This is a genomic window from Paenibacillus sp. N3/727 (assembly GCF_022637315.1).
In the GTDB taxonomy this organism is placed as follows: Bacteria; Bacillota; Bacilli; order Paenibacillales; family Paenibacillaceae; genus Paenibacillus_AQ; species Paenibacillus_AQ uliginis.
Genome location: NZ_CP093336.1, coordinates 2894229 through 3124914 on the forward strand (window position 1 = coordinate 2894229; position 230686 = coordinate 3124914).

At 41.7% G+C, this 230686-nt stretch carries 225 protein-coding genes and 7 pseudogenes (2 of these 232 only partly in view); 84 read left to right on the plus strand and 148 right to left on the minus strand.

Annotated elements, in window-relative coordinates:
- Positions 1–426, minus strand: the 5' portion of a protein-coding gene (locus tag MNQ98_RS13195) for an HAD-IIB family hydrolase (protein ID WP_241933571.1). Its footprint begins 342 nt before the window's first position; the window shows 426 of its 768 coding nt (coding positions 1–426); its start codon is at positions 424–426; its stop codon lies beyond the left edge, outside the window.
- 88 nt (positions 427–514) lie between these two features.
- On the opposite strand from MNQ98_RS13195, the gene MNQ98_RS13200 reads away from it, so the two are divergent.
- The 3 genes from MNQ98_RS13200 to MNQ98_RS13210 all read left to right on the plus strand — a co-directional run bounded on the left by MNQ98_RS13200 (position 515) and on the right by MNQ98_RS13210 (position 3859).
- Positions 515–1207 (plus strand): Crp/Fnr family transcriptional regulator, encoded by a 693-nt coding sequence (locus MNQ98_RS13200; protein WP_241933572.1) that lies wholly within the window; start codon positions 515–517, stop codon positions 1205–1207.
- 35 nt (positions 1208–1242) lie between these two features.
- Positions 1243–2241, plus strand: a complete 999-nt coding sequence (locus tag MNQ98_RS13205; protein WP_241933573.1) for a helix-turn-helix domain-containing protein — start codon at positions 1243–1245, stop codon at positions 2239–2241.
- A gap of 163 nt (positions 2242–2404) precedes the next feature.
- Positions 2405–3859 (plus strand): MFS transporter, encoded by a 1455-nt coding sequence (locus tag MNQ98_RS13210; protein WP_241933574.1) that lies wholly within the window; start codon positions 2405–2407, stop codon positions 3857–3859.
- Positions 3860–4007: 148 nt separating this feature from the next.
- On the opposite strand, the gene MNQ98_RS13215 is transcribed toward MNQ98_RS13210, so the two are convergent.
- The gene (locus MNQ98_RS13215) at positions 4008–4469 is read right to left on the minus strand and encodes an Hsp20/alpha crystallin family protein (protein ID WP_241933575.1); all 462 of its coding nucleotides are present in this window, start codon (positions 4467–4469) and stop codon (positions 4008–4010) included.
- Between the two features lie 122 nt (positions 4470–4591).
- Between MNQ98_RS13215 and MNQ98_RS13220 the strand changes: the two genes are divergently transcribed.
- The 6 genes from MNQ98_RS13220 to MNQ98_RS13255 all read left to right on the plus strand — a co-directional run bounded on the left by MNQ98_RS13220 (position 4592) and on the right by MNQ98_RS13255 (position 7980).
- Complete coding sequence (locus tag MNQ98_RS13220; protein ID WP_241933576.1) at positions 4592–4816, plus strand: spore germination protein; 225 nt, start codon at positions 4592–4594, stop codon at positions 4814–4816.
- 13 nt (positions 4817–4829) lie between these two features.
- A complete protein-coding gene (locus MNQ98_RS13225) occupies positions 4830–5048 on the plus strand; it encodes a spore germination protein GerPB (protein ID WP_241933577.1) in 219 nt (72 codons plus the stop codon).
- A 60-nt stretch (positions 5049–5108) separates the two neighbouring features.
- Positions 5109–5711, plus strand: coding sequence for a spore germination protein GerPC (gene gerPC / locus MNQ98_RS13230; RefSeq protein WP_241933578.1), 603 nt, complete (start codon positions 5109–5111; stop codon positions 5709–5711).
- Positions 5712–5917: 206 nt separating this feature from the next.
- A complete protein-coding gene (locus tag MNQ98_RS13240; protein ID WP_241933580.1) occupies positions 5918–6298 on the plus strand; it encodes a spore germination protein GerPE in 381 nt (126 codons plus the stop codon).
- A gap of 189 nt (positions 6299–6487) precedes the next feature.
- Positions 6488–7405: a tyrosine-type recombinase/integrase gene (locus MNQ98_RS13245; protein WP_241933581.1), complete on the plus strand. Its 918-nt coding sequence runs from the start codon at positions 6488–6490 to the stop codon at positions 7403–7405.
- 275 nt (positions 7406–7680) lie between these two features.
- Positions 7681–7980 (plus strand): DUF3898 domain-containing protein, encoded by a 300-nt coding sequence (locus MNQ98_RS13255; protein WP_241933583.1) that lies wholly within the window; start codon positions 7681–7683, stop codon positions 7978–7980.
- Between the two features lie 76 nt (positions 7981–8056).
- Here MNQ98_RS13255 and MNQ98_RS13260 read toward each other — a convergent pair whose 3' ends face one another.
- A complete protein-coding gene (locus MNQ98_RS13260) occupies positions 8057–8986 on the minus strand; it encodes an L-lactate dehydrogenase (RefSeq protein ID WP_241933584.1) in 930 nt (309 codons plus the stop codon).
- 439 nt (positions 8987–9425) lie between these two features.
- Positions 9426–9653, minus strand: a complete 228-nt coding sequence (tlp, locus tag MNQ98_RS13265) for a small acid-soluble spore protein Tlp (protein ID WP_241933585.1) — start codon at positions 9651–9653, stop codon at positions 9426–9428.
- 248 nt (positions 9654–9901) lie between these two features.
- Here tlp and MNQ98_RS13270 point away from each other — a divergent pair, with 248 nt between their 5' ends.
- From MNQ98_RS13270 to MNQ98_RS13305, 8 genes are all read left to right on the plus strand, one after another.
- Entirely contained in the window at positions 9902–11191 is a 1290-nt protein-coding gene (locus MNQ98_RS13270) for a WD40/YVTN/BNR-like repeat-containing protein (RefSeq protein WP_241933586.1), read from the plus strand.
- Positions 11192–11420: 229 nt separating this feature from the next.
- Positions 11421–11609 (plus strand): hypothetical protein, encoded by a 189-nt coding sequence (locus MNQ98_RS13275; protein ID WP_208914172.1) that lies wholly within the window; start codon positions 11421–11423, stop codon positions 11607–11609.
- Positions 11610–11838: 229 nt separating this feature from the next.
- On the plus strand, positions 11839–12255 hold the full coding sequence (locus MNQ98_RS13280) for a DUF2500 domain-containing protein (protein WP_241933587.1): 417 nt from the start codon (positions 11839–11841) through the stop codon (positions 12253–12255).
- A gap of 93 nt (positions 12256–12348) precedes the next feature.
- Positions 12349–13098, plus strand: coding sequence for an SDR family NAD(P)-dependent oxidoreductase (locus MNQ98_RS13285; protein WP_241933588.1), 750 nt, complete (start codon positions 12349–12351; stop codon positions 13096–13098).
- Positions 13099–13220: 122 nt separating this feature from the next.
- On the plus strand, positions 13221–14171 hold the full coding sequence (locus MNQ98_RS13290; protein WP_241933589.1) for a helix-turn-helix transcriptional regulator: 951 nt from the start codon (positions 13221–13223) through the stop codon (positions 14169–14171).
- A 64-nt stretch (positions 14172–14235) separates the two neighbouring features.
- Positions 14236–14808, plus strand: a complete 573-nt coding sequence (locus MNQ98_RS13295) for a DinB family protein (protein WP_241933590.1) — start codon at positions 14236–14238, stop codon at positions 14806–14808.
- A 183-nt stretch (positions 14809–14991) separates the two neighbouring features.
- Complete coding sequence (locus tag MNQ98_RS13300) at positions 14992–15657, plus strand: copper resistance CopC family protein (protein ID WP_241933591.1); 666 nt, start codon at positions 14992–14994, stop codon at positions 15655–15657.
- Between the two features lie 3 nt (positions 15658–15660).
- Positions 15661–16737 carry a copper resistance D family protein gene (locus MNQ98_RS13305; RefSeq protein WP_241933592.1) on the plus strand — a complete coding sequence of 359 codons (1077 nt, stop codon included), beginning with the start codon at positions 15661–15663 and terminating at the stop codon, positions 16735–16737.
- 77 nt (positions 16738–16814) lie between these two features.
- Here the strand turns inward: MNQ98_RS13305 and MNQ98_RS13310 are convergent, their stop codons facing one another.
- From MNQ98_RS13310 to MNQ98_RS13320, 3 genes are all read right to left on the minus strand, one after another.
- Positions 16815–18182, minus strand: a complete 1368-nt coding sequence (locus MNQ98_RS13310) for an ABC transporter substrate-binding protein (RefSeq protein WP_241933593.1) — start codon at positions 18180–18182, stop codon at positions 16815–16817.
- 116 nt (positions 18183–18298) lie between these two features.
- Complete coding sequence (locus MNQ98_RS13315) at positions 18299–19123, minus strand: carbohydrate ABC transporter permease (RefSeq protein WP_241933594.1); 825 nt, start codon at positions 19121–19123, stop codon at positions 18299–18301.
- Complete coding sequence (locus MNQ98_RS13320) at positions 19120–20094, minus strand: carbohydrate ABC transporter permease (protein ID WP_241933595.1); 975 nt, start codon at positions 20092–20094, stop codon at positions 19120–19122. Before MNQ98_RS13320 ends, MNQ98_RS13315 begins: the two co-directional genes overlap by 4 nt.
- Before the next feature lie 188 nt (positions 20095–20282).
- Between MNQ98_RS13320 and MNQ98_RS13325 the strand changes: the two genes are divergently transcribed.
- A complete protein-coding gene (locus tag MNQ98_RS13325) occupies positions 20283–20705 on the plus strand; it encodes a cell wall hydrolase (RefSeq protein ID WP_241933596.1) in 423 nt (140 codons plus the stop codon).
- 33 nt (positions 20706–20738) lie between these two features.
- The gene (gene gerQ / locus MNQ98_RS13330) at positions 20739–21215 is read left to right on the plus strand and encodes a spore coat protein GerQ (protein ID WP_241933597.1); all 477 of its coding nucleotides are present in this window, start codon (positions 20739–20741) and stop codon (positions 21213–21215) included.
- Positions 21216–21368: 153 nt separating this feature from the next.
- Here the strand turns inward: gerQ and MNQ98_RS13335 are convergent, their stop codons facing one another.
- Positions 21369–23225 carry an alkaline phosphatase gene (locus MNQ98_RS13335; RefSeq protein ID WP_241933598.1) on the minus strand — a complete coding sequence of 619 codons (1857 nt, stop codon included), beginning with the start codon at positions 23223–23225 and terminating at the stop codon, positions 21369–21371.
- 336 nt (positions 23226–23561) lie between these two features.
- Here MNQ98_RS13335 and MNQ98_RS13340 point away from each other — a divergent pair, with 336 nt between their 5' ends.
- Complete coding sequence (locus MNQ98_RS13340; RefSeq protein WP_241933599.1) at positions 23562–24878, plus strand: hemolysin family protein; 1317 nt, start codon at positions 23562–23564, stop codon at positions 24876–24878.
- Between the two features lie 148 nt (positions 24879–25026).
- A complete protein-coding gene (locus MNQ98_RS13345; protein WP_241933600.1) occupies positions 25027–25515 on the plus strand; it encodes a hypothetical protein in 489 nt (162 codons plus the stop codon).
- 48 nt (positions 25516–25563) lie between these two features.
- Here MNQ98_RS13345 and MNQ98_RS13350 read toward each other — a convergent pair whose 3' ends face one another.
- Complete coding sequence (locus tag MNQ98_RS13350; protein WP_241933601.1) at positions 25564–26373, minus strand: DUF4367 domain-containing protein; 810 nt, start codon at positions 26371–26373, stop codon at positions 25564–25566.
- Positions 26354–26941 (minus strand): RNA polymerase sigma factor, encoded by a 588-nt coding sequence (locus tag MNQ98_RS13355; RefSeq protein ID WP_208914157.1) that lies wholly within the window; start codon positions 26939–26941, stop codon positions 26354–26356. The genes MNQ98_RS13350 and MNQ98_RS13355 overlap by 20 nt, the downstream gene beginning before the upstream one ends.
- Positions 26942–27056: 115 nt before the next feature.
- On the opposite strand from MNQ98_RS13355, the gene MNQ98_RS29865 reads away from it, so the two are divergent.
- Entirely contained in the window at positions 27057–27128 is a 72-nt protein-coding gene (locus tag MNQ98_RS29865) for a hypothetical protein (RefSeq protein ID WP_481856766.1), read from the plus strand.
- 366 nt (positions 27129–27494) lie between these two features.
- Here the strand turns inward: MNQ98_RS29865 and MNQ98_RS13360 are convergent, their stop codons facing one another.
- Both MNQ98_RS13360 and MNQ98_RS13365 read right to left on the minus strand, forming a co-directional pair.
- Positions 27495–28724, minus strand: a complete 1230-nt coding sequence (locus MNQ98_RS13360; protein WP_241933602.1) for an aminopeptidase — start codon at positions 28722–28724, stop codon at positions 27495–27497.
- Between the two features lie 137 nt (positions 28725–28861).
- A complete protein-coding gene (locus MNQ98_RS13365; protein ID WP_208914154.1) occupies positions 28862–30094 on the minus strand; it encodes an aminopeptidase in 1233 nt (410 codons plus the stop codon).
- A 151-nt stretch (positions 30095–30245) separates the two neighbouring features.
- On the opposite strand from MNQ98_RS13365, the gene MNQ98_RS13370 reads away from it, so the two are divergent.
- Positions 30246–30518, plus strand: a complete 273-nt coding sequence (locus MNQ98_RS13370; protein WP_241933603.1) for a hypothetical protein — start codon at positions 30246–30248, stop codon at positions 30516–30518.
- A 120-nt stretch (positions 30519–30638) separates the two neighbouring features.
- On the opposite strand, the gene MNQ98_RS13375 is transcribed toward MNQ98_RS13370, so the two are convergent.
- Complete coding sequence (locus tag MNQ98_RS13375; RefSeq protein WP_241933604.1) at positions 30639–31991, minus strand: TrkH family potassium uptake protein; 1353 nt, start codon at positions 31989–31991, stop codon at positions 30639–30641.
- A gap of 76 nt (positions 31992–32067) precedes the next feature.
- Here MNQ98_RS13375 and MNQ98_RS13380 point away from each other — a divergent pair, with 76 nt between their 5' ends.
- The gene (locus tag MNQ98_RS13380; protein WP_241933605.1) at positions 32068–32997 is read left to right on the plus strand and encodes a DMT family transporter; all 930 of its coding nucleotides are present in this window, start codon (positions 32068–32070) and stop codon (positions 32995–32997) included.
- 154 nt (positions 32998–33151) lie between these two features.
- Here MNQ98_RS13380 and MNQ98_RS13385 read toward each other — a convergent pair whose 3' ends face one another.
- Positions 33152–34078, minus strand: coding sequence for an NAD-dependent epimerase/dehydratase family protein (locus tag MNQ98_RS13385; protein ID WP_241933606.1), 927 nt, complete (start codon positions 34076–34078; stop codon positions 33152–33154).
- Between the two features lie 201 nt (positions 34079–34279).
- Here MNQ98_RS13385 and MNQ98_RS13390 point away from each other — a divergent pair, with 201 nt between their 5' ends.
- Positions 34280–36205: an LTA synthase family protein gene (locus MNQ98_RS13390; RefSeq protein ID WP_241933607.1), complete on the plus strand. Its 1926-nt coding sequence runs from the start codon at positions 34280–34282 to the stop codon at positions 36203–36205.
- Positions 36206–36456: 251 nt separating this feature from the next.
- A complete protein-coding gene (gene bioB / locus MNQ98_RS13395) occupies positions 36457–37452 on the plus strand; it encodes a biotin synthase BioB (RefSeq protein ID WP_241933608.1) in 996 nt (331 codons plus the stop codon).
- A gap of 151 nt (positions 37453–37603) precedes the next feature.
- Here bioB and MNQ98_RS13400 read toward each other — a convergent pair whose 3' ends face one another.
- Positions 37604–37780 (minus strand): hypothetical protein, encoded by a 177-nt coding sequence (locus MNQ98_RS13400; RefSeq protein WP_241933609.1) that lies wholly within the window; start codon positions 37778–37780, stop codon positions 37604–37606.
- On the minus strand, positions 37773–38996 hold the full coding sequence (locus tag MNQ98_RS13405) for an ABC transporter substrate-binding protein (RefSeq protein ID WP_241933610.1): 1224 nt from the start codon (positions 38994–38996) through the stop codon (positions 37773–37775). Before MNQ98_RS13405 ends, MNQ98_RS13400 begins: the two co-directional genes overlap by 8 nt.
- 374 nt (positions 38997–39370) lie before the next feature.
- Between MNQ98_RS13405 and MNQ98_RS13410 the strand changes: the two genes are divergently transcribed.
- From MNQ98_RS13410 to MNQ98_RS13445, 8 genes are all read left to right on the plus strand, one after another.
- Positions 39371–39742: a rhodanese-like domain-containing protein gene (locus MNQ98_RS13410; protein ID WP_241933611.1), complete on the plus strand. Its 372-nt coding sequence runs from the start codon at positions 39371–39373 to the stop codon at positions 39740–39742.
- A 131-nt stretch (positions 39743–39873) separates the two neighbouring features.
- Positions 39874–40215 (plus strand): antibiotic biosynthesis monooxygenase, encoded by a 342-nt coding sequence (locus tag MNQ98_RS13415; RefSeq protein WP_208914147.1) that lies wholly within the window; start codon positions 39874–39876, stop codon positions 40213–40215.
- Between the two features lie 405 nt (positions 40216–40620).
- Positions 40621–41874: a DHH family phosphoesterase gene (locus MNQ98_RS13420; RefSeq protein ID WP_241933612.1), complete on the plus strand. Its 1254-nt coding sequence runs from the start codon at positions 40621–40623 to the stop codon at positions 41872–41874.
- Positions 41875–41992: 118 nt separating this feature from the next.
- Positions 41993–43198 carry a cell wall-binding repeat-containing protein gene (locus MNQ98_RS13425; protein WP_241933613.1) on the plus strand — a complete coding sequence of 402 codons (1206 nt, stop codon included), beginning with the start codon at positions 41993–41995 and terminating at the stop codon, positions 43196–43198.
- Positions 43199–43276: 78 nt separating this feature from the next.
- Positions 43277–43582 (plus strand): hypothetical protein, encoded by a 306-nt coding sequence (locus MNQ98_RS13430; protein ID WP_241933614.1) that lies wholly within the window; start codon positions 43277–43279, stop codon positions 43580–43582.
- 212 nt (positions 43583–43794) lie between these two features.
- Positions 43795–44505 (plus strand): response regulator transcription factor, encoded by a 711-nt coding sequence (locus MNQ98_RS13435; RefSeq protein ID WP_241933615.1) that lies wholly within the window; start codon positions 43795–43797, stop codon positions 44503–44505.
- Entirely contained in the window at positions 44495–45922 is a 1428-nt protein-coding gene (locus tag MNQ98_RS13440; RefSeq protein ID WP_241933616.1) for a sensor histidine kinase, read from the plus strand. Before MNQ98_RS13435 ends, MNQ98_RS13440 begins: the two co-directional genes overlap by 11 nt.
- Positions 45909–46109 (plus strand): hypothetical protein, encoded by a 201-nt coding sequence (locus tag MNQ98_RS13445; RefSeq protein WP_241933617.1) that lies wholly within the window; start codon positions 45909–45911, stop codon positions 46107–46109. Before MNQ98_RS13440 ends, MNQ98_RS13445 begins: the two co-directional genes overlap by 14 nt.
- A 79-nt stretch (positions 46110–46188) precedes the next feature.
- On the opposite strand, the gene qoxD is transcribed toward MNQ98_RS13445, so the two are convergent.
- The 4 genes from qoxD to qoxA all read right to left on the minus strand — a co-directional run bounded on the left by qoxD (position 46189) and on the right by qoxA (position 50022).
- On the minus strand, positions 46189–46476 hold the full coding sequence (gene qoxD / locus MNQ98_RS13450) for a cytochrome aa3 quinol oxidase subunit IV (RefSeq protein ID WP_241933618.1): 288 nt from the start codon (positions 46474–46476) through the stop codon (positions 46189–46191).
- A 1-nt stretch (position 46477) separates the two neighbouring features.
- The gene (gene qoxC / locus MNQ98_RS13455) at positions 46478–47074 is read right to left on the minus strand and encodes a cytochrome aa3 quinol oxidase subunit III (RefSeq protein ID WP_241933619.1); all 597 of its coding nucleotides are present in this window, start codon (positions 47072–47074) and stop codon (positions 46478–46480) included.
- Positions 47071–49014 (minus strand): cytochrome aa3 quinol oxidase subunit I, encoded by a 1944-nt coding sequence (gene qoxB, locus MNQ98_RS13460; RefSeq protein ID WP_241933620.1) that lies wholly within the window; start codon positions 49012–49014, stop codon positions 47071–47073. The genes qoxC and qoxB overlap by 4 nt, the downstream gene beginning before the upstream one ends.
- Before the next feature lie 69 nt (positions 49015–49083).
- Complete coding sequence (gene qoxA, locus MNQ98_RS13465; RefSeq protein ID WP_241933621.1) at positions 49084–50022, minus strand: cytochrome aa3 quinol oxidase subunit II; 939 nt, start codon at positions 50020–50022, stop codon at positions 49084–49086.
- Between the two features lie 530 nt (positions 50023–50552).
- On the opposite strand from qoxA, the gene MNQ98_RS13470 reads away from it, so the two are divergent.
- The 21 genes from MNQ98_RS13470 (at position 50553) to MNQ98_RS13570 (ending at position 72168) form a co-directional block, all read left to right on the plus strand.
- Positions 50553–50945, plus strand: coding sequence for a DUF2500 domain-containing protein (locus tag MNQ98_RS13470; RefSeq protein ID WP_241933622.1), 393 nt, complete (start codon positions 50553–50555; stop codon positions 50943–50945).
- Positions 50946–50976: 31 nt separating this feature from the next.
- Positions 50977–51573, plus strand: coding sequence for an AAA family ATPase (locus tag MNQ98_RS13475; RefSeq protein ID WP_241933623.1), 597 nt, complete (start codon positions 50977–50979; stop codon positions 51571–51573).
- A 17-nt stretch (positions 51574–51590) separates the two neighbouring features.
- Positions 51591–52160, plus strand: a complete 570-nt coding sequence (locus MNQ98_RS13480; protein WP_241933624.1) for a GNAT family N-acetyltransferase — start codon at positions 51591–51593, stop codon at positions 52158–52160.
- Positions 52161–52632: 472 nt separating this feature from the next.
- Positions 52633–53559, plus strand: a complete 927-nt coding sequence (locus MNQ98_RS13485; RefSeq protein ID WP_241933920.1) for a metal ABC transporter solute-binding protein, Zn/Mn family — start codon at positions 52633–52635, stop codon at positions 53557–53559.
- A gap of 2 nt (positions 53560–53561) precedes the next feature.
- Complete coding sequence (locus MNQ98_RS13490) at positions 53562–54290, plus strand: metal ABC transporter ATP-binding protein (protein ID WP_241933625.1); 729 nt, start codon at positions 53562–53564, stop codon at positions 54288–54290.
- Positions 54291–54293: 3 nt separating this feature from the next.
- Positions 54294–55223 (plus strand): metal ABC transporter permease, encoded by a 930-nt coding sequence (locus tag MNQ98_RS13495; RefSeq protein WP_241933626.1) that lies wholly within the window; start codon positions 54294–54296, stop codon positions 55221–55223.
- Position 55224: 1 nt separating this feature from the next.
- Positions 55225–56103, plus strand: coding sequence for a metal ABC transporter permease (locus MNQ98_RS13500; RefSeq protein WP_208914130.1), 879 nt, complete (start codon positions 55225–55227; stop codon positions 56101–56103).
- A 379-nt stretch (positions 56104–56482) separates the two neighbouring features.
- A complete protein-coding gene (locus MNQ98_RS13505; RefSeq protein WP_241933627.1) occupies positions 56483–56983 on the plus strand; it encodes a GNAT family N-acetyltransferase in 501 nt (166 codons plus the stop codon).
- On the plus strand, positions 56973–57542 hold the full coding sequence (locus MNQ98_RS13510; RefSeq protein WP_241933628.1) for a GNAT family N-acetyltransferase: 570 nt from the start codon (positions 56973–56975) through the stop codon (positions 57540–57542). The genes MNQ98_RS13505 and MNQ98_RS13510 overlap by 11 nt, the downstream gene beginning before the upstream one ends.
- Before the next feature lie 7 nt (positions 57543–57549).
- Entirely contained in the window at positions 57550–58362 is an 813-nt protein-coding gene (locus tag MNQ98_RS13515) for an alpha/beta hydrolase family protein (RefSeq protein ID WP_241933629.1), read from the plus strand.
- Between the two features lie 69 nt (positions 58363–58431).
- Positions 58432–58938: an NUDIX hydrolase gene (locus MNQ98_RS13520; protein WP_241933630.1), complete on the plus strand. Its 507-nt coding sequence runs from the start codon at positions 58432–58434 to the stop codon at positions 58936–58938.
- Positions 58939–59212: 274 nt separating this feature from the next.
- Entirely contained in the window at positions 59213–60790 is a 1578-nt protein-coding gene (locus tag MNQ98_RS13525; protein WP_241933921.1) for an alkaline phosphatase family protein, read from the plus strand.
- A gap of 385 nt (positions 60791–61175) precedes the next feature.
- Complete coding sequence (locus MNQ98_RS13530; protein WP_241933631.1) at positions 61176–61580, plus strand: hypothetical protein; 405 nt, start codon at positions 61176–61178, stop codon at positions 61578–61580.
- Positions 61581–61952, plus strand: coding sequence for an ATP-binding cassette domain-containing protein (locus tag MNQ98_RS13535; protein ID WP_241933632.1), 372 nt, complete (start codon positions 61581–61583; stop codon positions 61950–61952).
- Between the two features lie 27 nt (positions 61953–61979).
- Entirely contained in the window at positions 61980–63764 is a 1785-nt protein-coding gene (locus tag MNQ98_RS13540) for a DUF3658 domain-containing protein (protein ID WP_241933633.1), read from the plus strand.
- A 9-nt stretch (positions 63765–63773) separates the two neighbouring features.
- Positions 63774–64697: a VanZ family protein gene (locus MNQ98_RS13545; RefSeq protein WP_241933634.1), complete on the plus strand. Its 924-nt coding sequence runs from the start codon at positions 63774–63776 to the stop codon at positions 64695–64697.
- 344 nt (positions 64698–65041) lie between these two features.
- A complete protein-coding gene (gene cls / locus MNQ98_RS13550) occupies positions 65042–66490 on the plus strand; it encodes a cardiolipin synthase (RefSeq protein ID WP_241933635.1) in 1449 nt (482 codons plus the stop codon).
- Positions 66491–66666: 176 nt separating this feature from the next.
- Positions 66667–67725, plus strand: a complete 1059-nt coding sequence (locus MNQ98_RS13555; protein ID WP_241933636.1) for an acyl-CoA dehydrogenase family protein — start codon at positions 66667–66669, stop codon at positions 67723–67725.
- A 326-nt stretch (positions 67726–68051) separates the two neighbouring features.
- Complete coding sequence (locus tag MNQ98_RS13560) at positions 68052–69776, plus strand: ABC transporter ATP-binding protein (RefSeq protein WP_241933922.1); 1725 nt, start codon at positions 68052–68054, stop codon at positions 69774–69776.
- Complete coding sequence (locus MNQ98_RS13565) at positions 69773–71596, plus strand: ABC transporter ATP-binding protein (protein ID WP_241933637.1); 1824 nt, start codon at positions 69773–69775, stop codon at positions 71594–71596. The genes MNQ98_RS13560 and MNQ98_RS13565 overlap by 4 nt, the downstream gene beginning before the upstream one ends.
- Before the next feature lie 89 nt (positions 71597–71685).
- Complete coding sequence (locus MNQ98_RS13570) at positions 71686–72168, plus strand: SRPBCC family protein (RefSeq protein ID WP_241933638.1); 483 nt, start codon at positions 71686–71688, stop codon at positions 72166–72168.
- Between the two features lie 59 nt (positions 72169–72227).
- Here the strand turns inward: MNQ98_RS13570 and MNQ98_RS13575 are convergent, their stop codons facing one another.
- The 3 genes from MNQ98_RS13575 to MNQ98_RS13585 are packed head-to-tail and all read right to left on the minus strand — an operon-like array spanning position 72228 to position 76005.
- Positions 72228–73388 (minus strand): Ger(x)C family spore germination protein, encoded by a 1161-nt coding sequence (locus tag MNQ98_RS13575; protein ID WP_241933639.1) that lies wholly within the window; start codon positions 73386–73388, stop codon positions 72228–72230.
- Between the two features lies 1 nt (position 73389).
- A complete protein-coding gene (locus MNQ98_RS13580; protein ID WP_241933640.1) occupies positions 73390–74916 on the minus strand; it encodes a spore germination protein in 1527 nt (508 codons plus the stop codon).
- 3 nt (positions 74917–74919) lie between these two features.
- Positions 74920–76005 (minus strand): GerAB/ArcD/ProY family transporter, encoded by a 1086-nt coding sequence (locus tag MNQ98_RS13585; protein WP_241933641.1) that lies wholly within the window; start codon positions 76003–76005, stop codon positions 74920–74922.
- A 308-nt stretch (positions 76006–76313) separates the two neighbouring features.
- Between MNQ98_RS13585 and MNQ98_RS13590 the strand changes: the two genes are divergently transcribed.
- The 5 genes from MNQ98_RS13590 to MNQ98_RS13610 all read left to right on the plus strand — a co-directional run bounded on the left by MNQ98_RS13590 (position 76314) and on the right by MNQ98_RS13610 (position 83917).
- Positions 76314–78056 (plus strand): ABC transporter ATP-binding protein, encoded by a 1743-nt coding sequence (locus MNQ98_RS13590; RefSeq protein ID WP_241933642.1) that lies wholly within the window; start codon positions 76314–76316, stop codon positions 78054–78056.
- Between the two features lie 178 nt (positions 78057–78234).
- Positions 78235–79767 carry a spore germination protein gene (locus MNQ98_RS13595; protein ID WP_241933643.1) on the plus strand — a complete coding sequence of 511 codons (1533 nt, stop codon included), beginning with the start codon at positions 78235–78237 and terminating at the stop codon, positions 79765–79767.
- The gene (locus MNQ98_RS13600) at positions 79760–80863 is read left to right on the plus strand and encodes a GerAB/ArcD/ProY family transporter (RefSeq protein WP_241933644.1); all 1104 of its coding nucleotides are present in this window, start codon (positions 79760–79762) and stop codon (positions 80861–80863) included. Before MNQ98_RS13595 ends, MNQ98_RS13600 begins: the two co-directional genes overlap by 8 nt.
- Positions 80860–81975 (plus strand): Ger(x)C family spore germination protein, encoded by a 1116-nt coding sequence (locus MNQ98_RS13605; RefSeq protein WP_241933645.1) that lies wholly within the window; start codon positions 80860–80862, stop codon positions 81973–81975. Before MNQ98_RS13600 ends, MNQ98_RS13605 begins: the two co-directional genes overlap by 4 nt.
- A 1360-nt stretch (positions 81976–83335) precedes the next feature.
- The gene (locus MNQ98_RS13610) at positions 83336–83917 is read left to right on the plus strand and encodes an alpha/beta fold hydrolase (protein ID WP_241933646.1); all 582 of its coding nucleotides are present in this window, start codon (positions 83336–83338) and stop codon (positions 83915–83917) included.
- A gap of 145 nt (positions 83918–84062) precedes the next feature.
- On the opposite strand, the gene MNQ98_RS13615 is transcribed toward MNQ98_RS13610, so the two are convergent.
- Both MNQ98_RS13615 and MNQ98_RS13620 read right to left on the minus strand, forming a co-directional pair.
- Positions 84063–84857 carry a Cof-type HAD-IIB family hydrolase gene (locus tag MNQ98_RS13615; RefSeq protein WP_241933647.1) on the minus strand — a complete coding sequence of 265 codons (795 nt, stop codon included), beginning with the start codon at positions 84855–84857 and terminating at the stop codon, positions 84063–84065.
- Between the two features lie 22 nt (positions 84858–84879).
- Positions 84880–86070 carry an MFS transporter gene (locus tag MNQ98_RS13620; RefSeq protein WP_241933648.1) on the minus strand — a complete coding sequence of 397 codons (1191 nt, stop codon included), beginning with the start codon at positions 86068–86070 and terminating at the stop codon, positions 84880–84882.
- 156 nt (positions 86071–86226) lie between these two features.
- Between MNQ98_RS13620 and MNQ98_RS13625 the strand changes: the two genes are divergently transcribed.
- From MNQ98_RS13625 to MNQ98_RS29715, 3 genes are all read left to right on the plus strand, one after another.
- Positions 86227–87198 (plus strand): LacI family DNA-binding transcriptional regulator, encoded by a 972-nt coding sequence (locus MNQ98_RS13625; protein ID WP_241933649.1) that lies wholly within the window; start codon positions 86227–86229, stop codon positions 87196–87198.
- A 730-nt stretch (positions 87199–87928) separates the two neighbouring features.
- Positions 87929–88162, plus strand: coding sequence for a hypothetical protein (locus MNQ98_RS13630; RefSeq protein WP_241933650.1), 234 nt, complete (start codon positions 87929–87931; stop codon positions 88160–88162).
- Between the two features lie 223 nt (positions 88163–88385).
- Entirely contained in the window at positions 88386–88901 is a 516-nt protein-coding gene (locus MNQ98_RS29715) for a CDI toxin immunity protein (RefSeq protein ID WP_347272254.1), read from the plus strand.
- A 180-nt stretch (positions 88902–89081) separates the two neighbouring features.
- On the opposite strand, the gene MNQ98_RS29620 is transcribed toward MNQ98_RS29715, so the two are convergent.
- On the minus strand, positions 89082–89639 hold the full coding sequence (locus MNQ98_RS29620; RefSeq protein ID WP_277883743.1) for a TetR/AcrR family transcriptional regulator: 558 nt from the start codon (positions 89637–89639) through the stop codon (positions 89082–89084).
- Between the two features lie 160 nt (positions 89640–89799).
- On the opposite strand from MNQ98_RS29620, the gene MNQ98_RS13650 reads away from it, so the two are divergent.
- The 4 genes from MNQ98_RS13650 to MNQ98_RS13665 all read left to right on the plus strand — a co-directional run bounded on the left by MNQ98_RS13650 (position 89800) and on the right by MNQ98_RS13665 (position 95047).
- Positions 89800–90861 (plus strand): FAD-dependent oxidoreductase, encoded by a 1062-nt coding sequence (locus tag MNQ98_RS13650; protein WP_241933651.1) that lies wholly within the window; start codon positions 89800–89802, stop codon positions 90859–90861.
- A gap of 524 nt (positions 90862–91385) precedes the next feature.
- Positions 91386–93359: an elongation factor G gene (locus tag MNQ98_RS13655; RefSeq protein ID WP_241933652.1), complete on the plus strand. Its 1974-nt coding sequence runs from the start codon at positions 91386–91388 to the stop codon at positions 93357–93359.
- A 208-nt stretch (positions 93360–93567) separates the two neighbouring features.
- On the plus strand, positions 93568–93822 hold the full coding sequence (locus MNQ98_RS13660; protein WP_241933653.1) for a DUF6602 domain-containing protein: 255 nt from the start codon (positions 93568–93570) through the stop codon (positions 93820–93822).
- 307 nt (positions 93823–94129) lie between these two features.
- Complete coding sequence (locus MNQ98_RS13665) at positions 94130–95047, plus strand: metallophosphoesterase (protein WP_241933924.1); 918 nt, start codon at positions 94130–94132, stop codon at positions 95045–95047.
- 869 nt (positions 95048–95916) lie between these two features.
- Here MNQ98_RS13665 and MNQ98_RS13670 read toward each other — a convergent pair.
- Positions 95917–98241, minus strand: coding sequence for a glycoside hydrolase (locus tag MNQ98_RS13670; protein ID WP_241933654.1), 2325 nt, complete (start codon positions 98239–98241; stop codon positions 95917–95919).
- A gap of 345 nt (positions 98242–98586) precedes the next feature.
- Here MNQ98_RS13670 and MNQ98_RS13675 point away from each other — a divergent pair, with 345 nt between their 5' ends.
- The 5 genes from MNQ98_RS13675 (at position 98587) to MNQ98_RS29870 (ending at position 103931) form a co-directional block, all read left to right on the plus strand.
- The gene (locus tag MNQ98_RS13675; protein WP_241933655.1) at positions 98587–99582 is read left to right on the plus strand and encodes a polysaccharide biosynthesis protein; all 996 of its coding nucleotides are present in this window, start codon (positions 98587–98589) and stop codon (positions 99580–99582) included.
- Positions 99561–100661, plus strand: a complete 1101-nt coding sequence (locus tag MNQ98_RS13680; RefSeq protein WP_241933656.1) for an undecaprenyldiphospho-muramoylpentapeptide beta-N-acetylglucosaminyltransferase — start codon at positions 99561–99563, stop codon at positions 100659–100661. Before MNQ98_RS13675 ends, MNQ98_RS13680 begins: the two co-directional genes overlap by 22 nt.
- Before the next feature lie 813 nt (positions 100662–101474).
- Positions 101475–102122, plus strand: coding sequence for a response regulator transcription factor (locus MNQ98_RS13685; protein WP_241933657.1), 648 nt, complete (start codon positions 101475–101477; stop codon positions 102120–102122).
- Positions 102115–103506, plus strand: a complete 1392-nt coding sequence (locus MNQ98_RS13690) for a HAMP domain-containing sensor histidine kinase (protein ID WP_241933658.1) — start codon at positions 102115–102117, stop codon at positions 103504–103506. The genes MNQ98_RS13685 and MNQ98_RS13690 overlap by 8 nt, the downstream gene beginning before the upstream one ends.
- 224 nt (positions 103507–103730) lie before the next feature.
- The gene (locus MNQ98_RS29870) at positions 103731–103931 is read left to right on the plus strand and encodes a site-specific integrase (RefSeq protein WP_481856750.1); all 201 of its coding nucleotides are present in this window, start codon (positions 103731–103733) and stop codon (positions 103929–103931) included.
- A gap of 705 nt (positions 103932–104636) precedes the next feature.
- Here MNQ98_RS29870 and MNQ98_RS13705 read toward each other — a convergent pair.
- Complete coding sequence (locus tag MNQ98_RS13705; protein ID WP_241933659.1) at positions 104637–105011, minus strand: YybH family protein; 375 nt, start codon at positions 105009–105011, stop codon at positions 104637–104639.
- Positions 105012–105751: 740 nt separating this feature from the next.
- Between MNQ98_RS13705 and MNQ98_RS13710 the strand changes: the two genes are divergently transcribed.
- Genes MNQ98_RS13710 through licT form a run of 3 tightly spaced genes read left to right on the plus strand, consistent with a single transcriptional unit; the run spans position 105752 to position 110082 of the window.
- Positions 105752–107710: a beta-glucoside-specific PTS transporter subunit IIABC gene (locus tag MNQ98_RS13710; RefSeq protein ID WP_241933660.1), complete on the plus strand. Its 1959-nt coding sequence runs from the start codon at positions 105752–105754 to the stop codon at positions 107708–107710.
- Positions 107711–107769: 59 nt separating this feature from the next.
- Positions 107770–109212, plus strand: a complete 1443-nt coding sequence (locus MNQ98_RS13715; RefSeq protein WP_241933661.1) for a glycoside hydrolase family 1 protein — start codon at positions 107770–107772, stop codon at positions 109210–109212.
- A gap of 18 nt (positions 109213–109230) precedes the next feature.
- Complete coding sequence (gene licT, locus MNQ98_RS13720) at positions 109231–110082, plus strand: BglG family transcription antiterminator LicT (RefSeq protein WP_241933662.1); 852 nt, start codon at positions 109231–109233, stop codon at positions 110080–110082.
- A gap of 323 nt (positions 110083–110405) precedes the next feature.
- On the opposite strand, the gene MNQ98_RS13725 is transcribed toward licT, so the two are convergent.
- The 8 genes from MNQ98_RS13725 to MNQ98_RS13755 all read right to left on the minus strand — a co-directional run bounded on the left by MNQ98_RS13725 (position 110406) and on the right by MNQ98_RS13755 (position 116546).
- Positions 110406–111440: a phosphotransferase enzyme family protein gene (locus tag MNQ98_RS13725; protein WP_241933663.1), complete on the minus strand. Its 1035-nt coding sequence runs from the start codon at positions 111438–111440 to the stop codon at positions 110406–110408.
- Between the two features lie 15 nt (positions 111441–111455).
- A complete protein-coding gene (locus MNQ98_RS13730) occupies positions 111456–111854 on the minus strand; it encodes an SDR family NAD(P)-dependent oxidoreductase (protein ID WP_241933664.1) in 399 nt (132 codons plus the stop codon).
- Entirely contained in the window at positions 111805–112005 is a 201-nt protein-coding gene (locus tag MNQ98_RS29875; RefSeq protein WP_481856767.1) for an SDR family NAD(P)-dependent oxidoreductase, read from the minus strand. The genes MNQ98_RS13730 and MNQ98_RS29875 overlap by 50 nt, the downstream gene beginning before the upstream one ends.
- Before the next feature lie 251 nt (positions 112006–112256).
- Positions 112257–112628 carry a hypothetical protein gene (locus MNQ98_RS13735; RefSeq protein WP_241933665.1) on the minus strand — a complete coding sequence of 124 codons (372 nt, stop codon included), beginning with the start codon at positions 112626–112628 and terminating at the stop codon, positions 112257–112259.
- A gap of 559 nt (positions 112629–113187) precedes the next feature.
- Entirely contained in the window at positions 113188–113895 is a 708-nt protein-coding gene (locus MNQ98_RS13740) for a DNA alkylation repair protein (RefSeq protein WP_241933666.1), read from the minus strand.
- 562 nt (positions 113896–114457) lie between these two features.
- The gene (gene pyrH, locus MNQ98_RS13745; RefSeq protein WP_241933667.1) at positions 114458–115192 is read right to left on the minus strand and encodes a UMP kinase; all 735 of its coding nucleotides are present in this window, start codon (positions 115190–115192) and stop codon (positions 114458–114460) included.
- Positions 115193–115617: 425 nt separating this feature from the next.
- Entirely contained in the window at positions 115618–115890 is a 273-nt protein-coding gene (locus tag MNQ98_RS13750) for a hypothetical protein (RefSeq protein ID WP_208914352.1), read from the minus strand.
- 356 nt (positions 115891–116246) lie between these two features.
- Positions 116247–116546 carry a hypothetical protein gene (locus MNQ98_RS13755; RefSeq protein ID WP_241933668.1) on the minus strand — a complete coding sequence of 100 codons (300 nt, stop codon included), beginning with the start codon at positions 116544–116546 and terminating at the stop codon, positions 116247–116249.
- A 167-nt stretch (positions 116547–116713) separates the two neighbouring features.
- Between MNQ98_RS13755 and MNQ98_RS13760 the strand changes: the two genes are divergently transcribed.
- Positions 116714–117805, plus strand: a complete 1092-nt coding sequence (locus MNQ98_RS13760; RefSeq protein WP_241933669.1) for a DUF1648 domain-containing protein — start codon at positions 116714–116716, stop codon at positions 117803–117805.
- 1103 nt (positions 117806–118908) lie between these two features.
- Here the strand turns inward: MNQ98_RS13760 and MNQ98_RS13765 are convergent.
- The 15 genes from MNQ98_RS13765 to MNQ98_RS13835 form a co-directional block, all read right to left on the minus strand.
- The gene (locus tag MNQ98_RS13765) at positions 118909–119547 is read right to left on the minus strand and encodes an NADPH-dependent FMN reductase family protein (RefSeq protein ID WP_241933670.1); all 639 of its coding nucleotides are present in this window, start codon (positions 119545–119547) and stop codon (positions 118909–118911) included.
- Entirely contained in the window at positions 119547–120050 is a 504-nt protein-coding gene (locus tag MNQ98_RS13770; RefSeq protein ID WP_241933671.1) for a flavodoxin family protein, read from the minus strand. The genes MNQ98_RS13765 and MNQ98_RS13770 overlap by 1 nt, the downstream gene beginning before the upstream one ends.
- Positions 120047–120625, minus strand: a complete 579-nt coding sequence (locus tag MNQ98_RS13775) for a TetR/AcrR family transcriptional regulator (RefSeq protein WP_241933672.1) — start codon at positions 120623–120625, stop codon at positions 120047–120049. The genes MNQ98_RS13770 and MNQ98_RS13775 overlap by 4 nt, the downstream gene beginning before the upstream one ends.
- A gap of 265 nt (positions 120626–120890) precedes the next feature.
- Positions 120891–121346 carry a DinB family protein gene (locus tag MNQ98_RS13780; RefSeq protein WP_241933673.1) on the minus strand — a complete coding sequence of 152 codons (456 nt, stop codon included), beginning with the start codon at positions 121344–121346 and terminating at the stop codon, positions 120891–120893.
- A gap of 130 nt (positions 121347–121476) precedes the next feature.
- Positions 121477–122055: a hypothetical protein gene (locus MNQ98_RS13785; protein ID WP_241933674.1), complete on the minus strand. Its 579-nt coding sequence runs from the start codon at positions 122053–122055 to the stop codon at positions 121477–121479.
- 352 nt (positions 122056–122407) lie between these two features.
- The gene (locus MNQ98_RS13795) at positions 122408–122968 is read right to left on the minus strand and encodes a sugar O-acetyltransferase (RefSeq protein ID WP_277883744.1); all 561 of its coding nucleotides are present in this window, start codon (positions 122966–122968) and stop codon (positions 122408–122410) included.
- A gap of 412 nt (positions 122969–123380) precedes the next feature.
- Entirely contained in the window at positions 123381–123542 is a 162-nt protein-coding gene (locus MNQ98_RS13800) for a hypothetical protein (RefSeq protein ID WP_241933675.1), read from the minus strand.
- Between the two features lie 388 nt (positions 123543–123930).
- Entirely contained in the window at positions 123931–124557 is a 627-nt protein-coding gene (locus MNQ98_RS13805; RefSeq protein ID WP_241933676.1) for a hypothetical protein, read from the minus strand.
- Between the two features lie 598 nt (positions 124558–125155).
- Positions 125156–126895 (minus strand): ABC-F family ATP-binding cassette domain-containing protein, encoded by a 1740-nt coding sequence (locus MNQ98_RS13810; RefSeq protein WP_241933677.1) that lies wholly within the window; start codon positions 126893–126895, stop codon positions 125156–125158.
- Between the two features lie 744 nt (positions 126896–127639).
- Entirely contained in the window at positions 127640–128515 is an 876-nt protein-coding gene (locus tag MNQ98_RS13815; protein WP_241933678.1) for an aldose 1-epimerase family protein, read from the minus strand.
- 158 nt (positions 128516–128673) lie between these two features.
- A complete protein-coding gene (locus MNQ98_RS13820; RefSeq protein WP_241933679.1) occupies positions 128674–129210 on the minus strand; it encodes a GNAT family N-acetyltransferase in 537 nt (178 codons plus the stop codon).
- Between the two features lie 242 nt (positions 129211–129452).
- On the minus strand, positions 129453–129713 hold the full coding sequence (locus tag MNQ98_RS29720) for a GNAT family N-acetyltransferase (protein ID WP_347272255.1): 261 nt from the start codon (positions 129711–129713) through the stop codon (positions 129453–129455).
- Entirely contained in the window at positions 129710–130036 is a 327-nt protein-coding gene (locus MNQ98_RS29725) for a hypothetical protein (RefSeq protein ID WP_347272256.1), read from the minus strand. The genes MNQ98_RS29720 and MNQ98_RS29725 overlap by 4 nt, the downstream gene beginning before the upstream one ends.
- Before the next feature lie 172 nt (positions 130037–130208).
- Entirely contained in the window at positions 130209–130478 is a 270-nt protein-coding gene (locus MNQ98_RS13830; protein ID WP_241933680.1) for a CD3324 family protein, read from the minus strand.
- A gap of 462 nt (positions 130479–130940) precedes the next feature.
- Positions 130941–131471 (minus strand): GNAT family N-acetyltransferase, encoded by a 531-nt coding sequence (locus tag MNQ98_RS13835; protein ID WP_241933681.1) that lies wholly within the window; start codon positions 131469–131471, stop codon positions 130941–130943.
- Positions 131472–132587: 1116 nt separating this feature from the next.
- Between MNQ98_RS13835 and MNQ98_RS13840 the strand changes: the two genes are divergently transcribed.
- Both MNQ98_RS13840 and MNQ98_RS13845 read left to right on the plus strand, forming a co-directional pair.
- On the plus strand, positions 132588–133166 hold the full coding sequence (locus tag MNQ98_RS13840) for a TetR/AcrR family transcriptional regulator (protein ID WP_241933682.1): 579 nt from the start codon (positions 132588–132590) through the stop codon (positions 133164–133166).
- Positions 133090–133785, plus strand: a complete 696-nt coding sequence (locus MNQ98_RS13845) for a GNAT family N-acetyltransferase (protein ID WP_241933683.1) — start codon at positions 133090–133092, stop codon at positions 133783–133785. The genes MNQ98_RS13840 and MNQ98_RS13845 overlap by 77 nt, the downstream gene beginning before the upstream one ends.
- Positions 133786–133813: 28 nt before the next feature.
- Here the strand turns inward: MNQ98_RS13845 and MNQ98_RS13850 are convergent, their stop codons facing one another.
- From MNQ98_RS13850 to MNQ98_RS13890, 9 genes are all read right to left on the minus strand, one after another.
- Positions 133814–135766: a restriction endonuclease gene (locus MNQ98_RS13850; protein ID WP_241933684.1), complete on the minus strand. Its 1953-nt coding sequence runs from the start codon at positions 135764–135766 to the stop codon at positions 133814–133816.
- A 1126-nt stretch (positions 135767–136892) separates the two neighbouring features.
- Entirely contained in the window at positions 136893–137249 is a 357-nt protein-coding gene (locus MNQ98_RS13855; RefSeq protein ID WP_241933685.1) for a hypothetical protein, read from the minus strand.
- Between the two features lie 17 nt (positions 137250–137266).
- The gene (locus tag MNQ98_RS13860; RefSeq protein ID WP_241933686.1) at positions 137267–137551 is read right to left on the minus strand and encodes a hypothetical protein; all 285 of its coding nucleotides are present in this window, start codon (positions 137549–137551) and stop codon (positions 137267–137269) included.
- Between the two features lie 984 nt (positions 137552–138535).
- Complete coding sequence (locus tag MNQ98_RS13865) at positions 138536–138748, minus strand: DUF6366 family protein (protein WP_241933687.1); 213 nt, start codon at positions 138746–138748, stop codon at positions 138536–138538.
- 474 nt (positions 138749–139222) lie between these two features.
- Positions 139223–139705, minus strand: a complete 483-nt coding sequence (locus MNQ98_RS13870) for an MMPL family transporter (protein ID WP_241933688.1) — start codon at positions 139703–139705, stop codon at positions 139223–139225.
- Between the two features lie 143 nt (positions 139706–139848).
- Positions 139849–140520: a response regulator transcription factor gene (locus MNQ98_RS13875; protein ID WP_241933689.1), complete on the minus strand. Its 672-nt coding sequence runs from the start codon at positions 140518–140520 to the stop codon at positions 139849–139851.
- 216 nt (positions 140521–140736) lie between these two features.
- Positions 140737–141231 carry a hypothetical protein gene (locus MNQ98_RS13880; RefSeq protein WP_241933690.1) on the minus strand — a complete coding sequence of 165 codons (495 nt, stop codon included), beginning with the start codon at positions 141229–141231 and terminating at the stop codon, positions 140737–140739.
- An 896-nt stretch (positions 141232–142127) separates the two neighbouring features.
- Positions 142128–143345, minus strand: coding sequence for an MFS transporter (locus MNQ98_RS13885; protein WP_241933691.1), 1218 nt, complete (start codon positions 143343–143345; stop codon positions 142128–142130).
- A 42-nt stretch (positions 143346–143387) separates the two neighbouring features.
- Positions 143388–144848, minus strand: coding sequence for an Msr family ABC-F type ribosomal protection protein (locus MNQ98_RS13890; RefSeq protein ID WP_241933692.1), 1461 nt, complete (start codon positions 144846–144848; stop codon positions 143388–143390).
- A 1040-nt stretch (positions 144849–145888) separates the two neighbouring features.
- Between MNQ98_RS13890 and MNQ98_RS13895 the strand changes: the two genes are divergently transcribed.
- A complete protein-coding gene (locus MNQ98_RS13895) occupies positions 145889–146587 on the plus strand; it encodes a helix-turn-helix transcriptional regulator (protein ID WP_241933693.1) in 699 nt (232 codons plus the stop codon).
- A gap of 162 nt (positions 146588–146749) precedes the next feature.
- Here the strand turns inward: MNQ98_RS13895 and MNQ98_RS13900 are convergent, their stop codons facing one another.
- The 3 genes from MNQ98_RS13900 to MNQ98_RS13910 form a co-directional block, all read right to left on the minus strand.
- Entirely contained in the window at positions 146750–147961 is a 1212-nt protein-coding gene (locus MNQ98_RS13900; RefSeq protein WP_241933694.1) for a macrolide family glycosyltransferase, read from the minus strand.
- A gap of 69 nt (positions 147962–148030) precedes the next feature.
- Positions 148031–149395: an MFS transporter gene (locus MNQ98_RS13905; RefSeq protein ID WP_241933925.1), complete on the minus strand. Its 1365-nt coding sequence runs from the start codon at positions 149393–149395 to the stop codon at positions 148031–148033.
- Positions 149396–149689: 294 nt separating this feature from the next.
- Positions 149690–149818, minus strand: a complete 129-nt coding sequence (locus tag MNQ98_RS13910; protein ID WP_241933695.1) for a hypothetical protein — start codon at positions 149816–149818, stop codon at positions 149690–149692.
- A 245-nt stretch (positions 149819–150063) separates the two neighbouring features.
- Here MNQ98_RS13910 and MNQ98_RS13920 point away from each other — a divergent pair, with 245 nt between their 5' ends.
- Entirely contained in the window at positions 150064–151395 is a 1332-nt protein-coding gene (locus tag MNQ98_RS13920) for a hypothetical protein (RefSeq protein WP_241933696.1), read from the plus strand.
- Positions 151396–151733: 338 nt separating this feature from the next.
- On the opposite strand, the gene MNQ98_RS13925 is transcribed toward MNQ98_RS13920, so the two are convergent.
- The 8 genes and pseudogenes from MNQ98_RS13925 to MNQ98_RS13955 all read right to left on the minus strand — a co-directional run bounded on the left by MNQ98_RS13925 (position 151734) and on the right by MNQ98_RS13955 (position 158252).
- On the minus strand, positions 151734–152321 hold the full coding sequence (locus MNQ98_RS13925; RefSeq protein ID WP_241933697.1) for an ankyrin repeat domain-containing protein: 588 nt from the start codon (positions 152319–152321) through the stop codon (positions 151734–151736).
- A 33-nt stretch (positions 152322–152354) separates the two neighbouring features.
- A pseudogene (locus tag MNQ98_RS29880) lies at positions 152355–152501 on the minus strand (hypothetical protein); the annotation flags it as partial.
- 153 nt (positions 152502–152654) lie between these two features.
- Positions 152655–153581, minus strand: a complete 927-nt coding sequence (locus tag MNQ98_RS13930; protein ID WP_241933698.1) for a serine hydrolase domain-containing protein — start codon at positions 153579–153581, stop codon at positions 152655–152657.
- A gap of 220 nt (positions 153582–153801) precedes the next feature.
- Positions 153802–154229, minus strand: a pseudogene (locus MNQ98_RS13935) (recombinase family protein); the annotation flags it as partial.
- A gap of 499 nt (positions 154230–154728) precedes the next feature.
- Positions 154729–155658 (minus strand): hypothetical protein, encoded by a 930-nt coding sequence (locus MNQ98_RS13940; RefSeq protein WP_241933699.1) that lies wholly within the window; start codon positions 155656–155658, stop codon positions 154729–154731.
- A 78-nt stretch (positions 155659–155736) separates the two neighbouring features.
- Positions 155737–156501 (minus strand): GIY-YIG nuclease family protein, encoded by a 765-nt coding sequence (locus tag MNQ98_RS13945; RefSeq protein WP_241933700.1) that lies wholly within the window; start codon positions 156499–156501, stop codon positions 155737–155739.
- 214 nt (positions 156502–156715) lie between these two features.
- Positions 156716–157696: a BtrH N-terminal domain-containing protein gene (locus tag MNQ98_RS13950; RefSeq protein ID WP_241933701.1), complete on the minus strand. Its 981-nt coding sequence runs from the start codon at positions 157694–157696 to the stop codon at positions 156716–156718.
- Positions 157680–158252, minus strand: coding sequence for a PadR family transcriptional regulator (locus MNQ98_RS13955; protein WP_241933702.1), 573 nt, complete (start codon positions 158250–158252; stop codon positions 157680–157682). Before MNQ98_RS13955 ends, MNQ98_RS13950 begins: the two co-directional genes overlap by 17 nt.
- 188 nt (positions 158253–158440) lie before the next feature.
- On the opposite strand from MNQ98_RS13955, the gene MNQ98_RS13960 reads away from it, so the two are divergent.
- Positions 158441–158557, plus strand: coding sequence for a dienelactone hydrolase family protein (locus tag MNQ98_RS13960; RefSeq protein ID WP_241933703.1), 117 nt, complete (start codon positions 158441–158443; stop codon positions 158555–158557).
- Between the two features lie 178 nt (positions 158558–158735).
- On the opposite strand, the gene MNQ98_RS13965 is transcribed toward MNQ98_RS13960, so the two are convergent.
- The 6 genes from MNQ98_RS13965 to MNQ98_RS13990 all read right to left on the minus strand — a co-directional run bounded on the left by MNQ98_RS13965 (position 158736) and on the right by MNQ98_RS13990 (position 162530).
- Positions 158736–159122 carry a site-specific integrase gene (locus MNQ98_RS13965; RefSeq protein WP_241933704.1) on the minus strand — a complete coding sequence of 129 codons (387 nt, stop codon included), beginning with the start codon at positions 159120–159122 and terminating at the stop codon, positions 158736–158738.
- Between the two features lie 272 nt (positions 159123–159394).
- Positions 159395–159913 carry a GNAT family N-acetyltransferase gene (locus tag MNQ98_RS13970; protein WP_241933705.1) on the minus strand — a complete coding sequence of 173 codons (519 nt, stop codon included), beginning with the start codon at positions 159911–159913 and terminating at the stop codon, positions 159395–159397.
- Between the two features lie 179 nt (positions 159914–160092).
- Complete coding sequence (locus MNQ98_RS13975; RefSeq protein ID WP_241933706.1) at positions 160093–160359, minus strand: CD3324 family protein; 267 nt, start codon at positions 160357–160359, stop codon at positions 160093–160095.
- A gap of 481 nt (positions 160360–160840) precedes the next feature.
- Entirely contained in the window at positions 160841–161050 is a 210-nt protein-coding gene (locus MNQ98_RS13980) for a hypothetical protein (protein ID WP_241933707.1), read from the minus strand.
- Positions 161051–161243: 193 nt separating this feature from the next.
- On the minus strand, positions 161244–161402 hold the full coding sequence (locus MNQ98_RS13985; RefSeq protein WP_241933708.1) for a hypothetical protein: 159 nt from the start codon (positions 161400–161402) through the stop codon (positions 161244–161246).
- A gap of 471 nt (positions 161403–161873) precedes the next feature.
- Complete coding sequence (locus MNQ98_RS13990) at positions 161874–162530, minus strand: Type 1 glutamine amidotransferase-like domain-containing protein (RefSeq protein WP_241933709.1); 657 nt, start codon at positions 162528–162530, stop codon at positions 161874–161876.
- Between the two features lie 211 nt (positions 162531–162741).
- Between MNQ98_RS13990 and MNQ98_RS13995 the strand changes: the two genes are divergently transcribed.
- Complete coding sequence (locus MNQ98_RS13995; RefSeq protein WP_241933710.1) at positions 162742–163137, plus strand: hypothetical protein; 396 nt, start codon at positions 162742–162744, stop codon at positions 163135–163137.
- Between the two features lie 291 nt (positions 163138–163428).
- On the opposite strand, the gene MNQ98_RS14000 is transcribed toward MNQ98_RS13995, so the two are convergent.
- From MNQ98_RS14000 to MNQ98_RS14025, 6 genes and pseudogenes are all read right to left on the minus strand, one after another.
- Positions 163429–163668: a hypothetical protein gene (locus MNQ98_RS14000; protein ID WP_241933711.1), complete on the minus strand. Its 240-nt coding sequence runs from the start codon at positions 163666–163668 to the stop codon at positions 163429–163431.
- Positions 163669–164089: 421 nt separating this feature from the next.
- Positions 164090–164383, minus strand: coding sequence for a MazG-like family protein (locus MNQ98_RS14005; protein ID WP_208914052.1), 294 nt, complete (start codon positions 164381–164383; stop codon positions 164090–164092).
- Between the two features lie 80 nt (positions 164384–164463).
- Entirely contained in the window at positions 164464–164718 is a 255-nt protein-coding gene (locus MNQ98_RS14010; protein ID WP_241933712.1) for an SDR family oxidoreductase, read from the minus strand.
- 121 nt (positions 164719–164839) lie between these two features.
- On the minus strand, positions 164840–165769 hold the full coding sequence (locus tag MNQ98_RS14015) for a DMT family transporter (protein WP_241933713.1): 930 nt from the start codon (positions 165767–165769) through the stop codon (positions 164840–164842).
- 233 nt (positions 165770–166002) lie between these two features.
- Positions 166003–166306 (minus strand): annotated as a pseudogene (locus MNQ98_RS29885) (MFS transporter); the annotation flags it as partial.
- 327 nt (positions 166307–166633) lie between these two features.
- A complete protein-coding gene (locus MNQ98_RS14025; protein ID WP_241933714.1) occupies positions 166634–167293 on the minus strand; it encodes an FMN-dependent NADH-azoreductase in 660 nt (219 codons plus the stop codon).
- Positions 167294–167514: 221 nt separating this feature from the next.
- Here MNQ98_RS14025 and MNQ98_RS14030 point away from each other — a divergent pair, with 221 nt between their 5' ends.
- Entirely contained in the window at positions 167515–168021 is a 507-nt protein-coding gene (locus tag MNQ98_RS14030; RefSeq protein ID WP_208914048.1) for an RrF2 family transcriptional regulator, read from the plus strand.
- A gap of 1082 nt (positions 168022–169103) precedes the next feature.
- Here the strand turns inward: MNQ98_RS14030 and MNQ98_RS14035 are convergent.
- The 12 genes and pseudogenes from MNQ98_RS14035 to MNQ98_RS14090 form a co-directional block, all read right to left on the minus strand.
- Positions 169104–169328: a hypothetical protein gene (locus MNQ98_RS14035; protein WP_044876916.1), complete on the minus strand. Its 225-nt coding sequence runs from the start codon at positions 169326–169328 to the stop codon at positions 169104–169106.
- A 61-nt stretch (positions 169329–169389) separates the two neighbouring features.
- The gene (locus tag MNQ98_RS14040; RefSeq protein WP_241933715.1) at positions 169390–169737 is read right to left on the minus strand and encodes a thioesterase II family protein; all 348 of its coding nucleotides are present in this window, start codon (positions 169735–169737) and stop codon (positions 169390–169392) included.
- 58 nt (positions 169738–169795) lie between these two features.
- Entirely contained in the window at positions 169796–170905 is a 1110-nt protein-coding gene (locus tag MNQ98_RS14045; protein WP_241933716.1) for a serine hydrolase domain-containing protein, read from the minus strand.
- Positions 170881–171126 (minus strand): hypothetical protein, encoded by a 246-nt coding sequence (locus MNQ98_RS14050; RefSeq protein ID WP_241933717.1) that lies wholly within the window; start codon positions 171124–171126, stop codon positions 170881–170883. Before MNQ98_RS14050 ends, MNQ98_RS14045 begins: the two co-directional genes overlap by 25 nt.
- A gap of 283 nt (positions 171127–171409) precedes the next feature.
- Positions 171410–172006: a chloramphenicol phosphotransferase CPT family protein gene (locus MNQ98_RS14055; protein ID WP_241933718.1), complete on the minus strand. Its 597-nt coding sequence runs from the start codon at positions 172004–172006 to the stop codon at positions 171410–171412.
- Positions 172007–172240: 234 nt separating this feature from the next.
- Positions 172241–172612, minus strand: a pseudogene (locus MNQ98_RS14060) (DUF2441 domain-containing protein); the annotation flags it as partial.
- 366 nt (positions 172613–172978) lie between these two features.
- Positions 172979–173698: an MBL fold metallo-hydrolase gene (locus tag MNQ98_RS14065; protein WP_241933719.1), complete on the minus strand. Its 720-nt coding sequence runs from the start codon at positions 173696–173698 to the stop codon at positions 172979–172981.
- A gap of 132 nt (positions 173699–173830) precedes the next feature.
- Positions 173831–173980 carry a hypothetical protein gene (locus MNQ98_RS14070; protein WP_241933720.1) on the minus strand — a complete coding sequence of 50 codons (150 nt, stop codon included), beginning with the start codon at positions 173978–173980 and terminating at the stop codon, positions 173831–173833.
- A 379-nt stretch (positions 173981–174359) separates the two neighbouring features.
- Positions 174360–174716 (minus strand): hypothetical protein, encoded by a 357-nt coding sequence (locus tag MNQ98_RS14075; protein ID WP_241933685.1) that lies wholly within the window; start codon positions 174714–174716, stop codon positions 174360–174362.
- A gap of 9 nt (positions 174717–174725) precedes the next feature.
- The gene (locus MNQ98_RS14080) at positions 174726–174887 is read right to left on the minus strand and encodes a hypothetical protein (RefSeq protein WP_241933721.1); all 162 of its coding nucleotides are present in this window, start codon (positions 174885–174887) and stop codon (positions 174726–174728) included.
- Positions 174888–175121: 234 nt separating this feature from the next.
- Positions 175122–175277 carry a GNAT family N-acetyltransferase gene (locus MNQ98_RS14085; protein ID WP_241933722.1) on the minus strand — a complete coding sequence of 52 codons (156 nt, stop codon included), beginning with the start codon at positions 175275–175277 and terminating at the stop codon, positions 175122–175124.
- Positions 175278–175490: 213 nt separating this feature from the next.
- Positions 175491–176384: an AraC family transcriptional regulator gene (locus MNQ98_RS14090; protein WP_241933723.1), complete on the minus strand. Its 894-nt coding sequence runs from the start codon at positions 176382–176384 to the stop codon at positions 175491–175493.
- Between the two features lie 215 nt (positions 176385–176599).
- On the opposite strand from MNQ98_RS14090, the gene MNQ98_RS14095 reads away from it, so the two are divergent.
- Positions 176600–177451: an aldo/keto reductase gene (locus tag MNQ98_RS14095; protein WP_241933724.1), complete on the plus strand. Its 852-nt coding sequence runs from the start codon at positions 176600–176602 to the stop codon at positions 177449–177451.
- Positions 177452–178116: 665 nt separating this feature from the next.
- Here MNQ98_RS14095 and MNQ98_RS14100 read toward each other — a convergent pair.
- The 53 genes and pseudogenes from MNQ98_RS14100 to MNQ98_RS14355 form a co-directional block, all read right to left on the minus strand.
- On the minus strand, positions 178117–178713 hold the full coding sequence (locus MNQ98_RS14100) for a VanZ family protein (protein ID WP_241933725.1): 597 nt from the start codon (positions 178711–178713) through the stop codon (positions 178117–178119).
- Positions 178689–180035, minus strand: a complete 1347-nt coding sequence (locus MNQ98_RS14105) for a HAMP domain-containing sensor histidine kinase (RefSeq protein WP_241933726.1) — start codon at positions 180033–180035, stop codon at positions 178689–178691. Before MNQ98_RS14105 ends, MNQ98_RS14100 begins: the two co-directional genes overlap by 25 nt.
- Positions 180035–180697, minus strand: a complete 663-nt coding sequence (locus tag MNQ98_RS14110; protein ID WP_241933727.1) for a response regulator transcription factor — start codon at positions 180695–180697, stop codon at positions 180035–180037. The genes MNQ98_RS14105 and MNQ98_RS14110 overlap by 1 nt, the downstream gene beginning before the upstream one ends.
- A gap of 634 nt (positions 180698–181331) precedes the next feature.
- Positions 181332–181745: pseudogene (locus MNQ98_RS14115) on the minus strand (tyrosine-type recombinase/integrase); the annotation flags it as partial.
- Positions 181733–182137, minus strand: coding sequence for a hypothetical protein (locus MNQ98_RS14120; RefSeq protein ID WP_241933728.1), 405 nt, complete (start codon positions 182135–182137; stop codon positions 181733–181735). The pseudogene MNQ98_RS14115 and the gene MNQ98_RS14120, both read right to left, overlap by 13 nt.
- Before the next feature lie 209 nt (positions 182138–182346).
- Complete coding sequence (locus MNQ98_RS14125; RefSeq protein ID WP_241933729.1) at positions 182347–184701, minus strand: M13-type metalloendopeptidase; 2355 nt, start codon at positions 184699–184701, stop codon at positions 182347–182349.
- A gap of 30 nt (positions 184702–184731) precedes the next feature.
- A complete protein-coding gene (locus MNQ98_RS14130; RefSeq protein ID WP_241933730.1) occupies positions 184732–185481 on the minus strand; it encodes an ABC transporter permease in 750 nt (249 codons plus the stop codon).
- Positions 185478–186263, minus strand: coding sequence for an ABC transporter permease (locus tag MNQ98_RS14135; RefSeq protein WP_241933731.1), 786 nt, complete (start codon positions 186261–186263; stop codon positions 185478–185480). The genes MNQ98_RS14130 and MNQ98_RS14135 overlap by 4 nt, the downstream gene beginning before the upstream one ends.
- Positions 186260–186973 (minus strand): ABC transporter ATP-binding protein, encoded by a 714-nt coding sequence (locus MNQ98_RS14140; RefSeq protein ID WP_241933732.1) that lies wholly within the window; start codon positions 186971–186973, stop codon positions 186260–186262. The genes MNQ98_RS14135 and MNQ98_RS14140 overlap by 4 nt, the downstream gene beginning before the upstream one ends.
- Positions 186974–187065: 92 nt before the next feature.
- Positions 187066–188076 (minus strand): sensor histidine kinase, encoded by a 1011-nt coding sequence (locus tag MNQ98_RS14145; RefSeq protein ID WP_241933733.1) that lies wholly within the window; start codon positions 188074–188076, stop codon positions 187066–187068.
- Positions 188073–188750 (minus strand): response regulator transcription factor, encoded by a 678-nt coding sequence (locus tag MNQ98_RS14150; protein ID WP_241933734.1) that lies wholly within the window; start codon positions 188748–188750, stop codon positions 188073–188075. Before MNQ98_RS14150 ends, MNQ98_RS14145 begins: the two co-directional genes overlap by 4 nt.
- A gap of 1063 nt (positions 188751–189813) precedes the next feature.
- Positions 189814–190125 (minus strand): DUF4362 domain-containing protein, encoded by a 312-nt coding sequence (locus MNQ98_RS14155; RefSeq protein ID WP_241933735.1) that lies wholly within the window; start codon positions 190123–190125, stop codon positions 189814–189816.
- Entirely contained in the window at positions 190118–190711 is a 594-nt protein-coding gene (locus tag MNQ98_RS14160; RefSeq protein ID WP_241933736.1) for a hypothetical protein, read from the minus strand. The genes MNQ98_RS14155 and MNQ98_RS14160 overlap by 8 nt, the downstream gene beginning before the upstream one ends.
- Positions 190712–190785: 74 nt before the next feature.
- Positions 190786–191046 carry a S41 family peptidase gene (locus tag MNQ98_RS14165; RefSeq protein ID WP_241933737.1) on the minus strand — a complete coding sequence of 87 codons (261 nt, stop codon included), beginning with the start codon at positions 191044–191046 and terminating at the stop codon, positions 190786–190788.
- The gene (locus MNQ98_RS14170) at positions 191036–192535 is read right to left on the minus strand and encodes a S41 family peptidase (RefSeq protein WP_241933738.1); all 1500 of its coding nucleotides are present in this window, start codon (positions 192533–192535) and stop codon (positions 191036–191038) included. The genes MNQ98_RS14165 and MNQ98_RS14170 overlap by 11 nt, the downstream gene beginning before the upstream one ends.
- A 537-nt stretch (positions 192536–193072) precedes the next feature.
- Positions 193073–193624: an AAA family ATPase gene (locus tag MNQ98_RS14175; protein WP_241933739.1), complete on the minus strand. Its 552-nt coding sequence runs from the start codon at positions 193622–193624 to the stop codon at positions 193073–193075.
- Positions 193625–194213: 589 nt separating this feature from the next.
- Entirely contained in the window at positions 194214–195164 is a 951-nt protein-coding gene (locus MNQ98_RS14180) for a hypothetical protein (RefSeq protein WP_241933740.1), read from the minus strand.
- On the minus strand, positions 195124–195717 hold the full coding sequence (locus tag MNQ98_RS14185) for an RNA polymerase sigma factor (RefSeq protein WP_241933741.1): 594 nt from the start codon (positions 195715–195717) through the stop codon (positions 195124–195126). The genes MNQ98_RS14180 and MNQ98_RS14185 overlap by 41 nt, the downstream gene beginning before the upstream one ends.
- A 352-nt stretch (positions 195718–196069) precedes the next feature.
- The gene (locus MNQ98_RS14190; protein ID WP_241933742.1) at positions 196070–196381 is read right to left on the minus strand and encodes a hypothetical protein; all 312 of its coding nucleotides are present in this window, start codon (positions 196379–196381) and stop codon (positions 196070–196072) included.
- Between the two features lie 356 nt (positions 196382–196737).
- On the minus strand, positions 196738–198975 hold the full coding sequence (locus MNQ98_RS14195) for an NPCBM/NEW2 domain-containing protein (protein WP_241933743.1): 2238 nt from the start codon (positions 198973–198975) through the stop codon (positions 196738–196740).
- Between the two features lie 540 nt (positions 198976–199515).
- The gene (locus MNQ98_RS14200; RefSeq protein WP_481856768.1) at positions 199516–200973 is read right to left on the minus strand and encodes an IS110 family transposase; all 1458 of its coding nucleotides are present in this window, start codon (positions 200971–200973) and stop codon (positions 199516–199518) included.
- A gap of 466 nt (positions 200974–201439) precedes the next feature.
- Positions 201440–203233: an alanine--tRNA ligase gene (locus MNQ98_RS14205; protein ID WP_241933745.1), complete on the minus strand. Its 1794-nt coding sequence runs from the start codon at positions 203231–203233 to the stop codon at positions 201440–201442.
- 933 nt (positions 203234–204166) lie between these two features.
- Positions 204167–204733, minus strand: coding sequence for a hypothetical protein (locus MNQ98_RS14210; RefSeq protein WP_241933746.1), 567 nt, complete (start codon positions 204731–204733; stop codon positions 204167–204169).
- A gap of 79 nt (positions 204734–204812) precedes the next feature.
- Positions 204813–205004: a hypothetical protein gene (locus MNQ98_RS14215; protein WP_241933747.1), complete on the minus strand. Its 192-nt coding sequence runs from the start codon at positions 205002–205004 to the stop codon at positions 204813–204815.
- A 639-nt stretch (positions 205005–205643) separates the two neighbouring features.
- Positions 205644–207089: an erythromycin esterase family protein gene (locus tag MNQ98_RS14220; RefSeq protein ID WP_241933748.1), complete on the minus strand. Its 1446-nt coding sequence runs from the start codon at positions 207087–207089 to the stop codon at positions 205644–205646.
- A gap of 42 nt (positions 207090–207131) precedes the next feature.
- Positions 207132–207731 (minus strand): NUDIX hydrolase, encoded by a 600-nt coding sequence (locus MNQ98_RS14225; RefSeq protein WP_241933749.1) that lies wholly within the window; start codon positions 207729–207731, stop codon positions 207132–207134.
- Positions 207732–207960: 229 nt separating this feature from the next.
- Positions 207961–208485, minus strand: a complete 525-nt coding sequence (locus MNQ98_RS14230) for a CueP family metal-binding protein (RefSeq protein ID WP_241933750.1) — start codon at positions 208483–208485, stop codon at positions 207961–207963.
- Between the two features lie 272 nt (positions 208486–208757).
- Positions 208758–209168, minus strand: coding sequence for a NusG domain II-containing protein (locus MNQ98_RS14235; RefSeq protein WP_241933751.1), 411 nt, complete (start codon positions 209166–209168; stop codon positions 208758–208760).
- Positions 209168–209956, minus strand: a complete 789-nt coding sequence (gene lgt / locus MNQ98_RS14240) for a prolipoprotein diacylglyceryl transferase (protein WP_241933752.1) — start codon at positions 209954–209956, stop codon at positions 209168–209170. Before lgt ends, MNQ98_RS14235 begins: the two co-directional genes overlap by 1 nt.
- A gap of 983 nt (positions 209957–210939) precedes the next feature.
- On the minus strand, positions 210940–211137 hold the full coding sequence (locus MNQ98_RS14245; RefSeq protein WP_241933753.1) for a DUF2933 domain-containing protein: 198 nt from the start codon (positions 211135–211137) through the stop codon (positions 210940–210942).
- A 401-nt stretch (positions 211138–211538) separates the two neighbouring features.
- Positions 211539–212273, minus strand: coding sequence for a DMT family transporter (locus MNQ98_RS14250; RefSeq protein ID WP_347272257.1), 735 nt, complete (start codon positions 212271–212273; stop codon positions 211539–211541).
- A gap of 588 nt (positions 212274–212861) precedes the next feature.
- Positions 212862–213599 carry a hypothetical protein gene (locus MNQ98_RS14255; RefSeq protein ID WP_241933754.1) on the minus strand — a complete coding sequence of 246 codons (738 nt, stop codon included), beginning with the start codon at positions 213597–213599 and terminating at the stop codon, positions 212862–212864.
- 114 nt (positions 213600–213713) lie between these two features.
- The gene (locus MNQ98_RS14260) at positions 213714–213863 is read right to left on the minus strand and encodes a hypothetical protein (RefSeq protein ID WP_241933755.1); all 150 of its coding nucleotides are present in this window, start codon (positions 213861–213863) and stop codon (positions 213714–213716) included.
- Between the two features lie 37 nt (positions 213864–213900).
- Complete coding sequence (locus MNQ98_RS14265) at positions 213901–214287, minus strand: Imm1 family immunity protein (RefSeq protein WP_241933756.1); 387 nt, start codon at positions 214285–214287, stop codon at positions 213901–213903.
- Positions 214288–214352: 65 nt separating this feature from the next.
- Positions 214353–215558, minus strand: coding sequence for a hypothetical protein (locus MNQ98_RS14270; RefSeq protein WP_241933926.1), 1206 nt, complete (start codon positions 215556–215558; stop codon positions 214353–214355).
- A gap of 28 nt (positions 215559–215586) precedes the next feature.
- The gene (locus tag MNQ98_RS14275; RefSeq protein WP_241933757.1) at positions 215587–216609 is read right to left on the minus strand and encodes a hypothetical protein; all 1023 of its coding nucleotides are present in this window, start codon (positions 216607–216609) and stop codon (positions 215587–215589) included.
- A 39-nt stretch (positions 216610–216648) separates the two neighbouring features.
- Complete coding sequence (locus tag MNQ98_RS14280; RefSeq protein ID WP_241933758.1) at positions 216649–217263, minus strand: hypothetical protein; 615 nt, start codon at positions 217261–217263, stop codon at positions 216649–216651.
- A gap of 51 nt (positions 217264–217314) precedes the next feature.
- A complete protein-coding gene (locus MNQ98_RS14285; RefSeq protein ID WP_241933759.1) occupies positions 217315–217875 on the minus strand; it encodes a DUF4303 domain-containing protein in 561 nt (186 codons plus the stop codon).
- A gap of 163 nt (positions 217876–218038) precedes the next feature.
- Positions 218039–218446, minus strand: a complete 408-nt coding sequence (locus tag MNQ98_RS14290; protein WP_241933760.1) for an SMI1/KNR4 family protein — start codon at positions 218444–218446, stop codon at positions 218039–218041.
- A 21-nt stretch (positions 218447–218467) separates the two neighbouring features.
- A complete protein-coding gene (locus tag MNQ98_RS14295) occupies positions 218468–219031 on the minus strand; it encodes a hypothetical protein (protein ID WP_241933761.1) in 564 nt (187 codons plus the stop codon).
- Positions 219032–219511: 480 nt separating this feature from the next.
- A complete protein-coding gene (locus MNQ98_RS14300) occupies positions 219512–220000 on the minus strand; it encodes a YfbM family protein (protein ID WP_241933762.1) in 489 nt (162 codons plus the stop codon).
- 255 nt (positions 220001–220255) lie between these two features.
- On the minus strand, positions 220256–221170 hold the full coding sequence (locus tag MNQ98_RS14305) for a poly(ethylene terephthalate) hydrolase family protein (RefSeq protein WP_241933763.1): 915 nt from the start codon (positions 221168–221170) through the stop codon (positions 220256–220258).
- A gap of 209 nt (positions 221171–221379) precedes the next feature.
- A complete protein-coding gene (locus tag MNQ98_RS14310) occupies positions 221380–221862 on the minus strand; it encodes an NUDIX hydrolase (RefSeq protein WP_241933764.1) in 483 nt (160 codons plus the stop codon).
- Between the two features lie 363 nt (positions 221863–222225).
- Positions 222226–222507: a site-specific integrase gene (locus MNQ98_RS14315; protein WP_241933765.1), complete on the minus strand. Its 282-nt coding sequence runs from the start codon at positions 222505–222507 to the stop codon at positions 222226–222228.
- Between the two features lie 352 nt (positions 222508–222859).
- Positions 222860–223495: a DUF3885 domain-containing protein gene (locus MNQ98_RS14320; RefSeq protein ID WP_241933766.1), complete on the minus strand. Its 636-nt coding sequence runs from the start codon at positions 223493–223495 to the stop codon at positions 222860–222862.
- A gap of 108 nt (positions 223496–223603) precedes the next feature.
- Positions 223604–224053 (minus strand): NUDIX domain-containing protein, encoded by a 450-nt coding sequence (locus tag MNQ98_RS14325; protein ID WP_241933767.1) that lies wholly within the window; start codon positions 224051–224053, stop codon positions 223604–223606.
- 162 nt (positions 224054–224215) lie between these two features.
- Positions 224216–225538, minus strand: a complete 1323-nt coding sequence (gene murD / locus MNQ98_RS14330; protein ID WP_241933768.1) for a UDP-N-acetylmuramoyl-L-alanine--D-glutamate ligase — start codon at positions 225536–225538, stop codon at positions 224216–224218.
- A 905-nt stretch (positions 225539–226443) separates the two neighbouring features.
- A pseudogene (locus MNQ98_RS29890) lies at positions 226444–226554 on the minus strand (RHS repeat-associated core domain-containing protein); the annotation flags it as partial.
- Between the two features lie 29 nt (positions 226555–226583).
- Positions 226584–226994 carry a cupin domain-containing protein gene (locus tag MNQ98_RS14335; RefSeq protein WP_420540594.1) on the minus strand — a complete coding sequence of 137 codons (411 nt, stop codon included), beginning with the start codon at positions 226992–226994 and terminating at the stop codon, positions 226584–226586.
- Between the two features lie 136 nt (positions 226995–227130).
- Positions 227131–227294: pseudogene (locus MNQ98_RS14340) on the minus strand (ethanolamine ammonia-lyase reactivating factor EutA); the annotation flags it as partial.
- 262 nt (positions 227295–227556) lie between these two features.
- Positions 227557–227766 (minus strand): ATP-binding protein, encoded by a 210-nt coding sequence (locus MNQ98_RS14345; RefSeq protein WP_241933770.1) that lies wholly within the window; start codon positions 227764–227766, stop codon positions 227557–227559.
- Between the two features lie 382 nt (positions 227767–228148).
- Positions 228149–229117 (minus strand): TraB/GumN family protein, encoded by a 969-nt coding sequence (locus tag MNQ98_RS14350; RefSeq protein ID WP_241933771.1) that lies wholly within the window; start codon positions 229115–229117, stop codon positions 228149–228151.
- Between the two features lie 347 nt (positions 229118–229464).
- Positions 229465–230686 carry the 3' portion of a M20/M25/M40 family metallo-hydrolase gene (locus tag MNQ98_RS14355; protein ID WP_241933772.1) on the minus strand. Its footprint extends 278 nt past the window's final position, so 1222 of the gene's 1500 nt are visible here — the last part of the coding sequence; its start codon lies off the right edge, out of view; the stop codon is at positions 229465–229467.

The following is a 230686-nucleotide window of genomic DNA, read 5'->3' on the forward strand; positions in this document are numbered from 1 at the left end:
CACAATCTTTATCATTTTTCGAATGGATTCTAAGGATACATGGTTAGCCCGCTTCTGGGGGTCAACGTTCCGCCTAATGGGGTGATCTTCACTCCCAGTGTAGGAGTAGTCCCAATCGCTATCGATCAAATATTTCAGATTATAGTCATTGATCATTGAAACGATACGGTCCCTAACATCTTCTTCAAAATGGACTGTAGAAATGATATTCTTTTCTTTAGCAACGATTGCACCGTTTCCACCGACCATCGGGTAAGCATGCATATGCTCGGGTAAGATAGGCAGCAGGTCGCGAATAGGGCGTGCTGAAGAAAAAATGATTTCATGCCCATGATGTGTCAGTTTATCAAGTGCATCGATAATAACTGGACTTAATGGCTTTCCCTGAAAACAAATGGTACCGTCTAAATCGAATACAAATATCAATTTGGCACATCCTTGCTGTTTTTGATTCCATCTTAATCGCCTTCCTAAACAAAGAAAAGGACATATGTCCCGAAAGGAAATCTTATTCATGAAAATGATTCATGACCCTATACTCTTACAATCTAAAATCAAACAATTTGAAATCGATCAAATATTTCGTTTATCGGATGATACTTCTTTTGAGCTTCGCCGTTATGACCCGGGTGAGCTTGTATTAAAAGAGGGAGAGGAGATGGACGCTCTTTTGTATCTTGTTGAAGGCAGAGTTAAAATTTCATCCAGTGTGCAGACAGGAAAAATATTACTGCTACGCTTTTGTGAGCCCTTTGCTGTTATTGGTGATATTGAGCTTATTCAAAAAACCGTTGTACAATCCCAAGTTGAAGCTGTTCAGAACACACTTTGCATTGCAGTTCCATTTAAATACATATACGAACATGCCATCCATGAGCCGAAGTTTTTGATGTCTTTGCTCACACACGTAACATATAAACTTCAAACATGTACTACCGCCTCACGAGTCAATTTATTAGCCACTGTTGAAAATCGGTTCGCAAGCTACTTACTGACAACGCTCCATGATGAGAATGAATTCGGAAAAGAAATTCGAACCACAAACACGCAAGAAATTGCAGATTTGATCGGTACAACGTCCAGGCACTTAAATCGTGTCATTTTAAAGCTATCAGAGCAAGGTGTGATAGGAAGAGAACGGGACACAATATATATACTCGATAAGAAGGTGTTGCAGGAGCTCTCAAATGGTATTCGTTACGAATAAAATAAACCATATTATGTAGATGAGAAGGTGCCATTTTGACTATACATATATTGAATGCTGAGGTTCACAGTCTTTTTGATCAATTCACGGAGCGCGTTAATGGCCATATTCATCATAATGAATGGGAACAGCATATATCCATTCCACCTGAGGTTGGCAATGGGAGCATTAAGCGGACACGTATTCGTTCAGGCATGGAAATTGTGGTTACGGATCTCACATTCGAACAAGATATGAAGCTTCACATTCAGGAAGCCTGTCAGTTGTTTGAGCTAAGCTATTGCATGAAAGGCGAAATCTATTGTGAGTGGAATGGAAAAGAAAGCCTTACAGAAAAAATGACGGGGAACGTTCTCTTTTTTGAGGATGAATTGGTTTATGAAGAGAAAAAAGCGGGTGTCAGGAATCATTTGCTGGAAATTCGGTTATCCCCGAAAGAGCTTTTTCATTATGCGGCAGATATTCCTGAGAAACATAAAATGGAATCATGGTTGAAGCGTTACAAGGGACGAATCGACCAATATCCGAATACAGCGGCAATCCATAAATGCGTATATGATTTGATCAATTGCTCCTATAACGGAGCGATGAAACGATTATATATGGAAAGTAAGGCCATGGAGCTCATTGCTTTGTTTGGAGAGGTAGATGGACATGGAACAGAGGGGAGAAAACTCTTTTTAAGCCGTGATGATCTATCAAAATTGGATACGGCCAGGGAATTAATCGCTCGCCATTTCGAACAACCGATGTCCATTCAAGAGTTAGCTAGAAAAATCGGATTGAATGAATTCAAGCTGAAGAAAGGGTTTCGTGAACGATTCGGAATGACCATTTTTGAGTTAGTGCGTAAGCAAAGAATGGAAAAAGCAATTTGGTATATGGAAGTGGAACGGATGAACGTTGGAGAAACGGCTGTCTCTGTAGGCTATAGCAATGTAAGCAATTTCGCGACAACCTTCCGAAAGTATTACGGCTGTAATCCGAGTGAATATTTGAAAAATATATCTTATCAGAACACAATAAATGAATAAACTCAAAGCAATAAAGTACTCCAAGCATGCTGGTCATGTTTGGAGTTTTTTTGGTCCCGGCTCCTTCTACGGGGAAAGAAAATACCTTAGCAGGTAGAACAAACCATCAATATAAATGATAATGATTATCAGTTGAAATATTGATCTAAAGGAGGGAAATAAAATGAATGATATTTCTACAACATTCATTACGAAACAAGAGACAAACCAGCAGGCCGATCCACGTCGTTGGTTTTCGCTTATTCTTATTCTGCTTCCAACCCTCCTGATTTCCTTGAACAACTACATGATGCAGGTTGCACTTCCGATCATGCAAAACAGCCTACATGCCAGTTTTTCCGAAGCACAGCTCATTTTCTCAGGATATTCTTTAGGGCTTGCGGTTGCCTTGATTTTGGGTGGAAAGCTTGGAGACATATATGGCAGAAAACGCATACTGTTCTATGGTGTGTTGGGATTTACGTTAATGGGTGTATTAGGTGGAGTGGTATCCCATCCTACATTATTAATTGTTATCCGTACCGTCCAGGGCTTGTCCGCAGCGATGATTCAGCCGCAAGTCCTATCCATTATACAGAGCAGCTTTCTGCCCAGAGAAAAAGGCTTGGTCTTCGCTATTTATGGAGCGGTCATTGGGATTGGCTTTACACTGGGTTTAATCCTAGGGGGATTTCTGGTGGATTGGAATCCGTTTGGGCTCGGCTGGCGTATTGTTTTTCTATTTAATGTACCATTTGGTCTTCTCGTATTGTTAGGGCTGCCGATTGTTCCAGAGTCCCATGGAGATGCTATGCATAGCATTGACTGGGCTGGTACTTTACTGTTGATGCTGGGATTATTTCTACTCATTTATCCACTCACAGTAGGTCAAATGCAGGGGTGGCCATCTTGGACCTGGGGATGTGTTCTGTTATCAATTATGATTTTGTTTGCTTTTATTGCTGTACAAATAAAGAAGAGAAAGACGCATCGAACTCCGTTGATCGATCTGTCAATATTCAGATCAGGTTCGTTCAATGTTGGCATACTAACTGAGATCACCATTTATCTCAGCATGTTCACATTTTTCTTCGTATTAAACTACTATTTGCAATCAGGCCTCCATTACAACATCGAGTCGGCCAGTCTGGTCTTTATGCCACTGGGCTCCGGTTTTTTCCTCACATCATTATTGTCGTCCCGTATGGTCAAGAGATGGGGGAGTGTGGTGCTGAAAACAGGCGCTTTAATCATGGGCTTGTGCAATTTCCTGCTTATTGGGTCATTGCATGTAGATGCTGTACATTTGTTTCATATCCAGAATATCTTGATCTTATTGGTTTATGGCCTGGGTCTTGGCATGGCTACGACGCCGCTCGCCAATACTGTGCTTAGTGTTGTACCGGTTAAATCGGCAGGGATGGGCTCTGGATTATTTACGACTTTTATGTATTTAGCTAATTCGCTGGGAGTAGCTTTGATCAGCATTTTGTTTTCTTTTTCACTTAGACATTCGCTTTCAGAAGCAGGTTCAACGGATTATATAAGAGCATTCTCTATTACCACTTCAGTGAGCGGAGTACTTGCTTTAGTTGCTTTTGTTTGCCTATGTTTTTTAAAAGAGCATCAAGAAAAATAATGAGAAATAGCGGATTACAGCACATTAAAAACTGAAAAAAAATATGCGTATAACATAAATTATACGCATATTTTGATTTGGAGCATTTTTTTGAACGTTGATGTGGAGATAATTGCGATCAATTGAGGTGCCTATTCATCTTTTGAGTTTATAAATAGCGGATGTGGACATCTTTGAAACGACCCGTGGATATTTTTGGCATTTTTACTTGAAGGGAACCTTGCTTAAAGGTCGCTTTGCTTTGATCCGGATTGATCGGAGTTGGCAGTGTGATAATTTGACTCTGGTCATCATTCAGTCCATTGATTTTGAGTTGAGTGCGGTTGAGCTGTATCCATATGTTCTCCGGATGAACGCGCTTAGGAATGCGCACTTTTGTAATTAAATGGTTATGTGTATCCATATGTTCAAATTGAAGCTTGGTTCCGGTTCCGTTATTGTTCATAAACTGCGGAGAGTTAGAGGTTGCGTGACGAATTGCATTTTCAACATATTGATCCACATCGTCCGAATCCAGCTTCAGGTGCTCTTCAAGTGTTTTAAAAGGAAAGTGCTTCTTGAAGAAAGGATCCTCCTTAAGCCACTCTAAGTTAGTCAGATTTGAGCTCATGTCTTTCCTCCTTGCTTTTTAATGTATTGTATGGGTGAATGACTTATTTAGTGACACCTGGGCACCTATCTACATAGAATGACTTATGATTCTGGACTTAAGATTCTGAAGGAGGTGGATTGGTGGTTTCCATAGTAGGCAATTTAAAAATTAACAGCGTTGGCCCCAGTTCCACAGTCTTGGTAGGAAACACAGTTGCAGTTATTCTCCATAGCAACTCAAAAAATCATGCGGGGGCGAACTCCTTTTCACCTGGAGATTCCTTCGGAATTAGCATTACTAACAGCCCGGCAAGTGGTACAATTACATTAGATCCTGATGGTATTGATCAAGTATCTGCTTTATAAGGGTGTGGAAAGCATGAATCTGTCTGTTTACCAGTCCATAACGGTCCAACAGCTGCGTATCGGGACAGTGACAAACTCATCCGTGCTGCAGATTGGCACCTCAGGCACCATTAAGGCATTATCTCACGTTTATAACACAGGGAGCTTGGAGAATTCCGCTGCTCAAAATGGTTTGGAACCGGAAAAGAGACCACCCATGGTTCCATTACCTGAACCAACCTTAAAGCTGTGATCCATAGAATAATGAATCTGACTAAAGGCCCCCACATACAATAAAATAGGAGGGGGTTCTATGCATCCTTTTTACTTTCAACAGCTATTACATGAACTGAAGACTCAATCGGAAAAACTAGGACAGATGGAACTACTATTGCAGCAGCTACGTAAAGATGTGGATGGTTTAATGAACAGGAGCCATACCCATATTGAACGGATTGAAAATCACTTTGATTTACTTAAAATCGAAAAACTGGAAGGCACCTTAAATATAGGTGTGACATCAAGTGATGGTAAAAATCTAGAAGATATTATGGTCAATGGACAGTCTATGGAACAAATCCAAAAAAGTCCCGAACAGTCAGCATTGATTCGAAGTATAGAGCAGCCTGTTATTAGCTATCTCCAGGATGAAATTCCGGAGCTGATTCGAGATATGGCTGGAGAACGAAAAATACACATGGATTCACCATACACACAAATGATGATTGAAGATGTGCGCCGGCAGATTGATGATCGGATTCTTATTTACTTGGAAAAGATTCAAACAGATGAAGAGGGAAATATGAATAAGGACTATATCCGGACTACAATCATTGAGTATATGAAGAGGGATATTGAAACAGCTGTAAGGCAGTGTATGGAGCGGAGCGAAGCTTCTCCGGAAAGTGGGATGTAAATGAAACTGAACGTCGTGAATAAGGAACTATATGTAGGTGCGGTAAAAATCATAGAAATAAGCGGTTCATCGGTATTTTTGGTCGGTGATACTCAGGTGGTTAATTGTTCGTCGATATACGATATGCCCCCGGATTCCTTGATGATAAGTCCAGTCCCTCAGAAAGATCAAGAACAACCATTAGCCCCAAACCAACAGGTTATCCGATGAGGACATCGAAACTCTTAAATCTATATATTAATAGTGTTTTTGACAGTTCTGCGATTATTTGTGGTGAATCCGGAAATATAAAGTCCAAATCATGTAGAATTAATGTTCAGAGAGATCCATCCATATCTAAGGAGGAAGAAGTGAAATTCTCGGAGTATCCGATGTTTCAACGGCAAACTCCCAAATGGATGGAAGATGATGAAGAGGAAATAATTATATCAACGAATAATACAGACTCTATTATTCGGGGAGGCAGTATCAAGATTCTGTCCATCTCAGAGGGAACAACATTTCAAGTTGGATGTAACCAAACGATTGATTTAGAAAACCGGCTTAAAATGATCAAACAGGTGAGCTCAACACAGAATAAACGATGAGAAAGATGGGATTCTAAATGATATGATGCAAATAGTCGAATGAAATAAGCTTGTCTAATATAGTCTGCATTCTACGATTGTGTAGAGCAGACTTTTTTGTATGCATTCAATATTTTGATTAGATGAAGTTGCCGCTATCAGATAAAAATTGTGTTAAAATTAAGGTTCAGCACAAGGAGGAGAAGCGCTATGTCCGATGTGAAAGACTTCTATGAAGAGCCATTAGACGCTTTTCTGATCTGGATGAAGGATGCCGGTTATACGGTTTATACACAGAAATCATATATGAGTGATGCTTATGAATTTCTGGAATCGTTAAATGGAAAAACGCTGGATCATGTCAAAAAGCTTCATGTCATGTCGTACTTGTCTTCTGTCCGCGAACGCGGAGTTAGCGACTCAACCCGGAACCGCAAACATGCGGCGGTTAACTGTTTTTTTAAAGCCTTGATGGATCTGGAATTGGTAGCGCAGAACCCTGCATCCGGGGTGAAAAAATCAAAAACAGAGACGAACAAAGTCCCCTCATATTTAAATGAACAGGAACTCATTCGCTTTTTTGAAGCAGTACAAGGCAAATATCGCACGCGAAACATTGCTGTTTTTCTCCTTATGGCCTATATGGGGCTACGTATCGGTGAGGTTCATGCACTTAATATATCCGATTATAATGCCCAACACCGTACGCTGAGCGTATTCGGAAAGGGACGTAAATGGCGCTCACTTCCTGTTCCAGAATCAGTTAGTCAAATCTTGGAGCAAGCCATATCCCAGAGGCTGGAGCCGTGGCGAGCAAAAGAGGATGCTATGTTCACTTCTCAAAAAGGCCGGCGTTTGTCCATCCGGTGCATCCAGCAAATTGCATCTGAAACCTTTGATCGCTTTCAGGAAGATGTACCGGTGCAGCAAAGATTATCGTATTCCAGTCACAAGCTGAGACACTCGTTTGCAACCATGTTGCTTCGGAAGGGGGCGGATCTGAGAACCGTCCAGGAGCTGCTCGGACATTCATCAATACAGACGACAACCATTTATACCCATGTGAGTAGCCGTGAAAAAGAGGAAGCTATCGCTCGATTGGATATTCAGCTTCCGACTGGATTTTAGTTACATATCAAATATTATGTAAACAATTAAATCTAATTTATCGTCCTATAGGCACTGAAATAGTAGGTTGAAATTAATTTATTATATAAATAATTAATGTTATTAATTAAAAATTTATCCCAGAAATTGTTAACGATCAAATGAAGGGTTATGTGCAAACATATGTGGAAACCAAATGGCCCGATGAGACGGATGAAGAACGCCTTCAGGAAGTCAAAGATCTTGAATTGTGGGCTGCAAGTGAGAAACGAAATATTCAGGAGAAATAGGATCCGGTGGAGGTAACGGAGGCTGCTAGTCGTATCGTGGAAATTAAGCCAGAAATCGAATTGAAGTTTAAAATTGGTGACGTTAATGTAAAAGGACTTCTAGCTGATTTTGGTGAAACTATTCACATTACAAAGCTGAACGGTCGATATGCTGTCGTAATTGAAGGGGATCATTTTGTGTTTGATAAAGGTGTTTCTCCTATTGAATTGCTGCAACCGGAATCTTTCCAGAGTGTGGCCGATCGGCTTCTTAACAAGGAAGAGTTTATCTCGGATATCCCCTATCTTTCCGACGAACAGGAATAAGGGATCGAATAAATAAACGGATAAAAACGTCCGGTCAACTCCTTAAGGGAGTAGATCCGGACGTTTTGTTATCCTATTAAGAATAAAGACTTGCGATCTCAGACTTCAGCTTGTTAGCCGATTTATGGAACAGGATTGTCTCCTCTTCATTAAGAGGAAGGTCGAGTATTTCCCGTACACCGGTACGGTCTACGACACAAGGTACACCTAGGTATACATCGGATACACCGTTATAGTCCTGGAGCAGAGTGGAGACATTAAGCACTGCGCTCTCGTTCTGCATTATGGCAGTTACTATTCGGTCTAGCGCAAGGGCGATGGCGTAGAACGTAGCCCCCTTAGCGTTGATGATCTCGTAAGCAGCGTTTTTGGTGCTGTCATAAATCTTTTGTTTATCCTCTTCATCGATCTCAAGACCGATGCCTGCCACGTTAGCGAGACTCCATACAGGCACTTCAGAATCTCCATGTTCCCCAACAATATGCGCATGAATACTGCGCGGATCAATATGTTTATGCTTGCCGAGAAGATAGCGGTAGCGCGCACTGTCGAGCAGTGTGCCAGAACCGATGACTCGATTAGCCGGGAAACCGCTCACCTTGAGTGTTACGTAAGACAATATATCCACCGGATTGGTGGCAATCAGCAATATGCCGTCTTGATTATACTTTGTAATATTTTTTACGATCTCGTCAAAAATAACAGCGTTTTTCTTTAAGAGATCGATACGGGTTTCTCCTGGTTTTTGCGAAGCACCAGCCGTTACGATAATAATATCGGCCCCTTCACAGTCCGAGTAGTCTCCGGCCCAAACTTTGACACCACCCACGAATGGAAGTCCGTGATTCATATCGAGTGCTTCACCTACGGCTTTGTCGTGATTGATATCAATCAGAACGATCTCCGCTACACGTTTGCGAAGCAGCAGGGTGTAGGCAGTTGTCGTTCCTACCGCGCCTGTCCCGATGATGACAGCACGGCTTGGCCGAAAGATTGTGGAATTCATTCAATCATCTCCTTATCCTAATTTGTCTGGTTTTTATGGGAAAATGTTGTACGTTATACAATTACCCATTATAGGGGTAAATCAATGAAATGGGTATTCTTGACACGAATCAGGTTCCCGTGTTATTTTAGAAGGCAACCTATTTAGTCACAGTTTCATCATGAGAGGACGTCTATATGTTTACAATTTTATCCTGACATTATTTATGGGAGCGGCTGTACTGATAGTCATCGGCTAATACTTGGAAATTTCATGCATATAATAGCATTAGTTCTATAATTATCTATATATAAGATGTCAGCCGTAGCTGAGCTTTCACGATATTTAAAATTTGCGGAGTTGACGAATATTGCTGGGGTATCATTTAAATCCTAATATAAACAGGAAGCTCATTGAGCTTCCTGTTTTCTGTTTCAATTGATTAAGTAGTGGACATTCATTATTCTTCGCGTTGATGTTTCGCTTCATCCTTGATTTCTTCACGAAATCCGGAAATACTTTTCTTGCGTCGTTCATTTTTTTCCAAAATCTGCTCTTTCTCGGATTCGGAAATTTCATCACCAAACTCATTAAGATAATCCTTGGCTTCGCGAAAATTCTCGATTGTATCCTGTACAGCATCCTGCAAACGATGGACATTATCTTCGCGGTTATCCGGTTTAGGCATGATTTCACCTCCTCTTTTTAAAGCTTTGCGCTAATGCTGAATCAGCATATTGTGAAGTTTTCCATGGAAGAGCGTTCCTTATGCATCTATACACAGCTTGTAAATATTAGACAAATAGGATACAAAATTGTTAACAGTCTGAAAAGGTTCCGTTCTGTAAACATATTGGGTTTATGATATAATGACCGAAAACGCGACACGAAAACGCGACATCAAAACGCAAGGGGCGATACGAAGGAGGAAACTGCTTGATATTACGCAATCATTCGTACTGTCGAAGCATATTATTGCTATTCATATTAATTTTTTTACTGACTGCTTGTTCATCAACGTCATCTAAACCGACAGCGGTGGAACCATCCGTTATTCAGCAAGTAACGGAATCTGTTGAGGATGGACAGACCTTAACCGTGGTAACACCCGAAACGGCCAATAAAGCACCTGAGGAGAAAAGTAAATATCAAATACAGACAAGACTAACCGATTTCCATATGCTAAGTGATTCCGAAGGAATCGCATGGGGACTGACGAAAACCTCTATACGTTTGTACTTTACTGAAGATTTTGGAGAGACGTGGGTTGATATTTCCCCTTCACCCAACATTAATTTTGTAGATAGGCTTGTGTACGGACAGGATATTGTGTTTACAGATAAAGACCATGGCTGGATCGTCCGAAACGGAGTAGGGAGTCAGGAGACCATGCTTCTGAACACGAATAATGGGGGGAGTGAATGGAAGCTCTCATCTTTACCTGGTACGGATAAAGTGACGGCTCTTTCGTTTTCTTCATCCGAGAACGGCTGGGTGATGGCCTCTGGGGGGGCTTCTCCGGGCTCGGAGGAAAAGGCTTTATTCCGGACGAATGATAATGGCGGCAAATGGTCCAACATTATGCAGAATTCAGATTATCCCGCCTCTCGTATTCCAGGCACGGTTATTCCGCGAACAGGTTTAATAGTAGGTATGTCATTTGCCAACGCTTTAACTGGATTTGCTACCGTGAAGGAAACACAGGGCTCGAAACTGTATGTTACGAGAGACGGAGGCACACAATGGAACTCCTCTAAGCTGGTTTTTCAGGATGACCAAATGAAGATGTGTAAGTCCTACATACCCGGAGTACCCAAGTTCCTTGGTAGTACGAATGATGTATGGGTTCCCGTAACCTGCTTAAACGCAAATAGTGCCGAATACTTGGGATATTTCTCTTCAAACAGCGGAGAGTCATGGAACCTTGTATCTTTCCCTCTGAAACCTAAAAGCACGAGCGGTACACTAAGTCCTGTATTTAGACGTCTCAATGAAGGCTGGAGCATGATCGATGGTATCGTTTATCGCTCCGAGAATATGGGGAAGACTTGGACACCATACCCAGCTGATCCTGAACTGGGTAAACATCTCGCAGATTATCCAATCGTTTCAAAAATGGAGTTTGCCTCCTCCGAAGTAGGATGGATGCTCGTTGAAACCACTGATGCGAAGCGATCCCGGCTTCTTCTAAGCATGGACGGTGGAGAAACCTGGAGAATTAGATAAATCTATCATGTGTAGACTTTGTCACTACAAGCCTGAACAGCAGTGGCAAAGTCTTTTTTTGTTCCATACGACCTGTGTCACGATGATCGCCACTCATGAGGATTCAAGTTTGGATTATCACATTTTGAATAATGTTCACACATTTGTGAAAAAAATCACAATATAGAGACGTAAATCATGTTACTATAAAAGTGTAAAGAAGAGGTAATAACAAATAGGAGTGATTGAGATGAGAATGGAAACAGATATGATGACAGTTAACTTGCTTCGCCTTTGTTACAACTGTGATGATGCCCACTTGTGTGAGACTGAAGAACAGTGCAAAGCCTGCTGGACTGAACTTGGACTTCTTCCGATCGAAAACGAAAATGAAGGACAACGCGAAACCAAGGCATTTCTGCAAATGATTCATGAGTAATTCTCCGATTAACCGAATATGGAAGAAAAAGAGTCAACTTTTGACCTAAAGCTGGTGATTTGTAGCGATACAAACATCAGCTTTTTGTTATGTTTACCCCCTTGTCCAACAGCAAACGAGTTTTTTTTCCGAATCCTGAGTTAAAGTTGTCTTAATCGGCGCATATAATCTAACGAAGACAAGGAAGTCAGGTGGAATTAGGATGCTCAAAGACGGAAGGGGGAGCCGTATGGGATCGGAATCATATTGGTTGTTCGATTTTTTCGGCAGTGTTATGCCTGTGGTTTTTGTTGTTGTGCTTGGTATTATACTGCTGTCAGCAGGTAAAGGCATTATGCAATGGAATCGAAATAACAGTCAGCCGCTGCTAACCGTGGATTCTCGAATCGTCAGCAAAAGAAGCGAGGTTACACACAGCCGTCATCCGGATGACAGCATGGCTAGCCGTTCCCGGACCTCCTATTACCTGACTTTTGAAGTAGAGAGCGGAGACCGGATGGAATTCACAGTCACTGGAGAAGAGTTTGGAATTTGTGCAAAAGGAGATGAGGGAAGATTATCTTTCCAGGGGACTCGATATTACAGATTCGAGCGTTTTCCCCGATTACACCGTGAACCTGTCCGAGGATTTGAAAATCATAAATAAAAGACTTTTGGACTGTTTCTCTCCTTGTTATATAATAATGAACACAGAACACAAGTCCCAGGTCAGTGCGCAAACACAAGGAGGAAACAACCCATGAAATTTAAAAACATGACCGTTGTCATAACGGGTGCAGTCAAAGGCATTGGTCTTGGACTAGCGCATGCCTATGCCGCCGAGGGGGCCAAAGTTGTTCTCAGCGACAGGGAAGAGGATGAAGGCCGTCAAGTTGAGCAGGCATTGCTCCAAGACGGCTTTTCAGCATTCTTTACCACTTGTGATGTTCGCAAGGAAGAGGATGTGGTCCATTTGAGGAAATTTGCTTATGAAAAGACTGGGAGTATTGATATGGTCATTAATAACGCGGGCGTATCACGCTGGAAATCGCCCTATGAATTGACTCTGGACGAGTGGGACGATGTGTTAAACAGTAATGCCCGCAGCTGTTTTCTTGTCTCCCGCGAAGCGGCCAAGTATATGAAAAACGCTGAGAACGGCGGCTCCATTGTAAATTTATCGTCTACCCGTTCGGTCATGTCGGAGCCGAATTCCGAAGCTTATGCCGCTTCAAAAGGAGCGATCGTGTCCTTGACTCATGCGCTTGCCGTCAGTCTGGGGCCAGACGGAATCAGAGTCAACTGTATCAGCCCAGGATGGATTGAGACAGGGCAGTACGACATATTAACAGAGAGGGATCATGCACAGCATCCAGCTGGAAGAGTTGGAAGACCCGATGATATTGCACGAGCCTGCTTCTACCTAACAGATCCTGAAAATACCTTTGTTACCGGCTCGCATTTGGTTGTGGATGGCGGAATGACTCGAAAAATGATATACGAGGAATAACGATTAATGTTGTTAAATATTTATAGAATGAATTAATGAGAATCGCTCATTTCCGGGATTCTGGAAATTGATGATAGAATACATATTTCTAATGGTTAAAAGCATGAAAGGATGCAGCTGTTGTGAACAAAACAGACCGTCTGCTAGCAATCGTTCTTGAGCTGCAGCGCAACCGGATGCTGCGCGCAGAAGACCTGGCGGCTACATTTGAGACGAGCAAAAGAACGATATATCGAGATATTCAAGCGCTGTGTGAGGCTGGAGTGCCTATTGTAGGTTCTACCGGTCTAGGATATTCCTTAATGGAAGGATACTTTCTTCCGCCAATGAGTTTCACGGTGGAAGAAGCTGTTGCGCTGCTGATTGGTACCGGCTTAATTGAGCACAAGTTGGATACCGGCTATGGGAAACATGCTCAGAGCTCCCGAAGTAAGATTGAGGCTGTCTTACCGGACAGCGTCCGGAAAGAAGCAACAAGAGTACGTACAACCATGAGACTGCTTGCATCCGATAAATCATCAGAGAATAGTGTACGTGAGAAAGAATATGTTGAAGCTTTGAGCCGAGTTATATTAGAAAAACGCAAGGTATCCTTTAAGTACACCAAAGTCCACTCCACAGCGGGGGGGAGTCGTCACAGCATTCGCACCGTTGCTCCATATGGTCTTGTACTTGTTAACGGTTCGTGGGTCTTGGTTGGGCATTGTGATTTACGACAAGAACTTCGCCATTTCCGTTTGACGCGGATGGAGGAGCTTTCCGTTCTTGAGGATCAATTCACTTTTCCTTCTAGTTTCAATTTACAAGAATATGCACCTATGGATGATCGTCACATTACAGTTCGGATTCAAGCAGATCGGGGTATTGCACATAAAATTAAGGAATGTAACAACTTTTACTTAGAAGAATTCTCGGACATCACAGATGGCTTGCATGCCACCTTCCGAGTTCGCCACATTGAGGAGCTGCTGCCATGGCTGCTTCAATGGGGAGCAGACATTGTCGTATTGGAGCCTGATTCATTACGAAATCGGGTTCGAGAAGAAGCTGAAAAATTGTTGAGACGCTACTGACATAACGCTGTCAGTAGCGTTTTTATATGATAAAGCTAAATGATGAGAAGGAGATGTTATACCTATGAATACTAATGAATCTTTACACAGACTAGAAGAACTCACGAATGTATACCTTAATGAATTATCGGGCTTTAGTGAGGAACAGCTAATAAGAAAATCCAATGATGAAGAATGGTCGCTTGGACAAATGTACGTTCATTTGATTCAGTCAGCATTGTTCATGCAGATTCGAAATATAGAGTTATGCATGAGCTCAAGCAGGGAGGAGAATTCTTCAACAGGTGAAAAAACGGAGGCAGGCAAGGCTATATTTGCACGGGGAAGCTTTCCTCCGGTACGAATTCACGTACCAGCTTCACCACAATATACTCCAGCCCAGCCAAAAGATAAGGAGCAACTCGTAGAGGGGCTTGATAGGGTCCTGGAGCGAATGAAGGAGATCGAGCCTGCTCTATCTAAGTTTTCGTCGCCCCATACAGAATTTCATCCTGGCTTTGGTGCCTTAAACGGAAAGGAATGGTTCTTGTTGGTTGAGATGCATTACCGTCATCATTTACTACAGAAAGACCGATTAAAGAAGGATCTAGAAGATGTCGTAAGAAAACAGGATAAACCAATGAAGATCCCAGCTTAATTAAAAGCTGGGTCTTTTTGTTAATGTAGATTACATAAAAAATATTATGTAATCCTTAATTCTTACATATCCGATCTGTTTTTAATAATTCACAAATTGCTCATTAGCTTTACTAGCATGTCTTTGATATTATGAGGAAGATTAAAATTTTAGATAGTTCTTGTCAAAGAAGGAGGAACATTGTTGAAATCATTCAAATCCGTAATTATACTGTTTTCTATGCTACTTGTTTTTGCTTTTCCAGTAGGCACTTGGGCGCATTCGAAACTACAATCAAGCATTCCCGAAGCTGATGCTAAAGTGACCGAAGCTGTGCAAGAGCTCAGCTTGTCGTTTAATGAAAAGATTGACTCAACATTAAGCACATTAAGTATCAAAAATGATAAGGGTGAAAAATTGGATACAACGGAGGTAAAGGTTGAAGAGAATCTTTTAAAAGCTTCTTTGGAAAAACCTTTGGACTCCGGGTCCTACACAGTGGAGTGGAAAATCGTTGGTCGTGACGGTCACCCCGTGAAAGGTACTTATGCTTTCCAAGTAGAAGCCCCAAAAGAAACTCCAAAAGAAACTCCGGATGCAGTAAAAGATAACGCTGATGAAGGTACTACTGATAAGCAAGAAAATGCAGCCGGGGATACAAATTCAGATCAAGAGAAACCGGACGAAACTCCAACCCCAACGAATACGGATGAAGCTGCTGCGGCCGATAACACACCTGCCGAACAGCCTCAATCTTCATCGGGTGCTGATGAATCGGGATCTGGAAATACCTTATGGATTGCGATCATTGTGGTCATAGCTGTTATTGGAGTCTACTTTGCTCTTAAACAATCTCGGAAAAAACGGTGATCCATGTACTGGATTAGTGAGCCGCTACTATATTTAGGATATTCACTACTGGCGGGAATTACCGTTCTTTCCTTCATACCAGAATCCAAGAAACCAGAAATCAAATTTCCGATCTGGCTTGGACCTGTCGCTGCTCTCAGTGTAGCTTTATGCGCCTTTATACCGATTCTGCAGATCATCATGTTTTTTAAGGACGATGTTGGATTTTCCCAATCGTTTGAGGCGGTTATGTTCTCCTTCAAGGAAGGGGAGAGATACGCCTGGATTGCCGGACTTTCTATTCTAATGGCTGTACTAACGGTTCTTGTCCATCGCAGACCAAAGGCTGCCGTGCGTTGGCTGTTGCCTATTTGTTTATTGGGGATCTCCGCCGCGATGTCTTCGTTCAACCACGCGGCTTCCTTGTTCGGATTTAAAGGTGAAATGGCCTTTTTTGGGCATTTTACCGCCATGGCTGTATGGACAGGGACACTTCTTATTGTTGGCTGGTTTAATAGAGGAACGGAAGGATGGGGCGCTTTTCTAAAATGGTTCCATCCCTTAGCGATTATCTGTGTTCTTCTTGTCGTGGGCTCCGGACTGTTTCTCATGAGTGGAGTGACACCTGACCTCGTTAACAGTTGGGTGCTGCCATATGGTCAAGCACTCTTGATCAAACATATTCTTATTATCCCGCTTCTTGTATTTGCCTTTATTAACGGGAACCTGATGAAAAGAAAGCTGATTCGTGACCAGGGGTTTAGACCCGCCATCTGGGTAAGAAGCGAAGGAGTCATACTTTGGCTGATCTACATTGTGACGGGGTATATGAACCAACAGCCTGCACCACATGATCAGACTGTATCATTAACCACCTCTGATGCTGCCACCATATTTAATTGGTTCCACCCTGGTTTCGAAGGAAAGCCGCTAAGTTTTGGTTGGAGCTTACCAGGCCTATTACTGCTTCTGATCGGGCTTGCGCTCTTAACATTTATGGTAACTCTGTTTAAGCGAAATAAGCGTGCTGGTATCGCTCTCCTGACCGGGTTGGGTGCAGCGGTTGCAATATATTGTGGAATCATGTTTTCTTTTAGATAATATAATGAAAAACAACGACAAAAGGAGTGTCCTAAAGGTCTATTGACCTGGACACTCCTTTTGTCGTTGATGAGAAGTTACTTCACGGTTTTATTATAAATTTCGATTTTGGATGTTATTTCTGCAGCTGCTTTATCCAATGCTTCCTGTGGTGATTTTTGTCCATTTAATACTTCTTCTATGGCCGTTTCCGTGATTTGTCTAGCCTCAGGGAATACGCCCATGACAGCACCTTGAGTGGCTAAATTCGGTTCTGTCTGATGGAGTTGGTCGACGGCAGTTTGGAACTGAGGGTATTTCTCCAGGTTTTCCTTCACAATGGGTTCGTCATAGGCTTTGGTGGTTACCGGGAAATAGCCTGTATTTACATGCCAGTAAGCTTGTGTTTTCGGTTCAGCAAGGTACTTCATGAATTCCCACGCACCTTTTTGCTCAGTCTCAGACTTGTTGCCAAGCAGCCACAGGCTTGCTCCGCCGATGATTACGCCGCCTTTGCCGCCGTTTGACGGCTTAGGCAAGAAGGCTGTTCCAACTTCGAACTTGCCTTCAGAAGCGCTGACGATGCCGCGTAGGGAGGCGGTAGAGTCCAACGTCATGGCAACTTGTCCAGCAGCAAATGCTTTTTTAGTGTCATCGGTTTTACGTCCAAGGTTTAGAAGGGATTTATCATTAAGCATTCCTTTCCACCATTCGAGCGTCTCCACACCAGCCTTACTGTTTACCTGAGAAGCTGTTGAAAGCGAACTGCGACCGTTTCCGTTGTTCAGTAGCTCAGCGCCTTGGTTGGCAAGAAATTGTTCCATAAACCATCCGTAAATTGCAAAGGAGGCGCCTGTTCTTCCGTCTTTAGTCAACTTCTTAGCAGCTGCAGCTACTTCCTCGTAGGTTTTTGGAGGATTTTCCGGATCCAACCCAGCAGCTTTAAAGGCATCTTTATTGTAATAAAGAATCGGGTTGGACGAATTGAAAGGCATGGAGTACAGCTTGTCATCGAAAGTGTAGTAATTTTTAATATTTGGCTCAAGACTGGAGATATCATATTGTTCAGCATCTATAAAATCTTGAACAGGCTTAATCGCTTTGGTATCCATCATGAAGCGGCTGCCGATTTCATACACCTGGATCATCGCCGGACCGCTGTCCGAGCCAAGAGAAGCCTTCAGCTTGTTCAAGCTTTCATCGTACGTCCCCTGGAACACACCCTCTACCTGAATATCCGGATGCGCCGCATTGAAGTCCGAGATTAGCTTGTCCGCTACTTTTCCGAGATCCCCGCTCATGGAATGCCACCACACAACTTTTACAGGCTCCTTGGCGGTCCCAGAGTCAGCGGCAACAGCTGTTTCAGCAACTTTCGGTGAACCGTTGCTTCCACAGGCTGAACTCACAATCATCATACAAGCGAGCAGAAGCAGGGTGAAGGATCTTTTTCCAATACGTTTCATGATCGTTAATCTCTCCCTTTGAAAATATAGTTTGTATCTATATCAACATTACGTAGCCAAATGCAGCTGGCCCCGCAAGACCGATTTCTCATATCCTTATCGCTTGAACACCAATATTACCCTTTTAACGCTCCTGCAGTAATGCCACGAACAAGCGGTTTAAGGCCTAACGCAAGCAGTAGCAAGGAAGGGAGCAACAATGTAAGAACCCCTGCAAGTATCAGGTTCCACGAATTCATCTCTTCGAATTGAAGCATGCCGATACCGATCTGAACGGTACGCATCTCCTCCCGGTTGGTTGTTAACAGCGGCCATAAGTACATGTTCCAATTGTTTAGAAAAGAGTAGACACCGAGCGTGGCGATACCTGGTAGGGATAACGGTATGACCAGCTTTAGGAACATCCGCACATGTCCGCAGCCATCCACACGGGCTGCTTCGAACAGCTCTTTTGGCAGCTGCAAAAAGTACTGTCTCAGTAGAAATGTCCCGAATGCGGAAGCGACAAAAGGAACAATGAGCCCTTGATAAGTATCAAGCCAGTTGAGGCTTTTTACCGTAAGGTAATTAGGAATCATAATGACTTCCCAAGGAACCATCATGGTAGCCAGAAACAAGCTGAATAACAGCGTTTTTCCAGGGAATTTGAGAAATGCGAAGGCGTATGCAGCAAGGCTCGCCGTTATGATCTGCCCTATCATGATTGCGCAGGATACGATCATACTGTTTCCAATGAATCTTAGAACCGGAATGGTATCGACGACCTTGATGAAGTTGGACATATTTAAAGCATCCGGCAGTAGTGGCGGTGGATACACGGCAGATTCTGCTTCACTCATCATGGAAGTAGACAGGGTGTATAGGAGAGGGAAAGCGACGAGAAGTGAGCAGACCAGCAGAGCCAGGTAGATAAAGCTTTTTGGCAGGAGACGCATGCTCATTGGTAATGCACCTTCTTTTCAACGAATTTGAACTGAGCGACGGTGAGCAGAAGGATGATTGCAAACAGGATCAGCGCTTGAGCACTTCCTATACCGAAACGAAAGTTAATGAATGCATCCTGATAGATGTTGTAAACCATCACATTCGTGCTGTTCATCGGACCACCCTTTGTCAAGATGTTAATCTGTCCGAACGCTTGAAAGGAACCTATGATGGATACGACCAGCGTAAAGAAGAGAGTAGGGGAGATGAGCGGCAGCGTAATCCGGAAAAATGTTCGTATCGGACCCGAGCCGTCGATTTTTGTGCTGTCATAAATATCGTCTGAGACGCCCTGCATTCCGCTCAGCATCAAAATATAGTTGAAACCAAGATTCATCCAAACTGTCATCAAGGCAATGGACAGCATCGCCCATTTCGGATCGGTCAACCATTGTACCGGCTCAATTCCGATGAGGTGCAGGAAATAGTTAAGTATCCCTAGGGTTGGGTGGTACAGGATCATCCAGATCATCGAGCCGGTACCGACAGAAACAGCCATCGGTAATGAAAATATGAACCGGAACACTTTCATCCCCTTCAGTCTGTTGTGAGTTAAAGCTGCTAGGAGAAGAGCGGCAGCGATGCCGGCAGGTACCGTCAGCACGATAAACAGCATAGTATTCGTAAAACTTTTGAAAAACATATCGGATACCAGAATCTGCTTGAAATTGTCTAGACCGACGAATTCAGCCACTCGGCCTTGGGGATCGGTTAGAAACAAGCTGAGGTACACTGATTTAATGAGAGGATAGAATAAAAATAAACCGAACAGCAAAATCGAAGGGGTCAGTAATGCATACGCCAACACAATTTCTTTACGGCGGATTTTTTTGATCGATGTGCCGCTTGCCTTGGTAATCAGTTCTTGCTCATGGGTTGAAGACGTCAGAGAGTGCCTCGGAGGAGAGAGCATGTATTCTTTTTCCATGGATTTGCATTACCTCACTTTCATGCTTGGCCTTACTTATATAAGAGTATAGAATCCAGATGTTAAATCTGATGGGGATTTGTGTATGGCGAAAGTAATTTTATATAAAACCTTTTTGCCTGTTGTCACCTCTATGGGCGAATGCACATAAGATACAGGGTGAAAACATGGAAATGAGGAGGAGAACTGTGGCCGTTATCAAAGCGAATTCATCAGATGTGGATTTATTGGCAAGATTGATTCGTGCCGAGGCGGAGGGAGAAGGGGAACAGGGCATGCTCATGGTCGGAAATGTTGGAGTAAACCGGATCTTGGCGAATTGTCTGGACTTCCTTAATATCCGCAACATGAATGACATGGTGTTTCAGAGTCCAGGCGGATTTGAAGCGACCCAGAAGGGTTACTTTTATCAGAGAGCCCGAGATAGGGATAGAAGGTTGGCTCGGCGTACCATCAATGGGGAGCGCACCTGGCCTGCGAATAACGCTTTGTGGTTTTTCAGACCTGAAGGGGATTGCCCACCAACTTGGTATAACCAGGAAAATACCGGTCGGTTCAAGGCTCACTGCTTTTTCAGACCTACTTTCGAAGATTGTCCGAATGTATATTAATAGCGTTTTGTACAATGAAGGAGGAAAATACTTATGTTAAACCATGGAAATGCACCTGTGAACTATACGATTGGTAATGGATATCCAGGTATCCAGCAAGGTTTTCAGCAAGGCTTTCAACAAGGTGCCCTGCCACAGCAAAATCGTGGTATGACCCCTAATAACGCTAAGATGCCTCCACAAGTGATGAGTGGTTCTCCTATGTCACCTACAGGTCAAGTTATTCAGGTTCCACCGCAGTTCGAGCAGTCCTACATTGAAAATATTCTCCGTCTGAATCTTGGTAAGCAAGCTACATTCTACATGACTTATGAGAATAACTCCCAATGGAACGCAAAAATATTTACAGGGGTTATAGAAGCAGCTGGCCGCGATCACATCATTATCAGTGAGCCACAAACGGGCCGTCGAATCGTCCTTCTTATGGTGAACCTTGACTATATCGTGTTTAATGAGCCTCTGACATATCAATATCCTGGAGTGGCTGGCACCCCGCCAATGGGAAGATAGTAAATAAGGATTAAAAATGAAAGTGTATTTTTCAGGCCAGATAACCAAACAGGCCACTCAAGGATAAAATCAAAATCCTCGAGTGGCCTAACTTCTTTTTTTAGAGGGATATCCCTAAATTCTACTTCGGGACATTTCTATTGTGTAGCATCATTACTTTTTAACTTTCTCTTTAACTGGATCTAACTGCAATGCTGTCATCATTTTTCGGAATACTTCAGTATTATCCATGTATCCGCTAAAGAAAGAGGCTCCGGGACCTGATGCATTGATCGGCACATCGTCAAACGTGTGAACCTCCTGACCTTCATCATGAGGAAGGTTGCCATTGTAATGCACTCCATTTGGGTCCTTATCCGGATTAGCAATGTACCATGACTTGTCAGTCACTTTCGGGTCTTGGATCGTTGGACTTACCGGTTTCGGATTTGTCATGTAATCTTCATTATGATCCGGGTGGTTACCCCAACCAATGGCTAGTTTCCAATCGGAATCTGGTTTGTCGGGGAAACCGTCTCCATCGGCATCCTTGTAGGTCGGGAATTTCGAATCCGCATAGGTGCCGATTAGCTCGCGGAGCTCATCACCTTTTTTGCCGGCAGCATCTTTTACGGAGAATGTACCGTTTAAAGTCATGGAGTGGCCATGGTCGGCTGTTACAATAACAAGTGTTTCTGGGTGCTTGCGAACGTACTCCTTGACGAGTCCCACAGTCTGGTCAAATTCAATCGTATCCCAAATCACTCGTTCCATATCCATGGTATGTGCCTGTTTGTCAATCGAAGCACCTTCGACCATCAAGAAAAAGCCGTTTTTGTTATTATCAAGTACGTCTAGTGCTTTTGAGGTCATTTCCATCAAAGTAGGCTGGTCATTATACGTTCCAACGATGTCGGGATTATTAGGTTGTGTATATTCACGGTCGAAATATACGTTCATGTTGCTTGGACGGAACAGACCAAGAAGCTTTCCGTTGGCTGAAGTTTTATTCAGCTCCTTAGCGTTGGTAACATATGAATACCCTTGCTTTTTGTACGCATCAATAAGATTGGTCTGATCTTTACGTTTACCACCATCAGAAGCAGGAAGGAACCATTCTCTACCGCCTCCAAGCAGCACATCCGGACGATGGAGAGGATCCAGAAAGGACTTGGCAATAAACTCTGATTCATACCGTGAACGGGTATGTACAGTCATAGCAGCTGGTGTTGCATCAGTGATGTCAGCTGTCGTTACAAGACCTGTAGACATCCCTCGTGTACGTTTTAGCAGCTCAATAATGTTCTCAACTTTAGGATCATCTAACGGATCGGCTGTATTGTCAGGGTAAACACCCTCTGCGTTAACTGCTGTTTTATGACCCGTAGCATAGGCTGAGGCGCTATTGGCAGAGTCTGTAACGATAGAATCCATACCTGACGTGGTAACCATACCCATGGAGTCCATGTTCTCCATTTCCAGCCAACCTTTAAACTTGCCTTCATTTATTCCTTTTGAAACAACGCGTGCAGCGGTTCTTATGTTAGAGCTCATTCCGTCGCCTACCATAAGAACGACATTTTTCGCTTTTTTACCGTTGCCAATGGCTTGATACACTTCATAATTGACCGTTTTAGTCAACGTTTTTTTCTTGTGATTGACGGAGGCTTTAACGGAAATACGTTCCGGTTTTTTAAATGATATATCGCGGATCGTATACTCCGTGCTATTCGCTGTGGTGTGCGTAATGACAGGCTTTTTGCCAAAATATTGGCCAGCATCCTTGCCGTTAATAAGCACCTGCAGTGGTTCTTTGCTTTCAATACCTGTAATTTCTACTCTAAAGTCCAATTTTTGACCTGCCAATATAGCAGCTCGATCAATAGGCAAAATCGTAATGACTGGTGCAGTGGAAGCCTGTTGATTAGCGTTTATTCCTTCTGCATGAGCGGGGAGTGGAGCCGTTCCCCCGAATGCAGCTGCCACTGTAAGTAAGATAGCAGCCATACGTGTTGATCGATTGTTTTTCACACTAGTTCCTCCTTAAAAGGTGTCTTCGAATCTAGTATGAAGGTCAATTATTAAGAGAGCATCAAATTGGTGTAAACGAGTGTTAAATGACGATAATCAAAAAACAGCTTGTAACAACGCGGTTTTATGTCATAACAGAGCGTTTGACTGTGTATCGTATAACTATATAATTACTTATATAGGTTGTTTACGTTAAAAAAACAAGGAGATGAGAACATTGGGAAGTTGACGCGTTGTCCGATTACGTTGTTATGCGTTATGGCTCCACACATTTTTAATAACCGAAGGAGGTGTTCCTATCTGTCTTAGTAGTTCATACGGCGGATAGGAGAACGATTGAGTGACCCTTTACCGAGTTGGTTGGGAATATCCTTGATATTGTTTTTAGTATTACTAAATGGTTTTTTTGTATCGGCTGAGCTGGCTTTCGTAAAGGTCAGAGGCAGCCGGATTGATGCACTTGTTGAAGAAGGAAAGAAGAACGCAAGAATAGCCCAGCGGATTTTGCGCAACTTGGACGCATACTTGTCCGCTTGCCAGCTCGGCATTACGATTTCATCGCTTCTACTTGGATGGATCGGAGAACGTGCTATTGCGTCCATGATAGCTCCATGGTTTCAAGCATTAGGGCTTGGAGACACAGTGCTACATGTGGTGTCTATTGTGATTGCATTTGCGTTTATCGCAGTGATGCATATCGTATTAGGCGAACTCGCACCCAAAACAGTTGCTGTCCGCAAGGCGGAGACGATAATCATGTTGTCAGCAAGACCGATGGACATCTTCTATAAAATATCGTATCCGGTTATCTGGTTAGTTAACAATTTATCGAGCGGTCTTCTGCGCTTATTCCGGATGACACCTGTTGTTGAACGGGGAACGGCTCACACAGAGGAAGAACTGCGTGATCTGATGAAGGAAAGCAGCGAGATTGGTCTGATAAATGATACGGAACTGACCCTGGTAGATAACATTTTTGAATTTGCGGATACAACAGCAAGAGAGATCATGATTCCTCGTACGGATATGATCTGTTTATACAGCAATCTGTCCATGCAGGAAAATCTCGAGATCGCCCATGAGGGAATGAGGACCCGTTACCCGATCTGCGATGAGGATAAGGACCATATTATTGGATTTATTCATATTAAGGATTTAATGCGGGGATATGTCCGGGACCAGATTTCACTTATTCGCCCGATCATCGCGGTTCCTGAATCGATGAAGATTAGTGAACTGCTGAAGCGTATGCAACGGAGCAAAACGCAAATTGCGATTCTGATCGATGAATACGGTGGTACGTCCGGCCTTGTTACTCTGGAGGACATCATGGAAGAAATTGTTGGTGAAATTCAGGATGAGTTTGATGAGGAGCGGCAGGGAATTGAAATCGTGTCTGAGGATGAGTATTCTATTGATGGGTTGATGTTGATCAACGAAATTAATGGCCATTTTGGTCTGGATGTGGATACAGAGGATTATGATACGATTGGTGGTTGGTTGTCTTCCCGTCTGGAAGTCATCCTTCCGCATAAAGGTCAGACATATTCTTACGGCGAATATTTATTCGTTGTGGAAGAGACGGAAAATAAACGAATATCCCGCATTACTTTGCTGAAACAGCAGGTGATACAGGAGGAGGCCGGCGCATAATATATGCGATGGCACTAAGAAGACAGCGGCTTATAGCCGTTGTCTTTTTTTAAATTGATTCTAAAAATGAAGAAAAAGACATTTCTTTGTCGTATGGGTATGTTAATATATGGATGTTCGATAAAATCATGAGAGAAAAGGTGATGTTATGTCAAACGTAAAGAAGCTTTCACGCGTAATACCGGCTTTTACAGCAACTTTGTTGGTCAGCTTGGCGATTGCAGGTGGCGCATCCGCTGATACGACAGAAGACAAAATAGCCGGGGCATTAACGACTCCACCTCCAGTTGAGATGAACATCATGAACGTAAATCCAATGAATTCATATTTAATCGATGCGGTATCTTCTATCCGAAAAACTAGTTCTGGAATGGATATATCAGGAAATACATACGCAAATCAGAAAGCAAGCTCTATTGGTGTAGATTTTTTTCTTCAACGCTGGACGGGCTCCGTTTGGGTAGAAGTCGCAAGTAGTTCCGGTAGCACTGCAAATTCTAACAGTTATTACGGGACAAAGTCTTTTAGTGCAATCGAAGGTTATTATTACCGTGGAAAAACGATACATTTTGCTACGGTGAATGGCAAAACTGAAACGCAGGTCATGTATACAGAATCATTGTTAATGGGGAACTGATTCAATTATAATAAAGGGCGTACCCGATAATGGGTACGCCCTTCATCATTATGGTAAGCTGTTAGCCATTCTTAGCAGCTCTTCCTTGCTCATTTCACTAACGATTCGAATCATTACACCATTGTGTGTAAATTGTATAGAACTGGCGATGCCTTTTGTGTATAAGGCTTCTGTTCCTGAATTAAGCTGAAAACTCTCAGAAGATGGTGAGCTGAGGGTGCTGACTGAGACGGGACCGTTAATTATATTGATATATGAAATGTTCAGAATTTTGCCGCTCTCCGATACATATTGAATAGCCATATCATGAATCCGTGATTCCTCGTCTATCGGAGCCACGAGTACATCATGGAACTTGTATCCTTGGGGAATGTACTCGAAATCCGAGTACGTAAACGTTAACCTTGACTTAACTTCTTCTAATGTCAAATTATTGTCTTCCGCAGAACTGCTCCACAAAACCTCTTCGCCTAAATTTTCGTATATTTCTCCTGACCTTCCAGGTGGTGGACTCGTCTTCGGCACGGTATCTGTTACCGAATCATCCTTACCAGATATAATCGTTACGATACCGTCACCCCATTCCTTGATTTGCTGATAAATTGGTGATACGGCCTGAGTAATCGTTGGCGGAGAAAATAAAATTGCTCCAATAGCCATAGAAGCGGCAATAATCCCTGCCATTTGAAATCTGCGTCGGCGTTGTTTACGTCTAGATTTACTCTCAAGCTGCTGCTTGACCTGTAGCCAAGATTCCCGTTTGGTGTCATGATCAGGAGTAGAGGAATGAGAAGCAGCACGCTCAAAAGCCTCATCAAAAACTTCGTTAAACCAATCATCATATTTTTCGTTGTTCATCCATAACACCCCACTCCCTATATAGCATTTTCTTAACAGATTCCCTGGCTCGGAATAGACGCTGCTTCACAATGTCTTCCCGGGTATTCAGCAGCTCGGCGATTTCCTTATAGGTTAATCCGTGCTTCCAGCGGTACTCGATGAGCAGCCGATATTCGGGCTTCAACTGCTCTAGATATTTCTTAATGGATTCTTCCATCATTTTGGACTCTACCTGATGTTCAACATTAGTGGAAGAAGCAACCAATTCCTCTTCACTTATAAAAACACGGTCAACATCGACTTGGTTACGGTATTTTTTATTTTTTCTTAAATAATTCATTGTTGTATTTTTAGAAACCACTCGTAACCAAGCTTTTAATTTGTTTATATTATCAAAAACCGGCTTGCTTGTTATTACTTTAATGAATGATTCTTGAATAATGTCCTCAACAGCAGCGTGGTCCCGGAGCACATACATAATCTGTCCGTAGACCAAATCATAAAATTCATAATAAACCTCTTCCTGCATAGGTTCACTTATTTCATTGAAATCTGCTGCGAGGAGTAATTGCAATCGGTTAGACACGCGTTATTCTCCTCTCTGGTGAATCCTCTTGCTAATCCTCTCATTATTTTACATCATTTTCGTATTAAGCGCCCAATATTTTCTAGTTAGAAATATTTCAGTTGGAATGTTAGCGATGAAGATTGATTACCCTGTAACCTATGATCTTGCACTGCTTATTATTTCTCTGATGTTGCAATTCAGATGAAGGCTCTGTTTCCTTAAAGATGAAGCGGATCAGCAGTGAGAACGCACTGGAGACGCCGAAGTACCATATGACGATTCAGGTATTGGAACGTAGATGCTGCTCGCAGAACAGAATGAGGTTAACTGCAGGATGACGAGGAAAATGCCGGATAAATTGAACTGTTACATTTGTAACGGTTACAAGTGCGGAGTGGTTTGGAAGGAGATGGAGCCGTGAGGCTCCTACGATATGGATCAGTTTATGAAATTGTACAATCAGTTGGCTACTTCGCCATCTTTTTTTGAGTTAATTAATATCAATCCGCTCAAACCAAAGAGACCGCCGTTAAATCGGCGGTCTCTTTGGTTGTGAAGCAGACAGAATAGATTAAGCCCAGTTTCCGTTAATAAAGATCGGTTCTTCCTGACCATCATGGGTAATGCCTGTAATGTTCAATTCTTTGGAACCCATCATGAAGTCAACGTGAGTTATGCTTGCATTCAGTCCGCTTGAGGCGAGCTGATCGGCAGTCATCGTTTTTCCGCCTTCAAGGTTGAAAGCATATGCGCTACCGATGGCCAAGTGGCAGGAGGCGTTCTCGTCAAACAAGGTTGTGTAGTACAAAATCCCGCTCTCCGAAATAGGTGACGCATAAGGAACCAGAGCAACCTCGCCCAAATAATGTGATCCTTCATCCATTTCAATGAGACGGGCAAGTGTATCTTGGCCTTCTTCAGCTGAATATTCTACAATCCGTCCATCTTTAAACGTAATTGAGAAGTTGTCGATAATGTTTCCGCCATAACTTAGTGGCTTCGTGCTGCGAACGGTCCCGTTAACTCCGGTTTTTAGAGGAGCTGTGAATACTTCTTCTGTCGGAATGTTCGCTACAAAACGATCGCCTTTTTCATTGTGACTTCCCGCTTGGGCCCAAATATGTCCTTCGGGTAGCTCAACTGTCAAGTCTGTGCCTTCGGATACGAAATGAAGCTTGTGGTACTTCTTGCTGTTGAGCTCATCCGATTTATGCTGCAATGTATCGATATGTTTCTCCCATGCAGCAATCGGGTCTTCCTGGTCCGCACGAACCGCTTGGAAAATAGCATCCCACAGCATGTCGACTTGTTGATCCTGCGGAGCATCGGGGAAGACCTTTGCTGCCCAATCTGGTGATACAAAAGCAAGTCCGGTCCAGCTCATCTTGTCCGCCTGTTGATATTGCCGGTATTTGGCCATCGCAGCACCAAAGGTTCGTTGGTAATTGGAGATGCGTTCTGGATTTACACCTTTCATGAGATCCGGATTTGCCGAAAGAATGGTCATGAAGGCAGCACCGTTCTCCGCTAGCTCTGTCATTTCCTCAGCCTGGTACTTCGGCGGCTCCAAGAAAGATTCGCCCGGAGCCAGATCGTAACGGATCCGGTTTACCACTTCGTCACTGTAATTGACTTTGACCAGCTTGGCACCAGCTTCGTACGCTTTTTTTACGACGAGACGAACGAGCTCAGCGGCTTCAATCATCGCGTTAACGACAAGAATTTGATCTGGTTGAACATTCGCTCCAACCTTAACGGCCAGTTCAGCGTAACGCTCCAGTTTTTGTTCAAAAGTAAGCATGTAAGAACCTCCAAATTGATGATTAGTAAACACTTAAATCAACCTCAGGTCAATAATAGGGCAGTAGAGGTGTTAGTCATTACAACACAGCAGCCGTCACTCCAAAGAGATGAGGCTGCTGTGAACGTGATAATGAATTAAAATGCCCAGTTTCCGTTACGGAATACAGGTTCTTCTTTTCCATCCTCGGTAATTCCGTTAATGTCCATGTCGCCTGAGCCGATCATGAAATCAACGTGAGTTACACTTGTATTCAGTCCATGCTTAACCAGGTCGTCCTGAGACATTTCTTTTCCGCCCTCCAGGCAGAAAGCATAAGCACTTCCGATTGCCAGGTGGTTGGAAGCATTCTCATCAAATAGTGTATTGTAATACAAGATGTTCGACTCTGAAATCGGAGACTGGTGTGGAACAAGAGCGACTTCGCCGAGATAACGAGCACCTTCATCCATATTGAGCAGACGCTCAAGTGTTTCATAACCTTGCTCAGCCGTAAAGCTGACAACTCGTCCGTTCTCGAAGGTAAGTGAGAAATTATCTACGATATTACCTGCATAGCTTAGCGGTTTGGTGCTGCTTACCGTTCCGTTAACGCCTGTCTTCAGAGGAGCTGTAAATACTTCCTCTGTTGGCATATTCGCAACAAAGGCGTGACCCTGCTCGTTAATGCTGTCTCCTTGTGCCCAAATATGACCTTTTGGCAGTTCAATGGTCAAATCCGTGCCTGGAGCTATGTAATGCAGAGCCTTATATTTCTTGGCGTTCAGGACTGCCGATTTCTCTTCAAGTACGTTCAAATGGCGGTTCCAGGCTTCCACCGGATTCTCTTGATCTACACGGACCGTGTGGAAAATGGCATTCCAGAGCTTGTCCATCTGCTCAGCTTCAGGTACGTCTGGGAATACTTTCGCAGCCCAAGCAGGGGAAGGTACTGCAATTAGGCACCAACTGAATTTATCAGCTTGCTGATAGGCACGATACTGCTTCATAGCTTCTCCACGTGTCTTGTAGAAGTTCGCAATTCTTTCTGGATCGATACCGTTCAGGAGATCCGGGTTCTCGGCAAGTACATGAAGAACTGCTGCACCGTTCTCAACAAGCTCAACGATTTCACCGACAAACCATTTTGGTTTTTCTGTAAACACGTCATCAGATGCTTTCTCATATTGAAGCCGGGTTAAGGCTTCATCATTCCAGAGCACTTTGACCAGGCGGGCACCCGCTTCATAAGCCTTTGCGGCGATTAAGCGGATAAATTCAGCGGATTCTACAGGTGCATGGACAACTAAAGTCTGCCCTTTCTGTACATTGACTCCTACTTTGACAGTCAGTTCCGCATACTTGTCCAGGGATAATTTAAAGTCGGACATGAGGTACCCTCCAATTACATATTTTTTAAAAGCAATAACCACATTATACTAAATTGCCGCTCAGATGAAAAACACTAATCGATCCACATAAAAAGTGATATACTGAATTTTATGAGCAACATTGTTAAGCATTTTGAAGGAGAGTGGACCTATGTCACAGGTTACCATCGATCGTGCAGGTATGCAGCGTGATGAGGAGAATAATTTTATAGGATACACCGTATTTACCTTGGAAGGACAAACTTCTGCTTATGAGATCACATTTATGAGCAAGAATGGACGAGACTGGGATTACAGTCTGAATTTCGCCGGTGAGCCGGGTCCGGAGGAGCAATTTTTGAAAATTGACGCTCAAATTGAAGAGAATGACGAATTGTTTGACGATCTGCTGGATGCTGCTATTGATGCCGGCGGATTCGCATAAAGCTCTAGTCTCTGTCCCATTGTAAATCATCAGGGCTGATCACAAATAAACCGTCCGTCTCCCGTGAGGGAAGCGGACGGTTTGTTCTGTGATTCAGAGGGCGTCATGTCTGTAAAATGATTAGCCGATAATGATTTTCCCTTCCGGATGACGGTACAAGTCCTTATAGCGTCTGCGGTTCAGTGCATATGCCAGCGTCAGTGGTCCTAAACGTCCTAGGAACATGAGCAGTGCAATCGTTACTTTTCCGATCTCGGACAGCTCGGTTGTCAGTCCCATCGATAGTCCAACTGTACCGAAAGCGGACACGGATTCAAACAGAATAGCCAGAAAATCACTGGATTCAGTCGCAGACAAGAACATGGAAAACCCAACCAGAAGCAGCAGGGAAATAATAGTTAAGGTGACCGCACGATAAACGACTGCTTGAGAGATACGGTTCCGGAACAGCACTACATCACGTTTACCCTGTATCATCGTGATAACGGCACCAATCAGTACGGCAAAGGTCGTTACTTTAATACCTCCGCCCGTTGATCCGGGAGCGGCACCAATAAACATCAACATAATCATGAAAAATTGGGATGATTGCTGCAGTCCACCAATATCAATCGTACTGACTCCCCCTGATCGTGACGTAACCGATTGGAAAAAGGAGGCCATGATCTTTTGCGGGTAGGAGAGTGGACCGAGTGTTGCCGGATTATTAAATTCCAAAATAAACAGCATCAGCGCACCGATAACAATTAGCAGTGACGTTACGGTAAGGACTACCTTGGAATGCAGAGAAAGCTTTCGACACTTAGGATATTCAATGACATCAAACATGACGATAAATCCAATCCCACCTAGAAAAATAAGGGCCATATTAATGATATTGAGTATCGGATCAGTGCCATAGGTTGCAAATCCGGTGAATGGACCATGAATGCCACCCAGCAGATCGAATCCTGCGTTATTGAAAATGGAAACACTCTGGAATATGCCAAGGTAAGCAGCATCGGCCAGCGGCATCTCCGCCCAAAAACGCAAAGTGAGCAGTAATGCGCCTATCCCTTCAATTGTAAATGCATAGACGAGAACGCGACGGATCAGGTCGACAATTCCTTGGATCTGGTATTGCCCCATCGCTTCCTGAAGAATCATTCGTTCCCGTAGAGATATTCTGCGGTTCAACATCAGCGCGATCCATGTCGCGGAGGTCATAAATCCAAGGCCTCCAAGCTGAACAAGCATCAGCATGACAATTTCTCCAAACATTGACCAATGCGTACCGGTGTCTACTACGGTGAGACCTGTCACGCTGATGGCGGATACAGCCGTAAAAAACGCATCGATCAGTGGTGTCGGTATACCATTTTCTGTAGAAATCGGCAGCTTGAGCAAGAATGTGCCGAAGAGCGTAATGGAAAGAAAACCGATAGCTAAAAATTTGGGAGGGCTCATTTTAGTTCGTTGGTTTGTTGTCTTCATAGCGCTACAATTAATCTCCTTACAATATAATAAATCATTCTCTAATAATACACGAAAGGTGAGACATTTAACCATCATGAATCTAGAAAAACCGCCAATTCCAGTAGCTATTCTGCTTTTTATCGGAATAACTGCTATTTCATTCTCATCTATTTTTGTGAAGTGGTCCGATGCGCCTGTGTCGATTCAAGCCATGTACAGGCTCATTCTCACCATGCTCTTCATGCTGCCTTTTGGAATCAAATATATTTCGCAAGCTCGCAAACTTAAAGGAACAGACATATTGAAACTTATGGCTTCCGGTATAATGCTGGCGGTTCATTTTCTGCTATGGATGGGTTCACTGCAATGGACTAGTGTGGCAAGCTCAACGATCATTCTGGCGCTTCAGCCGGTTTTTGTGATGATCGGAGCTTATGTTTTCTTTAAAGAGAGAACATCTGTCTCTGCGCTATCCGGAATGGGAATCGCTTTTCTTGGCGTGTTTCTGCTGATCGGTAAAAGTGGGATGAGCGGTACAGGTAGCCATCTGACAGGTGATTTAATGTCACTGTTCGGAACGGCAGCGATCGCGGCACATATGCTTCTGGGGCAAATGCTGCTTAAACGGATACCTTCATTTCTTTACAGCTGGTTTGTATTTGTTTTTGCGGCATTGTTCCTGGCTGGTTACAATATGTTCTCAGGGATCCCGTTGACAGGATATGCAGCTAAAGAGTGGGGAATATTCGCCCTGCTTGCTGTCGTGCCAACGGTATTCGGCCATCTTCTATTTAATTGGCTTATGCGTTATTCATCCGCTTCGACGGTATCGATGAGCGTTCTTGGGGAACCGGTGGGAGCAAGCTTGCTCGCGTTTCTCCTTCTTAACGAGTCTATGAATGGTCTGCAGGCTGCCGGGGGTGCACTCGTGCTGCTTGGACTCATCCTGTTCCTAAATGTCCGACCATCCAAGAAAGCTACAGCCGTAGCTCCAACCGATCTGCAGACAGAGAGTTTGGGCTGAATTTTCGAACACCTTAAAAAAACGCCAACGATCAGCTTTTGATCGGGGGCGCTTTTTCTGAATATTGGAATTTATAAGTTTCACGCATAAATAATCTAATATTCCTCGCAGAAACGTAACCGTCTTTTTAAGACGGTTAAGCTGGCTCTACTTGTCATACGTTGTTGGAGGAGACACTCCAATATCGGGTAGTTTCCATTAAACCTTGTTCAATAGTATATTCAGGCTTCCAATTCAGCATGGACATGATCTTACTGTTATCAAGGCAGCTGTGTGCAATGTCTCCCGGCTTGGCAGGAAGGTAGTTCACGTCAATGACACCGGTAAATTGTCCGCGCACGATATCGACTATCTGGTTAACGCTTGTGCACTGTCCCGTACTCACATGCAATGTATCACTATGTCCAAGGTCGATGACGGCCAGATTGGCTTCGACTACATCTTTTATATAAATAAAGTCCCGTGTCTGTGTACCGTCTCCGAATATGCTCAGAGGGAGTCCGCTACTCATCTGTTCACTAAAGACGCTAATAACACCACCTTCACCATTTGTCGTTTGTCTGGGGCCATATACATGACTATAACGGAGTATGGTATATTCCAGTCCATAAAAGTGTTTATACAGACGGATGTACTGTTCAGCTGCGAGCTTAGATAAGGAATAAAAAGAAATCGGAGATACCGGGTCATCCTCAGTCAGAACATCCTTCGCTACATTTCCGTACACTTCGGATGACGATGCAAATATGATTTTTCGAACTTTGGCTGCCCGGCATGCTTCCAATACATTAATTGTTCCCTTAATATTAGCGTACGCATCAGCAGTTGGTGACTTGATGGACTGCTGCACATCCGCTTGCGCCGCTAAATGAAAGACAATATCCGGTTTAAGCAGCCGGATATATGTCGCCGCCTGATCACTACCCACATCCGTGACATGCAGAACCGCCTCGGAATGCAACCGACCTGGATCACCGGTTGTCAGGTTATCGATCACATGTACTTCATAGCTTTGTGAAACCAGTCGGTTGACGAGGTGAGAGCCAATAAAACCCGCTCCGCCGGTTACTACCGTTTTCATGCTTAAACCCTCCAGCCTTTGATTGGAATGCTCTATCGTACGTGAGACGAGAGAGGTGTGCATGAGGCAATTGACCATGATTTACAAGCTTTGGGCGTTCTTTCTCCTGTGGCTGAATAGATTGAGGTTTACATACCTGTTATAATAGGGAACGATTCTTAAAATTACATTTTAAAATAGAAGTAGGGAGATAGATAGAACATGGAAAGAACGTGGAAACAAAGAGCAGGATTGTTCAGCGGTGTTTTTTTGCTTCTGCTGCTGAAATTGATGTTATTAAGGTTGTTTTTATTTAAAGAAGTCATGTGGGGGAAAGTCCCTACAGATGCCTTTTCTCTGCTTGTATTGATGAGCTTTCTAGAGCTGCTCATTCCAATGAAGAGACGACATATCGTTTATTGGGTGTTTAATTTTGTTGTGTCACTCATTTTGTTTGCTTCAGCGATCTATAATGTGTACTTTGGATCCATACCGACATATACTGCATTATCTGGTCTTGGACAGGTGCATCAGGTGCGCTCCAGCATAACGACGTTACTCGAACCAGAACATTTTATTTTATTTGCGGATGTACTGGTTATGGCTGTTGTTTGGATCACAAACCGGTTTCGCAGGCGGAATTCCAGATCCGGAGGCTTCACCACTTTTACGCAGACTTCTTATAGAGGCTCAAAAAGGATTTCCGGATGGAAATTAAGTATGGCCGGTCTATTGATCCTAGGTATAGTCATATCAGGGTTATCGATCCGCAAAGCATGGGGAATTGAGAATGAACTTGTTCGTGCGGAGCATATGGGCTTTATGAATTATCAGGTGGCTGCTGTTGTAAAAAGCGGGCAGGAGAAAAAGGCAGTGGCGGAAGGAAATCTACAGGATACAATTAAAGAAATTAAAAAGTTACAGGCAAGCTATCCTTACCGGGAAGTGAAGAAGGATGGGAAAAATCCGGAATATTTTGGAGTGGGTAAAGGTAAAAATCTGATTGTCGTTCAGATGGAGTCACTGCAGAATTTCCCGATTCATCAATCTTTGGACAATCAGGTGATCACGCCTGTAATGAATCAGCTTGCGGATGAGGGGTTGTACTTTCCTTATGTGTTCCAGCAGATTGGCCAAGGCAATACATCGGACGCTGAGTTCTTATCGAACACCTCGATATATCCTTTAGGTTCGGTTGCGATGTCAACTGGCTTTGGCAGCCGGGAACTTCCGAGTCTGCCGCGTCTGCTTGGCGAGCAAGGGTATATAACCAATACGTTTCATGTAAATGATGTCACCTTCTGGGACCGAAACAAGATGTATCCGGCGCTCGGCTTTAATCATTTTTATGATAAACCATACTTTACTAACGACAATTTTAATAGTTTTGGACCATCGGATGAAGAATTGTATCGTGTTGGAATAGAAACAGTGAGAGATGTGCATAAAGACAACAAACCATTTTATGCTCAATTTGTTACCGTCTCGAGCCACTCTCCGTTCACGGTACCGGAGAGTTTTTCGAAAATTAATATTCCCTCTGACCTGAAAGGAACACAGCTGGGTAATTATCTGGATTCCGTCAACTACTCGGATTTCGCACTGGGTAAACTGATCGAATCACTGAAACAAAATGGGTTATGGGAAGACACGGTTCTGGTAGTATATGGTGATCATTTTGGAATTAACAGTAACGATACAGATCCTAGTCTGATTACGTCTTCTCTGGGTGTTCCTTACCATGAGAGAATCAGTCGGTTTAACATTCCTTTTATAGTCCACATACCAGGGCTGAAGGAAGGGAAGACGATTGAACAGGTCGGAGGTCAAGTTGATATGATGCCAACGATCGCGAACATCATGGGGATTTCATTGAAAAAAGAACAGTTTACTGCTATGGGGCAGGATCTGCTAAACATTGATAAGAACGTATTCGGTATGAGATATTACTTGCCGACAGGCTCGTTCTTCAACAATGAGGTTATGTTTGTCCCTGGAGATGGATTTGAGGATGGAACTGCGGTTACATTAAAAACATTGCAGCCCGTTCAAGATATTTCACCTTACCGGGATGACTATGATTACGTGCTGAAGCTTATGAAGTTGTCTGACGAATATGTAAAACTTCTGCCACAGAGAGCTCCATAATATAAAGCAGAAGTTGTTCTATAAGTAGAATTAAATGAGTAATAGGGATATCTCTTAAAAAAAACCAACAGGCCATCCGAGGATTCATCTTGGGTATCTGTTGGTTTTTGTGTATTTCAAAGTCGTTATGCACAAATCTAAACGTATCATTTGGATTGAAAAACAAGGCTATTTCGTTTATTGTATTCTTATTGTTAACTTTATTTTGATTGTTTTGGGTTTACATTAGAATAGCTAAAGGGGATTTACCTATGATTACACAGACAATTCATGAATGGACACTGCTGGCGAATAGGGTGATTGATGGACACCAAGTTACGGCTGATGAAGCAGTAGCAATTGTACGTAGCAGTGATGATCAGCTGTTAGCTTTACTGCAAGCAACATTTATGATCCGAAGCCACTATTTTGGCAGGAAGGTTAAGCTTAACATGATCATCAATGCCAAATCAGGACTGTGTCCTGAGGATTGCGGCTACTGTTCTCAATCCATCGTTTCAGAGGCACCGATCGAGAAGTACGCCTGGCTTACAAAGGAGAAAATTATCGAAGGAGCCCATGAATCGATCCGCAGAAAAGCGGGGACTTACTGTATTGTCGCTTCCGGACGCCGTCCTACAGACCGGGAAATTGAGCATGTAGCGGATGCCGTCCGGGAAATCAGAGAGACAACAGATTTGAAAATATGCTGCTGCCTTGGCTTCTTGAAAGAACATCAGGCACAGAAGCTGGCTGAAGCAGGCGTCCATCGCTATAACCATAATTTGAATACTTCGAAAGATAACTATGGACACATTACGACAACCCATACCTACGAAGATCGGATTGAAACACTTGAGCAGGTTAAATATTCAGGGATTTCACCGTGTTCCGGAGTTATTTTCGGCATGGGAGAAAGCGATGAGGAGGCAGTGGACATAGCAATAGCGCTAAAACAGCTGGATGCGGATTCGATACCATGTAACTTCTTGAATGCGATTGACGGAACGCCACTTGAAGGCCGGAGTGAGCTTACACCTGCCAAATGTCTGAAACTTTTGGCTATGATGCGTTTTGTCAATCCAACGAAGGAGATTCGAGTTGCCGGTGGCAGAGAGGTCAACCTACGTTCCCTTCAAGTGATGGCTCTATATGCGGCAAACTCCATTTTTGTAGGCGATTATCTAACAACAGCTGGTCAGGAGCAGCATTGGGACTGGCAGATGATTGAAGATCTTGGGTTTGAGATTGAGGAGTGCGCGCTTTAACTTATCCAGTAAGATCTGGATGGAACCACACGGATCGAAAATCGACCCAACCGGAGGACCGTAGTGTTATTCCCTTCACGGAAGAGTGAAACTGTGTACTGCGCTTTTTATGGGTCAGAAACAGCACTGAGCGGGAATCCCGTACAATTTTCTAAAGATTTTTTAAAGTGCCCTCACGAATGTGGGTGTCTGGCTCACGGAGTATAGAGGAAATAATCTTCTTGGAGGTTTCTGTCATCTCCTCGCTCAGGCAAGTGCGGAAAATGCTCTTCTGTAAATACATTTCGATCTCACTCATTTCATCCTGACGCAGAACTATTTCATACATAAGAACATCCTGGGTACTTACATATGAGGGCCATGGCCTCCCGGAAAGCGATATGGTTCTGGGGGCCATTTTTTTGCTGATTAAAGAGTAATATGCTGCATCCGCTCATATGGACTTCAAGTTCATTCCATTCCGAAGGAGGACTTATCCCGGGTCCCTGACTTACTTGAACAACACTGCTGTTCGTGGTCATCAGCGGAGTCCAATCAAGTTTCCGTAAGGAGAAGTTCTCATGTTCCGGAAGTAGTAAAATTTCCACACGGTCGAGATTGGGTCTGCCTTTGAAATGAGTAGGAAAAGCTTCCAGAACACATATTTGTTCATCCAGCTGTACTAAACGAAAAGGACCGGTACCGATAGGTTTTCTTATAAAGGCTTCTTCATCTTGTTCAACGACATCCTGTGGCACAATCGAAGCTTCAGTGCTGCTCATAAAGTGGAGGAATAAGTAGTTCGATTCCTTCAAGTTGATTCTTACCGTTTTACGGTCAATAGCAATTACTGATTGTATACCTACTGACATCCAGCTTTGTTCATAACGTTCTGGATCATGACGCAGGCGATTTAATGTAAAAATAACGTCCTCCGCAGACAGCTCGCGACCATGATGAAACATTATGCCCTTCCTTAAATGAAACGTCCAGGTCTGGAATGTGGAGTCGCTCTCCCAAGCATGAGCGATGGAAGGGAGAATTTTATTATCTTCAGGATGATGTTCCACCAGCGTATCGAATAGGTGCTGGGCAATATGTTCGTCGAACACATAGAGCAGCCTAGCCGGATCAAGATGGTGGATGGGCAAGCAAACCGGAAATCGAAGTCTGTCCATGACCTGGTCGGAGATAATCTCGCGGGAGACACCCATGCCTGAGGACAACCACTCCATATATAACTCTTTAGTACTGGGCACATGGCTATATTTGTCTATCAGCTCAAACGCATGCTTAATTTGACCTTTAGAGGTTTGGGTTTTCGCTTCTTCCAGGAGTAGTTCATCCGATGATGTTGCAATGGTTAACAGGGAGAGATTACCTCGACCACGTCCAGCCTGCCACTCGATCCAGCCGAGTTGGGTAAGTTTCCGTATAATAACCTTGACGTTGCGCGGAGTGCAATACCATATATTTGCCAAATCTTGCGATGTAATGGGGAAAGGCACCCCGATTTTATGGTCTTTAAAAGCAAACGTCAGCTCAAGAAAGTGATGAATAGACACGGGTAACAACACCTCTGTTCTTAAGGTGAAATAGATAAAGGAAATTATACCCTTTTCACCCACTTTTGGATAGATACACTTGATCTACAAACGTTACTTCAGAGTGAAAAAAGAACGATAAGCAGCATAATCACCCTATGATATACGGCCAGTATTATGAGTTTAGGAACTCTGCTCAACGACTTGACATACGAATCATTACATCTTATATTATACCCGTGGGGGTAAGATGTTTGAATCATATGTAACCTATGCGCAGCACCTTCATGTTACAATAATTCATGTTATTGACACTTACCTGCATGCAGATCTTATTTTTTTAGCGTTTTTGCCTAATCAAGAGGTTATTAGGTGACCTTGGGGAGGAATCGGTTTTGTTTTTCGCATATATGATTGCAGCTATGCTGCTGGTTTACGCATATCGCCGGTGGGTTCCAATTCACGGACTGAAACAAATGAAGTGCAGCGAGCTCGCTCAGGCAAAAAAAGATCACCCGAATTTAAAGGTGCTCGATGTTCGGGACGTCTCTGAATATACTGCCTGTCATTTGAAGGAATCAGTTAACATCTCCCTTGGTAGGCTGCCCTTTGTATGGGATAAAGAATTGAGTCCGGAAGACGAGGTCATTATCGTAACCCCGAATCGGTCTGAGGGACTGCTCGCCGCACGTAAGCTCAAAAAAGTCGGGTTCAAATCGTTGTTTTACTTAACAGATGATTGCCATTCCTGTACATCAAGCCGGTAAATTTATAAGAGCCTGATCATCCTTAACAGGTTGTCAGGCTTTTTTAGGTATCAGCTTTTATTGGTTGACAATGATAATCTTTATCATTTAGAATGAAACTTAGTAGAATTATCCTAGGGGAGTGGGTATGCATGTTAATCGAAACTAAAACAATCATCGTCAAATCCGGCACGTCTCATCTTGTCGTGGAAAGATTTAGCGGACCAGGACCGATCGAGGAGATCGAAGGATTCATTGATCTGAGTGTCATGGTCAAAAATGCTCGCAGAGGCGACGAGACTGAAGAAGTTATCGTGATGATCCGTTGGGACTCTAAGGAAGCATGGAAGCGCTGGGAGACGAGTGAAGCGCATATTCAAGGCCACCGGAACAGTCGCGGCAAACCGACGCCTGATCATATTGTAAGCTCTTCACACGGGATGTATGAAGTTAAATCGTCTAAGGGTCCTAGACCTGTACAGGCTGCAAACTAACTTTAAATAAGTAAATTAGGATACCTATTAGAAAAAGGCTACGCAGGGATGAGTTTTCATAAACCCGTAGCTTTCTAAGGAGACCCCAGGCAGGCCACCCATGCATTTATCAATTGGTGGCCTGCTTGGTGTTTAGTGGTCTGGCATATTGAGTATTTGAAGAAACTCTCCTTGGTAATTTGGTGGCTCGACGCATGCTTTATCAAATGGGGGTTTCTTTTTGTCTTTGTTACAAATGTGGTCATACGCGTAGCGCCTCATACAAAACATCCCAGGTCAATGGACCTTTTGGGAACTTACCTTTTTTGGTTCGGACAAGCTTCTTGCTTACAGGTGACTAAAGTGGAAAAATAAAGGGGAACTTAAAGTTAGAAATAAACATTTTTATAAGGAGCTGTTCACTCAATGTATTATTTATACAGCCATAACGATCTTGATGGAGTGGGCTGTGGCATTATTGCAAAGTGCGCATTCGGAGACGAGGTTGATATCCGTTACAATTCCATCAGCGGACTGAACTTCCAGGTGGAAAGGTATTTGAACCGGGTACCCGTTCAGGGAAACCCAGACGATCTGCTGTTTATTACGGACCTTACAGTCAACAGCGAGCTGGAGCAGCGTTTAGATCGCTATGTAAAGGACGGTGGCCATGTCCGGTTGATTGATCATCATAAAACAGCAAATCATTTTAACGACTACCCTTGGGCTCAGGTCGATGTATATCACGCTGACGGACGGCTTTCCTCAGCTACATCATTGCTCTATGAATATTTGATCAAAAACGGAATGCTTTCGCGTACCGAATCGATGGATCAGTTCGTGGAATTGGTCCGGCTTTATGATACATGGGAATGGGAGTCCGAAAACAAGTTGCAAGCCAAGCGGTTGAACGACCTGTTCTTCATGGTATCCCTTGATGAGTTTGAGACTAAAATGGTGGATCGGCTTCGGAGTCAACAAAGCTTCACCTTCGATGAATTCGAGGAGAAAATCCTTGATATGGAGGAGAATAAAATCGAACGCTACATCCGCCGCAAAAGAAGGGAAATGATTCAGACCTTTATTGGCAGCGAGTGTGCCGGCATTGTGTATGCGGAATCATACCATTCCGAACTAGCCAGTGAGCTGGGGACAAGCCATCCACATTTGGATTACATAGCCATATTAAACATGGGCGGTCGAAAAATGAGTCTTCGAACAATTCACGAACATATTGATGTATCTGCTATTGCTATGCGCTATGGAGGAGGCGGCCATGCCAAGGCTTCCGGCTGCAATATTGGTGATGTGGTATTTCAATTATTTGTAGAAGAGCCGTTTGAACTCGAACCCATGAGAGCGGATGCTGCCCGTAATCAATTTAATATAAAAGGTTCAGAAACCGGTGTGCTGTATGAAAGTTGGGGTGATGATAAAATTTTCGTTTATCTATCACGGTCAGGGCAATGGGCGGTGGAGTGGAATGATGAACCGCTTGCCTTTCATTTTAAGACGTTTGAGGATGCCGAGCGGCATATCAAGCGTAACTATGGAGCCTGGCTTGCTAGAGATGAGATTTACGTCAGCATGCTGACTGATCATATGAGAAGAATCCGAACTGGTGCAATGCCTCTTGTCCTACCTGATTTTGATGGTGAAGCTACACTAGAAGATATTTAATATTTGAACCCTTCAGAAAATTCACACTTCCTACACAGATTCCACATATTTGTTGGGTAAGTTGATAACAGTCCAAAGATAGGACGAGACAAAGCAGAAGATCTGGAGGGATTTATCTATGAAAAAAGTGTTAGCTGCCGGTGCAACAGCTTTGTTTGCAGTAGGCATATTGGCAGGATGTCAGGATAATGACAACGCTCAGCCACCTTCTAATCCTTCTACTGGAAGCACAGCTGTCTCTCAGACGGAAGTGAGCACGCCATGGGTCGGTACCAAGAATACGACGCGGATTAACACATCCGATCCCGTAGAAGCAGCTGTATTGGCTTCCAAGACGCTCTGGACATCAACGAATGATAACAACAAGGCTGGGAGCGTTGTGCTTGTGGATTCAGAGAACTGGCAGATTGCGGCAGCCAGCGCCGATCTGATCCATCATCCGAGCAACGGACCGATTTTGTTTGTGAATAGGGATGGAATTCCGGAAGCTTCGCTTAATGAACTGAAACGATTAAATCCAAAAGGCTCTGCGAGCAACGATGGAGTTCAGGTAATTATTGTTGGCAAGGTTGCTGAGAAAGTGGAAGAGCAGCTCAAAGAGCTGAATTACAAAGTAGATAAAGTGGAAGGGGAAGAGCCTGCTGCTGTAGCTAAGGCTATAGACGCTTATTACGCCAAAGTAGCGGGGAGTACGCCGGAATCCGTCATTGTCGGATCGATGGACAGCCCTGAATATACACTGCCGGCTGTGAACTGGATTGCTCATATGCCTGAACCTCTGCTATACGTTAATAAGGACGAGGTGCCTAAAGAGACGATTGAGGCTCTGAATACTCGCGGCGGTAAAGCGAATATTTATTTGATTGGACCTGAATCTTCGATATCCAAAAAAGTTGAGGAAGAATTGAAGGCTTATGGAAAGGTTACGCGGATATCCGGAGAAGATCCATATGAGAATGCTGTGAATTTTTCCAAATTCAAGGATATTGAAACGGAATTCGGCTGGGGTATTGACAGTCCTGGACATAACTTCTCGTTCCTGCCTGCTGACTCTACCATGCTGAGTATTGCGGTCGCCCCATTCTCCCACTTGGGCAAGCATGCACCGCTTCTGTATACAGACAAGGACGGAATGCCGGAGTCTGTGATGAAATATGTAATGTCGATTCAGCCTAAATTCGAGAAGAGTCCTACAGAGGGGCCGTACAATCATGCATGGATCACAGGAGATGTAAATTCGATTTCTGACAAAGGTCAAAGCGAAATCGATGATATGCTTGAAATTGTTCCGTCTTCCGGTGGGGATGCTCATAGCGGACACTAATTCACATCAGTGTCACAGCATCCACACAAAAACCACATCATTTCTCTTTATGATGGGTTTATAAGGAGGCGATACATCATGAAGAACAAATTTCTCGCTGGAATAGGGGTTGCAGTTCTTACATTTGGACTCGGCACGATGGTATATGCCGATGTAAATGATCTGTCTTTTCAGGACATGCTGCCGTTTATGAAACAAATGCACCCGGGAGCTTCGGAGCAGCAGCTGAATGAAATGTATGAGAGCTGTCACGGGAACAACGGTGGCATGATGCGTAGCGGAGGACAAACCTCTCGTGATGCCGTAAATAGCGGCCACATGATGCGCGGTAACGGTGGCCCAATGATGTGGGACAGCGAAGCAGGCTCATTGCAAGATTCCTAAAGAACAGATGTCAAAATCCAGTCTGACACGTTGTGTGTTTTAGACTGGTTTTTTCTTTTAATTGAACCATAACCAGACGCTGCCAATCGAACTAACCGTCAACGTCAATTCCGGTAATCCGAATTTCGGACTTGAAAGAGTGTCTTCATGTTTTCAACATATTTTTGACTTATAATTAAGGGAATTATGATTATAGAGCAGGTGAAGCGCTAATGAAAATAAAAGTACTTGTAGTAGATGATGAGTGGAATATGCGCAATTTATTGCGGATTTATCTGATGAAGGAAGGTTTCGAGGTTAAGGAGGCGGCAACGGGCCATGAGGCACTGGTTTTGGCGATGCAGCATTCTTTTGATGTTATTCTTCTCGATGTGATGATGCCGGATACGGATGGATGGCAAGTATGCAAAAAAATTCGCGAACGCAGCCAAGTTCCAATTCTGATGTTGACCGCACGTTCGGAAACGAAGGACAAAGTTCATGGTCTGGGCATCGGTGCAGATGATTATCTAACTAAGCCGTTCGAATCCGAGGAGCTCATTGCAAGGTTGTATTCCCTAATCCGCCGGTATACGATATCGAAAATGAGTGTACCGCCTGAAGTGAAACTGCACTACCCCGAGCTGTCGATCCACCCTGAGGGGCGTGAAGTATTAATTCGTAATCAGCCCATAGATTTTACTCAAAAAGAATTCGATCTGCTACTTACGCTTGCACAAAACAATCATCGTGCCTATTCCCGAGAAGAGCTTGTTGAACGTCTGTGGGAGTATGATTATCATGGGGAATCGCGTGTCATTGATACGCATGTGAAAAATATCCGGGAAAAAGCGCACAAGGCTGGTCTGAGTTATAATCCGGTTCAAACGGTATGGGGGATTGGATATAAATTCCACCTGGCTGGTGAGCAGCATGATTCATAACCGAATCGGAACAAAGCTTGGTTTATGGATGATATCCTTGTTTTTGATTGTAATCCTTTTTCTAGGTGTGGCTATAGACCGTATGTTTACTAATTTTCACTACGCGGAAATGAGAAACAACTATAGTGAAATGACAGCGCACTTTGTTATGATGGCTGCATCGAAGGATCAATCATCCGAGCATTCTCTTGAAGCATTTGCGGATTTCTCTGACGTGAGTATATTCTTTATCAGCAATAAAGGAGATGTAACAGCACATTCAGGCTCGCATGATCCTTCGGATCATTCTTTCATTCGCGACAAAGATGTTCAAAAAATTTTCTCCGGGGAGACCGTGAACTTCAAACACACAGATCCAGACGGCAATCACTATCTTGTAACCGGTATGGCTATTCCACAGGATGACACCTATCGTATAAGCGACTCAGCTTTATATGTGCTGGCTTCAACGCAACATGTCGATAAGTCCATCGCAAATATACGCAATTTGCTTATTCTGTCAGGATTTGGAGCATTTCTACTTGCGCTGGGTTTCATTTGGATATCGGCTCAGGTATTATCCCGTCCATTACTGCAAATGCAGCAAGCAACCCGCAAAATTGCTGTGGGAGATTTGGAAACACGACTCACGATTAAGAGCAGGGACGAAATTGGCTTGCTTGCCGAGGCCATTAATGATCTAGCAAGGGATTTGCAGCGCTACCAGGATACAAGGCAAGAGTTCTTTGCAAATATATCTCATGAGCTGCGCACACCGATTACGTATTTGGAAGGCTACGCAAAAGTTGTAAAGGAGAAGTTATATACCTCAGAGGAAGAGAAGGACAAGTATCTTGATATCATTCAGGAGGAAGCTGTTCGTCTGCAGCGGCTGGTAAATGATTTGTTCGAGCTGGCTAAGATGGAAGAAGGAAAGATCAGCTTGACACTGGAGTGGATAGACCTTTCAGAGATCGCCCGAAGTGCGGTTCGTAAAATGGAATGGAGAGTTAAAGAGAAGGGTTTGAATTTACAAGCTAATTATGGCTCTCATATTCCATTGATCCGAGGTGACGGTCTACGTATGGAGCAGATTTTTATAAATATGTTGGATAATGCTGTGCGATATACGGAGTCTGGAGATGTTACAGTGTCACTGCACAATGATGATGCCAATCAAGTAACGATGACGATTGAAGATACAGGTATAGGAATACCTGAGGATGAGCTTCCGTTCTTATTCGACCGGTTCTACCGGGTGGAGAAGTCTCGCTCCCGCCAGTATGGCGGCACTGGATTGGGATTATCTATCGCTAAAAAACTGATTGATCTGCAAGGCGGCGAAATTCACGTAAGCAGCACAACAGGAGTTGGCACGAGATTCGACATATGTTTTCCTCTTTCGGGAAGTCAGGAGGAAGATTATGAGGAAGGTTGAGTGGATGCTCGCTGTGGCGCTAATGGCGGTTGGCCTGATGTGTCTCATGGTCTCTGCAACGTCAGACCCTGAAGGGTCACTCATGAATCTTGGTCCGATGCTGGTTCGTATTTGTTTGCTTATCGGTCTAGTCTTGATTGTTGTTGGTAGTATATATGTACTGATAAAATGGATACGAGAACGCTGAACATAAAATGCCCTCCTTGAGAAATCAAGGAGGGCATTTTTAGTGTTTTCAAGCTTCATGCAGGTTCGGTTTACGAGTATTAAGCGTACCAGCCCCACACAAAGATGAAGAGCGATCCAAAAATCGTAACCAATGCAACGAACAATGCATAGGCGATATTGATATACAGTGATTTTTTTTCGTCCGATTCCCCGATGTGCATGAACAAGACGAGCTGGAGGGATGCTTGCAGTATAGCTGTTACTGCAAGTATTCCCATTTTCACCGCATCCGGAAAATCCATAAGCACAACCAGTGCAAGGGCTGTAAGGACGAGAGAGGAAACATAACCTACTACATGCTTAATCGGAAACAGCTGTTTCATCATGTCACATCAGTCCTTTCAGGTAAACAAAGCTGAAGATAAAGATCCACACAACATCCAGGAAGTGCCAGTACAGCGAGAAGATAAATGATTTGTTAGCTGTACGATGATCCAAGCCATGCTTTTTCAACTGGATTAGAATAGCCGATCCCCACAAGAGGCCGAAGGCAACGTGCGCACCGTGAGTACCCAGAAGTACGAACAAGCTGGACAAGAAAGCACTTGTCGATAATGTAGCACCCTCATGAACGTAAGTGAAGAACTCGTATATTTCGATTCCAAGGAATCCAGCGCCGAGCAGCAGGGTGATGATCAAGAAGATCATCATCTGCTTTTTCAGACCAAGGCGCATACTGTGAACCGCAAGTCCAATTGTGAAGCTTGATGTTAGCAAGAGGAAGGTCTCGACCAAAACTGGACCAATCTCAAATATTTCAGCACCGCTCGGGCCAGACGCAAAGCGATTGACCAAAATCAAGTAGGTGGTAAACAGGGTTGCGAACAGTGCGATTTCAGCTCCGAGAAACAACCAGAATCCAAAAATCTTGTTGCTATTTTCCTCTGTTCCGTATTCAAGCGGCTGAGTGGCATCTATTTTCATACCGTATCACCCCGCAATTTGTTTTCTGTTTGAACAATCTCTTCTACCGGAATATAGTAACCGTTATCACGGTCGAAGGACATCGTAGCCAAAACTATGATGAGAGCTATACCGGAAATAATAGCTGGTGTCCACCAACTGAATACCAAGAAGAATCCGAAGAAGAAGAAGACTACACCGAGAATGAATGGTTTTCCTGAATTGCTCGGCATATGAATTTTCGTAATCTTTTCATCTGACAGTGGAACTTTATCCTGCTTGGCGAACCAGTAGGCATCACGTTTATTAACCTTTGGTGTAATAGCAAAGTTATATACTGGCACAGGACTATGCGTAGACCATTCCAACGAACGAGCATCCCATGGATCTCCGGTTTTGTCCCGAGGTTGATAACGTGTGCTCCAGTAAATGTTGTAGACGAGAAGAATGAAACCTATCGTCAAACCGATTGCACCGACCATCGAGATCATGCTCAGTGGTCCGAATCCTGTCTCAGCTGAATAGGTGTACATCCGGCGCGTCATACCTTTCAATCCCAGGAAGAACATCGGGAAGAAAGTTACGTTAAACGAAATGGCGATGAACCAAAAGGCGGCTTTACCAAGTCGCTCGTTCAGGCGGAAGCCGAACACTTTAGGGAACCAGTAATGGAAACCTGCGAGTACAGCAAACACGGCACCTGGTATGAGAGTGTAGTGGAAATGCGCCACCAAGAACATCGTGTTGTGATACTGATAGTCCGCGCTGGCCATCGCCAGCATGACACCTGTCACACCACCGATCGTAAAGACTGGAATAAAGGCCAGTGAATAAAGCATCGGTGTCGTAAAGGTTATTCGGCCCTTTCGCATCGTGAACAGCCAGTTGAAAATCTTGACTCCGGTCGGAACGGCAATAGCCATCGTTGTAATGGAGAAGAAACCGTTGACCATAGCGCCTTGACCCATGGTGTAGAAATGGTGAGCCCAGACAAGGAAAGACAAAGCGGAAATCACGGCCATACTGATAACCATCGATGTATAACCATAAAGATTTTTTTTCGAGAAGGCCGAAATAATCTCACTGTAAATACCGAAGGCAGGCAGAATAACAATATATACTTCAGGGTGACCCCATACCCAGAACAGGTTGGCCCACAGCATATCCATACCGCCGTTCGCCATCGTAAAGAACTGGGAACCGAAAAGTCGGTCAAACATCATCAGAAGCAGTGCAATCGTCAATACTGGGAATGCAAAGATAATGATGACACAAGTAATGAGAATGGACCAGGTAAACATCGGCATCTTCATCAGAGTCATGCCTGGTGCGCGCATTTTAAGAATGGTAACAATAAAGTTTACACCGGTAAGCAGTGTCCCGATCCCTGATATTTGAAGGGCGAGGGAGTAATAGTTCATACCTACACCCGGGCTGAATTCATTGCTGGCCAGAGGGAAATATGCGGTCCATCCTGCGTCAGGTGATCCTCCGATAACGAAGGCGAGATTAAGAAGCATAGCTCCTGCGAAGAACAACCAGAAGCTGATTGCATTTAGACGCGGAAAAGCAACGTCACGTGCGCCAATCTGCAGCGGGATGATTACGTTCATCAGACCAAAGATAAATGGCATAGCCATAAAGAGAATCATGATAAGGCCGTGTGTTGTAAATATTTCGTTATAGTGCTGTGCGTCCAAAATTTTCATATCAGGCATGGATGTTTGAGCACGCATCAAAAGTGCTTCAGCACCGCCACGGAACAGCATAAGTAATGCAGATATGATATACATTACACCTATTTTCTTATGATCTACTGTAGTTAGCCATTCCCGCCACAAATATCCCCATTTTTTGAAGTAGGTTAGACCTACGAGAATTGCGAGCGAGACGAGTACGATACTCACCATGGCGCCGTAGATTAATGGTTCACCGGTAACGAAAAATTCGTCCCATTTCATAAGGGCTTAACTCCTTTCTGGATGTCCGAAGTGCATTTCGTCTTATGGAGGAGCAGGTCCTCCATAACATTAATGTCCTTCATGGTTTGTTGAGCTATGTTCATCCGGGTTATCATTATGTTCACTGTCCGGATCGGAATGCTCTGTTCCGTCCTCCTGATGAGCTGCATTTCCGTGATGACCATGCTCAGCAGGTGGAGGGCTGAAAGTCAGGTGGTTATTCGAGAAAGACATTCTACCGACATGATCCGTTTCAAGCAGCTTGTTGAAATCGGCTTCGGTTAATTCAGGTGCAGTCTCCTTAACGTCTTTCACCCACTCATCAAACTCAGCAGGAGTCATTGCCAGTGTTTCGAATTCCATGTGTGCGAAACCTTCGCCGCTAAAGTTCGAGTTCTTACCAATGTAAGATCCAGGGACATCAGCAACCAGATTGAGTTTAGTTAACATGTCGCTCATGGCATACTTTTGTCCCGCCAGCTGAGGAATCCATAAGCTGGTGATCGGCCCGAAGGAATAATTCCGGAACTCAATCGGACGATTTGTCGGGATGTTCACATAGTTAACGGTCTCAATGCCTTCCTCCGGATAACTAAAGTGCCATTTCCAGTCCGAGGAAGAGGCGTAGATAACAAGAGGTTTCTGGTCCTCATAGCCCTCTGGAACGTTTTCAACGGCAACCGTGGTTTTCACAGTTACTACTGATAGAAAGGCTACAATAATAATAGGAATAGTAATCCAAGTTATCTCTAACCACTTGCTGCCCTCTTCATGTGGAGGCACATAACCTTCATTAGATTTCTTAGCCCGGTATTTCACTAGCATAAAGACAAATAAGACGTAAACTACAGCTAAAACTCCGAGCATCATGATTATGGATAATATGATGGTCTCGGATAGGGTCCTTGCAGCTGGTCCCTTAGGATCTAATACCGTAAGCGAGCTGCATCCCGATAAGAGCAAGGTTAAGCTCAGGAACAATGCAAATAACGGCCCTCTCTTTTTCATGTTGTACCCCTTTCCTTCCTACTCGTTCTTCAAGCGTTATTCATTCCTATTGCTATAGTAAGAAGTCCGTCAGCGCTTTGCAAAATGAATTTACTTGCTATATTTACATTTAATGGTTTAATAATGACGAAGTATGTAACATTGTGTGTTCAAATTGTTACAAACCGAACTGAATGTGAGACAGATCACTGTAATACTGCGGTTTACGGTGAGTTCATACTTTGTTCATACATTCGCGATAGTTACCAGATTTGTCACAATTTCAGAGCGGGAAAATCTCTTTAGTCCTTGCAGGACAAGACATTTAGCCAGTTATGTAATTGGAGGAACCGCAGGCAAAGTCTGGTGAAGCGTAATAAGATGCAAATTCATTTTTCTATAAGTATCTAGTTATTCTATTAATTCGTAATAGATCATAATCGTTGAGTCGTAATTAGAGGTATTTTTTTACTGCTGTTTGTAACTATTCCGGGACTAAGGACGTTATTAAAAGTAGCACTGATGGAAAATTAAATGAAGGGAAGATCGAGATGGAGGCATTACGCAGCCCAGGATTCGGCGGAGCTCCGGCATTTATTCCCATGTTTGCTGGCATTGTTGTGGTGGTCGTTGTTATCATCGTTCTTGCCAAAGGAGTTCAAGGCTTGATCACTTGGTCATCTAATAATGCAGCTGAAATGTTGAACAAGCCAAGTGAGATCGTCACTAAACGGACGGAAGTTTGGGGCGGATCTGGCGATTCAAGAGCATCAACAAGTTATTACATTACCTTTGAATTTGAAGATCATTCACGGCAGGAGTTTGAAGTGAAGGCCAAAAAATTCGGGATGCTTGTTGAGGGAGATATTGGTATACTTACATACCAAGGTACCAGATTTATAGATTACGCCCGCTATGATGAACCTGCTAAGGCAGTCGATTAAACTATTAAAAAATACATACCGGAGTGAAATTATGATTATATGGATCAACGGGGCTTTTGGATCGGGAAAAAGCCAGGCTTCTTACGAACTGAATCGAAGAATCCCCGACTCATTTTTGTACGATCCCGAGAATGCAGGTTATTTTATACGTAAAAATGTACCGGATGAATCTAAAGTAAGTGATTTTCAGCATTACCCCATGTGGAGAGAATTTAATTACTCAATGCTACGCTATTTAGATGAGACGTCGTCCCGAATCATAATCGTCCCTATGACGATTACGGATACTCAATACTTTGATGAGATTGTCGGCCGGTTAAGGCGCGAAGGTGTGACTATACATCATTACACGCTCTGTGCTTCAAGGGAAGTCTTACTCAAGCGGCTTAGAAGTCGGGGGGATGGGTCAGATAGCTGGCCAGCTCAGCAAATTGACCGGTGTATTCATGGTTTGTCTCATGAAGTGTTTGGACATAATTTAGACACTGATTCGATGAGCATTGATGCTGTTGTGGAGCAGATTGCCTCTATGTCTGCTATCGATCTTCTTCCAGATCACCGAACGGATACTAGAAAAAGATTGGACCGAATCCTGACGCAGATTAAACAGATTCGTTTATTCAATTGATGAGGGGGCTTAGAATAATGAGCTTGATACTGCTTGAGTTTCCTGAAAGTTTTGAAACGGACCGACTGCTTATTCGTGCCCCGTTATGGGGTGATGGTGTGGCTGTTAACGAAGCTGTCAGGGAGAGTGCGGAAGATCTGCGAAGGTGGCTTCCTTTTGCGAATAACATTCCCTCAGTGGAAGAATCGGAAGCTTTTGTTCGAAAAGCCAGATTGAATTTCCAGGAAAGAACGGATTTGGTACTGCATCTTTTTGATAAACAGACGGGCTCATTCGTGGGCAGCAGCGGTTTACACCGGATCGATTGGGAAGCACGTAAGTTTGAGATCGGGTACTGGATACGCAGCTCATGCTCTGGAAAGGGATTGATGACTGAAGCCGTGAACGGTATTACGGATTACGCTATCCGTGAACTAGAAGCTAATCGGGTTGAGATTCGGGTCGATTACAAAAATACTCGTAGTCAACATATAGCGGAAAGGACTGGTTTTTCGCTTGAAGGTATACATCGGAATTGGAAGAGGGATGGCAGCGGGGAACTTATGGATCTCATGATCTATGCTAAAGTTCGCGGACATGAGTACTAGAACTTCCATAAATCAATTAATAATAGAAAAGCTCCTGTTCAATAATTATCAGGCCTGAAATATTCGGTCGAACAATTATCGAATGGGAGTTTTTTTGTGTTCAATTTGCGATGAGAGTCATATTAAAAAAATATTTTTAATGCAGCTAAAAATGTTTACCTAATGAAAAAAACATGCTCCTGTATATGTGACTTTTTCTGCTGTTTAGGCTGATATTACGCATGTTATAAGGAGTTTCTTCTTTACTATCAGATCCTTGTGTAGGACGAATTAAGCAGGTTTTTAAAAGATATAACCTCTTGACAAATAACTATTTTGAAATTACTTTGGAATTAGAATATATTTTGCCTTAGGGAAAAATATTTGTTGTTGTCCATGTTTGTTTTATGAGGGCACACTATACAAAACTTCCCATACACATTAGGAGGAGAAGAGGGTGAAGAACAAGATGTATCAAAAAACAGCAAAGTTCATGAGTATTATGGTATTAGGGTTTTCACTTGTGCTCGCAGGATGTTCTGCTCGTCAGGAGAAGGCTAATGGGGAATCAGTGGACGGGAAGATCCAGATTGTAACGACCATTGCACAAATTGCGGAGCCGATTTCGGTTATCGGCGGTGACAAGGTGAGTGTGCAGAGTCTGATGGGTCCTGGTGTGGATCCGCATTTGTATAACGCAACACAAGGGGATATTCAGAAGCTTGAAGGCGGTGACGTCGTATTTTACTCCGGTCTGAATCTTGAAGGGAATATGACGGAAATCTTCGAGCAGATCGGTAAGAGCAGACCTGTTCTTGCTATCGGAGAAGTGATACCGAAAGATCAGTTGCTGACGGATGATGCCAAAGCGGTAGATCCGCACATCTGGTTCGATCTGGATTTGTGGAAACAGGCTCTGGATTCTGCCGTTGAAGAGCTTAAGATGTTTTCTCCGGATAACGCAGAATACTTTGAAAGTAACAAGATCAAATATTTCGAAGAGCTCGACGCACTGAGTAAAGAATCTAAGGATAAGCTGGCGCAGATCGAGAAAGACAAACGTGTTATTGTCACGGCACACGATGCTTTTGGTTATTTTGGAAGAATGCATGATATGAAAGTTGTTGGACTACAGGGACTGAGTACTGAGGATGAAATCGGGATCTCTGATATTGACGAGACCATTCAAATACTGCTCGAATACAGCATCCCAGCCGTATTTGTGGAAAGCAGCATAAATCCAAATTCGATAAAAGCGGTCATTGAAGGAGCGGCAAGTAAAGGGCTGAACGTTAAACTCGGCGGTGAACTGTTCTCGGATGCAATGGGGAAAGAGGGAACACCTGAAGGCACTTATATTGGAATGTATCGCCATAATGTGGACACGATTTATAAATCATTAACAGGAAAAGGTGAGTGATTATGTCTGTACTTAACGTTCAAGGATTAACGGCATCTTATCGTAAAAACAAAGTGCTGAACGATGTCACATTTGATGTTCAGCCGGGCTCACTGACCAGTATCGTAGGGCCGAATGGTGCGGGGAAATCTACGCTTCTAAAGGTCATGCTGGAGCTTCACCCGAAACTTTCAGGCACCGTCAGCTTCTTCGGTTCTACACTCAGTAAAACAAAGACACGTGTTGGATATGTTCCGCAGCGCGGGTCAGTAGATTGGGATTTCCCGACCAATGCACTGGATGTTGTCATGATGGGACTGTATGGTCAGGTCGGATGGCTGAAATGGCCTAAGCGCAGTCACAAAGAAAAAGCCATGGCATCACTTGAGCAGATGGGGATGGCAGACTATGCGGAGCGGCAGATCAGTCAGCTATCCGGGGGACAGCAGCAGCGGGTGTTTCTGGCTCGTGCTTTGGTACAGGAAGCGGATTTGTATTTCATGGATGAACCGCTGGCTGGCGTAGATGCGGCCACAGAACGTGCCATCATGACGACATTGAAGGAGCTAAAGATGTCAGGTAAAACGGTGATGGTTGTCCATCACGACCTCCAAACCGTAGAGGACTATTTCGATCATGTGCTGCTTCTAAACCGAGGTGTCGTGGCCCACGGCAAGACGGAGGACGTCTTTACAAAAGAAAATGTGTACAAAGCTTATGGCGGGGCACTGCGCTGGATGAAGGAGGCGTAAAGAATGGATACGCTTTTTTCACCGAATACACAATGGGTTCTCTTAAGTACATTGATTCTTGGGATGGCAGCGGGAGTTATTGGATGCCTCGCTTATTGGAAACGACAAAGCTTGATGAGTGATGCGTTATCACATGCGGCATTGCCTGGTGTTGTAATTGCCTTTGCACTCTCCGGAACGAAAAGTCTACCTGTTATGATCGCAGGGGCAGCCGTAAGTTCCTTGATCGGTGCTTTCATGATCCAATGGATCCGCTCCTCGTCCCGGATCAAGGAAGATACAGCCATGGGCATGATTCTGTCAGTGTTTTTCGGCTTTGGAATTATGCTGCTGACTATCGTTAACCGATCGGCCGGAGGTAACCAGAGTGGTCTGGACAGTTTTATTTTTGGCCAGGCGGCTTCCATGGTGCGTCAGGATGTCTACACCATGCTAATGCTAGCAGTGCTCGTCATGCTCGTTGTGTTCATCGCCTTCAAGGAATGGAAGCTGTTCTTGTTCGATCCTGATTTTGCCAAAGGATTGGGCTTGTCCGGCCGTCTTATGAACTCTGTCTACTTGGCCGTTCTTGTACTTGTAATCGTCATCGGCATTCAGGCGGTAGGCGTCATATTGATGTCGGCACTGCTAATCATTCCAGCTGTCAGCGCCCGCTACTGGACACACTCCTTTAAATGGATGGTTATCCTGTCGGCGATATTCGGCGGGGGAGCGGGAATGACGGGAACGATGATCAGCACGCTTGGCAAAGGATGGCCTACCGGGCCGTTCATCGTCGTCTCATCGTCTGTATTATTTGTTATATCGCTTGTGTTCGGCGCAGAGAAAGGGCTGTTGATTCAAGCCTTGCAGCTTCGCTCGCAGAAAAAGCAGCATGCTGGGCAAGCTCAAGTCTGGTCCAGACAGACCGTTTCGATTAAGGAGGCGGATTAAGATGAGTTATACAGCGTGGATATTACTTACCGCTTCTCTTGTCGGCTTATCCTGCGGTATTATCGGCGTATTTCTTATTTTGCGCCGAATGGCAATGATGGCGGATGCCATCAGCCATACGGTTTTGCTCGGCATCGTCACCGCTTTTCTGATCACCCGGGAGCTTAGGGGAACTCATATGCTGGTAGGAGCCATCATTGCAGGCTTGTTGACCGCCGTGCTTGTGCAGTGGTTTCACTCACGAGGTGTTCAGCAGGATGCCTCCATCGGAGTGGTGTTTACAACGATGTTTGCGGTTGGAGTCATTCTTATTGCCACCCAAGTTGGGAATGCCCACTTGGATGTGAAGCACGCGTTGATGGGTGAGATTACCTTTGTGCCGTGGAACAAAATCCAGATTCCTTGGCTTGGAGAAGTCCCTGAGGCGACATTTATTCTGTCCGTCGTATTGCTGGTAGTTATCTTGGTTATTCTCGCATTCTATAAGGAATGGAAGATCACTTCATTTGACCCTGCTCTAGCGGCAAGCATTGGTATACCCGTTGTTCTTATGCATTACGTGTTTATGTCACTTGTATCTGTGACAACCGTTGCTGCATTTGATGCGGTAGGCGCGATTATGGTCGTTGCTATGTTAATTACACCGGCTGCCGCTGCCTACTTATGGACTGATCGCATGTCGATCATGTTAGTGCTGAGTGCTACATTCGGTGTTGTATCGGCGGTCGCTGGGTACTACATTGCGGTATGGCTAGACACCTCCATCTCCGGATCAATGGCATTTGCTACCGGAATCGTGTTCCTGCTCAGTTTCCTTCTGTCGCCTAAACATGGAATACTGTCCCGTTATCTAAGACCGTATACAGTGTCAGATGCGTAGCTAGACAGGTCCTTGAACCTTGTGCTTGATACGAATGGATCGGTTCAATTGTGATTTTTCATTCACTGCACCTTGTTCTATTAATTTTTGGAGTCGAACCGATTCAACCTTATTTTTAAACTGTCCGGGTTGCAGTGATTGTATGATTTCACGTGTTCTGCGTCCTACTGCTATCCGGTATGACAATAATGCTTCAATGTCCATACATAAAACCGTAGAGCCTTAAGCTCTTCGGTTTTTGTGTGTGCTAAGCATTTGTGATTACAAATTATAACATTTTAGAGTCATTTTGATGATACAATAGAGAACAAATCCTGGGAATACAAAACGTTACACATGTGATAGCTCAGGTTACACTATTATAAGGTATGTGATCAGAATGGATTATAAATTATATCTTGCTGCCAAAGATGAAAAAGATATTTTTGCAAATTTAATGCAGTATTACTTTTACGACTTTTCGGAATTTATCGATATTGATGTGGAAGGCGACGGACAGTTCGATTACTACCCTCACCTGGATAGCTATTGGTCCGAAACAGCCATCCGTTTTCCTTATCTACTGAAGATAAACGGTAAATATGCTGGTTTTGCTCTTGTCAGACAAATTCAAACGGAGGAGAAGACGTATTTCTCCATGGCCGAGTTTTTTATCATGAAAAAATACCGCCGGTCTGGTGTTGGTAAACAGGTCGCCAAAGAGTTGTTTGATCTACATCCAGGAGCATGGGAAGTGTTCCAATTAGCAACGAATATACCTGCTCAGCGTTTCTGGACCAAGGTTATTTCGGAGTACACAAAAAGTGAATATCAAGAACACGATGATAACGGAAAGAAAACCCAAAAATTTATATCGGGAGAGGTTGGGTATGTATATTGAGACAGAGCGGCTTGTAATCCGCGATTTTATCAAGGAAGATTGGCAAGAAGTTCATGCTTATGCCTCCAACTTGAAGGTCGCGGAGTATATGATCTGGGGACCGAACACTGAGGAAGAGACACTGGAATATATCGATCGGGTGATAGCTATGCAGGAAGCTGTACCGCGTGTAGGATATGAGCTTGGCGTCTCTCTTAAGGAGAATGGAAAAATCATCGGCGGCTGCGGGTTACATATGGAAGGAAAGAATGCGGAGATTGGCTATTGTTTTCATCCGGATTACTGGGGCAAAGGATACGCATCGGAAACGGCTAAAGCCATGTTAACCTTAGGATTTCAAGAGTTGGGTGCTCATCGAATCTATGCAACCTGCCGGCCGGCAAACATCGGATCAGCCGGTGTAATGATCCGTAACGGCATGATTAAGGAAGGGCATTTACGGGAGCATATGTATCACAAGGGTAAATACCATGACTCATATCTATACTCGATATTAAAGGATGAGTTTGATAGGAGTCTTCTGGCAAGTGCTACTAATATCAAAGTAATTGAAAGGTAAGAACTAAATGAAACGAATAATAACTGAACAATACAATATTCAAAATATCCCTCTGTTTACGGTATATCCTGAAGGGCTGGAGGCTATGCCTGTAGTCATCTATCTTCACGGTTATTTTGGAACCCGAAAACAAGGTCTTGAGTTGGGTCACCGACTGGCAGAGCAAGGCATATACTTTATTTCTTTTGATGCAATGGATCATGGAGAACGACTGTCTATCAAGAAAATGGATGGTGCGAGACAGATCTATCCGGCGGATACCGGTCTGGATACGTGGCTGCATATGATTGAAGTGGTTCAACAGAGCTGCAAAGATATAAACCTTATTATTGAGAATCTTCACAATGATCCAAGAGCAGATACCAAGCGACTAGGTGTGACCGGCATGTCCATGGGTGGATACGCGACATACTCAATTTTAGCTCAGGATGATCGTGTGAAAGCAGCCGTCCCCATGATCGGATTACCTGCTTTTCTCAAACGCTTCGAAGATGTATGGCTTGAGACCTCAACCTATTCGAAATGGTCTGACGAACTGTGTAAATCACATGAAGAGACCTTGAAAATTATGAGAAATATAGCGGATATTGATCCGGAAAAACGAATTAAGAACTTTTATCCCAAGCCGCTCCTTATACTTGCAGGAGATCAGGACTTGGATCAGCCGAAAAAATACACCATTGATCTATATAGGGAGTTAAAAAGCGTATATGCACAGAAGTCTGATCAATTAAAGTTATCCGTTCATGATGGTGTAGGGCACTATGTATCTCAGAGTATGATGGAAGAAGCATGCCAATGGTTTATTAAGTATTTGTAATCTCAAGCTAACTGCTGATGAGATTTCTACATGTGAAATGAGATATGTTAGGAATTGGAGAACAAAACAATGGAAGATAAGCAGATCTTACTAAGTAAGAATGGCGTTACGATTTACGAAGATAGCTATGGCAAGGTGTATTTCTCCAAACAAAATCCGGAATCCGTTGTTATTCTGGCCAGAGATGGCAACCAGTTCATCTTGATCCGTCAATTCCGAAAAGCGGTAGACTGCCATATCGTACAGCTGCCGGGCGGAGGCGTAGAATCAGGAGAAGATTTGGAAGCGGCTGCACGACGTGAATTTTTAGAAGAAACAGGAATGCAGTGCGGCACTATGATCTATCTTGGAAAGCTGTTTCCCGCTTCTTGGAGATGCAATGAGATTGCCCATGTTTATTATACCGAAGAAGTGATTAGTGCCAAGGATCAGCAGCTTGAAGATTATGAGAATATCGCAGTTATACGCTTGGACGTTCAGGATTGTATCCGCCAGATTAAAGAGAATGAGATTCAAGACTCAGAGCTGATCTACGCGATATTGCAGTTGAAGTTACGAGGTTATTTGGAGGTTTAATTCGGAGTCTGCGAAGCTTACCGGTTATAAAAATGCTGGAAAAGTGGCCGTCTTTATCTACCGGATTTTGAATTTATAGATAGTTTGAGTTTCCTGCGGTAGAAGGCTGCCCTAGCTACAGTTTGACTGTAGTATGGGGCAGCCTTTTTAGATATATCAGAATTTCGAACTGTCGAATTGGTGAGTATAAAAGTTAGCATATGACGTACTCTATACATTGTAAACTTTTGACTCTTCGTGATTAGGTAGGTGAACGGTATTCTTGCGTAAAAAAATGGTTCGGATGGTGCTGCTGCTCTTTGTTTTAATCGCGGTCTTTGGATGCCAAAAGCAGGAAACGAAAACGAAAGAACAAGATCTAACCCAAGTGAAGTCGATTAACGGAGAACATGAAAAGAAAGTCATATTTCTGTTGGTTGATTCTTTAATGGCTCAAGCGATCGATAGAGGAATCGAACAAAATGAGCTTCCCACATTACGATATTTAATTGAACATGGTCAGTATTACAAGGACGTGGTTACCTCTTTTCCAACGATGTCCGTAACAATCGATAGCTCTCTGCTGACAGGAACTTATCCGGATGGTCATCATGTGCCGGGACTTGTATGGTATTCCTCGGACGATAAGAAAGTGATCAATTACGGAACTGGGCCGATTGAAGTGCTCAAACATGGAATCGATCCGGTTATGGTTGACGCATTAATTAACTTGAACGGCAAACACCTGAATCAGCAACAACCTACCATTTTCGAAGACTTGGCTCGACATGGACTGAAATCCGGTTCGATCAACGGTTTGATATACCGGGGAACTAAGGATCATACGCTGTCGATTCCACCGTGGATTCAAGGCCCTACTATCTTGCCAAAAGAAATCAAAGTGAAAGGACCAGATTATTTGGCCCTTGGTTCATTGACGAATCCACTAGAAGGCATTCAAAATCTGCCTGATGGTCTAACGCGTCGTATAGGCATAAACAATTCATATTCAGTGGAAACGTTAAAATATTTGATAAAAGCAAATAAATTGCCAGATTTTTTATATGTTTATCTACCTGATTTAGATCAGAAACTTCATAAAAAAGGTCCGTCTGATTTAAATGGAGTCAAAAAAGTGGACCAACAGCTTCACTCATTGTTGCAAACATTCGGTTCGCCGGAAGAAGCCTTAAGCAAAGCGATTTTTATTATCGCAGGGGATAGTGGAATGACCCAAATTCTACCTGCCCGAGATAACCCAGTTATCGATTTGCCTACCCTTTTCAAGGATTATCATGTTTTGCGACCAGGTGACACGGTAACGGACGAAACAGAGATCATCCTTGCCGTAAATGAAACGATGGCTTATGTATATAAGCTTAATACGGATAAATCGTTAAGAAGCATAGCTAACTTATTGAGTGCTGACCCACGCGTAGATATTGTTTCATGGAAAGAAAACAATTGGATTCACGCAGTTCAAGGAGAAACATCCAGAGAGGTCATGTTTAAAGGCAGTGGACAGCTACTTGATCCTTACCAACAAAAATGGACGATCGAACATGATCCGGATGTGCTGGATATAAAAATCGATACTGCGAATCATACGATAAACTATGGTCAGTACCCTGATGTATTGCAGAGATTATCTGGGGCTTTGAGTTCTCACTCGGGTGAATTTTTAGTTGTTACTGCAAAGCCAGGCTATGAATTGGCAGACAGAAGCTCTCCGACGCACATTGGCGGTGGAGGCCATGGGTCTATTCGTCAAGAAGAATCGTTGATTCCTCTTATCGTGTGCGGAACTGATCAAAAACCTCAATATTTGCGAATCGTTGATTTAAAATCATTTCTGCTTAAATTATTTTTCTGAAAAAGACTCGCGCTCGCTTTTATAGCGACGCAGAGTCTTTTTGTTTTAAAAGCTATACTGCGATTGTCTGAACCAAGCGAAAAATCAAGGGAACTGCCGTCTGATTGATGCAGTTAAGGCTATAGCAGAAAAGGAATCTGTACAAAAAGATCGAAATTCTGCATCGTCAACCACCAGTTTTTCGAAGATAGATGGTCCATTTCAGACCGGTTACTGGTCGGAAACTCTAGATTCTGACCCGTCAACCGCCAATTATTTAATGGCCGATGGTCCATTTCAAGCTGATTACCTAACGCAGACTCAAGAATCCACCCCGTCAACCGCCAATTTTTCGAAGATGGATAGTCCATTTAAATATAATGATCTGTTTCTATGGATTATAGGGTTGACTCTAATCATACTGGGCGCCGTTGTCTATGCCTTTCGTCCACGTGATGAGCGTACGATGATCCTGCAACAGTTGGGAAAATATAGTATGATAGAGCAGACACTAGCACGTCTTGTGCTGGTCACTTGTTTTCAAATTTTGGTCGATTTTCCGTTGTCACTGTTACTTATGGATCAAGGTGCTCATGTCTCCATGCTTCATTTTTACATCTGGAAAGCTGTAGTTATGCTCTTTTCCATCGGAATTATTGTAGAGGTTGGGAACGCATGTTCTTATACCGTAGAAATGTTGACTTCTCCGCAGTCCAATGACTTCTATATCATCCGGTGGTTTATGTTGTTTACTGCTGCTGTTGTATTATTCGTCTTCCTCTTGAGTCAGCGAAAGCGGGGGAATGAGTAGATGAAGCTGATCTCAATTGAATGTGATCATGTGACCGCGAACCGGGATGGGAACAGGGTTGTTGACGGTATAACGTTATCTATTTATCGAGGCATTACCTATCTAATCGGACCTAACGGCTCTGGCAAAAGTTTATTCATTCAGCTTCTGACAACTGTTGTTACTCCTGACCATGGTTCAGTGGTGTACTTTGAATGGCATACCAAACAAATGTTCTATAATCGTAAAATGACCAGTGACCAGTTATTTGCCTCACCGAAAGAAGGACAAAGCTCGGCAAACTATCCGGAGGCCAGAGACAAAGAGTCGGCTTACTCCAAGCGCTTATCGGTATCAGACCGTTCACCCATCATACAGCAGATTATTGAGTAAAAATACATAGGAGGTGCTTATATCGTTATGAGTAATCAACACGATGAAGTACTGAAACAAGCAAGACTTTTTGTAAGAAAAGAACTGGAGCATGACAGTAGCGGCCACGATTGGTGGCATATCGTCCGTGTAACCCGGACCGCCAAAATGCTCGCTATGACAGAAGGCGCAGATGAATACATATGCGAATTGTCTGCACTGCTGCACGATATTGCAGATGAGAAACTGAACGAATCGAAAGAAGCTGGAATGAATAAAGTGTTGAACTGGCTCATGCAGGCCGGCGTTGCATCAGATGTGCAGGAACATGTTCTGGATATTATCGCTACGATGTCGTTCGGTAACCGTGCAGGGGAGCCTCCGACGACACTGGAAGGCAGGATTGTTCAGGATGCGGACAGGCTGGATGCCTTGGGTGCTATCGGTATATCCCGCACATTTGCCTACTCCGGCTGGAAAGGTCAGGCCATTTATGATCCTGAGCTTAAACCCAGAGATAGCTTTACTCGGGAAGAATACCGCAGTGGTCGAAGTACGGCTATTAATCACTTCTATGAAAAGCTGTTAAAGCTAAAATCAATGATGAACACCGATGCCGCTAGGGTGCTGGCTGAGGATCGGCATGAACGAATGAAACAGTTTTTATGGTCGTTTGATTTGGAGTGGGGACTCGCTAATGAATCATACATAGAAGAGACCCTGAAATTTCGTGGCGAGCTTCAGCGGGTTCATATCGTCTTCGATGCATCTTCGTCAGGCTCCCTTCGAATGGCTCTTCGCGATCATCCAGGTGAGGTGCCTGTCATGCTGGAAGATAATCTGATGGTAGGACCTCTACCAGATGTTAGTGATCCTCAAGGAGCTGCAGATCGAATGAGCTGGTTCCGCGAGAGGTCCTCCGAGACAGAAGAGCGCGACGAGTTGATGGATACGCTTATGAAAGCAGCGTTCGCGTGGAAGTCTATGCCGGATCAGCTTGCCAAGTTTCCACTTGTCATTTGGGCAGGAGGTTCCGCTTCAGAGCAAACGGGTCTAAGAAGACTAATAGCTACTCTACCTCGGGAAGCTCATGTTTCTGTCATTCATACAACCGACGCCTTAAGTTCTGAGACGGTTCAATATTCTCATACAGGTGAAATTGTACATAGTAAACTAGCGTTGCTTTTGGGCAGTGAACAGGTTCTTACCTTGCGGGCCAAAGATGATCTGGCTCAAGATTGGTTTCGTTTGACGGCAGAACAAGGTACACTTCGGGTTCTTAAAGATAAGAAGCTGCAGACCGTACCCGAAAGTTATTTTGATCACAATATTTTGGAAGCCTCATTGGAGTTAGGTGCATTGGATGGTACCTTCAAAAAATCAGCCCGTATTATCGGACAAGTGATTGGGTATTCGGAGCAGCGGGTTTCGGATTCTTTCATCGAGTATCGAGTGCGCGAGCTCATTCATGATGGATTGCTGGATTATGAGGGGGAACTCACTGCCATGCGATATTACAGCATCTCTCTGAACGAGAAGGGAGTAAAAGCTGCAGGTGGTTCATCTAACCCTCGGTCCGCACAATATGCTATCCTCAAGTCTGCTCTGGAAGGTCTGGGCGAAACCCATTTTGAAGAAAAAACCATGGTAGATGAACTTCGGAAGCTTGTATATAATGAATCCGATCAAAATGTTGAGCAAGATGATCTTCGGGCTCAGCTTGCGGAAATCATTGATAGCTACCAGAATCATTTTGAGAAGCGGGTAGAGTTATTGGATGTTCTCGCAAATATGACTCAGCGATACAGCAACAACAAGAATGTACGAGATTGAGGAGATATTATGGAAGCGAAATTCCGGAAACTCATATTTGCAGGAACCATTTCATACACAATTTTAATTTTATTTTTTATGTTCTTTGCTTTTAATAGAATAGATCATGCTCATGAATACAGTGAATATGGATACACATTTATGCTTGTTCCAGAAGCAGTTCCGCTTCAATTTCCAAAACTAACTTTTTCATGGTTATACGACTTTGGAAATATTGCTGCTTTTATCCCTTTTGGAGTACTAATTCCCCTGTTGTATCGTATACGCTTTGGGAAGTTCATAACCTTCTTTATCTTAGCGATTCTCGTTCTGGAAACACTGCAAACTTTAACATATCTTGGTACCTTTGATGTAGATGATGTTATATCCAATACTTTAGGTGCAGTGATTGGCTATGTTACATATAGAGTTGGATTTTCTTCAAAAATTTCTTGTAAAAAGCTCTTTGTTTCGGCTCTATCTATTGTTATATTTCTAGTTGGAATAATGGTGATCTCTGAAACCATCAACTATGTTATAGAAAAAAGAGAAGGCCCTATTCATGCATTAACTGATGTGATAGAAATTACAGGAACTACGCCTATGACTGAGAACCTTCCAAGTTTCACCGTAGCAGGTAAGAGAATAGAGCCTAAAATGAACGTGTACAGCAGTGAAGGGGAATCAAACAAAAAATACGACTATATTCTAGGGAACAAAAAAGATGTCTGGCTTCATTTCAATTTCGGCATTCCCGACGCTGGAGACTTTAAGGGTGAAGTCAAAATAATCGTAGATGGGCAAGAAAGACTTCACTCAAACGAACAATATAGTCAAGAGGCAGAGGCTGTAGAGTGGCATTTTGACAAGGTAAGCCAAATTACAATTATAGTTTCCGGAAACGCTAAGGTGTGGGACGTTGAAATCAGTGAAATGAAACATTGGTGGGAGTGAAGAACAAACACGCAACGAATAGAAACCGCGATAATCGCGGCCAGGCTGTCAAGAAAGTCTCGACAGCCTTCTTTTATGTCTTTATCATTTAATGTGACACCGCGTTAATGTATAAAGTAGAGGTAACTATGTTTAGAAGATGGTGTCCCGCTCGTGACACGTCCCACTAAGTGTACTAATTTACGTCAAATTTGCGAAGTGATAAAAACAATGTCAATTAAGTAAGATTGTGGCTATAATCTGGACAGTAGTGCCACCATATTGGTATGCTTATGCTTGCTGCCCTATATCCATTGGATATGGAGCGAGTTTAATACATAAAATATATTTGAAGGAAGATTGATATGAACATCACAACCTGGCTGCTTGGGCTAATTATTTTTTTGAACATTGTATTTGCGTTCGTCGTTATTTTTCAGGAGAGAAGAGACGTCGGAGCAACCTGGGCATGGCTGCTGGTGCTGCTGTTAATCCCTATTGCCGGTTTTATGCTGTATTTATTCTTTGCCCAGAACTTCAGACGCAAGAAGTTGTTTTATTGGGACGACATTAAAAAAAGAGGTTTGGATCGGGGCTTGAAATCCCAAGTGTCACAGTTTCGATCGCAACAGTTTCAGTTCCGGAATTACTCTTCAGCTCTTTATAAAGATTTAATCACCATGAACCTGCTTAATAATCAAGCTGTGCTCAGTGAAGATAATCAGGTGAAGATTTATACGGATGGTAAGGAGAAGTTTGCAGCTTTGTTTAGAGATATCGAGGAGGCTACAGATTTTATCCATGTTCAGTACTATATTATTCAGAAGGACAATCTGGGCAGACAATTGATGGAGTTGTTGACCCAGAAGGCCAAAGAAGGCGTGAAAGTCCGTGTACTGTATGATGAGCTTGGTTCCAGACGGATCAATAAAAAGTTTCTTAAAGATCTTCGTGATGCCGGCGGACAAGCTGAAGCATTCTTCCCGTCCAAATTTCGTCTTATCAATATTCGTCTGAATTACCGGAATCACCGCAAGCTGGTCATTATCGATGGTAAAATCGGTTACGTGGGCGGGTTTAACGTAGGTGATGAATATCTCGGACTTGATCCTAAATTCGGCTATTGGCGGGATACACATCTTAGAATTGAAGGAACTGCCGTGTATTCAATACAGACCAGGTTCATACTGGATTGGAATCAGGCTTCCCATATTCACGATATTACTTACTTCCCAAGTCTGTTTCCTCATATTCCGGCCAAAGGCGATGTGGGCATTCAGATTGTAACCAGCGGACCCGAATCGGAGTACGAACATATCAAGAACGGCTATTTGAAAATGATCACCTCGGCTCGTAAGTCCATCTACATTCAAACACCATATTTTATTCCAGATGCAAGTGTCCTTGACGCCTTGAAAGTCGCTTCCTTGTCCGGGGTAGAAGTGAATATAATGATTCCGGATAAACCGGATCATATGTTTGTGTACTGGGCTACACTTTCTTATATTGGAGAACTGCTAAAGGCTGGCGCGAACGTCTATCTATACAGCAATGGATTTATCCACGCCAAAACATTAGTGGTCGACGAAGAAATCGCATCTGTGGGAACAGCCAATGTTGATTTCCGAAGCTTCAAACTCAATTTTGAGGTGAATGCTTTTGTATATGATGAAGGAATAGCCCAGCAGTTAAGTCATGAATTCAGGCAGGATATTTCCGTATCCACATTGTTAACGATGGAGAAATATTTGGAACGCTCGCGATGGATTCGGATAAAAGAGTCTATATCGCGTCTGTTGTCACCAATTTTGTAAGGAAGCAGCGCCGTATGATAATAACCAATTATCCCTTTTTTATTTGAATTGGAAAATACGAGATTAATGAATATGCTAAACCAATAGCGCCCCTGCGAGGGGCGTTTTTTGGTTAGAGACCACGAGGATACTCATGATAGAATAAGAGTGACGAAATTGACGAAAGCGGTGGAGAGATGCTTCTAACACAGCAACAAATGAACAATATAAGAGAACAATCGTTACGAATGGAGCAGGAAGGGATCGCATCCGAGGAAGTGCTTCAGCTCATTTACGATCATCGGTTGTTCCATCTGTTTGTGCCCAATGAACTGGAAGGACGAATGACTTCATTACCGGAAGCCGTACAGATCTTTCAGAATTGTTCACGCATTGACGGCAGTTTTGGATGGCTGGTCACGATCGGTGCCGGTGGAGGGTTTTTTGCATCATTTATGATCCCTGAAGTAAGTCAGAAGGTATATGCCCATCGAACAGCGGTCATTGCTGGCAGCGGTACTCCGTCCGGAACAGCACGCCGTGTAGAAGGTGGGTTCCTGGTTAAGGGGAGCTGGAAATATTGCAGTGGTTCCACCCATGCGACGGTGTTTACAGCGAATGCGGTGGTGGAATCGAATGGATCAAGTTGGGATACCAGATCAGGAGAGGATCAGGAGATTCGCTCTTTCATTCTTTTGCCGGAGCAAGTACAAATTGATCCTGACTGGAACGCATTTGGACTCAAAGCGACCTCTAGCCATCGTATTTCGGTTAGGGATATCTTCGTGCCTGATGACATGACGTTTGTTATAACTGAAACGAAGGCTTACGAGAATGAAATGATTTATAAGTATCCATTCCTGCCTTTTGCACAAGCATCTTTTGCAGCCGTTACGCTAGGGATTGCACAGCATTTCCTGGAATCAGCTCAAGAGTTATTGAAGCAAAAGACAGATCATCCATACGTTCTAAGTAGATTGAATGAACAGCAAGAGGCTTTACGGCAGAGTGAAATTGTCTTTCACGAAAGTATCGTTAAGTCCTGGAATGACCTGCTGCAGGATGGACAACTCTCTCCGAAAACGGAAGAATGGGTGTCTGGACAATGCGTTTCTACGGCGAAAGTGTCGTTAAGATGCGGACAAGAGTTGTTTCCGCTGCTCGGCTTGTCGGCTGCTATGGAGAACAGTACAATCAATCGAACCTGGAGAGATCTGCAGACCGCTTGTCAGCATGCACTGCTCAGAAGTTATTAAGCGTAAGGATACAGATTTTAGAGTCGAAGTATGACCAGACGTAAAATTTCCGGTTATATCATGCTAAAAAATGATAAAGAAGCTATGGCCTTAAGTATAAGGCATGGCTTCTTTTTATTTAAGCCCTCTGTAATTGTAAGTGTTGGGGTATAAAGGAACATAGTAAATATTTGTATTCTATTCCATTTAGCCAAGGTATAATGAAATACGCCTTTATTTTGTGACTTGTAAACGATTTTTTCGCCATGGAAGGAAGTGTTTATTTGAGAGAAGAACCCAAGCATGATCTCAACAAGAAAGATAAAAGTCTTGGTATGTACCGGGATATGCTTGTTCGCTATGTATTACCGCAGCGGAAGCTGTTAACTGGCTTAACCGTGCTCCTATTCTTATCAATAGGATTGCAGCTCGTCAACCCTCAGATTATCCGCTACTTCATTGATACGGCACAAGGGGAAGGAAGTCTGATTCCCCTTTATTATGCAGCAGGCTTGTTCATCGCATTCTCCGTTCTTCAGCAAGGAATCTCTGTAGCAGCTGCTTACTTTAGCGAGAACTTGGGTTGGAAAACAACCAACAAACTCCGCTCAGAACTCGTGGAGCACTGCCTCTCTCTGGATATGAGTTTCCATAAAACACAAACCTCCGGCTCTCTGATTGAAAGAGTGGATGGAGACGTTAATGCACTGGCCAACTTCTTCTCTAGCTTCATCATTCATCTGTTCGGAAATATGATGCTCATGATCGGTATACTTGTATTGCTGTTTCGGGAAAATGTGTGGATCGGGCTTGTCATGACCGTATTTGTCATTGGCAGCGTGTATGTTATTCAATACATTCGTCGTTTTGCCATTCCGGTCTGGAAGCAGTGGAGACAACTGAACGCTGACTTTTACGGCTTTATTGGTGAGCATTTGGAAGGGACGGAGGACATTCGGGCTAACGGTGCAGCCGGATATGTCATGAATCGCTTTTATGAAATGTCACGCCGTATGTTGCCGGTACGGGTAAGGGCTTTTCTCGGTTTTTTCATGATGTGGAGTACAACGATTCTTGTGTTCGCTTTAGGTAATGCAGCGGCCTTTATCGTATGCGCCATCCTGTGGAAAAATGGACAGAGCGGCCTGACGATCGGATCCGTTTATCTTGTCTTTTATTACACGGAGCTGCTCGCCAAGCCAATTGAGAAGATCCGTACCCAGCTCGAGGATCTGCAGAAAGCCGATGCCAGTCTGCTGCGCGTTCGGGACCTGCTGGCCATCCAGCCGATGATTAAAGATGGACCGGGGGCGCCACTTCCTGATGGGCCGCTGTCTGTGAAGTTCCGCGGTCTTACGTTCTCGTACGAGGAAGATGGACTGACAACGCTTGATGATTTGGACTTTTCTCTAGAACCGGGACAGACATTGGGACTATTGGGTCGTACTGGCAGCGGAAAAACGACGATTGCTCGCCTTTTACTGCGCTTTTATGATCCACAATGGGGAAGTATTGAGCTCGCGGGTACGGATATCCGCAGCTGTAAGCTTCACGAGCTAAGACGAAAAGTAGCGATGGTAACACAGAACATCGAAATTTTAGAAGGTTCTGTACGGGACAATCTGACATTGTTTGATAATGGGATACCGGACAAACAGATTGTAGAAGTGCTGAATCAGTTAGGACTTGGAGATTGGTACAATGCTCTCCCTGAAGGACTGGATACAGGATTGGCATCAGGAGGCGGTAGCCTTTCGGCAGGCGAAGCACAGCTTCTAGCTTTTGCACGGGTATTCCTGACCGAACCGGGACTTGTTATTCTTGATGAAGCTTCTTCGCGTTTGGACCCATTGACGGAATCCCGGATTGAGGAAGCAATAACACGTTTGCTGCGAGAGAAGACGTGTATTATAATCGCGCACCGTCTGGCTACGGTGCAGCGAGCGGATCGTATTCTTATTCTTGAGAATGGGCGGACCATAGAGAGCGGTGATCGCGAGAAACTGGCTGCCGATCCGGAATCCAGGTTCAGCCGGATGATTTCTGTTGGAATGGAGGAGGTGCTGGCGTGAAAACAAGACATTTTTTCTGGCGGCTTATTATGTACCGGCCCGGCTTGTATTTGTTGAATCTTCTGGCCTGGTCGCTGATTCATATGGCGCCTCTCATTCCTGGACTGCTTACGAAAGCTTTTTTTGATCATTTGGAAGGTACTTATACTTTGTCTTATGGCGTGTGGGGCATCGCAGCTTTGTTGGTCGGTGCGGCATTGGGACGTATTGCTTTGATATATGGGGGCTTCATAACGGATGTACATTTCCGTTTTCGCGTTAGTACCCTGGTTAGGCGGAATATGCTCGCTCATGTGCTTAAGGAACCAGGTGCACGGGCCATACCATGCTCTCCAGGTGAGGCTATCAGCAACTTTCGGGATGATGTGGAACAGGCGGAGGAGGCCACAAGTTGGTCCGTTGATACGCTTGGGCTCATTGGGTTTGTCGTAGTAGCAAGCTGGATCTTGATTTCCATAGATCTACAGCTGACGGTGCTGGTATTCGTACCGTTGATTCTCGTTGTGACAGCGGCTCAGATTGCGACCACTCGAATTCAGAAATACCGGGCTGCAAGCCGGGAATCCACCGCCAAGGTAACAGGAGCCATCAGCGAAATGTTCGCCAACGTGCAAGCCATTCAAGTCGCAGGGGCGGAGAAACGCGTTGTCGACCGATTTGTTAAGCTTAGCGAGAATCGCCGCCAGTCGATGGTCAAAGATAAACTTCTCACGGAGACGCTTTCGTCTATTTTTACGAATTCCGTTAATCTGGGTACCGGTCTGATTCTGGTATTAGCCGGTTATAAAATGCGCAGCGGCGGCTTTACTGTAGGTGACTTGTCTCTGTTCGTGTATTATTTAACTTTCGTCACGCAGCTTATTTCAAATGTAGGTAACTTTATGACCCATTACAAACAATTAGGGATAAGCTTTGAGCGTATTAAATCGATGTTAAGCGGTACACCGGCATCACTGCTTACGGTAGCCAACTACATCGGTATCGGGCGTCCAAAGCATCCAGCAAATAATAGTTCTTCCGACATATTAGAAGAAACTCCGGCGATTTTGGTCGCGGAGGACGGCCTTCTTACTCCGTCCATCCAAGCTCCTATGCTTAAGGTGCTGGAGGCACGCAGCTTGTCCTATCGTTATCCGGAAACAGGCCGTGGAATCCAGAACATTGATCTAACACTGAAACGAGGTTCTTTCACGGTAATTACCGGCATGATTGGCAGTGGTAAAACAACGCTCGTGCGCACACTGCTCGGACTTCTTCCGGCTGAAACGGGTGAGATCCGCTGGAATGGGAAAAGAATTGAGTCCCCGGCAGATTTTTTCATACCGCCGCAAAGCGCCTATACTGCACAAATCCCGCGGCTATACAGTGATAAGCTTCGTAACAACATTCTTCTGGGAGTAACGGAGCAGCCAGGCAGTTTAGAGCGGGCGCTGCATTCAGCCGTCATGGAAGAGGATATCATTCATCTTCAGAACGGTTTGGATACGATCGTTGGGCCTCGAGGTGTAAAGCTATCTGGAGGTCAGGCCCAGCGAACAGCTGCCGCCCGTATGCTAGTGCGCGATGCACAGCTGTATGTATTCGATGATCTGTCGAGCGCATTGGATGTTGATACAGAACGCAAACTATGGGAGCGGCTGTTCCGCGAACGGGGCGGAGTAACCTGCCTAGTTGTATCTCACCGTAAAGCGGCACTTTCCCACGCTGACCATATCATTGTTCTTGCAGGCGGAGAGATCGAAGCAGAGGGTACGGCTGAGGAGCTCCTTGTATCAAGCGAAAGCTTCTGCCAGCTATGGTACGGAGAAGAAGCGGGCTGACGATTAGATAATAGAAACATTTGAATGTATAACCCAAAGCAATAAACATGAGATATAGTAACCAATCATACGGTTTGAGGAGGATTAACATGTTAGCTGTCATACAAAAAGCTAAAGAAGGATATGTTGCTACATTCGAGCGTAATCTGAACCATTCGGATGAAAAGGTCTGGGCTATGTTAACAGAAAATGAAAAGCTGAGGCAATGGTTTCCCGAACTTCGGGTTGAAGATCTCCGTAAAGGAGGAGCTATTAAGTTTGACATGCAGGATGGTACGTTTGAGGAAATGGAAATCCTGGAGTTTAAGCATCTTTCTGTATTGGAATATACTTGGGGACATGATCGCGTACGTTTTGAACTTTATCCAACGATGACAGGATGTAATTTCAGCTTAATTGAAGAGATCAGTCAAATCACGGATCATACCCGAAAGGATCTTGCTGGTTGGCATGTATGCTTGGATGTTATCAGCGCTTTACTGGATGGTACAACTCTAGAATCACGCGAAAACGAATGGAAACGATGGTATGAGGAATATACGCAACTTATAGAGAGATTTAGTCAAGATTAGCAGACAATGATCTACGCTGGAGTATAATTAAAGCCATAGCTGATCCCAAGGGATATCAGCTATGGCTTTTTAGGTAACTTCATCATTCCTACAAACTCAATATTGACTTTTACGGTGACGAAATCCAACGAATTTTCATCGAGCAGGTCATCACTTGATTGTTGCAGCTGCTTCCAGATTCCAGTCTTTTGTTTAAACAAAAGATGCTCCAAGCTGTATACGTCCGATTTTATTTTTAATCCATTGTTATAAGTATCTAATATTTCTTGTTTTATCACTTCAGCTGCCAATTTTTCGATTTCGGTCTCCGTTATTTCTGTCAGGGCCTCAGTTACATTTGCTCTTGATTCGATGTGAACTTGGTATCTAGGAACGCCGTGCACCATTTTTAATGATCTACGAATCTTCGGGTCTTCTAGGTACACAAAAGCGGCATGTACTCCGTCTTTTTTTACGTTAATTGAAGAACGACGCGTTTCCTCTTGCAACCAACGTAGCCCCGATAGTTCGTTATTTTTAAGCAATCCGTTGTACTTGCCTTCGGAGGACAAGGCATAGGCGCCATCAATAATTAGTTTTGGATCATTTTTTTTATTTAATTTCCATGTTGATGAATCAATGGTCAAATTGGGAAGCAATGCTGTGGTAGCCGGTTCAGTTAGTTGTGCGACAAAATCAAAATATCGAACGGGAACGATGTAAGACTTTTGTTTATATTCCTGCAATGGCTCGTGTAACAATGTTTTCAAGGGGGAAAGGTTAAAAAATGCCGTCGTCGTTAATAGTCGTTCGATCGATTCTTTTGTTCCAAATACCCATGGAGTCCAGCGAACTTCCTGATAGCGGTTGAGCGTGTCGGTGTTTTTAACAATATCTGTTTTTAAGTAATTTTCACTCATGATAATACATGAGATGTGGCTCCAAACGGTTCGTTCCTGTGCTGAGTTAAATACTTGGCTTATAGCCATATTTAACGTTTTTCCGGTAGTCTTTCCAGTCCATACTTGAGCAGGCTTATCCGATTTTCCGGTTTCAGCCTTTGCAACATATGAGAAATCAAGCATTTGAGTATATATGATGAAGTTCCCATCCTCATAATCTATACCCAAAGCGGTTATGTAATTCACGTCTTGGATTTCTTTGATATCCCAGCATCCAGAAAGCAAGTTCAGGAGAAGCAACGCAACGGTTATTTTTATTAATCTAAGGTAAACTCTCATTTTATCCCGTTTCCTCTTCTTGTGATGTGTTGTCTATGGTGTTAAGAATCTCTGGTCTTTTTCTCTTGAAAACCCATGGCTTGGCAAGAAAGGCCGACATCAGATCTCTCCAAGTCAGCGGGGAATAAGGAGCCAGATAAGGGAGACCGAAGGACTCTAAAACGGATAGATAAGCTAAGATGCTCATCATACCAATAAAGAAGCCTAACATACCGAAAATGGAGGAACAAAGGAGTATATATATTCGGATGATGCTGACAGTCCCGCTCAACGTTTGGTTTACTAATGTAAAAGTGGCGACGGCCGTTGTGGCTGAAACAACGAGCATCGTGGGGGAAGTAAGACCAGCACGAATCGCAGCATCACCAATGATCAACCCGCCCAGTACGGCGATTGTTTGACCGACTGCCTTAGGAAGACGAACGCCTGCTTCCCTGAATAGCTCGAACATGCCAAGCATTAATATAAGTTCTACTGGCGTAGAAAACGGAAGTCCATATCTTGAATTAGCAACTGTTGCAAGAAGTGGGAATGGAAGCTGGTCCATATTATATGCAGTTAAGGCGATCCAAAAGCCTGGCAAAAAAATAGCTATGGACAAACCAAGAAGCCGAAGCAATCGTTCGAAAATATTAATATGGTAAGGGAAATAAGTGTCTTCCGGCGACTTTAATATCGAAAGCAAATTACAAGGAGCGATCAATGCCATCGGAGACCCGTCCACCATAATAACAAAGCGCCCTAACAACAAAACCTCGCTGCAAAAATCTGGTCTCCCAATATAGTCAAACAGAGGAAATATAGATAGTGTAGAATCAGCTATTCCTTCTTCCAGCTGTCCCGAGCTTATCAATGCATCGACTTTAAGATTATTCAATCGTTTCTTAGCTTCTTCAATGACTTCCGGACGAGCAATATCCGAAATATAAAGTAAAGATACTCTGGTTTGACTTCGTTCGCCGATAATAAATTGTTCATTATGCAAGGACGCCGTTCGCAGCCTTTTACGAATTAATGCTACATTCGTGTTTAAATCTTCTGTAAATCCATCCCTGGCACCTTTGATAGCAACTTCTGTATTCGATTCTTGGGGCATCCTTTTAGGGACTTGAGCAATATCAATGGAATAAAAGCATTTTTGTTCAGGGAAAAATGCAATCAGGTGTCCAGTAAACAGAAGCTTCACGGCATCTGAATGCTGCTTCATCGGTTTCCATGTCATTGATTTATCGAGTTCGTAAGCGAGCTCTTCCCAATTCGAGAAAGTTTCCAGCATCCATTCCAAATTAGGTAGTACATGCTGGAACATTACAGTGGAATTGATCATTCCCTCACTGTGCAGAATTAATGTTGAAATTCCCCGATCTTGCTTGGTCGGGAAATCTGTGATGATGACATCGGAAGAATCTGCGAATAAAGCGCGCAAAGATTCTTCATTCAGTGTTTCAGTAACAGAATCATTGTTGACAGCGGTCCCGTTTTGTTTGGATTTTTTACGAAACATCTGATTTCGGGGTTTGTTATTCATCGTCTAATCACCTTTTGTCTTGACTTTAATTGTAGTGGATAACGCGATGACTAAAGTGAATGTCGTTAAAAATATAAGGGAAACGGAAGAGTATTTTCCCAATACGTACATTTCAAGCTCATGATCGACACTTGGGATTGATGATACGCCGCTTAAGAGAGCACCTAATAACAATAAGAAGAGAAGTCGCCGTTTTGGTTTTTTAAATGGAATGCTGCCGGAGATAATGAATAAGAAGAGGGAGATCCGTATTAATGCACCGGACATCCACTGGTACAAAGCTAAGAAGTCGACATGGGTAAAATATTTTGTTATCGTGACCAGCAGCCACTGTTCATACGCCGGATATCGGGATTGCGACGCAATGGTCGGACCAAAATTAGCTATAGCCCCCATAAGTGGTCCGATGGTAAGACCGCCCAGCAGAACAGACAAAATAACAATGGATAAGTAACTAAGTTTGCGAGACATATGTTGTTGAATAAAGATTAAGATAATGATCTCCATAAAACCACCGAAGCCAATTGCCATGCTTTTTAACATAGGCCTGTAGCCGTCAACAAAGAGGGGGGTTAATAAGGAGTAATCTTTGTATTGGAGATTTACTACAGCTACAAAATGGCCTAGAATCCATACGAACGGGATCAGGATACCAGAAATGATCGCAATAGATCGTATTCCTTTATAGGCAACATAGACACACAGGAGAATGATAACAATCGATACAATCGATTTAGGTGTTCGCGGCAAGTAAGATACTTTAAGCCATGTCGTTGTTTCCCTCAACATGACAAGTGCCATGAGAAAGAAATAAACGGTAGTAACAATGATGAAAATCCACGTCAGCACAGAGCCAAAGCGCTCCTTAAACCAGGAAAATATGGGCTGTTGATTTGTCCGCTTCATTATAAAGTAAATGATATATACCCAAGCTATATGTAAAACCATCGACATTAAAACACCGAACCACGCATCACGACCAGCGGTTTGAAGCAAAATAGGAATCATAATGACGTGGTTGGTAATTCCTAGGACTAGAAGCATTATGAAGAAAATACCTAATACGGATATTTGTTTGGTGTTGGTCATTGTGGTTATCTCCAGGTGCTAATTTGATACTGAGAGTATTCTCCACTTGCTATTTTTTATGTATGAGGATGCTATATGTGGGATTAGATAAAACAGATCGGCAGACCTAATCATAATAAGTAAGCGTATACTATTTACACCTATAAGAAGTCCTTTATAATGGAGTTATTAACGAACAAGGAGGCAATATACATGAAAAACATGACGGATCAAACCATACAAACATATAAGGGTGGAACACTTTTTTAGTTTGTAAACGGTGAGCCCCCTTATATGTGTTTTTAAATAAACACATAAAGGGGTATGACATGCATTTTCCAGTAAAAAAATTCTTCTCATATTACAAACCGTATTTATCGTTGTTTCTTACGATATTGGCCTGCGCTTTTATCGTATCTATTGCAACTTTGGTATTTCCGCTACTCGTTCGGTATATTACGAAAGATGTTCTGGAAGGAGACTTGTCCACTGCCCTAAATGAAGTGTATTGGATTGGTGGGCTGATGCTTGTATTAGTTACGATTCAGAATATCGGGAATTACTTTGTGGACTACAAAGGTCATGAAGTTGGTGCGCGTATGGAAAGGGATATGCGTAGCGAACTATTCGAGCACATGCAAAAGCTTTCCTTTGGCTTTTACGATAAGGAAAAGACAGGGCAACTTATGTCTCGAATTACAAATGACTTGCTCTTACTTTCCGAGCTTTATCATCACGGTCCAGAAGACTATGTCAAATATCTCGTCCGCTTTATTGGAGCATTTATCGTTCTGTTCTCAATTAACGCACCGTTAACGATAGCTGTATTCTGCTTTTTACCATTATTAGGTCTATTTTCGTTGTACTTCAATAAGATGCTGAATAAGGCGTTAAGAAGAAGCAAAGAGCGAATAGGGGACGTCAACGCTCAGGTTGAGGATAGTTTATCGGGAATCCGCGTAGTTAAATCGTTTGCTAACGAGCACGTAGAGATTGAGAAGTTTAACTTAGCCAATAATCGTTTCCTTGATAGTCGAAAGAATACGTACAAGGCTGAAGCGCTCTTTTACAATAGTTTTGAAACCATTATCCAACTGATTACGATCACGGTGATCATCTTTGGTAGTGCCAATATCGTCAACAGTACTTTAGATTTAGCGGATTTGATTACTTTTTTACTGTATATCAACTTTATGATAGAGCCAATTCAACGATTGACTCATATGAGCACGCAGCTTCAAGAAGGAATCACTGGCTTTCAGCGGTTTATGGAAATCATGAATCTGAAGCCGGCTATCGAAAATAAACCGAATGCCAAAACCTTGTCAAAAGTGCATGGTGAAATTGAATTCAAACAAGTTTCCTTCCGTTATGAAGAGCATCTGGACAATGTCTTATATAATCTATCGCTTCATGTACAACCAGGAGAGTACATTGCCTTAGTAGGTCCGTCTGGTGCGGGAAAAACTACATTATGCTCGCTCATACCTCGCTTTTATGATGTGACAGATGGGGACGTGTTACTAGATGGGATCAGTGTCCGTGATATCAACCTGCAGTCATTACGAAAAACAATAGGTATTGTACAGCAAGATGTTTATCTTTTTGCGGGAACGGTGATAGAAAATATCCGCTACGGAAATCCATCAGCCAGTGATGAAGTTGTTATTGCGGCAGCCAAGCATGCCAATGCCCATGACTTTATTATGAGCTTGCCAAACGGCTACCACTCCGAGATCGGACAACGAGGCGTCAAACTTTCTGGTGGTCAAAAGCAGCGACTAAGTATCGCTCGCGTATTTTTAAAGAATCCACCCGTTCTCATATTAGATGAAGCAACGAGCGCATTAGATAACGAGAGTGAAAGTATCATCAAGGAATCACTAGAATCTTTAGCAAAAGGGCGTACAACTATCGTCATTGCCCATCGCCTTTCTACGATCCGTAATGCAGAGCGAATTATCGTATTAACGGAGGACGGTATTGTAGAACAAGGTCCGCATGATGCGTTACTTGCACGGGATGGAGCGTATGCACACTTGTACTCCAAGCAGTTTGAATTTCAAGTATAGTCTTTTAAAACAAAAATCGGCTTATCTCCTTAACGTAGGAGGGAAGCCGATTTGTTTTTTCTGCTATCTTCGGCAAGAAGCTATCCGAATAGATGTAAATCCCAAACTAAAGAATATTTACCTGTTTTTGGGGGGAACATATAATTTAGCTATCATATGATGACAAGGAGGCAGGGTTATGGGCTTTTTTAAAACAATGTTTAATAACAATCGAAGAAAAAGCAAACCTATGTCGAAAAAGTCCGCGTTATCACCCCAACCGGTATTTCCAACAGTGCAGGAGAATATTCAATATTTGAAAGATGCGCTGTTTCATACAGATGATTTAGCACGCGAAACGGTATCAATTCCAGGACATACGAGCGAGTTCCTCTTTATGTACACCATGTGTGACCAGAGTAAAATTCGTGAGGAAATAATAAAACCGATTTTGCAAAGAAGAGATGGAGATTTAGAAGAAATATTAATTGCGATGCGTGCCGACAAGCATGGTGATCTTGAGAAAGTGATTGATTTATTAGTTAATGGATATGCAGTGCTATTTATTGAGGGTATGGAAGAATGCTTTGTTATTGAGGTGAGATCGAGTCATGTTCGAAGTATCACCGAACCGAACAACGAGAAAGTTGTGGAGGGCTCACACGAAGGTTTTGTAGAGAATGTCCTTATAAATCTACAACTTGTTCGTAAACATATCGAGAATCGAAATTTGGTTGTGAAACGCTATAAACTTGGAAATGAAACAAAGAGTGAAGTGGTGATTGTCTATTTACAGAACCTGGCCAATCCCAAGCTCATCGAGGAAGTTGATCAAAGGATACGCAATATTGACGCGGATAATATCACATCTTCTGAATTTATCGAAGAATATATTGAAGACAAATCTTTCTCACCCTTTCCGCAGCTGCTGCATACGGAGAGACCCGACCGAGTCGTAGCGAATTTACTGGAAGGTCGAGTCGCGCTGCTAGCTGAAGGCAGTCCTACGGCCTTAATTATGCCTGTGACCTTCTTTGCCTTTTATCAATCACCGGACGATTATAGTTTCCGTTCTCTGCAAGCGTCGTTTATCCGATTCATACGGGTATTCAGTTTTATCATCGCTATCGGTCTTCCGGCTTATTATATTGCGGTGGTGTCTTTTCATTACGAAGTAATTCCACAGGATTTGCTGATGCCGGTCAAAAGCAGCGTTGAGCACATTCCGTACCCACCGATCCTTGAGGCGCTGTTCATGGAGCTGACGATTGAATTGCTTCGCGAAGCTGGCATTCGCCTCCCTGGGCCGGTAGGACAAACGATTGGGATCGTCGGCGGTCTCGTCATCGGAGATTCGGTTGTTAAAGTAGGTATGGTATCGAACGCCATGATCATTGTTGTCGCCTTAACGGCAATTGCTTCTTTCGTGGTACCTTCTCATGAGATGAGTGCTTCGGTTCGAATGCTGCGCTTCCCTGTCATGGTTGCCGCATCGCTATTCGGGTTTTTCGGGATTGTCTACAGCTTGATGATTATTGTAATCCATTTATGTAAATTAGAATCGTTTGGGACGCCCTATTTTTCCCCTGCAGCGCCGTTTCGATGGAAGGATTGGAAGGATACGATCATCCGGTTACCTCAATGGATGTTGAAGCAGCGTTCGAATGATCCAGCTCCACAAAGACTAGATCAACAGCGATCTTCGGGGGAGGAGCAGCAGAAAGATGGCTAATAACAAGGATCAAGTTACGTCAGGGCAGCTTGTATTTTTGATTATCCAGACTCAAATTGGTGTCGGGCTGCTAGGGCTGACAAGCAGGGTGCATGAAGTAGCAAAAGGGGATGGATGGATATCCGTGCTGTTGGCGGGTTTGCTGGCTCAATTGTTTATTGTCGTTATGTGGTGTTTAAGCAGAAGGTTTCCTTCGTTTACACTGTATGATTATTTGCCTACTCTATTGGGAAAATATACAGGTAAATTTATTCAATTCGTATATGTAGCTTATTTTATGTTGGTGTCCAGCTTTATCATTATTACATTTTGCAGAACGCTAAAAGACTGGGTATTAATCGATACGCCCAGATGGATCATCATAGGCATGATGACGGGCGTTTGTTTTTATCTGGTTCGAGAGAGCCTTCAAACGATTGCCCGTTTTTTTGTTCTCGTCTTCTTCTGCAACATTGCGGTGATCATCATTGCAGCGTATGCGTATCTCAATGTTAACTTTCTATATGTATTGCCAGTGGGACAAGCAGGTATATGGAATATAACGAAAGGCGCACACGAAAGCATGTCCTCTTTTTCGGGGTATGAGATTCTTTTGATTTGTTATCCCTTCGTGGAAGGAGGTAGCGCTGGGAAATTCAAAGCAGCAACCTTAGCGAATATCTTCGCCACTGTGTTGTATACCTTTGCGGTCTTTACCAGTCTTATCGTATTCAGTCCACCGGAGATGGAACTGCTTCCTCAACCTTTGATTTACATGGTTAAAGCGTTATCCTTCAGTGTGTTTGAACGGGCAGACCTATATTTTCTCTCCCTATGGGCGGTTGTGGCGGCCACTTCATTAATGGGTTATATGTTCATGGCTTCCAGGGGGATCGCTAATCTCTTTAAGGCGAAGAGTAGTCATCGGAAAGCAGTTCCTCACACGGTGGCCCTTGTATTTGTTATTGCCCTGATCTTACAAGATCCAGTCTTGATTGATATATTAGGAAAATTTTTATCTATCGCTAATTATGTGATTGTATTTGGGATCCCATTCGTTCTATTCATGATTTCCGTTCTGTTCAAGGTAAAGGAAGCTAGGGGGAGTACGGGGTGAGATTGGGTATAACCATATTTGCAGTCTGCTTCATGGCATCGCTGCTATCGGGTTGTTGGGACCAGAAACTCCTGAAGGACGAAAGACTAGCATTTATTGTGGGCCTTGATTTGAGTTCGGATGGGAAGATTCAGACGACAACTGCGATACTTGATGTGAGCGGTTCGGAAAGCGGAACGAAGAAGTATAGCGAAATTCATACGGTGAGTGGAAATACAAGCAGACATAACCGGGATATTATTGACCGTGAAGTACCCGGTAGATTTTCTGCTTCCAAGATGCGTGTCATTCTAATCGGAGAGGCTTTGGCGAGACAAGGTATTTATCCGATTCTCGATGTATTCTACCGTGACCCTAGTAGCGCTCTGAATGCGAAGATTGCTGTCGTTGAGGGTACATCTAAAGATGCCATCAACATGAAATTATCAGGCACAAAACTAATCAGTGAGCATTTCAGCAAGCTGATCCAAAGTGCGGAGAATAGAACGATAGTTCCAGCGGTTGACCTTCAACTTATCTGTCCGAGCATGCTGGATCCAGGTGATGATTTTGCTGTTCCGTATATTTCTAAAAGTGAGACAAAACCTTCGGTTTACGGGATAGCACTTTTTAGTGGGGATATCATGAAAGATACGTTAAAGTCAGAAGATTCATTTTTGTACTTGCTGATGAATGATAAATTAGCTAAGGCTGGAAGCTTGACGCTTAAAATAAATGAGGAAGGAAATAGAGAACAGGAAAAATATATCGCGATGAACATTCAAAGATTAAAACGGAAGATGAAAGTAAACGTTAATGGCTACCGAAATATTCATGTGACGCTGGATTTGAATTTAAAAGTGACTGCCATTGAATATCCGAAGGATCATTTAAACGATCGGCGAGTTTTAGGAGAGTTAAACAAGAAACTTTCGGAAGAACTGACGAGAAGAGCTCAAGCTATTACGAAAAAAATGCAGCAGGCAAATTTTGACGGGTTTGGGATTGGTCGAAGAGTAATGGCTTACTATCCGGATACATGGGAAAATCTGAATTGGATAGAGGATTACCCAAAGGTGGAGTTTGATTCTAAAGTAACGGTAGAGATTGTGAGCCACGGAATTATGAACTAAAAATAACCAGAGAGGAAGGGAGGAAACTTTTCAGCGAATGGTCGAGGTAGAATAAAACGGTAAACCACCCACAAATGCAAACGAACCGGTTAAGGAATAATCCCTTTATCGGTACGTTTATATTTTTCAAGGTTATTTGTCTATGTTATGTTTCGTTAGGGATAGATCTCTTAATAACCCAAAAAGCTAAACTTGTCATTACCAACCAACAACAGAATGCTAAAATAGACATTAATGACAGTTCTGTCAAACCAGCAATCTGTAACTTATTTTTTCCTGAAACGGTTAGGAAAAGTTCAGACCATTCAATGTTATAACAGATTCCTACTGTCACAATGATTATAAACAAAAAGAATTGTAAGCACAGATTTCCAGTCGATCTCCAGGCCGTGTTAAGAAGTAATGAAAATTCTCTGTGTGAAAGATTATGGGTATATACGTTCATATTATTTTGAGAAGAAATCAAGTTTAGTGTATAGCTGCCAATTATTACACTAAGAATAATGAAGATTGGTGAATAAAAGCCGAAAAACATTAAAAATGTTCCTAATAGAAAAACAAATAATCTATTACTTTCCTTAATTAGTTTATCACTTAACATGGTTATTAAAACCCCAATAAAATATGAACCAACTACAACAATGACGCTGGTAAACATATTATAAAATGCATAACTAAAAAACAACCCGATTAAGAATAAATAACCATTTCCAAAGCCAATAAAAAATGATTGGGCTTTTAGTTTTGTTGTCACTGAAGAAGAAAGTCTTTGGGGAAAATCACTCCTTAACAATGTGACAAACATGGAGCCAATAAGTATTATAGCCAGGATAAGAAAATAAAATTATGATGTGATCATCGGTTATATTACGGCTCGAACGTATTAGAATGACAAGTATAGAAAGAAATAAAAACCTTACAACTGACCACGTGATAGAAATAGAAGGCATATCTTCGATTTTTAAAATACGTGGAATTTTTCTTATGGCGAAAAGTATGCTTATCAAGCATCCACTATAGACTAAAATTAACAACTGTAGGTTTACTATGCTCATTGCCAAAAGAAATGCGATTAATAAGAAAAAAACGATAAATATAATTACGACTAGTTGTTTTTTGGTGAAGATTCGTCCACCTCTTTCGACATGACGAGATAAAAAAGTGCTTGTCATTGAAGAAATAGAACTAACTGAAATACCACTAATTAGTGCGCTTATTTCTAGCCATTGGTAAGAATTATGTATAAAAGCAACACTTATTAACGATGTTATAGTAATGAACATAGACGCGTATAAAGATCGATGAACACCAACCCTACTAACTATAGGGATCCAAATGAATACTCAATTCCCAGGGTGGCATGTATTCCCGACTGTTCGCGCAGCAGTATAGGGATGAAGTCGCCGGATTGGTGCTGCTGGATGCGCGACCGGATCAATTCTCGCAGGCAACGGATGCTATTTTTGAGCAGGAAGGACTGGATCTGGATAAGACGGGAATGCCGCCTACGGCCTTGATGAAGTTATTAAAAGCGTCGGGCGCTATGCGGCTGTTCCAGAATTCCTTATTAGCTCAATTTCCGGCTGAGGAGAGGGCGCTCTATGTCAATGTAGACGCAGCGTCAGCTTACTTGGAGACGGCGGAAGAAGAAGACAGGCACATGACCGAGGTGGAAGAGGCTATCCGCGATCAACAGCTCGGATCTCTTCCCGTCAGAATCGTCACTCACGCCATTCCGAACGACGCCACCGCATTTGGTATGTCGGCAGAGAGCAGCCGCCAGCTGGAAGATATTTGGCAGGAGCAGCAAAAGGGCTTGTTGGACATATCCACCGACAGCGAACTAATTATAGCTCAGAACAGCGGCCATATGATTATGCATGACGAGCCCGATTTGGTAGTTGAGATCGTGCGGGGATTATTGGCACAACACCGGAATTGAAGTCCGTTGTTGTGTCATTTTGCATCAAAAAGGAAATTAAAGAAGCTGACGCCGGTTGAGTACCGACACCAGCTTGCAGCTTAGGGTCTTTTTTTCAGTGTCCAATAAATGGGGTCTTAACCATAATCGGAATGGCTTCTTTTATTTATTCTAATAGTAGGTCTATCGCATCCAGCACAGCTTCGGCATTATTCGAACCGATCTGATATTTCGCCGTCCTCTTTACGAGTTCACTCGCATGTTCCATCGCATAGCTATAATGTACATGCCTTAGCATTTCGACATCATTGCCACTATCACCAAAAGCCGCCGTCTTATCGTCCGTAATCTGCCATCTTTGCTGAAGAAGCTGAATTCCATGCGCCTTGTGAATGCCCGTTACAATAATATCCACATCCCCATGACCGCACGATACGGCCGTAACTTCCTCCCCTAACTCAAGCTTCAAGTTCACAAGTGCTTGATCCAGATCTTCAAGTGGAAAACGAAGGGCAAATTTAAATAATTGGTCCTCAATAGTCGTTAGATTCTCTACTCTCTTTAATCGATGGTAGTATTGTTTCGAATAGTTATAATAGTCATCTGATTCATCATGCCGCATGTAAGCACTTTGTTTGCCGCATAATGCAATGTTCGAGGAAGGATAGTGATTCAGAAGCTCCAGCGTCTTCGCAATTGTCTCATCAGACATTCGACCTGTGAACACTTCCTCTTTCCCGTCTATAATATAAGCGCCATTCTCCGCAACAAAAGCAATCTCATGCTCAATTTCAGGAAAAAACGACCGCAGCTGGTAATATTGATTCCCGCTAGCCACAACAAACCTAATGCCTTTTCTTTTCATCTGCGCATACTGATCCAGAAAGCGATCTCGATTATAGTCCTTGCGGTCATTCAGAAACGTGCCATCCATGTCTACGGCAATGATTTGTACATCCATGTTCAAGTTCTCCCCTTATTCATTAATTTAAGGTAACGTCCGCTTGATTACGGTAGAATCTTCCGATACCTAGCAGCAGTATGATCAAATAGATCGCCGCAAAACTAGCGATATACCACAGCGCAGACACCGTGCCTGAATGGTCCATCGAATATCCAATCAGTGCAGGGAAGACCGCGGCTCCGAACCCGGCAAAAGCTGTAACCAGACTGGTCACGAGACGCGTCATGCCGGGGAACGTATGATTCGCATACACCATCGTGATCGAATACACACCAGACATCGTTAACCCCATCATGATGATCAGGATAAAGCCGACGACAGCATCCCTCCATAACGCAAACATGACGATCACCACGAGCGTGCCGAACATACTCCAGCGCAAATAACTCGCATAATTTACTTTTCGAATAATCCAACCTGTAGCAGCCCTGCCAATCACCATCGCTGTCCAGAACAAACTAATACTCAACGAGGCGTAGTAAGGGGTAACCTCTAAATGATTCAGGAAGATAGAGGACATGAAATGATTCAGACTCCCCTCAATCCCGCTGTAAATGAAAATCAAGAAGACGAATGCGAAGAGAATATAACGCTTCATCTGCTTGGTCTTGAACATCGGCGGCGGTGTAATGCTGGCATCCAAAGATTTCGCGCCTTCCGTTTCCTCCTTGGCAAAAGATATGAAGCACCATATGACCGCCATAATGATTCCAAGACATGCCGTCACGAGGAAGGAATACCGCCAAACCTGATTCGCAATCAATACACTAGCGATGAGCGGCATACAGAGCGCACCGATCCCGAACGAAACCTCGAGATTACTCATCACCACAGCTCGACGGCCCACGAATATTTCCATCATCAATGTCGCAACAACGCACTCGATTGCTGCTGCACCGACACTATTCAAGAAATTTAATGCAACAACCCAGCCGAACGGCGGAAGTGACCATACACTGAACTGCGCAATCGCAATGACGATCGCAGAGAGAGCGAGTACGTATTTTTCCTTCTTCAATACTTTCATGAGCCATGCCGAAATTGGCACGCCCGCAATAAAGCCGACTGCACTCACGAATACCATCTGCCCGCCAACCGTATAAGACTGCTCATAGTGAGCGAGCAATTGCGGCATCACAGAACCGATCGTTGTAATGACAAGTCCTGCTAGAAAATACAATGAATACGAAGCGATCGCAAAGGTTCTCATGCCTTAACCTCCTTCTAGAAATAGGGATCATCCTGCTAATATTTTCATTGTAAAGAATGAAATGCGTTTCAAGTCAAGCATTCAAAACCATATTTCTAAAAAAGAAATCGGCATGTTACAATGATTCCGATTATGCAGAAAAAAAGGGGGATCCTTATGGCGAATATCAAAGATGTCGCTAGAATGGCAGGTGTCTCGATTGCAACCGTATCCCGCGTTCTCAATGAGTATCCTCATGTCGCCAAGGACAAGCAAGAAAAGGTTATGGCGGTTATGAAGGAATTGAATTATTCGGTGAATGGCAACGCGGTGAAGTTAAGCAAAGGAAAGACAAATACCATTGGTGTCATTGTGCCGTATAACAATAACTCTTGTTATGATGAACTCATTAACGGCATTCTGAAGAAAGCGCATGAGTTGCATTATCAAGTTCTCTTGCTGCCTTCGTATTATGAGAACGTCATAGAGAGTAGCTATCTTACGTTATTGAAAAAGAAAATGATTGATGGAATCCTACTCACTTCGCATACACTTCATCCTGAGCAGATCTTAGCCTTGTCCGAGTGGGGGAAAATCGTATGCTGTGACGCTTGCCCCGTCGAGCTTGTCCCGTCTGTGTTCCCAGATCGATTTGCAGCGTATATCGAAGTCTTCACTTATTTGAAGAACAAAGGCTATAAGCGTATACATTTCACATCGGGAAGAGATTTTCAATCGAGTCCTAGCACGCGATTACGTATTCAGGCGTATCAAGAAACCATCACCGAAGCGTATGAAAGTCAGTTCTTCGACCAGTGCTTCGACTATCAAGATGGGAAAAGAGTTGGCGACCTCATGTTTCAAAATTCGATCGTTCCGGATGCGATTTTTACGAATGGCGATGAAGTCGCTGCAGGAATTATAGCTTCCGCCCAGACGCACGGCTACAGTTACCCGCAAGATTTCGAGATTATTGGCGAGGAAAATACGCCATTAAGTGAAATATTAGGTTTCCCAAGTGTGGATTATCATCAGACTGCAATTGGAGAGCAAGCCGTCTCGCTATTACTAAGCGATGAAAATGCCCGAATTCAGATTCGACATCAACTCAACTTCAAAGCTCGAACAGAAGCGAGTGCGTTGTCCTGAATGAGCGCGAAGTTCACTCCTACCTACACAACAAAGAAGCCATACCCTTGTGGGGATGGCTTCTTTGTTGTTGTTCGAACTCCATGAATATCACAAAGGAGGAGGGGGGGCTCGTGGAGAAATTTACGTTCGGCATTTGGTAGCCCATTGCATCCATTAAATCTAATTTGAGAGTTCTTATAAATCAACATAATCACCAACATCCTGATCTTTATCGAGAGTCTGCTTCAAGTAATTGTCTTTAATGATGAAATATGTTTAAGTGGGGCACCAGCACGCAGCGCTTGTTGTGCAAAAAAATGCCGAAGAAAGTGGGAAACGATTGTATGACCGGCTATTGGGGTAGAAGGGAGAGGTGTCTGAAAAAACGGTTAGGTACTTCAACGAGTTCCTTATATATGCAGGTGAAAGAAAATGATATAGAATTTGATGTTAAAATGATAGGGGACCGAAAAGCTTATATATTCGCTGAGGAGGTTCTGAAAACCTATAAAGATGCTCATCCGGAGTTAGGAAACCAGAATGTCATGATCATTTCGATATTATTGAGAAAATGAAGCAATTCATAGTTGCCGGTGAGTTGTAGGTAAAATATTAGAAATATGTCTAATGACACAAAAGTGACTACATTGTAGGGAATATGATGCTAAAGGGAAAGAGTTGTGCCCAAGTGACAACTTACCGGGATTAATTGATAAAAAAATTAAAGTCAGATTAAGGAGTTCATGATATGCGTTATGAAATAAATGGCGTTACGGTTGATTCTGCTGAGGTTTTGGAATATTTACAAAAGAACTATTTGCTCCATGTCTGTAAATATGTGCAAGAGAAAACCGGATGTACTCTAGCCGAAGCAAGGCAGCTATACGAAAAAATGATTCAGGACGAAGGCATTGAAGAAAAACCGAGCACCTTAGAGACTCGAGCGTACTTAATGGCTGAATACGAAGATCCGATCCTTTAAAAACATATGCACAAAAAAATAGTCATTAATGTATTTAACGGCGGGCATGAACTTGGGTACTTTGCCGATAATGACAAGAACTTGTACACTTAGCCGATAGACGAGTATCTAATGTTAATCAATATCGTAAACCTGTTAAGCTAACGGGTAGTTTCCGCTAATAATGACACCTTAAAGAAATGGATTTAATATAATAAGACGTCGGTTTAGGATTGGTGAAAACGTGAATCGAGATAGAAGGTTAAGATCAGAACAATTACTACACAAACAGAAGTCTAAACAAAGAAGAGCGTACGGTGCATTGTTTGAGGAATGTATTTATGCTTTAGGTCCCGGAACTATTATCTTGTCAGAAGAAAAGAGCCAAGAAGCTTACAATTTACTGGATGAATCCTATCCGGTTACTTCGTGGTCGAGGATAGATTGGGAGAAAGTAAGCTCAAAGAAGGTAGTAGGAAATGTAGTTGATATGAAGAGCATTCTCTTTAAACAATATGGGCAAGTCAATGAAGATAATATATTTATTCTCTGGAATTATGGGGATTTTCCTGTGTTGGAGACACAACTATTTAAGGCCATAAATTCTATGGATGACGTAGTTTTATTATGCATTAACTTGAACCATTCGGAGAGGATGAGATTACTTATGACTGGCACCTCCCACGAGCTTAGTAAAGTAGCTTTCCAAATCGTCCCCCATCGTAGTAAATTGCTCAATAACCAAACCATTCCCTGTTAAGGCCGTGGATACTTTCCGTACATCATCCAAATATCGATAAAGTTTAATCGTTCCATTTGGCATGGCCTCAGCTGCATAAGGAAAAGCAGACTCAATCATTATATTTAATACTTGTATTGAAGATAAAAGTGTTTTTCGTATTAATGAGATTAGTAAATCGGATTACTTATTTGAATAAGTTCATTTTAAAGTTTTTTCTATATAATCCCAATTAAATATTTTTTTCATTTCCTCATTTGCTTCTTGCTCACTAATATTACTTCCTTCATTCACCCACCAATTGAGTACGCCTAATGATGCACCGGAAAAGGCAGCTAAAGCGATCTCTGAAGAGAATGATAGGATTTGATTACTATTTTCATCTTGAATAACTTTTTTAACCCCGTTATTCATCTCTTTCATAATGATGTACCTTAAAGAATCTTTTTCTTCTGTTAACAATTGTGAAAATAGTGCTTTATACTTCAATGACATATTGAATAATTTAATCTGGTTTTCACGAATATTACCCTCAATAAATTGAAATTCCTTGGCTATATTTTGTAATCCATAAGCCAATAAATCATATTTATCATCAAAATGCGTATAAAACGTTGTGCGATGAACCATAGCTTCTTCACAAATTTCCTTTACAGAAATAGTATGAAATGAATGACGTTCTAGTAAAGTAAATAATGATTGAACTAAGAGTTTTCTAGTTCTCATGACGCGTAAGTCTTCTTTCTTTTTGTTATCCATTCAGCAAAATCTCCTTCGTGTCTAGTTAATCGACATTTTCGAAATACTGTTCGTTGCCTATATAAGTTATACACTATATCATATAAACTACAGCAGCACAAAAAAATATACACGTGTATAAAACAGGCTGTTAAGTATATTTTAAGGGAGTGTAGCTAATATGAAGGATGATTTAAAGGTAGTTATTATTGGCGGTGGGCTTGGCGGAGCAGCAACAGCAACAGCGTTACACAAACGTGGTATTCAAGCGCATATATATGAGCAAGCACCAGAGTTAACTGAAGTAGGTGCTGGAATTGTTATACATCCACCAACGCAACATTTATTATATAAATGGGGTTTAGGTGAGTTATGTGAAGAAAAAGGGAAAACTGTTGAAAAACTTGATATGTTAACAGCAAAAGGTGAATTAATAGCAGATGGCCCGAAAAGTGGATTAGATTTATTGACTTTAGATAGTTTAGAAGGGTACAAGCCACGTGTTATCCATCGTGCACATTTATTAGATACCCTATTAACACCGTTATCAAGTGAATATATTCACTTAGATCATAAATGTGAGTCTATGATTGAGCATGAAGATCATGTAGAGATTCGGTTTACAAATGGGAAAGTTGTACAGGCAGATGTAGTGATTGCAGCGGACGGTATTCACTCAAATACACGTAAAATCTTTAGTAATGATGAACCGATCTTTTGTGGGGCCCATTCAATTCGTACTATTTTCAGTTATGAGGAAACCAAACATCTGGTGGAAGAAAAACGTGTTGTAATGTACCAAGAGGGTGATATAATTGCGTTCCTTATTCCAGTCGCCAATGGTGTTGCATTAGATATGGTCTATCCGACGCAAGATGCATCATGGTCAAAACCTGTAGATAAAGAGCTAATTCTATCACACGTAGGACATTTTGAAGAAGGATTTGTGCGATTATTTGATTCATTAGAATATCCAGTAATGTCTCGCGCGTTATATTTTAGACAACCACTTGAGAAATGGAGTACAAGCCGTATTACATTACTTGGTGATTCAGCACATGCAATGTTGCCAACGCTAGGTCAAGGTGCAAACTCTGCTATTCAAGATGCTGAAGCAATCGCTGATGCATTAGCTTCCTGTGAGACGATTACTGAGGCATTTGAACAATATGAACAAGAACGCCGACCAGTTACAACTGCTATTCAAACACAATCTCAAAATCCTGAATTGCTAAAGGCATAGTAATACTGACGTGTCACTAAGATGGGTGACACGTTTTTCTGTTTTATTATTCTTGTGCTTATAAGTCATATAACTATCTGCATCTAACCGAATTTACGCATCGGAAGATTGAAATATATGCACTTAATTTTTTACTGAAGCTTTCGGATAGTTTGATTAAGAAATTAAAAATGGCAATAAGATAACTAAAAAACCAGCTACTAATAAGAAGTTCCAGAAATGCGAGATAACAATTCCCCTTGAAATTCCATTACACAAAACAATATTCACTAAGTTGAGGACTTTTTTTAGGGTACCAAAAAACCTAAAACATAATAATTTCATATTTTTTTAATATGAATTTCCAATTATCCTCTATAATCACAGAGAGAATATAGGAACTTCCTTTTCCATAATTATTATTTATCAACCCTAAGCTTTTAGTATAATAAGAGTATTACAAATAAGGAGCGTGAATAGTATGCGGAAAAATACTATGACCATAAAAAAGGAGAATAATATGACAATGAAAAGGATGATAACGATTGAAAAAAATAAATATAGGGATTCTTGCGCATGTAGACGCAGGAAAGACGAGTTTAACTGAAAGAATACTTTTTGAAACTGGCATCATATCTGAAATCGGAAGTGTCGATAAAGGAAATACGCAAACAGATTCTATGGAAATCGAACGACAACGAGGAATTACCATTCAAACTGCTGTCGTTTCCTTTACGGTTGATAATGTGAAAGTGAATTTGATTGATACACCAGGTCACCCCGAATTCATCTCTGAGGTTGAACGGGCTTTACAAGTACTAGATGGAGTTATCCTTGTCATTTCATCTGTCGAAGGTGTTCAACCTCAGACACGAGTTTTGATGAAGACACTTGCTAAAATGGAAATCCCCACAATCTTTTTTGTCAATAAAATTGATCGGGTGGGTGCTAGGTACGAATCGTTACTAACTGAGATCCATGATAAATTGACACCTCATGCTCTAGCAATGGGCTTTGTTGCTAATATCGGCACATCAGCAGCCCGATCGGAATTGTTCACGGAAATCAATCAGAAATTTATGGAGGCGCTGGCAAATCGTTTAGCTGATAATAATGAACACTTTCTTGAAAAATATCTTTACAATGCTAAAGACTTAGCCCCCGCTGACTTTGAATCGGAGTTTCTAGAACAGTTTAAGCGAGCACAGCTTTATCCGGTGCTATTTGGTTCAGCAATTACCGGTGAGGGCATCACCCATTTGATTACAGCCATACAGAACTGCCTTCCTTCCGTTCATTATGAAGATACTTCTCCTATAAAAGGGAAAATTTTTAAAATTGAGCGTGGAAAGAACGACGAAAAGATCGCTTACGTACGAGTTTTCACTGGTGAAATCAAAATGCGGGAGAGTCTTTCCTATTATCGGACTAATCAAGCAGGGGAACTAATGAAATTTACCAACAAGGTGACGGGGTTGCAGCACTTCTTCTCTGGAAAAACAACAAATGGAACAAGTGCTGTAAGTGGAGATATCGTAAAGATTATGGGGTTAATAGAGTGCCAGGTTGGCGATGACATCGGTATTCCTTCCAATGAAACGACTAAAACTCTATTCTCGCCGCCTAGTTTAGTAACAACGATCAAAGCGTGTAACGAAAATGAAACGATTCATTTATACAGAGCATTGAAAAGATTAGCTGAACAGGATCCATTTATTCAGATCAAACAGCATCCTCTTCAAAGAGAGCTATCCATTCATCTTTATGGTGAAATTCAACAAGAAGTGATTCGGGATCAACTGAAAGAAGACGCTCAAATCGATATTGAATTTCATGGGACGCAGCCTATTTATATTGAAAAGCCTATCTTTACAGGGACAGCAGTTGAAAGAATGGGAGAGAAGGGAAACCCATTTTACGCTACCGTAGGCTTTCGAATTGATCCGAACCCTCGCCCAACCGGCATCGAATATCATCTAGAAGTAGAGCTAGGCTCCCTGCCTTTATCGTTTCATAAGGCGATTGAAGAAACCGTCTATGAGACGCTTAAGCAAGGACTATATGGCTGGGAAGTTCGCGATCTAATCGTGACACTTACTGATACCGCCTATACAAGTGCAGTTAGTACGGCTGGCGATTTTCGGAAGTTAACGCCTCTTGTGTTAATGAGAGCACTAGCTGAAGCAACCACCCAAATTTATGAACCCATTCATCGGTTCGAATTAGAGATCCCTGTTGATTCTCTAAGCAGGGTTTTATTTAAACTAACTCAAGCGTCTTCAACCTATCAGGATCCGATCCAGAATGACCAGGTATTCATGATACATGGCATGATCCCGATTAAGAACATTCAGCCATTCGAGAACCAGCTTCCGGGTTGGACCCAAGGTGAAGGTGTATTTCTATCAGAATTTCATGGTTATCAGCCTTTCAATGGTGAAGTGCCATTATGTACACGATACGACCATAATCCATTAAATCGGAAGGAATATCTCTTACATGCCTTGAATTCGATGTAAGTTGATAAAACCAGCAGCGTACAGGTTTTGTACGCTGCTTTTTATTTCATATAGGAGGATTAAAAATACTTTCGTAAACCAAAACAACTCAAATTAGAATGAGTTGTTTTTTTGTTATAATGAAATTAGTAAGAGTAGGCACCGAAGGGTTTGTAAAAGAAATAAATAACCTAAATGATAAAGAGTGGTACCAGTCTGGAGGAGCTTTATGGATATGAAATTCATTTTTAAAGAAATTGCAAATAAGTTGATGTCAGAATTTAAAATTTCCTCTCAGATGAAACATCAAGGAATAATTGGAGACTATAGAGAGGACGCTTTGAAAGACTTTCTTATGAAAGGAAGAATACCCAGAAAATTTAGTATCGGTTCAAGTGAAATAATAGGTCCAAACAGTAATATACATGTTGACCAAATTGCGATCAGGCGAAAAAAGGGGTATTATCACCACCGAGGAATATAAAATTCTTGAAAATGCATTTTCGCTGGTAACCGATCGTATGACGTATGAAAGGGTAGAGCAAAAATGAGATCAATCGACTAGAGTCAATAGGACAGTCATACGGCTGTTTTATTGGCTTTTTTGTTGCTGTCACATTGGTGTAACACAGTGGATTTAAGATGTAGGCATCGCCACTAGGAAGGATGAAACTGATGATCCATAAACTTCCAAGCTTACTGCTTCTCCTATTTTTCATGGTCGTTGTGCTGCTGATGTATGTTGGATACCGATTACTGGGATAAGAGGAGAGGAAGATGCTGAATTGACTATGCTAGATCTCGACGGAGTACAGGCAGAAGCTGCTACAGCGAGAATGGGCAAGCCACTCAGCCGTCTCCGTGTTCTATTTTTGATCATGATCGGGATGCTGCTGCTGGCTGCTGGAACTTATTATTATGCGACGCAAATAGAGCCTACCCGATTGACGGTGACCTACCATGCGGTGGAATCGCCTGCTCTACCGGAATCCTTCCAGGAGATCAAAATCGCTCAGTTCAGCGATACCCATCTTGGCGAGGGATATTCGAACTTCCAGCTGCGCCAACTCGTTCAGCGATTAAATGGGGAGGAGCCAGACATGGTCGTTTTTACAGGGGACCTATTTGATTCGGTATGGCGTAGTTCGGCGAGCATAGAGGAAGTCCCGGATATTTTGTCCGAAATCGAGGCGCCGCTAGGCAAATATGCCGTTTATGGCAATCACGACCGCGGAGGCGGGGGCAGTCGCGTGTATCAGGAATATATGAAAAAGGCAGGGTTTCACGTACTTGTTAACGATACGGCAGACATAATGCTCTGCAGCGGAGAGACGATTACCATTGCTGGTCTGGATGATTATCTTCTGGGCCGGCCAGATGCCGGAGGTACATTATCCAGCTTGAATGAGAATCATTTTAATATGCTGCTTGTTCATGAGCCTGATGTGGCGGACCGCTTGCTGGACTATCCGCTTGATTTGATCCTGTCCGGCCACAGTCATGGAGGTCAAGTGAATTTGCCCGTTCTCGGTACTTTGATTAGAACTTCGCTGGCAGACAACTATATAAGCGGGATGTACGGCCTATCCGGCTCAGAAAGGGGAACCCGGTTATATGTCAACCGGGGCATAGGCACCACACGCTATAAAATCAGGCTGGGAAATCCCCCGGAAATTTCAATATTTACCCTCATTCCAGTACCGCGGTGACACAGTTGTGGTAAACATAAAAGAAAAATAACCAAAACGGAAAATTGCTGGGACGGTCAAGACCCCATTTAGTGGACAATGAAAAAAACACCTAGGCAGCAAACTGGCGTCGGTACTGAACCGACGTCAGTTTTTGTAATTTTCGCTGAGGACGATTTTGGTTGAAAAATTGGATATTTTGTTCAATTCTTCTTTGTCCTCGTCTAAATTTCGGATATGTTAAGCCCATCCGTTTTGAGATGTGAGAAGAAGCTCTCCCTTGACGAAGGCATGTAGTTACAGCAATGCATTCGACGGATCTGTGAACGAATGCCTAGGGCCTGCATAAGTCGTAACACCTTCTTATGATTTATCCATACCATGATCTTGCAGTAAAAATAGCTGAAACTGGCGGTACCCATAGACCCCGTAATAGCGCTCGTATACCTTCTTAATTAGGAATTTTGCTTCTTTATCACGATCTATCTGTTCTCATTTCTAAACACTTTTTTAGCATCTCATTTTCCCGTTTTAGCTTTTGAACATACCGATCTTGGTTTATATACTCATTTTGACGACCTCGTTGATCCAGAAGTCCAAATTCGCCATGCTCTCGATCCCAGATAAATTTATTCATGAACAAATGTCCCTGCTAGTACCAAGGAGTTAAGTATCGAGGGACAAGAACAAGAGAGCGTCTGTTTACATGGAAAAGAATAGCCTGTCATCCAATATAAGGAGGATGACAGGCGATGAATAATATCATAGGTTTCCGTAGGCAAGTAACGATAAAATGGTGTCAAAAGCTAGCATCAGAGCGAGTTGCGGTGCATGTCTATTTGCAGCGGATAAAGTGTTGGTGAAACATAGTGCACCTAATGCGATCGAGCTTACATGTTCCCGTTAAACGTAATGCGCTTCTTTCCGTCATAGATTACAGCAGACTTTGCCTTTAAAATGTCATGTCCATGCTTCAGGTCTTTATTAGAGAAGTTCACAACGACCTTCAAGTTTGGACCGTACTCTGCGGATTGTACAAGCCGATCCGGTGTCAGTACCTTAAATCCCGTCATTTCCTTTGCTACGGCTTTGGCGTGGAAAGGCGACCAAACTTTCAAGTAGGAAGATATCAGTTCCTTGTGGCTATCCCATTCCTGACTATCCAAATGGTAAAGCGGTGGGACATTATATAGTAGCTCGTAGAGCATACGTGAGCCAACTTCATCTTTAATCTTCAGGCTACCCCATTCCCAGTGATGCGTCGTAATGACTGAATTGTTGTATACCAGCTTGAACAGCGGCAGTGAGTAGGCAGGATCGAGGTACACATGCTGATACAACTCTTTCACCGGCACCTGCTTCACATATCGTTCAGGTATGCTCCCTTGGGCAGCGCCATACCCGCCAACATAGTAAGGACTTTCCTTGTTTTCGCGCATATCTTTATCGTTCCATTTGATCACTGGTGTCTCAATGCCATGGGCAAAAGCGATCGTGCTGCTCGCGAAGTCGTGACCACCTTCCGAACCGATGACCATATGCTTCTCTTTCGCGATATAGTCCATTCGATTCAAACGTGCTGCCTCATCTTGCTCCTGTGTCGTGACATGGCCTGGTGTATAGTCATCGTAAACCTCTCCAGTTGCATCGCAATCGATGAACCAGGAGTTGTAACGGATGCCGTCCTGCATAATATCCTCAACACGCTGTTTCACGCTTGGAAGAGAAAGGGTAGGATTCAATTTCCGCCCCCGATCGAGGAAGCCGCCGATTTTCACTCCTTTCTTATTCGAGATCGTTGCTTGTTCATACAGTGTCGGATCCGGGAAAAATGCCGTGTTCCACTCCTTATCCTCTTTCTTCTGAATAGAGTGGTAAGAATCATATGGCCCGATTAAGTACCCCTGCTGGTTCGCCTTCGTGACGAAAGCAGGATTCATCAGCCCATTCAACCAGTTCGGTAGGCCAATCCATGCCTTCTCTATACCGAGCTGACGCATTTCCTCCAAAACAGTAGACTGGTCGCGTCCCCATTCCTCAGGATCATCGATAGCGTCCTGAAAAACGCTCTTGAGCAGGTTTTTATTCAGCTCGTAGAGCTTCTGCTCACTTAACTTCTCCGTACCGCCAGCTACAGTTTGTTTGGCAGCATCATCAAGTGCAGGGAAATAATCTGCACGGTAGAGCTGCTTCAGCTTCAATACTTGGTTAAGAGTTTCTACAATAATTCGCTTTTGGTAGTTGTTTACGAATTGCTGCTGCTTCATTTCCCTCAATACACTGTTCAGTTGTTCGGCTTCACCTCCAGCGTAACGGTCAGCAAGCTCCGCGATCCAGGACCAGATGGGCTCATTCAGCTTATTCTTTATCTTTTGCCAACGAATATTTCCTGCCTCAAGCACTTGGCTGTTCCACATATATATATGCGGCGCTCCGAATAGCTTCTTGATTTCCGGATTATCCTTCGCTTTGTCCGCCAATGTCTTAAAGCCTTGATGCTCCTTTACATATTCTTTGTACTGCTTCGCGATTGCCACGGGATCATTGTCTGTTATGTACAGCCGGAAGCCATACTCCTTCTTCGGATTGATAGATGGAAATTCGTGTTCGAATGTCATGCCGATCTTCTGCTCAGTCTGGAACGATACTTCATTGTTGAACGGATTTTCCACGATATAGAGAAGAGAGTAATGCTTTTTGTTCAAGGCCATGAAGTTCATTGAGAACGATTCGCTCCATGTCATCTTTTCCCCCTTCAGAAATTGCTTCCAATTCGTATCGTTGGCGGGAATCCGTTTTCCTTCCCCGAGTGGAAGCATATAATTGTCGGCCTGCACGGTTGGCCAAGCAAATCGTTCCGCTCCAATCGACTGAATGCGAATATCTAAATATTTATAATTCTTTTTCTGAACAATCACTTTTACTTTGTCTTCCGGGTACGTCCATTCGATCCGATCCGCCGTCTTCTTCACATTACGTACGGCCCGGGGCTTCAACGGCACAGATATATGTTCCTTTACACCTCCTCTTTCGATCACGATATCGAAGGTGGTCGGATCCACCTTATATTTGAAATCATGATACACAACAGGTGCGGTGCTCTTACTCTTCACTGCTTGTCCTGTCCCGGCCTTTGCGGCCAGAGTCTGACTGCTTCCGGCGAATAAACTGAACGCCGTCGCGATTGATAGTACGGTTAATAATGTCTTTTTCATGTGCATACCTCCAAATATGAGTTATTCATTCCTTAAGATAGAATGATTCTACAGTTAGTACTTGCCACATTGGAATCAATTCAGGAATGCATGTGTAATCATAGTGACGTTTTGTTACACCAGTGTTACAAGACCAAAATTCTTACTTACAAAAAATCGATGGAGAAGACCTATCGGGGATGACCACACTTAAGAAAGAAAAAAGTGAGCCTGCATCGAGCGTAAGAAGGTGACATTGCTGGGAGTTGGAGTTTTTATTTGATCATTTTAGATTGTCACACTGGTGTAACATAAGGAACTCAAGATAGTGGTGTCAGATAGGAGCAAGTAATGGAGGGTGACAAGATGACAAATAAAACAATATTAATTACAGGCGGCACTGGTTCTTGGGGAATGGAACTGGTCAGGCAGCTGCTGAAAAAACAACCGAAGGAGATTCGGATATTCTCCCGGAACGAGTCGCTGCAAGTTCAAATGCGCCACAAGATTGAGGATCCCAAATTAAAATTCATAATTGGCGATATTCGGGATAAAGCGGAATTGGCCATGGCGTGCAGCGGTGTAGACGAGGTTTATCACCTGGCGGCGCTTAAGCATGTTCCGATCTGTGAGGATCAGCCCGAGAGTGCGCTCAAAACAAACATAATTGGAACGCAAAATCTGATCGATGCGGCAATTGAAAACGGCGTGCGGAAAGTGATGTATGTTTCAACTGATAAAGCAGCCAACCCTACAAACACCTATGGTATGACGAAAGCAATAGGGGAAAAGCTTATCATATACGCTAATGGAAGATCGGCTACAAAGTTTGCATGTTTTAGAAGCGGCAATGTTCTCGGAACGACTGGAAGCGTAGTGCCTTTATTCAAACAGCAACTAAAAGAGAAGAGAGATCTCAGTGTAACAGATCCGGGAATGACGCGTTTCTTTCTCACTTTGGAGGACGCCGTTCTAATCTTGCTGACATCGATAAAGAACAGCCTCGGAGGCGAAGTATTCGTTGCGAAAATGGCAGCCTGTAGAATAACGGATCTTGCACAGGTGTTGATTAATCACTCTAATTCAAAGCACACCAAAATTCGTTACGTAGGCATTCGTTCGGGAGAGAAGCTTCATGAGACATTGATTACAGAATCGGAGAGCAGTCGGGTGAATGATATTCATGATCAATACTTTATGATTATGCCCGAAGACTCAAATGTCTCATTGGGGGCGAATGAAATTCAAATAGGCGATACCCGTCGAGGTTATCATTCGGAGGATTGTATGATGTCATTCGAAGAGATCGGACAACTGCTTCGGAGAGGGGGGCTTGTGGGATGCAACGGAGAATTGTGTTAACGGGTGGCGGATCTGCCGGCCATGTAACAGCTAATCTTGTGCTTATTTCTCGCTTGTTAGATGAAGGCTGGGATATCCACTACATTGGCTCCAAGCGCGGTATTGAGCGCGAACTAGTTGCTGGATTTAAGAACGTTCGTTATTACCCGGTTAGTACGGGGAAGCTAAGACGATATTGGGCATGGGCGAACGTAACGGATTTTTTTAATCTTTTGCTAGGTATTGTACAGGCGTTTCTACTCCTTTTTCGGATCAAGCCAGGTGTTGTGTTTTCCTTGGGCGGCTTCGTCGCGGTTCCCGTCGTGGTAGGTACCGCCTTGAACGGAGTTCCGGTAATTATTTTTGAGCCTGATCTCCACCCCGGGCTTGCGAATCGGATATCGCGCAAATTTGCGCAAGTAATGTGTACGACCTTAAGTAAATCTATTGCTTTAGACCGGAATGTTGACGGGAAAATGGTACACGTCGGTCCGATCGTCAGGGAGGAACTGAAGCTGGGCAGTCGCGCACGCGGCATCGGGCTCTGCGGATTTAACGATGAAAAGCACATTCTTCTGATCATGGGAGGCAGCCAAGGAGCAGAGCGAATCAACCGCATTGTCAGGGAAGCACTCCCGGAATTGTTAAAGGGTTATCAAGTCGTCCATATTTGCGGAATCGGGAAGATAGATCTTTCTTTTGGTCGCTATGCTGGTTATAAACAGTTCGAGTATGCTCGTGAAGAGTTTCCTGATTTGATGGCGATGGCCGATATAGTCGTGTCAAGAGCGGGTTCGAATGCGATCCATGAATTGCTGCTTCTGCGAAAGCCGATGCTATTGATTCCACATGCCATCGGAGGAACCCGAACAGGACAAACATTAAATGCGGGATACTTTAAGGACGTGGGTTATGCAGAGGTATTATATGAAGCTGATCTAACAAAAGAAACCTTACTGAAAGCAGTGGATGTTACTTACAGTAATCAGAAATCGTATGTGGACGCGATGAAGTCTAGCAAGATGGAGGGGGCCGTTGACAAGGTAATGGCACTCTTTGAGATGGCGGTTAATAAACAGAAGGAGGGGACAGGGGATTGAGGTTTTTTCTAAAGTATTACTTGTTGCTTACGCTCTGCTCGTCCTGATCCTTCTTATTTGGGCTTATAATAACGCTCTTGGCAGTTTTTAAAATGAATCCTTGGTTAATGGGGCTGTAAAAATGTCATTTGAATTTTACTATGAGTTACAGTTTCTTTAAAACCAAGTCGGTCTGAGCTCAGAAAATTTCATGAGCTTGCCTATAAAGTATTCTTACACAAACGTAATAGAAGTGTAATCGAATTCAATACGATGAAATATTTTCAGATGCTACCCTTAACCAAGACTTAAGAATCAATTAGGATATTCACTATACAGATAACAATGATTTATACTCATCTTACAGATGATGAGACTCGGTAAACAACATGGATAAGAATAAGACGAAATGATAAATTTAAACTGATAAAACTATGTTTATGTCAATACTTAGAGCTGTTTATGTCAATGGATAGGTCGCGTAAATACGACAAGATCGGGCTTAAGGTTGTTTATGCTGGCCACAAGGCTCTGGAGTTATTCAGCGAATAGAACTCGCCTAGGTAAAGATCACTAATTTGAATAATGCGGATGTCCAAATCGGGTGTAACGGACGATACGTTGATACCAACTTTTCAAAACGGAGTAGATTGGGTTCCATATATCTTGCATAATAAAAAAATGGATGCAACCATTAGGAATGACATCACGGTAATTCCAAAGAACCATAGGAAGTTGGCGGGTTTTCTAGGTTTGGGTATGATAGGAATCCTCCCTTTCGATTACCCAATATAATATGAACAGAAAGAGCAGTCGCTCGAAAAGGAGCTTGCTATGCGGATATTAATTGCGGACGATGAACAGGATATGCTGCGGATTTTAATGGCATATTTCAAAAAGGAAGGATACGAGGTGTTTACGGCTGAAAACGGCGAAGAAGCATTGGATGTTTTTTACCGCGAGAAAGTCGATCTTGCCATCCTGGATTGGATGATGCCGAAGCAAAACGGGATTGAAGTATGCCGGGAAATTAAAGCGCGTTCGGACAAAAAAGTGCTGATTTTAACAGCAAAAAGCGAAGAAGAAGATGAGCTGAAGGCGCTCAGCATCGGTGCGGACGAATATATCCGCAAGCCGTTTCACCCGAAGATTCTCGTTCTTCGGGCCAAAAAGTTACTGGGCGACGAAAAGGGGCTGCGCTATCAATCGCTTCGAATCGATCCGGAAGGCAATAAAGTATATAAAGACGGCGTAGATTTGCAGTTAACAAAAACGGAATTTGATCTTGTGCGCTCCTTTGTCCGCCATAAAGGCCAGATCCTGTCGCGACAGCAGCTGCTGGACTTGGTGTGGGGACTCGATTATTTCGGCGATGCAAGAACGGTAGATACACATGTCCGCAGACTGCGAGAGAAGGTAGGCGAAGACATGATCAAAACGCACCGGGGGCTTGGCTACAGCGTGGAGGCCGGCGATGAATAAGCTGGGGCGCAAGCTGTTTATAAGCATCTCGGTCGCCGTCCTGTTCATTTTCGTCATGTTCGTGCTGCTGGCGAACCTGTTTATGCCGAAATACTATATTTACAAAACGAAAGAACAACTAAGGGAAGCCGTAAATACGATCTCCGGGCTTTCGGAAGCGAAATGGACCGATGGGATCCCGCTGCTTGAGCAGCAATACCGCGTGACGATCGTTTATGACGATTTGCTGAAGGGGGAAAATGACCTGAATGAATCGCTCAAACAGCAGCTCGCGACAAAGAGGGTGACCCTGAACAAGTTCTGGATTACGGATGAATCGCTGCAGAAGGTTAAAGCAGGCGCCCGGGTCAATAAAATATACGATCAGGGCAAGCTCAAATCCAGCTTTTACGCAAGTTTTATCCCGAAAGGAGAAACTATCGTCCTGATCGGGCTTTCGATGGCCTATATCAGCGATACGGTCCGGATGATCAACGAATTCATTTTGATCCTGGCGCTTTGTTCAATGCTGATCATCGTGTCGGTGGTCTGGATTTTGTCATACCGGATGACCAAACCGCTGAAAGAACTGGGGCAGGTGGCGAAGGACATATCGGAGCTCCGTTTCCGAAAAGCACGGGTCGATACCCGGGATGAGATCGAGGAGCTAGCGGAGAGTATCAACGTCATGAGTGACAAGCTGAGCGCTGCGCATGCCGATTTATCTAGGAAAAACGTGAGCCTGAAGCGGTTTATGTCGGATATGACGCATGAGTTGAAAACGCCGGTTTCGCTCATTCAGGCTTATGCCGAAGGGATACAGGACGGGCTTGATGATGGCAGTTATGCGGCTACGATTTTGCGCCAGAACGAGAATATGGCGAGGCTCATTGACGAGTTTTTGAATTTTGCGAAAATCGAAAGGGACGAGCTCGAACTTAAGTATGTTGCCGTGAAAGATTTGTTCCAGGAATGTGCCAAAAAATTCGGCATCGAGCTGGAGTCCAGACATTTGCAGCTAGTTATTCGCGATGAGCTGCCGGGAAATCCGGTGATCGAAGCGGATCGGGACAAAATCCAGATGGTGTTTCATAACCTGCTCGGCAATGCGGTGAAATATGCGGCGGGCGAACGGATTGACGTGGTTTTCGCGAAGCAGGATGCCGAAATTGTGCTACATATGAGCAACCGCCTTTCGAGAGAGATCGTCGATGCATCCCGGCTGTGGGAGCCTTTTTTCGTAGTGGAAAGCTCGCGGCATAAAGAAGAGTCGGGAACAGGTCTCGGGCTTGCGATCGTCAAAACGGTTTTGGAACGGCAAGGCTTCCGCTGCCATGCGGAGACAAAGGATCAAACGATCCACTTTTACATCTATTTCAAAGAAAAAAGCCCCCGTTCTGCATAAGGGGCTGACCCCATAACGTGAGACAAATCAAAGCATTATATGATCCGGATTGATGAGAAATTAGCTGATCTCCCTTGGTACGTTACGGAATACATAGACAGTCGTAAACGAAAGTTATCACACACGACGCTCTTGAATTATTGCCATGACTACATCATTTTTTTGATTGGCTGATATCGGAAAAATACGCGGCTGATAGCCGTAAAGATATCAGTTTAGAGACGTTGGAGAAATTGACTGTCCGGGAGATCGAGAATTTCCTGTCTTTTCTGGAATATCAGTTGAACAACTCCAGGCATACGATTAACCGTAAATTATCGGCGCTGAAGTCGTTGTTTGATTATCTGCAGAACAAAGCCGAAACCGATGATTGTGATTCAACGGACAGTTCAAAAAAGAGGAATGCAACTACTTGGGTTCAATAATGCAACTACTTTAAGTTCACCGTACAATGAGTGAGAGTAGTTGAAGCCATCCTAAATCTGTAACATGAAGGTAGTAATGCAGCAACAGACTTTGCTGTATTACTAATGATGTATGCATTCCGACTTTTTTAAATCTTACTGAATGCTAATTGCGTGGTAGATTATAGCATGTTCCTGATAGACCTTTTCAATGAGAATAAGTGCATGAAAATACAGGATGCCATATTATACGAGATGAAGAACATGGGATCGGTTATCCTGTCCTCAGCAGTTCTTCTAAGCGGAACATTTGGTGCCATGTATCCATCTTATGTTCTTCGATGATGCAGATAGCCACAGTCGTTCTTAGCGAACTGATTTGAACTCGCTGTTGTTCTTGCCTTTCTTCGTGCCTGTGAGGGTGAAGATGATTGACTTGCCAACTGGTGGTCAAGCGCTAATAAGGAACGAGGTTCTGTTGAATCGAATCAAGCGCTTAAGGTGTAGTTACAATTCAAAAGATGAGTTTATTGAATGCCTCACCAAGTAAATAATTAATGAACTATATCAGATGGCGACTTTTCCTAACATTCAAATGGGGAGAAGTCGCCTTTTTCGATCTTTGTTTAGAACTCCGAAGCTATCAATACTAAAAAATAAAGAAACCAAGATGCTAATATGTTAAGGTTTCTTTGCTTAATAGATATTTAGCATGTATAAAATAGGTTAAAATTCCGTTTTAAATAAAGAATGATCCGTCCTGAAATATGTCGGTAATGATAGTTGTTGATGAATCAATCTCCATTTGCCATTTTCTCTTATATAACCATCTGTCTGACGGGTAAGAAAGCTGGCAGAGGGAGAACCATTTTCATTCTCACATTGAAAGTGCTGAATACTCTGAACAAAGCCAACATTACCATCCACATACGCCTCAATTTCAAGAAATCCGGTCTGTACATTTTTGATCTTTGCAAATTGTTGACGAAACTCATCTCTACAATTTTCAATCCTCTTTTTCTTGTAGAATTGAAAATCAAACCATGTTGCTTCTTTGTGCCAAAATTCTGTTATTTCATCTCCCGTTTGAGTTTCACCCATTTTTTTTGTGAATCCAATAATGATCTCTTTGTCCGAATTTGTCATTGTAAAATATAAATCTTGACGTTCAGTGTCGTGGTTTAAGTAAATATAGTTAGGCTGTAATCACGTCATATTTTTTTCAATTCCATTTTTCCGAATGTCTTTTTAGTAAAGTAATCATATTTTACATAGAGGAGCCAGTTATCTTAATGATACGCCATATAAGTAGATATAATGGGCCGTTCTAGGCCAACATCCTCGCCTATAAGCCTATTGTTCTCCAGATCCTCTTTTACAGAAAAAAGGGACGAGGGAAATGCCTAAGCCACTCTTCACACGATATTTTATTACTTGAATGCTTTGAAACTCAAGACTATCTCTGACATCAACTTGATTGTAGCCAATATAATTCTTAAAGACTAATTTGTACCTACAACTTTTCTCAGCATATGTTACGTTTAGCTCATATTCAAAATATAAAAGGGGTAACATGATCCGATTACTGAATTATTTATCCTGCTATTTACTCCATATCAAAATGTAGAAAAATGACGAATAAAGTGATTGCTAACTAATTTATTGTATGATATTATGATCCAGTAAACGTTTACATCGATACGAATTGAATATTAGCAATGTTTGGCTGTTACTGGTAAAGCAGGCATGACCAAAATGATTTTGCATTTTCCTTATGTGAGTAGGGGAAGGCATATCGTTTTGGTCTTTTTTATATCCAAATTCAGAAATGGGGCAAAGGTATGGATTATCGCAAGTTGGGACAAGAGATTACAGAATTGGTTGGAAATAAGGACAACATCGCTCGGCTTACGCATTGCGCAACCCGACTTCGGTTCGAATTGCACGACATCTCCAAAGCGGAGACAGAAAAACTCAAAGCACTCCCAGGTGTCATTACCGTTGTGAACAATGGTGGACAATACCAGGTTGTCGTGGGCAATGAAGTGCAGCAGGTCTATCGTGTTATTACTCAACAGATGGGTTCGGCAACCGGTAGTGGGGACACCAAATCGGATTCCGGCAAAAATAACGGATCAAAACAAAAACAGAGCTGGATTTCCAGATTCATAAGCGTGATCTCGACTACATTTACTCCCGTAATACCAGCAATCATTGGCGCGGGTATGATCAAAGCTATATTAGCTGTACTTGTGCTGACAGGCCTCGTAACCACGGAAAGCCAAAACTATTATATCCTTAATACTATTGCGGACGCGGCGTTTTACTTCATGCCCATTCTGTTGGCTTATGGAGCTTCCATTAAGTTCGAAACAAGTCCAATTCTGGCGATGACGGTTGCCGGCGTGTTGTTACACCCGGGATGGAGCGCCCTGATGTCGGAAGGAAAAAACGTGTTTTTCATCGGTGTTCCGGTTCGACTAACCGACTATGCAGGCTCCGTGCTGCCGATTATTATCGTCGTTTGGCTTATGTCCTATATTGAACGTTTCGCGGATCGGGTATCGCCTTCAATGATTAAATTTTTCACGAAACCGATGCTTGTGCTATTGATTACAGCACCACTCGCATTGGTAGCGATCGGGCCTTTCGGAACGTATCTGAATGATCTGGTCGCGATGGGTGCAGAAGCGATTAATGCCAGAGCCAGTTGGCTGATTCCTTTGTTAATGGGAACTTTACAACCGTTCCTGATCGTGTCAGGCACCGCATGGGCGATGACGCCGATTGCAACTAGCCAACTGACCAAAAATGGATATGAAATGATCAACGGTCCTGGAATGCTCGCGTCCAATATTGCTCAAGGTGGGGCAACGCTTGCTGTAGCATTAAAAACGAAAAACAAAAAACTCAAGCAGCTCGCTGCTTCATCCGGTTTCACCGCTGTGCTGGGCATCACGGAACCATCCTTGTACGGCGTTACGCTGAAACTGAAGAAGCCCTTGATTGCCGCAATGATTGGTGGTGGCGTAGCAGGGATATACGCTGGTCTGACCGGATTAGTACGTTATGCCTTCGTTTCTCCTGGGCTTGCCGCGTTGCCGGCCTTCATTGGCAGCAATCCGATGAACATCGTTCATGCCATTGTGACTTGTCTGATCGCCTTTATCGTTACCTTTGCTCTGACATGGATCATTGGTTTTGAAGATCCAGTGGACGATGAGGAAGAAGGCAATAACAACGTTAACGATGACAAGACGCTTTCCCAACAGCCTGTTAAAGACAACACCCCAAGCACGCAGTCTGTTGCAACAACAAATGCGAATGTACCGAGCCAAAATGAATTACGCCCACTTACGATCGCCAGCCCGATGCAAGGAGAATTAGTCCATCTTGACCGTGTACCAGACGATGTCTTCTCTTTGGGATTGTTGGGGAAGGGTGCTGCAATTATTCCTGCAAAAGGAGAACTTTATGCACCGATAGCAGGGGAAGTTACGGCTTTCATGGACTCCAAACATGCGGTCAAATTAAATGGTTATGATGGAGAAGAGGTATTGATTCATATTGGAGTTGATACCGTCAATCTGAAGGGGAGGCATTTCCACTCTTCCATTAAAGTGGGGGATCGGGTGCAACGGGGTGACTTGTTGATCAGCTTCGATATCGATGCAATCAAGGCGGAAGGTTACGAAGTCATAACCCCTATCATTATCGCCAATTCGGATCGTTTCTCGGACATTAAGCTGGAGAAGCAGAGTCTTGTGGATGTTGGAGCGACCATTATCCAACTTTCGTAACGACCTTAACACAGTTCGTCATTTATTCTGATCAACATTAAAATGAAGGAGTGCTTGAGATGTTATATCAACACATCAAACCATTCCCCAATGAATTTCTGTGGGGAGGCTCTACCTCTGCTTATCAGGTGGAGGGAGCCTGGAACGAAGATGGCAAAGGCTTATCTGTGATCGATATGTGTGATCATCCGGCTGGAACCGCCGATTTCACAGTTGCGAGCGACCACTATCACCGATTTAGAGAAGACGTGAAGCTTTTTGCAGAGCTGGGCCTCAAAGCGTATCGTTTTTCGATTGCATGGACTCGAATCTTGCCCTCAGGTATAGGTACGGTTAATGAGAAAGGACTCGATTTTTATCACCAATTAATTGACGAATTGCTACTCCATGGCATTGAACCGATTGTGACCATGTACCATTTCGACTTACCCTACGAGCTTGAGAAAACCGGAGGATGGAACAACCGGGAGACAATAGATGCCTTTGTAGAGTACGGGCGTATATTGTTTACGCAATACGGGCATAAAGTGAAATATTGGTTGACCATTAATGAGCAAAATACGATGATTCTCCATCCAGGTGCTATTGGTACACCGAAAGGCGGACGTTTGCCTTCCAATAAGGAACTGTATCAGCAAAATCATCACATGTTTGTGGCTCAAGGCAGAACGATGCGACTATTTCATGATATGTTCCCGCAAGGCAAGATCGGTCCTGCATTGAACATGACTTCCATGTACCAAGCAACCTCCAGACCAGCAGATGCAATCGCTGCACATAACTGGGAGACGATTCGCGGATGGGGTTTTCTCGACTTATCGGTGTGGGGACGGTATAATCCATTATTCTGGAGTTATTTGCAGGAACGTGGCATCGAGCCGGTTATTGAGCAGGGCGACATGGAGGACATCAAGGCAGGCCGTCCCGATCTGGTAGCTATTAATTATTACTCAACGGCAACCATTGCCGCCAGTACGGGCGATGTGTCGGATGTTACAGCTCGTGCGGGTGATCAGCAAATTATGCTTGGCGAGCAGGGAGTGTACCGGGCCGCGGAGAATCCTTATACGGAAAAAACGAAATATGGCTGGGTTATTGACCCGGTTGGCCTAAGGCTGACATTGCGCAAGGTATGTGAACGATATGGTCTCCCGATTTTAATTACGGAAAATGGCATAGGAGCTCCGGATGTACTGGAAGCAGATCACACTGTTAACGATACGTACCGAATTGATTTTATCGAGAAACACCTGGAGCAGATCAAACTGGCTCTAACGGATGGTGTGGATGTAATTGGTTACTGCCCTTGGTCCGTTATTGACGTGGTAAGCACCCATCAGGGTTATGGGAAACGCTACGGTTTGATCTATGTAAACCGTGGTGAACAGGATCTGAAAGACTTGAAGCGCTTGAAAAAGAAAAGCTTCTCGTGGTATCAGCAGGTCATTCAACAGAATGGCAGATGTATCGGAAATTCGGATCAGGCGGTCACGAAAGAATAAAGGATCGTGATGAATGGCATGAAAGTAATCAAAATATTGAATAACAGCTTGCTTCTGACCAAAGATGAACAGGGGCAAGAAGTGATTGTCATGGGAAAAGGCTTGGCATTTAAAGGAAAAGTCGGCGAGCAACTCGATGAAGAGCATATCCAGAAAAGATTCATTCTGCAAAATAACCCGTCTGCCCAGGCTTACGTGCGAACCATCGAAAACATGCCAGAATCACATGTGAATGTCATTAACAAACTGATTTCCAATGCCAAAGAAAAGCTCTCACTCGACGACCAAATCTTCTTTACGCTTATGGATCACCTGTCGTTTGCCATTGAACGATGGAAAAAAGGCGTATCATTACAGAATCGCATGTTGTGGGAGATTCAGAGATTTCATCCCGTCGAATTCGAACTGGGCCTTGAAGCAGTCCATATGTTGAATCAAGAACTTGGCATTAAGCTTACGGAAGAGGAAGCGGGGAATATCGCCTTTCATTTCGTCAATGCCCAAACGCATGAGCAGAATATGGAGCGCACCATGCAATCCGTTAAAATGTTAAAAGATATTTTTAACCTTATTCAATACAGCTTTGATATGCAATTGAACAAAAACTCCATCAATTATGTGAGACTCGTCACACACCTGCAATTTTTTATCAAGCGTTTACAAGAGGGCCGACTGGGCAATTCGCCGAAAGATTTTATATTCCAGCACATGGTGAAGGAGCATCCGCTTGAATACAAATGCGCGGAGATGATCAAAACCTACGTGCAAAATATGCTGGATATCACCATATCGAACGAGGAATTATTATATTTGATGATTCACATTGCCCGAATTGTGCAAGAGGAGCAAGATGACAAGGGACGATTATAAAACAATGTTAGGTGTATTCTTATATTGATTAGAACGTATTTAAAACCCCCGTTGAGCTTTAGCTAATAGTTCGGCGGGGGTTAATCCGACGTTACTACTTCTTAAATTTCTCGTCCGTATGCCTCTACAAACAACGATGATATATACACAACAGAACAGATTTTAGTTCACTTATACACAAAACTCGTATTTTGTACATATGTCATGTCTTTTGTATACATAGCTTAATGGATTGTGTAACTGTCATCGGGAAAAATATAAGTTAAAAAACACACAGCCGGCCCCCTATGAGCCGGCTGTGTTGAGTCAGCCCAGCCCCTACTTTAGTAAAATACGCTACTCCCATGAATACTATTATAAATGCTTTTAAATTCTTGAACAAAATCAATCGGCAGCATAGGGTCATCAGAAGCGGCTACTCGTTGAAGCTCTTTTAACCAGTTCATTGATTCTTCATCCAAATGTGACACATCGTTTGCTTGATGAAAATAAACATACAACAATACATAACGAAGTTTAATAGAATCTTGTAAATATTCTATTTCTTCTTCTTGGATTGTATTTTCCTTTAGATATCCTTTTATAAAATGGCGGAAAAACAATCTATAATATTCCGTTTTATTTTCAAATTCCTTAAACGGACGAAAAAGTGCATAACACAATGTAATCCCAATATCGTTTACGAAATACGTATAACTGCAATCATCGAAATCGAACAAATAAATGTCTCCGTTATGCAGATAAAAATTACTTTGATGAAAATCAGTATGAGTCAAACCGTATGTATCTTTGGACTTGGGCATAGAAGTAAGTTTTGTTAATCTTTCTTTTATAATTGAAATCATTACATCATCAGGTTGCAGGTATTTCTCCGCCTTTAATTGAACTTCTTGCTCCCAATTTTGTCGTTTAAACGCTGGATTACTCCATTCAAAACCCTTTGAGGCATAATGGATTTTTCCAAGAAATTCGCCCCATTTTTCATAAAGCGATTCATTCCAATCATCACCAGACACTTCATTTCCAAGAGACTTTTCATAAGAAATGGCTAGAAACGAACCATTTTCTGTAGGAATTTCTTCAACCATATTACCCCTAGTCGATGGAACAGCATTTGAAACTGCCAGTCCTTTATTCGACAAAAAATTTAAAAATTCAATTTCACCCCGTATATTATTTCTTGATCTTCTAATTGTGTGTGAGATTTTTAATATGAAAAATGCATTGTTTTTCTGGTATTCATAAACAAAGCTTTCATAACCGCCCAATAAACGAACGGTGTCATTATTAATGTCATATCGCTTTATTGCTTCGGTAAGGATCTCTTCAGTGAATTGCTCTTTAATTTCTCGTATCATCTTCTATACCTTCTTTCATTCATAATTTAAGTAGTTGCATAATTTTTTCAATCGAAAATTTCGGCGACCACCTGAAGTAAGGCTTCCTGCTGACCGCTTTACAGGTAATTGTTCAGCAGCGCCCTCTCTCAGAAGCACATCCTCATCCGATTCCGTCCGGCTCGAACAAAACCTCTTGAGGCGTACCAGTCCTCCCGATTGGATGGGCTTTATTAATTTATCTGTGACACTTCCAACCCAGTCCGTATGTATTGTACCTGGACAAACGGCATTAGCGCGTATCCCTTTTGATGCATACTCAACTGCTGCCGTACTCGTTAGACCAATGATACCGTGTTTGCTAGCAACGTATGCAGCGTGGTGTTTAAGACCAATTAGTCCAGCAATTGAAGCAGTATTTAATAATGACTCCACGTCCTTGCAGAGTCATTGCTTGTATTTCATGTTTCATACATAACCAAGTTCCCTTCAAATTTACACTTATAACATTATCAAAATCCTCTTCATTGCACTTAGCCGTTAATCCACCAATGCATATGCCTGCGTTATTAACACCAATATCAATTCTTTGAAAAGTACGGAGACAAGTACTTACTGCTTCTTCTACTTCTGACTATTACAGGCTTCTCCACACTATTCTGCCCGTAGCTAAATGCACTAGCTATCGAATTAAAATTAGATATGCGCATAATCGGTAATCGGTACTTGTTCTTGTCCTTTACGGCAACCGGTACAAGTTCTCGTCATAGTCTCCGACTTCAATCTCTTCGATTCGTCCCAAGGATAAAAATGACTATAAAGGCTCCTTTGATTTCTCTATTCATCTTTTGTTTTTAAGTGAAAAGTTTCTTCTTTGTCATCCCATTTAATTTCTACTTTAATAGGAATTGATTCGTTCGTTACTGCACAGCCTGAACAACTAGAAGGCATTTCAATTATTGCTCCTTTGTAGTCCCCCTCTTTACGCACGCGTTTTCCATCATTAATGGTAATTTCTAAATTTTTTAGTTCTTTGCCCGTTGCATTTTTATAACCAAAAATGAACTTTCCACTTTCCTTATCTCCATTAATGTTTGCTGTGTATTCGCCACTCCAACTATCACTCTCCCCAGTAAGCGAAATTGATTTAACATTGCATCCGACCAATGTTAAAATCATGATCAATATCAACACATATTGTTTTTTCATTATGTCCTCCTCTTTAATATTGTTCTAAATAATATGACGCAGGGGACAAGTTATAAGTTCCATTTAAAACGGTTTCACTTATATGCTGTACTACTAAACTGCCCGTTAGTTTAATAAAAGAGCGTCTGCCGCCGTCGATGAAATTATATCGGGAATGTAACAATGTTCTTGTCATCAGTCGGGAATGTTATCAAGTTCATGTCATTGAGTTTTGACAAGAACTTGATAACATAAATATAAAAAGCCGCATAATCAGCGGCTTCTAATGTTACTATGTTTTTGTCACCCGACAAATACTACATTTACTTACTTACTCCCGGTATCACATAACGCAGGGTTAATGTGCAACCATAGCCCCCACAACTTTCTAGACTGCGGCTTTTTTTATAGAACTAACGTTCTCCCGTTAGACCCATAGACCCAACTACTTAAAACCGTCAGCGCGATTTGTCACGGTGCGCAGGTTTTCCTTGCGTTGCCGGACACTGGCTATTTTGTCAGCCGCGCTATTAACGGAAATTCTGCAGCCTAGATCGCGCCTCCCCCTCCGCTATTGCGGTTAACAAATGCAGGTCTTTTTCTTGCTGCCGATTCGGCCCATCGCCTCGATCTTGCCGATATATTCCGTTGCAAGCGGAACTTTGCATGCAGTATTGCCGACATCCACATGCACTTTGCCGACCGCCTCTGCGACTGCCTTCGCTTCCTCCGTTAATGCCTCAACGTATGCGCCGACCGAAATAACGAAAGTATTCATAACATAGCGGACCCAGTTGCGCTCGCCGTGGATGGTGTCGCGCACTCTTGTCAAATAACTGCGTATCTCCTCCATGTCGAGCGCTTCGTCTGGCGTAACCGATACATAATTGGCATATGTGCTCCATCCGCTCACAGCGACCAGTTCCTCCGGCGAATCAATCCACTCCACAGCCAGGTCATGCGCATACGGACTTTCTGCGGCTACTCTCGCTACCGTATACTCGGCAGGCGAATGCCAATTGGCTCCCGCCACCCAATGCTGCAACTGTTCTTTGGTGATCGTCTTCGTATTGATGCTAAGCCCCGCCAGGTACATCGCATCGTAGTTGCCGGATTCATACAGCTGCAGAGCGAGAGCTTGGTCTTTTTTCACATGCTTAACGAGCTTCTTCATGTCCCCGATTTTGACGCCAAAGAACGGCTCTTTCGCACCATGGCGAATAAAAGTGCTTTTCGTCTGTTCACTGCCCATGCCAGCCAATGCCTGTATGATTTCTTCATAGGTCATCTATTATTCACGCTCCTAAACATATATTCAGCCTTCGAGTGGTTCGTTGTCATCATTGTGCCTTCTACGATCCGGGATCTCTCCTTACATCCTCCATGCTACTTCAGAAAGTATAATATACACCCCAGTTTTTTTCACTTTTATAACATAATTGTACCAGGGATATTTCTTTTTTGGTGACCAAGATTGATTATGAATTAACTAACCTGCCCGTTAGCTTAATGATGTTGCATGGAAACTTAGTTAGATACTTATCTAATCGGTAATCGGCTCATGTTCTTGTCCATTTCGGCAATCGGTACAAGTTCTTGTCCTTGGCTCGAGACAAGAACTTGTACCGATAAAACAAAAAAGCCGCTAAAATAGCGACTTTCAATGGGACCATGTTTTTGTCCCCCGACAGTTTTATTTTTGGAACTTCTCAAATTCATTTTTTAGCCAATGCTGATTCTGATATGCAATATACTGTTCCATGCGAATCAGTAGATCAACCAATTCTGGCTTTGTTAACTGCATATCTATGTCGCGATCCTGTTTTATGTGCTTGAAAGCATCCAGATGGTTAAAATTCTAAGGTAGATTGACTACTGATTATCGTGCCAACATTTTTTCCTTCACACACTTCCCTCATAGAACCAGGTTTATCAAAATTAAAAACATGGATAGGCAAACTATAATCTCGGGCTAAAATGAAAGCCGACTGGTCCATTACCTTTAAATTGTGTTTAATTACATCATTATAGTGTAGCGACTTATACTTCTTTGCGTCTTTGTTGTTCCTTGGATCCGCATTGAAAACACCATCAACACCTTGTTTTGCTACTAAAATCGACTGACAATTCACCTCTATCGCCCTTTGTACTGAAGGGTAATCCGTTGTAACATATGGTTGCCCATTTCCTCCAGCAAAAATTACTATGTAACCCTTTTCTAAATGGTGAATTGCTCTCAATCTAATATACGGTTCTGCAACAGATGTAATTGGTAGTGCAGTCATTACTCGAACTTCTTTGTTTGTTTTCGCCTTCAGAACTCCCCTTAGCATTAAGCTGTTTACAACAGTTGCTAGAGTTCCAATGTTGTCCGCTTCCGCCCTTTCAATCCCCCAACTTTCAGCCATATTACCTCTGAATATGTTCCCGCCTCCAATTACAAGGCATACCTCGATACCCATGTTAATAACTGACATAATTTCACTTGAAATATGGTCCAGTCTTTCAGGGTCAAATCCAAATTCACTTTGTCCTGCGACAGCCCCACCACTTAACTTAATAAGAACTCTTTTGTACTTACTCAATGAAACACACCCCCAGATAAATAAAAAACACTAAAGCAATGAATGCTTTAGTGTTTCAAAGGAACAAGAATATGAAAATGAAAAGACAAACTATTATTGCCCCTCCGCTTCCTTTTCATATCCCCACTCCTTTCAGTCAATTTCCATCTACACGTATTATACATAATTAGGATAAAAAAACAACAATCATTTAAAAATTTTTCAGCATTCCTGCCCGTTAGTTGAACAATAACAGCCGTTTGCAACTAACCGGCTGCCATCTTATCGTTATTCAGCTATCGTTTCCCGTTAGCTTAATGAAAAACTGACTTAAATCCTCGAAATGCTATGGGAGAATCCAATGAACAGAAGCGTGAATATGGTGTTATACGATGTTGCACACTCCTTGAAATACGGTCAAAGCTTCTTAATATGATAATTTCTTGTTAGAATAAAAATAGTAAGTGTTTATTTTCTTTCATCTTCTTTATAAATTTAACGATTCCTCGAATAATAATTATTGATAAAATGATAATAATGACTGGAGCAATTTCTAAAATAAAAACAGGAACTAATGCTGATAATGAAACGAAAATCTCGTAAATAAAAAAATAATCAACTATTCCAGCAACTACGAAAGACATTACAATCAATTGAAATTTCTGATAATAATAACTAAGCTTATAATAGGCTCTTCTTAAGTAATCAAAAGCTTTCATACTTCACCTCAATGCAATTTATTTACAATATGCTACGATTATGTTTAGAAATGGTTTCAGGTGTTTGTGTAATTGTGTATATCGATTAATTTGCGAACTTCGCAATTAATTCCATACTTGGAGTTATTCGCGAAGCGTTTAAACTAACCTGCCCGTTAGCTTAATGAATAGCTGTAGAATTTAGTTAGATGTTTATCTAATCGGTAATCGGAACATGTTCTTGTCCTTTTCGGCAATCGGTACAAGTTCTTGTCCTTGACTTGGGACAAGAACTTGTACCGATAAAACAAAAAAGCCGCTAAATTAGCGACTTTCTATGGGACCATGTTCTTGTCCCTCGACAATATAATACTTTATTAGGAATGTTTTATTATTTCTTTGATACAACTCCCATCAAGTTTCGCTTCATCTTGATTGTACTTAATGAACATTTTTTTACTTCTTGCTTTTTTACTTTTAGGACTATTCCCGAACCCATTTGAACCTGTATTGTAATATGTAACAAAAATATCATTGTCTTTATTTAGTTCAACTAATTTAACTCGATCAAGTACGATTTCGATGCATGGCCCCATGGATTTCAACATAGATTTTTTGTATTCATTATTATGAGTAGCTCTGCGTAGCGAAAAATCCGGATAAATTGTTAATTTCATCCTTATAGTCACTAAAATCGATTATAATTAAATTTATGTTCAAGTCGATTACCTATCCTAAGTTAATAAGATAATCATACGCAAAAAGGCATAGTGATGAATCGCCTATGCTCTAAGGGTTATAGAGTTTTCGAATACACACTTATGTATAAGTGGAGGCGGATGATATGACGATAATGCCTGTTATAATAATGATTTTTGTATTTGTACCTACCATTGTACTCATGGTAAGCATGCCTTATTTAACAAGAGAGACGATTAGTTTTGGGGTCACCGTCAGCGCTGTACAATTCCACAGTGAGCCTCTGCGCCAGATGCGGAAGTCATATGCTAGGATTAGTGCTACCTTGCATACCATCCTATTCATTGTTTGTATCATCTGCCTAATATACGGTGATGAACATTCCAAGCAACAAAGTTGGATCATTGTCACTTATTCACTCGCCATGGTCGTAATCTCCCTAGTCATAAACATTAGCTATCATTTCAAAATGAAAAGTTTACTACCTATGCTGCCTATTGCTCCGGAACCATCGATCATGGCAGTGGACACTGGATTTCGGAATAGAAACATTGGCTTGTCTAGTAATTGGTTCCTCATTCATGTTTTAATTATTGTTGTTAGTATTGTAACTGTGCTACGCAACTACGATCTGATTCCTGATCAGATTCCGATCCATTACAACAGCAGTTGGAACGTAGACCGCTATGCAGCTAAATCTTATAGTTCTGTGTTTATGCCTACGATAATGCAAGTGTTCATAACACTTGTGTTCATATTTGAGAATTGGAGTATTCGCAGAGTGAAGCAGCAGGTTCAACCCACTGATCCGAACCGTTCCATCAGACAAGACGTAACTTTCCGCCGTACTTGGTCATGTTTTATGATTACAGCAAGCTTCTTAATAGTTATCCTGATTTCCGTCGTGCAACTAAACATGATATCTCTGCTTAACATCAATTTCGCTATCCCCATTATCCTAATCATAATAGCCTTTATCATGCTATACGCCTTCGCCTTATCGTTCTGGGCTGGTCAGGGCGGAAGCCGCTTGGAGCGATCTGCCGATCGATCCAATGTCAGACCTGTCCATGATGATGATAAATGGCTATTAGGTATGATTTATTTCAATCGCAAGGATCCAAACCTAATCGTGGAGAAAAGGTTCGGAGTCGGCTGGGGATTAAATTTCGGTCACCCAGTAACCTGGCTGATTTGGCTCGGAATTATTGTACTGTTAGTTGTGGTGTGGTTGTAACCCTGCCCAATTTATCATATTGATAAGAAGTAACAGCATTTTTCCCATCAATATACTTATTCATCTGACCTGTAGTAGAGTCATATTCAGCCTGTATTTTCAAGGTGAAAGGCTTAGAACGCTTTTCATATCTAGATATATCAACATCTGGAAGAATCTATGTAAATTCTTCAAGCGCGAGACTAGCAAGATTAAGCTAAGCGGTCTTATCTAATCCCCCATTCATATTAATTTTCTTCTTTCTTGCTCGACTATTCTGCCCGTTAGTTTAATAAAAAGGCGTCTAATCATCTTTATTAGACGCCGTCGATGACTTCATATCGGGAATGTAACAATGTTCTTGTCATCTGTCGGGAATGTTATCAAGTTCTTGTCATTGTGTTTTGACAAGAACTTGATAACATAAATATAAAAAGCCGCATAATCAGCGGCATCTATTGTTACTATGTTCTTGTCACCCGACATTTGTTTACTTTAAATAAGTTTATACTAACTGAACTTGGAACAAAAATAAATCGCTCCGTTGCCCTCCTACCTATTCCGTTCAACCATTGTTTCATTGAAGAATCTTTGATTTCCAAAGAACGTTTCATTCTGTCCAATGTGTGATTTGGGCCATCTTATAACCACATTTGCAAGTAAACGGTTGATCCATCCTACTATCACTTAACAAAAACGGTAAGTCATTTGAGCAGCTCGGACATGATTCTAAAATATCCATATCTCATGCAATCAGGACACCAACGAATCCTCAGAGAAAACCAAATGTGTATGAAAAGTGTTGCCGCTGCCTTCCTTACCTATCATGACTGTATGTACAAACCTTTTTCATTCATCCGTTCAAATGAGGATCTTCATCGACTCTTGGTTATCTTGGAACAGTTGAAGATATCACGGATCAGCAGCCTAAAGTTGTCCTCGATGCCACAGGAAACTATTCGAAACCTCTGGTCTCGTTCTTCTCTTCTCACGGCTATTCTGTCATTCTTCTGAATCCAATATGTACTCATCAGCTGAAAACAAATATTCTGTCTATCACCCATTAAGTCATGTACAAGATTGCGCATCATGTTATGGCTTGAGCTTTGATTAGCGCAGCCTTCTTAAAGCTTTTTAATAATATCTTTCTTCTTCAGACCATTCTTTTTAGCTTTTGCATGCCAAAAAGAGTGTGTCGCTGCATACCGCCAGGCAAAGCGTGGAAAATTTGGACTGAACAGCAAGGATTTATCACTACCATGAGAATGTATATTTTTTGCCAGGCATTCCATTGCCCTTCCTAGATTTTTTAAAGGGCCCTGGCCAAGTGGTACCTTTTCGATAAAACCCATCATTTCACCAGCGCCTTGTCCGATTCCTTGTCCAAAATGAAGGCCGGATCGTATGCACCAGTTTTTGATGATTTCAAGAGCAATGAAAGTTTGCTTCCCCTCATAAAATCCATTGTTTACAATGGCATAAACATAAATTTCCTTTTCTCGTTCTGCTTTCATATACCCTTCCAGAGTAGTCAGCATCCTTAATAAATGCGACGGTATTGCATCGAAGTATAGAGGGAATGCAATAATCAGTGTATCCATGTGGCAAAGCTCGATGTATTGCTCATTGGTAAGCGGTTTTTTATTCATGTTATAGTGTGATATTTCATGCTCGGAGATTATCAGGGGTTCAAGTGCTTTGAGCATCCTGCCCGAATTGCTTCTTCCTAACTTGGGGCTTCCATTTATCATAGCGATTCTCACTATATTACCTCCTTGATTGCTTGTAGGCTGTTATGGAAATACAACTTGTTTCCTGTGGAATTAAGGTTCACGCTATTCGCCGCAACCAGAGCTTGTGCGGTCTCCTTTTCTGCTTTGGTTATGTCATTGCCATAAAAATGTACCGATAGAGTGAATTTGTTGTCATACCGGTATCGGTGATGGGTTTCTCCATTTTTGATTACAAAATAAGGCAGAAGATATGGTAAGCTCCTATCCACAATATTGCATACAAAGGGGCTGTAGCTCCCATAAACACATTTACTGATGACAACCAGCTCATGGCATTGTGAAAGAAGTTCGCCAATATTGTGATAACCATCCTTTATAACGCATTTTCCCGGTGTTTTGATCCAGCATCCGAAGCAACCAATGCATTTACGGATTGTGCCATTGTCTGATATAACAGTTACGTCTGTATTTTGGTTTTCATACAACGCCATGAATTCTTGTTGATTCAAATCATGTATAATAATTTTCATCATTCTATCTCCTTAATACAATTGTTTATAAAAACATTAATCCAGTCCCCGGAATATCGGATACCATGATTGGTAAGCAGTGAGGCTATGCCGTGTACCGTTGACCAAAGAGCAATCAATTTTTCGGTATAAGCTTCCTCTGGCAACCCTATGCTGTGAAACAATTGATACGCCGTTGTCCTGAATAAAGCAAATGGCGGATAATCATTGGCGTTATCATTATCCAAATCAATGGTTAATCCTGAGTGATAGAAAAGGAACTGAAAATATTGCGGATTATCAATGAAGAAGGAAATATAAGCCTGCCCAAGCAGTGAGGTCGCTTCGAGACTGTTTTCCTGTCCACGAATTGATGTACGCATCTTTTCCACAAATCGCTCCGTTACATGCTCGCCCATGGCATAAATCAACTCGTCTATATCTTTAAAATGACTGTATGGTGCGGCATGACTGACGTTGCATTTCGCTGCGACCTTACGCAGGGAAAAAGCTTTTAAACCATCTTTATTAATAAGCTCTATACCAGCTTCAATAAGTTTTTTTCGCAAATCACCGTGATGATATGGTTTTTCTTTCATTTATACATGCTTCCTTTCATATAACTTGACACTGTAAAGATTATAATAAATAATCTTTACAGTGTCAAGTTTGAAAATGTCATAAGTAAAGTTCCAGCACATATCTTCTCTATTCGCTACTTCCTTTTTTCTCACTATCCTGCCCGTTAGTTGAAAAAAGGCAGCCGATCAGGAAGCCAGCTGCCTTAAATGTTTTTATTGAGCTATCGTTCTCCGTTAGTTTAATGCCAATCCCATTCCGAGTAATGGTGATTAATAGGCCCCGTTAGAGCCTCGCGAATGTGATGTAATCGACTTGGACAGGCTCTGCCGATTCGATCCGAAGTGCCCGGTTGATCTGTCCCCGGTGATATTGCCCATGTAAGAGGACCTGCGACAGGATGTCCCGGACGGACGTTCGGAACGGAACCCCGCTCTGGTTTGCATAGTCGATCATCTCGTCCAACTCGGATTCCTCGAGCCCTTCGATATAGACGCGATATTGCTCGGCGTTTTCTTCGAACATCGTCCGGATCGCCGTCAGGTCTTCCGCTTCCTCCCACAACGAATATAGCGCGCTGCCCTTGCCCTGCAATCGGGACAGCCAGACTCGTTCCGCGACCGCGACGTGTCGAACCAGCTTCAGAAGGTCCTTGTTCTTCGTCTCACTCTCCTCGAGCGCGTCCAAGATGCGTGCGTTCGCCCAGTACAGGTGGTCCATCATGCACTTGATCGTCTTCATTTCGGTTTCCTCCTCTTCGTCTCATCGATTACTTGAACCTACTGTTATCCGTTAGTAGCCTACACTTCTAATTGTGTCAGATTGCCAAATTCCATTATCCTGTCCGTTAAGGCAAAAAGCCGCCGGAATATTAACTTATTAAGTCCGTTGATTTGGTTTTTAAATCTTGCTCTTCCCAGTAAAACTTTGGTTCCTTCGTTGCAGCTTTAAAAAATAAAGGCAGAATATCTTTTCTAATGTCCTGTGAAATTTTAAGGTGCAGGGCTTCTGCCACTATTTTTTGTAACTCATCATAATTAGAAAAATCATCTCCGAAAGCATCCAAAAACTGCTCACGTCCTTCAAGCTCATATTCCACTATATCTTCGTTGAGAAATTCTGGATTATGCTTATATAACAGAGTATAGTTATACCAATTGTAAGCGCAATTTAATTCCAATTCCAAAAACTCCTGAACATTTTCGGCTACACGACCACATTCATCCACTTGACCAGAGTAAGCAATACTACCATCTTCTAACAATATATACTCTCCGCCACCTCCATCTTTACAGAACGCCATGCCAGGGATACTAAATATATACCGATAGTTAAGCATGTAAGGTGTTTGCAGCTTGTCATAAAAATCTAAACATAGTATTGCGCCAATCTGTTCTGCAAGTTGTTCATTTTCTTTAATGGTTGAGAGAAGTTTTTCAATTTCAGTCATGTCCATAATCCCCTCATAATATCTGATTTACGAACTTCGTAAAAACATTCGTAATGTAGTATTCTCCAAGTGAACAAACTATCCTGCCCGTTAGCTTAATGAAATTGTATGGAAACATAGTTAGATACTTATCTAATCGGTAATCGGCTCATGTTCTTGTCCTTTTCGGCAATCGGTACAAGAACTTGTACCGATAAAATAAAAAAGCCGCTAAAATAGCGACTTTCAATGGGACCATGTTCTTGTCCCTCGACAATATTGGAATAGCATGGGAAAACAGTGTTTGGTAAATAATGTATTACGGTGACCTATTTTTACACGTATCTCGGCCGTACCCCTAGTAAATCTTGATTCATTCATCATTTAAGTTGCGGATTACTTTGCAGGGATTACCGACAGCCAAACTGTTTGACGGAATATCCTTTGTAACAATACTACCCGCGCCAATAACACTGTTCGCGCCGATCGTCACGCCCGGCAATACAATAACGCCAGCTCCAATCCAGACGTTATCACCGATATTGACCGGATGTGTATATTCCAACCCTGCCAGCCGTTGTTCCACATTCATGGCATGTTCTTCCGTTATAATGCAAACATTGGGTGCTATAAATACATTGTTTCCAATCGTGATTTTCCCACTGTCCATAAGCTTGCAGTTGACATTAAGGAAGAAATTATCGCCCACTGTGGTATTATACCCGTAAGTGCAAAAAAGTGGTTGCTCCACAACGCAGTTATCTCCGGTCTTTCCCAGCAACTCGCGTATGGCGGCCTGCCTTGCGTCGCGATCAAGTGGGTGTATGTTGTTGTAATCGTGTAATTTTTTTATAGTAATATCGCGATCTGCTACAAGCTCAGGATCTCCGGGTTGATATAACATGCCGGCATGTGATTTTTCCTTTTCCGTCATATAATTTACTCCTTCAATTTATGTTGATTTATTAACTTGAGTGTTGCAAAAAACATGTCGTCGTTAAAGAGTCATTAATGCCGAGGGATTAGAATCTTCGTCGAATGACTAGACGGTAAAAAGACATCTGTCCTTGAGAAATTGAAAGTTACCACAACCACAATTTCCAGTAAAATAAGATGTCCCAACTCAATTGTATCCCTCTACCTGCCCATCGTCAAATTCATATTGGTGCTCAAGCTGGAGTTTTCTAAGGCACAGTTGAATCACCTGTTTACACTCGTTCACGGTTCTAAAGGGTATCCCCTCCCTCTCATCCATAAACTGCTTGACGCTTGTCAACTAACCGGTCAATTCCGAATCTCCACATAGTTCAGCGCCGCCTGGATTCCGAACACGTGCAACACTTCTTTTAAGATCGTCTCGCACTGCTCCTGCTGGACTGGACCGCTTGAGGCTTGCCCAGAATTAAAAACTCACCGACAATTAGGTTTATCCGCTCAAGCTCAGACATGATCAGATTATAATGACGCAGTTTAGCGTCTTGAGTGGATAACTGCAGTATTCCCTTCACCGTAGGGCTCTTGTTTTTAAGAGAACCCCCCTTTCTATCTCTTATCGTCATTTCGGGCTTAACGGTTTGCGGCTCTATTTCGTAATAGGGAAATATCCATACCTTGCCGCGTCTTTTTCGTTCTCAAATCGTTCTTCTACGCGGCCCGGCAGCTTCGATGCGTCGCGATCGTAATATTTGATCCCGGTTCTTGGGTCGGGACAATTATCAAAAGCAATTAATGTTAGCTAAGGGTATTTAACATCGTCCATAAAGGTATACAAAAAAAGGATCATCAGCATTTCTGCAACGATCCCTATTGTCAGTCTGCTAGTTGAAAACAGCAGCTGATCACGTTGATGCCTTCTTGGTTTTATTGAGCTATCGTATCCCGTTAGTTGAACGAAGATCAGATTAGATAGGCACCAAAATGCTCCTCAACCAAGCCAACAATAACTTCAAAAGGGGTTGAGGAATTCACTTCTATAACCTTTAGACCAAGCTGGTTTGCCTCTGCTCTTATCTGGGCATCAATCAGCATATCTCTTTTATTTAGATTCTCCAGGGCAATGTGCTCGATCTCTTTTATCTCGAACAATCCTGACAATTTTTTACGTTTCTTTGCAGAAGTCATCTTAAAGTCCTGATCCGAAACCAGCCAAATCGCTTGTTTTGGGTTATCTAGTAGAGGCCCAACCAATTGAGGTGTTAGGCCGAAGCCTTCTGCTAAAATTGGCCTCTCACTTTGTATTTCAGATAAATCACGGATAACCAAGGGAAATCGACCACGAAATGATCCATTCGCCCTGTTTAGCATTTCCTTCGGGCTAATATGTACCCAATTATCTTCCATGGAGGAGGACATTATCTCTTTAGCTCCAATTGAATGGGCAGACAGTTCCTCATGATGCTTATCCTCATGCATGTCATAATCATACAAAGAAAGGTTGTATTTCTTGACAATGTATTTTGCTAGTGTACTTTTCCACGAATCCGGTGAACCGCCAATCCAAAGTAACGAATTTTTCAACTTCAATTTTACCTACTCCTTCTTCGGTTTTTTCGTCATCCTGTTCTTGAAATCACTTATGGTGATTATAGAGAACATACGTTTCTTATGCAATGCAAAACTCCAGTGCTCACCACGCTATCCTGCCCGTTAGTTTAATAAAAAGGCGTCTAATCATCTTTATTAGCCGCCGTCGCTGACATCATATCGGGAATGTAACAATGTTCTTGTCATCTGTCGGGAATGTTATCAAGTTCTTGTCATTGTGTTTTGACAAGAACTTGATAACATAAATATAAAAAGCCGCTTAATCAGCGGCTTCTATTGTTACTATGTTTTTGTCACCCGACAAATGGATTGATTGTTGTGTCTTGATATAAAAAATTATGATGATACCAAGTTGGTATTGAATATTCCGTAACATCTCTCTCCCTCCCTAAAGCAAGAGCTAACAAGAAATCAATGTAGTAAAAAGACACTGATATTCTATTCATCAGTGTCTTTTTTGTTGATACTTTTTCACCAGCATCATGTTTCATCGTTGAACTCAGACTAATTCACTTTAGCCCTATTCGCTGTAATTGACTTCACTTTCTTGTAATCATTTCAATCAGAGAGTTGTAATTTAAAGCAACTTAATTAGCTCTTCTAGCTCATCAACCAATACTTTTGCAAATTCAAAATTAGTATCTTTTAAAGCCAATTCTATTTTCATTTCAACTGCTTTTTTGTTTTGTTCCGCTTCTAAATAGTCTTTATCAAAGTGACTAGCATAAATCATCTGTTTAAATTTTTTCATAGTCATTTTTCTAATCGTCTTATTGTCAATGATTAATACATAATCCATACCATTTACAACAGAATAGAAATCATGAGATATCATGAGAATTGCACCTTTATAGTCTTCAATGGCTTTTTCCAGTGCAATTTGTGTATATGTATCTAAATGGCTTGTCGGTTCATCAAGAAGCAATACGTTTGCATTACTAGCAGAAACTTTAGCCAATTGAAGTATGTTTTTTTCTCCACCAGATAGTGATTCAATCTTTTGATTAACGATTTCGCCTTCAAATCCATAGTTTGAAATATACGATCTAACTTCATCATAAGTTTTAAACCCAGCATCGATGAATTCTTCTAGTATTGTATTAGAATCCTTTAGCATTTCGCCTTGATTCTGAGATAAATAAGCCATTTTAACATCATCATTTATTTCAATGGAATCATGATTATTGTTAAAGATATCTCGGAGTAAAGTCGTTTTCCCTGTACCGTTTGGACCAATAATGGCTACTTTATCCGTAGATCTTATCTCAAAGCTAACATTCTCTAAAAGCAGTTCATCAAAGGCAACACTATAATTATTGACTTTTACAACAATGCTGTCTTCAATTTCATTCTCAATACCGAAACTGATATTCGGTTGCTTAATATCAACAAATGGTGCCTTAATTCTACGCGCTTCCAATCTCTCTTGAAATCTAACTCTAGCTTTTAACGCTCTACCTCTAGATGCTTCTGAATTAATAGTTGCGATAGCTCTAAGATTATCAATAATGTTATCGTATCTCTCAATTTCTTCAGCTTCAGCGACTGCGATTTCTTGCAACTCAATTTTTGTCTGAAGTAATGAGAAATTATACTCAATATATCGCCCATCAAACTCTTGGATCTCTGTGTTTTCAAGGTGAATAATTTTGTTGAAACAATGATTCAATAGATATCGATTGTGCGTAACAACTAGCAGTATGCCTTTGTGAGTATTAATAAGTTTTTTAAGCGCATTTAGGTTCTCAAAATCTAAAAACACATCCGGTTCGTCCATGATCATTAAGTCTGGACTATTAAGCATTTCCTTCATTACTTGAATAAGTTTGAATTCCCCGCCGCTCAGGTCGGATACCCTAACATCTTTTAGCTTCAAGAGGTTTGCAAGATTTAGCTTCTTATTAATGTTACTCTCAAAATAATCTCCGCCCATTGCATCAAATGCGTCTAAAGCGAATTGATACTTTTCGAGTAACGGCTCAATATCCGATGATGTTTCCATTTCATTACAAATAGATGTTATTTCATTTTGTAGCTTAATAAAATCTTCTCCGATATATTCAAAAACAGTTGTTTCTTTAGTTCTGTCTAGTTGGGAGAACTGACTTACATACCCAATTTTGCAGGTTGGATCTATCTCTAACTTGCCTTCGAACAAATATCTTTCTGGATCCATCAGTATATCGATCAGTGTACTTTTACCACTGCCACTTGTTCCAATAAAAGCGCAATGCTGTGACTCTTCTAACGTAAATGAAATGTCTTTATATAGTTCTTTTTGTGGAAATGAGAAGTATAAGTTATCAACTTTTATCATAGTAGTGCCTTTCTTTATAACTAAAATGGTGACTATTATTAAATGTATTGTCGAACACAGACTTTTAGAGTAACACTCTTTACTACCAAGTTCAATCCATTTTTAGCCCTTACCCTCACTTCGAAATTCTAATACTTTCTTTAGAATGGTGGCTTGTTGGCCGTTTATCCAATCCCATGAAAATACATCAAACAAAATCATGACAATGATCCACCCTACGCATATTATGGGACCAAGCTTTATGCCCTGGCACAATGATATGATTTATGCCATGCTTCGAGACGATTTATGATACGCTTCCCCGCGATTAATCTTAAACTACCTGCCCGTTAGCTTAATGAATTAACGGACATAAATCGATTAGATGCATGCCTAATCGGTAATGGGAACATGTTTTTGTCCATTCCGGCAATCGGTACAAGTTCTTGTCCTTGGCTCGGGACAAAAACTTGTACCGATAAAACAAAAAAGCCGCTAAATAGCGACTTTCAACGGGACCATGTTCTTGTCCCCCGACATTATTAATGAACAGATTGAAAACATAGGGATAAATTGAATAAAATAGAGCAAAAAAAGAAGACATCCTTCCTAAAATGGGGTTGAATGTCTTCTTTTTTGAAGTTTATACATACTCCTTAAGAAAAACGTAAGTTCTTCAGTGCCCTCTTCTATAGATTGAAGCTTTTTGCAATGGTATGGAGGCGAGCTTAACCAGTTGAGAACCCTGCAGCTTCCCTCGGATCGTCAGTTGATTTCTATGGTCAGGGAGCTTGTGAAATTCGCCCCCGGCTTCAGGGTGATTATTCCCTCTTTAGCTTGAAGTTCACCTTCGAAGACGTCCATATCCGCTACTCCTTGCCAAGGCTCGATGCATATGAAGGGAGCGTTCAAAGGCTGCCAGATGCCGAGGTCGGGAAATCCTTTATAGGTGACAACTACGCTTTTGGCGGAGTGCTTGCTTCTAAGCGAAATCTGCCGAGAGCTCACATTTCGGAAAATCAATGCGCCTTCGGCGAACATTTCATGGGATAACGGCAGGATGGTCTCTTGTTTCAGAACGGGCTCCGATTTGCCGCTGATCAGCAGGCCGTCCGAATTCAAGAACAACCTTTCAAGGTTTTCCGATTCAGCGAACTCCAGATAGTAATCGCTCAGGCTACCGTTGTCATCAAGCGGACAATTGAACGCCGGGTGGGTCCCGAGCTGGAAGAAGATATCCTGTTCATCGCTATTTTCCACCCGATAACTAAGTTCCAGTGTGCTTACATTCAGTTTATATGTAATATATAGGTTGAATTTAAAAGGATAACTGGCCAGGGTTTTCTCATCATAAGAGAGGCGGTAAACCGCGTGGGTGTCGCTTTCTTGGACCAGCGTAAATTCGCTGCGTCTGGCGAATCCGTGATTGCCGATCTTATAGGCTTTACCGTCCACCTTAATCTCTCCGTTCCGGGCCGCACCAATAATGGGAAACAGCACCGGAGAACGGCCTGTCCAATACGTGGCGTCACCGCTCCAGATGTATTCAGCTTCCGGATCCAGCTTTCTGAAGCTGATCAGTTCCGCCCCAAGGGTATTAATCTCAGCTTCCGCCGAGCTGCTGCGCAAAATTTTATTCATTGTTGTACTCCCTTTCATACTTATAGTCCAGATACCCATATTATATCAAAGTTCTTGAGGGAGTTGAGAAAACGACAGCCAATTCATCAGCTGCCGTTTCTTCGTGCTTATTGAGCTATCGTTCCCCGTTAGCTTAATCGTGTGTATCACTTCTCGGTCTATTCGGGACTATTAAAATAATACCGATAATACATAAAATCATGCCTCTCATTCATCATATGAATCAGCAAACTTTGCTCATTAACAAGCTGGAACCCGCAGTATTCAAGAACCTTTTGAGATGGGATGTTGTCAATCGCAACTGTTCCAATGATATATGGAATATCGTACTTTTCCTCTATCCATTCAAGAGTTCCTTTTGCAGCCTCCTTAGCGTACCCTTTCTCTCTTGCACATGGGAGAATCCCATAGCCAAATTCAGGTTCATTCAGGTCATCATGTTCTTGTGCAGCGACTTGACCAAGAATATCACCTGTTTCCTTTTCAAAAACACCTAAGCATAATGTTCCAGTTATAATATCCATCTTCTTATAATTAGAAAGGTGCCAATCAAAAAACTCTTTTGCTCTTGGCTTCTGCATTTGCCAACCTCCATACAAATCCAAAAGCCTTTTAAATTGCTCAAAATCGTTTTCGTCAAAAGTTCTGACGACCAGCCTTTCTGTTTCGATATAAACAGTGTTTAAATCACTCATTAATAAAACCTCTCTCAAAGTATCTGTGAATTAAAAGTATCCACACTTACACGTTACCACAAATAGGTATTTTTGGTTTGGTCTTTTTTTACGTTATCCTGCCCTTTAGCTTAATAAAAATGGAACAGCTTCTCAGTGCAAACTGCTCCATAGCTCGTTCAACTATATTTACCCTTTAGATCAACGAATATCGGATAACCTTGTTTATTACTAAACCTATGAATAGAGAATAACCTCTCTAATTACTCACCTTGGTCAGAACTCGTGATGAAGCGAAAGACTAGCTTTTCTCCATCCTCAGGATGATGACCAAGTTCTTCGGAGTATTTCCCGTTGGTGCATGTGTTAAGTGTCCTACGCCAGAAACGTTTTGCACGTTCGTTTCGTTCGGTGGGATTGGTTTGAACTTCCCATTGCCCTGGCATCTTTTCAATAATCTGCCGCACCGCTTCTTCTCCAACGCCCTTTCCTCGATAATTGCGTAATAGGAAGAACTCATTCATGTAATAATCGATATAGTGAGGACATGGTGTGAAAGGGGAAGTCGCCACAAAAGCAAGACCCGCAGGTATATCATCCACTGTGATAGATACGGGAATAGTACGTTCGGGTGTTCCCACCAGATATCAAACACGCGATTCTGTTCAATCAAGGTTCGGGTATCATCATTCTCAAACACCCCATAACGATTAATCTGGTGTTCCCACACTTCAGACAAATCATGCAGATAAAGAGGATAAATATTATTGATAATAAACTTCTCCTCCATACCGCATAGTCTAACGGTAACATTTAACTTATTTACTTCATGATTAACGCAATCCATTTTGCAACCCCTCCAGTTTCGATACTCTCAATCAACGATATCACTGATACCATAATTCTTTCCTAGCATCAGTATAAAGTGAATATTGCATCCTTTATAGGCAGAGTATTCGTCTATTCATTTCTTACATAACAAAAGGCCCGTGTTGGTTTTATCCAACGCGAGCCTTTTGTTATGCCTTCGTTTTATAAACAATCTCCTTAATGCTGTCATGGGATAGGCAGTAGGAACTCGCGAGTTGATCCACATTCATACCCTGCCGGAAAAGCTTCCGAATCTCTGCGTTTCGGTTCAAAAGAAATTCACGTTGCCCTGACTCATGTCCCCACTTTTTTCTACATCCTTTGGTTGCGGGGATATATAAAGTCTTGCCTTGTATATAATTTTGTATTTCACGAAGTAAATTTTCTGGTAAAATCTCGCTTGCTGAAACATATTTCATTGGCTTCGCCCCTTCATCTAATAGCGATGGTAAGTTGCAAAGCCTACATGACAAACGGTTTCTTGCCGTTAATTCCTTGTTATATGGTTAGAAAAGTTAGGCTCCATGCAAACAACCGCGTTAATGTCATATAGACTTTGCATGGAGCGAGTCTCGAAATTATGCATCGGTGAGATTTCACGAAGCATAGTTTTACTAACACATTTCATAACGACATCCCTCTCTTCCGATGATATATACTTTGCTATAATTATTTCTTCATGACGATGATGAATTCCTTCTGAAGATAGGATTAAACTAATCTGCCCGTTAGCTGAACAGGCTGCCGGAACGAACGGCAGCCTGCTGTTGTACTATCGTTCCCCGTTAGTTTAATGCCTTGTGATATGGTTTCCCCACGCTCTGTAACGGTAAGTTTTCATGTATGCTACTTACAATTCAAAATAGGCAGGAATAATCAAATCAATCCGATATTAATTTTGAATAGATATTGAGATCGTTAAGCTTTCCGTCTACTCTTTCATATTGTCTTAGTGTTCCTTCAAACGTAAAGTTTAGCTTTTGTAAAAGTTTTATTGAATTCACGTTTTCGGGTTCAACTTTTGCTTCGATTCGATTCATCTTTAAAGATGAGAATGCGTAATCTAACAATGAATAGATAGCTTCTGAAGCATATCCTCTTCCCCAAAATGATTTTGCAATGTCATATCCGATTTCTGCTTTTGCATTTTCAAAATCCAAGGAATTATAACCACAAGAACCTATGATTTCATTGGATTCTATTTTAATTATGGAGAAGCGAATAGCTTTGCTGTCTTGAGAAAGATCATCAAGGAGAGTAATCATTTCTTTTGCTTGATTTTCATTAGTAAAACAACTAACATTCATAAATTTAGTAACATCTGGATCAGACCAAACTTTAAACAAGCTAGACGAATCCGATACCTTCATTTTTCTCAAATGTAAACGTTCTGTGTGTAACTCTGTAATCAATACTTTTACCTCCATTATATTTTAATAGTTAGGTTGAAAATATTGACATCTGCGCATAGTTCAGTCCCTTCATTTTTGAAGATAGTTTCATTATACGAGAGGTTATAGGTTTTATCTACGCTTAATCCCCCAAAAGCATATTTATCAATTCCGCTTCAACCTTTATCATCATTCTCTGCTTTACCATTATTTGTGATACGGTTCACCGTAACATTTGTAGGACGAAATTTATTTGCATTAGTGCACCCGTTGCATCATTTTTGTGATACTTTTAATGATCAATAAAAAAAGCTATCAATTTCATAGTACCAGTTATCATTGCTGTCTTTATAAAAAAAACTTGTGCTACCTCTAATTTCCAGGTGCCTGCATCTTTAATAATTTGAACAGGGTATTTAGGATAATCTTCATTGTCATCATAAGTTACATCGATGTTTGCAGTGTATTTATCATCAAATACTTTTGTACGTCTGAAACTTCGCAGGAAATTATTTGTCTTGCTGAAACTCCTAAAAACTGTCCTTTTGTTTTTTGTCAGGGAACAATCCATCAGTAAATATATCAAGCATAGTTGTTAAATCATGGTTTTTTTGGCATTGAAGTATTTATTTACTATATTTATAACTCGACCTCATATTTACTAGAGTCTGAAAAAGGACTAGTTGGTGCAACAACAATAGCAGCAATCACTAGTGATAATCCCAATTTTCTCAAATTCATATAATACACCCCTATAAATGAACCTAATTTCTACATAAATTACAAAAAATAATTTTACACTTGTATGATTTGTGGCGAAAGGGGTCAAGGGCTTTACTATATAAAGGGCAATTAAGATCATAAACCTAACTAACAATCGATCAATGATTTCTATCGGATGCTTGTTAATTCGCTTTATGAATTGCCTCACATCCAACTTAATGCGATAGAACTTTTCAAAAAACACGTTTTTGACCACATCTGCTTTGAGCCACAGCCATAATCCTTCGACTGGATTCAGGTGAGGGCTATAGGGCTTTATACATGTTATTTTTCTGTTCAATTATATGGATTTATGTTCTTTGATCTGCTATGATTACTTACGAACGTTCGTAAGCGAATAAGGAGTGGTATTCAATGAAAAGTGATGAGATTAAACGGGCAGCACTGAAATACTTTACCATTCACGGATATGAAGGGGCTTCTCTTTCGAAAATAGCCGAAGAAGTTGGATTGAAGAAGCAATCCTTATACTCCCATTTCAAAAGCAAAGATGATTTATTTCTTCAGGTTATACGCAATGCCGGTGAGGTTGAGTTGCACACAAAGCTTACGTTCTTTAATAATCATAAAAATGATTCGCCGGAGAAATCATTATATGCATATCTAGTGATGGTTAAAGAACTATTTCAGTTAGACGAGCGCATGAAATTCTGGCTGCGTATCTCCTTCTTTCCGCCCGAACATCTTTATCATGTGATACTAAATGAAGTCTTTGCCATTGAAGACCAGGTCATGGAGATGCTTGAGGCGAAGTTCGCTGAGTGGATGAAGAAAGAAGAGATCTATAAGGAACAACCCTCTATTCCGGCTAGTGCATTTACTGGGATTGTTGATGCCTTGATGCTGGAGTTACTCTATGATTCAAGTCCAGAGCGAATTAACGAGAAGCTGGAGTCGGCTTGGACAGTCTTTTGGCGAGGAATTTCCAAGTAAGAAGAGAGCAAATATTTTCAACGACTATAATGAAATTAATCGAGGTGCTACAATCATGCATTTTATAGAAGTTACTCAACAGAATTTAAAACTGGCCTATACCATTCAAAAGGAAATCTTTTCGGATTCGCCTGATATTCTGCACATCAAAAATTCTATTGATAACAATGATCCGGGCTATGCTTATTGGATTGTGTACGAGAATGAAACTGCCATAGGGATTTCGGGCATTTATACTGTAGAAGCTGACAGAGATTCCGTGTGGCTCAGTTGGTACGGTGTTTTGCCTAAATGGCGGAGCAAAGGCTTTGGAAGAAAAATTCTGCTTCAATCCATCGAAAGAGCTACATCACTGAACAAATTCAAATATTTAAGACTATATACATCCGAAAAGTACAATGCGAGTGCATTGGGGTTGTACGATTCTGTTATGGACCTATGCGAGCGGTATGAAAATCCGGATGATGAGACATTTGAACGGACTGCTTTGGTCTACTCCTATTCACTAACGGAAGAAAAGGTAACGCCCTGGAACAATAGATATATGGGCATTCGAGAGCTTGAGGAGCTATGCGAAGCGGGTGAGTTGTATTTAAAAGAACACGGATACGAAATATAGCAGGTATCATCCCCTTCAAGTAAAAACTCTAGTTAAACTCAAACAGGGCCATTCCGTTCGACGCAGCGAGCTCGATGGCTGATTCGGTATAAAAGTTATTTGTAATTACTATTCCTTTGTCTAAATTATAAAACTTTAAACCGGCAGACACTTCTTGTATTGCCTTGTTGGAAATAGAACCTGAATAACATTTCGTTTGTATTCCATATCTTTTGGCGTTTTTTTCGGCTATAACGTCGATTCCTTGATCGCCCGATGATTTTGTTGCAGTGGCCGTGTAACCCATTTTTATAAATAAGTCCGAGATAAATAACTCGAATTCCCTACCGGACATCATATCAATATCATCAATAGTAATTTCTTTTTTATTTTTGGTCTGCTCCAGCTCTAAAAGACTATTCTCAAAATCGAAAATCTCCTTGTTTTCTCTTATTGTATTTATATGAGAACTTACCCATTGATACGCATCAAAAAAATTATCGTTGCTGAATTTCTCATGTCGTAACAGTATGTATGTTAATTTAGCAATTTCCTCCTTGCTATCCGTAGAAAGCTCATCTTTAGAGAAGAGATACACCATTTCTTCTCTCGAAAATTGATCAACGACTGTGATCAATTCTTTATAATCTCTTCCGAATTCTTCATAATAATAATCGGCAGCCCCCCTTCGCAAAAGAAATAAGCTTGAGAAGACCGATTCAAGTTGGGATGAATTTTTCATTCGTTTATGTACGAGTTTTGAAAACATAAGAAAGCTGTTGTATAAAAAATCTTGAACTTTAAGGTAGTATCCGTTTTCCACATCAAGTATCCTGCCGGACGTGTATAACAGTGTATCTCCTAAATCACCAAATTCTTTTATTAACTGCTTCTCAAACTCAATAATAAAATTAATATCAAAAAATAAAGACTTATCGTATTTCTTTACAAAATTCAAAGACAATGTCTGTAATTCTGGATCGCAACTAATATTTGAAATAATTCTATCAATAAATTGTTCCCTTAGTGTCTTATTTACCTGATCAAAATGGTTCATTATTTTTTCTTTTATTAAAAGATTAACTCCAAAACAATCGAAATTAAATTTCCCTATGTTCAGCATAAAAGTGACAAGAGTTGAACCATTCTGAATGATGTAAAAGCGGAGCAAGTCTTCTCTTACTGGTATTTCATATTTAATAAAAGACCATGGTGATTGACTTGTTGTTATGATTTCGAATGGCGTGCACACGCTATCCATTGTCGTAAATACAGATCCATCTTCCCAGTGAATTGTTAATCCTAGAGGGTCTAGGTAGAGTTTTCCTGGCCACTCTGCACCATACACATCGTAAGCATTTCTTATATCTTCACTAGTTTTTGAGTTTAACTTATTAAAAACTTGTATATGACGCACAATTGCATCTGCTTGCTGATTGTTCTTTTCTCGAAATTTGTTTCGATCCGTGTATAAATACAGCAAGATCTCCCCAGATCTTTTCTTTATGATAACCTCATTATTTGTTTCCCGATCAAACACTTCTACATGATAATTCTCATCAGGGTTAAGTATAACTGTTCTTTTGTCTAGATATGAACAGTGATTTATGGGAAGTGTGAAAAGAAGAGTGTTATCATCGAGAATAAGGTTGCATTTCCAACCACCCACTTGTAACTTATTTTCCTCGTTGAACCATGTAACATCTTCAAGCATAACTTTTGTTTTCTCTGATTCTTGCAATTGTTTGAAATGTTTTAACCCTGGTTCTACTTTTTCCTCTTTTAGTATTCGTTCGGATTCTCTTTTCTCCTTGAGCTTAGCCTCAATATTTATTATAATATTTGATTCTTCTTTACAGTTGTAACAACAAATACTTCTACTTACCTTGTAAGTATCACCCTCACTCAGAAGAAGTCCACTATACTTAACAAATTTAAATTCATAGCCACACTTCTCACATTCTGCAAAAACTACACGGTCATCCTCATTCTTATAGAACATGTTCACTTACCCCGCTTTAATGAAGAACTTTTAACATAAGTTTACCATGATTATCCACAATTCACTACATTCGCTGATACATAAACCTTTTCCAAATGCAAGAACGAGGAACGGTTTTCATATGGGTTCCGCTCCTTCGTATTTCTGAAATGGATGTAAAAGTTCATGGCACAACTATAGATCAAAACATAAAAGGGATATATCAGTGTCAATATTCTTAGTATATTTTTATGTTGATTCTAAAGGGTTTGAAGTTACAATTTTTCGCATTTTCTCTATATTGACTTTTGTTTATATCGTAGTTGTTTTAGAATCTGCGTGACATCTGCTCCTTCACCTTCATTGTATAAGACTGTTGCGCAAGTATGTCTTAACTTGTGAAGTGTAGTTGGTTGTTTGCTTCGTTTGCTTTTACTCTAGCCTCACCTGCAATGGTCTCAATAATTATTTCCACGGATCTTCTTGTTAATCGTTTTCCTTGTTTTTGAGATATAAATAATGTAGTTTTCTCTTGTCTATTGCGTTTTACAAGGATCGCTTGTCTAACAGGCTTATAAAATTTCAAGAGCACGTAGGATCTTTGGTGTCAATACGAGTTTTCTTTCCTTATTACCTTTGCCTATAATTGTTAGAGAATCTTCATTAAAATGCTCTAAATCAATATTCACAAGTTCCGAGACCCGAAGTCCTAATAACAGGAAGAGTGTAGTAATTAATGAGTCTCATTCACTAAGGTTACGATTTGCAGCGAATTGTTCAAATTTTATAGCGTCTTGTAATGTGAGGCTTTTGGTCAGCGGCTTCTAATGTTACTATGTTTTTGTCACCCGACAACATTATTTTCTGTAATTAGGAGCTTCTCTAGTCTGCTAAGCCTATTTGATTGATTTTATAAAAAATTGTTGAACAATAATTAGATATTGGTCTAATCGGTAATAGAAACATGTTCTTGTCCTTTACGGCAAAGGGTAAAAGTTCTTGTCCTCAACTCGGGACAAGAACTTTTACCGATAAAACAAAAAAGCCGCTAAAATAGCGACTTTCAATGGGTCTATGTTCTTGTCATCCGACAATTGATAAGGAAAACTCGGCTGTCTTCTCTAATTCTTAGGAGGTATACTCCTGATTATTCAAATAACCATCGTTCCCCGAAACCATTGCCGTATGGTCCAGGGCTCTGGTCATGAATGTTGTTAACTGTTTTGACCCCTCTATACCAGGCTACTTTCGAGTTTCCCTCTACTTCATAAGTCACCTTATAAATTACATTATTTCTATTGCTTTCATTCTTAAAAGGTGACAAGTCACTATCTACTTTATCAATTTCGGTTATAACTCCTTCTTTTTCATTAATTACTCTTGTAATTTCTGCTTTATGTTTGTAATCCAAAACCAACAAAGATGCTATTAAGGTTATAGATATAAAAACAACAAATCCTATTACGATTATCATAAAAACTTTAATTTTTTTATTTATGTTCATCACCTCTTACTAAACGATTACCACCCATTTCCATTCAACATATTCATCCACTCTTCTGCGTTAGGTGCTCCAACGTAATGAGGATATAATAGAACCTCTTTACCTAAGTTAAATGGAACTTCAACTTCAACATAATATTCTTTTTCTAGTGAGGCGTCAATCGGGATTAACATAACTTGAGCTGAAACTCCAGCACCTCCTCCAACACTCATCTCAATGTACTTAGAATCCGACTTAAGAGATGCTTCACCGACAAAAATAACTCCTCCTGAAGCTCCAACATTATAAGATTTCGGAGACATCCTATTATTAGTATCAGAAGTGACAGATAAACCTGCTGTAATAGCTCCAGAAGCACCTATTTGTCCATTTGGTCCTGCTGCAGCATAGATTTTTATAACATTGTCTTTTAAGTTCCATGACTATCTTACCACCTGCAAACAGCGAAGCAGATGCTTCCCCTTTAATATATTTGATATTATCCCATAACCTGCTACTGCTACTGTGATAATTGAAAATAATATCCGTAAAAACATTAACAATGTTTCCCCCCCCCCCTATTTGTCGGCTGCTGTTGTTGTATTGGATTGAGCTTAGTCCACCATTAACATCCTGCCATGTGCCGGACGAGTTTTTATATCTAGGAGAATTCAAACTATCCTGCCGTTAGTTTAATAACTCGTGTACTCCTTGCAATCGGGATTGTATAGAGATTCTTGTACTAGTTCTTGTCTTGAGCAAATGACAAGAACTTCTATAATGAAATGAAAAAAAGGAAGTCCGGGTGCTAAAGTTTGATGAGTAAGCGATTCCTATTTCAAAGACTGACGAGGAGTACGGCTTGATTCTTCGCTTGCTGCATCCTCCCTTTTAAGATGTTCACATAAGAAAAGAGCCTGTGGGATGCTTTACCTATGGGCTCTTTTTACTGATTACTGATGCTTTCGGATTTAATGCAAATATATTTTAGTATTCTTTGTTAGTCAATAAATTCCATTCGAATGACTTGGCTCAGGTAGATAACGTTCTTCGTTGGAACACCTAATCGACAAAGGTCCTCCACAATGTACCCAATTTTGTGTCAAAATCCTACAATGGGGTCACATTTGTGTCATTAGACAGCAATACTGATGTCCCCCGACAAAAGAATTGTTCCAAAATTAAGGGTTCATTATCTGCTAATAGAAAACCAAAAAAGCTGGCGAAAAAGCCAGCTTCTAGTCTCCCCAGTATACAGTTACTGCGGGCTAAAACTTATTGGTTTACTCACTAAAAATTTCTCTTACTTAAAAATATTGCGCAACTAATAAAAGACCAACAATAATAACAATGATTAATACTAAAGTGCCTTTCCAACCTAAACTACCTACTAAATCGACTAAACTACCATACTGAGCCCTATCAATTCCGTCTTTCATATGACCAAATGGATTATTTTTCAATTCTTCTTGTCTTAGTCTTTCTCTTGTTCTTTCAGGAGTTTCATAATCATTGCTCATTATTTACCCCCTAGGTAAAAAATTTTAATTAGATATCCAATACCACTATATTGATGAAGTAATATAATTATAACACTATTATGTTATTTAATGGGATTTAATTGTGAAATTGCATGGAAAAATAGTTAGATACTTATCTAATCGGTAATCGGCTCATGTTCTTGTCCTCGACAATTGAAGAATTTAAAGCGTGAAAGGCATTATGTAGCTCTTCGGCGACTTCCTTTATATTTGAATCATTCATCATTTAACACCTTCGAATTCTCGTTTTCCATTAGCAGAAAGGTGGATTCGGTGTCTTCTTTTAGTGCTTCTATGGAGGCTACCCTATAATGTAGTCATATTTGAGTCAAAATCCTACAATGTGGCCACTTTTGTGCATTTTTTGATGACACAAATTACTCTACATAAAAATAAAAAAAGCCTGATAAATCAAGCTTTACTCAAATCATAAATGTAGTCACTTTTGTGTCATTAGACACCCTCGCTGCGCGCTTGCTCCACACTTTCCAATACGAGCTTTTTAGATGCATCCGTGACTTGTAAAGCCTCTGATTTGAACGTGATTACCGCGTATCCAATCTCTCTGTTATAACTGATCGTACCTCCCTCGTATGGGCTGACGATCGATGCGATCTCAGTGTCCTTAGATATGGACTCTAGCGTCTTAGCGATAATGTTTTGCGTTACTTCTGATTCCAACGTTTGACCTTCAGGAGCTTTGAATATTACTTGAATCGTACCGCCTTCAGGCTCTGTACCTTGCGAGAACTCTACTTTCAATACATTCATCGCTTCCTCGGATTTGGTGCCAGGAATGGTCATTTCACCGTTTAAATGAATACCCATTCCCAGCCCAAGGGAAACGGTGATGAGGAGTACCACCAAACTTCCAAACAAGACTTTCTTTTTGTTTCTAGCAGCCGACATTCCAAGCCTATATAAAAACGCTGCCATTCTAATCACCTTCCTCTACTTGGATGAATATTTGTCATTATAGCGATTTTGGCAGCGTTATGAAATCGTACATGTGGGCATTCATAGTAAGTACTTTTGGGCATTCCCATAAGGGAAGACGTTGAAATTGGCTGGAACTTACTTCACCCCAATGTAGCCACTTTTATGTTATTAGACATCGTATCTTCACTATTGTCATGCCATGAAGACAACTTCTTCCGAAGATAATGGATATATAGCTCAACGATGCCAATTCCCGCTTCCGAATCGAGTCCCCAGATTCGGTAATAGATTTGCTCCTTCGTCACGATCTGCTCTTTATTCATGAGCAGGTACTCAAGCAGCTCATATTCCTTTTCTGTTAAAGTCAGCTCTTCTCCTGTGACCGTTATTGTTCGATTTCTAACTTGAATAGCAATCGGACCGTAGCTAATCTGCTCTTCTTGATTAACCTTGCCATAACGGCGCAGCAGCACTTTAACTCTGGCGATCAGCTCTGGAATTTCGAATGGCTTCACCACATAATCATCCGCTCCGATCGTCAATCCCTTTACCCGGTCGTTCAATCCGTCTTTTGCTGTCAGACAAAGAATCGGGGTATCCACTCTTTGCTTCCTCAGCTCTTCGATGAACGTAAATCCATCAACCTTAGGCAGCATAATATCTAAAATAATTAAATCGAACTCGCCGTATAATGCGTGATGCAAGCCCTCTTCTCCGTTATGACACTCCGTAACCTTATGGCCTTCATCCTGCATAACTCTTGCAATTGTATACGAAATCCCAATATCAGCCTCTACGATCAACAGCTTCATAAGTTCCTCCACGGGTGGACAAATATGGAATAGTGTAACATATTTAATAGGTTTGTGAGTCCACTGCGGATAATATTCCCATTTACTCTTACCGGTCTAGTTATCATATGCTTAGCCAGGTTGCCACCAGATTCCCCTCATAACTAATCCAATCGCTCTAGCTTCTTATCCCCACAAAGGGTGGATAGACTGCGTTAACACAAAAAAGCCGCGTAATCAGCGGCTTCTAATGGTAAGAGCTACATCTGCAGCTTGTTCAATCCTTTTAAAAGAATGGTTGTTTTTTTGAATATCTCCGCCACGATCAATATACGCAGACCATTTGGGGAAAACCTCTTTGAAGAATTCATTTCCTAAATCGGTTAAATCAGCAAATACAAAAGGAGTATTTGCATCGAAAAAACCATGAACAATTGGATGCCTTGTTTCTTCTAATTCGTGTGTATCTAATTCTTTTTCGAAACAAACAGATTCACTTAGTGATAATCTTTCGTGATAAGGCTTTGTCGTAATCATCAAATTCCAATAATCATCTTCAGACCGCCCAATCTTCTGGCAGAATTCTTTAGCTTCTTTCAACCTTTTTTTTCGTTCAATATCTAAACAACTTACATAATATTCTGCAATAGCCCACAATGCCAATTCAAAATAAAAATCATTAAATCCAGTCAAGTGGAAGGTTTGTGCCCAAGAAAGAAGACCTTCCCGCAACGATCTGTACCCTTTTTTATTTTTCATTTTGGTTGGAATTTTTCACAATATCCCAATATGAAGGTTCCTTACTTACTTCGAATCAATTCTCTACATACCAGTTATGAGCTTCTTCATACGCTGTTAAAATTCTTTCGAGTTCCTCTGTACATTCTAGAGCAGTTTTCTCAATAATACGGACGAAGTAAGCAATTGAATGATGATGTGTTGAATTCATGATAAGTGGACTTCGAGCAGATTTTATTCTTTCAGGATGATAATATAATCAAATTTTTCATATTATTCTTCCCCCAGTACTCTGATACCATCATGATAAGTGATGCACAACAAGGTTACTACGAAATATAAAATAATTATGCAAATCAACAATTACTTCACTACCACAAACTAATTCTCCCTATGTTACCGTACATCCATCAAAACCTCTCGTACCCACTTACTGACCAAAAGCCAACTCACATTATTCCACCAAATCCCGATAATTCCTTCTCCTTTACAGCATTCAGCCGATACATGACTATCTTTAACACAAATTGTCCATTTGTTTATGAACTAGAACAGTGAAATGTAGTTAGATACTTATCTAATCGGTAATCGGGCTATGTTCCTGTCCTTTACGGCAATCGGTACAAGTTCTTGTCCTTGGCTCGGGACAAGAACTTGTACCGATAAAATAAAAAAGCCGCTAATATAGCGACTTTCAATGGGATCATGCTCTTGTCCCCCGACAATCATTTCAGTCATTGTCGTCGTCGGATGACAAGAATATGTTCCGATTCCCTCACTTCCTCTATTTTACTTAAAACTGAAGGCAGCCTAGGACCCTAAAATAAAGTCTTAGACTGCCCCTATTCTAGTGCACTAAAGCCGAGATACGGATGAGATGATCTTTTCGATTACTGATCGAGTCTTTGCTCTTTGCCTGTTCTATGAAACTTGAGGAATAGATAAATTCCGATCAAAGCCACGACAATCCCCGACCAAAAGAACCACATTTGAACCCCGAAACGTTCGACGACCGGTCCCGCCAGCGCCAGTCCGATCGGGGAGGCCAACAGTCCAATGCTCGTGACAAATGAGAGAACGCGCCCTAATTTTTCAGGTTCATATGACTTCTGAATCATCGCCATATAGGGACCATTGAACAAAGGCGCAGCTGCACCCATGATGAAAGACAAGACGGCAAAAGCAAGGAACGCTTCACTTCCGACCACCCCGCTCAGGACGCAGGCGAATCCAATCGCACCCAAACTAAGGCTCATATACGTGGAATCCCTCCATTTAGAACCAAGAACCGACAACAATGCGCCGCCAAGTATCATACCAATGCCGAACACCGCCTCAATCAAGCTGGCGCTATAGCCCCCGCGGTTAAAATGCGACAGCGTTATCAGGGGAAAAAGCATGGCAAGAGGCATAAAAACGACGCTAAAGACAGCCATTGCGACCGTAATCGTGACAACAGGCTTCACAGAAAGGAACGCTTTCCAGCCGAGAGTAAATTCCTTTCGAAACGAAGGCGCTTGAACGGCCTTCTGCTTCGGTTGATGAATCTTGACCAGCAGCAGCATAAAGTTAGCCAATAGAGCGCCCGCCACATCCAAGAGCAGTACCAATCCTAAGGAAGTTGCCGAGTAAACCGCTATTCCAAGCGCCGGTCCGAGCACGGTGGACGCCGAGAACACCAACTGATGCCAGCCGGCTACCTTAGTTAATTGTTCCTCCGGCGCAATCAGCGGAATCGCGGCCTGGAACGACGGAGCATGGAAGGATGTTGCTGCTGATCGAATGAACAGTATCGCATATACGCCCCCCAAACTCGGATCGCCCCATAAGAACCAGGCGCCCATAACCAAACTGGAAAACGCAATGACGCTATCCGCAACCATCATCGTAAGCTTACGATTCCATCGATCAAGCCAGACACCGATGAACGGGCCCAGGAGTGCTTGCGGCATGAAGCCGGCGAGACCTGCGATCATCAACACGGCAGCCGAACCTGTTGTCTCGGTCAAATGCCAGATAATTGAAAACTGAACCATAGCGGACGTTAAAATTGAAAAGATTTGTCCGCTGAAAATCAATACGAAGGTTTTTTGCCATTGTCTATGCATGAATGATTTCTCCTTTATTCTGCTCATCGCCTAATTTTCTCATTACTTTAATCGAACAAGCCGATCGTTATTTACTTCGTACACCTGATCGGCAATGCCCTCAATCAGACGCGCATCGTGGGATATAAATACGATGGTGCCAAGGTAATTTTGCATCATAGTCTCCAGCGCTTCCAGGGCGGGAATATCCAGAAAATTGCTCGGTTCGTCCATAAGCAGGATGTTGTAGCGCCCAAGTAGCAATTTGGCTAACTGGAGCTTTATGATTTCTCCGCCGCTTAATACGACTAGTTCTTTGCGAACATCCTGATGCGTGAATCCCATTGACGCAAGTACCGCCCGAATGTCCGAAACGGGGTATTCGCAATTTTCCTGCATGAAGGCCATTACCTTCTGATTCCGCTCGAACTTATAGCTGGTTTGGACAAAGCATCCGATTTCCGCTTTGGGAGATATCGTAATCCCGTTCTCGCGATCTCTGATCATGTTGAACAACGTGGTTTTTCCGACCCCGTTGGCGCCGGTGATCGCGATTTTGCTGCCAAGCGGGAACTGGAAAGACACGTTGTCGAAAATCACCTTGTCCCCGAACCGCTTGTGGAGATCTTTGCCCACAATCGGAAATGGATTATGCAATTCCAGCGCTTTGCTCTGACGGAATTGCACGTTGCGTTTGGCTTCGGGCGCGTCAACTTCTCCCAGCGCTTCGATTCTTCGCTCCATATTTTGGGCAGCGTTATGGAGCTTCTTCTGCTTGCTGCCTTGGGATTTCTGATGGCCAAGGCGTCCGCCGCTATCCGTGCTGTTTTTTCTGTCGGCCCCTTTTGTCCTTTGATCAAGTTTGCGAGCTTGACTTTTCTTTTCCTCGATCGCCTGTTCCAGCCGTTCCCGTTCCACTACATATTGCTTGTATTGGGCAGCCTGTCTTTGTAGTTCCTCTTCCTTTTGTGCCAGATAGTCGGTATATCCACCCCAATATTCGGTAATTCTTCCGTCTTTCAGCTCCCAGATCTTATCGACGACCCGGTCCAGGAAGTAGCGATCATGACTGATGATGAGCAAAGCTCCAGCATAATGTTTGAGCCGGTTAACGAGAAAGTCGATGCCTTCCCGATCCAGATGGCATGTCGGCTCGTCGGCAAAAATGCCGTGCGCCTCTTCAGACAGCGCCTGCGCAATCTTTAGCCGTGTCTCTTCCCCGCCGCTCATGGACTCCGTTTGCACGCGTTCGACGCCTAATTTGCCCATAATGGCGTGATCCTGCACATCTTGGACAATCGCCTCTTCCAACTGAGGAATGTAGGTGAAACTCCCTTCCCTCTTGAGCGTACCTTGCTGTAAGGAGATTTGGCCCAGCAGCGCTTTGAGCAATGTGCTTTTCCCAGCTCCGTTCGCCCCAACAAGACCAATTCGATCGTAATCGTACAACTCCAACTGATCGATATCGAGCACGTCGCGCCCCAAATACTCCACATATATACTTTCTGCTTTTATCAATAACATGAATTTATCCTCCTTCGATACCACTGCTTCTGATTTCCGTTCACAGGTTTTCCTGCGGATTTGCGAAAGGAGCATCTTCTAATAAAGAAGTACCAGTGTTTGCCCTGCATCGTCATAACTCTTTTCTCTGAATATTAATGAATCTACAATTTGCCAAACATTTCAAACAATAAAAAAAGCAGACCCAAGTCCATTTGCGGGCTTGGGTCTGCATAAATTACGCGTCAGAGCACAGCGAAAGAAAGCACAAAAAAATGCCGTCCGGATCGCGATCAATGTTCTCATGCGCAAAAATAAGCAACTCAAAAAAAGCCCACACAAGTGGTGAAATTCGCTTTTTCTTGAGTGCTTATCTTAAGCGCATAGAGTGAACCACATTGATCGCAACCCTCCTGATTATTGTTCAGTTGCATCGTAACATCGACGACTGAAACTGTCAATTCGTATTCCGTTCGTAAAATTTAAGACAGCTGCTTTCTTTTACATTAACCTCTTCTATAACGATGTAATACATTACATCTATATATTAATGAGAACTGCTAAAAATAGCGTAGCGCTCAGCATCACGTTTGTTATGTTCACGGCAGTTTAATGCTTTATTTTCAACTTACACTCCGGCCAATTAATAATATACGTCGGTAATCGGAACACATTCTTGGCCTAAATCGGCAATCGGAACATATTCTTGTCATCCGACATTACTTACGATAATCCACTGCATCCCCCCTCTTCAACACCAACCCTTAGAAATGCGTTAGGTATGTTTGCGCTTTTGATAATTTCGGTTATTTTTCGTGATGCTGTTTCGGTAACCTGAATCATTACGTAACCCTCCATAACATAATTTTAGTAAATCATAATTAATAGAAGCCCAGGTAGCCCTACAAGCTATTCATGTTCATAGGTAATCCAGTTCATTAGACCGGGAATGAAAGCAGCAAGCGCAGCCCCTTTGGGTGTCAGTTCATACATGATCTGATTCCGTAATTAAAAATGTACACATTCACGTCATTATCAAGGTTTTACAGTGGAGGTCTGCATTGAGACAAAATCAAAATAAAAAAGATGCCTCCATGAATACTCGGAGAGCCATCATCAATTTACTAAAAGAACATGCAGGTATGGATGTTGTGGCCCTTTCCGATCATTTTTCCCTGAACGGAATGGCGATTCGCCAACATTTAAATGCCTTGCAAGAAGAAGAGTTGGTTACATACGAAGAAGAGGCTCGTCCGATGGGCCGACCAACCAAACTATGGAAATTAACGCCTGCGGCTGATCGCTTTTTTTCAAGCGGATATTCGGATTTATCACTCAGTCTGATCCACTCGATGAAAGAGGCTTTTGGAAGCGAAGGCATGGATAAACTGCTGGCTGTCCGGAATAAAAAAATGCAAAAACAGTATCTGAATTACATTGGCGACACTTCCGTCACCAGAGAAAGGTTGGAGAAACTGGCGGAGATTCGGACCAATGAAGGGTATATGGCTGAGATCAAGCAAGAAGAAGATGGATGTTTTTTGTTTATTGAGAAGCATTGTCCGATTTGTGAAGCTGCTGCGACATGTACCGGATTATGTAAAAACAAATTACAGTTGTTTCATCAAGTTCTTGGAATCGACGTAACTGTTGAGCGGGTTGAATATATTTTATCCGGAGGAAGAAGCTGCGTTTACAGGGTTCAAAAAATGGCTACAAAGAATCAGTCAACGAATCCTAACATCTCGCCATATATTTAATCTAGCATTTTTCATCAGAATACAATAACCCTGTGCTATTTAGTGTACAGGGTTATTTCGTTTTTAATAGGAGTAAGATTTACCTAAACTATAGTTTTTTTAAAGTGTGGTAATTCCAAAACCTCTGGCACTGGAGTCTAGAAATGGTGTCTCTAAAGAGGATTACACTTTAGCAAAATGATTCATAATCATTTTTGCGGCCCGCTTGTAACCGCCGGCATTCCGTAAAGATTCACCGATGAGGTGAGCCTGCTTTTTATAAAGCGGATTGCTCAAAATTTCTGTTAATGCCTCTCTCAAATCAGTTGCGCTTAGCGTATGTTTATTTAAAGTGACACCCGCTCCCAACTCCTGCACCCGATTGGCGACAAGAGGCTGGTCCGAAGTTAGTGGAATCATCACCAAAGGGACGTTGTTATAAAGTGCCTCACTCGTACTGTTCATTCCAGCATGTGTAATAAAAACATCCGTATACTGCAGCATATCCAGCTGCGCAATGTATGGCTTGACGATAAAATTGTTAGGAATCCGATCAGCCAGCGGCTCCATACAAGTGTATCTTCCTGAAGATAGAACAACATTCACCGGCAAATCTCCAAATGCTTCAAAACAAAGCCGATAGAAATCCAAGTTTTTATTTAAAATGGTGCCCATGGAAATGTACACGGTTTGCGGGTAACGTTCACGAAGCAGCTCGAACGAGAAGGTCGGAGCATCTTGGCGCGGTATGATTGAAGGACCAGTGAAAATAAAACTATCGTCCAGTTTTTCTGCCTGCGGCTGAAAATAACGGCTTGTATATACGAGCTTTAACCGACCTGCATGTGCCGGAATCTCTTCCAGCGCTGGAATCCTCACTTGAAACTCTAGGGCTAACTCACGAGTTATTTTCATCGTGGTCTCATACAGTCCCTCAGTATCTGACTCCTTGTCATTCGAGCTTTGGCCAGCCCCTAAAGGTTCTACGAAAGCAAAGGAGGCGATTGAACACACCGCAGGAATTCCCAGCTTTTCTGCAAGAATAGTCCCTCCCCAGCCCATCAGGGAATCAAAGATCAAATAATCGAATTTTTGATTTTCAATCACTCGAAGCACATTGGGGATCATCCTCCGAATGATCCCGCCTACCATCATATAAATGAACTGATAAGGATGCTTGTACTCCTGCGGTTTCAAAACCGGATCATGAGAGAAGGCATCTTGCGGAAATGGATAGGTAAGTAACTGAGCTCCGGTTTGTTCAATTCGGGAACGGTACTCCTCCGTACACACATAGACAACTTCCTCGCCATTGTCAATCAACTGAGTAACTAATCCTAATGACGGATTCACATGGCCTTCAGCCGGTGTAATGACAACTAACACACGTGCCATCTTTTTTACCTCCCAATGTAATAATTCACCCCGTTCTTCGTGATGGATTTAACGACGATCCGTTATCTGTTACATGGGAAGATTCTCCTTCGCATGGCTTATCGGATGATGTTCTTGATGAACGAGTTCTGTGATTCGTAAGGATGCTAAGAAACTTAACAAAACAAATAATAATTGGAGGGCTAACACCATCAAAACTCCCGTTGATATGCCCCACTGCAATGTTTCGGCCAAGGCGATCAGTGCACCGCTTACACCAATGCTCACTGCCACATAGAAGGAATCTACGAATTGGAGATTGGCGGACATTTTCCCCTCTTTCCCCTGTTCGGCATGTTGTAAAGAAATGGCTGCAGTTGTAGGATTGGCTAATCCAACACCGAACCCTGTAATCATTTGTGAGACCAAGATGAGTGTAACTCCACTGTTTGTCATGAAAAGCGCTAGCATCACAAGTACAGTTCCAGAAATCATGATCCCGATTCCCAATATGACTCTGTGCTTGCGGCCAACACCGCGATCTCGTACATCGAGTCTCGCTTGTAACCACGCGGCAGCGGACCAGCTTAGAGAGCCTGCTGCTACAATCAGGCCAGCAAGGTCTGCCGATAACCCCTTCATTTCGGTTAGTGCAAGGATTACGAAACTCTCCGTTGCAAAATAACAAGCGACATACAGCCCTCTGGAAAGCAACGTTGCGGGCAGCCCTTTTTTCACCGAAAAAGTGCCTAGGGGCAGAAGTTTGCGCATTAGCGGAACCATGACGATTAATCCACCAAAAGCGAGTGCCATTCCTTTCCAAACGGTAATCATTCCGAGCCCCGTGAGTAACAGCCCCGTTCCAATGGCAAGTAGAATTGCCTGGATGATCTTCGTATCGGCTGTTTGGGTTGAATCAGTCAAAGCTTGTTTGAGCTGCAAATTACGGAACGTGCGGTATGTTAGACTAATGGCCAATACAAGCAAGGGTAATACAATCCAGAAAACAAATCGCCACGAGACATAGGAGGCAATAAGACCTGCCATATAAGGTCCAATTAAGGAAGGCAGAACAAAGGCCAAGGAGAATGCTGCCAAGATTTGAGTACGAAGAGCATCCGGGTAGTGCAACGTTACACAGGCATACACACATGTGATCAGCGCTCCCGCTCCAAAACCCTGAAGAGCTCTTCCGGCAATAAGCATGTGCATATGAAGAGAAATAGCCGCAACTACGGTACCTATCACAAAAACACTGAAAGAGACAAGCAAGGATGTAAAAACGCCCCGTTTGTCAACTTGTTGCCCCATGACCAGAGTCCCTACAAGCTGAGACAACAAAAATGCACTGAAGATCCAACCATACAAATGAATGCCCTGCAAGCTTTGTGCCAATTTCGGGGCAATTGTTGTTATAGCCAGCCCTTCAAAAGCTACGGTTGCCAGAACCAGCATAATACCAATCGTCACCGCCCTGTACTGGGTATCGAATATCCCAACATGATTGTTCTTTGTCACTTCCACCTCCATAAATACATGAATTAATGGAAAATTAAACCTGTTCCACGCCCTTAATATAAATTACCAATCCTACTTTGTAAAGGAAAAACTTTAAAAAGTAGGATTGGTAGAAGCAAGTTGAGTACTTCAACGGATATGTACCGCTTGAAGTTTAAGTTCTGCAGAATAACTCCGAGTGTGGGAATGAATTTCTAACCCCTCAATTCCGTACAACTCATAGCGATGTCGTCATTTCACTAAGGTCGTAACGCTGATGTTATGTTTTTTTGCTACTTCCACACGGCTGCTCTGTCCTGCTTTTAACTCCTGTACGATGGCTAGTTTCTCAATCGCATTGTATTCGTTCTTCTTAGACAAAGGAAAACTCCCCTTCAAGTAGCGGTTTATTTATTAAACCTGTCTACTTGAAGGGGAGCATATCAAAATCGGTAGCCTGTTCCGTAATTTATAATAGCGAGGTTACGAACTTCACCTCCGGAAAGCGGCTATCCGGTCCTTTCATTAAGATTCCGCCTTGATTTTTCAGATACATATCGAAGAAATCTAGCATATAGGCATTGATAACGGAGTTCGCTCTTTCGGTTAATCCAGAGGTGAATATTATGGAAACCGCAATTCTATTTGATCAGGAGATTGATATCGCTAAGGAATGGAGCGCTGAGGCCTCGGCTGGTTCCTCCAAAAGTACTATCATTCAAAAATTAGAAGAAAAGTATCGTATTCATTCTCGTAAGAGGAACTTTAGTTGTCAGTGCTGCAGTCAGCAGGTAGTTTTAGTCCTTCGAGACGGGTCGCCACACTTTCGGCATGAAGGCGAACGCTGCCCTAGTGCGGACAATTATGAAAAATATATTCGTCGTGTGAACAAACATGAGAGTAATAAAACTCACCAAGTGGGTCGAGCGATCCTTCGTACATATCTTGAAGGACAAGTGAAAACTCATGGTGTTCTCGTTCAAGAAGGTTATATGTATCGGTCCACCCTTCATATAGTTCCTGATTTCATTTTGCTCTTCCCTTCGGGGGAAAAGTGGGCTATAGATTATGTGACGGGAGCTCGAGAAGATGAGTCATATAACAACTATATTCTAAAACGGACAGCGGCATATCAGGCTGCCGGCTTTAAGCCGTTCTATTTTATAGATGCTTCTTGGATTGCAGAAATACCAAACCGATCGATGATTTCGTTGTATCTAGCAGAGAGTCAAATGAAAGTTCATTCTTCCATTGATCAGGATTGGAGTGATTTCATTAATGAATTCATGGAAACTTTTGGGGAGTCCTTTGTCCTTCGTGAATTGTTCAGTGTGTATAGGAACAACTTTAGTAACAGAACGTCCAGTTCACAAAAATACGAGGTATTTAGCTTAGCTTACATAGACCCTAATGAAAGAAAAGCATGGATTCAGAGGTTCACTCCTTCGAGTGCGAAGTTTGGTTTTCGCATCCACTGTGCAGCGATATCTTTAGAGAAAGCAGTATCTCTTTCAAAGAAGCGGGATGGATTCCAGTGGTGGGCAGATGACGAGGCCGAAGTTATGAGAGGATGCTTGGAAAGACTTAGTATAAAATATGAGCATGAGCAGACGCAATTAGCCAAGCAAAGAAATGAGCTCGACCAGGAAGACCATCACATGAGTTCTCAGCCTAAGCCTATGGTTGCAGCAACATCCGTTACACCTACGTATGAAGCCAAGTCGACACTAGGGTTTGTTGCAGATCCCTCATCATTAACTGATATGATTACAAACGATATGCCGGTTGCAGTAGCTCAGGAGATGATTGAGATTCTAAGTGCGAATAAGGCCCGTCTTTCGAAACAAACACTCGAAGAAATTCGTCATAAAGCTAGATTAGTGATGGGACCTATTCGGAACCCGAACCCGATCTCATCAGGTTTGCGAAAGGCCATGATCGAGCTGGCTTTACTTTAATAAGAGTGGATTAGACTTAACCTTCCATACGTTAATGCATACTAAAAAAGCCCTTGAATTTAATCCAAGGGCTTTACCCGCTCCATCTAATAAAATGATGGCTATATGCTAGGTTCCTGCCGGGCACCATCTCCTCTGCCTATTTTCGACGAAGAATATATCCTGAATCTCCTTGTGAACTAATACACGTTCGGTGTTTATATTTCACTTGATATTATCTTTTAAGCTCTATATATTGTTAAACTCAAGGATCCAGCGCTATTGCGGAATAACAAATACAACTCATTCCTCATGCTGCTAATCGAAGACTATGAGCAGGATAAGCATTAAATAATCACTCAAGGTTCGATTATAAGATCCAGTTTTGTTTCTTCTATCCCTTTTATACAAGCCGAGACATACTCATCAAAGTGTTCTCCTGTATATTCAGGGAGATTTTTATAGTATCCAATAGCAGTACCGTTAATAGCATGAATAACTCCATCTATACTTACAACCATTGCCCCCATCCCACTATTCGGGCACCCTAAAATATCTCCATAAATTGTTCTGTAAACACTAGAGTCTGGATGACTACCCAGTGTATCCAACACTTTAATTTCATCCCTTTGATTAGCTGGTAGCCACTTTTCTATCTTTTTAAGGGTTTTCTGTGTTTCTACCATAGGCTTAACCTTAGAAAAAAAAGTATTCCCATGATTATTCTTTATCGTTAGGTCTGCACCCTCATCTATCATTCGGTCCAATACTTCAAGAAAAATATCTATGGGAATGCCACCTCGAACGGCAAACTTGATAATTGGAGTATCGCCTACCAAATTTACCTCGTTTGGATCGGCTCCCTTATCCAAAAAATAATGAATCGCCTTCACATTGGCTAAATCGGCTGCTACAAAAAAAGGGCTTTCGCCGGATATGTTTTTCAAAGTAATGTCAGCACCCGCTTCGACCAAAGGTTGAATGATCTCGATTTCACCGGTAAAAATGGCTTCATGAAGAGCAGAAGACCCTTGGTAAAGATCATTTATTGGGGTAGCGTCAGGAAAATGCGGATTTACAACGTTAGGGATTTTCCCACTTAAAAAACCTAATTTCTCAACATTTATATTGAGAAATTAGGTTCTTTTCGTTATTCCGTTAAAGCGCCCTTTAATGGCATAACAATATGTTTCTATTAGCTTGTTTACTTGAACAAGCTAATAGAAACATATAATAAGAAGAATGCGTATTAACATAACAACACATAATCCTCGATAAGATTATAGTTTATCGATTAATGTCTCCCATGTAAGTTCAAGAACACCTGTCATATTTTGTGGTTCATTTGAAATATATGTTATAACTGCATTTTTATCTGGCAACATTACAACATATTGACCATATAAACCATCCATACGATATGAATTAGAGCAAGAGTTCATCCATATTTGATAGCCGTATCCTTGATGATGGTCTGCCGTAGCAAAATAAGGATTAAAATCGTTGGTCTTTATTTGGACAGATGTTGCTTGTTCAATGTAACTTGAAGGAATCAGTTGCTTACCTTTCCAGACACCTTTATCGAGAATTAATTGCCCGAATCTGGATAATTGTTCTGCTGTTAAATATAAACCTGAGAATCCCTGTGGAATTCCTTTTGAACATGTCTCCCATTTAGGTTTTGGTATGTCTAAATGTTTAAATATTCTTCTATCTAAGTATTCATCCAAGTTACTTCCTGTAGTAATACTTATGATTTTTGAAAGCATATAGGTTGCGGCATTGTTATATGTAAAATGAGTACCTGGTTTAAATACAATCGGTTCATCAAAGAATAATTGTGAAATATCCCATTCCTGACCACTACTCCAATCAGCCTTCATAATTGGGCATTCTGCATGTCCAGTTCCCATGCAAAGCAAATCATGAATAGTCATCTCTTTTAGGTATTCATGATTTGGGTCATGTTGAATATCTGAGAAAAAATCTATAACATGGTCATTAATTTTAAAGTAGCTCTCCCTAATGGCAATACCGACTGCCATTGATGTAAATGTTTTGCTTACTGAATATAAAAGAGCAGGCCTTTCTTCTTCAAAATCATGTTTTGCAATTATATTTCCATTTTGCCTAACAATTACATTCAGAACATGAAGATTCTTACTATTTACAGATAAAATCAAATCATTCAATAATTCATTATTCATTGTAACTCTCTCCATTAAATATATATTTCTTAACAATCCTTAATTCGTATAATCCTACTAATGAGTAGTAGTTTTAAATGTATTGACATAGATAAATTATAACATTAGTGATAACTTGTTTAAATGTAATGCTTCACAAACTTCATACCAATGTTATCAAAAATATTTTTGCTTTAGATTCTTATTCCATTAAATGGCCCTTTAATGGAATAAGGAACGATTATTGTTTCCCTTCCGACAGCTTTCTATATAATGAAGCCCTAGACACCTTTGTAATTTCACAAATTTGATTTACAGTCATACCTCCTTCTTATATAGCTTTACTGCATAATTCATTCCTGCGTGATTTTTATGATATTTCTTTAACCGACCTTTAAACTTGCCTTCTTTCTTAGTCAGATCAATCCCTTCACGTTGACGCATACGGATAAGATCTCGCTCTAATTGGTTAACACCAGCCATTACTGTAATTAAGAACTGGCTGTATGGATTATCCTCTGATAAATCTAGCCATGAATCCTTGATTGATTTTAAGCTTGCCTTTTTACTTCGTATTATATCAATCAATTCAAATAAATCCTGCGTACTTCGAGTGATCCGAGTTAAGTCTGTAACATAAACAATGTCACCTTCCTGTAAATCCCCTAACCTGCTTGTACCTACACAACATGCGACTAACATCACAACATTTGTAATCGGATTTGGATTATCGTTAAAAAATTTTATGGTAAGTTCATCTACTTCCTGTAAAGGGATCTGAAAAAAAGTTCGGCTGATGATCCCCTCTTAAACTCTTTCTAACAGATAGCAAACAGAGAAGCATCATTGAATTAAAATGCAGCAAAATTAATCATGTTCTTGTACCCTCAATATTTTTATTCGGCCATTCTCATGCATGATCGTACAAATGCCTACAAGATGTACATCTGTTTAGATCATCATCAAATCGGTAATCGGAACAAGTTCGTGTCCTTTACGGCAATGGGTACAAGTTCTTGTCCTCGGCTTGGGACAAGAACTTGTACCCTTAAAGCAAAAAAGCCGCTTTAATAGCGACTTTCAATGGGAGAATGTTCTTGTCCCTCGACATCAACAGTTGTAGAGAGAAAAAATGGACGGGGACCTTTTCCAATCTCCGTCCATTTTGCTACACAAGCCTAAAAGATCTACTTGAAATCTCCACATTAGGATTTAGTTCCTTCAATTGCATTCCATAGTCTTTTTTCATCTGTGAGATATGCAGTGATTCTAAATTAGGAAAGTACTCCTTTAGATGAATTAGATCAACCTGCACTTCGCATAAAATAAAATCAATGTGCTTAACATTCTTAAGCCCACCGATCTCTGTTAGATTCATTTCATTCGGGCAGCTGTTTACTATTAAAGTCTCTATTCCCTCAAAAGTCTTTAACGTACGTAAATCCAGCTTTTTGCAGTCATCTACAACCAGCCTTTTAATCCTCCGGTTATTCCCTGTAAAACGTTCTAGACTACGACAACCTAATACATTTATAGTAGTTAAACCTGATATTGCTGCTGTATTTCCTAATTCTTTAAATTTGCATTTCTTAAATGACAAATTTTCAAAATGAACGTCTTTCCATTCCTCTAAATCAGGCTCCATCGAGCGATAGATGTCTATTGTTTTAAGATACTTGAACCCAGCAATAGCAGTTAAATCCTCTTTTCGCTCTACATAAAGATCAATGCCAGTTACTGTTGTATTAGAAAGCTGAGAGATATCTCTGCGACGATTGGAGTGGGTTCTAATTTTAATATATTCACCTTTAGTAAACGACTCAATCCCATCAAATGATTGAATATGTTGTCCATATACATACAAAATCTTCAGATTAGTAAATGCGCTTACTATACTAAGATTTTTTAAAGAAGAATTATAGTCGATTATCAGTTTTTCAAATTTATCAATGCCTTTCATCCGTTTCAGATGCTCAATCAAAGCCTCACCATCTACTTGTATTTCCGATGGATTGGTTATCCTCAAGCTGTCATATTGCGGTTCTATAGATGCGAGTTGTGCAAATCGAGCCTCATCTACTATTAGCTCTTCTGACATGATGTTCATCCTTTCTGATCAAAGTTATTTGGTGACCCAAATGAAACCTAGTTTCATTTGGGCCATTACTTCACACCACTATATAACTATTTCTGCACCTGGTAGTACGGGGTTGAATAGTCCTGGAACAAAATATCCCCATGCATCCAAATATCCCCAAAGAGCTTCTCCCTCGCCCTTCCAAAAATTGTATTCTTCCTTATCAATATACAATTTATTTCCTTTAGACGGACCTGACTGATAGGTTTTATGATACTTAGTTTTAGAAAACCACCCTGCTTTCGAGTACCCAATAGTAAACACTCCCCCTTCGTCCTGCATATAATAAGGAGCGTATTCATATTGTGATTTTCTCACATCCATAACCATACTATAAAAATCGAATACTCCAAAGACAGAGTTTACTCTATTACCACCTTTTAAAGCTATTTTTACGGAGTTCATATCGAATTTAACTGAATGACGAGCTTTCCAAACAGGTGAATTTTTTTCTGTAGCGGCTTCATCTATATTCTTCAAGTCTATCTTTTGATCTCTATACTTATTAATTACTTGTTGCTCGGCAGCCCTTAATGCTTCATTTCTAGCACTAAAATAGGTGCCTTTACCCGAATTTTTTATGTCAAGTTCAGCATTTACTTCAATAGCTTTTACGGTGGAATCAGGATGTTTAACCATTTGTTTCCATTTATGATTTCCCATTCGTTTCTTAATATCCTGCGCTGTAGATCCTATATATGTTTCATTTTTACCATTGTACGGTCCTTCAATAATATAAATGTAACCAATCAGTACCGGAGCAAATCCAGTTGGATCAATATTAATCAGCGGATTATTCTCCACATAAGTATACCCATTCTGGCTCAACGGATTTCCTAATGTCCCTTTATACGTATCCTCACTTAGTATGTTGCCCTATTCAACTAACGGGCAGATTACGCTCGTTGACCCCAAGTATGGTAAGAAAAAAAGCACCCTCGTGAGGTGCTTAAGCTGACACTGGGTTAAAGCATGCATGCCGAAAGGAATGATTCCGTTCAATGTAAGTGTAAGGCTATCACAACAATAGCTCCATGGCTGCGCGTTCTTTATCCGCAATCTCGAGCAACAGCTTAGACGCATGCACGAGCTCTTGGTGCTCACCTGTTCTTCCTGCATGGTCGATTGAAGCAGAGACGCTAACCCACATTGGAGCGATCTCTGTAAACATACAGTGGGCTTGTTCGATCCTCGGGTCCTCCAGCCGATCAGCACAATCTCTCAAATAATCCCTATACAGATTCCGAAATAAAGCGCCGCCGGTTCCCGCCCGCTCCATTAGCGTCGCGGTAAGACATAAATCATGTTCGAAATTGTTGCTGCGAGAAGGCCACTTCAAGATTTCATTGCTCATTTTAACAATGCCATTATTGCCAATATTCCGAATGGGCGGGTTCAGATAGTCATGCGCATTCATGGTCAAGGATTCGCGTATAGCAGGAACAAGCGGAAGCAATGCGTCGTTTGGCTCGATCGTAAAGGAACGATTCCGGGAGCTCATGGGTCCCTTTGCATTTCTGGCAGCGGCCAAGCTTGTCAAACGCGTCTTCACAAGTCCACCCTGTTGTCTGGTGTCCGCCATGTAGGCGTATTCGTCATCTATACCGTAAAGTACCGCATAGTGACCGGCGAAGTGCACTTTGTTCTTAAAATAATCCAAGTAATAGGCATCTAATTTAAGCCCAACCGGAATGCCGTGTTCGATGCTGCTTCGGACGTTCTGCCACGCCTTATTGACGGACGAGGTTTCTTGATATCTGACGTTCAAGCCGAGTCGTTCGGCGAGATAAGCGGTCAGTTTATCCGGTTTTACCCTTCCTCCGATGAAGGGGAAGTCCATTCCCTTCGAATCCCAGTATATGAATCCAAGCCCTTGCCCGAGTCCGAACAACATCGGCTCAGACAAGCGGACTCCCGCATATTGCATTAAATTGCCCATGGCGGTTGTTTCGCAATGTTCGCCTTGATAAGGAATGAAACCTTCAATAAATTTGACCATGTCTACTTGCCTCCTCCAATAATTCATGTATTAAACGGCTAACGAACGCTTGCTCGCTCTCGATTAAGCTGAATGGATGCAAGAACAATGCCCTTACGTTCAGCGGCAAGCTAGCTCCGCCTTGTGATTCGTACTTCTGTCTTATTTTTATCGAGGCTTGTCCAAGAAAATCCAGTCGTTTCCGTAAAGCAATGACGGCCTCTTCCTTCCCGATATGGGGCAAAGCGGCCAAACCGAGATCGAAGCGGTTGTCACGTTCCCGTGTAGACGACAGACTATCAAGAATTTCATTTCTCAGCTTACGTATACCCACTTCGGTGAGGGCAAACCGGGTCGGCGTTGGCCCCTTGCCGGATTTCTCGTCGGATGTCTCAGGTGAGATCCATCCTTTATCGCTAAGTTTCTTCAATCCTGCATATATCGAAGTTGTACCGATATTCGCCCATTCTTTATAACCTCGCTGCTCGACTAACTTCATAATATCGTATCCGGAAGCTTGACGATGTTCCGCGATCATTTGCAGGAGCATGAATTCGACATTCGATAATGTATGCATAGAGAGACTCCTTATCTTGAGTATTTCATATATGGAATATAACATAGGTGTAATAAAAATTCAAAACCGAATCTGCTAGAAAACTACAGCTTGAGAATGTTCAAATCAGGAACTGACGAACTTCCGAATGTACGGGTCTTGAGGCGGCACTTGAGCTCGCGGCATCGACCGAACATGCCGATCTTTTTTTGTACCCAGGTGATCAACACTACTTCGCGGAAAGCAGTTTGCCGTCGTATGACGCTGACGCGACGGCGTTGCTGTTGCAACGTGTACTTGAATTCCTCAGGCGGTTAAATGACTGAGAGCAAACTCCTGTATGCGGGAAGTCAGTTAAGCTAACGGAGAACGATAGTTAAATATAAAGAGTTTCACATATTAGTCATGTACAATATGTAGAACTCTTTATTTTATCTGACTTTTTTAAAGTTAGCTCTTGATAAACTCAGAAAATATAGTATTAGACTGGAGATAGGGATTAAATTACAGGGCAGAATAACCAAAATGACTTAGTTGGCACGCATAGGTATGACGAAATCGATGCGGATATAGATTTACTTCAAGCTCTCCTCGGCCTGCAAGCCGTTTCAACGCCCACCTGATCGTAGGAATGGCCATTCGTCTACTCGGATGTGTATCGGTTACGAATAAAGCTCTACAGTTGTCTTCACGGCTGGCTGGCTTCAACCGATTAGATTGCTTCGCTAAGTACTCCTTCAGCAGAGTTAAAGTTATCTCGGTTATATCCAGGTCACCGAGTTCCTTCATCAGCATTTTGTGCTGGAGAGCGGATGCTTTCAATGTTTTCGGACTAAATCCTTGGATACGTTTATCAGTCTCATACAGTCGCCACAACTCACTTAAGATCATAACAAAACCTCCTATTAGAGCTATTAAATCTAGTTTGCTTCTAATATTGAATAACTCCCAAAATTGTCTTTCCAATTTAGCCACTAGTTGATATAAATTCATTGATACTAACGAAATCACCCTTTATAACCTCATTTCAATCTCTGAAACAACACCTAACTTATAACTTTCACTTAATATAGGAATGTCGTCAGACATATCATCGTGAAAATAAAATTTCTCGTCATTAAGGACAGTCTCTCTTGCAATGCTCAGTATCTGTGTCTCAGCCTTTAGAGATCCGCCTTTTCTGAAATACTAAAACTTATATCCATCACAGGAAGCTCATTTCCAGCAATCTTAACAAAAGAGTCTGCATCGATCTGAACGTCCACATCGAGAGAAGATAATAAATGTGTCCAGAAATTAACTGCCCTTGTATTCGTTCTAAACATGCCAATGTTATAGTGACCTTTAAATTGTTTAAATATATGCATAGTAGCTTTTTTGGCAATACCAGTCCCTCTGTATTTGGGTAAAACAAAGAGTTCCTGTACCGAATAGTCGATGCCTTCTGAAACATAGGGCGGGGAAACGACTAAGATAAATCCAGCTACATTATTGTCCACAGTAATAAGATAAGGGAACAGTCGATCATCTATGTAATATTGTGGTATATCTTCCATTTCATACTTACCATCGGGACCAACTTCTTCAAGCGAGTACAAGGAGAGCTCACACAAATAATAGTTAAATAAATTTTCGAAAATTGTTTTTTCTGATTCCGTTATTGTTTTGAATTCTATGTTCATTCTATCTCATCCTCCGATTAATATATTGTTTTTTCTATTTCTACTACCTCCATGTGAGCCGGAAAAGTATGAAAATAATAACAATTAGCAACTACCCGATATATATTAAAAACAAATAGAAATAATCTGTTGCACAAAAAAATCACATCAGAAATTAATCCAATGTGACTTTTAAGAATCTATTTTTTTGAATAAACAATTTTTTTAATACTATCGTAGGAAAGACAGAATCGATCCGAGAGTTGATTAATCGTCATACCTTCGGAAAAACTTAAACGGATCTTATTGTTTCTTTGGTTCAAATAATTCCTATTCCCTGAATTTTCTCCCCATTTCTTGCGTACTCCGTCAGGGTTAGGGACATACACAATTCCACCGTGTATATATTTCTGTATCTCCATTAGCAATTCTTCTGGAAAAATGATTTCAGCATTTACATATTTCATGATAGCTCTGCTCCTTAAAATTGTGAAATTTTAAAGGTAGCAAAGTCTATTCTACAAACATTTATTTCCATACAAGAAATGAAGGCGGTAAATATTTTCTGCCCTATACAAACAACCGCCGTTGTTCATAGTTTAGACTTTGCATAGAGCTAATTCTTGATCCTCCCACGTTGACCCTCCTCGTGTTTGTGTCCACTAGGTTACATTACTATAATAGTATATTCGATGCATACTGATAGATTTCCTTTAGGAAATCGTATCTGTATTAAGCTATCCTGCCCGTTAGCTTAATGAACTAAAGCAGTGAAATGTAATTAAATGCTTATCTAATCGGTAATCAGACTAGGTTATTGTCCTTGGCTCGGGACAAGAACTTGTACCGTAAAAACAAAAAAAGCCGCTAATTGCGACTTTCAAAGGGAACATCTACTTTTCCCCCGACACATGTACGTACCGGTTCCGGTCATTTATAACACTCCCTTCACTCTTTCTTTTTTTTGAAGAAATCGAACTTGATCACATAATCAAAGAGAAGGGTGATTGCAACAGCTCCAAGTGGAATCTTTGCGTATGCCCAAGGCGGATTATTTGGAGCTTCACCAGGGGGTGCATCAATTAAAATCTCAAAAAGAACAACACAGTAAATTACGGCCAATACAATACCTGTTACGTTCCTATCTTTTTTACGCATAGCTATTTTTCACCTCCCTTAACATGAACAACCACTGAAAATAAATCCTCTTATGAAAATTCAAAATAATTATATTGCTTTAATTGTATTTAAACCATTTTCAAGCAACAATATGAGTTGGCCATGCCACGAGCATTCCTCCAAATCCATATGGGTAACTATTCCACAATTTATTTTAACACGAAATTGAATTCTACTGCCCGTTGGTCCGCCCCCGCCCCCGCCCCCGCCCCCGCCCCCGCAATGCGGCAGTCGCCGGATTATCGCCGTTTAAGACGGCAAAGTCGTCAGCAGTCTGAATCCAACAGGCGGCGCTTGGCGGAGGTATATTCATCCATGTCGCGGTGCCCATAAAAAACTGTAATCCATAATTGAATTATTCTGCCCGTTAGCTTAATGAATTAAAGCAGTGATAAGTAGTTAAATACTTATCTAATCGGTAATCGGACTATGTTCTTGTCCTTTACGGCAATCGGTACAAGTTCTTGTCCTTTGCTCGGGACAAGAACTTGTACCGATAAAACAAAAAAAACGCTAAAATAGCGACTTTCAATGGGACCATGTTCTTGTCCCTCGACAACGATTTATAATGGATTCACTAGCAGACCTTAAAAGGCTACTCGTTAATAACCTTGATAAATGATCAAAGAAAAGAGCGTGTTTTGGAAAAAAGATTGATCAAAACACGCTCTTAATATTTTCAGTTGACTCATTTTTTTATAAAAAAGTTTGATTATTTTTTTGTTGCTCCACAATTGTTGGTTTAAAATAGAAGCTTTGCATAAAGAAATTAATTCAGTTAAGCCATAGCCATTCACCACAACTAGAGCGTCTCATCCAATTTCTGAATCTTTGAGTGCGAAATTAAATATACATTGCCTAAAATGTCGATTTTGTCTCCCTTTACACGTACAGCGCAATCTTTGTTCGACGCATAAATATTCATTTCTTCCGATAAGGGAGACAGTTCGCCTTGAACCAATGCAATGTTATTTTCAAGATCAAAATGAGACAGGACGGAAAAATCGTCAAGGCCGATTCCGTCGTAAACAGAGCTTATTTCAACTGTATAGCCAAAGTTTTTCGAGCATAACCATTTAGCGGACATGTTGATCGCACCAGCGCTTGCTCCCATCACAACGGCTCTGCTTTTTTTAATCAAATCCGACAATTCATATTCCATCAAAAACTCATTTTGTTTAATAGTATTTCCACCCAACAAGAAAATGACTGAAGCATTTTGAATTAACGTTTGGGCATCTTCCTTCTGTACGCGATAGTTAATTAAATGATATTCATCAAACGTAATGCCGGCCTGGTCAAGCCACGAGCGTTCAGTAGCACCATCATCTTCATAAAAAAATGGATTCGAGCTAATCATAGCAAGCGATTTTCTATCAGTTATATCCTCCTGTAACACCTTGTCCAGATTCTCTGGAAAAAAATTGTTAAACCAACCTAAATAATAGTGAGTTTTCATAAGTACCCCCGTAGCAAAGTGTAAATAACATTAATTTCCTGCGTTACTCATTCTGTTTTCTTGTCACCAACACAAAACTCTCAATATGCCCCGTTTGCGGTGCCAAATGTAATAGATTGCCCTAAGATAAGAGCTATCTAAGGGGAATCGACGTCAAGAACACAACAACGTTAGCCGAAATTACCGAAAACAGAGAAAGGTGAACAATATCATGGATAATCAAAACCCAATTAGGCTTCGCCCGGTAAATCTATATGAAGACTGTAAGCTTGCACTTCAATGGTATCAAGATCTTGAAGTTATTCATTTCTCAGAGGGGCCTGATGTAGGACCATATGATCTAATAACTGTACAAGCCATGTATGAATACCTGAATTCAATTGGAAAATTGTTAATTACTGAGGTTTTTGAAGACGGAGAATCGATGTGTCTGCTTGAATTACCTCCTCGAAATTCCTCAGGCAGACCGAGCGGCGTCAGCCGGAAGCTGGAACACTGTGTTATACGACGCATGCTGCATCTTCGAATAAACTACAAAAGGCTAATCTGTTCTTCTAATTTTCATACAATAAAAACTGATACTCGGATACCGATCATATTCTTCTAATCGTTCTAATTCCATATTCAAATCATCTAATTTGCTTAATAGTTCTTCTTTCTTGTGATACTTATTAAAATCCATATACAAGAATTGTCCATTAGGTTTCATCATTTTACTAATTTTTTCAAATGTTTTTCGGTATACCCCAATCTCATTTAGTGCAGATCCAATCATTGTAACCAAATCATATTCCATTGCAGGAAGCTCGCACCCTAAAAAATCGCTACATATTACAACAGTGGATTCGTGTGACCCTCTCTTCGCTGCCTAAACCCAAATATCTCACATATCTCCCGATCAATATCTATACTCGTTTAATTGGCCGTTTCCTTTCAAAAAGCATCCTAAATAATCATCCCATTTGCCGACTCCAATACCAATATTGCAAGCTTTCATGCCAACAAAGACTTCAAAATTTCTTGATAAAAAGTCTCGTGTTTCAAACTCAAGATACAAACTTCTCGGTGACATATTCCATTGATAAGCTTCCGGTTCCTGCATATTCAAATAATATTTTAGAAGTGTTTGATCATTCATATATACCACCTACTTCGTTAATATATTTTTATAGTTTCCAGCAAGTGTCGTATAACGTCTTATTCACGAACTTCGTAAATAATTTCATATGTAGGGTATTCGTGAAACTTTTGAACTATCCTGCCCGTTAGTTCAATGCTTTTTGCGTAATTTGGATTTGTTGCGTTTCTTTCCTCCACATCCACACGAACATGACATTTTGATTCACCTGCTTAATCAAAATAAATTATGATGTATCGTATGTAATAGCTTGTTCAGGTGCGTGGACAAGGGTTTATGTTAATTGGTTATATATTCCGAAACACTCTAACCAAACGGATTTGGGCATCCGTGAAAAGTTCGGTTTTTTTCGAGGTTACCTCTTCTTCGCCGAACATTCGATTCTATTCGGGAAATGTTGTAATTATCCTTTTTTTCGCCGTCAATTGATTTTGTTTTCCCACTTGTCCATTTTTTTCCTAATTAACTCGTATAATTCCTTATCGTTTTCGGATAATTTGTAAAACATAGCTAAGGCTACTAAAATAACATCAATACATTCTTCTTTTACATCTTCGATTCCTAATTGCTTGTACTTACTTCCGCTTGCTTTTATGTAAGATAGTACAGCTTGAGAGGTTTCGCCAACTTCCTCTGATAGCTTTAATGCCATTTGCTCTAATGTTTTTGGTTCCTTTTCACTGAGTAACTTAATTTCTTTTAGCAGCTGTTCCAATATTTCCGCCTCTTTCTTTGATTATTTCTGAAGTTATTTTAATTTTATTATTGCCATTTATGAATAAATCGGCAGCCATGTTATGCTAACGGGCAGGATATGAAGCCTTGGTCGATCATATGGTCTATCACCATTCTGAGCAAGTTGAATGAGATCAATGACATCACGCATCCTGCCAGAAATCCGTCCCAGGCCTTGATTTCGCGCAGAACAGCAAACAGGGCTTCACGATCAAAGACGTCCACCAGTACAGGCTGAACACCTTCCGAGTGAAGAAATTCCAAATTCCCCGGATTGCGAGTAAGTCCAACCACTACATGTCCCGCCTTAACCAATAGGGGGCCTTCCAAAAGCGCCGCTGGCCCCTGCAATAACAATTTTCATGCATAGATCCTCCCTCTTAGTTTAAACGCTTCTTAGAATAGACGATGTGATACAAGAGCTGTGACAAGAGCGTCAAGCGGACATTTTGCCTTTCAGCGTCTGCCGCTTCCGCCCACGGTAATTGACACCCAGCACGCCGCCAATAATGAACACTGCACCTATGATGTGATAGTAGGCCAGCTGCTCATTCAAGAAGACAACGCCCGCCAATATCGAAACAAGCGTTCCCACATTGACGAACACGCTCATCTGGGAAGCCTCGATTTTGGACAGCACATAATTGGATAACAGCGCGCTGACCAGCGACGACAAAATTCCGATATATAAAATAGCGACTACGAAGCTTCTATTTTTAATCGGCTCGAGCAGCTCAGGCAGTGTGCCATGAGTTGCATGGTTGATGATGGACATTGCATTAAAGCAAATGAATCCTAAAGCCATCATGGCAAAAGTTATTTGGAGCGCCGTAAATTCTGTACTCAGCGACCGGGCCAGCACGCTGTAGACGGCAAGCATAAGCGATGACAGCAGAAGCAGCGCCATGCCTTTCGAATTGGCCACGTTAAGCGATGCTCCTTTCATCATCAAGATATAAACGACCCCGCCGACGGAGGCCAGGACGGACAATTTTTGCAGCCAAGTCGTTCTTTCTTTGAGAAAAAACGCTGCCAGAACCATAGTGAAGATCGGCGAGGAAGCCTGAATAATTCCACCCTCGGACGAACTTGCATACACCAAGCCGAAGGCTTGGAAGGCAAAAAACAACGCCGGATAAAACAGTCCGATAAGCAGAAGGCGCCACACTTTTTTCCCGTGGAGCCCCAATTGAACCCAGCCCGCCGCAACCGGAATCAGGATGGATAAAAATGAGATTGTAAAACGATATGCAAGCGTATCGATCGGATTCGATACGCCGAGCGCCACTTTCGTAAACAGAAAGGAAAAACCAATAATTAACGCGTATAATAGTGCACATAGATAAATAATTTTTCTTTGCGTCATATTTAATCATCGCCTTTGCTTGGATTCATTATCAATGCTAAGAGCCGGCCGGCTAACTGAGTTCAGCATAACCGAAACCGAAACCACTAACTAACTGCTTACAATATTAAAGACAACCTGTACCGGTACAAACATGTACAAAAAGGCGGATCGTCAGAACGTAATCACGAACCGGTGCGGTGTACACTTCGCCATCCGGAATGTTCAGGCCGCCGTCGCATTTTACGGCGCCAAGCTATCCCCTTCCAATCGGCTATAAACCCGAGTCCGGTCAGCAGCAAGCCCGTTCCAATAGCCAACAACACCGTATATACTTCTTTACCGCCGCTTTTTTTGACCCCTTTCTCTCTTACTGAAAGTTTGCGGAAAGCGGGGAGAGTCAGTAAGACAGCCAAGCCAATGAATGGAAGCACCAGACAAAAAACAAATCTCCAGGACAAGTGCTGAGCTAAAAGCCCGGCGATATAAGGGCCGATTAACGCAGGTAAAATATACGCGCTTGAAAATTTTCGTTCTCAGCTTATCAGGATAGCCTAGTATCATTAATTGAGATAGCAAATATTTGAATTCAATGAGTTTCTTGTCGATTTCTGCAATTTCGCCGGACGTTTGGGGTTAAAATCGGAGAAATACTATCACAATAGTGGAAAAGTGGAGAATTGAGTTGAACGTCGATGCCACTACGCTTAGTTTGCAAGCTGTTGGTGCTTAATAGAAAAGGAAATGATATAAAGGGAAGCTTAAGCTGGAAGATAGCTTGAGCTTCCCTTTATTTGTTATAAAGATAAACGCGTGTTCCTATCTGGAAATAAAATTATCTAATCAACGAAAGACGATCATAAGATCGGCTGCCTCAATATTTTCCTATTTAGTTGTTAATTTTAAAGCTTGCTCCTCAGCTTCTTTATAACCTTTTTGTAATACTTCATTTCTGTCCAGAACACCAACTCCTTGTACTCGAATGATTTCATAATCTTCGATTCCAATCAAATGAAACATGGACTTCAAAAATTTATGTGAGTACTCCACTTCGGTATAAAAGTCATTATTGGTGTATATTGATCCACTAGCTTGAATGACAACCACACTTCTTCCATCATTGATAAGACCGACAGACATTCTTCCATTGTCCGCTACAGTCTCGGTATATTTAAACGTTTCCCTTGGAATCATTATATTATCCATATAATCCTTTAGTTTTGAGGGGATATTAAAGTTATGCATTGGATAAACAATTACGTACTTATTAGCACTTTTGAATTGTTTTAATATCTCACTCATGCGGTCTGTTACTTTTTTTTCTTGGCTTGTTAATTCTTTTCCTTCTGCTTGTTTCCCCCATGCGCTAAGTACATTTTTATCTAACAGGGGTACTTCATCTTCGTACAGATTAATTTGTTCAATGACTTCGTCTTTTGAATGATTTTCTTTGTAAACTTTTAAAAAGTAATTAAACACATCCAGACTTGCAGAGGTTTTAGAATCAAAATTTGGGTGTGCATTGATGATAAGTAATTTACTCATGAGTATTTTCCTCCTTGAATGAAACGTACCTAGATTGATTTTTTTATTGTCGATCGTATTAATCGACGATTAACATAATCAATAATATAAATGCTACATAGTCTTTTGTCAAATTCTACAGACAATATTCTAAAGTTAGTTTTGGTAATTTACAAAAAAACACTTAGGGCTTATAATAATTATTTTGATAGCCTTTTTACAGTGAAAGCAGGTGAGTCTATATGCAGTATAGTGTTATGGTTGAATATGCGTTGCATAGCCTTGTTTATTTAATAGACGTACCCGAAGAGGAAAGTATTGGAATAAAAGACCTTTCAGAGTTTCAAGGGCTTTCAGAAACATATCTCTCAAAAGTTTTTGGTAAATTATCAAAGGCTGGTATCGTGAGTTCTACACCTGGTGTAAAGGGTGGTTATAAATTAGCTAAATCCCCCGAAGAAATTTCCTTTTGGGATGTAATAGAAGCAGTTGAAGGAGTAAAACCTATTTTTCAATGTAAAAATATTTTGAAGAATAATCTTATGCATTTAGATAAAGAATGCTCTTCATGTAATTCCGCCAATTCTTCTTGTACAATTAACTTAACTATGCTTGAGGCAGAAGAGTATATGCGTGAGTTTCTTCGTAATAAGACCCTTGCATGGTTAAATGATGAACTTAATCACGTTTTACCAGAAAAATTGCGGACAGATAGCCGAGAATACTTTATAAGAAAAAACACAAACTGACTCATTTTAATAACGTAATTATTAATATAAACAAAGCCCTGAAAATTCTCTGCAAATTTTCAGGGCTTTATATATTTTTTATCAGTTACCAACCTCGACAGCCTGAAATTTTCGGATTATCGGATAGGAAACATGAATAATTTTATGATAGAAAAAGAGTGATCGCATTAACGGTTTCCAATCCTAGTTCAAGATTTGTGTCATTATCCTACAATGTAGGCACATTTGTGCATTTTTTCATGACACAATTTCTCCTACATAAATAACAAAAAGCCTGATCCATCAGGCTTTCTTTACTTTAAATATGTAGGTAACTTTGTGTCATTAGACAAAAGTTGTTTTTTGTCGATTTCTGAAGGTATAACTTGAGTATATCTCATCTTACTGTCATTTAGTTTTTAGCATTAATTGAAGGATTCTATAATCTATTTATTGCATGGTGAGATTAAATTCATAGTTGAAGTCAGCAGCCCAAATCGTCATGGCACTTCTCATTGACGCTAAAGGATTTTGTTTGGATTAGAAAAACAAAATTTGCTTAATGAAGCGTAGCCAAGGATATCAATCAGCACAATTCCATTGCCTTCTTTGTCCGTTCCATTCGGAAAGAATTTGAATTTTTGGTTTTAATTTACCAAACTAAGACTCATGACAATCGGTACAAGTTCTTGTCTCAAGTAAAATTCTAGACTACCTTTCATTCGTCAGATATAATAATCAGTCGCTCCCTTTCTCCTATAATGAGTTGATTTATCTCCCCGTATCGGTGTATTGTTAAAACTTTTAGGTACTAATTCATGTGTAACTATTGAGCTTTGTTTACTCTACTTTAACAAATCAGCAATGAGACTATGTTCTTGTCCTGTGACAAAAGTAGCCATTACTGCCTTCTTTCGAGATGTGTCACATTTCGTAAATCGTGATAATTACAAACAAAAGGAGCCTCACTGGCTCCTTTTGTTCTACGAACATTAAAAAATCCCCGTTTGGGGATTATAATAATTTTTTGCGGTCTTCAATACCTTGGTTATAAATGTTCAATATTGTAGCAAGATCAATTGTTGTGCTCTCTATCCTTGCAACTATTTATTCTTCTGCTTTGCAACTTGCATACCGCCGATGATAAGCATGATAATCCCAATTACTGCTAGAATAATCCGAACTAAGAATGGACTCAATGAAAACACAGTTTCACCTTGCCAGTGCAATCCGAACAACCTTTCATTCAGCCCCACAATCGCCAATAATGGCTTAAGAAACAAACTCAGCGCTAATAATACTATCCCCCAAATAATATTGCTATTCATTGATTCAAAACCTCTTTTCCAATTAAGATAAATGAAGATTAGTTCACAATAAAACGATCTATCATTGCCTTTCTAGAATTTTATCCGATATTGTCAATGTTTGCTTGATAATATCCACAACAGGTCCATAATTCTCTGTAATAAAAAAGTGTCCACCATCTACCGTATGAAAAGTCGCTGCCCCACCTGCATAATATCTCCACTCGCACATGTCATACATTATAGCACTGTGGTCGTTGCGACCATTAATGATTGTAATATCACAAGCGATCTTATCTTTTTTCTCTTGGTGACAATATGTTTCTGATATCTTAAAATCAGCGCGCAATATCGGTAAGAATAAATCAAGCAACTCTTGATTTTCAATAATTTCATGCGTATTGCCCCCATAACTCATAACCGCATGCAAAAATTGCTCGTCTGGCAATCGATGAATTGAAGTTTGGTTCGTTAGTTCAAATGAATGACTATGCTTTTGCCTGAAGCTCCTGCAACCTGCTAGAAATTGCTTCATTGTCAGGAAATATTTCGGCTGCACAGGTCTGAATACGTAAAGCGTCCTCTTTGTAGCCATTCCACGTTAATGCTTCGGTGATACGCATAAATTCAAAATCCACTAGATAATACTTGTCTTGTTCCATTCTATTGATGCGGTGATACTCTTTCATCGCCATCTTTACTCCATTAGATACGGCTAAGTCTGCAACTATGTGTGCCATTGATCGCTTTATTCGGTGTATATTCGAACCAAGAAATAGATCGAGTATCGGATAGGTTACGCTACCCAGCCAGACATAGTCACAATTGGTCATTACAGAAATAGCGATTTTTTCATCAGGAAGTAGAATTAGATCACTTAGAAAACCGGTATCCCATCCGGAATGCGAGACGATCCTGAACCCTTTATATTCTCCCAAAAACCAGCCCAGACCGATCTGTGCATTTTCTTGTCCGTATCGAGTAGCTGCATGAGGCTTCCACATTTCATCATAGCTGCCGGACTGCAAGGCACTATATCCATCCTTTGCAATCCCCTGGTTAAGGTGCATAAGCATATATTGGCTCATGTCTTCAACATTGGTATATAGAGTGGAACTGGATCCATACGCCCTGTTGTAAGGAAAAACATCACTGATATAGCCGCCATATCCATCGGAAGTTTTGAGCACATGAGGTGCGGAAAGATGAGCCTCCACCTCTTGTTTCAAAAAGGAACTTGACTGCATGCCTGACGGTTCCAGAATATGCTTTTTCATATACTGCTCGAAGCTCATTCCGCTAACCTTTGCTATCATGTCTCCCAAAATCTCGTAAGCTATATTGCTATAAGCAAACGTAAAACCAGGCTCGCTCAATAGCTTGTGATGACGGATACTTTTTACATATCTTTCAAGACTTAGCTCATCGTATTCGGGCCGGTCCCATGCATAATCTTCTTCATCTGGCATGCCCGATGTATGGTTCAAAAGCTGCCTTATCGTAATATGTAGATACCGCTCGTCCTCCAACTTAAAGTAGGGAAGGTACTTCGTGATCGGTGAATCCAGATCAACTATTCCACGCTCAACCAATTGCATAATGGCTGTAACAACAAATGTTTTTGAGACGGAGCTTGGTGAAACAAAGTGCTACGATCAACCGGATCACCAGTCGATAGATTGGCTTTTCCATATTCACCAGTGAAGATAATATTGTTGTCCTTCACTATTCCGACGGCTAATGCCGGAAACGGTCCATTTTCAAGAAAATCGGTTAACATGTCGTGCAACGGACTCTCAGCTTTCTGATATTTGTACATTTTGTCCCCCCAGATATCCAGCATCAGCATTCCATGTGATCACTATATCATTTCCTACACTAACATAAAATGGATAAGTTCATTTAAACTAAACTGCCCATTAGTCAAGGATTAAATTATCCTGCCCTTTAGTGTAACAAAGGGAGCCGATCACAATGAGCAGCTGCCTTCTTATTTTGATTAAGCTATCGTTCCCCGTTAGCTCAATTCCGAAATCCCTCGGGCAGACCGAGGGGCGATAGCCCCAATGCTTGAATATGGTGTTAGCTGATGGATACGCCATCTAGGAAACACTAATATCTCTTTTACTTAATTTCTTAAATGCCGAGTAATCCTTATCGGACTTAATAAAACTTAATATCTTTTCGGCACATTCTATTGGATTCAACTCTTCAGTATTTACTTCAAGGTCATATTCATTAAAGCAATATACTGTGTTGAACTGGGAATTTGCTAGTCCAATCTTTCGATCTCCTCTTATTTGCTCTCTTCTTATGAGTTCTTCTTTCGAGCATATTACACCTACAAATAATGTAGGATGATCAAAAAGTACATCAAGATAATCATTAAACCGCTTGTCATTGTCGATTACGGTATCGACGATTACATTCAAACCCATTTCTGAAAACAGTTTAATTGTCGAATAGTACATTGAGATTATGGGATCAAAAATTATTTGTGCAATACCTTGATCATCTAATTCTCTTGTAGGTTTAAGATCTGGAAATTTATTATCAATAAAATCATTGAAATTATAAAAAAAATCATCTATTGATAAATGATGAAAAAGAATCTCTTTCTGATTGATCAGTTCCATAGAAATACTAGTCTTTCCTGAACTTGAAGTTCCGTTCATCAACACAATGAGTCCTTGCTTCAAACGAATCACCCTCACATATAAGATTTGCGTATCTTTCAGATAATGTTATATTCACAAAGTTCATAAAATTATCCAACTCAGAAAATATTCGAGAAACGATTGAACTATCCTGCCCGTTAGCTTAAAAAGGCAACTGATCGCTCTTGACCAGCTGCCTTCTCTTCTTTATTCAACTATCGTGTCCCGTTAGCTCATTCTTTAGGAAATTGGCCAGCTTTCAGCAACGCTTGTAAATTAAACAGAAAAATCTTCAAGAATTTCAACTACCTCGATTATTCCATTAATTAAAAGCTCAGGAAGTTCATTTATAACATTTCCCTTCCAATATGCCCTAGCTTGCTCGATTTTTAAGGAGAAGGAAACCCCATCTTCTTTCGGTAAAAGGTTTCCATCGCCCTCAAAGAAACTCTCTACAACCCTCAGTTTGACAAGTTGTAAAACTTTTCGATTGTATGAATCAAATATATTTTTCCATTTCAATGCGTCTTCATAGCTTTTAGCAGCGTATAAACAGGACAATCTTGAAGGGTATTCAGGATATTCTTGTAGTCTTACCACTTCAACTATAACTTCTCTAATAGCTCTAATTGTCTGCCCTACATAACTACCAAGGCATCTCCCCCATCCTTATATATACTTATTTTACCATGATAAAATCAGCTTAACTACTACGCTAAACTGCCCGTTAGTTTAATAAAAGGGCGTCTAATCATCTTTATTAGACGCCATTAGTGACATCATATCGGGAATGTAACAAAGTTCTTGTCATCAGTCGGGAATGTTATCAAGTTCTTGTCATTGTGTTTTGACAAGAACTTAATAACATAAATATAAAAAGACGCATAATCAGCGGTTTCTAATGTTACAATGTTTTTGTCACCCGACAACTAATAAAAAAAACGCTCCAATCTATTAAAGACGCTCCAGGAGCGAGTCTAGAGCGTCTTCTTGCCGTGCCAAAGGCTACTTGTACTACACATCACAAAAACGGCTTAACACCTGAATGATTTGTTCCTTACTCATCGGGGCATCATGCCCTGGAACATACGTAGTAAATGAAAGCTCTTTTAAAAATTCAACATATGCTCTCATTTTAATGGGATCAATCTTGCCTTCCCCATGATAGTAATCTCCACTATGTGCATCACCTGCAAATAAAATTCCGTCTTCTTTTAAATATACAACACAAGAATCTTCCTCATGCGGTCCGCCTACCTTTAGCATCTGGCAAGTGGTACCCCCCAAGTCCAGCGTTAAAGAATTCTCAAACATAATCGAGCCAGTACTAACTACAATATCATCAAACGTGTCGTATTCTTTTTTCATACAGTTATAGGCAAATTCTATTTCTTCTTTTGTCTCCAAGCGATTTAAAACAGATTCTTCATCCCATTCCCAGATTTTCAATCGCTGAAGTACCTCATTCGTCGCTGATGACATTATGGTTTCTCCATCAAACGCATGCATTCCAAATGTATGATCCCAATGCCAGTGGGTGATCAAAGCATATTTGGGACGTGGCAGGTCCTGATCATCCAGACACTTTATAAATGCATCGAAATGCGATTTAGAGTTGCCACAGTCAATCATAATGGAGAAGTTTTTTCCTGAAACATATCCTAGAACAGGTCTGTCTGTTTCTCTGACACTTTCGGAATAATACGTAGATTCATTTAATTTTTTCAGTTCCATAATATAGATTTCCCTCCTTTATGATACAGACTAAGCATGTAGTATACCAAATCACTCATGCCAAAAAGAAAAAAATGAATTACAAAATTAAATAAGGGGCAGGATCACCGGCATACGATTATGGATGTCCTCTCATTGCAACACAAAGCCATTTTTTAAGAGACTCGGAACTCCCAATATATCCCATTGATTTACGTTAAAAACCGCAGCAAGATATATAAGCATCTGGGCCAAACGAATGACAGCAGGTCGATGTGGGGCTGTTGCCTTCGTATTATTCATTAGAATTACGCTCCTCTCCTTCTCCAATTGTTCACAGCTTTTTCCGCATACAAATACTGTTTTCGTTTCCAACATAAGGTCCATAGTTACTGATCGTTTCATATCCTGCTGATGTGAGCTCTTTCCAAACTTTATCTCAAAAATCGGCTTACTTTGATATCCATCTAATCGGTAATCGGATCATGTTCCTGTCCATTTCGGCAATCGGGACAAGTTCATGTCCTTGGCTCGGTACAAGAACTTGTACCGATAAAACATAAAAGCCGCTAAAATAGCGGCTTTCAAAGGGACTATGTTCTTGTCCCTCGATAGGAGTCTTCCCAAATTGATAAGGAAAACTCCGGCTGTCTTCTCTAATTCTTAGGAGGTATACTCCTGATTATTCAAATAACCATCGTTCCCCGAAACCATTGCCGTATGGTCCAGGGCTCTGGTCATGAATGTTGTTAACTGTTTTGACCCCTCTATACCAGGCTACTTTCGAGTTTCCCTCTACTTCATAAGTCACCTTATAAATTACATTATTTCTATTGCTTTCATTCTTAAAAGGTGACAAGTCACTATCTACTTTATCAATTTCGGTTATAACTCCTTCTTTTTCATTAATTACTCTTGTAATTTCTGCTTTATGTTTGTAATCCAAAACCAACAAAGATGCTATTAAGGTTATAGATATAAAAACAACAAATCCTATTACGATTATCATAAAAACTTTAATTTTTTTATTTATGTTCATCACCTCTTACTAAACAATTACCACCCATTGCCATTCAAACGTTGACTTCCAAGGGTATTTATATTCCCCCACTTCTTTGAACAATTGTTTATACCACTCTGGGCTATGGGGTGCTACCCATTCGGGGTATTTCATTGGGTCAAAAAGTATTTTTTGCATACCATCTGACATCTTAATCCCCCGTATTTGAGGTTAATCTTAAATATCTCTTTCCTTTCCTTAATTATTTTCTGGAATTTTGTAGGAAATCCTTCTGTTGTTTCAAGTATAATTAATTCAGCATTCCTACCCAATACTTCAAAGGTACGTAGCTTTCCGCCACGCTCTACTGCCCGTTAGCACAACGACGGCAACCGATCATTTTGGCCGGCTGCCGTCGTGTCATGATTGAGCTATCGTTTCCCGTTAGTTCAATGAACTCGGTTTTTCAATAGAAAATATCCCTTGTTCGGAACCAAATCTCTGGACTTTCCTTTCTAACTTCATTCCTAATCGCTCTAAGAGATTACATGAACTAACATTGGCTGTCTGAGTTTCAGCCAAAAGTTTAACAATTCCCATCTCCTCGAAGGCATACTTAATAACGCGGTTTATTACTTCAGTTGCGAATCCTGTTAAATTCTTCTGTTTTCATTATTACTTCAACTTATCCGCCCGTTATTTCAATGAAAAATGGCCGACGATTTCTGGCCAGCTGCCGTCTTGTCTTTATTCAACTATCGTGTTCCGTTAGTTTAACCCCATACTCAATTTACCGTGGTTTCGTATTCTCCATTAAGCTTTCAAGCGCTTTACATCCTGTCTAGGTGGGAAGCCAAACATTCGGGAATACTCGCGGCTAAATTGTGAGGAACTTTCATACCCTACTCGAAATGCCACATCAGTGGCATCTGCTGATTCGGTTATTAATAGGCGACGGGCTTCCCGAAGCCTCAATTCTTTTTGGAACTGAATGGGGCTCATTGCGGTTACCTCTTTGAAGTGCCTATGTAGCGACGAGACACTCATATTCACTTTTTCCGCAAGCTCCTCAATCCGAAATGACTTATCATAGTTATTCGTGATATGCTCGATAACGTTTTTTATTTGATGAGCAGAGCTACCCTCTATTGCAATTTGTTTGAGCCTAACCCCATGCTGACCTTGCAGAACCCTATATAGAATTTCCTTCGTAAACAACGTCGCAAGTATTGGAATATCTTTCGGGTTGTCAAGCAAACTAGCTAACCTGATGACTGCATCCAACAAAGGCAGCTCCATCCGGCTAACAAACATACCTCGCTTTGCATTTTCTTTCGGTCCCACTCGGATTTCAGAATCACGTAAAACCTCTAAAATTTGTTTCGCTGTAAATTCAAGTTTAAAACCCAAATACGGAACGTCGGGAGAAGCTTCGGTGACTTGAGCAGTAACCGGCAAGTTGACGGATGCAATAAGGTAATCTGCAGGATTGTACTTGAAGTGTTCCTGTCCCAACCAGACCTCCTTCGCCCCTTGAACCACAATGCAAAAGGAAGATTTGTATACTCCATGGCGTGGCACGGATGCATTAGATTCACGTATGAAAAATAATGACGGAATGGCAGTAGCGTGAACGCCATCGTTTTCTGCATAACGTTTAATAATTTTGGCAAGTTCATTTTGTTGATTAGTGATTATTCCAAACATTTGATCCTCCCGGTTCCGTCATTCTTTATAGTTCGATTATAGTCTATATTTATCTGTTAAATAAGTGGTAGTGAGAGGATTAGGCAAACATTTGACACGAATGGGATAACGATCGCTTTGTCATCTGGTGCATAATAAGGATGTGAAAAGGTGGATGTTATGGATATGTATGAGTAGATTAGCACATAATCATTAAAAATACTGGAGGATTTTATATGCAAATAGTAACTTTGAACAATGGTATTAAGATGCCTCTACTTGGTTTTGGTGTTTTTCAAATTCAAGATGCAAGTGAATGTGAACAAAGCGTTTATGATGCTATAATGGCGGGCTATCGGCTGATTGATACCGCTGCCTCTTATCTAAATGAGGAAGCGGTAGGAAGAGCGATCAAACGTAGTGGCGTGGCAAGAGAGGAGTTATTTATCACTACGAAACTTTGGGTTCAGGATACCGGTTATGATCGCACAAAAAAAGCATTTGAAAATTCACTGAAACGATTGCAATTGGATTATTTGGATTTGTATTTAATTCATCAGCCATATGGAGATGTTTGCGGATCTTGGCGCGCGATGGAAGAATTATATCGTGAAGGTAAAGTCCGGACAATTGGCGTCAGCAACTTTCATGAGGATCGTCTGATCGATTTAATCCTTCATAATGAAGTGGTTCCTGCCGTAAACCAGGTTGAAACCCACCCTTTCAACCAACAAATCGAAAATGCAAAATTTATGAAAGAGCATAATGTTCAGATCGAATCCTGGGCGCCTTTTGCAGAAGGGAAAAATAACTTATTTCAGAATGAGGTATTGGTATCCATAGCTGAAAAATATAATAAATCTGTTGCTCAGGTGGTTTTACGTTGGTTGACACAAAGAGAAGTTGTTGTGATTCCAAAGTCTGTTCGTAAAGAGAGAATTATCGAAAACTTTAATATCTTCGACTTTGAGTTAAGTCAAGAGGATATGGAGTCGATTACTACGTTAGATATGAAACAGAGCCTGTTCTTTTCGCATCGAGAACCTGACATGGTGAACTGGATCGGTACCCGTAAACTCGATATCTAACCATCTTTCGAAAGATCACCAGTAGGTTCTGATTACCAATTTAACAATAACCTTTAAAAGTATGGAGTAGATTCCCCTTGGGCAATCTACTCCTCTTTTTCTTTTTACAGTATCAAGATGTTTATTAAGCTAATCTGCCCGTGTTGTAGTGAACCTCGTCCTTTTCCAAAAATTCGAACAATTCATTCACGGCTAATGGCAGATTCATTAGTAACTCATCATGCTTACTAATCTTTTCAAAAGAGGTAAAATGAGAGAAATGATGTAAAGACTTTAATTGAGTTGTTTCTCTAAACAAGTGTTTTAACCTGAAATCCACCTCTTCGGTTGAGCCAGGTAACTTTATTAGTGTATAGATTTCTAAAAATCTCCTGATGGCATTAGGTAATAGGAGTATATTTTCGCTTTGTTCAGAACATCCCTCTTGATAGTATTTAAAAATTATATTAAAAGGTATATCAGAAGAATCCCTACGATATAAATAAAGCGTTTCAATATAGCAGACTCCTTTATAAAAACAGGTATTTGTGTGTTCCACAGCTGCTATTATGTCAAAACAATCTGTATTCTCTCTGTAGCCAACCTGTAATTTGTCTGTAGCGGCGAGAAATCAAAAAAGACCGACAGTAAGAAACCTGTCGATCAAAGCAATACAAAAAAGATATTCAGAATCTCATTTTTATCATGAATAAATAATAGAATATAACAGGTAATCCTACGATAACAGATAGTACTGTGGATACAGTATATACTTTCTTCTCATCTCGTAATAGAAATAGTAAAAGCTTATACCCCAAAATACCAACCCATCCACCTAAACAATTTAAAATAATATCATCAATATCTGCTGTTCCAATGCCTAAAAGCCCCTGGGTGATTTCAACAAATAAACTCATTATAAATATAAACAACAGATTGATTATTTTATTGTTCTTAAATAATGACAAATATACACCAAGGGGAATGAAAACAAGTATATTGCCAACCACATTAGAAAATGCGAATTTTTTTAAATTAGCAGAGCTACCAGATATGTAATCACCTATGCTATCAAAAGGTATGAGATTGATTGACCTATCTACAGGCCTTTGGCTACTAAATAGCTCCGAAATCGAAACTCTCGATAAGAAAAATATTTTAAGTAACAAAAGTAAGTAACAGATGAAAACAGCATATAAAAAGACTTTTTCTATTCGTTCTCGTGTATTCATAAAAGCTCCTTTTTTTCTATGATTCATTACATCTTCGGCAAGCTCATCCAAAACAGAACGCCGTTCGGAGTGTTTTCCAGAGCAAAATCAACGTTCATGGATTCCAACGTTTTACGGACAATGGCCAGTCCCAAGCCACTTCGTTCGTTTTTCCGGCTCCGCGCCTTATCCACGCGGTAGAACGGGTCAAACAGCTTCGGCAGAAACGTATCGTCAATCCTCACTCCCATGTTCAACACGCAAAGGCGGTATTGGGCAGCGACAGACTCGCTCCATATTCGAATCTCGCCGCCGTCCGGCGTGTTCTGCACCGCATTCAATATAACGTTTGAAAATGCCTTTTTCAACATTTTAGGGTCGGCGAGGCAGGTCTGCCCGTCAGGAATATCCGTAACAATATGCTGACCGTTTGCCTCAGACAATGTATGAAAGTCAGTCATCATGTCGGCAACGGTACGCCTGATGTCCAGTTTTTCAGGAACGGGTACGATTTTCCCGTCGCTCAGACTGACGATCTCCAGTATATCGGAAATCATTTTGCTCTGTGCATCCATCATCTTCATGCATTCGCGCAGGTATTTGGGATGGTCCTTGTAATCGCCTATATTTGCAAGCATTCCCTCCAGCAAGACGCTTGTAGCCGCGACAGGCGTTTTTAACTCGTGGGAAGCCGCAGAGAAAAAATACCGTTGTGTTTCCTCCAATTCGCGCTCCCGCAGGATTTCGTCCTCTAATTGGGAGATGGTTTTTTTCAGCCTGTCGTACATGGAATGAACGTCGCGGGCTAATATGCCAAGCTCATCTTTACGCTCCGGCAGGGGTGGGACATCTTCGAGATTCGCCATCTTAGATGTATTATCCGCCAAAGTTTTGATTGGTTTCGTCATCTGCCGGGCAAAGACAAACGCGCTTATAACGCAGACGGCAAGCATGGCAGACAACATAACAAGCACACGCGCAATCAAGTTACCGTATTTTAATGAAAAAACGTCGTCGTCGAAGACGTGGAGTACATAGCCATTGCCAATATAAACTATGAACGCAGATGTTTCGCTATCGGCGTTCATGCCGACCAAACTGCTGGATGTATCAGCGTCAGGTGTCACATAAACGATGTTGTCGCCTTTGTCTGTAATATAGAACCGAAAAGTCTGGTTCCTATCATGAAATTGATTGGCTATCTCAGTAATATCGACATTCCCTTGTGACCGGTCGATTAATTGCTTATATGTGCTGCTGATTTTTTGGAGTTGGAGGCCCGAGTAATAGGACATAATCTGCGACGAAAAGAGGGCTGCCGTCGCGCCGACCAACAATGTCGAGAAAATGATTGTGTAAATGAATACTTTGATGAATATTCCGCTTCTCTTCATTACGTTTCTTCCTCCAAGCGGTAACCTACACCTCGAGCAGTCTTGATGATATTCTCAGGCAGCTTCGCCCGCAGGTTTTTAATATGGGTGTGCACGGTGCTGCCGTCGCCGTCAAAATCATAGCCCCACACGCGAGATAAGATGATTTCATGAGATAACGTCCTGCCCCTGTTCTGAACCAATAGCATAAGGATTTCAAATTCTTTGAGTGTCAAGGGCAGTTCCACGCCGCCGTAAACGGCTTTGAAATCATCCGGCAGAAGCTTCAGCTTGTTATAGCGGATTTCTTTTGCCAACGCGCCGCTTCGCCGGAGCAAGGCTTCCACACGTTTCAACAGAAGCTGAATCTTGAATGGCTTTGTCACATAATCATCCGCTTCTGAGTCAAACGCCTCGATTTGGTTTTCGTCGTCTGAAAGGGCGGTCATCATCAGTATAGGTGTATTATTTAGCTTGCGAAACTCCCGTAAAAGCTCATGGCCGCTCATACCGGGCAGCATGATGTCGAGAATTACAAGATGGTAAATATTGTTATAAAATTTTTTGTGCGCTTCGTTACCCTCTATGCAGGCATCTACTCTATATCCGGCTTCGCATAAAAAGGTTTTGACGGTATTACATATATGCTCGTCATCCTCGACAAGCAGAAGTTGTATGTCCATAAATATCCCTCCTGAAAAAAGATAGCATAGTAATCTGTAGTTTGACTGTAGATTTAAGATAGATTTTTTTCCGTTCCAATTTCAATCGTCCGTCATGTAGCTTCGTTATTACTATCGTCCACCTGTTAGATCACATTAAATTAATTCACCTCCAATAGTTGCAATAGCCTGCCCGTTAGCTTAACGATCCAAGAGTATTCTTTTACATACGATAGATCAGCCTTTAATCCATATTGTTGCTTAGCTTCCTCTGCGGTAAGGAATTCTCATGGTTTTTTCAGATAGTCTCTTTGATTGTTCCATACGTAGCAATTTCCTTTACTTTTTCTGAAACTGCCCATAATTTCTGTATGACTAAAATTCCGAGTCCGCAGTAATGGGTACACTTTTGTGTCAAAAAACTACAATGGGGTCACATTTGTGCATTTTTTCATGACACAAATCTTACCTCATTAAAATAAGAAAAGCCCGAGCGATCAGGTTTTAGTGCTTTATGGAATGTGGACACTTTTGTGTCATTAGACATTTTTGTCGGAGGACAAGAATATGTACCGTTAAAGGACAAGAACTTGTACCCTTTGCCGCCCTTTTCGACTTTTTTTCCTTGTTATAATGAAATTGCATGGAAACATAGTTAAAGGGTATAAATCATTGTAGTTTGAATTGATGAATGCCCTAATTGATTCTTCAAACGTGGTACATCATTGTTCTCTAAATGATAGCGAGTTGCAAATGAGTGCCTCAAGGAATGCACCGTTAACGCCGGTTTCCCAAAAGCAACAGCATATTTTTCAATTAGTTTCTCAATTGATCTTGGTGTTAATCTGCGACTTACTCCTTTGCGGCCAATTGTTACTGCCATAAATAAGAAATTATCGAATTTTTCAGGGGAACATCTTGTTTCTCTGATCTTGAGATAATTCTCCAGATCCAACAACGCTTGAGTACTAAAATAAACATATTGCTCTTTATTGCCTTTACGAAGAACACGAACTAACCCCTTATTTACATCCAAATCCTCAATGTTGATTCCAGCTACTTCTGATAATGGGATAAAGTTCTTGTCAAAACCATCCCACAATCATGAGAATCTAGTACCACTAAAGCAGGAATGGTTCGTCTTAGTAAACCACCTATAGCTGCACTGAGAAGTGTGGTTAATGTTAGATATCCTGTTGCACCTACTAATGTTTTTATCATTGTGTCTATTTCAATCTCTACTGCTGTGTCTCTCATCATAATAAAAGTATATAGTACACCTGATGCAGCAATAATAAACGCCACAGGAATGGTTATAATTGCCAATGCCAAATGCTTCGTGGATAATTGAAACCCACTCCAAGGTATCGTAGTTAAAGTAGTTCGAATCTGTCCACCAGTATACTCCGAACAAGTAGCTATGATACCAAGAATAATGAACCCTGCTTGAAGATATCCCATAGAAGCAAGTCCTATATTCAGTATACTTTGCGTTCCTGCTGCCCCTTGTAGACCAGCAGAAGAAGTAAAAGCTGCTCGCAGCCGCTACAAGTGTCTCAATCAAACTAAAAAAAGCTGGCGCCGGTAGGTTTCCGGAGCCAGCTTTTTCAGCTTCGTTAATTTCATTGTCCCTTAATCGGGGCAAAATAAAAGGCTTATTTATTGTAGGCTTACCAAATGCTCACGCGGTCTTTAGGAGCGACGTACATGGCATCCTTTTCGGTTACTTCGTATGCTTTATAGAACTCTGGGAAGTTGGAAACGGTACGGTTTACGCGTACTTTGTTTGCTGAATGCGGGTCGATTGTCGACCGATACGCAGCCGATTCCTTACTCATGGTCATACGCCAGATCGTTGCATAACCTTCAAAGTAGGCTTTGAAGTCCGGGTTTTCCATTTTGGACAGCACTTGAAGCGATACGGCCATACCGCCAAGGTCGGCGATATTTTCGCCTACTGTCAGCTTGCCGTTATTGTACACGCCAGGAATCACTTCAACATGATCATAGTAGGAAATAACCTGATCGCATTTTTCCTGGAACTTTTTAAAGTCTTCAGGGGTCCACCAGTTGACCGCATTTCCGTTTTCATCGAATTCAGAACCTAAATTATCAAAAGCATGGCTGATTTCATGCGCAATGACCATGCCGATCGCTCCCAAATTCGTTTCATGTTTGGCTTTGATATCATAAAATGGAGCTTGCAGAATGCCCGCAGGGAACACAATTTCGTTATTCAGCGGATTATAATAAGCATTTACCTCATAGGCGCTCATCATCCAGATGCTCTTATCGACAGGTTTTCCAAGCGAAGCGATCCTTTGTTTTTTGGCTTCTTTATTGATTGCCACCATGTTGTCAAACAGCGATCCGCCGTCCGCAAAAGTTTTAATCGAAACATCCTTCAAGGAATCATTCCACTGATCTGGATATCCGATTTTGATCGTCATTTTATCCAGCTTTTTGATGGCTTTGGCTTTGGTTGCTTCAGACAGCCAGTCCAGCGTTTGGATCCGTTCTTTATAAACCTCGATGAACTGCTTAACCATTTGTTCAACGTCTTTCTTGGCCTCTTTCGTGAAATATTTTTCTGCGAATTCCTGGCTGAGATACTGACTCATGACGGCTTGGGTGGTCATAACCGCCATTTCTTCATTTGTCTTTTCGCCTTCAATTCCAAACCGTTGGGCTTCAAATTCATTTTCCAATTTCAGAAAATCTTCCGATAAAGTGCCGCCGGCATTCATCAACAAAGTGGCTTTGGCGTAGGCTTTGAGCTTGTCCAGATTTTTCTCGTTCAATACTTCCGCGCTTTTATTCAATAATCCAACGTCGGTTACAATCACTTTGTCTGCTTTATCGACTTGGAATTCTTTCATATATTTGCCCATATCGATCGATTTAAAGAGCTGAACGAATTTTTCTTTGGTGTAAGGATTATAGGAAATTTCCACATTTCCCTGAACTTGGGGGTCCATAGTGGATGCAGCGAGTTCTTTTTCGAATGCATACACATCTTCGGCTTGCGCTTTTGCCGTTTTCTCGTCGGTACCGGACAGTACAAACAATTTGGCTAGATAGTTCGTGTACACTTTTTTGGTCTTTTCGTCGTCGGAGACATAGCTGTTTTTGTCAAGGCTCGTGTTAAGGCCAAAGAAATACAGCGCATTGACATTACTGTCCTTCGCGTCGCCTAGCACGGCAAAAGACAACAAAGCGCCTTTCGAGATTTCGTTCTCCATCTTCATGCTGGCAGCAAATAATTCCTTGACGGAGGAAGCCTTGTCCAGAGCGGTTAAATAAGGTGCAATCGGCTTGATTCCTTGCTTGTTGCGGTTTTCTATATCGAATACCGATTTGTAGAAATCGGCGATTTTTTGTTCTTTAGAGCCTGCTGGGTTTTGTTTTTTTACAAGTTCATCGATGATTGCTTTAATCCGGTCTTCATTGGCTTTTGCCAGCTCTTTAAACGCGCCGTTGGACTTTTCGCCTGCCGGGATCTTGGAGTCGTTCAGCCATTTTTTATTGACGTATTCATAATAATCATCGCGTGGATTCGAGCCTTCAAGGGCCATGACCCGGTTCGTCAGCGTAAGCAGTTGTTCTTTCGTGATATGATCAGAAACGCCAAGTTTGCCGTCCGGATAACCGGTGACCACGCCAGAAGCGGTCAGCTTGGCGATTTCATCTTGTGCCCATTTCGGCACGTCGGTAAAGGATGCGGAGGTATTGGCTACGCGCAAATCATTGCCTTTTGGTGCAGGCAGGTCCGAAAACGCGCGGCCGAGCATGATCAAAGCTTCAATTCTGGAAACTTCCTGATCTTCTTTGGCATCTTCTTTGCCGTAACCTTTCAAAATATCTTCTTTTTTGATGCCCGGATTGTAGTCATCTGCGGCATTCAGCAAAAATTCTACAACTTCTCCCCGTGTTAGGTTCGGTTTGGCTTCTTGTGCCAGCACGGATGTAGGCAACGCGGTCAGGAACAATGATGAGGACAATAATAATGCTGCAATTTTTTTCAAATCGTCTCCCCCTAATGATGAAACCTAAAGTTAGGCATCTCGTTTACGGTAAAATACAATAGCTACTGTAATAAAGATCAGTGTCCATAACATTAAAATACCTGTCCCTTGCATTGGTGTAAGGATATTTATTTCATTAGAGGAAGGCGGCATATACATATAATATCCTGCCGTATCCGGAAAATAATTAGGTAGAAAATCTCTCGACAATGGACTGACAATGAAATAATAACCAAGAAGTATTACTAAAGCAGGAGTGGTTCGTCTTAATAAAGCACCTATAGCTGCACTGAGAAGTGTGGTTAATGTTAAATAGCCTGTTGCACCTACTAATGTTTTTATCATTGTGTCTATTTTAATCACTACTGCTGTGTCTCTCATCATAATAAAAGTATATAGTACACCTGATGCAGCAATAATAAATGCCACAGGAATGGTTATAATCGCCAATGCCAAATGCTTCGTGGATAATTGAAACCCACGCCAAGGTATCGTAGTTAAAGTAGTTCGAATCTGTCCACCAGTATACTCCGAACAAGTAGCTACGATACCAAGAATAATGAACCCTGCTTGAAGATACCCCATAGAAGCAAGTCCTATATTCAGTATACTTTGCGTTCCTGCTGCCCCTTGTAGACCAGCAGAAGTAAAAGCTGCGGCTAAAACTAAATTAAGAATGAATGTACCAATAAGAGTGAGCCATATCAATGGTAATGTAACTAATTTTTCCAGTTCAGCACCAAGGATTTGTGTTATCTTTCTACTAGATGAGACACTCATGATGCAACGTCCCTCCTATGGAATACAATAGCTGCAATAATGAAAATAACGACTACCCAGGCAAACATGACTAAACCGCCTGTGAACGGAGTGTGATATCTGTCGAATAAACTGCCTGTGAACGGGGTGTGATATCTGTCGCTCGTAAACATAAACATATCAAGGCCAGCCCTATCTGGTAAGTAAAACGCCAACTTTGTAACCCTATAAAGCAGGACACTAAATGATACAACGGATGAATTTATCATGAGCACAGCAAGCGGGATGATGCCATTCTTAGTTAGCAAAGTAATCCCAAGTGCTAAAAGAGCAGTGAATGTCCAGTAACAAACTGCACCGATAAGTCTAGACCATTCAAATGCAGGGGCATATTCACCAAGAATAAGATGCGTTGCTGACACAGTTGTCATAATAGCAACAATACACAGCAGTATGCTGATCACTGTCACAGCGCCTGCTTTTGCCAGCAAAAAATGAAGTCGGGATGAAACAGCAGTTAAACTTGTTGTAATCTGTTGTCCTCCACCAGATTCACTGCTCTCTGTCAAATACTCACTGCTGACAGCAAGCACACCAAGAATAATGACACCTTGCACACCAAGACCTAATCCGATATAGCCAACTTCCGATAGTCGTGTGCTAACTCCAGCTATAATCTCCTCTTTTTGTACTATACTGTCCAAGGCAGCAATGACCGCTGGGGCAAATGCTCCAATAAGAAAGGCAAGCCAAATGCCCGGCAGGGAGAACAATTTAGATAGTTCCGCGTTGAATGCTCTCATACAACATCACCTGCATTTTCAGATGTCAGAGCAAAAAAGGCTTCCTCCAGCGTGGAATGGTTACCTATTACTTCTTCCAATGTTCCATCTGCAACGATTTTTCCATGCTTAATAATCACCACATCATCAACAGTCTCTGCAAGCTCTCCCATTAGATGACTGGATAGTAACACCGTGTTTCCAGACTCAGCACGTTCACGTAAAAATGTCCGAATAAAGCGGATTCCTTCTGGATCGAGCCCGTTTACGGGTTCATCTAAAATCAATATTTTTGGATCACCAAGTAGCGCAGCTGCCATTCCAAGTCTTCTCCCCATGCCAAGGGAATAATTCCCGACCCTTTTCCCAGCTGCATTAGTAAGACCTACTATTTCCAGAACTTCCTCGACACGTGAGCGAGACAATCCTGCGGCACGAGCAATCCAACGTAAATGTGCCCGTCCTGTTCGCATACGATGAGCTCCAAATCCATCAAGTGCAGCACCTATTGTTGCTAGAGGATTATGTAATTCTGCGAATGGCTTTCCATTAATTAGTGCACTCCCTGAGGTAGCACGATCTAATCCAAGCAGGATGCGAAGTGTAGAACTTTTACCTGCCCCATTTGGACCTAAAAAACCAGTTACTCTGCCTGGTCTAGCTTTAAAACTGATACCTGATAAGATTTCTTGAGTTCCGCGATGTTTGAATAAGTTATTAATTGTAAGCAACCATAACACTTCCCTTCTGTTATGGTTCTAATTATAAAGAAGCAAAGTTACATCTCGGTTATCATGCTGTTTACTTCTGGGTTAACTTTAGGTTAAGCTCTACCAATAGCTACTCTTGTGCCATATTCATTTGATGTAAAGTCAGCTTTCAGCTTCATTTTTTTTAACATATAATTTGAAGTCGATAAACCAATTCCCGCCCCACGCTCATAGGAAGAGTTATCCATACCTGGACCTCTGTCTGCAATAATGATCTGTTCTTTTTCTACATCAACCACAATGTTTGCATATTTCCCCTCTGCTGCATGACGAAGAATATTCTGAAATAAATTATCCAGAACTCGTGTCATCCATTTAGGATCTGCTTCCCAATAAAAAGTCTCCTCTGACGGTAAATCAATATCGAGTTGAATTTCTTTTTCTTCAAATACAGGATACCACGCAGCAACAGATGCTCTTACTAAACGTCCAATATCTGTTGAAGTGGGATGAAAAGGATGTTTCCCTGATGTAAGCAATGTATAGGAAAGTAAATCATCCATTAGATCTCCGACTCTTGTAATCGTATGGTTCATCTCTGTTAATGAGTTTTGTCCTTCTAAACTTATTGATTCTTTATTTAATCTGGTGACATGCCCTCTCAAAATGGTAAGTGGCGTGCGTAAGTCGTGAGATAAATTCGCAATGAGTCGATGTCGTAATAATTCCTCTTCATATTCTCGCTTGCGACTGTCTTCAAGCTGCTGAATCATCCAATTAAAAGAACTTCCTAACTGGTCTATTTCATCCATACGATCCGTTTGAACAGATATTGGTTTAGGAAATGAGTTATTATAAGCTGAAAATGACATGACTTCCTGTAAGCGGGTGAGACGTTTACGAAGTCTCAAGAAGAAAATCCAAGATATTACAACAAAAGCGACAATAATAAAACCAAACAAAAGTACTATAACGTAAAATAGATTTAACGTATTCAGATCTTCTTCATTGAAACCCGAAAAGTCAATGAACGCAGAGAAGAAAATAAGCACAATTGGAGGAAAAAAGATAAATAGAAAATGTCCTTTTAGAAAACGACGAAATAATGATCTAGTCTGTTTCATAGTTTCACCCGATAGCCTATTCCCTTCAACGTTTCAATAATCTCTGGGGAATCTGGATGACGTTCCAACTTTTGACGCAGTCGACGGATATGCACCATTAATGTTTTATCACCAGTTATATAAGCTTCTTCCCAAATTGCTTCATAAATTTGTTCTTTTGGTAAAACTTGATTAGGGTGGCGTAAGAAATACATTAAAATTTGATGTTGTTTCCCTGTCAATATAATTTCTTCTCCTGTGCGTTTGTCAAATACCATTTTGACTTCTGGATCTACTTCAATATGATTTCCTAATGAAATGCGTTCGGAATGTGTTCCACCACTTCGACGGATTAATACTTCTAATCTTGCAACTAATTCATCCGTATGGAATGGTTTCGTTAAATAGTCATCAGCAAATTGTAAACCATCTACCTTATCATCTATCGATGTTCGAGCAGATAACAGCAAAATAGGAACAGCAGGAGCTGCCTTTTTTAATCGTTTTCCCACAGTAAATCCGTCTAAACCGGGTAACATGATATCCAAAATAACTATTTCATGCTGATTTACTTCTTTTTCGGCTCCTTCACCAGAAAGCAGCCACTGAACTGAAAATCCTCGCTGTTCCAATTCTTCTTTTACCCAACTGCCTATTTTCTCATTATCTTCAATATATAATACGTTTCTTTTCAAGTAACATCCCTCTTTCTAAATTGAGTTCACTATTAGACAGATTAACACGTTCGTTAATATAGTTTCATAAAAAAGAGGCCCGACTAACTGATTGGATCTTTCTGTTCCTAAATAAATAAAATTTATAGCATCAAAATAAGTAATCTTCATAAATGTTCACCTCGGTATAAACATTATCTTTCTTTCAAAATTCGGTGGGTTTTATTTAAACTATGTCCTCAGTATCTTTACGGGAAGTATGTTATACGGTTTCATACGTTAATAAGTACTATTTCTAAACTTTGAGTAGAACGACCGTCGTGAACTCAAAGGAGACAGATCTAAAAAGACGCGATTTTGTTTTTGGATATTAGTCTATTTAAATAATAGGATACATTAAACTATCCTGCTCGTTAGCTTAATGAAGCTTAGCCAAGGATATCAATCAGCGCAATTCCATTGCCTTCTTTGTCCGTTTCATCGGAAAGGATTTCCATTTTTCGATTTTACTTTACCAAACTAAGACTCATGACAATCGGTACAAGTTCTTGTCTCAAGTAAAATTCTAGACTACCTTTCATCGCCAGATATAATAATCAGTCGCTTCCTCTCCCCTATAATGAGTTGATTTATCTCCCTGTATCGGTGTATTGTTAAAACTTTTAGGTACTCATTCATGTCGTAACTATTGAGCTTTGTTAACTCTACTTTAACAAATCAGCAATGAGACTATGTTCTTGTCCATTATCGGCAAAGGGATCAAGTTCTTGTCTCGAGTAAAGGACAAGAACTTGATCCCTTAAATTAGAAAAACCGCGCGGGGCGCAGTTTCTTAAAGGACTATGTTCTTGTCCTGTGACATTTTCACACATATGTATGTTTTTTTTAGTTCAACTTCAGCGCCATCTTCCCTTTCAATTTTAATTCTTGTTTCTCTATCTCGAAAATGTTTTGGGACATATATTCGTTCAAATGTCTTTAGTTGCTGCAATTCGAGCAAAAATATCAGGAAGCCAGACCTCACCAATTTCGACACTGGGGTTATCTCCGTGTATAAACTCGTCAATTAAGTGTTGAAAAAAATTCAGTAGCCCATCAATATGATCAAAATGACTACAAATAACCACGTTTTGGGAAAATCTGATTTCGTACAAGTCGTTTTCTGTACCCCTTTGTTCTGACCTCCGAATCCATCCCAAGAGTTATCGTAAGTATATAGAATTTCTTCTCCATTAAACTCGAGATCTATATATATTGGATCGCCTTCGTCAGTGTAACGAGCAAGCGCAACACGGCTGCTTGTCTTATTCAAATAATCATCATAGAACTTCTCTAGTTTATCTACATTAACTAACCCAGGAGGCCCTGCAACAACATAGCCCACTCTATTACTCATCACGCTGATATCTATGCATCAATTTATTAGACAGGCCCAATGCCTCTTCACGAGTGGACGCAGGTGCCGCAATTATATATCCATTTTCGCTATCCCAATTAACAGTTTGCTGAAGATCCTCCTCAGACTTATTGGTTAAATTCTGTTCATTAGCCATATTCAAAAGAAACGTCACTTGACTAAAATCCTTGTTAGTGAACAATAAATGCGAGACATAGCTATTACTTCCCTTTGTAGCTCCCCTCTGATCAAAGTAAAAATAAGGATATACCATGACACCAAAGCCTTCACTAAAAAAACTTATCTCCAAATTACGCTGATCCGGTGGCACGGGGATTTGTTCTCCAACAATATTTATTTCACCTTTAAAGGTACGCTGACCCATCAGGGTTGTATACAGCTTGCCTCGAATAACTACCGTTGCCTGTTCCGCATCTGCCTTCGCCCCATCGGAGCCGAGTTTATACTTAATACCCGTCAACGTTACATTGACTGAATGAGGAAGTATTTTATATACCACCCACGCCGTACAAACAGCGATAACTGCAACAATTAAGCTGATTAATATGACCCGTCTAGTCTTCATCTCATTCCTCCCTAAAAAAATCAGGCCCCGGAAGTGTATAGCTGTTCATTTATATTCCAAATACACTTTCATAATTAATAACCACCTTTAATTAATTCAACAGCTCTCTCAATATACTCGTCTCTGCCTTCCATAATCCCTTCAATGGTAGGATCAAGACGAATATCTGGCTGCAATCCTATTCTTTGCGTTGGGTTTTTATCTGGATCAAATATGCCGAGTCCACTTATAGCGGTTTTTATTTTTCCTGGAAGCATAATGATACGTATATCACCATCAGTTCCAGCAGACGGCCTACCGAGAACTATGGAGTTTTCTGTATTTCTAAGGGACATCGGTTGTAAACTCGCCTTGACTAGCAGTATGTTCATTGATTAGAATCACTACTTTCCCTTTATAAACCTCGGCATTTGTTTCTTGGGGCTTCCCTGAAACCATAGGCTCAAGGTAATAAAATTCACCGGGTATTGCACGATTGGGGACCGATACTGTGGCAAACTCTTTTTCAGAAGCGATCAGATATTTGGCTAATTCATAAGTAAGTATGCTAGAAGGGTAGTTTCTAAGATCTACAATTAGCCCTTTAGTGTTCCACCACTTTTTCATGATTTTATCAATCTCTCCATCTTTCAAGAGACCAGCATTAATATAGTAGATTTCTCCACTCTCCATTGCTTGTGATTTCGTATCAACCAGGAAATTAATGTCTTGTTGACTGCCTACTGCACTAATGTTCATCTTATTTCCCTGCCGAATTACAGTAACGTCCGTATTCTTCTGTTCAGTTCGGAATAAATCAAGAAAAAATAAGCTGGCCGTGTCTTCTCTCGACTGTGATATATATTTTCTTCTATCTTCTAATAATTCATCTATATTTTTGTCGCCTACTTTTAATACAATGTCTCCGACCTCAAGTCCACACTTGTTAATTAGTTTATTTATAACAATCTGATTGTTAATTTCGATAAAGTTTACGGGAAGCCGATACGTTCCAAAATAATCAGTAATCGTCTCTCTATCTTTGCCCACCAAATATGCATGAGAATCATGTATTCTAGTTGTCAGTTCTGCTAAGGTCATGAAATAGGAGTCATAATCCGATCCATCTACCATTTTAGGGATAAACTCCAGAAGCACTCGATCCCAATCTTCTCCGATGACATCTATATACGGATAGTAATATTCGATAATATTCCAGTAGCGGAATAAACCTAGCAACCTGTAGCCTGTATCATCGAAATTCATATTAGAGTACGGGTTTTCATTTCCCATAGACGGAAAGAATGAATCTTCCTTAAAACTAACATATGCATATTCTCGTTCTGTAATATTAGAATCCAGAAGCTTCGATAATTCAAGACTTAAGTCCGTTCCGAGATATTCTTCATCCTTGGACCAATCTGTAGATGGACTGAGCTGTATGGAATCATCGGAAAATTGATATTGATCATCAAGCTCTCCAGAAATGGACTCGCTGCCTAATGAATGAACCCACTCATAGAGAATTGAGCTCACATCTGAATTTTCTTCTAAAATAGAGGGCATCACCCGAAACAGCTCATAATCCCAATTTACATCTCCAGATACAACCTTAGGATGATAGTATTTCACCACTCCCCATACCTTACTGAGCTTAGCAAAATCCACGATCTTTTGTTCAGAAAGGCTGGAAAATTTCATTCCACTTCCTTGGTCAAATTCCTGCTCCTTCTCTCTCCCGGGTTGATGAGTCTCTTGTGATGTAGAATATCCTGCAATAATAAAAATAAGCAATACACTGAAAAACACCAGGTACTTCCAGTTCCTTCTTTTTCTTTCTCCCACCTTTTTCTCACCTTTCAGCTCAACAATTTATCTTTTTGTCATTCTTGCAAATCTAGGACCTGCTTCACCTATCTCAGCAAATCTATATGTTATTTTTTACCAGATTTATAAACTATCCCTCAAAATCTCTAGTGTAAATAAAAAACCCAGCCTTATATAGCTCTTATCCTAGGCTGGGGCGTATGTTGTCTGAGCTTTCACCCTGATTATACATCTAAATAACCATAAAGGTGATAGCTCAGCATCAAATAATGACAGATTAGATTTACGTGTTGTTCATTCAGGCATTAATGTTCCTCATACAATTCATTCATAAATTTCCCGGCACTAATGATCCCTTCTTTCGCTTCCTCCAGAAAGGAATGACAGCACAGCCAACCGTGAAACAATGTCTCTTAATGATCTTGCTCGATCCCATAGAGTTTTCCATTCTCATTCTTTACCACCATTGGACTATATAGAGGTGCCGACAGGCATCGCATTATTCCCTGCAGATATTTTGTTGCCGCCCAAGGAATGGGCTGTACGTAACCTTCGTCAGCGTATGCTCGACCGGATGTATTCGGCGCGGTCTTCGATGCTGCAACGCGGAAGCTCGACTAATTCGTATCCAAGCTCGGTGTAAACGGCCGCCATCGTGTCAAAGGTTCGGAGAGCTGTCTTCAGATCCTGTTTTCGTTCGGCATCCTGACGATATATGTCCGGCCAGGGCGGGGCGATAAAGACGCGTTTATTGTAGCGAAATAATTCGCCAGCGCGCTGGATATGAACCGGAACATCCAACCCCTCCAGTCGAAGATACCCGATGACGTCAGGTACACCTCGATCAAACAGCACGGGGGCGGTATTTCCTTGCTTCAGTTCTTGTTTGTATGAACGCATTTCCCAAGATAGCATGAGCTCTGCGAAGAGTATTCTGTCTTTCCAAGGCAGAGCGGCACCGCCAATCATCGTCTGCTCCTGGATGATGCTTCGTCCCGCTTCGACCGACCGCATGAAGCCTTGCCGTTCAAGATAATCGAGGAGTGTACTCTTCCCTGAGCCAGGGCCACCTGTGATGACAAAAAAATGATGTCCTTCTAACTGCATAAAATCCTCCTTAGATAGAGCTTGGATAGGCGAGTTCGGCCCGTCCGTGGTTTCGTTGATCGTAGAATGAATAGAGTAGGTGCGGTCAACTTTCAAGCATGGCGAGGCAATAAGCATCGGATGTGGTGACAGATGAGGATTGCAGCGGGGTAGTTGTAGGCACATGCAATCTGTAAGAGGTGAACTACGAAGTGATTAAATTCTATGGGGCATTATATCATACAGTCGAAAAACATGCTTCAACAGTTTAGCAGGAAATGGCTCCGCGGGCGGCCGCGGATCGATCGGCGCATATGCTGCTTGCTCCGGCATCGGATCCTGATTAGACATTCATCAAATCGGCAATAGGAACTTGTTCCGATAAAACAAAAAAACCGCTAAAATAGCGACATTCAATGGGCCTAAGTTCTTGTCCCTCGACATTTTATTATTTCCATTCCTTTGATTAAAATCTATTACTGCTTTTTGATCTAACATAAATCCAGCTTTTGCAGTATGAAAACATTAAAAATAAAAGGCCTATTTATCATGCCAAAAGGGAAATCACCCCCAATTGGATTGGAGAAGATTCCCGTTGTTTTAGTATTTATTATTCCAAATAGCCTTCGGCAATTTTCATCAAAGTTTCTTTGCTTACTTTATCCATGTTTCCACGTAAAGTATAGGCGTATTTTACCTTTTTGTCTGGGCTCTCGTATACCCATTTCAGCTCGTGACTCTGCGAAGGAGCAAATTCTGTATGCAGCATTTCTACTCCCTTCACTTGAACCTTCTCCTGCTTAAATTCAACGTTATCGTCAATATACATTGTAGGATCGCTCTTTCCACTCAGATTAGTGATATTAACCCCGATTTTATCTTCGCCATTTTGATACGTAGCAAAGAGAAGGAAAAACTGATCTGTCATTTCAACCGGCATTATGGCATATCCCTGATTGGATTCTTCCGCCTGCTTTCTCAGCTTTTCTGCCATTTTCTTTTTTTCTTCCGAAGAAGGAGGATTCACTTCCTGAGCATTTTTAAAGATTACGTCCGCCTTTTGGAATGTATAATTTCCATTGACTTTGTCTGCGATCTTAATGGATTTATCCGTAATCTTATCGCGCAATTGAGAAAGATCTTGGAAGATAGTCACCTTCGTTCCAAGAATTGTTTCATGATTCGGGTTATTGGCAACCATATAGAACAGCCCAGCTTCCCCGTTCTTTAGCACCTTATCCTTAAGTTCATAAAATGCCTTGTAACGCTCTATCTCATCTTTCGATTCTGTCTTTCCGTAATCTTTCGTCGATTTAGTCTCATATACGACTTCGCCATCCTTATTCGTCAAAGAATGATATTGAACTGCCGCATAACCTGTGGAGCCCATTAACATCATCCCTACAAACGCAGTCAAAGCAACTTTATATTTCACAAAAAACCTCTCCTTTTCTTTTGGCTTAGCATTTAGTATTCTCATTACTTTTCCTGTCAAGTCGGCGTCGGGAATGCGCGGGTCATCAAACAGTTTTTTCAAATCCCGATCCCTGTCCATATTCATACACTCCCACTCCCTTCACTTGAGCATAATACTTTCGAAATTTTGCAGATGTACGTTCGTATTTTTTACGAAGGCTGGCGCTGTTTTTGCCGAGAATCAATCCGATCTCCTGGTAGCTTTTGTCCTCGACACAACGTAAGATTAACAAATTACGCTCTTCCGCCGATAATTTCGCCATGGCTTGATGTACGGATTCATCAAAATAGTTGGCTTCAATATGCAAATCGACTTCATTATTTTCTTTCTCATCCTGGTAAAAGAAAGGCAAATATTTCACCAACTTTCGCTTACGGATGATGTCGATACATTGATGGTAGGCAATCTTGTATACCCAGGCGCCAAAATTTATCTGATATTGGGTATATTTCTTCAAGGTGCGGAATGTCTTCAAAAATACTTCCTGTGCGTTATCCTCGGCTTCGGCATAATTGCCCAGCATATGATAACAGTAGAGAAAAATCGGTTTTTGATAAACCTCTATGATTTTCTCGAATTTTTCTGTGTTCCCATCCAACACATCTGCAATGATCTGACTTAACTCCGTATCATTCAAGCCGTCTCCCCCCTTTCACTCTATACAACGAACAGCTCGACCCAAAATGTGACAGCACCAAAAATCACTACAATCTAAATCGAGCTTCGCAAGGAGCTTGTTCGGCCCTTTTCCGTAAACCCACCAAATGCTCTACGTCTTGATTTCGAAATACGACACAGCCAATCGCTCATTCCTTCGGCATCTTGGACAGTATCCTCGCGAGAATCAAAGAACTCTCAGATCTTTTTTGCGATGTATTGGATGACTGCTTTTGGCAATTTAAATTTATGTGAGGGAAATCGTGCTTCATACTGGAGAAACTTAACAGTACAGCAAACCCCAAACGAGCTCCTGAACTATTCCCTACTTGCTAACATTTCATTTGGAAGAAACGTACTTTGCAACATTTCAATTCCTTCATGAACTGCCTAATCGCTTGCTTCGTGCTTCGGTTTTCGAGAATCGACAGTACCAGTTCAATCCCGAACCGGCTGCTGTCCGAATCGAAATCATGCTTCCGGCTCGAGTGCCCACCCGCATGTCTGCCGTGCTTGTTCAGCCAATCCTTTATTTTACGCTGGACTAAATTGGAAGTAAGGAAACCGCTCCCCATGCGCAATACGGCATAAGGGACCGGAATCGTAAAAGCGTGCTCCTTGTTCTTAACCCTCACAATCATCATGACCCATCACTCAGTCACTACGGTGACGATATCCTCTTCACCGGAGCGAACTTCAATGATTTGCCCGTCAAGCAATGGATCAAATCGGTAATCGGACCAAGTTCTTGTCTTTTACGGCAATGGGTACAAGTTCTTGTCCTCAACTCGGGACAGAACTTGTGCCGATAAAACAAAAAAATCGCTATATTAGTTGTTCAGAGAAAATAAAGTCTAGACTGAGGCAAAATAGCCCTCATCTTGATAACAAGGTGTGGGTTATTTGACGCTTACTATTAAAGTTACATATTGTCAATCAACCCTAAAACTAAAGAGAGGGAATGACCCCTCTCTTTTTGACGTGCTTTAACCTTACAATACTATTTGATAAGACGAGCATTTACCCAATCAGCATGGTCACTATTTATACCATCCTCACCATCTGTTACTTTAAGTTTTAGCTCATTCTTTCCAGAAAGATTAACGTTTACCTCTTTTGCCTCTGTATTTTTATTCATTTTACCACTAGAGAATACAACTTGATTGTCTACAACAACTTGGAACTCCACAGTACCTACAGAACCTACCTCACTATCTACCCCAACTAACGCGGCAAAGGATGTGTACTGCCCATTCAGTTTGTAGACAATTTCACTGTTAGCATGTGTGCCCAAACCTTTTGTATAGGTCTTGTCATTTAACTTCAGCGTATTTCCATCAACACTACGATCTTTTTGGACTGTTCCCCAACCTGTTGTTGCAGAAAACCAATCAATATCGCTGAGATACGTTATAACAGGTTGTGGTGTTATTGGATCGGTTTCAAAGATTTTAATCTCACTTGCAGATGCAAAACCATTTGTTCCACCACCTTGAGGTACTTCAAGTCGAACATATTTAGCAAGAGTAGGTGTGAAAGTTACTGTCTTTTCTGTGTTGTCCTTTGCCCAAGTGCCTGTTGCAATCTCATTGAATGTTACCCCATCAAGACTAGTTAGGATTTTATAATTTGTAATAATACCATTTTCTCCACCAGTTTGTCGTGGTAGATAGGTTAGTTTGGAGAATGTTGAGGGATTTAGGTACTTTGCTGTAATATTGTAAGGAAACTGATTTGGTTTATTCCATTCACTGTGCCAGATACTATCTGGATTTCCATCAAATGCATATGCTGCGGCATTATTTTCACTTGAAGTCTCTTGGCTATTTGTTGTTACAGCAATGATACCCCCAATACCTTTTACCTTATCCATTCCATCTGTCGGTTTAATGATGTTATACTCTGACCCAAACCAAATTGGTGCAGTTAGAAGAGGTAAACTCAATGAATTAATCTTGTTTCGTGTGTCATCTGTTGCAGACAAACCCCATTTATCAAAGAAAGGCGTCAAGTTATAGTGAGCTACTTTTGAAGTATTTAGAATAAATGCCTGTTTTTTCTGATCATCAGTAGTTGGCAGATCAGTTTTTGCCATCTCACGATATAATCGATGTAACTCTGGGTAGAAGTTATCCCCAAAAGCAAGATTAAGTTGCCACAACATTTCTAATTTTGATTTAGAGTCTGTAAAATTCTTGGTTGGCTGATCTACAAACGAGAAAGCAGCTAAGTACTCGCCTTGTGACCTTGCAGGCTCAGTAGGTTTAAGAACCTTCTTAGCAGCTAGAGAATATAGATTTACTGTCACCTCAGTCATCTCATCCCAAGTCCAAGGCCCTTGTTGTCTCAAATGACCTGCCTCGTGATACTGCCCCCAACCCATTCTTGTAAGGTCTAAAGCATCTGCATTTGCTCCAGTACTTGTAGGCATAATTGCCCCATCCCAACTTGCATATGCATACGCTCCGCCTGTGTATGTTGGTTGTTCAATAACGCCAATCAGATGCTTATCTAACCGATGTCTAGGATCAGAATCAGAATTTGATAGTCCAGAAATGTTATCCTGTGCTCCAATAAACGTATCATAAGTCTGTAAAACAGGAACCGGGTCTTGATTCAAGATATGGTTTTGAACAGAAGCATATGTGAAGACTAAGAGGGCTTTTTCTGATTGAAGAACAACAGAAGGTGCATTAGGATAAGCACTCATCATTGCCTGCCAATCCTCTTTTGTATTCTTGCCTAATACAAAGAATGGAACAGGACTACCCCCACTCACTACATTTACATTAATACTACCTTCATTGTTGCTGTTATCAAAAGACAACAAACCGCCATTTGGTGAGGAAATTGTGTTTATACCTGCTTGTAATGGATAACTAATCGCCCACTCGTTATCATGACGATGTGTCCCAATAATCGCTGTAATTGGTTTGTCACCTGAAACTTCAATCACAATTTGTTCATTGGCATTTGCATATAGACCTGTTGGCTGATATATTTTTCGAGCATTTATGAATCTACGCTCTCGCTCGCCTTCCGCCCATATATCTCCAAGGGCTTTTACTTCAAAATTTCGCTGAACAACAAGATTACTTTGCTGTGTAATGGCTTCCTCTGATGGTGTGATGGCTGCCTCTGAAGTTTGGGCTAGTGCCCAAGATGGCGAGCCAGCTACTACAACCGCTGTTACCACCATAAGAGATAAGACCTGAAGTGACTTCTTAAGTTTTCTCATCAAATCCTCCTAAAAAAATAATTTATGCATAGCTAGCATTTAAATGCTGGCATATCCACCTTGGTAAGTATTAAATGGATATCAGACTAATATGACACTATTTAATTCCATTTAATGCCATTTGTTAAATAACACCGTTTATCTCTATTTCTTCAATACCATCTTTATTCTGCTTTTAATAAAAAAAAACCGCACAACATAAGCTGTGGGTTTCTTTCAAGGATAAAAATTAAATAATTACTAAACATAATCTCTAAACCGTTTGAAGTGTAGGAGTTCTTTGATTTCTTTAGATACAAATGTTGGAATCTCTTTATTTGTCCAAAACTCTTTAGAGGCAAGCATCAAATAGGTGGGGGCTATTTGACGCTTACGCGGCGGCGAGCTGCGCAGCTGCAGTTGGCATGCCAGTCTAATGTAGTGTAGCGCTTAGAAAAATGTAAATGAGCCCATCACTGTAATTTGGAAGCTTCTTATTTCCAATTTTACATGCAATGGGCTATTTATGTTCAGTGTAAGGTAGTGTAAGATACTGGTCGTTTATAAGACATCGTCATCTGCTAACTCATCCGCTTGGCGTTCGTAATCTTCTAAATTAGCTGGGATCTTTAATCTTACTTTATCACCGTCAAGGATTACTCCCATTTTGCTCGCGTGTTTGAAAGGATCATACGGTTCATTGTTTTTAAGGCATGAGTATAAAACTTGGGCAATCTTACCGCATACATGCCCTATTGCTTTTCTCTTCGCCATTCCTCGATCAACTAATCGCTTATAGTAAACACGAAAACTATTTTCACTTATTTTTGGAGATATTAATAGCAAAGTCATTAAGAATAGAACTCTGCGAGTATCTCTAACACCCTCGCATGTCTGCCTACTCTTAAAAACGGATGTTCCCGAGATTTTATTCTCCGCAGCTACACCAAGGTACTTTTTAAGCTCTAAATATGTTGAGAAACGTTCAATATCACCAATAGCGCCGATAAATGTACAGGCCATAGATTCACTCATGATAGGGAAGGACATAAGTATCATTGTATAAGGATGAGGCTTATATCCTTTTTCTTTATTCCCATAAAGCAGGGAAGCTATCTGTTTATCCATGCTTTTTATCGCTTCATCTATACGCAAGGCCTCTTCAATAAGCCACGTTTGCCGTTCAGCTAGGTGTGGAATGTTCAAGGCTAATGTGTTGGGTAATAGTTCTGCCAAGGTCATAGAGGCTTTTGTAGCAGTAGTTCTTGCACCAATTGTTATTAGAGTTTGCCTAAGTTCATCTTGAGTTACCTTGGCCATTTCTTGCGCTGTAGGATACTTCAGAGCTAATTTGAGGACACTTAACGCACCTGTCTTTTTAAAAGCTCGTTTAAGTTCAGGATTGGTTACAGAAAGTAATTGCTGGACTTGATTCTTACGTCTCGTTAATTGAGTAGTAAGCAACCAGCGATCCCTAGTTAATGTGCGGTATAAAACCTGCTCTTCACTTGCAGGACGAACTATTCGCACCGAACGCATATCTGGATGAAGGGTTTTGTGCCATCCCATATAAGCCATAATCCTAGCATCAATTTCATCGGATTTTTCATTAAGTCCTAGCTGGCGTTCACGAAAATCCTTTACAGCTTTATTTTCAACCTGATATATAGAATAGCCTCGATCTAATAGAACTCTAACAACTAAATATGAATAATGCCCACCAGTTGGTTCCAGTAATATAAAGAAATCCTGGGGTTTATACCCGAATTGTGCTTGAATATCTTCCAAAGCATGGATAAACTTTGTAATCCCTTGGCTATCCGAGTTAAACTTCATTGTTTTACTGCGTTTCCATTCCTTCTCACTGCGGAACTTTTCAAATGGAATGCAAGCAGCAACATGGAAATCCGAACCAATATCTATTCCAACATAGAAGGGATAAAAAACTCTTGAGTTGTCTCGGTCTTCAATAATGCTCGTATCCGTAAGCATAAAATTATCCAACTTATGATCACCTATTCGAATCATTTGCACCAGATTAACCAAGTTTTCTTAAGAGCTCCACAATGGGCCCAATGTAGCATGTCAGGTTTTAGATTCGGTGCATTACCCATAATAAACTGAGAGGTCGAGTATCCGCCTCAATAACTTTAAAGGGCTTCTATTAAGTTCTTTCGACAGGTTGAATAATCATTAAATGTGCAGCGCCAAAAACATGGAGTGCCTCATTTCTGTTAAAGAAGTCCAGGAGGATGTCCTGCCGGCTCCAAACCTATTCTGGGCGGTTGTTCCCTGAGAGGTCACTGCACAATTATATATACGCCTATTAAGGGCTAATTCCTTCTAATACGGTACCAGTTACCACAAATACTTTATAGAAGTCTTTCCAAGCTCCACACTAGACTCAGAGGTTAACTGGTACTAAGGTATTTTAACACGTTGCTCAAAAGTGGTAAAAGCCTATTTATTGAACTAACGTTCCTCGTTAGCGTAAAGCATCAGTGCTTTCAAGTACTGCCTTTATCCTCCTTACGCTAGAAGACGAGCTCTCTTCCTTAACAATTTTAAAAGTACCAAGGTCAGCCGTATTCACCGCGTGAGGACCGCCGCATATCTCTTTGGAGAATTTGCCCATCGTATATACTTTTACCATCTGGCCATACTTGCTCTCGAATAGACCAATAGCCCCTGTTCTACGTGCATCTTCAAGCGTCATCTCTTCGAACGTAATCCCGACGCCTTCGGCAATCGCTTCATTGACCAGCCGCTCGGTTGCCACGATCTCTTCTTCAGTCATTTTACGATGGAACGAAAAATCAAAGCGCAGTCTCTCAGCCGTTATATTGCTGCCCTTTTGCGCCACCTCATCTCCGAGAACCTTTCGTAGTGCAGCATGCAGAAGATGAGTTGCCGTATGCAGATTTGCCGTCTGTGCAGAATTATCTGCTAAACCGCCTTTAAACTTTTGGGCTGCTCCGGCTTGAGATAACTCTCTATGCTTCTGAAATTTCTCTAGATATCCTTCCAGATCGATGGCGATGGAACGCTCTGTTGCCAGTTCCATGGTCAATTCGATGGGAAACCCATATGTATCATAAAGTTTGAATGCAGCTGCACCGTCTATTTGACCATTTACTAATGAAATCGAAAGCTTATCGAATTCACGAAGTCCCTGCGCGAGCGTTTTTTGAAAACGAGCTTCTTCCGCCTGGAGTTCCCTAATAATTTTATCGCGATTGCTTTGCAGCTCTGGGTATATTAGCTCGTACTTGTCAATCACAGCGCTAGCGATATCCGCTAGACCGCCTTCTTGAATACTCAATTGCATTGCGAATCTAACAGCTCGGCGAATCAATCTTCGCAGCACATAGCCTTGGTCGACATTAGACGGAGTAATGCCGTAATTATCACCAAGGATAAATACTGCCGTGCGGGTATGATCCGCAACAACTCGATACGCTTTGGGTTGATTTTCGTATGCCGTCTCCGACAGTTCTGCAATTCGTGAGAATATCGTAGTAAACAGGTCGCTATCATAGACTGTTCCTCCATTCAAAGCGACTAGCACTCTCTCTAAGCCCATTCCCGTATCGACGTTTTTTTGATCAAGCGGTTCAAACTTTCCCTCCGCCGTTTTGTTATATTTCATAAATACATTATTCCAGAATTCAATATAGCGCCCACATCCACATGCTGGCGAACATGTAGGACCGCAACGTTCTTTATCCGAGATAATGAAGATTTCCGTATCGGGACCGCAAGGACCTGTTTGACCTGCTGGCCCCCACCAATTATCGGTTTTAGGCAAGAAGAAGATCTCTTCCTCACATTGACCTAATGCACACCATATCTCGTACGACTCCTGATCACGGGGAGCATCATCATCTCCTTCGAATACAGTAACCGCAATTTTATGCTTGGGTATATCGAGCCAGTTCGGCGAAGTGACGAACTCCCAACTCCACGATATGGATTCATGTTTGAAATAATCGCCAAGTGACCAGTTGCCCATCATCTCAAAAAAGGTGCAATGGGTATCATCACCGACTTCATCTATATCCACAGTACGTATACACTTCTGAACATTGGTTAACCTCGTTCCAGATGGATGCTTCTCTCCAAGTAAATAGGGCACCAGCGGGTGCATGCCCGCTGTCGTAAACAATACGGTGGGATCGTTATCGGGTATAACGGAAGCGCTAGAAATGACGGCATGACCTTTTTCTTGAAAAAACTGAATATACTTCGCTCTAATCTCTTCAGATGTATACAGTTTCATTGATATTTCTCCTTTTACTCTATTTTAGACAACAAAAAAACGCCCCAAGATTGGGACGAATTAATCGCGGTACCACCCAAGTTATTGTCTTCGCATTTAGCGATACAATCAGCTCAATTGACTATAACGAGTCAAACCGGCGGGCATTAACCGCACTCCTGAACCGGCAACATACTAAGTTTCGTAGGATTTCACACCAAAACATCCCTCTCTGAACGAAATGTAGCATATTTTGTTCATTCATTGATTTCATTTATATCATTTCCTAATTATTGTTATTGTAGCCAGTTAGAATTCAGATGTCAATCGTGTATATTAGCAACCTGCATAATACTCGAAAACCCACTCTTAATTAACGTAAACTGCCCGTTAGTTCAATAAAAAGAACGCTCTCGCGCCTTCGCTTTGGCTACGTCCTCCTCATTATATTCCATTTCCAATCACCTATTAAAGAACGTACGCGGGTAGCATGTAGTGCTTAAACAGGGGACTTATCTTAACCTAAGCACTAAGAAAATACTTTATTTTCTTTGGACATCTGCAGCACGGTATTTATCGTTGAACACGAACATTACTTTGTTGGCCAATTTGCCAGCACGAAGTAATTCCGAATATTAAAAAGGGCGGCCTGAAGGGGCTGCCCTTTTTCTGTATATGCTTCAGCATAGGCTTGGCTTGAGCCAAGTAATGATTTTAAGACAATAAGGGCTTATGCTACCAGCTCTAAGACGGTAAAATACACCGCCTAAGACCTGGTACGCACCGCTGCGGGGTTACTCAGCCCGATAACTAGGCGGCCTAAGCCGTGGGAAATCGCCCCGGCTTAGGCCGCCTACGTTCCTGTCCTTCGCTTAACACCCCACACGGGGCAAAGGTCAAAGTCAAAGGCAGTTTGATCCGCACCGTTTAGCGTTCTGACTGCCTTTTTTCTTCTCAATATTCCAGGTTACCTTTTAGACGGAGCGGAATACTTTCGCTGAACCACCATCCACCTGCTGGTGTTTGTAGTCTAATTACCAAATCGCTATAATTTTGCACAGTTCCCGTTTTTGGGATTATAACGGCAGGGATGTCGAACAGGCTATCGTGGTAAATGCTGGCGCTTGCATTTAGCACACCTTTATCTTTGAAAAAGGCATTGCGATCAGGGCTATCAAATCCATCGACCCGGAACATCAGATGATCGTAAGAATTATATTTTTTTGTATCTTTGTTAAAAACCGTTCCACCTTTGAAATACAAGACGTAACTGTTTTTCTGGTCTTTGACCATCAGGTTCCTGATCGAAGGTCGGTTATTGAACCATTTGAGCGTATTGATCGGAGCAATCAACCCAAGGTTGGGGTCGTTGGGATCGGCAAGGTCGATGGCGATAAGTGCGTCAAGCTTGCCTTGATACATCCCGTCTTTCGATGTGATGGTCATGAGCTTTTCGTTCCACAATTCTTCGACCGACGACTTACCAGCTTGTTTCAGATGGGCTTCCGCTGTTACCCACATTTCCGGCATCACGGTGAAGATGTTCGTACCGTGCCATGCGATTTCAGCACTGCCGACCGCATACTTATCGACGTCGAGGTCAGTGCCGGTGTTCTTGGAAAGAATGCGTTCGTTCGATTACAACGATCGCCTGCGCACGTGTGGTCAGCCCTTTCGGAGCGATCTGCCCTATACCGACGCCTTTTATCAGACCGGCTTTCGTGGCGAGATACATCCATTTGTCATTTTCTTTTTTCGTTTCTCCGATCGCACGAGCTGCAACGCGGGCCATTTCTTCGCGTGTCGTTAGTTTAATAAAAGGGCGTCTAATTATCTTTATTTGCTGCGGTCGATGAAATCATATCGGGAATGTAACAATGTTCTTGTCATCAGTCGGGAATGTTATCAAGTTCTTGTCATTCTGTTTTGACAAGAACTTGATAACATAAATATAAAAAGCCGCATAATCAGTGACTTCTAATGTTACAATGTTTTTGTCACCCGTCACATATGGTTTGTGTCACAAACATTTTGATTTGTTGGATTTTAATTAATGCAATAAAGTACAGTCAGTAACTTGCGTTCTTTTCGCCTTATAGATTTTTTTATATTATCGCGCTTAATCCTCACCTAGCGATCCAGATTGCCGGCTGGCTCCGCCACTTAGCCTTGCAGACGTGTCCGCGGAGTTCACTTCTCAGCTACTGACTTATCTCCGTAGTGACTCCGTAGTGAATAAGCTTCTACTTATTTTGGGCGGACCTAGCGGCTTTAGTCGCGTTACGGGAACATTTTGTTATCTGCCGTCATTCTTCTCTGGTGTTCTTAATTCTGCTCTTTATTTTGTATTATCTTCTATGTATGTTCTTCATGATGATTCTTCAATATTTAGCTCATTGCAACAATTGAACAAAGCTCTATTCTCCTTAAATTATCGCAAATAAGGTGTAAATAAGTTTACCTTTCGAAAATTAATCAATGCATCAAATGTTTCATCTAAATTCATGTCAAAATAATAATTGTCCATGTTGCGGTTGTTAGGATCATTCAAATCAACACCATTAAGAGTACCTATATTAGGCATTTTCAACTCATCTTTAGAAATTAGTCGCTTTAATTGCTTATCTTGCTTCGCACGATCAAAATCCAAGAAATAAACATCCTCTGGCAACTGCATGAATGAATTCAGTAGAGTGTTATCGCTACGAACTGTTAATGAAGGCGGATTCTTATCAGTTATTATCATGTAGTCTGCTGCTAATACACCCTCATTAAAGGATGTTCCAATTGTATAATATGCATCACCATAACTTTTCTTTAAGTGTTCTCCTATATACGTAGGTTCTAGCATTTCGCTATCTACACTAATCTCTTTATCTTCTGCAATTTTAACAAAATAGTCCACTGACGCTTTATTCTTTTTAGAGATATGTCCATTATGCCCTGCGATAAGTATCGGTCCGTTTGCTTGATTTAAAATCCAATCCACTTTTTCTTTCATTGCTGTATCGCGATTATTCGAATATGAAATAAAGTATAAGAAACCATAACCTTCACTATAATCTCGTAACAAAGAATCATTTATCAACGAATAGTTGACATATATAGACCGCATATTCTGCATCGCGACCTCGTACCATTGTTTGTTGGACTTGGAAATAAGATGATCAGCATTCATATTCATTTTGTGTATCAATTGTTCAATAAGACGAACATCCTCTTGTACCAGTGGACTCCATCGTTGTTGTAACCGTTTATACTTAGTTGCAGTCAATGCTCTATCTTTATCTGGATATAATTCATCACCGACTAATTGATGAGATAATCTCACGAGGTCATCTCCACTAACATTTATGCTGCTGAACTCTTTGTAAAGACCACTATCTACATCTTTCAAATACTTTCCAAGTAAGGGTGGTATTAGGTTTGGTCGCTGAACATCCATGCCCCAAAATTGCAACTGTTCTTCACTAGATACGGATCGATTATATTCGCGCATCCAATTGAATAACGCAGCCATCTCTTGCGTATGGTAGAAGGGAGTCCAGCCCTTCCATGCATCTTGCAACTCTATGTCCTCGCCAGAAAGATATCTATTCATTAATTCAGAATTAGCAAAATCCTCTTCCAATACAAATGTGCGAACTCCATACTTTTCAACAAGCACCTTAAATACATCAAGCCGTACAGACTGAAATTCAGCATTGTTATGAGTTGCTTCGCCTAAACCAATAATTTGGACACCATCGGGTATCGTTAATTGATTAACGGGTACAGCATATTTCTCTAGTTTATTAGTTAGATCATTTGGTTGACTAGAACAAGCAGTAAGTATTATCGATATAACGGTCATCAATGCTAAAATAAATCGCCTCATTGCTAAAACTCTCCTCTCCGTAGTGAATAAGTCTCTACCTACTTAGGACGGACCTAGCGGCTTTAGCCTCGTTGCGGGAACATTCTCTTCTTCCCGATCCAAGGGTGTAGAAAGCAGCGTAGATACGCTGTTATGTGACGCTACTGCCATCTTCGAATTGCTTTCCAAACCATGTTTTAAATAATACTTCAACCCACCACGATCTACGTCAGAAAACTTCCTTGGATCTTCTAACATTATTCTATAGATTTCATCAACCGTTTCCCATCTTATATTATTCGTTTCATCACCTGCTTCTAGGAACTTGCCTTCAGCTTTACATATAAAATACATTCCTATAGAATCAACAGGACCTTTAATGGTTTGGTAAACACAATAAGGTTCTAAACACTCGACCTCAAAATAAGGATTAATTTCACGTGTATCAATTCGCTTATGACTACCTCCTACCTCGACAACAGACAATCCAGTTTCTTCATATACTTCGCGTCTCAATCCATCTAATATGGCTTCAAACAGCTCTAATCTCCCACCTGGTAATTCTAATGATTCTTCATTTTTCTTATTTCGGTTCTGAATGACTATTTCAGTATTATCGTTGTTATGACGTTCAATAAATGCTCTTGCATTAACATAAAACATCGTCGAATCACCTATTTATGCATTTCGATCTTTAATAGTATTTTGCAGTAGTTTTACATAACGTCTTATCTACGAACTTCGTAAATAATTCTTTAGATAGAGTATTCGCGAAATTATTGAACTATCCTGTCCGTTAGCGCTAAATAAAATTCCCATCGATGTCTTGAACGTCCTTTCTCATTAAAATAAAAAAAGCCCGAACGATCAGGCTTTAGTGTTTTTTGGAATGTTATGTTAGTTGCATAGTTGTGATACAAGTATTGTCATCTTTAAAAGTATCGATTTCAGATTCTACTGATTTGCCATCATACTCAATTTTCACTTGATATGTCCGATCTCGCGGTAACCATAGATCAATAAAACCATTCTCTAAAGAAGTAATCGTTTCATCCATCACTACAGTACCTTCCTCATCCTGAATAAGCACATCGAAGTTTTTTTCTGCTAATTCCCCTTGGCACCCCGTTAAATTGTGGATAGCACATTCATGTGTGTTTTCAATAAACGGTGCAATCGAAACAAAAAACTCGTCCTCTGGAAGGTCAAAAGAAGTCTTTTTACCATTATCAGTCACAATGAGTTCATGTGATGTAATAGATGCAGTTACATTCTCAAAGGTACCAACACTATACGCATGAACTTTTTCTTTAATATCCTGTGTCCCCGCTTCATTCGATGAACTATTATTGCTGTTACAAGCTACTGCCACCAGACTTAGTAATAATCCCGAAACTATGAGCAAAACCTTTTTCATACATTATTCCACTCCCGTTTTCTTCTCATATTGAAAGGTCAACTATTTTGATTGTATCACATATACACTCCTTCATAATTATGCGATACAGAACTTATGACTTATTAATGAAACTCCAAGAGAATCTTCTAATTTGATGTGCACAAATTGTTGAAGATTCCACAAATCTCATTCACTGATGGTTTTTTTATTTTCTAATTACAATAACCGTCAATACTAATGAATCCTATAATACACTGACTTTTTCAATTGAAAGCTCCTTTATTTCTGACTTATGATACTATTGCGTCCAACTCATCATCACTTGGCTCACCGCCAACAATGGTGATGTGCATCCGCAAAGGTAAACAGATAATTTCTTCATTGGACTTTGTAATATGTCCGAACGTAAAACATATTTTCTCGGGACAATCAGACTCCACAACTTCGATTCCGAAATCCCGAACTCGAAGCAGATCATAGCCACGTTTCGTGCGAATTTTTATCATTTGTGTCTCTTGTGTGAGTTTAACGGTTTGATAGATTTCACCATTAACTTTGATCTGGGCATAAGTCTCACCACGTGGAATCTCATCAGATGACTTTTGAAAAGCGTAAAACCCATGAATCGCCACTGCGACCACCAGTAATACGGCAATTATGATGTAATCTCCCTTTTTGAATTTCATGGTGTTCAACTTCATCACATCTCTTTAAGTTGATTCTCTCTCCACTTCTTATTGACGAAGCCATAGACCATGAAGATCACACTAATCACAATAATAGCAATGCTTGTCCACTGAGCAGCTGTCCATTGGAGTGCATATTCAGGGGTGTCCCCTCGTAAGAACTCCAAAAAAAATCGCCCTGTGTTGTATAGAATGTTATAAGAAAGGAAGATGAAACCTTTCGGCCACTTCACATTTTTCAGTCCGATCAGAATCGCAAATACAATCATGTTCAACTGCATTTCAAACAGTTCAGCCGGCCACAACGGTTGTGAACCAAATGTGTCGTAAGCCATTGTCCCTTCGGGATAGACCAAACCAAAACCTGAATTCGTTGGAGCGCCAAAGGCATCCCCATTTAAGAAACAAGCGATTCTCCCTATGGATTGCCCTAAAATGATGGCAGGAGCCAATACGTCCGCAAACTCCCAAAACGATAACTTATGAATCCGCGTGTAGATCAGACCCGTTACAAATCCACCTACCAAACCACCTTGAATAGAGAGTCCTCCATTCCAAATTTGAAAGATTTCTAATGGATGTTTGAAATAGTAAGCGGATTGGAAAAATAACACTTCCCATAGACGTGCACCAATAATTGCGCCAATAATTACATATAACAGCAGATCAAAGACATGTTTTCGGTATTTCGTACCTTTGGCCAAGTAATAGGCAACGAATGCCGATAAAATAATCGCAATGGCTACGAAGAGCCCGTATGATCGAACGGGAAAACTACCAATATGAAATAAAATCACCTGCACGAGACTCGATCCTCCTCTGACCTAAGATAACCATCATTATACGAAGAAGTTTTGTTGAAACTGTGAAGATCGAATAAACATTCACATCAAATTCGTAACCCCTGAATTCCCCATTTACTTCTATCAATGCTAGATTGCGAATCTGACTAATAAGTCCTTTGACTATAGATACCTCTAATCTGGAAGTAACGCATTATAGGATGAACCCCGAATAGTCAAATCTCGTTGTGGTCGTGCCTCCCCAAACATAGGGGTTCCCACGACCTTATCTACAGATGTTTGCAATGTGACTTTTTCTGCCGCATAGGTACTGCCTGAATATGAGCCAAGTAGAACAGAAGTCACTCTTTTTTTTCTCTTCTCTTGAATATATCGAGTCAATCGATAACCGAAATAGATCACCACTCCAACCAGCGCTATCAATAAGCACGTAGATTTGAGCGTTACCAATCCGATGGCTTCTCTGATTTATTCCCCTTCATCATGAAGAATAACATCGGCAGCATCATTAATGGACATTTCAGTGCGATTAACCAGTCTATACTTTAAATCACTTTATGTTGTAGTGTAAGTTCCTATTTACAAACAGGTTTTTCACTAATCTGTATGACCTTTCTCACTCTAGAATCTACCTTGGTTGCGAACAAAACAAATGCCGTCAGCACCTAACGCAAACGGCATTCCACTCCTTAATGGGATGATTTTCGATGACTCCACCTATTCATGAGAGACATTAGAATCATATGAGAAATCGGGTAAATTAGTAATATTCCCATTAGCAGATAATTCGTTGGTTCACCTCGATAAGCGTTCATCAGAATAACAAGAACGACTAGGACGATAGGGAGTACACAGCAAACGCTCATCATTAAGTTGTGAGATTTCGATTTCTGACCATGATGTGAGGCTTGTTGGTTATCGTTATTACCATGATTGCGATTTCCGCAACAATTCAACATTTATTCCTCCTTTGGATACTCCTTCTAGCGAGTTAAATCTTGAATATCTTTACGCATCATTTCGTTCTGAGCTTTTAATTCATTTAGTTCCCTTTGCATCCGTTCCGTATCCTCGTTACTACCTTTTCCATGTTGACCGTGTCCATGACCTCCGCGCATTCCAAACATCATGAAGATCATCATGAGGGGGCAAGCCAGTAAAAGTAACCATGTCCAATCCATTTTGAACTCCTCATTTCTAAGAACAATTGTTATACCTGAATTTTAGAGCAATTTGCTTCTAATAGAAGGATTTAATCTTTCTGATTTAAACTAGTGTTTCCCGTTAGCTTAAGCTGCATTGCATGGTTGAAATCATAGAAACTACCCAAGTTTAACCCTTAAATATCAAAAAAGGCAGCCAATCCCTTCTGGACGGCTACCTTCGATTATTTGTTGAAGTTGACTTCAATAAAATGAGCGGGTTACTTATTTTTAGTTCTTCTATAAGGATATTTTATTTTTATGCTTACTTCACTAATAAATGTTGATCCCAGTAGCAGGAAAGCGCCGAATATTTGAAATAACGTCATACTTTCGCCTATCACAAGTGCTGAAATAAATAATGATGTTAGGGGATCTACTTAACTTAATATAGCAATGCTTTGACCACCTAGCCCTTTCATTCCGGAAAAGAATAAGTAGAACCCCACACCTGCATGCAGGATACCCAGTATCAAAATAAGAATAACGGAATTACCTGATAACTGATATAACCCTAATTTCTCTTGAGTAATAAAAAGGGCAGGAATCAACAATATCGATGATAATAATAGTTGTGTAATCGTGATTTCCAGTCCATTCATATTCCTAATAAATTTGTTGGTCAAAGTCAGGGTTGCATAAAAAGTTGCCGCAATAAGTCCATATACGATACCAATCGAATGATTGCCGTCTTCACCGTTTCTCGCGCTCTGTAAAATTAAAATCAACCCGAAAAAGGCAGCACAGGCACATAAACATTTTTTTAGGGAGAGCTTTTCTTTAAGCACAATAGGTGACATCCCTATTACCAAAACAGGAGCGAAATAGTAACTTAAAGCGGCATTAGCGATTGTTGTTTCCTTATAAGACTGAAAGAGAAAGACCCAATTTCCGCTCAAGGCGATGCTTGCAAGTAATAATGCAAGAGCATTCTTTTTTATGTTAGACCAAGATACTTTATTATTGGTTATGATGGAGATTCCGAACAATAACAAACCGCCTATCAGACTCATGAATAAAGCTATTTCAATTGAACACAAATCGATATACTTTGCAAAAACGCCAACTGCACCGAAAATCACCATAGACAAAACGAAATACATTTTTTCTTTCAATTTTTTTCCTACTTTCTACTAATATGATGGTTAGACCGACAAGATATAGTCTGCCCTTGCATACAGTAGAATCTATGGAAAAGGAGCATCAAACTTCATGTAGATACCTTGACAGTAGATTCTACTGTTGTGGTTCTACAGGGGGGGCAATAAAATTATACATTTTTATCCTCCTTCTTCAGTGGATTCATTTTTATGAGTCCTGGCATGTTTCTTGCATTATAACACACGAACTTTCACTTGCTTACGCTATAAAATACCATTTATCGACTCCCCGTTAACCTGCCCGTTAGCTTAACAGGCTGCCGATGATCTCGGCAGCCTGTTGTCATGGTGCTATCGTGTCCTGTTAGTTCAACCTCGACTGAGGTTTTCAGTAGCCAACAGTCGTTATTCTACTGATTTACGAAATCAGTCCCATAAGAGTTGGAGTGCTCCCATGCATATTCATGCTTGGTGTCGGTCTGTATTAAAAATTGAACTCACGACAGGCCAGTAAATGATGGATCGCTTTGAAATCCTTCAAAAGAAAGCAGGACCTCAGATGATTTCTCAGGATCGTTAGTTATTCACCCCTACTTCAAAATCTTATGAAATCGTTTCGCACCCTTTCGACAAGAGCCATTGCTCTATAACGGCAAACGCCTGTTGTGCATCCTGTTCATAGAAGACGGCCACCTCTTGCTGGTAAGCATAATTTAATCGTACATAGCCACCCAGTTGCCGGTAAAACAGGAAGCAAGCATATGGGGTCTCAATGGACAAATCCGGTGGAAAATCCGCTTGGCACACTCCGGCTAGCTCGGGCAGCGAAAGCTGGCCCTGCCCTGGTTGCAAACGCAAAAAGAGATGGCTCCGAGTGCCCGTCCACGGTTCATAATAGACGGCTTCCTCTTGACTGCTTCCATATACCTGACAGTATATTTCGTCTAGTACCAAGGCGTACATCCCTTCGTCTTCCTGCTCCCGTACCTGCAGCGAAATAGCCTTTATGTGCTCCGCATGTCGAGGCAGCCAGAGCAGCCCAGCCGTCTGGGGATGTACTGCCAGAAAATCACCATCCACCGTCGTGCCTATAGCGATACACTCGCCGATCTGCTGCTCAGTAATGGGGCTGTCTTCGTCACACTCCCATAACCCGTACCCAGCAAAAGGTTTTAGTACCTCTGAATCAGGCAATTGGACATTGATCCACCCTCTGTAAGTCCCTTCACCGAATCGCTGCAAAAACCGAAGGTAGCCTGGTGGATAAATAGCGGCGTCTTCCTTCGCAAGAACTTGGTTTTGGCCCTCGGACAGCGGCTTTTGCCGAGATACAATGTACATGTATATTCCCCCTGTTTCCTGAACGATCAAATACCTCTCCGGATTAATTTCATCGGAACTGCTTAGCTTACCATTCATAAAAATTTTCCTCGATCATTTCCTTGAAAGAATCCGCTAATAACTTGATCTCCCCGGTATCGTGATAACAGATGAGAACCTTTCCTGCCTGATTAATGATAATCGGATCGCCGGAATGCCTACTAGTGTTCTATTATCTTCCCGATGAAGAAAAATCTTTAATCTCTCCATTAACGCATCTTTCATAGGTAACCTCCTTCCCTATGACTTCATGATAAGGTAGTTACTTATCAATAATTTCCCAGTTTAGTTCAGCAGTTGTGCCTTCTAAAAATTGAAGGAGTGCAGATTCAATAAGCTCAAGGCTAACGATGTACTTCTGGGGAAATTCGCAGGCTTGGCCGCCTACTGTAATCTCAACAAACTCGTCTTCTTCCTCCAGTGGGCCGAGAAGGTTGTGAATCGTAGTGTCGGTCTCCACAGTTACGATGAACTCGTGACTGCCGCCGCCGATCATGATCATGTTCTCCATATACCGAATCGTGACTTGACTGCGCGTGAAGCCATCCATCCGCCGGATGACTTCCAGGCACGTTTCAAGCGATGCATGAGAATGCTCGATCGTGTCCGCTACAGCTCCATTCCGCTGTTCTTCATAAACGGTGATCACCGGTCAACACCCCTTTACCCATTTGTAATTTGCCGATCCCACTGCCCGTTCATAATCTCTTTTAATCAGTATTCTCGAGCTGCATCGAACCAGCATTGAGCCATCTCCTCCGTTATAGGCTGGCCAATCAGGTGATCGGACTGGCTGAGTTGCCATACTGCTTCGCCAAGGTCTTCTCTTTCGGTGGTTTCGATGCCTTTGAGGGTATTGAAGCGCACGGTAAAAGCGGTAATGGCTGCCTCGGCATCGGCAAGGCTGCGGGCCTGGGACAAGGATGCCTGTGCAACGTTGTAAGCTTCGTTAGCCAGTTTGGCCAGACGTTTAGGCCAGGACGCGAACGGGCGGCCAAATTCGGTTGTCCACCACTCAGGCTTTCGCAATTGGCTCACTGAAGCATGGCCGACCCACGGGCGGGTTTTGGCGCGTGTTTTCATTTGCTGCCTTAAGCGCTTGCCCGTGGTCTCTTCCACATTGTAGGCGATAAATCTGTCAAGCAGCGGCCACGTGTCGAAGGGGGGCAAGTCCTCTAAATCAGGCATGAAGCGCAGCTCCAGATTTGTTAACTGGGCATGACGAGCCAACAAGTCCATGTCACAGAAGTTCCCCCACAAACTCAGTGAGTCAAGGTTGGGGAACTGATCTAGACAGTCCAGCGAGATGGGCTGTCCCAGCGGCGTATTTTCCAGCGTCAGGCTAGTCACCTGGTACAATTCACCCATATCGGGCAGCTTGAAAGGAGGATCATTCTTGCGTCGGCTGGTGCGCGGCGCTAGTGTCAGAGAAGACGGCATATCACCAGTGGCCGAGAAGCGTGATAGATCGCCAGACACGTTCAGGCGGAAAGGTCTCTTTGGAAGCATCAAGCTCAGGCGCCCTCCGGACTGGCCCAGCTCGATATGCAAGCCATGTAAAAAGGACTGGCTGGCGTCCACCACCGTATCGGCAGACAGGATCGGAGCCCACGTCATCTCTTCAATGGGACGTGTCTGCGCCCAATCCAAGAAGCCCGCATCACTGCCTGAATAGTACAGAAATCGCGGCCAGGGCGAGCCCGCCGGCGTAGCAAAGGCATCGAATACGGTCCAATCGATGCGCGCGTCTGGCGCGACGTGAAGGTCCGCCTTTTTCCCCAATTGCGACGGTCCGATAGATAGGCTCCCTACACCGGGCCGAATGACAAGAGTGTGGCTGCGAGGACCCGTCAGGTCAATGGGATAACAACCGTCTTCTCTAACAGAAGCAGGAGGGCGAGCTTGGTTATGAATTGGCATTTCCGTCATCCTTTCTTCTACCTTTGATTTAGATGCTCCATTTTTGAAAACCCAACTTGAATAAGGAATCTTGTATTTCTTGATCTACTTTGCTTTTGGAGGTTGCGAATTCCAATTCGGACAATGGACTCGGAAGCTTTTGCCCGATGAAGGAATCAAAATCGATAGCCGTTTTGAAAATACGGAGCTTGCGCAGCGACGGCAACCGCTCCATCCCCGACAAACGAGCCAAACCTTTACAATTTGAAATAGTTATCTCCTCCATCGCCTCCATCCCATGATCAAAGGCGAATTCCCGCAGCCTGGCTTGGTCCTCAATCTTAAGGCTCGTCAACGCTTGGAATTTCGTAATATTGCTCAGGTCATGAAAACCCCGGATTCTACAAATCTCCAAGTCGTCGATTTCATTCTCTTCGATTTCCTGAATATGCTCTCGCCCTCCAAGCAAAATGCGAAGATGCTTCAGCTTCTTCAATCGGTTTATAAAATGTAACGGTAATTTACTAATCGAATGTAGCGCGAGGTAATTTAAACCTTCCAGATAGCCTATCGCATCCAAATTTTTCACCTTGCCCCCAACATGCAAATGTTCCAGATGAGAGAACTCTTTAAAATATTGCAGGTTGAGAATCTTTTTATCCGAGATAATGACTAAATCTCTTAAAGAGCGCAGCGAGTCTATTCCCAAAATATCCGAATTCTCCAGCTCATGTATGCCCAGATTCAAACTGTGCAAGTGTTCCAGCCTGGCCAATGTATCGGTGTTATGTGCCTGGACGAGACTATTGAGATGCAGCATTTTGACATGGGGAATCCTCAGGAGCGTACGACCATCGAACGAGAGGGAATAATGCCCGTAGAAACGTACTCCGAAGTTTTCATCCAAACGCGCGCAAAGCTCATCCACTTCCTCCAAAATGGAGGCATAAAAATCCGGGTGAGAGAACTGAACAATCACTTGGTTACCGTCGCGCAAATCCTGCTTGATCCGTACCCGGTCCAGCGCAACAGGATTATTGATCAGAATCTTCCTTTTCCATTTCTTGCGCATTCGTAACCTCCTATTTGCCCTCGAGCAGAAGTCTGTGATTTAGTTGCTAGTCATAACAAGCTTATATTTCTTAAAAATCCAAGAGTTCATCATATCATTCATCGTATTTTTGCTTATGCGAACAGGCGGCTTTTGCTCTTGCAATGCATCTACCGCATATGCAAAAAAACGAAGCAGCTTTGTGACTTTCTTGATATCGTTCGCTAATTCGTTAAAAAACGTATACGTTAACGGCTGATGTTCCCGAATATCCTCAAATACATAGTACTTCCCTTTTTCATCCTCCAAATCAATTCGAAAACCTTTCGGTAATGATAGCATAATATACGGCAATTCATCTTCCGCCCACTGTTGAAGATATGGAAACCTGACGCTTTCATTTCTTACAAAAAATCCAGAGCTTTCATTCTCAATCGTAATTGAAATAGAATAAACAAAGAAAGGGTGGTAATCGGGTTTTTCTTGCTTCGTAAAATACCGGTAAAATGTTTCATAAGCCTCATATACCTGATTTTTGTCATGTTTTGTCTGGGCATAATTAGTACGATTAAATTGTGCTTGTTTCTGCTCGAAAAGTTTTAAAACATCCTTAAATTCCTCTGGTGTTATAAAGAATTTAAGTTTATAGAATCCGCTGTGTTTTAATCTATCCATTCTTTTCACCGCCTAATAAGTCAGAGTGGATTCATCGCTATCGTGGCACTTTTACTCCGCCGCTTCCGCCAGCCATGCTTGCATGGCCGGAGACTCTGCCCGATTCAAACGCAGGGCGATTTCGGTATTGATTTCATCCGGTGGCATAACCTCGACAAGGACGCATACCGACTCTCGCGATTGATTTAAGGCAAACACGCCTTCATCATCGAGCATTTTCATCGCCTGCTCCAAGGCCTTCAGCCTCAACTCAAACTCGCGATTCCATTCGTCAGCCTCAAGCCCCGCCATGGCAGTACGCTCCATAAACAATTGTTTAACGTCATCGAAGTTCTCATCCTTGAAACAACAATAGGGAGAATCAGCATAGGACCATTTGATGAGTTCCGCAATCGTTGATTCCGGCGTGTCGCTCTCGTCTCCTTGCCTGACCGCTTCCCTCTCCAAGGCCTCCCATGACCAAGCGGAGATGCTTGGCGCATGTCCCTCTTCAGTAGTAAATAGTGTGCAGTAATAGAATCGCTCGCCATTTTCAAAAAGAGTGCGAAAAGACATCCTGGCTGCACCAGCGATCTCTGCCGCCAGCGCCTCAATTTCTTGCGTCGGTTGCATAACTTTTACCCCCTCAAACAAAATAGGAATCCTCAAACTCAATGACATCGTCAGTATACGAAAATTGATTGGACTGGAGCCTCTTTAAAATTTTGTTCGAGAACTCTTCAAATGAGTTTGCAATCACCTCTTGATAGCTCATACCTGAGTGATATTTAAAGATTTATCCAGAGATGCCGTTTTTCCCCGGATCTAAATCCAGTATCAGACGTGAGGATGCCTCATAATCGGTAAACGGAATCCATTTTTTGCTCCAAATCAGAGGCTTGATCCGATCTTCGTCGATCCACGCCACCTGCTCTTCGTCCTCGAACAAATCATTCATCATGGACCATGTTTCGATGATATCCGGGACAGACAAAAAGGAGTTGTAACCGATAAAAGGTACTTGCTCTTGTTGTCCGTTCCATATAGACAGATAGTTGCGAAAATGACTCGGTAGTTGGACGTATAATGTGCTTTCCAAGAGGTTTATTTCTTCCTCTGTAGCTGGAGGGTTTACCGTAGAATAAATCGGTTGCGATATCGTTTCAATATGTCTTAGAATGTTCTCCCATACGTCCTTAGCCATTCCTGGTCCACCGCCACTCTTTTATAATTCATATTTCCCAAATCTATTTCTGAGAGCTTCTTCGTGGGGTATCCACTCCGAATCACTCCATAAAGACATTCTTACAAGTTCCGACAGCTTATCTACGGCTTGTTCTGGGATAGTGATCCTTATAAAATCGTCAAGATCCTCATTACGGATATCCAACGCTTCTCGCAGGTAGTCATCATTAAGACGTTCTTCTTTGAGTTCATATTCATCCCTCGTCCACTGTTCGCAAAAGATTCTTTCGGCCTGGATGTCTCCATCCTCGAAAATCGACAACTCGAATATTTCCTCATTCATATATCCGGCGGTCATCACCGGCCCCTCAATAAGCTGGGACAACGTTTTGCCGATCCTCTTCACTGTCCCCCATACGAAATAATCGTGGAGCACGCTGATCCAGTCCTCGTTGCTTTTGTTTACATACATGACAACTTTGGCCTCTTGAGCTTTATTTTTACCTAGTACTTTGGAATGCCCTTCGCTTAGCGCTCTCAATGCTTCGACAGTCTTCTCAAAGTTTTTCGACTTGATATGCAAATTTGCGAATGATCTTCCCATAGGAGAACCTCCTTAAACTAAGGCTGTTTTATGCTCATTACCTAATATAGTAGCCCTAAATAATATGTATCTTATTTCCATTATAGTGATCGTTTGTCCTGAATCCACCTACTTTTTACCTGAATTCTGGAAATGTACACGATTCACTCCCTCATGAGAAAAGAGAGTGTCTCTCCGTCATTTTAGGACTTCGGGACACCCTCTTTTGAACTATTCCACATCTTCTACATTCTCGCCCTACTTATGATATGGTATCGCAGGATCTCACCGCCGGGCAAACCGATGATGAGTTCAACGCGGTGCTTTCCAAATCCATTTAAAGACATTTATGAAGCCTCCATTAAATAAAAGTTTCACGACCCCGAACTTTAGCTAAGCTCGGGGTCGTTTCTTATGTCCAACAATATGAAGTTAGGTGAGGAATCCCATGAGCCTAAGTAATGATTTTTTTTGCCGCTTGCGATATTCAAATTATTGGAATCAGAAAATATAGAAGATGAGACCTTTGCCCTCGGCTACAGTTTGGCTGTAGAAACGCTGGATTTCGTTAAAATGCTGAAGCATGTAGGCAAAGAACTCGTCCTCATCCTCGTCTGAAACAGTGTCAGGCTCAAGAGGATATACCTCGTCCTTGACCATGGCCGGGAAATCATACCGCAAGCGGAGCTGCGCTTCATCCAGCTCAGACATAGCCTGAAGCGCTTCTGCAACTTGTTCGGCGCGTAAGGAAAACGCCCCGAATGAGCCAAAATCGATGCCTTTGTCTGACGTCAGCGGAACAACATAGCCAAGAGGGAGCTCTCCATCGGAAATATCTCCACAAAGCAAGTAGTGAATCGCCTCCCAGGATCTATCAATGTCCAGTCCGGGATAATCGTCTATTTTCAAACTCTTCAATGCAATTTCGCCTGCTGCGATTTGCTGCACCAGGCTGTCATCCATGGCAAAGTAATATCCACGCATTCCCATGTTTTCAGCCTTATTTCCATTTTTAGTGATTACTTTCTTTCATTGTAGGTCAATTAAAGTACAACTCGCTTTAGCCGAGTTGTTTTTATTTTTAATAATTATTTGATTGTTGACAGTATTTTTAATTCTCTAAGATATTGTTCAGCAGCCATCTTACTATTAGAGCTACTAAATCTAGTTTGCTTCTAATAGAAGGTTTTAATCTTTCTGATTTGAACTAGTGTTTCCCGTTAGCTCAATAACTACATCAACGAATTAATTATCATCCATATTTGCTTGTATAACGTCCACCCAATTTGTATTATGCAACATCTCGGAAGAATCCCCATGAAATGCCTTCATGGCTTCCTGATCATCAAACAGCCGATATCTCATCCAAGCCGTCAAGTAACCCCTATGATTGCCACCATTACCTTCAATCGCTGTATGAGCTGCACCTTTTGCCATCCCCATCATAACAGGCGTGCTTGCGTTAGTACTATGCAAGGCTAATTGATTCGTTGATACCGGTGAGATTAGAAAATCTCGTGTACCGCCCATAATGAGGAAAGGAACGGTAATACGTGCTGTATCGTACACATCTTCTGGATCACAATGCTTCAAATCTGGGAGAGCGATGGATACAACCGTCTTAATCAACAATCCACTTTTATAGTTGGTATGAGCATTAATAACCCCAGTAGACCCTTGAGAATGTCCAGCTACACCAATTTGTTCCATTTGTATTTTTTGATAAAACAAGCTGTTTGCTAGTTGGTTTTCATTTTTCAAATAATCAATAGCCTCCACAATTTCTTTGCCTGTTCCTGTTGTCTTGCTATAGGAATCTATTACAATGAATCCCCAGCTAGCAAGATGAGTTAAGAGCTCATGATAACGATCTGGCGTGGCATCTGTTCCATTCCCCCAAGAAATAATAGGATAGGATTCGTCTCCTTGAAATGCTGGGTAGTATATTCTAAATAAAGCCTCACCGCTCGTACTCTTAACTTCTTCTACCTTTACATGATAGCTTCCTTGCTGTGCATACCGCTGCTCAATGCTTCCTTCTGCAAGTTCTGGTACATTAGAATGAATGATTATTTGCATGAAAATTGTTATTGGAACTGCAACGATAAGGACTAAAGCTGACAACCATAAAATCCACTTTCTTTTTTTCAAAACCGACATACATGTGACCTCTACGATAGTCTATAGGTTTCTCTATCGTTTTCTCTGTTAAAATATGAAACTAAAGGATATACGTGAAAGATGTAGTTATGTTTCATTAAACAAGATGCTAGATTGAAAAGTAGATACGGGGGACCGAGAATAGCTTAGTAAATACGATTTGCTGTAAGTACAATAGACTCGAATATAGTTAACCGTTAGTTTAACGATTAAATGGTTCTATTCAATTTCACTTCAAAATTCGGTTTAGTAACATAATCCATGTAATGTGTTTTCCCATCGAAATCTAAATAAGCTTGATAACGTGTACGGATAGCTGGGGCTGTAATCATATTAAGTGCTTGATCCTTTTCAACCCAACGGCAATCCGATGTCTCTTCGGATGTACAAAAATGCCCGCCAACGGGCTTACAGACAAAGTCCAACATCACTTTCGTTGGAACATCGGTCACACCGTCGTACCATTTATGAACTCCTGTATTCGAGAAGACCCCAAATAAATGCGAGACCAGCACGTCTATTCCGCTTTCCTCTTTTATCTCTCTAATCAAAGCATCCATTAAGTTTTCACCTACTTCTACTTGTCCACCTGGGCACACCCAACCGCCATGTCTAGTCTTCACCAAAAGTACTTGCCCTTGTTCATTTTCCACAATACCGCTAACAGCAACAATATGAGTTGGCCACGCCACGATCATTCCTCCAAATCTATATGGGTAATTATTCCACACTATATTTTACACGAGATTGAATTCTACTTCCCGTTAGCTTAACGATCCAAGAGTATTCTTTTACATACGATAGATCAGCCTTTAATCCATATTGTTGCTTAGCTTCCTCTGCGGTAAGGAATTCTTGTTTACTAGCTAGTAGAGGCTTTACGATATTCAGGTTCAACAATTCTCTAAAGTTCATTTCCGATCTTAGCGCGGGGGATACCTCATTTATCTGTGTCATAGTAAAGGCCTACAAGCTTTCGTTGTAAGTGTGCTTATAGGAATTCTCATGGTTCTTTCAGATAGTCTTTTTGATTGTTCCATACGTAGCAATTTCCTTTACTTTTTCTGAAACTGCCCATAATTTCTGTTTGAGTAAAATTCCGAGTCCGCAGTACGAACAAAGCGATTCCGGTGTCCTAGGCTACTTGGCTTCAACCGATTAGATTGTTTCGCTAAGTACTCCTTCAGCAGAGTTAAAGTTATCTCGGTTATATCCAGGTCACCGAGTTCCTTCATCAGCATTTTGTGTTGGAGAGAGTATGCTTTCAATGTTCTCGGACTAAATCCTTGGATACGTTTATCAGTCTCATACAGTCGCCACAACTCACTTAAGATCATAACAAAACCTCCTATTAGAGCTATTAAATCTAGTTTGCTTCTAATGGAAGGATTTAATTTTTCTGATTTGAACTAGTCGTTAATTAAACTAATTTTTCAAGGCTCCATCCGGTATAGGTACCATATTTTTTACCGTACATACTCATGAGATGCGTTTGATAATCAATAAGAGCTAAGGCTTCCGTTTTGGTAGCTTTAAATGTGACTGTGTCATTCGTTATGGAAATCTGCTGAATTTCGAACGATGTGAGTGCGATTTCTTTTGCAAACTTACTGGCGTTTATGGACGGAATCTCGAAATGATGCGATATATGACAAGTGTTAGTTCGCCTAGGGTTGATACCGGAATCAGTCACTTTTTTTCGTTAAATTCCCATCGAATCTTTCGTTCTTGATCTGTTTCAACTATTCCGGTGAGCCCTTCGGCGAATAGGCTGTCAATTTCATATCGGTTATAATCCAAAATCCATTTTCGGTATAAATGGTAAATAGGCAAAAGAGTGTCTTTGTCGGAACTGAAAACATCACAGCCGCGATCGTCATACATATGATACAAAATGTCTTTTGTTTTGTTGTATAGGTAAATCCGTCCACCGGGCATTGGTTTACGCATGAAGTCGTCATTTACAATGCATTCAAGTACATATGGCATTCGGATTTCTTTCGCTTTGACTTCAACGTTCCATTCTTTTGTGTAGTGTTCGTCATCCGATTCATCAAATTCATATGGCAAAATACGCAATTGCGCTTTCTTTAATTTTGTTTTGAAAAAACGCTTTAACCTTATTTGACTAACTCGTTTTTCATCCTTACCGTAGCTGGAGCGATGGATAAATAACACATCATCCTCAGGATTAAAGATTGAACGATAAATGGCACTCGCGCGCCGAAGACTTTCGCGCCGATACTCCTCCCCCATCAAATTCTCAAGTCCTAATTCAAATCGAATGTATGGATCATGAGCCTTCATTTCTTTTAAAATATTCACTGCAGATATTCCCTTCTAGATGTAACTTTATTTTTACAACGTCATACCGGGTAGCTGTTTTCAAGTCTCACTTAAACTATCGTTCCCCGTTAGTTCAATCCATGGATCTCAATCGTACTTTTTTCTAATTACGATATGAGCCACTGATTCGACTTTTTCACTGATAAAATCCAGTATCCCTTCGGGATATAGAGGTCTTTGTTTCAATTGTTCCAAAGAACGCCATGTTAATTTAATGCCTGCATGCTCTTTATGCCCAATTGAATCCGAAACGTATGTGTCATCAATCGAACACCAATGCAGGATCGTACAATCATGCCTCTTTCTCCCGTCATACGTAACGATACTCTCGTTGAGGCATGCAAGCGCACCAATTTCCGCTTGCATATCGAATTCTTCTACCAACTCTCTTTTAATAGCTTCTGCGGCGGTTTCTTCAAATTCAATGCTCCCACCAGGAAAGCGATAAAACGACTCTTCGTTATCACATTGAACTAATATTGCTAACCCGTCCTTACGAATGATTATTCCTTCGGCTCTAAGCTTTGGCTGACTCAATGAGATTCCCCCTTAGCTTTTGGATACAATGTTATTTCTTTACTCAACTATAGTTTCCCGTTAACATAATGAATCAATCAGTTCCTGTTAAGAACCATCTATAAATGAAAATACATCAGGGCAATCAACTTTTCCCGGCAAACGTGTCTTGTTCAAATCCTTTCACTCCGACCGGTGCAGCGATCCTACCAGCTCTACAAAGTGATGCCCACGCTCTTCAAAGTTACGGTATTGGTCAAACGCAGTGCATGCAGGACTCAGTAGCACAGTGTCGCCCAGTGCGGCCAGCTTGTGCGCCTGCGCCACTGCCTCGGCCAGGCCTTCGCAGCGGACAATGGGCGGGAAACTCGGCACTCTGCGCGCCGCAGCCTCGATTTGACTGGCCGCTTCTCCGATCAACAGCAGCACCTTGACATGATCAGGCAGGAGCCTAGCCATCTCGTCAAACGGCACTTTCTTATCTCGACCTCCCGCGATCAGCAGCACTCGGCCCACATGCGCAAGCAGCGTAGCGACGGTACGGGCGGGGCTGGAGCCGATTGAATTGTTGTAATATTGCACGCCGCCCACAGTTGCCACCCACTGATTTCGGTGCTCCACGCCGACGAAGTTGCGCACCGTCTCCAGGATTGCCTCATCCGATACGGTCCCCCGCACAGCAGTCATAGCAGCCATAACGTTTTCCACGTTATACCATCCCGGCAATCGAATATCACTGATGGGTAATAGACCGTCGATTACGCCATCCTGGATAGTGTGCCCGCCGAAATACTTGGTTTTTCCTCGCCCCCGCAGTACGGCGGTCGCCGGGTTATCACCGTTTAGGACGGCAAAGTCGTCAGCACTCTGAAAATCCAGCAGGCGACGCTTTGCGGCAGTGTATTCATCCATATCGCGGTGCCAGTCGAGATGATTGGGCGAGAGGTTGGTAATCACCGCCACATGGGGAGAGCGCGTCATGTCCATCAGTTGGAAGCTGGACAGTTCGACCGCGCACGCGTCTAGCGGCGACATCTCGCCCGCGCGCGTCAGCAGTGGCGTGCCAATGTTGCCACCCAGATGTACCGTACGCCCTCCGTCAGCCAGCATGTCTGCTATCAGCGACGTGGTGGTGGTCTTACCGTCCGAACCGGTCACGCCAAAAATGGGACAAGGACACAGCGCAAAGAACTCCTCCATCTCACTGGTCACACGGCTACCGCCAGCGCGGGCCGAGTCCAGCGCCGGATGGTCTGGACGCATGCCCGGAGTGCGGAACACCACGTCACCCCCAACGCGATCCAAATAATTCTCACCTAGGCGCACATCGACGCCTAGATCGTCCCACTCCTCCCTAGGCAGAGCCGGATTGCGGTCGAGCACGATGACTCGCGCCCCGGCCGAGCACAGCATTCGTATCAGTGGTGAATTGCTGACGCCCGCTCCGATGACGGTCACGTCCCGACCGGCCAGCGATTGGATATAGGTGTCAAAGGCAGGATTCATAAGCACCTCCGCTTAGAAAATGTCATTTAATCAAATATACCACATATTGGATATAGGAATTCTCATGGTTCTTTCAGATAGTCTTTTTGATTGTTCCATACGTAGCAATTTCCTTTACTTTTTCTGAAACTGCCCATAATTTCTGTTTTAGTAAAATTCTGAGTCCGCAGAAATGGGTACACTTTTGTGTCATTAGACCTGTGTCACATTTTATAAATGAAAAAAACGACCCATTTATTGTAATGGATCGCTGTCGCAGGACAAGAACATATTTGGTTTGCTGATACCTGTTAGTGTCGGATGACAAGAACATATATCGTTCCCCTACATTGGCGGCGGAATGAGACGCGAGCCGGCCCTAGATAGCTCCGATGAACAACTTTTTCTTACTGTTTGGTACTAACATTTTATAGAGATCGAATATTTGGTCTTTATCTGATCTTTCAGCTTTTCGAATCATAAGATATCGACTCCTTTTTAACTTTTCAATAAATACTATTCGTTCTCCATAAACCATTTCCTTTATTTGTAACTATACTGCCCGTTAGCTTAACACCACTACTTAGTCTGTATCATTTATTCATGAGATAGTTACCCTGTCTTTTTGACAGAACATATATCGTTAAAACAAAAAAAGCCGCAACTACGCGACTTTTATGTATGTATGTTCTTGTCACCCGACACCTTCGTATAATCTTTTTTAAAAAAACCCATAGTCATTTAGTTGTATCAGGAGATCCTGCCCGCCGGTCGGGAATTATTCTGGCAGCTTGTCCGCTCGAAATTGGTACCGGGGCACCGCTAAAGCCCCGGTTCTGAAACCATGGAGCCCGGAGTATACCGTACATTACTGTTGCGGTGGTTTGGGGTTTCGGATTGCAGTTCGTAGCCCCTCCACATTCTGCATGTCCACTTGGGTCAATATATTTCAGCGGATTATTCTGCACATACGTATACCGATTCAAACTCAGCGGGTTCGTCAGTTCCCCTTCATACGTATCCTCCGATATAAACCGCTTTTCCGCCGCAAGTAGAAATTAGAATGTTACGCTTGTTCTGCCCAGTTAGCCGGATATGTTACATAGATAAATCGTGCATATTCTGGCACAGAAAATTGAATCTTACTTCCTTTTGGAATCAGGATCACTTCTCCTGGACCAGCTGACACCTTTGTACCATCAATGATAACATCCAGATGTCCCTCAATCACATAATCAATTTCATCATAGTTAAGTGTCCAGTCAAAGGTTGTTTCTTTCATCTCCATGATACCGCAGCCAAGTCTTGGACTTTCCTTTAGCGAAAAAAGATCTTTACAATAGACGATATCATTAGGGTTGCCTGTATCGAGACGATCCTCTTCTGTTACTTTCATATTTGGCACTTTAACAGAAGTAATCCCTCCAGGACCTCTATGAACGTTCTGTTCAATAGCATCAGCCCCTACTTTTTCCATGATTATTTTACGAACCATCTCTTCAATCATCTTTTTATCGATACTCATGGGTATCCTCCTCTACTTCTTAGGTGCAGTTTTTTGGAACCATTTTACTTGCAATGAGCATAGCAACCATTACAGCTGTGATACACTTTTGAACATCGATTCTGTTCTCGGCTAAAAGGAGGTGTGAAACAAATTTCACTACGGTATATGACTTCTTTCTCCGTAATCACAATACGCGGAACGGAAAACGATGACGCCATATTCTGGATATAAAGTTTGGATAGGACAAGTTGTGTTGTTGATGTTCCCCATATCTATTCCTACACTTAACAATTCTTCTCCATTTCCTCATCTCCCATACCAGAGAATAGACACAAAGAAGCCTAAGGTTATACCGCTTCCTATCAAGTAGGAATGCTATAACCTTAAGCTTCTTTGCTTTAGTAAGACTACGCCTTTGTAGTCCTCTATTACATTTTAAACGTGAATGAAACTGTTGTTCCACACGCTGTAGATTCAAATTGCATGCTCCCTTTTAGTTTATCCTCTACATAGCTATTTACAATAGATAAACCTAAACTTTTTGTGAACATTCTTCAACGTTAAATCCTTTGCCATCATCTATTACTCCAATCGTGCAAAAGCCGTTGTTGGAACTCATAGAAATAACGATGTGTCCATGCTCACAATCTTGAAAAACATGTTCAAAACAATTTTGCAACAATTCATTAACCTGAATATCGAAAGTAATTTTTAAATGTGAATCTTTATGCATATCCTTCATTGTCCCAGCCCATTTCCGTGCTCGACAGCTTATTTTGCCCAAGAAGATACTTGGTCATGGTCAGAAAATATACTGACCTGCCCGTTAGATTAATGAAGAAAACAAAGCAGTTAAATACTTATCTAATCGGTAATCGGACCATCTTCTTGTCCCTCGACACCTTGCTTTTCCGTTACGCCACTTTTCATACTTTATATAGTCTACTCTGTATTGGTTAAAGAATAAATCAGTTTCGACACAAGAAGATGTGTTTGATATCAAAGTGTTTATGATCCTATTGCTTTATGATATCTTACTTTTATCTTGAATTGCCTTTTTTATATGTTATTTTTGGATAAGAACTAAAAAAGTAAACCCCAAGCACTCATGATTGATAAGCCATTTATTTATGAACGACGGTATAGCCTTTATCCTGCAGCTGTTTAATGATCCCATACTCACCCGGATAGTGTAGAGCACCAACCACGACGAAATACTCTTCTTCCTTATTGTTTTTCAGGTAACCTTCAATCTTATCAGCCATTCTGATATTACGATCAATTTGCATTGCCTTTTGGTATTCTGAATCACTTGCCATGTCGTTAGTCATTTTGAGCAGCGTTTGGTCATCACCTTTCTTCCACATATCCATCAACTCGTCCACTTCATCATTGATGACGTCAGATTTGTAACTGTCTAGCGTAGTATTGAGTTTCTTCTCCTGCAGCTCCTTAGAGAAGCCTGCAAGCACCCCCATTTGGAATTCACTCGATTCTAGTTCTATTATTGGTATCTTGCGTTCAAGAGCTTTCTGAAGAAAATACAGGTCAACTCCGTCTTCTGTGTTGTAGCCAGCCTTTATTGCCATATTTAAAATAGTCATTTCTACTTTCCAAGGCTTAAACGTATCATATGCGTTAGGCTTTAAACCGTTCTTCATCAAAAAGTCTTCTACTTTCGCATATGTTTCTTTGGATACATGTTCCTTTAGTGTAGTGCCATCCTTATACGTCATCATATCCACAACCATCTTCTGCTGCTCTTCATCAGGCACTTTGGTAACATCAACTTCAACACCCAAATAATCTGCTTCTGCAAAAGCTTTCTCATATTTTGAATGCAGGGGGTAGAAGTTGTCGTCCGTAACATGTACCGATCCTACGAGATATACCGTAGTCTCGTTATGCTTCACTTCCCACATGAAGCCACGAGCGCCTTCTTGGGCGATAATAGGCGCGTTTGATGCATATTCGATTTCTTGGTTATTTACCTTCAATACCGATTTCTGTGGAGAATCCATAGTACAGGCCCCTAATGCGAGCATACCTACAGAAAGAATAAGCGATAAGAGCGTTCTTCTCCAATTTTTCATATCGAATCACCCCTTATAATATGTTAATGAAAGTTAAAATAAGGATTTCAATAGTTAGAGTATACTGTATTTACATGCACACCTCCTAACTGGTAGAATCAAGAATTATATGAAAATTTCATTCATAGGGTAGACCCTTCTCTGTGAATTGTGTTATGGTCCATTTCTCTTACATCCATAGTCTGATTCCAATCGGCAAGGGGCGGCAGCCCATCATCGTTAATACGACGTTATTTGATGTTAACGCCATTTTTGAATATGCAAAAAAAGCGCTTGAAATGGTCATTTGCATTTCAAGCGCTAATAAAATTGTAAATATGCGAATATTCAAAACGTTTTAAAAGACATCACGGCTGCACTCCATACCGCTCCAGCACCCGGTAAATCGCATCCGTGCCGAACCCGATCGCTTCAACGGGAATGCGTTCATCCGCCGCATGAATCAGTTTGGTAAACTGCATGTCCTTGGGCAGCGGCATTGGCAGGAAACCGTAGGTTTGGATGCCGAGCCTCGCAAACAATCTTCCGTCCGTTCCTCCGGGCAGCAGCATCGGCACCGGAACGGCCTCCTTATCCGCTTCTTTCAGCACATCGGACAGCAAACTGAACATCCCCATGTCGGGAGCTGCGGCGCATGGGTCATGGCGCAGCACTTCCAGCCTGATCGAATCATTAATCGCGAATCGGCGTAGCTCGTCCATAAATTGCTGTGGAGTGACGCCCGGCAGCGTTCGGCCGTCCAGCTCAACCGTAATTTCGCTTGGATGAACGTTGATTTTCTCGCCGCCGCGAACGACGGTCGCGCTGACCGTATTACGCAGAAGCGGGGCGAACGTCCCTCCCTTTTCCCCCAGCAGCTTCAGGATGAGGCCGCCCAGCCGGGGACGCAGCAGCCCTCTCAGCAGCAGCGCCGGCAGCAGCGGCAGTGCGGCGGCCATGCCTTCAATCATCAACCGGGCCGCCGGTGTCGCACGTATCGGCAGCTTATTCCTGTTAAGCGATTGAAGCATGTTCCCCAATTGCGCCATGCAATCGGCTCCCGGCTTGCCCATGGAGCCGTGGCCTCCGTCTCCTCGAATCGTCGCTTTGAGCCAACATAGCTGCTTCTCCGCCACCATAATCGGATAAAAGGTTTTCCCCAGCGCATGAAACGCGAAGCCGCCAAATTCGCCGAGCGCATACTTTACGCCCGCAAAATAATCGGCATGCCGCTCTACCAGGAAGGAAGCCCCGTATTCGCCCCCTGCTTCCTCGTCGCTGACAATCGCCAGAATGAGATCGCCCCGCAGCGGCAGCTTGCGGACATGCGCGCGGAGGAAAGCCGATACGAGCATCGCCACGCCGCCTTTCATATCAAGAGCGCCCCGCCCCCAGACGAAGCCGCCCTCGATGTCGCCCCCGAACGGGTCGCGGCTCCAGGCTTGCATGTCGACGCCAACGACGTCGACATGCCCGTACAGCAGCAGCGGCGGTGCCTCCCCGCTGCCCTTCATCCTGGCCAGCAGATTGGGACGGGCCGGATCAAGCGCGTAGGTCCGCGTCTCAATGCCCGCATCCTCAAGTAGTTGC

What these genes read in the sequence shown, in the direction of transcription:
- MNQ98_RS13200 (WP_241933572.1), top strand. Translation starts at nt 515, where the DNA reads ATGAAAATGATTCATGACCCTATACTCTTACAATCTAAAATCAAACAA.
- MNQ98_RS13210 (WP_241933574.1), top strand. Translation starts at nt 2,405, where the DNA reads ATGAATGATATTTCTACAACATTCATTACGAAACAAGAGACAAACCAG.
- MNQ98_RS13215 (WP_241933575.1), bottom strand. Translation starts at nt 4,469, where the DNA reads ATGAGCTCAAATCTGACTAACTTAGAGTGGCTTAAGGAGGATCCTTTC.
- MNQ98_RS13225 (WP_241933577.1), top strand. Translation starts at nt 4,830, where the DNA reads ATGAATCTGTCTGTTTACCAGTCCATAACGGTCCAACAGCTGCGTATC.
- gerPC (WP_241933578.1), top strand. Translation starts at nt 5,109, where the DNA reads ATGCATCCTTTTTACTTTCAACAGCTATTACATGAACTGAAGACTCAA.
- MNQ98_RS13240 (WP_241933580.1), top strand. Translation starts at nt 5,918, where the DNA reads ATGAGGACATCGAAACTCTTAAATCTATATATTAATAGTGTTTTTGAC.
- MNQ98_RS13245 (WP_241933581.1), top strand. Translation starts at nt 6,488, where the DNA reads ATGTCCGATGTGAAAGACTTCTATGAAGAGCCATTAGACGCTTTTCTG.
- MNQ98_RS13260 (WP_241933584.1), bottom strand. Translation starts at nt 8,986, where the DNA reads ATGAATTCCACAATCTTTCGGCCAAGCCGTGCTGTCATCATCGGGACA.
- tlp (WP_241933585.1), bottom strand. Translation starts at nt 9,653, where the DNA reads ATGCCTAAACCGGATAACCGCGAAGATAATGTCCATCGTTTGCAGGAT.
- MNQ98_RS13275 (WP_208914172.1), top strand. Translation starts at nt 11,421, where the DNA reads ATGAGAATGGAAACAGATATGATGACAGTTAACTTGCTTCGCCTTTGT.
- MNQ98_RS13280 (WP_241933587.1), top strand. Translation starts at nt 11,839, where the DNA reads ATGGGATCGGAATCATATTGGTTGTTCGATTTTTTCGGCAGTGTTATG.
- MNQ98_RS13285 (WP_241933588.1), top strand. Translation starts at nt 12,349, where the DNA reads ATGAAATTTAAAAACATGACCGTTGTCATAACGGGTGCAGTCAAAGGC.
- MNQ98_RS13295 (WP_241933590.1), top strand. Translation starts at nt 14,236, where the DNA reads ATGAATACTAATGAATCTTTACACAGACTAGAAGAACTCACGAATGTA.
- MNQ98_RS13305 (WP_241933592.1), top strand. Translation starts at nt 15,661, where the DNA reads ATGTACTGGATTAGTGAGCCGCTACTATATTTAGGATATTCACTACTG.
- MNQ98_RS13310 (WP_241933593.1), bottom strand. Translation starts at nt 18,182, where the DNA reads ATGAAACGTATTGGAAAAAGATCCTTCACCCTGCTTCTGCTCGCTTGT.
- MNQ98_RS13315 (WP_241933594.1), bottom strand. Translation starts at nt 19,123, where the DNA reads ATGAGCATGCGTCTCCTGCCAAAAAGCTTTATCTACCTGGCTCTGCTG.
- MNQ98_RS13320 (WP_241933595.1), bottom strand. Translation starts at nt 20,094, where the DNA reads ATGGAAAAAGAATACATGCTCTCTCCTCCGAGGCACTCTCTGACGTCT.
- gerQ (WP_241933597.1), top strand. Translation starts at nt 20,739, where the DNA reads ATGTTAAACCATGGAAATGCACCTGTGAACTATACGATTGGTAATGGA.
- MNQ98_RS13345 (WP_241933600.1), top strand. Translation starts at nt 25,027, where the DNA reads ATGTCAAACGTAAAGAAGCTTTCACGCGTAATACCGGCTTTTACAGCA.
- MNQ98_RS13350 (WP_241933601.1), bottom strand. Translation starts at nt 26,373, where the DNA reads ATGAACAACGAAAAATATGATGATTGGTTTAACGAAGTTTTTGATGAG.
- MNQ98_RS13360 (WP_241933602.1), bottom strand. Translation starts at nt 28,724, where the DNA reads ATGCTTACTTTTGAACAAAAACTGGAGCGTTACGCTGAACTGGCCGTT.
- MNQ98_RS13365 (WP_208914154.1), bottom strand. Translation starts at nt 30,094, where the DNA reads ATGTCCGACTTTAAATTATCCCTGGACAAGTATGCGGAACTGACTGTC.
- MNQ98_RS13370 (WP_241933603.1), top strand. Translation starts at nt 30,246, where the DNA reads ATGTCACAGGTTACCATCGATCGTGCAGGTATGCAGCGTGATGAGGAG.
- MNQ98_RS13375 (WP_241933604.1), bottom strand. Translation starts at nt 31,991, where the DNA reads ATGAAGACAACAAACCAACGAACTAAAATGAGCCCTCCCAAATTTTTA.
- MNQ98_RS13380 (WP_241933605.1), top strand. Translation starts at nt 32,068, where the DNA reads ATGAATCTAGAAAAACCGCCAATTCCAGTAGCTATTCTGCTTTTTATC.
- MNQ98_RS13385 (WP_241933606.1), bottom strand. Translation starts at nt 34,078, where the DNA reads ATGAAAACGGTAGTAACCGGCGGAGCGGGTTTTATTGGCTCTCACCTC.
- MNQ98_RS13390 (WP_241933607.1), top strand. Translation starts at nt 34,280, where the DNA reads ATGGAAAGAACGTGGAAACAAAGAGCAGGATTGTTCAGCGGTGTTTTT.
- bioB (WP_241933608.1), top strand. Translation starts at nt 36,457, where the DNA reads ATGATTACACAGACAATTCATGAATGGACACTGCTGGCGAATAGGGTG.
- MNQ98_RS13400 (WP_241933609.1), bottom strand. Translation starts at nt 37,780, where the DNA reads ATGTATGAAATAGTTCTGCGTCAGGATGAAATGAGTGAGATCGAAATG.
- MNQ98_RS13415 (WP_208914147.1), top strand. Translation starts at nt 39,874, where the DNA reads ATGTTAATCGAAACTAAAACAATCATCGTCAAATCCGGCACGTCTCAT.
- MNQ98_RS13420 (WP_241933612.1), top strand. Translation starts at nt 40,621, where the DNA reads ATGTATTATTTATACAGCCATAACGATCTTGATGGAGTGGGCTGTGGC.
- MNQ98_RS13425 (WP_241933613.1), top strand. Translation starts at nt 41,993, where the DNA reads ATGAAAAAAGTGTTAGCTGCCGGTGCAACAGCTTTGTTTGCAGTAGGC.
- MNQ98_RS13430 (WP_241933614.1), top strand. Translation starts at nt 43,277, where the DNA reads ATGAAGAACAAATTTCTCGCTGGAATAGGGGTTGCAGTTCTTACATTT.
- MNQ98_RS13435 (WP_241933615.1), top strand. Translation starts at nt 43,795, where the DNA reads ATGAAAATAAAAGTACTTGTAGTAGATGATGAGTGGAATATGCGCAAT.
- MNQ98_RS13440 (WP_241933616.1), top strand. Translation starts at nt 44,495, where the DNA reads ATGATTCATAACCGAATCGGAACAAAGCTTGGTTTATGGATGATATCC.
- MNQ98_RS13445 (WP_241933617.1), top strand. Translation starts at nt 45,909, where the DNA reads ATGAGGAAGGTTGAGTGGATGCTCGCTGTGGCGCTAATGGCGGTTGGC.
- qoxD (WP_241933618.1), bottom strand. Translation starts at nt 46,476, where the DNA reads ATGATGAAACAGCTGTTTCCGATTAAGCATGTAGTAGGTTATGTTTCC.
- qoxC (WP_241933619.1), bottom strand. Translation starts at nt 47,074, where the DNA reads ATGAAAATAGATGCCACTCAGCCGCTTGAATACGGAACAGAGGAAAAT.
- qoxB (WP_241933620.1), bottom strand. Translation starts at nt 49,014, where the DNA reads ATGAAATGGGACGAATTTTTCGTTACCGGTGAACCATTAATCTACGGC.
- qoxA (WP_241933621.1), bottom strand. Translation starts at nt 50,022, where the DNA reads ATGAAAAAGAGAGGGCCGTTATTTGCATTGTTCCTGAGCTTAACCTTG.
- MNQ98_RS13470 (WP_241933622.1), top strand. Translation starts at nt 50,553, where the DNA reads ATGGAGGCATTACGCAGCCCAGGATTCGGCGGAGCTCCGGCATTTATT.
- MNQ98_RS13475 (WP_241933623.1), top strand. Translation starts at nt 50,977, where the DNA reads ATGATTATATGGATCAACGGGGCTTTTGGATCGGGAAAAAGCCAGGCT.
- MNQ98_RS13480 (WP_241933624.1), top strand. Translation starts at nt 51,591, where the DNA reads ATGAGCTTGATACTGCTTGAGTTTCCTGAAAGTTTTGAAACGGACCGA.
- MNQ98_RS13485 (WP_241933920.1), top strand. Translation starts at nt 52,633, where the DNA reads ATGAGTATTATGGTATTAGGGTTTTCACTTGTGCTCGCAGGATGTTCT.
- MNQ98_RS13490 (WP_241933625.1), top strand. Translation starts at nt 53,562, where the DNA reads ATGTCTGTACTTAACGTTCAAGGATTAACGGCATCTTATCGTAAAAAC.
- MNQ98_RS13495 (WP_241933626.1), top strand. Translation starts at nt 54,294, where the DNA reads ATGGATACGCTTTTTTCACCGAATACACAATGGGTTCTCTTAAGTACA.
- MNQ98_RS13500 (WP_208914130.1), top strand. Translation starts at nt 55,225, where the DNA reads ATGAGTTATACAGCGTGGATATTACTTACCGCTTCTCTTGTCGGCTTA.
- MNQ98_RS13505 (WP_241933627.1), top strand. Translation starts at nt 56,483, where the DNA reads ATGGATTATAAATTATATCTTGCTGCCAAAGATGAAAAAGATATTTTT.
- MNQ98_RS13510 (WP_241933628.1), top strand. Translation starts at nt 56,973, where the DNA reads ATGTATATTGAGACAGAGCGGCTTGTAATCCGCGATTTTATCAAGGAA.
- MNQ98_RS13515 (WP_241933629.1), top strand. Translation starts at nt 57,550, where the DNA reads ATGAAACGAATAATAACTGAACAATACAATATTCAAAATATCCCTCTG.
- MNQ98_RS13520 (WP_241933630.1), top strand. Translation starts at nt 58,432, where the DNA reads ATGGAAGATAAGCAGATCTTACTAAGTAAGAATGGCGTTACGATTTAC.
- MNQ98_RS13525 (WP_241933921.1), top strand. Translation starts at nt 59,213, where the DNA reads ATGGTTCGGATGGTGCTGCTGCTCTTTGTTTTAATCGCGGTCTTTGGA.
- MNQ98_RS13535 (WP_241933632.1), top strand. Translation starts at nt 61,581, where the DNA reads ATGAAGCTGATCTCAATTGAATGTGATCATGTGACCGCGAACCGGGAT.
- MNQ98_RS13540 (WP_241933633.1), top strand. Translation starts at nt 61,980, where the DNA reads ATGAGTAATCAACACGATGAAGTACTGAAACAAGCAAGACTTTTTGTA.
- MNQ98_RS13545 (WP_241933634.1), top strand. Translation starts at nt 63,774, where the DNA reads ATGGAAGCGAAATTCCGGAAACTCATATTTGCAGGAACCATTTCATAC.
- cls (WP_241933635.1), top strand. Translation starts at nt 65,042, where the DNA reads ATGAACATCACAACCTGGCTGCTTGGGCTAATTATTTTTTTGAACATT.
- MNQ98_RS13555 (WP_241933636.1), top strand. Translation starts at nt 66,667, where the DNA reads ATGCTTCTAACACAGCAACAAATGAACAATATAAGAGAACAATCGTTA.
- MNQ98_RS13560 (WP_241933922.1), top strand. Translation starts at nt 68,052, where the DNA reads ATGCTTGTTCGCTATGTATTACCGCAGCGGAAGCTGTTAACTGGCTTA.
- MNQ98_RS13570 (WP_241933638.1), top strand. Translation starts at nt 71,686, where the DNA reads ATGTTAGCTGTCATACAAAAAGCTAAAGAAGGATATGTTGCTACATTC.
- MNQ98_RS13575 (WP_241933639.1), bottom strand. Translation starts at nt 73,388, where the DNA reads ATGAGAGTTTACCTTAGATTAATAAAAATAACCGTTGCGTTGCTTCTC.
- MNQ98_RS13580 (WP_241933640.1), bottom strand. Translation starts at nt 74,916, where the DNA reads ATGAATAACAAACCCCGAAATCAGATGTTTCGTAAAAAATCCAAACAA.
- MNQ98_RS13585 (WP_241933641.1), bottom strand. Translation starts at nt 76,005, where the DNA reads ATGACCAACACCAAACAAATATCCGTATTAGGTATTTTCTTCATAATG.
- MNQ98_RS13590 (WP_241933642.1), top strand. Translation starts at nt 76,314, where the DNA reads ATGCATTTTCCAGTAAAAAAATTCTTCTCATATTACAAACCGTATTTA.
- MNQ98_RS13595 (WP_241933643.1), top strand. Translation starts at nt 78,235, where the DNA reads ATGGGCTTTTTTAAAACAATGTTTAATAACAATCGAAGAAAAAGCAAA.
- MNQ98_RS13600 (WP_241933644.1), top strand. Translation starts at nt 79,760, where the DNA reads ATGGCTAATAACAAGGATCAAGTTACGTCAGGGCAGCTTGTATTTTTG.
- MNQ98_RS13610 (WP_241933646.1), top strand. Translation starts at nt 83,336, where the DNA reads ATGTATTCCCGACTGTTCGCGCAGCAGTATAGGGATGAAGTCGCCGGA.
- MNQ98_RS13615 (WP_241933647.1), bottom strand. Translation starts at nt 84,857, where the DNA reads ATGGATGTACAAATCATTGCCGTAGACATGGATGGCACGTTTCTGAAT.
- MNQ98_RS13620 (WP_241933648.1), bottom strand. Translation starts at nt 86,070, where the DNA reads ATGAGAACCTTTGCGATCGCTTCGTATTCATTGTATTTTCTAGCAGGA.
- MNQ98_RS13625 (WP_241933649.1), top strand. Translation starts at nt 86,227, where the DNA reads ATGGCGAATATCAAAGATGTCGCTAGAATGGCAGGTGTCTCGATTGCA.
- MNQ98_RS13630 (WP_241933650.1), top strand. Translation starts at nt 87,929, where the DNA reads ATGCGTTATGAAATAAATGGCGTTACGGTTGATTCTGCTGAGGTTTTG.
- MNQ98_RS29620 (WP_277883743.1), bottom strand. Translation starts at nt 89,639, where the DNA reads ATGGATAACAAAAAGAAAGAAGACTTACGCGTCATGAGAACTAGAAAA.
- MNQ98_RS13650 (WP_241933651.1), top strand. Translation starts at nt 89,800, where the DNA reads ATGAAGGATGATTTAAAGGTAGTTATTATTGGCGGTGGGCTTGGCGGA.
- MNQ98_RS13660 (WP_241933653.1), top strand. Translation starts at nt 93,568, where the DNA reads ATGGATATGAAATTCATTTTTAAAGAAATTGCAAATAAGTTGATGTCA.
- MNQ98_RS13665 (WP_241933924.1), top strand. Translation starts at nt 94,130, where the DNA reads ATGCTAGATCTCGACGGAGTACAGGCAGAAGCTGCTACAGCGAGAATG.
- MNQ98_RS13670 (WP_241933654.1), bottom strand. Translation starts at nt 98,241, where the DNA reads ATGAAAAAGACATTATTAACCGTACTATCAATCGCGACGGCGTTCAGT.
- MNQ98_RS13675 (WP_241933655.1), top strand. Translation starts at nt 98,587, where the DNA reads ATGACAAATAAAACAATATTAATTACAGGCGGCACTGGTTCTTGGGGA.
- MNQ98_RS13680 (WP_241933656.1), top strand. Translation starts at nt 99,561, where the DNA reads ATGCAACGGAGAATTGTGTTAACGGGTGGCGGATCTGCCGGCCATGTA.
- MNQ98_RS13685 (WP_241933657.1), top strand. Translation starts at nt 101,475, where the DNA reads ATGCGGATATTAATTGCGGACGATGAACAGGATATGCTGCGGATTTTA.
- MNQ98_RS13690 (WP_241933658.1), top strand. Translation starts at nt 102,115, where the DNA reads ATGAATAAGCTGGGGCGCAAGCTGTTTATAAGCATCTCGGTCGCCGTC.
- MNQ98_RS13705 (WP_241933659.1), bottom strand. Translation starts at nt 105,011, where the DNA reads ATGGGTGAAACTCAAACGGGAGATGAAATAACAGAATTTTGGCACAAA.
- MNQ98_RS13710 (WP_241933660.1), top strand. Translation starts at nt 105,752, where the DNA reads ATGGATTATCGCAAGTTGGGACAAGAGATTACAGAATTGGTTGGAAAT.
- MNQ98_RS13715 (WP_241933661.1), top strand. Translation starts at nt 107,770, where the DNA reads ATGTTATATCAACACATCAAACCATTCCCCAATGAATTTCTGTGGGGA.
- licT (WP_241933662.1), top strand. Translation starts at nt 109,231, where the DNA reads ATGAAAGTAATCAAAATATTGAATAACAGCTTGCTTCTGACCAAAGAT.
- MNQ98_RS13725 (WP_241933663.1), bottom strand. Translation starts at nt 111,440, where the DNA reads ATGATACGAGAAATTAAAGAGCAATTCACTGAAGAGATCCTTACCGAA.
- MNQ98_RS13735 (WP_241933665.1), bottom strand. Translation starts at nt 112,628, where the DNA reads ATGAAAAAACAATATGTGTTGATATTGATCATGATTTTAACATTGGTC.
- MNQ98_RS13740 (WP_241933666.1), bottom strand. Translation starts at nt 113,895, where the DNA reads ATGACCTATGAAGAAATCATACAGGCATTGGCTGGCATGGGCAGTGAA.
- MNQ98_RS13750 (WP_208914352.1), bottom strand. Translation starts at nt 115,890, where the DNA reads ATGAAAGCTTTTGATTACTTAAGAAGAGCCTATTATAAGCTTAGTTAT.
- MNQ98_RS13755 (WP_241933668.1), bottom strand. Translation starts at nt 116,546, where the DNA reads ATGAAATTAACAATTTATCCGGATTTTTCGCTACGCAGAGCTACTCAT.
- MNQ98_RS13760 (WP_241933669.1), top strand. Translation starts at nt 116,714, where the DNA reads ATGACGATAATGCCTGTTATAATAATGATTTTTGTATTTGTACCTACC.
- MNQ98_RS13770 (WP_241933671.1), bottom strand. Translation starts at nt 120,050, where the DNA reads ATGATGAAAATTATTATACATGATTTGAATCAACAAGAATTCATGGCG.
- MNQ98_RS13775 (WP_241933672.1), bottom strand. Translation starts at nt 120,625, where the DNA reads ATGAAAGAAAAACCATATCATCACGGTGATTTGCGAAAAAAACTTATT.
- MNQ98_RS13780 (WP_241933673.1), bottom strand. Translation starts at nt 121,346, where the DNA reads ATGAAGACGATCAAGTGCATGATGGACCACCTGTACTGGGCGAACGCA.
- MNQ98_RS13785 (WP_241933674.1), bottom strand. Translation starts at nt 122,055, where the DNA reads ATGACTGAAATTGAAAAACTTCTCTCAACCATTAAAGAAAATGAACAA.
- MNQ98_RS13795 (WP_277883744.1), bottom strand. Translation starts at nt 122,968, where the DNA reads ATGACGGAAAAGGAAAAATCACATGCCGGCATGTTATATCAACCCGGA.
- MNQ98_RS13810 (WP_241933677.1), bottom strand. Translation starts at nt 126,895, where the DNA reads ATGATAAAAGTTGATAACTTATACTTCTCATTTCCACAAAAAGAACTA.
- MNQ98_RS13815 (WP_241933678.1), bottom strand. Translation starts at nt 128,515, where the DNA reads ATGAATAAAATTTTGCGCAGCAGCTCGGCGGAAGCTGAGATTAATACC.
- MNQ98_RS13820 (WP_241933679.1), bottom strand. Translation starts at nt 129,210, where the DNA reads ATGAGTGATTTAAACACTGTTTATATCGAAACAGAAAGGCTGGTCGTC.
- MNQ98_RS29720 (WP_347272255.1), bottom strand. Translation starts at nt 129,713, where the DNA reads ATGAATGAGTTCTTCCTATTACGCAATTATCGAGGAAAGGGCGTTGGA.
- MNQ98_RS29725 (WP_347272256.1), bottom strand. Translation starts at nt 130,036, where the DNA reads ATGGATTGCGTTAATCATGAAGTAAATAAGTTAAATGTTACCGTTAGA.
- MNQ98_RS13830 (WP_241933680.1), bottom strand. Translation starts at nt 130,478, where the DNA reads ATGAAATATGTTTCAGCAAGCGAGATTTTACCAGAAAATTTACTTCGT.
- MNQ98_RS13840 (WP_241933682.1), top strand. Translation starts at nt 132,588, where the DNA reads ATGAAAAGTGATGAGATTAAACGGGCAGCACTGAAATACTTTACCATT.
- MNQ98_RS13845 (WP_241933683.1), top strand. Translation starts at nt 133,090, where the DNA reads ATGATTCAAGTCCAGAGCGAATTAACGAGAAGCTGGAGTCGGCTTGGA.
- MNQ98_RS13850 (WP_241933684.1), bottom strand. Translation starts at nt 135,766, where the DNA reads ATGTTCTATAAGAATGAGGATGACCGTGTAGTTTTTGCAGAATGTGAG.
- MNQ98_RS13855 (WP_241933685.1), bottom strand. Translation starts at nt 137,249, where the DNA reads ATGAACATAAATAAAAAAATTAAAGTTTTTATGATAATCGTAATAGGA.
- MNQ98_RS13860 (WP_241933686.1), bottom strand. Translation starts at nt 137,551, where the DNA reads ATGTCTCCGAAATCTTATAATGTTGGAGCTTCAGGAGGAGTTATTTTT.
- MNQ98_RS13865 (WP_241933687.1), bottom strand. Translation starts at nt 138,748, where the DNA reads ATGAGCAATGATTATGAAACTCCTGAAAGAACAAGAGAAAGACTAAGA.
- MNQ98_RS13870 (WP_241933688.1), bottom strand. Translation starts at nt 139,705, where the DNA reads ATGGCAGCGTTTTTATATAGGCTTGGAATGTCGGCTGCTAGAAACAAA.
- MNQ98_RS13875 (WP_241933689.1), bottom strand. Translation starts at nt 140,520, where the DNA reads ATGAAGCTGTTGATCGTAGAGGCTGATATTGGGATTTCGTATACAATT.
- MNQ98_RS13885 (WP_241933691.1), bottom strand. Translation starts at nt 143,345, where the DNA reads ATGCATAGACAATGGCAAAAAACCTTCGTATTGATTTTCAGCGGACAA.
- MNQ98_RS13890 (WP_241933692.1), bottom strand. Translation starts at nt 144,848, where the DNA reads ATGTTATTGATAAAAGCAGAAAGTATATATGTGGAGTATTTGGGGCGC.
- MNQ98_RS13900 (WP_241933694.1), bottom strand. Translation starts at nt 147,961, where the DNA reads ATGGCACGTGTGTTAGTTGTCATTACACCGGCTGAAGGCCATGTGAAT.
- MNQ98_RS13905 (WP_241933925.1), bottom strand. Translation starts at nt 149,395, where the DNA reads ATGCTGGTTCTGGCAACCGTAGCTTTTGAAGGGCTGGCTATAACAACA.
- MNQ98_RS13920 (WP_241933696.1), top strand. Translation starts at nt 150,064, where the DNA reads ATGGAAACCGCAATTCTATTTGATCAGGAGATTGATATCGCTAAGGAA.
- MNQ98_RS13930 (WP_241933698.1), bottom strand. Translation starts at nt 153,581, where the DNA reads ATGAATAATGAATTATTGAATGATTTGATTTTATCTGTAAATAGTAAG.
- MNQ98_RS13940 (WP_241933699.1), bottom strand. Translation starts at nt 155,658, where the DNA reads ATGTCAGAAGAGCTAATAGTAGATGAGGCTCGATTTGCACAACTCGCA.
- MNQ98_RS13950 (WP_241933701.1), bottom strand. Translation starts at nt 157,696, where the DNA reads ATGGTCAAATTTATTGAAGGTTTCATTCCTTATCAAGGCGAACATTGC.
- MNQ98_RS13955 (WP_241933702.1), bottom strand. Translation starts at nt 158,252, where the DNA reads ATGCATACATTATCGAATGTCGAATTCATGCTCCTGCAAATGATCGCG.
- MNQ98_RS13965 (WP_241933704.1), bottom strand. Translation starts at nt 159,122, where the DNA reads ATGATCTTAAGTGAGTTGTGGCGACTGTATGAGACTGATAAACGTATC.
- MNQ98_RS13970 (WP_241933705.1), bottom strand. Translation starts at nt 159,913, where the DNA reads ATGAACATAGAATTCAAAACAATAACGGAATCAGAAAAAACAATTTTC.
- MNQ98_RS13975 (WP_241933706.1), bottom strand. Translation starts at nt 160,359, where the DNA reads ATGAAATATGTAAATGCTGAAATCATTTTTCCAGAAGAATTGCTAATG.
- MNQ98_RS13980 (WP_241933707.1), bottom strand. Translation starts at nt 161,050, where the DNA reads ATGCGTAAAAAAGATAGGAACGTAACAGGTATTGTATTGGCCGTAATT.
- MNQ98_RS13985 (WP_241933708.1), bottom strand. Translation starts at nt 161,402, where the DNA reads ATGGGCACCGCGACATGGATGAATATACCTCCGCCAAGCGCCGCCTGT.
- MNQ98_RS13990 (WP_241933709.1), bottom strand. Translation starts at nt 162,530, where the DNA reads ATGAAAACTCACTATTATTTAGGTTGGTTTAACAATTTTTTTCCAGAG.
- MNQ98_RS13995 (WP_241933710.1), top strand. Translation starts at nt 162,742, where the DNA reads ATGGATAATCAAAACCCAATTAGGCTTCGCCCGGTAAATCTATATGAA.
- MNQ98_RS14000 (WP_241933711.1), bottom strand. Translation starts at nt 163,668, where the DNA reads ATGAATGATCAAACACTTCTAAAATATTATTTGAATATGCAGGAACCG.
- MNQ98_RS14015 (WP_241933713.1), bottom strand. Translation starts at nt 165,769, where the DNA reads ATGACGCAAAGAAAAATTATTTATCTATGTGCACTATTATACGCGTTA.
- MNQ98_RS14025 (WP_241933714.1), bottom strand. Translation starts at nt 167,293, where the DNA reads ATGAGTAAATTACTTATCATCAATGCACACCCAAATTTTGATTCTAAA.
- MNQ98_RS14030 (WP_208914048.1), top strand. Translation starts at nt 167,515, where the DNA reads ATGCAGTATAGTGTTATGGTTGAATATGCGTTGCATAGCCTTGTTTAT.
- MNQ98_RS14035 (WP_044876916.1), bottom strand. Translation starts at nt 169,328, where the DNA reads ATGAATAGCAATATTATTTGGGGGATAGTATTATTAGCGCTGAGTTTG.
- MNQ98_RS14045 (WP_241933716.1), bottom strand. Translation starts at nt 170,905, where the DNA reads ATGCAATTGGTTGAGCGTGGAATAGTTGATCTGGATTCACCGATCACG.
- MNQ98_RS14050 (WP_241933717.1), bottom strand. Translation starts at nt 171,126, where the DNA reads ATGTACAAATATCAGAAAGCTGAGAGTCCGTTGCACGACATGTTAACC.
- MNQ98_RS14065 (WP_241933719.1), bottom strand. Translation starts at nt 173,698, where the DNA reads ATGGAACTGAAAAAATTAAATGAATCTACGTATTATTCCGAAAGTGTC.
- MNQ98_RS14070 (WP_241933720.1), bottom strand. Translation starts at nt 173,980, where the DNA reads ATGAATAATACGAAGGCAACAGCCCCACATCGACCTGCTGTCATTCGT.
- MNQ98_RS14075 (WP_241933685.1), bottom strand. Translation starts at nt 174,716, where the DNA reads ATGAACATAAATAAAAAAATTAAAGTTTTTATGATAATCGTAATAGGA.
- MNQ98_RS14080 (WP_241933721.1), bottom strand. Translation starts at nt 174,887, where the DNA reads ATGTCAGATGGTATGCAAAAAATACTTTTTGACCCAATGAAATACCCC.
- MNQ98_RS14085 (WP_241933722.1), bottom strand. Translation starts at nt 175,277, where the DNA reads ATGGGAATTGTTAAACTTTTGGCTGAAACTCAGACAGCCAATGTTAGT.
- MNQ98_RS14090 (WP_241933723.1), bottom strand. Translation starts at nt 176,384, where the DNA reads ATGTTTGGAATAATCACTAATCAACAAAATGAACTTGCCAAAATTATT.
- MNQ98_RS14095 (WP_241933724.1), top strand. Translation starts at nt 176,600, where the DNA reads ATGCAAATAGTAACTTTGAACAATGGTATTAAGATGCCTCTACTTGGT.
- MNQ98_RS14105 (WP_241933726.1), bottom strand. Translation starts at nt 180,035, where the DNA reads ATGAAGAGAAGCGGAATATTCATCAAAGTATTCATTTACACAATCATT.
- MNQ98_RS14110 (WP_241933727.1), bottom strand. Translation starts at nt 180,697, where the DNA reads ATGGACATACAACTTCTGCTTGTCGAGGATGACGAGCATATATGTAAT.
- MNQ98_RS14120 (WP_241933728.1), bottom strand. Translation starts at nt 182,137, where the DNA reads ATGGGATATCTTCAAGCAGGGTTCATTATTCTTGGTATCATAGCTACT.
- MNQ98_RS14130 (WP_241933730.1), bottom strand. Translation starts at nt 185,481, where the DNA reads ATGAGTGTCTCATCTAGTAGAAAGATAACACAAATCCTTGGTGCTGAA.
- MNQ98_RS14135 (WP_241933731.1), bottom strand. Translation starts at nt 186,263, where the DNA reads ATGAGAGCATTCAACGCGGAACTATCTAAATTGTTCTCCCTGCCGGGC.
- MNQ98_RS14145 (WP_241933733.1), bottom strand. Translation starts at nt 188,076, where the DNA reads ATGAAACAGACTAGATCATTATTTCGTCGTTTTCTAAAAGGACATTTT.
- MNQ98_RS14155 (WP_241933735.1), bottom strand. Translation starts at nt 190,125, where the DNA reads ATGAGTAATAGAGTGGGCTATGTTGTTGCAGGGCCTCCTGGGTTAGTT.
- MNQ98_RS14160 (WP_241933736.1), bottom strand. Translation starts at nt 190,711, where the DNA reads ATGAAGACTAGACGGGTCATATTAATCAGCTTAATTGTTGCAGTTATC.
- MNQ98_RS14165 (WP_241933737.1), bottom strand. Translation starts at nt 191,046, where the DNA reads ATGTCCCTTAGAAATACAGAAAACTCCATAGTTCTCGGTAGGCCGTCT.
- MNQ98_RS14175 (WP_241933739.1), bottom strand. Translation starts at nt 193,624, where the DNA reads ATGCAGTTAGAAGGACATCATTTTTTTGTCATCACAGGTGGCCCTGGC.
- MNQ98_RS14180 (WP_241933740.1), bottom strand. Translation starts at nt 195,164, where the DNA reads ATGAATATGGACAGGGATCGGGATTTGAAAAAACTGTTTGATGACCCG.
- MNQ98_RS14190 (WP_241933742.1), bottom strand. Translation starts at nt 196,381, where the DNA reads ATGATGATTGTGAGGGTTAAGAACAAGGAGCACGCTTTTACGATTCCG.
- MNQ98_RS14195 (WP_241933743.1), bottom strand. Translation starts at nt 198,975, where the DNA reads ATGAGAAAACTTAAGAAGTCACTTCAGGTCTTATCTCTTATGGTGGTA.
- MNQ98_RS14205 (WP_241933745.1), bottom strand. Translation starts at nt 203,233, where the DNA reads ATGAAACTGTATACATCTGAAGAGATTAGAGCGAAGTATATTCAGTTT.
- MNQ98_RS14210 (WP_241933746.1), bottom strand. Translation starts at nt 204,733, where the DNA reads ATGTGGGTAACAGCGGAAGCCCATCTGAAACAAGCTGGTAAGTCGTCG.
- MNQ98_RS14215 (WP_241933747.1), bottom strand. Translation starts at nt 205,004, where the DNA reads ATGGCCCGCGTTGCAGCTCGTGCGATCGGAGAAACGAAAAAAGAAAAT.
- MNQ98_RS14220 (WP_241933748.1), bottom strand. Translation starts at nt 207,089, where the DNA reads ATGAGGCGATTTATTTTAGCATTGATGACCGTTATATCGATAATACTT.
- MNQ98_RS14225 (WP_241933749.1), bottom strand. Translation starts at nt 207,731, where the DNA reads ATGTTTTATGTTAATGCAAGAGCATTTATTGAACGTCATAACAACGAT.
- MNQ98_RS14230 (WP_241933750.1), bottom strand. Translation starts at nt 208,485, where the DNA reads ATGAAAAAGGTTTTGCTCATAGTTTCGGGATTATTACTAAGTCTGGTG.
- MNQ98_RS14235 (WP_241933751.1), bottom strand. Translation starts at nt 209,168, where the DNA reads ATGAAGTTGAACACCATGAAATTCAAAAAGGGAGATTACATCATAATT.
- MNQ98_RS14245 (WP_241933753.1), bottom strand. Translation starts at nt 211,137, where the DNA reads ATGGATTGGACATGGTTACTTTTACTGGCTTGCCCCCTCATGATGATC.
- MNQ98_RS14255 (WP_241933754.1), bottom strand. Translation starts at nt 213,599, where the DNA reads ATGTACATTGTATCTCGGCAAAAGCCGCTGTCCGAGGGCCAAAACCAA.
- MNQ98_RS14260 (WP_241933755.1), bottom strand. Translation starts at nt 213,863, where the DNA reads ATGAAAGATGCGTTAATGGAGAGATTAAAGATTTTTCTTCATCGGGAA.
- MNQ98_RS14270 (WP_241933926.1), bottom strand. Translation starts at nt 215,558, where the DNA reads ATGCCAATTCATAACCAAGCTCGCCCTCCTGCTTCTGTTAGAGAAGAC.
- MNQ98_RS14275 (WP_241933757.1), bottom strand. Translation starts at nt 216,609, where the DNA reads ATGCGCAAGAAATGGAAAAGGAAGATTCTGATCAATAATCCTGTTGCG.
- MNQ98_RS14280 (WP_241933758.1), bottom strand. Translation starts at nt 217,263, where the DNA reads ATGGATAGATTAAAACACAGCGGATTCTATAAACTTAAATTCTTTATA.
- MNQ98_RS14285 (WP_241933759.1), bottom strand. Translation starts at nt 217,875, where the DNA reads ATGCAACCGACGCAAGAAATTGAGGCGCTGGCGGCAGAGATCGCTGGT.
- MNQ98_RS14290 (WP_241933760.1), bottom strand. Translation starts at nt 218,446, where the DNA reads ATGGCTAAGGACGTATGGGAGAACATTCTAAGACATATTGAAACGATA.
- MNQ98_RS14295 (WP_241933761.1), bottom strand. Translation starts at nt 219,031, where the DNA reads ATGGGAAGATCATTCGCAAATTTGCATATCAAGTCGAAAAACTTTGAG.
- MNQ98_RS14300 (WP_241933762.1), bottom strand. Translation starts at nt 220,000, where the DNA reads ATGGGAATGCGTGGATATTACTTTGCCATGGATGACAGCCTGGTGCAG.
- MNQ98_RS14305 (WP_241933763.1), bottom strand. Translation starts at nt 221,170, where the DNA reads ATGTCGGTTTTGAAAAAAAGAAAGTGGATTTTATGGTTGTCAGCTTTA.
- MNQ98_RS14315 (WP_241933765.1), bottom strand. Translation starts at nt 222,507, where the DNA reads ATGATCTTAAGTGAGTTGTGGCGACTGTATGAGACTGATAAACGTATC.
- murD (WP_241933768.1), bottom strand. Translation starts at nt 225,538, where the DNA reads ATGAATCCTGCCTTTGACACCTATATCCAATCGCTGGCCGGTCGGGAC.
- MNQ98_RS14335 (WP_420540594.1), bottom strand. Translation starts at nt 226,994, where the DNA reads ATGGAAAAAGTAGGGGCTGATGCTATTGAACAGAACGTTCATAGAGGT.
- MNQ98_RS14345 (WP_241933770.1), bottom strand. Translation starts at nt 227,766, where the DNA reads ATGAAGGATATGCATAAAGATTCACATTTAAAAATTACTTTCGATATT.
- MNQ98_RS14350 (WP_241933771.1), bottom strand. Translation starts at nt 229,117, where the DNA reads ATGAAAAATTGGAGAAGAACGCTCTTATCGCTTATTCTTTCTGTAGGT.